Here is a 214,328-nt window from a genome sequence, read left to right as displayed (position 1 = left end):
AAGCCGTGGTCGATATCGTCCCCGACAAATGTTCCCTAACCACCTGACGCTTGAGCGCCTCGTCGTACTTCGTCATGAAAAACACCCCAAAGGTTGGATCTATGTCCAACTTTTGGGGTGCAGTTCAGGCAAGCGGGCGTTTTTCATTGGGGCCGTACCGGCGATGCTCAGTGCATCACCAGCGGGTTGTTCATGACGGTGTCGAACTTGCCCAGAAACTCGTCGACTTCCTCCACGGATGGCTCGCTCTCGATCAGACGCGTCACGTCGGCGCGGAAGGTCTCGGCCATATGACCACCGAGGAAAATTTCGCGTTTCAGGTTCTTGTCGACGATTTCGTAGCCGCCCGAGGCAAGGGTCGCATGCTCGACATCTGCTCCAAACTCGACAATGCAGTAATTGTCGCTGTTGTAGATCATTTGCATCGCACTACCTCCTGGCGTTTGGTTGGCGCCGTTCCCAGACTTCGGGGGATGACGCGATTTCCTCTCCAAGTTGAGGGTAGTCGTCCGTAATTCAAGTTGTACTACCTGGACGAACCTTTGCGTGCCTTTGCTGCCCTCTTATCTTTGGGCATCGGCGCCTGCCGCAAGTTTCTTGAGCGCCGAGCATTACTGTGTTGCGATCTTCCCAATGGCGTTACGGAATATCACACTGCCCGCCACATGCCGCATGCCCCAGGAACGCGTCGAAGATCGCATGGAAGCGTTCCGGTTGTTCGATAAACGACAGGTGCGCGGCGTCGGGTAACACCTCCAGCTTCGCACCGTGAATGTTTTCCGCAATGGATTGGGCCATCGATACCGGCGCGCCCTCGTCCTTATCCCCTGTCACGACCAGGGTCGGACAATGGATGCGGCCGATGGCGTCCGCCAGGTCGAATGCCACGATGGCCTGCGCCACCCCCACGTAGCCCTGCACCGGCGTAGCCAGCAACATGCGGCTGATCCGGTCGACCTCGTCGGGATGCTGTTCGCGAAATGGCTGGGTGAGCCAGCGGTCCATCGTCGACGGCACCATGCCCGCCATGCCGTGCGCCTCGGCCTGCCCGATCCGGTTGGCCCACATCGGGTGGGCTTCCATTGGCGTGTGGTGGATCGTATCCACCAGGGTCAGCGACAGCAGCCGGCCGGCATACCGCACGCCCAGCGTCTGGGCCACCATGCCGCCTACCGACACCCCGCACACGTGGGCCTGCCCGATGTCGAGGGCGTCCATCAGCGCCACGGCATCGTCGGCCAGCCGGGCCATCGTGTAGGCGCCCACCGGCGCATCGCTGCCACCATGGCCGCGCAGGTCGAAGCGCAAGACACGATAGCGGCCCGACAAACGACGCGCGGTGTCGTCCCACAACGTCAGATTCGCACCCAGCGCATGGATCAGGACCACCCACGGCCCTTCCCGGCCATCGATGCGAGCCTGCAGCTGGACGTCGCCAGCCCGTATTCGCTGCGCCAATGTGTCAGGCATGTTTCAGTCTCCCGCGTGGTCAACACGTGTCACCGCGGCCTCGGCATCACCGCCCTTCACTACTACGATAGACCAGATCGATCTGAGTGCCATCGGGCTCCGTCTGACGAAGTCGCACGGGCATCCAGTTCAGCGCCTGCGCAAGCCAGACTTCCACGCGCCGTTTGTCGTTGGGGTGACGCGGAAGGCGCACGAAGTGTCGCGCCCGCACCACGTCGGTGCCAACGTCGATATCCTCGTCGCCCACATACTGGATCTGCATCGGCTCCACGTCGCGGGTGTCTGACACGTTGAACGACTCGACCACGCCCGGCGTGGCATAGCGCTGCGGATCGCCGCGTACCCAGCCCACCAACTGCAGGAAGATGCTGAAGCGGTCCTGGAAAGCCGTGGGCATCGGCACCTGGCCGCCACGCGTTTCAAACACGACTGTGTTGGCGGCGCGGTCGAAGCGAGCCACTTCCACCTTGCTGCGGCGGGCTTCTTCATAGCGCGTGGGTGCCAGCCCGCGATCGGTCATGTCGCCGCTGCTCTGGAACGCAAAGCGGAACCACAGCACGCGCGTTTCGACGGCAAGCCGGTAGTGCCTGCCGTCCTGTTCCCATCGGATGATGCCGTCGGGGTTCTGCACGCCATTGACGAAGCTCGCGTAGCGCAGGGTGACCGAAGGCGGGGCCATATAGCGCGGCCCGGGGGGCGTGGGCGGTGCCGATGTCTCGGCCGGCGCCGGCGCGGCGCTGGCGGTGCCCGCGCCCGTGCCGCCGGCGCCGGTGATGGCCGTGGTGTCGCCACTTTCGGCAGTGGCCAGCGCGGGCGCGGACGGCTCCTCGGCGGGCTCGGGCGCTGGAACGGGGGCTTGCGTCCGGGGCGCCGGCTTTGGCGCGGCGTGCGGTGGGGCGGGCGGTGCCGGGGGCTTGGGCGGGGGCAGCAGCACCGCCTCGATCGCGGGCATCTCGCGCGGATCGGGCAATGCCGGGAGCGGCACGCGCACCAGACCAAACAGCAACAGCGCGTGCGCGATCGCCACCAGGGCGATCACCACCATCCATCGGCGCATGCGCCGGGGACGCTTACGAGGGGTCTCCGTCCCTTGCGGACGGCTGGCTGTCGCCAAGATAACCAAGTTCCGACGAAATCTGTCGCGCGATCTCGCGCACACGGCGGTCTACCGCGCCGTCCCATTCTGCATCGAATACGCTTTGCGCGCCCAGCACGATCAGTGCCATCGACAAATGCCCGTTGGCGTCGAACACCGGCGTCGAGATCGCGTTGATGCCCGGCAGCACGCCGCCACGCGTGCGCGCCGCGCCGCGCTTGCGCACGTCGGCGCAGATGGCGTCGTACTCGGCCAGCGACGCGGGCATGTCAGGCAGTGCGACATCACCGCGCGCGGCCAGTTCGCGCTCGATCAGCGGCAGCGTCTGGCGCCGCGACAGGTAGGCCCCGTAGAGCCGGCCGGTGGCGGAATTGAGCAGCGGCATCACATCGCCCAGCCGCAGGCTCACGCTGACCGGATGACTGGATTCTTCCCAATGGACGATGGTTGGCCCATGGTTGCCCCACACGGCAATGCCCGCGGTCTGGTCGATCTCGTCACGCAGTTGCGACAGGATGGGCCGGGCCTTGCGCACCGGGTCCAGCCGGTTCAGGCCCGCTAGGCCAAGCTGCAGCGCGAAGGGCCCCAGGTCGTAGCGCTGGCTCACAGCGTCCTGCGTGACGGCGCCCAGGCGCTGGAAACTGACCAGGTAGCGATGCGCCTTGGCCGGGCTCATGTCGGCGGCGGCAGCCAGGTCGCGCAGCATCATCGCGCGCGGCGACGCGGCCAGCGCCTGCAGCAGCCGGAATCCCACCTCGATCGACTGGATGCCGGCGCGTTTGGCGTCGTCGCGGGCGTCGTCCTGTGCCAGGTCGTCGCGGGAATCGTCATCGTCCACAGCGGTCATGCGCAACTCGGGAAACAGGAATGTGATGCCGGCCATTCTATACGCGGCCGGCCGGCACCCCGGGCCGCTCCGGTAGACTACCGGCCATTCATTCCTGCCAATGTTCGATTTCGCATGAAACTCGCCACCCTGAAGGACGGTACGCGCGACGGCCAGCTGGTCGTTGTCTCGCGTGATCTGAAGACCGCGCACTTTGCCACCGAAATCGCCGGCAAGCTGCAGACCGCGCTGGACGACTGGCACTTCTACGCGCCCCAGCTGCAGGATCTGTACGACGCGCTGAACGCCGGCCGGGCGCGCCATCCGTTCCCGTTCCAGCCGAAGGACTGCATGGCCCCGCTGCCGCGCGCCTACCAGTGGGCCGACGGCTCCGCCTACGTGAATCACGTGGAACTGGTACGCCGCGCACGTGGTGCCGAGATGCCGTCCGAATTCTGGACCGATCCGCTGATGTACCAGGGCGGGTCCGACGACTTCATCGGCCCGCAGGACGACATCGTCTGCCCGAACGAGGCGTTCGGCATCGACTTCGAGGCCGAGGTGGCCGTCATCACCGGCGACGTGCGCATGGGCGCCACGCCAGAGCAGGCCGCCGACGCCATCCGCCTGGTGATGCTGGCCAACGACGTGTCGCTGCGCAACCTGATTCCGGCCGAACTGGGCAAGGGCTTCGGCTTCTTCCAGAGCAAGCCGGCCACCGCGTTCTCGCCCGTGGCGGTCACGCCCGACGAGCTGGGCACCGCCTGGCAGGACCGCAAGGTGCATCGGCCCATGACCGTCCTCTGGAACAGCAAGAAGGTGGGCGAGCCCGACTGCGGCACCGACATGGTGTTCGACTTCGGCCAGCTGATCGCCCACATCTGCAAGACCCGCAACGTGCGCGCCGGCAGCATCGTCGGCTCGGGCACCATCTCGAACGTCGACCGCAGCAAGGGGTACTGCTGCATCGCCGAGAAGCGCACGATCGAGACCATCGAAAAGGGCAAGCCCGAGACCGAGTTCATGAAGTTCGGTGACGCCGTACGCATCGAGATGTTCGATGTCGACGGCAAGTCGATCTTCGGGGCCATCGACCAGGTGGTGGCGGCCCGATAACCGGCATCGGCGTGGTACGGGCCCGGCAAAACCCCGGCTTGCGGAACGCCGAGTCGTTCGGCCTATAATTCCCCGACCACCCGGTCGGGGAATTTTTTCGCGCCGACCGCTCCTTCGATCCACTGTGGAATCCGCACCATGACGACCGACGCCAATACGCTTTCCCCTCGCCTGGCCCGCTATCAGGCGCTTACGCTGCGCCGTCACGGCCCGGTGCTCGAAGTGATCATGGGCGCGGCGCAGTCGGCCAACCAGAAACTGGCCACGGCCGACGCCAACATGCACCGCGAACTGGCCGAGATCTGGCGCGACATCTCGGCCGATCCCGACATCCGGGTGGCCCTGATCCGGGGCGAAGGCAAGGGTTTTTCGGCCGGCGGCGACCTGGCGCTGGTCGAGGACATGGCCAACGACTTTGCAACCCGCACGCGGGTCTGGCACGAGGCCCGCGACCTGGTCTACAACGTCATCAACTGCGACAAGCCGATCGTCTCCGCCATGCACGGCCCGGCCGTGGGTGCGGGGCTGGTGGCCGGGCTGCTGGCCGATATCTCGATCGCGTCGAAGACGGCACGCATCGTCGACGGCCACACCCGGCTGGGCGTGGCGGCCGGCGATCATGCCGCCATCGTGTGGCCGCTGCTGTGCGGAATGGCCAAGGCCAAGTACTATCTGATGCTGTGCGAGTCGGTCAGCGGCGAGGAAGCCGAGCGGATCGGCCTGGTATCGCTGGCAGTGGAGGAAGACGAACTGGTGGCCAAGGCGTTCGAGGTGGCCAACCGGCTCGCGGCGGGATCACAGACCGCCATCCGCTGGACCAAGTACGCGCTCAACAACTGGCTGCGCATGGCCGGCCCCGCGTTCGATACCTCGCTGGCGCTCGAATTCATGGGCTTTGCCGGCCCCGACGTGCACGAAGGCATGGCGAGCCTGCGTCAGAAGCGGCCGCCCGAATTTCAGTAACTCGGCCGCCGCACTTCCGCGCGGATGGCCCACACGACAGGGAGTGCCGCACCATGTTTGGACAGATTCCCGATTTCGGCAACAGCTTCGAGTTCCTGCGCAAGCTCTGGGCCACGGGCAGCGGCATGCCCGGCGGGCTGATGCCTGGCCTGGGCGCGATGACGCCGCCCATGGATCTCGACGAGGTCGACAAGCGCATCCGCGACCTCAAGGCCGTGGAAAGCTGGCTGCAACTGAATGCCAACCTGCTGCGCACCACGATCCAGGGCCTGGAGGTACAGCGCGCCACGCTCGTCGCCCTGCAGACGTTCGGCAATGCACTGTCCCCCGAGGCCATGCAGAACGCGATGGAAAACGTCGCGCGCGCCGCCAACGCGCCCAGCGCACATCCGCCGCAGCATCACCAGCCGTTCGGCGCCGGTCAGACAACCGTGTCCGAGGCACAGGCCGACGCCGAGAACGACGACCCCGAGGACGATGATGCGCCGCCCGATGGCGCCGAAGCCGAAGCCGCAGCCCAGGCAGGCGGCGATGCGGATGCCTCGTCGGCCGAGCCCGGCCCGGCCCCGCTGCCGCCCAACGCGTCGCTGTGGTGGAACCTGCTGCAGCAGCAGTTCTCGCAGATCGCCAGCAGCGCGGCCGCCGCCAGTGCTGCCGCGGCCGGCGCCACGCCGTTCGGGGGCATGCCCGGATTCGGCGCCGCAGCAGCCCCGGGGGCCGAAGGCGCGGAGCCGGGCGTGAAGGGCGATGCGCCGGCGCAGCGCAAGCCGGCCGCCAACGGCAAGGCCAAACCCGCGGCGCCCAAGGCAGCCGCGAAGAAGCCGGCGGCCAGGAAAGCGCCAACGAAGGCGGCTGCGAAGAAAACCGCTGCAACGGGTACGGCGAAGGGCGCAACCAGCCACGCCCCCGCCAAGCGCGCCGCCAACACTGAGCCTGGCACGCCAGAGGACAGCACCGAGTGACCACGGCCACGCCCGCCACCGCGTTCGCGCGCGCCAGCCAGCGTCAGAGCACCGCGCTGGTGATGATGGGCGGCGGCGCCCGCGCCGCGTACCAGGCCGGCGTGCTGTCGGGGATTGCCAAGATCGCGGCGCGCCACGGGCTGGATCACTGCCCGCTGCCGTTCGGGATCATCGCCGGCACGTCGGCGGGGGCCATCAACGGCGCCGGGCTGGCCACCGGTGCAGCCGATTTCCGCACCGCCGCCGACACGCTGGCGGCGCTCTGGCACAGCCTGCATGCCGACGACGTCTACCGGACAGACGTGGTGCAGATGGGGGTGTCGGGCGCGCGCTGGCTGTCGTCGCTGGCCTTCGGCTGGATCACGCGCCGCGCGCCGCGTGCGCTGTTCGACAACGCGCCGCTGGGCAGCTTTCTGACGGAACTGTTCGAGCCCGGGCGGGTACAGGCCAGCCTCGACAGCGGTGCGCTGCACGCGTTCGCCGTGACGGCGCTGTCATACAGCACCGGGCGCCACATCACGTTCTACCAGTCGCACCGGCGCATCCATCCGTGGCAGCGCAGCCAGCGCCTGGCCGTGGAGGCCGCCATCGGCGTGGACCACCTGCTGGCGTCGTCGTCGATCCCGTTCCTGTTCCCGGCCATGCCACTGGAGATCGAGGGCCATCACGAATGGTTCGGCGACGGCACGATGCGCCAGATGTCGCCGCTGTCGCCGGCCATCCACCTGGGCGCCTCGCGCATCCTGGCCATCGGCGCGGCCTCGCGCCAGCGCGCCGGCTGGTTCGATACGGTGCCATCGGGCGGCTATCCGTCGCTGGCGCAGGTAGGCGGCCAGGCCCTGGCCAGCATCTTCCTGGATGGCCTGCAGGCCGACATCGAGCGGCTCATGCACATCAACCGGCTGCTGTCGCGCATGCCCGAGATGGCCAACGATGCCGAAGGCTGGCGCCCCGTGCAGGTCATGACGATTTCGCCCAGCGAGCCCATCGAGGCCATTGCCGCCGAGCACCTGCACCGGCTGCCGCGCACCGTGCGCGCGCTGCTGTCGCCGCTGGGTGGCACCGAGGCGCGCGGCGCCGCTTTCGCCAGCTACCTGCTGTTCGAGCCTGAGTTCACGCAGGCCCTGCTGGCCCTGGGCGAACACGACGCGGCCGCCCAGGCTGACGAGATCGCCGCCTTCCTGTACGGCGTGGTACCGGAAACCAAGTCCACGCCACAGGAAATGTCAGAAGTGTCGTAGTAGCGCCACTTTCGACCCTTGCCAGGCGCTCCGCCTGTTGCAATCCATCGCATCGGGACTAAAACGGAGTAGAGAAAACATTCGAGAATGATTCTTGTCTGGTAGAATCCGCCCGTAATTTCAAAGGCTTAGCATGCTCTACCCCGAACTGTTCAAATCGTTGGAAGCGGTCCGCTGGCACATGGACAAGGACATCCCCTGGGATACCTTCGACCCGAGCCTGCTTACTGACGACCAGGCGAAGACCATCCGCATGAATGCGATCACCGAGTGGTCGGCCCTGCCCGCCACGGAGATGTTCCTGCGCGACAACCGCCACGATTCCGACTTTTCGGCCTTCATGAGCATCTGGTTCTTTGAAGAGCAGAAGCATTCGCTGGTGCTGATGGAGTACCTGCGCCGCTTCCGCCCGGACATGGTGCCGACCGAGGAAGAACTGCACGCCGTGCGCTTCGAGTTCGATCCGGCCCCGCCGCTGGAAACGCTGATGTTGCACTTCTGCGGCGAGATCCGCCTGAACCATTGGTACCGCCGCGCCGCCGAATGGCACTCGGAACCGGTCATCAAGCATATCTACCGCACGCTGTCGCAGGACGAAGCCCGCCATGGCGGCGCCTACCTGCGCTACATGAAGAAGTACCTGGCCCAGTTTGGCGATTCGGCGCGCGCCGCGTTTGCCAAGATCGGCGTGCTGATGGCATCGGCCCGCCGCACGGAAAAGCCGCTGCACCCGACCAACCTGCACGTGAACAAGGCGCTGTTCCCGAACGACACCGTGCAGTCGCGCCTGCCGGATCCCGACTGGCTCGAGCACTGGCTCGACGAGCAGATCCGCTTCGACGAGGTCTGGGAAAAGAAGGTGATCGAGCGCATCCTGCACAACATGTCGCTGCTGTTCGAGCGCACGTTCGAGTCGGTGCAGGACCTGAACCGCTACCGCAAGGAACTGAACGCAAACCTGCAGGCCGCCCAGGCCTGAGGGTTTTCCGGTTCCAGCCGCTGCAACGAGACCCCATCGGCTACGATGGGGTTTTTCATTTGGGGCGCCGCCGCCCTCTCCCCGACCCGATCCATGACCGCACCCGCCTTTGAATCCAAGCTGGTACCCGCCGATGACATCGCCGCGCTGCACGCCGCTTTGGCCGCGCTGCCGCGCCCGCTGGTCTTTACCAATGGCGTGTTCGACATCCTCCATCGCGGCCACGCCACGTACCTGGCGCAGGCGCGCGAACTGGGCGCCAGCATGGTGGTGGGCGTGAACAGCGATGCGTCGGTGAAGATGCTGGGCAAGGGCGACGATCGCCCGCTCAATCACGAGGCAGACCGCATGGCCCTGCTGGCCGCGCTGGGTTCGGTAGACCTGGTGGCGATGTTCCGCGAGCAGACCCCGGTGGAGCTGATCCGCCTGGTGCGTCCGGACATCTACGTGAAGGGCGGCGACTACGACATCGACACGCTGGAAGAAACCCGCCTGGTGCGCAGCTGGGGGGGCCAGGCCTACGCCATTCCGTTCCTGCACGACCGCTCCACCACCAAGCTGCTGACGAAGGTGCGAGCGCACGGCTGACATCTTGCTCCCCTCACCTGCCGTGTGGGAGCGGGGAGAAAACCTCTCCTACCCGGCCCGTGCGGCGGTGCCCTCGCCGCGCGCCTGCGTCATCCCCTTGCAGGACTGCAGCAACTCCGCGCCGTAGCGCAGGCGGACTTCATCCATGCGGGTCCGCACGGCGTCGTCGGCGTGCGCCACGCGCAGCCACTGGCGCGATACGGCACGCGGCGCATCGCTGACCAGCGCCGTGCGCACACCCAGCCCCCGCAGCGATTCCAGGAATTTGTCGGCCCGTTCGCGCTCGCGGAACAGGCCCAGCGACACCGTGTACGACTCGGGGTCATCGGCGCTGACCACCGATACATCGGTCACCTTGCGGCGGCGTAGTTCGGCCAGCTTGCGGTCGGCGTTCTCGCGCGTGGGCTGGGCTGGCAGATGCACCCACCAGCGCACCTGCTCGCTGCGTTCAAACTGCTCCACCGCCAGAGGTGTGCCGGCGGCGATGGCAGCCAGGTCTTCCTTCGCGCGCTGCACGGTCTGCGACGTGAACCCGCCCATCTCCATGCAGGCATTGGCCGGCGCAGCGGCCAGCGTCACGCTGCCGGGTGTCACCTGGCCGGCGGGCGCTACGCCGGCGGGCATCTCGCTGCGCGGTGCCGGCACCGGCGTCGATGCCTCGGCCGGCGGCGGCAGCACCTCCATGCGTTCGCGGCGCACCTGCTGATCCACGCGCTGCGGCTCGCGCGGGCTCTCCAGCGTGCCGCCAAGCGGATGCGGCCCGAAAACACCCAGCACGGCCGCCAGCATCAGCAGATTGGCGATCAGCAGGATCAGCAGCAGGACGGTCAGGCCTCTCCGGAACATTTGGCGCGAATCAGTCGAGTGAATGGGAACGGCAAAGGATGGCCAGCGATGATGACCGATGATTCAAAAAACTCAGGTGGGCAGCGCCATCGCATGCAACCCAAGCAGCACAAGATTATCGTGCATCTCGAACGGCATCGCGAGCGCGCCGGCCACCGCATGACGCGCGCCGCCCGACAGCAGGCAGCGCGCCGGACCGCGTTCGGCCAGCGCATGCCATGTGCGCTCGATGGCACCGGCCTGTGCGGCCAGGCAGCCCGCGGCAATCGCGTCGTGAGTGTTGTCTGCGCCCAACGCCTGCACCGCCCGCATGGCACCGGCGCCGGTATCGAGCACGTCCAGTTCGGGCAACTGCGCAGTGTTGCGCGCCAGCGTGCCCAGCATCAGTTGCAGGCCCGGCAGGATCAACCCGCCCTCGAACCGGGCCCCGTCAGGTGCCGGCGACACGATGTCGAGCGTCGTGGCGGTGCCCGCCGTGACGATCAGCAACGTCTGGCCCGGCAGCCAGCGATGCGCGCCGATACTGCCCACCCAGCGGTCCACGCCAAGCTGCGTCGGCTCGCGATAGCCGTTCACGAGTCCGCCACGCGCGGCCGTGGTGCGTACCCATGTCAGCGCGGCGGTGCTGCCGAAGGCCTCCACCAGCAATGCGTCGACCTGGCCCGCCAGCGTGGGCCCGGCCACGTTGGCGATCCATACCACCGGTGCGCGGCCGCCGGCCAGCCGCTGCCACGTGCCCAGCAGCGCGGCGCGCTCGGCGGGGGCCGCGTGCGTGGCCGCGCCGCTGTGCTGCCACGGCGTGGGCAAGGCGCCAGCCACGGGCGGTTGCGCGGGCGCACCATCGTCGCACCAGGCCCATTTGAGCCGCGTGTTGCCGATATCGATCAGCAGCGTGCTCATGCGGTGGCTCCGCGCAGCGATACCTCGCCGCTCGCAATCCGTTGCAGTCCGTCGGCGGTTTCCAGCAGCAGATGGCCTTCGCTGTCGACGCCGCGCGCCAGCCCTTCGGCCAGCACCTGTCCGTCATGCAGCAGGCGCACCGGTTCGTTGCGGAAAGCATCGCGCGCCGACCACGCTGGGGCCAGCGGCGCGAACCCCTCGGCCAGGAACGTGGCACGCATGGCCGCCAGCCGGTGCAGCACGGCAGCCAGGATGCGCGTGGGGTCGCGCTGCGGATCGAACGACGGCATGGCTTCGGCCACGCCTGCCAGTTCGCGGCCCAGCGCTGCTTCCATGCCGGCGTCGCGCATCAGGTTCAGCCCGATGCCGATCACCGCCCACAGCCGCTGCGGCCCGGCCGGCACCGATTCGATCAGGATGCCGGCCAGCTTGCGACCATCGATCTGCAGGTCGTTGGGCCATTTCAGGCCCACGCGCGCGCCGCAGGCGGCGTCGCAGTCTTCCAGCGCCTGGGCCACGGCCAGCCCCACGGCCAGGCTCAGGCCGCTGAGCCGTGCCGGCGCCAGCGCCAGCGGCATTGCCACCGAGAACATCAGCCCGGCACCCTGCCATGGCCGCCCCTGCCGGCCCCGGCCCGCAGTCTGGCGGTAGGCCACACGCACGCGGGCGGCGTCATCGGCCCACGGCGCGGTGCGGCTGGCCTGGGTCAGGTTGGCATTGGTCGAGCCCGTTTCCTCCACGACCTCGACCTGCCATGATCGGGCGGGGCCGCCATCGAGCGCCTGGCGCAGGGTATCGATGTCGATCCGCCACGCCGGCAGGGCGGCGTCGGCATCATGGTGGGAGGCAGCGGAATCGGGAAAGTCTGGCATGGGGACGGCAGGAATCTGGAATCAATCCGGCGACGCGAAGCATGGCGCGGGGTCTGGCGAGATTGTAGCCGTGGCCGTGTCAGCGGATGTCCGATCGCGTGACCCCGGTTGGTAGCATAGAATCGAGACTCAGCCATCACATCATCACCGCTTTTGGATCGCCAGCCGACGCCCGCCATCGATATCTCACGCCAGGACGGAGCCTGCAGCATACAACTGCAAGGGGACTGGACTGCTCTTGCGCTTGCCGGCTGCCACGAGGCTCGCGGCCTGCGCGCCCAGCTGCACGAACTGACCGAGGCGCCCCAGCACGCCGAATGGTCGCTGGCCGGCGTGACGCGGCTCGACCATATCGGCGCGCAGTTGATCTGGCAGGCCTGGAACAGCCGCATGCCAGAGCGCGTGGAACTGAACGACGGCCAGCGCCGCGTATTCGAGCGTATCGAAGACCTGCGCACCGACGGCTGGCGCAAGACGATGGTCGACCGTTTCAATCCGGTGACCCTGCTGGGCGCCAGGCTGCTGTCGTTCTTCGCCCAACTGGCCAACGGCGTCACCATGCTGGGCCAGCTCGCATTCGACCTGCTGCGCTTCGCGCGCGCGCCGCATCGCGGCCCGTGGCGCGAGATCTCGGCCAACGTCTACAACGTGGGCTATAAGGCACTGGGGATCACGGCGCTGGTCGGATTCCTGATCGGCATCGTGCTGTCCTACCTGTCGGCCAACCAGTTGCGCACGTTCGGCGCCAGCACCTTTATTGTCAACATCCTGGGCATGGCGGTGATTCGGGAACTGGGGCCCGTGCTGGCCGCCATCCTGATTGCCGGCCGTTCCGGCTCTGCCATTACCGCCCAGATCGGCGTGATGCGCGTGACCGAGGAACTCGACGCGATGAGCGTGATGGGCATCTCGCACGGCTTCCGGCTGATCATGCCGCGCGTGATCGCGCTGGCCATCTCGATGCCGCTGCTGGTGGCGTGGACCGACGTGATGGCGCTGGCCGGCGGCATGGTGGCCGCGCGCTACCAGCTCGACATCAGCTACGCGTTCTTCCTGCGCCAGCTGCCCGATGCGGTGCCGGTGGCCAACCTGTGGCTGGGCCTGGGCAAGGGCGTGGCATTCGGCATGCTGATCGCGCTGACCGCCTGCCACTTCGGGCTGCGCATCAAGCCCAACACGCAGAGCCTGGGCCAGGGCACCACGGCATCGGTGGTGACGTCGATCACCGTGGTGATCCTGGCGGACGCGGTCTTCGCCATCCTGTTCAAGAACGTGGGGCTATGAATACCATCGCCATGCCGCAAGTCGGCCCCGACACCCCGCGCGAGAAGATCATCGAGGTGCACAACCTCGTCAAGCGCTACGGCGACAATGTCGTGCACGAAGGCCTGAACCTCGACGTCTATCGTGGCGAGGTACTGTCGATCGTGGGCGGCTCGGGCACGGGCAAGACCGTGCTGCTGCGCCAGATCGTGGGCCTGGAGCGGCCGACGTCGGGCACGATCAAGGTCTTCGGCGAGAACCCCGCCAGCCTGAACGCCGCGCAGTTGCAGACGCTGCGCAGCCGCTGGGGGCTGCAGTTCCAGCGCGGCGCGCTGTTTTCGGCGCTGTCGGTCATCGACAATATCGCGCTGCCGCTTCGCGAGATGCGCGCGCTGCCCGACAACCTGATCTGCCAGGCGTCGCTGCTGAAGCTGCAGCTCGTGGGCCTGTCGGCCAAGGACGCCGACAAGATGCCGTCGGACCTGTCGGGCGGCATGATCAAGCGCGTGGCACTGGCGCGTGCGCTGGCGCTGGAACCCGAGCTCGTTTTTCTGGACGAACCCACGGCGGGCCTGGATCCGATGGCGTCCGACGACTACGTGGCCCTGATCCGCGAATTGCGCCGCGAACTGGGCCTGACGGTGGTCATGATCACGCACGACCTGGACACGCTCGTGGCCCTGTCTGACCGCGTGGCCGTGCTGGCGGACCACAAGGTACTGGCCGCCGCACCCATTGCCGAGGTGATCAAGGTCGATCATCCGTTCATCCGCGAATATTTTCTGGGCGACCGCGCCCAGCGCGCGCTGCAGGCGCTGCCCGCCCCCAAGGGCCCTGGCAGCCCGGCCGCGCCAACTGGAAACACTGGAGACACCTGATGGAAAACAAGTCAAACGCCTTCCTGGCAGGCGTGTTCACCATCGGACTGGCGATCCTGGTGCTGTTCTCGCTGTTCTGGTTTAGCAGTGACCACGCCGTGCGCGTGCCGTACGACCTGATCACGCGGTCGACGGTCAACGGACTGGGGCCGCAGGCCGACGTGAAGTATCGCGGGCTCGATGTCGGCAAGGTGGTGTCGATCAAGTTCGATTCGCAGGTGCCGGGCCAGATCATCGTGCGCATCAGCGTCAACCAGGACACGCCGATTACGCGCACCACCTATGCCACGCTGGGCTTCCAGGGGGTGACCGGCATTGCCTACGTGCAGCTGGACGACACCGCGCGCGAGGACGGCACCAGCACCAGTTCGCCGCCGCTGCATACGTCGGCACGCGAACCCGCGCGCATCGTGATGCGGCCCGGTTTCTTCGAGGAACTGGAAAAGCGCGGCGACTCGCTGCTGACCCAGACCGAAACGCTGATGTCGTCGCTCAACGAGATGTTCCAGACCACCAATCGCGACGAGCTGATGGCCGCCATCAAGTCGGTGCACAAGACCGCCGACGACTACTCGAAGCTGGCCGCGTCGCTGCAGCCTGCGGCCGCCCGCCTGCCGCAGGCCGTGGATAACCTGAACGCCACGCTGGCCTCCACGCGCCGGCTGGCCGATGACCTTGCCAACCCGCACGGCACGGTGATGAGCACCGTGAACCGCGTGGGCGAGAACATGCAGGGTGCCGCCGATTCGGTGCAGCAGGCGGCCGGCATCTTCACCCAGGAAACGCTGCCGCAACTCAACGGGCTGGCACGCGATGCCCGCCAGGCCACGCGCAGCATCGACCGCGCAGCCGGCCAGTTCAACGACCAGCCGAGCAGCGTGCTGTTCGGTGGCTCGTCCGCGGCGCCGGGGCCCGGTGAGCCGGGCTTCCACGCGCCCTGAGCCGCCACGCCATGCGTCAGATCCACCGTCGGGAATCCATCATGAGAACCGCTTCCGCCCTTGCCTCGCTGGCCATGCTGATGGCGCTGTCGGCCCTGTCCGGCTGCAGCGTGCTGTCGCCCGTCAAGCCCAGCACGACCTACGACCTGGGCCCCCTTGCCGCCGCGCCATCCCAGCCGCCCGCCCGCCTGCCCAAGCTGCGCGTGGCCGAGACCGATGGACCCACGTGGATGGATGGCCGGGGCATCTATTACCGGCTGCAGTACACCCAGGCCCAGCGGCTGCAGGCATACGCCACGCAGCGCTGGGTGGATGCCCCGACGCGGCTCTTCGACGACCGTCTGCGCGACGCCGTGTCCGGGCGCGGCGAACTGACGTGGTACGGCGACACCAGCGTGCCCGCGATCAAGGTGGACCTGCTGGGCTTCGAGCAGGTCTTCGACTCGCCCACCAGCAGCCGCGGCGTGGTGCGCGCGCGGGCCACGGTGTTCCACAAGTCACTGATCGGACAGAAGACCTTCGTCGCCGAGCTGCCGGCGCCCAGCGCCGACGGCGCCGGCGGCGTGAAGGCGCTGTCCGCCAGCAGCGACGCGGTCATCGCCGCCATCCTCGACTGGACGGCCACGCTGCCGCTGGAAGCCGCCGCCGCAGCCAGCCCGGCACAGTTGCCGCGCGTGAACCCGCCCGGGCGCAACGCGGTGCCGCTGCCGCCCGATGAAACGCCCAAGTCCACGCCCCCGCGCCAATGAGGCGCGGAGCGCCTATCGTGCGAATCAGGCCGTAAGGATTCACGCAGTCAATGGCACCGGATACGCCCCTGCCGCCTTCGCCCCCCACGCCCCCACAGGCCCCGCCGCAGCCGGAACTTGAGGGCTGGTTGCCACGCCATTCGCCGCTGGCGCGTGTGGGGCTGATCTGCTTCACGCTGCTGGTGGTCTACGCCAGCCTGTATCCGTTTTCGGGCTGGATGAGCAACGGCATCTCGCCGTTCGCGTTCCTGACCGCCCCCAAGCCACGCTACATCACCGAATTCGACCTCCTCACCAATGTGCTGGGCTACTGTCCGTTCGGCGCGCTGGTGGTGCTGTCGCTGCATCCGCGCGTATCGGGCGCACGCGCCACGCTGATTGCGCTGGTGGCCGGCGCGATGCTGTCGTCGGTCATGGAAGCCCTGCAGACGTGGCTGCCCACACGGATCTCGTCGAACATCGACCTGATCACCAACGCGCTGGGCGCGCTGCTGGGGGCCGCCGTGGTGGCGCCGTTCACGAGCGCGCTGATCGACCGGGGCAACCTGACCCGCCTGCGCATGGCGTGGTTCGAGCCACATGCCAGCTTTGCGATCGTGCTGATCGTGCTGTGGCCGTTCGCGCAGGTGTTTCCGCAGGAGCACCTGTTCGGCATGGGCGGCATCGTGCGCGAATGGCTGACCGACCCGGATTCGTGGCCGATGGTGTGGGTGCAGGCTTACTTCCCGGCGCTGATCGCCTGGCAGGACAGCATCAACCTGCGGCCCGACGACCTGCAGAACCAGCTGCTGCTGGAAACCATCGTGACGGCATCGAGCTGGATCGGCACCGGCCTGTTTGCGTCGGTGGCCATGCGGCGTACCGCGCCGATGCTGCGCATCCTGGCCGGCCTGCTGGCCGCTGCGCTGATCATCAAGGCCGGCGTCGCGGAGTTGCAGTTCCCCGACGACAACGCGTTCAACTGGCTGTCCGAAGGCGGACGCTTCGCCCTGCTGACCAGCTCGCTGGTGCTGGTATTGCTGCTGCGCCTGCCACGCTGGCTGCGCACCGTGCTGGCGGTCGTATCGCTGATCGGCCTGGTGGTGCTCACCAATATCCTGCCGCCGAACCCGTACGCGTGGATCTCGGAGCAAGGCTGGCGCATGGGTCGCTTCGTCCACTTCAACAGCCTCGCGCAATGGCTCGGCTGGCTATGGCCGTTCCTGGCCTTCTTCTATGTGGTCTGGCGCTTTGAGCAGATTTCGCTGCGGCGGCGCCTGCAGAAGCGCGCCCAGCGGCGCGCCACGGCACGGGCCGTGGCGGCAGCGACGGAAGGCCGGCAGGAATCGAAGTAGTCGCCCCGGGGGCTGGTGGCCCGCTGGCGACGCGTCAGTGCAGTTGGCCGCCCTGCTCGCGGATATCGGTATCGGTCGACAGCGACGTGGTAACTGCCACGCGCAGGCCTGCGATCAGCGTGTCGAGCGCCAGGCTGGGCGCGCCCGGATGCCGGGCGGCCTGCTCGGGCAGGTAGGGAATGTGGATGAAGCCGCCACGCGTGGCCTGCGTCGGCGTTGCCTGGCGTTGCGCCAGCGCATGCATCAGCCCATAGAACACATGGTTGCAGACGAAAGTGCCAGCCGTTTGCGACACCATCGCCGGCACGCCGGCTGCGCGCATGTCGCGCACGATGGCCTTGATCGGCAGTGTCGAAAAATAGGCGGCCGGGCCATCCGGCACGATGGTGTTGTCGATGGGCTGGGCTCCGGCGTTGTCGGCAATGCGGGCATCGTCCACATTGATCGCCACGCGCTCGATCGACATCTCGGTGCGGCCGCCGGCCTGGCCGACGGCAATCACCACATCCGGTTTTAAAGTTTCTACGAGCGACGCCATCGCCTCGATGGCGTCGCCGAACACGCACGGCAACTGGCGCGCGACGATCACCGCGTCGCCCACGCGCGCGCCATCGAGCGCCCGCACCGCCTCCCACGAGGGATTGATCGGCTCTTGTTCAAACGGCTCGAAGCCGGTCAGCAGGACGGTACGGACGGACATGGCAGTTTCCTTACATCAGGAAATACAGCAGGAAGATGTTGGCGATCAGGATGCCGAACGCGGTAGGCAACTGCGCGCGGATCACGGCGTTCTTGTCTTCCAGTTCCAGCAGCGCGGCCGGCACGATGTTGAAGTTGGCCGCCATCGGCGTCATCAGCGTGCCGCAGTAGCCCGAGAACATGCCGATGGCCGCCATCACGGCCGGGTTCCCGTGGAACACGCCCACCAGGATCGGCACGCCCACACCACCCGTCATCACCGGGAACGCGGCGAAGCCGTTACCCATAATGACCGTGAACAGCGCCATGCCCACGCAGTAGACCGTCACCGCCACGAACTTGAAGTCCATGTTGATGTACGACGTGGTCAGGTGCGCCACGGCCTTGCCCACGCCGGCATCGGCGAACACCAGGCCCAGCATCGCCAGCATCTGCGGCAGCACCAGCGCCCAGCCCAGCGCCTCGATCAGGCGGCGCGATTCGCGCATGCTCTGCGCCGGTGTGTCGCGCGTCAGCCAGCAGACCACGAACAGCGAGACCAGGCAGCCGACACCCAGCGACACGAACGTGACGTTCTTCGGATCCAGCAGCGGCAGCCCGGCAATCTTGACGTCCTTGAACAGCACCGTGCCCAGCACCGTGATCAGCGGAATCAGCAGCGCCGGAATGAACAGCTTGTTGCCCAGGCGCTTGGCGCTGGCGCGGCGCTTCTCTTCAGGCAGCGTGCCGTGCTTGCCATGGCCCACGCCGCCAAACCCGGCGATCAGCGCCATCACCACGGCACCCACGCCCACCACGGCCGGCGGAATCTTGTCGCCGATCAGGAAGATCACCGCGTACAGCAGCCAGAACAGGCCCGTGGACAGCCGACGCGGATGCGTCTTGTCCGTGAACGTCATCAGCGCGGTGATCAGCAGGACAAAGCCGGCCAGCCAGTAGAGATATTCGATCGAGATAATCATCGCTTACTCCCCCTTGCCCGCAGCGGCGACGGTGGCGGACGTGCCGGCCGGTTGCTTGCCGCCAAGTTCGCGGGCCAGCCAGCCATCAAGGCGCTTCAGACGCACGGCGTGAATCAGGAAGGCGCAGATCGCGGTCGGGATACCCCAGACGGCAATGTGCAGCGGCTCGACGTCGATGTTCGACGACAGCAGGAACGTGTGCATCAGCGCGATAGCACCGAACGCCACGAAGATGTCCTCGCCAAAGAACAGGCCCACGTTATCGGTGGCCGCACAGAAAGCCAGCACGCGCTGGCGCACTGGTTCGGGCAGGTGACCGAAGCGGGTTTCCGCCGCGCCCTCGGCCATCGGGGCCAGCAGCGGACGCACCATCTGCGGATGGCCGCCCAGGCTGGTCAGCCCCACGGCGGCGGTCAACTCGCGCACGGCCAGGTAGACGATCAGCAGGCGGCCGACCGTTGCCGATGCGATACGCGAAATCCACGCCTGCGCATGTTCGCGCAGCCCGTGGCGTTCCAGCAAGCCGATGACGGCCAGCGGCAGCAGGATGATCAACGGCAGGTTGCGCGCCTTGACGAAGGCCGTGCCGATGGCAGCGAAGATCTGCACGACCGGCATCGACGCAGCCAATCCCGTGACAACGGCGGCTGCCGCCACCACCATCATGGGATTGAACCGCAGGACGAAGCCGAGGATGATGACACCGACCCCGAGCAGGGGCCAAAGATTGACAGCCGATTCCATGGGAAACACCTGATGACGAGTGAAGCAAAGCCTGCGCCTGCCGGGGGGACCCGTCAGTCGCCGGCCCGGATGGCGATGCCTTCAGCGCCGAGCCGTTCCCGGATGCGGCGCGCAAAGGCAAGCGCGTGAGCGCCGTCACCGTGCAGACACACGGTTTCGGCGCGAATCGGTACCCAGGTGCCGTCGATCGCGCGCACCTGCTTGTCGCGAATCATCGAGAGCGTCTGGTTGAGGGCAACGTCTTCGTCGTCATGCAACGCGCCAGGCGTGCCGCGCTTGACCAGCGTGCCGTCGGGGTTGTAGCCGCGATCGGCGAACACTTCTTCCTTCACGCGCAGGCCCACATCGCGCGCCATGGTGATCATCTGGCTGTTGGCCAGGCCGAAGAAGACGAGGTCGGAGTCGTAGTCGCGCACGGCGCGGATGATGGCGTCGCACAGCTTTGCGTCGCGCACGGCCATGTTGTACAGCGCGCCGTGCGGCTTCACGTGGGCCAGTTGGCCGCCCTGGGCGCGCACCATCGCATCGAGCGCGCCAATCTGGTACAGCACGTCGGCGTAGACCGCCTCGGGGTCGCGCTGCATTTCGGTACGGCCGAAGTTCTCGCGGTCCGGAAAGCTCGGGTGCGCGCCGATGGCCACGTTGTTGTCCAGCGCCCACTTCACGGTCTGCAGCATCGTCGCCGCATCGCCCGCGTGCCAGCCGCACGCCACGTTGGCGGAACTGATCAGCTGGATCAGGGCTTCGTCATTGCCGCAGCCTTCGCCAAGGTCGGCATTCAGGTCGATTTGCATGGGGCGTTCTCCGGATGTGTGGGGACGATTTAAGAGTTATGCGACGAATCGTGTAGTCGTGCGGCGGCGCGCGGCAATCTGCAAGCCTTCGCCCTGCCAGCGCAGCGCCTGGTCGATCTGGCGCAGGTAGCGATCCACCTCGGCCTGCGCGGCCGTGGCCTCCTCGACCGAGACCTGCTGGAAGCGCACCGTGGCACCCAGCGGCACCTGGGCCAGGCGCCACAGGTCGGCGCCAATCACGGTGCCAATCTTCGGATAGCCGCCAGTGGTCTGCGCATCGCTCATCAGCGCGATCGGCTGGCCGTTCGGCGGCACCTGCATCACGCCCGGCACCACGCCGTGCGACAGCAGATCGCCAGAACGGTCGGCGCGGCGTGCCAGCGCGGGGCCCTGCAAACGCAGCCCCATGCGGTTGCTCTGCGGCGTGATCGACCAGTCTGACGACCACAGCGCCATCTGGGATTCGGGCTCGAAATCGGGATATTCGGGGCCGGCCAGCATGCGGATCACCAGCGCATTGCCTTCGCGCCTGAGCGGCAGCGCCCAGCCCGGCGCGGCCACGCCCACCCAGTCCTGCTCGGCATCAAGACCGGCGTGGCCCACGGGCAGCCGGTCGCCTTCCTTCAGCACACGGCCCTCGAAACCGCCGAAGCTGGACTTGAGATCGGTGCTGCGGGAATGCATCACCAGCGGCACGTCGATGCCACCGGCCACGCAGAGGTAGGTGCGCGAGCCACCGCGCGGCGCGGGCAGCGTCAGCGTTTCGCCACGTCGCACGTCGAACGCATGCCACGACCAGACCGGCACGCCATCCAGGTTCGCGCTGCACTCGGCCCCGGTCAGCGCCACGCGCATGTCCGCGTCGAAGCGCAGCGCCGCGCGGCCCAGTGTGAACTCGATGGCCGCCGCGTTCGGTTCGTTGCCCAGCAGGCGATTGCCCACTTTCAGCGCCAGCCCGTCGGCGGCACCCGAGCGGCCCACGCCAAAGCGGCGGAATCCGGTACGGCCCAGGTCTTGCACCGACGCCTGCGCGCCGGGTCGAAGGATCTCGATCACAGCAGCACCTCCTCAGCAACGAAACGCACGGTGTCGCCGGGCGCGAACAGCGACGGCGGATCGCGATCCGCCACGAACAGCTGCGCGTCGGTGTGGCCAATCAGTTGCCAGCCACCGGGCAGCACGGCCGGATAGATGCCGGTCTGCTCACCGCCAATGCCCACGGCACCGGCCGGCACCGCCAGGCGCGGCTCGCGGCGGCGCGGCGTGGCCAGTTCGGGCGCCAGGCCGCCCATATAGGCAAAGCCAGGCTGGAAGCCCAGGAAATAGACCACGTATTCGCCGGCGGCATGGCGGCGCACCACTTCCTGCGGCGTCAGGCCGGTATGAGCGGCCACATCGGCAATATCGGGACCGAACTCGCCGCCGTAGCGCACCGGAATCTCCACGAGCTTGCCCGTGGTGTTGCGCGTCTCGCCCGACGCCCACGCGAGCTTCAGGTTGCGCTCCAGCGCCACCACGTCGGCCGTGTCGTCGAAGGTCAGCGTGAGATTGTTCATGCCCGGCACCACGTCCACCACGCCACGCCAGTCGGTCGCACGCTCGGCCATGGCCCAGATGCGACGCTGTACATCCAGCGAAGCAGGCGGCGCGACGCTATAGAGCAGCGCCTGTTCGGCCAGACGGTGAACGGTGCATTGAGGCATGAGCGGGCTCGCTGGTTTGGGGGCGTGGCGTCGATCCATGCAGTGTAGGCGCCACAGGGACCGCGACATGGCTCGCCAATGAACCCGATGTGACTCAATCGAATTTCATCAACGATTTATCGATAAATTCATCATATCGAAACATGGCAACGCCCGGCACTCGGGGTAGACCCTAGGTAGTTATGCACCGTTTGGCGGATGTTGGCGCCACAAGAGGGATAAAGTTAAGAAAAAATCACTCTAAGGGAAAGGCGTTTGAAAGGTACCTGCAGACATCCAGACGAAAAAAAAACCGGCCAGGATGCCCTGGCCGGTTTTGGGGTAGCGCGAAGGTGCCGCAGCGATCAAGCAAACCCAGCCTGATGCGCCTGCTGGTCCGCGTGGTACGAGCTGCGGACCATGGCGCCGACGGCGGCGTGGGTGAAGCCCATCTTGTAGGCCTCTTCCTCGAACATCTTGAACGTGTCCGGATGCACGTAGCGCATCACCGGCAGGTGGTGGTTCGACGGGGCCAGGTACTGGCCGATGGTCAGCATATCGATGTCGTGCGCGCGCATGTCGCGCATGACTTCTAGGATTTCCTCGTCGGTCTCGCCCAGGCCCACCATCAGGCCGGACTTGGTCGGCACGTTCGGGTTGCGGCGCTTGAATTCCTGCAGCAGCTTCAGCGAGTGCGCGTAGTCGGCGCCCGGGCGGGCCTGCTTGTACAGGCGCGGCACCGTTTCCATGTTGTGGTTCATCACGTCAGGCGGCGATACCTGCAGGATGTCCAGCGCCTTGTCCAAACGCCCGCGGAAGTCAGGCACCAGCACCTCGATGCGCGTGGCCGGCGACAGCTCGCGCGTCTGCGAGATGCAGTCCACGTAATGCTGCGCGCCGCCGTCGCGCAGGTCGTCGCGGTCCACGCTGGTAATCACCACGTAGTTCAGCTTGAGCTGGGCGATGGTGCGTGCCAGGTTGCCGGGCTCGTTGACGTCGAGCGGGTCCGGGCGGCCGTGGCCCACATCGCAGAAGGGGCAGCGGCGCGTGCACTTGTCGCCCATGATCATGAACGTGGCCGTGCCCTTGCCAAAGCATTCGCCGATGTTCGGGCAGCTGGCTTCCTCGCACACGGTGACCAGGTTGTTCGCGCGCAGGATGTCCTTGATCTCGTAGAAGCGCGAGTTGCCGGTGGCGGCCTTGACGCGGATCCAGTCCGGCTTCTTGAGCTTTTCGGCCTGCACGATCTTGATGGGGATGCGCGCGGTCTTCTCGGCCGACTTCTGCTTCTTGGTGGCGTCGTATTCAGGCGTTTGCGGGGCTTCGCTGGACGTGGCGATCAGAGCGTCGCTCATACTGTTCTCCGCACGCGCAGCCGCGTGCATGTTTGGCGTTGATTCGGGGCCGGGCGTGCCACGGGTTCAGGCAGCCTCGGCAGCGGCATTCCCGTGGGCCTGGGTGCACGCCTCGCGCGCGGTCAGGACCTCGCACAGGGCCGCCGCCAGGCGTTGTGCGATTGCGGGTTGTTGTGCCGCGGTAACGGGCGACGGGCCGGCATCGTGCGCCGCCGCGAAGGTGGCGCCCGCAGTGGCCATGTCGACTGTTTCCAGTCCGGCATAGCCGCAGGGGTTGATGCGCAGGAACGGGTTCAGGTCCATCTGCACGTTCAGGCTGACACCGTGGTAGCTGCAGCCGTTGCGGATCTTGAGGCCGAGCGCGGCAATCTTGGCGCCCTGGTGCGGACCATCGGACAGATAGATGCCGGGCGCCCCGGGCTTGCGTTCGGCTGCGAGATTATACGCCGCGAGCGTGTCCAGTACCGCCTGCTCGATGTCGGTCACAAGCTCGCGCACCATGAGGTGCCGGCGGCGCAAATCGAGCAGCAGATAGGCCACGACCTGGCCCGGACCGTGGTAAGTGATCTGGCCGCCACGATCGATCTTCACGACCGGAATCACGTCGTCGGGGGCCAGCAGGTGTGCGGGGTCTCCGGCCTGCCCGAGCGTGTAGACCGGCGGGTGCTCGACCAGCCAGATCTGGTCGGGCGTCTCGGGCGTGCGGGCGGCGGTGAATGCCCGCATTGCGTCGAAACAGGGCTCGTACGGCTGGCGGCCCTGATCGATGACTTGGATCGGATGCATGCCCGAGAGTGTAACGAAAAGGGCCGGTCTGCGCTGAGGCAGCCCGGCCCAGTTTCAGGTCATTTTTCGTCGGGCGGCGGCCATACCAGCCTCAGCCGCCGCGCCTCGGGATCATGAGGCGTGGATCTTGTCCTGCCCCGGCGTCCATTCCGTACCTCGAACCAACCGGCGCGCGGCGCGGAACACCAGGTGCGGCAGGTCGGCGACGGTCAGCGCCGGACGCCGTGCCTCGGCGATCAGCGCCAGCCGCACCGGGCCCGTGGCGCGCGGGTCGACGCTGAGCACGATCTCGTCGCCGCGACGCAACAGCAGGCTTCCGCCGCAGCGCAGCCAGTAATCCTCGGAATCATTCTCGCGGGTCACCCATACATCGACGCCTTTGGCATCTTCCACAAACAGGCGCTGGGCGGCATGCACCGACAGCGGGGCGACTTCGCCGGGGCTCAGCGTAAAGACGGTCGTTGTGAGTAGGGCTTTCATGATGGCTTCTCCGTGAGTCCGGGGCCCACCGTGTTGTCGGAATGGCCGGAACTGGCTTGGTCGTTGGACCAGAACAGTTCAGGGCTTTGTTTGGCGGGGTCCGGTGAAGTGAATTCTAGTGATGACCCCGGCGCTGGCAAAACGATATATATTCTTGTGTCTTGTTAGTTCATCTCACATAGACGAGGTCCATCATGGTCTGGAGCGGTGCCTGGAACCCGGACGATCCCCGTAGCTGGAAACGCGAATTCCCGCGCCTGCCGGCGCTGGCCGCATTGCGCACGTTCGAGGCCGCGGCCCGTCACGAGAGCTTCTCGCGCGCCGCGGCGGAGTTGTTCGTCACCCACGGCGCGGTCAGTCACCAGATTCGGGCTTTGGAGGAAGAACTAGGCCAGCCGCTGTTCGAGCGGCGCGGCAAGCGCGTGATGCTGACCGCGAACGGCCGGCTTTACGCCGAACGCGTGCGCGACGCGCTGCTGCAGATTGCCGACGCCACGCGAGCACTGCAGGCCGGCAACCGCGAGAAGCGGCTGACCATCAGCACCATGCCGTCGTTTGCCGCCCGCTGGCTCACGCCGCGCATCGGCAGCTTCATCGAGCAGCATCCGGAATTCGATGTCGAGCTGCTGTCGTCGAACTCGCTCGTGGACTTTGCCAATGAGGAAGTGGACGTGGCGCTGCGCATGGGCGGCGGCCAGTACCCGGGCCTCTATGTCGAGCGCCTGCTGGACGATGTGTTCTTCCCCGTCTGCAGCCCCAATTTCAATGGCGGGCGCCTGCCCGAGCAGCCCGCGCATATGGCCGGCATGCCGCTGCTGCGCGGCGAAGGCGATCCGTGGAAGCCGTGGTTCGAGGCGGCCGGACTGGCCTGGCCCGAGCCGACCAAGGGCCTGATGATGCAGGATTCGTCGCTGCTGCTGCAGGCAGCGGCCGAAGGCCAGGGCATTGCGCTGATCCGGTCGTCGCTGGCCTATAACGACCTGTTGTCGGGCCGCGTGGTGCGCCTGTTCGACGTGAGCATTCCGTGCCCGTGGCTGCTGCATTTCGTCTGCACCCACGCCAGCCTGGCCACGCCGAAGGTGCAGGCGTTCCGGAATTGGTTGCTGCCCGAGATGGAGCGCTTCCGGAATATTCTCTCGCAGTGGACCTAGCGGTCTGTGGGGTCTTCGCTGTCGGTGCCGCCGGCGTGGTCGGTGCCATCGGCCCTCGCAGGCGCTGATCCGGGTACGCTTTTTTTCGCGCGACCGGCTCGCGGATGGGCCTGGTCGTAGACCTTGGCCAGGTGCTGGAAATCGAGCGACGTATAGACCTGCGTGGTGGTGATGCTCACGTGGCCCAGCATCTCCTGCACCGCGCGCAGGTCGCCCGACGACTGCAGCACATGCGTGGCGAACGAATGCCGCAGCATATGGGGATGCACGTTGGCCGGCACGCCAGCGGCCAGCGCCTGCTGCTTGATGCGCGTCTGCACCGTACTGCCCGACAGCCGCTTGCCACGCGTGCCCAGGAACAGCGCGTGCTGGTCCTCCGGCAAGGCCCCGGGGCGCAGCAGCGTCTCGCGAACCTCCAGCCAGGTCTTCAGCGCCGCCAGCGCCTTGCTGCCCACGGGCACCGTCCGGCGGCGCGATCCCTTGCCGATCACCGTCACCTCGGCACCCTTCAGATCTAGCCAGCCGGCCGACCGGTAGTCGCCGTCCTCGGTATAGCGCACATCGAGCTGGATCAGTTCCGACAGCCGCAGCCCGCTGGAATAGAACAGCTCGAATACGGCCTGGTCGCGGATGGCTTCGGTCGTGTCGCCGCGCCGGTGCGCCACCAGCGCCACCGCGTGCTCCACCGACAGCGCCTTGGGCAGCGGCTGCCCGCGCTTGGGCGCCCGCACCCCATCCACCGGATTGGCGGTCACGCCATGGCCGTGCCGCGCCGCCCACAGGTAGAAGCCGCGCCAGCCGGACAGCGTGCGCGCGATGGTGCGCGCCGACAGCCCGCTGCCATGCAGGCGGGCGGCGAAAGATCGGATATGGCGGGTTTCCAGCGACAGCAGCGGCACGCCTGCGGCAAAGCGCATGGCCGATTCCTGCAGCACGGACAGATCGTGCGCGTAGCTGGTCAGCGTATGATCGGCCAGCTTGCGATTGGTGGCCAGCCAGTCCAGGTAGTGCAGCACCAGCGGATCGGGGGCCGGCCTGGGCACCTCGGCGGTGTCCGGGGTGCCCGGTGTGGCCGTCGTGGCCTCATCCTTGCCCGGCTGGCGCTTGCGCATGGCGGCAGGACGCGATTCAGTCGCGCAGGCGGTTCAGGGCCGCGCCGGCCACTTCGCCAATCTGCGCCAGGTAGGCGGTGCCCATGCCTTCGTGGAAGCGGCGCGGCTCGGACGAACCCAGCACCAGCAGGCCAAATGCGGCGCCCGGGCCTTCGTCGCCGGGGCGGGCCGGCACGCGCAGCGTCACCATGGCCAGCGACGCGATGTCATCGCGCTCCAGCAGGCTGGCGGCCTCGAAGCCGCTGTTGGCGCCGCAGTACGGCGCGCGCAGGCCTTCGGCAAACAGGCGCAGATCGTCGCTGGCACCCTGGGCCACTTCGATATGCGCGAACGCTTCGCCCACGTTCCACAGGCGCAGCGCCACGGCCGGCACATCGAACACCTGCTGCAGGCCGTCCTGCACCGCGTACGGCAGCGCGTGCGAATCGGCCTCGGCCAGCAGGCGCAGCTGCCAGGCGTGCATGCGCTGCTGCGTGCGGTCGTTCTCGTGGCCGTGCCGAACCAGATCGGCCAGCTTCAATTCCAGACCCTTGTTCTTCTCGCGCAGGATTTCCATCTGGCGCTCCTGCAGCGACACAGCGCGGTGGCTGTGTGGACTGGTCAGTTGCACCGTGGCCAGCAGTTCGGCATGGTCCTCAAAGAACTGCGGGTTGCTCTGCAGATAAGCGGCGACGTCCTGGGCGTTCATAAGCTTCTACCGATAAGATTTTTCGGTTGGCAGTGTAGCAAAGTGACGTTGGCGCGAAGCGGGTCAGGTCTGAATGAGCCGCTTCTGTCGCGAAATGCTCATCAGGATGCCGATCCCCATGCCCAGCGTCACCAATGCCGTACCGCCATAACTCAACAGCGGCAGCGGCACGCCCACCACGGGCAGGATCCCGCTCACCATGCCCATGTTCACGAAGGCGTAGGTGAAGAAGATCAGCGTGATCGAGCCGGCCAGCAGCCGCGAGAACAATGTCGGCGCGTTGGCCGCAATATAAAGTCCGCGGAAGATCAGCAGCAGGTACAGCACCAGCAGCACGGCATTGCCGATTAAGCCGAACTCCTCCGAAAACACCGCAAAGATGAAGTCGGTGTGCTTTTCGGGGATGAATTCCAGGTGGGTCTGCGTGCCCTTGAGCCAGCCCTTGCCGGTCACGCCGCCCGAGCCGATCGCGATGATCGACTGGATCGTATGGAAGCCCTTGCCCAGCGGGTCGGTGGTGGGGTCCAGCAGCGTGCACACGCGGTGCTGCTGGTAATCGTGCAGGACGGGCCAGCTCACGCCCGGCGCGCAGATCTGGCTTTCATAGCTGATCAGCAGCGTAATCGCCACGACGCCCGCGCCCAGCAGCGGCAGGATGATCTTCCACGACAGCCCGGCGAAATAGATCACGTACAGGCCGGCGGCCAGCACCAGCAGGCCGGTGCCCAGGTCAGGCTGCTTGGCGATCAGGCCCACCGGCACGCCCAGGATGATCAACGCCACGACGAAGTCGAACCATCGGATCACCCCTTCCCGCTTCTGGAAGTACCACGCCAGCATCAGCGGCATCGAGATCTTCATGATCTCCGACGGCTGGATCACCATGCCCACGTTCAGCCACCGGCGGGCCCCCTTGCGGATCAGCCCGAACATGGCCACGGCGACCAGCAGCGCCACCCCGACTGTATAGAGCGGCACGGCGATCCGCATCAGCAGCTGGGTTGGCATGTAGGCGATCACTATCATCACAACGTATGACAGCAGGATGTTGCGCAGCTGGTCTTCCACGCGGCCCGGCATGTCGATCGCGGCCGAATACAGCGCCACGATGCCCGTGGCGAATAGCAGAAAGACGATCAGGGCCAGCGGCTTGTCGAAGCCGGTCAGGGCGGTCTTGATCGCGGAAAGGGCGCGGCGTTTGTCCATGGCGCGTCTCCTTTAATCTGAAACAGGTTTGCCGGCCGCATCGGCCTGGGCAAGGTTGGCGGACTTGGCCGGCCGGTTGCGCGGTGCCGGGGCCGGCGCGGATGCCGGTACGGCGTGCGGCGCGGGCGCCTTGGGTGCCGAGGCCGGTGGCTTGCTGTGGCCCAGTGCCTGCAGCATGCGGTCGTCAAGCGTGGCCACGGCCGATGCCGGCGCGATGGCGGCCGGATCGAGCTGCACGGCAATCGAATCGGATGCCGACCTGGCTGCCGGCACCGGCACGGAAGCCGCCGCCACGGCGCTGGCGCCCGGTGTGCTCGCGGCCGCGGCCGAAGCCCCGGCCACCACGGGCGGTGCGGTCTGCATCACGGTTGCCGTTGCCGCATTGGCCGTATCGCCCGTGGTGAACACGCTCGGGGTGTCAACCGGCGGGCGGTTGCCGGCGCGCAGTGCTTCGTCGGGCGGCGGCGCGGTGGCCTGCAGTTCCTCGGGCCACTTGCGCAGCAGGTAGTAATCCATCACCTTGCGGGCGATCGGCGCGGCCACGGCGGCGCCAAAGCCGGCGTTCTCGACGATCAGCGCCAGCGCGATCTTCGGGTGGTCGGCCGGCGCGAATGCCGTGTACAGCGAGTGGTCGCGCTTGCGCTCGTCGATCGCGTGGTGGTTGTACTTCTCGTTCTTGCCCAGCGTATAGGTCTGGGCCGTACCGGTCTTGCCCGCCGACTCGTAGGCCGCGCCGGCAAACACCCGCGCCGCCGTACCGTTGTGCGTCACCGCGACCATGGCGCGCTTGATCACGTCGATATCGGCCTGCTTGAGCGGCAGCCGGTAACTTTCCTTGGGCACGGTCAGCGAGCGCTTGCGGTTGACCGAATCCTCGACGGCCTTCACTAGGTGAGGCTTCATCGCCACGCCGTTGTTGACCAGGATCGACACCGCATTGGCGAGCTGCAGGATCGTGAAGCTGTTGTAGCCCTGGCCGATGCCCAGCGAGATGGTCTCGCCGTCATACCACTTCTGCTGCTCGGGCTTGCGGTAGGCCTTGCGCTTCCAGTCCGTGGACGGCAGGATGCCCCGGCTTTCGCCCTCGATGTCGATGCCCGTGATCTGGCCGAAGCCCAGCGGCTTCATGAAATCGTGGATCGCATTGACGCCCATGTCGCGCGCCAGTGCGTAATAGTAGGTATCGCACGACTGCACGATCGACGCCTGCATGTCCACCCAGCCGTGGCCGCCCGGCTTGTCGTCGCGGAACGTGTGGTTGCCCAGCGTGAAGAAGCCCGGATCGTGCATGCCCCAGGCCGCCGTGCGCTTGCCCGTGGTCAGCGCGGCCAGCGCCATGAACGGCTTGTACGTGGAGCCCGGCGGATAAGTGCCCCGCAGCGGCCGGTTCAGCAGCGGCTTGTCGGGCGAGCCGTTGAGCTCGTCCCAGGTCTTGGAATCAATCCCTTCGACGAACAGGTTCGGGTCGAAGGTCGGCTTCGAGACGAAGGCCAGAATGTCGCCGGTTTCCGGCTCGATGGCCACCAGCGCGCCGCGGCGGTCGCCAAATAGCTGTTCCGCCAATTGCTGCAGACGGATGTCCAGCGACAGGATCAGGTTGTTGCCCGGCGTGGCCGGCGACGTGGACAAAGTACGAATCGGACGCCCACCGGCACTGACTTCCACTTCCTCGAAGCCGGTCAGCCCGTGCAGTTCGGTCTCGTAGCTCTGTTCCAGGCCGATCTTGCCGATGTAGCTGGTGCCCTTGTAGTTATCGGCATCGCGGCGCGGATCGTACTTGGCGGGGTCGGCGTCGTTGGCCTCGTCCATCGCCTCGATCCGCTCCTGGTCGCGCTGCGAGATACGGCCCAGGTAGCCCACCACGTGGCTGGCCGACTCGCCCAGCGGGTACTGGCGGAACAGGCGCGCACGCACGTCCACCCCGGGAAAGCGGAAGCGCTGCGCCGAGAACTTGGCCACTTCCTCGTCGGTCAGCTGGCTGCGGATCGGCAGGCTTTCAAAGCTGCGCGATTCCTCCAGCACGCGTTTGAAACGACGACGGTCGCGCGGCTGGATATCAACTAGCTTGGCCAGTTCGTCAATCGTGTTGTCGAGCGTATCGGTCAGCTTGGACGGCGTGACTTCCAGCGTGTACGCGGAATAGTTGCGCGCCAGGATCACCCCGTTGCGGTCCATGATGATGCCGCGGTTCGGCTCGATCGGCGCCACGGAGATACGGTTGTCCTCGGCCTTGGCCGAGTACTGGTCGTGCTTGTACCACTGCAGCCACAGGAAGCGGGAGAGCAGCAGGCCAAAGCAGATGACCGTGAACAGGGCGGCGGCCGCCACGCGGATGCGGAAGCGGCCGATTTCCAGTTCGACGTTGCGAATTTCGGTCATGGCGGTACTGCGGGCGGCGTGGCGGTGTCAGGGAGGATGAAGGGCTAGATCGGGCGCGTCTCGTCGATGTCGGCCGAGCGGCGCTGCGGCGCCAGCAGCAATGCGGTGGCCATCGGCCAGAGCACGGCTTCGATCACGGGCGCCACCAGCAGCTGCCAGCCCGGCAGCGGCGCACCCATCGCCAGGCGGATCACCACCGGCACGGCATGGGTGATGAACAGCAGCGGCATCACATGCAGCGCCTGCGTGTAGACCGAGAACCACAGCACGCGGCGGTGGATCGTGATCGCAAAGTACGCCAGCAGCGTGTAGGCCAGTGCGTGCTCGCCCAGCAGGCGCGCATCATGCACGTCCATCAGCAGGCCTAGCAAAAACGCCACGCCCATGCCCACCTTGCGCGGCTGGTGGATGTTCCAGAACACCAGCACCAGCGCCACCATGTCCGGGATCCACAGCGTGGTGCCCCAGGGCATCAGGTTCCACAGGAAGGCCAGCACGAAGGTCAGCGCGATAAACGCGGGATTGACCGGTCGCAGCAGGTATTGGGATGTCGTCACTGGGAACGCTCCGGGGATTTCTGCTTGTCGGTGGCCTTCTCGGCAGGCTTGTCAGCGGCCTTGTCAGCCGCCTTCTGCTCCGCACCAGCGCGCGCGGCCGCCGAACGGGCGCCCCGCTCGGCCTTGGTCGGGGCGGATTCTTCCTGCGGGCGCGGGCCAAGGCCGGACTCGTAGCGCACCACCAGCAGTTGGCGATGCGAGCGCACGCCAGCCACGGGTTCGCAGTACACGCGCGAGAATGCCGTGTCCGCCTTGCGCTCGATCTGGACGATCTTCGCCACGGGCAGGCCCGGCGGGTAGGTGCCGTCCAGGCCGGACGTCACCAGCAGGTCGCCCTGCTGCAGATCGGCCGACGCGGCCATGAACCGCAGGTCCAGCAACCCGGCACGCGAGCCGCCGAACGCCACGCTGCGCAGGCCGTTTCGCACCACCTGCACGGGAATGGCCTGGTCCTTGTCGGTCAGCAGCGTCACTTCGGACTGGAACGGCGACACGCGCGTGACCTGTCCGATCACGCCGCGCTCGTCAATCACCGGATAGCCGGCGCGCAGCCCTTGCGTGCTGCCATGGTCGATAACGATGCGCTGGCTATACGGGTCGCGGGCGTCGTAGAGGATTTCGGCGGCCGTGACCGGCGTGGCCGACTGCTGCTGCAGGTTCAGCAGCTTGCGCAGCTGGTTGTTCTCGGCTTCGAGCTGGGCCTGGTGCACGGACGCGTTGGCCTGCTCCACCGCGCTGCGGCGCAGTTCGCGGTTTTCATTGGCCAGCGTGACCGAGGACTGGGTGTAGTCGAACACGCCGCGCAGTGCGTCGCGCGGCACCAGCACCAGGCGTTCTACCGGCATGAGGACGGTGGCGGCCACCTGGCGCGCGACGCGCATGGCGTCAAAGCGCGCGTCGACAATCAGCAGCGCCAGCGCGATCGCCACGAAGACGACCAGACGGGCAACGGCGGATGTGCCTTGCTTGAAGAGCGGCGGTGGAGAGTAATCCATTTACCGGTGCGCAGGCGAAACCATTCCGCCAGCGCGTCCGCACGCCCCTTGCGGGGCATGTCGGTCCGGGCTGGCGGGGGAAGACATCAAAGGGCGCGGGGACACGGCGACGCAGGTCACCATCGTCCCTGCCTCGTATTACTCGTAGGAGAAGATGCTGCCGAGCTTGTCCATGCGCTCCAGCGCCATGCCCGAGCCGCGCACCACGCAGGTCAGCGGATCTTCGGCCACCAGCACCGGCAGGCCGGTTTCCTCGGCCAGCAGGCGGTCCAGGTCGCGCAGCAGTGCGCCGCCGCCGGTCAGCATCATGCCGCGCTCGGCGATGTCGGCACCCAGTTCGGGCGGCGTCTGTTCCAGCGCGATCTTCACGGCGGACACGATCTGGTTCAGCGGATCGGTCAGGGCCTCGAGGATTTCGTTGGACGACACGGTGAAGGCGCGCGGGATACCTTCGGACAGGTTGCGGCCCTTCACTTCCATTTCGCGGACTTCGGAACCCGGGAAGGCCGAGCCGATTTCCTTCTTGATCGCTTCGGCGGTCTGTTCGCCGATCAGCATGCCGTAGTTGCGGCGGATGTAGTTGACGATGGCTTCGTCGAACTTGTCGCCGCCCACGCGCACCGAACCCTTGTACACCATGCCGCCCAGCGAGATGATGCCCACCTCGGTGGTGCCGCCGCCGATGTCGACGACCATCGAACCCGACGGCTCCGACACCGGCAGGCCGGCGCCGATCGCGGCCGACATCGGCTCCTCGATCAGGTACACCTGGCTGGCGCCGGCGCCCAGGGCCGATTCGCGGATGGCGCGGCGTTCCACCTGGGTGGAACCGCACGGCACGCAGATGATGATGCGCGGGCTCGGACGCAGCAGCTTAGTGTCATGCACCATCTTGATGAACTGCTTGAGCATCTGCTCGGTCACGGTGAAGTCGGCGATCACGCCGTCCTTCATCGGGCGGATGGCCTCGATGTTGCCAGGCACCTTGCCCAGCATCTGCTTGGCTTCCTTGCCTACCGCTGTAATCGTTTTCTTGGCGTTGGGACCGCCTTCCTGACGGATAGCCACGACCGAAGGCTCGTCCAGGACGATGCCCTTGTCGCGCATGTAGATCAGGGTGTTGGCGGTGCCCAGGTCGATGGCCAGGTCGTTGGAGAAATAGCTGCGGAGAAATCCGAACATCAGGAATCCTGTCTTCTGTTGGTTCGCGGGTATGCGAAGCGGCCGGTGCCTGTAGCGGCCCGGCCACGAATGCGTTTGCAAGGGTGATGGTTCACGGCTCCCCCGGTGCGTGCGGCTGACGCCGGCACAAGCCGGCGCGCCCGGTACCCCTGGCGCGGACAAGCCCCGGTGCGCCAGCGGGAATCCGCTTCGCCGGCGCATGCCTGCACGCCGGACCTACGGGAACCTTTGATTAGACTCTGCGCGAAAGTTCGCGGACAGATGCGCGGGGACAGGACGGGAACACGCCTGACGATGGCAGTAGCCTAATCGGAGGAACCAGTTTCTTACGACTGAAAATACGATGAAAACGGGCCGCTAATTCGCGACGTTGCCATGAAGCTGGCACATTACTGTTGCATGGGTGCGACGCCGACCCCGGTATGCCGCCCGATCCAGCACATTGGCACCCCGGCAATTCCGCCTGACCACCGACGCTGGATGCGCGGACTGTGCCGACGGCATCACCGCCTGCCCGCTCTGCCGCGACCCAAGTGGCGCGCGCGTTGCGGGAAGACTGCAGCGCGTAATGATACCTTATAATTCCCGCTGTTTCGGGGCGTTTGGACCCTGAAAAACTTGTAACTTCGACGATCCTGGGGTGCCCCCCGGGCGCACCAGTCCGGCACGCCTTGGCCACCCCGCCAGCTGCCGGGCCCATGGCGCCCTTCCAGGCACCCCGACGGCCACCCGACGACGGTTGGGTGGACGCCGGTTCCGAACCGGCGTCCGCTCCGCCTTCCCCCGGCCGCAACATCTCCAGTCCGCAGGACTGAATCCGGCGAGAAGCGCCGCACCACGCCATGGCTCTCGAACTTTCCGACGTCAAGCGCATCGCGCACCTGGCCCGCATCGAAACCAGCGATGCCGAGGCCGAGCATACGCTTGTGCAGCTGAACAACTTTTTCTCCCTGGTGGCGCAGATGCAGGCGGTGGACACCACCGGCATCGAGCCGCTGGCCCACCCGCTGTCGGCCGTGCGCGACATCGCCCAGCGCCTGCGCGACGACGCCGTGACCGAGTCCGACCGCCGCGTGGACTACCAGCGCCCCGCCCCGGCCACCGAGAACGGCCTGTACCTGGTGCCCAAGGTCATCGAGTGACGGCAGCGCGCTGCCCTGCCCTGTCGCCCATCCAGACGCCATCCGATCCGATATGACCTTTTCCGCTGATCACCAGACCTCGCTGCGCCAGATTGCCGATGCGCTGGCCGCCCGTTCCGTCTCCGCCGAGGAACTCGCCCGCGACTACCTGGCCCGCATCGACGCCGCCAAAAGCCTGAACGCCTTTGTCGACGTCAACCCCGACCTGACCCTGGCGCAGGCCCGCGCCGCCGACGAGCGCCGCGCCAACGGCCAGGCCACGCCGCTGACCGGCGTGCCCATCGCCCACAAGGACGTCTTCGTGACGCGCGGCTGGAAGTCCACCGCCGGCTCGAAGATGCTGGCCAACTACGAAAGCCCGTTCGACGCCACCGTGGTGGAGCGCCTGGGCGCCGCCGGCATGGTCACGCTGGGCAAGACCAACATGGACGAATTCGCGATGGGTTCGTCCAACGAGAATTCGTACCAGGGCGTGGTGCGCAACCCGTGGGACACCAACCGCGTGCCGGGCGGCTCGTCGGGCGGCTCGGCCGCTGCCGTGGCCGCGGGCCTGGCACCGGCCGCCACCGGCACCGACACCGGCGGCTCGATCCGCCAGCCGGCGTCGTTCTCGGGCATCACCGGCATCAAGCCGACGTATGGCCGCGTGTCGCGCTACGGCATGATCGCGTTCGCGTCGTCGCTGGACCAGGGCGGCCCGATGGCCCATACGGCCGAAGACTGCGCCATGCTGCTCAACGGCATGGCCGGCTTCGACGCGAAGGATTCCACCAGCCTGACGCCGGAACTGGGCGGCGTGGACGAGGATTTCACGCGCCTGCTGGGCCAGCCGCGCGCCGGCGCCAGCGCCGACAAGCCGCTGGCCGGCCTGCGCATCGGCCTGCCGCGCGAGTATTTCGGCAAGGGCCTGTCCGCCGACGTGGAAAAGACCGTGCGCGCCGCGCTGGCCGAGTATGAAAAGCTCGGCGCCACGCTGGTGGACGTATCGCTGCCGAAGACCGAACTGTCGATCCCGGTGTACTACATCATCGCGCCGGCAGAGGCTTCGTCGAACCTGTCGCGTTTCGACGGCGTGCGCTACGGCCACCGCGCCGCCGAATACCGCGACCTGCTCGACATGTACAAGAAGAGCCGCGCCGAAGGCTTCGGCCCGGAAGTGAAGCGCCGCATCATGGTGGGCACGTATGTGCTGTCGCACGGTTATTACGATGCGTACTATCTGCAGGCGCAGAAGATCCGCCGCATCATCGCCGACGATTTCCAGCGCGCGTTTGCCGAGTGCGACGTGATCATGGGCCCGGTGGCGCCGAGCGTGGCCTGGAAGCTGGGCGAGAAGACCGCCGACCCGGTGCAGATGTACCTGGCCGACATCTTCACGCTGTCCACCAGCCTGGCCGGCCTGCCCGGCATGAGCGTGCCGGCCGGCTTTGGCGACGCCAACATGCCCGTGGGCCTGCAGATCATCGGCAACTACTTCGACGAAGCCCGCCTGCTGCAGGTGGCCCATGCGTTCCAGCAGGCCACCGACTGGCACCTGCGCCGTCCGGCCTGACCACGCCGATACCGCCCCCGCCATCATGCGCCTGCACGCCCTGCCCCGCATCCCGCTGAGACTGGCCGCCGCCCTGGCGGTGGCCGTGACGCTGGCCGGCTGCCAGATTCCGTTCGTTGGCCGCTCCACGCCCATCGCGGCGCGCGACATCGACCTGGCGGGCAACTGCCAGCGCACCGAGGAAGACGGCTTCCGCGAAGATGCGCAGCTGCGCGTGGCCGACAACACCGTGCAGCAGCTGCAGTGGAAGCTGTGGGTGGGCAAGCGCGGCTCGTGCAGCTTCAACCTGGCCGATTTCCGCCAGGTGCGCAAGACGCCGCACATCGAGCTGCGCGCCAACGACGGCAGCGCCTGCAAGCTGATGATCTGGCAGGACCCGCGTCGCGTCACGCTGGCGCACGCGAGCTGCCAGGCGCACTGCACGCCCGGCATCTATGAAGAAGCCTGGCCCGTGATGTTCGAGCCCGGCACCGGCGACTGCGCGCGCACGCGCTGACGCCCGCGCCGAAAATTAGTCGATCGACCATGCCTCGCCTGCACCCGCCCACCTTGCCGCCAACCGTCTCGCCGCTGGTTCCGACCACGGTGGGCCGCTGGCTGCGCGGGACGCTGGCCGGCGTGGCGGTGGTGGCGGCGCTGATGCCCACCGCACCGGCGCAGCCGGCGGTATCGATGGCGCCGCTGTTGCCCCCGGTGCCACTGACGGCACCCGTGACACCGGCCAGCGCAGCCGCCGTGGCGGCGCCGGCCACCGGAACCGAGCCCGCCACCGCGCGGGTGCGGCTGCCCGCTGACCCCGGCACGCCGGCCCTGACCGCCTACTGGTTCATGCCGCGCGAAGGCAGCGTGGCCCGCAGCCAGCTGCTGCCCGTGGTGGTGGCGCTGCACGGCTGCGGCGGCCTGGTCGACATGAAGGTGGCGGCCAAACGCGCCGGCACGATCGAGGAAGTCATCGACCCGGCGGCCGGCCTGCAGAGCCGCTACCGCGAATACGCGCACTGGCTGACCGACCGCGGCTACGCCGTGCTGATGCCGGACAGCCTCAGCCCGCGCGGCAAGGCGCAAGGCATCTGCACGGAATCGCTGGATGCCCGGTCCATCGACGACAAGACGCGCCGCGCCGACGCCATCGCCGCGCTGCGCTGGGTGGCAAAGCAGCCGGGCATCGACACCCGCCGTATCGTGCTGCTGGGCTGGTCCAACGGGGCGCAGGCGGTGCTGGCCACCATCGACGCCAGCCGCCCCTGGCCCGCCGATGCGCCGAGCGTGGACCGCGCCGTGGCGTTTTATCCAGGCTGCAAGCGCGCCGTGCAGCAGCACGATTTCAGGCTGCGCTCGCCGTTGCTGCTGATGATCGGCGGTGCCGACGACTGGACGCCCGCCACGCGCTGCGCGATGCTGCAGAACGCGGTGCAAAGCCGGCAGCCCAAGGCCCGCTTCCGCCTGGAGATCTATCCGGGCGCGTACCATGGCTTCGACGGCACCAGCGAGCTGCACGTGCGGCGTGACATCGTCGCGCGTCAGGGCTCCGGCGTCACCGTGGGCGGCGACGCCGTGGCGCGCGTGGCCGCGCTGGCCCAACTCGATTCATGGCTGACGAGTTCCGACCCCTGACGACACAGACCCCGCAGGGCCGGAATTCGGCAACCGAACCAACCTATACAGAAAAGCACTCAGATTAGGAAAACCGCCATGCAATGGGAAGTGGTGATCGGCCTGGAGACGCATGCACAGCTCTCCACGGCCTCCAAGATTTTCTCCGGCACCTCCACCGCGTTCGGGGCCGAGGCCAATACGCAGGCTTCGCCCGTCGACCTGGCGCTGCCGGGCGTGTTGCCCGTGCTCAACAAGGGTGCCGTCGAGCGCGCCATCCAGTTCGGCCTGTCGATTGACGCCAAGATCGCGCCGCGCAGCATCTTCGCGCGCAAGAATTACTTCTACCCCGACCTGCCAAAGGGCTACCAGATCAGCCAGTACGAGATCCCGGTGGTACAAGGCGGCCAGATCACGGTGCAGGTGGAAGGCAAGCAGGGCGTCTACGAGAAGACCATCAACCTGACGCGCGCCCACCTGGAAGAAGACGCCGGCAAGTCGCTGCACGAAGACTTTGCGGGCATGACCGGCATCGACCTGAATCGCGCCGGCACGCCGCTGCTGGAAATCGTGACCGAGCCCGACATGCGCAGCTCGGCCGAAGCCGTGGCCTATGCCAAGGCGCTGCATTCGCTCGTGGTGTGGCTGGGTATCTGCGACGGCAACATGCAGGAAGGCAGCTTCCGCTGCGACGCCAACGTGTCCGTGCGCCCGGTGGGCCAGGAGAAGTTCGGCACGCGCCGCGAGATCAAGAACCTGAACTCGTTCCGCTTCCTGCAGCAGGCCATCGACTACGAAGTGCAATGGCAGATTGCTGAAATCGAAGACGGCCGCGACATCGTCCAGGCCACCGTGCTGTTCGACCCGGACACCGGCGAGACGCGGGCGATGCGTACCAAGGAAGACGCACACGACTACCGCTACTTCCCCGATCCGGACCTGATGCCGCTGGAAATCGACGCAGCCTGGATCGACCGCGTGAAGGGCGCGCTGCCCGAACTGCCGGCCGCCATGCAGGCGCGCTTTGTCGCGCAATACGGCCTGTCGGCCTATGACGCGAGCACGATTACCGCGAGCAAGGCCCTGGCCGGCTACTTCGAGGCTGTAGTCAAGGAAGTGGGCGCCGCCAGCGCCAAGCCCGCCGCCAACTGGCTGATGGGCGACGTGGCATCGCAACTGAACCGCGATGGCATCACCATCGACGAAGCGCCGGTGCGCCCGGCTCAACTGGCGAAACTGCTATCTCGCATTGTCGACGGCACGGTATCGAACAACACGGCCAAGAAGGATGTGTTCCCGGCGATGTGGGCCGGCGAGTCCGACGGCGACGCCGATGCGATCATCGCGGCCAAGGGCCTGAAGCAGATGTCCGACACGGGCGAGCTGGAAAAGATCATCGACGACGTGCTGGCCGCCAACGCCAAGTCGGTGGAGGAATTCCGCGCCGGCAAGGAAAAGGCGTTCAACGCGCTGGTGGGCCAGGCGATGAAGGCCACCAAGGGCAAGGCCAACCCGGCCCAGGTCAACGACCTGCTGAAGAAGAAGCTAGCCTGATCGCCATCTGATCCGGTCCTCTTCTGACGAAACGGCCACGCTCGCGCGTGGCCCTTTTTTTTGCACCGATCAGCGGGGCGGCGTCGATCATGCTGACTCCAGAGCGGCCAGGCGCTCCTGCAGGCTGGCCAGCAGCGCGTCGCGTTCCGCCAGCATCGTGGTGAGCTGGCCGACGTTGACGGCGTCGGTCGATGACGTACCCGCTGCCACGTTGATGATCTGCCGTTGCAGGCTGGCGCTGCCGACCGACACCGATTTGGCGCGGTCGCACGCCGACTTGGCGTCGAGTGCCACGCCGTTCGTCGCGGAGGCCACGGCGTTGGCACCAATCGCCACCGTCGTCGTGCCCGATGCCGCCGCCACGCCGCCAATCGCCACGTTGTCGGTCTTCGATGCCGAGGCCGAGGCGCCGATCACCACCGCGCTGTTGGCCGATACATACGCTGCATTGCCCACCGCAATCGCCCCCTCGCCGCCAGCGCCACTCTCGACCCGCGCGCTGCGGCCCAGCACGATGCCGCTGCCCGTGCTGGCCATGGTCGCGCCGTCGCCCACCACGATGCTGCCACCGCCCTTGGCCAGCGCCTGCGGCCCGATGGCGATGGCGTTGTTGCCATTGGCCGTCGCCTCGGAACCCGTGGACTTCACCTGCACGTACTTCAGGTCGGCATCGCCCGTGCTGATGCCCGCCACGGTCTGCGCAAGGCCGGCGATGTCCTGCGTGTTCTTCGTCACCTTGGCGTTGGTCTCGAACAGCTGGCCGCCTACCACCGCATCGGTGCTCAACTGGCTCAGGTCGGCCGCGCGCAGCCCGGTCACCAGCGTGTTGTCCAGCGTGGCGCGGGCCTTCGAGCTGTCGTCGTAGGCCAGGAATGCGTTCCTGACGTTGCCGGCCACGTTCACGTCCAGCCCGGCGGCGCGCAATTGCCCCACCGTGACCGCGTCGGACTCGGCCACCCCGGCCACCCCGGCCTCCACGTTGACGATGCGGCGCCGTGCGGCCGACGACCCCACCCACACGGTGTTCGGGCGGTCCGCCAGGCTGCCTTGGCCGATGGCCACGCTGTACGACCCCGACACGTTGGCGCCCGCGCCCAATGCCAGGCCAGCCGTCGCGCTCACCACGGTGGCGTCGCCCACGGCCGCCGCGCCGGTACTGATCGGCCAGGCATTCGGGCCGATGGCCAGGGCGTTGGTGCCGCTGGCGCCGGCATCCGCCGCGGTCGAGTCGACGTGGAAGTACATCACCCCGGCGTCGCCGGTCGTGATCTCGTCCATGGCGGTGTGGATCTGGCCCAGTGCGGTGATGGCCTCGCCGAGTTCCTGGCTCACGGCGAACAGCTGCGCGCCGGTCACCGCATCCTGGCTGGCTTCCGTCAGCTCGCCGAGCGCCAGGTTCGTGACCACCGTGTTGGACAGCGTCACGCAACCAAGGGTGGCGTCGTCATAGGCCACGAACGCGTTGGACACCTCGCCAGCCGCGTTCAGGTTCAACCCGGCGTCCTTGAGCTGGCCCACCGTGGCGGCATCCGAATCGAGCTCGCCCTTCATCACGTGCACGATGCGGCGCGGCTTCAGCAGCGTGCCCACCGATACCGTGCCCTCGCGATTCGCGACGCTGCCCTGGCCGATGGCAACGCTGTCCGACGCCGTGGCGCTGGCCTGACGACCGAGCGCCGTGGCGCCGGCACCGGTTGCGCTGGCACTCGTCCCCACGGCCAGCGCGGCGGTGCCCCCACCGTTGGCCTGGGCGTTCACGCCGACGGCCACGTCGCCTGTGCCGATGGCTGCCGCACGGCTGCCGATGGCCTGCGCCCAGTCCGCGCCGCTGACGGCGTTGCTGCCCAGCGCGGTCGAGCTTTGGCCACTTGCCACCGCTTCCAGGCCCAGCGCCATGCCACCGCTGCCCGATGCGTCCGCCAGGGGGCCCAATCGCGATGGCATCGCCACCAGCGGCCTCCTCGTTGGGCTTGAAACTGTTGACGTGGAAATACTCCAGCGCCGTCACGCGCTGGTCCGTGGCGTAGAGCTGGCTGCCGTTGACGGCATCGGTGCTGGCGCTCGACACCTCGCCCGGTGCCAGGTACACGATGGTGCGTTGCCGATCCGGATTGCCGACCGATACAAAGTACTCCTGATCGGCCGTGGAGCGATCTCCCAGAGCGACGCTCCCAAGGCCGATGCGACGCTCTTGTTGCCGACTGAAGTCGAATTCGTTGCGCTGGCATTGGCGTAGGTGCCAATCGCAACGCCGTTGTCCTGGGTCGACGTCGCCCAGCAGCCCAAGGCCACGGCGTTGCTCATCGAGGCGACAGCATTCAGCCCGATGGCGACGGCGTTGAATCCCGTAGCGGATGCGTCCGGTCCCCGCGCTAGTCCGGAAGTACTTGACGCCCTCCTCCGGCAGCCCCGCATTGTTCGGAAGACCTGGCGCCTGCGCCTCGGCGTTGCCGTCCGTTCATTCGTTGTCATCGCACGTCCCCTTCTGGATAGCCCTGGGTCTGCAGCGCAGCAAGCGCGGCGCCGCCCCATTGGCAAGTCAATCCTTCCAGACAACTGCGCGGGGGAACATGGAACCGGATGGAACACCTATCTTCCATGGCCGACAGCCCAACGGGCGCACGAGGCGGCGGCCGCATGCGTGACGCAACGCGCCGGGCGGTGCAATCCATGGCCTTGTCGGATGGAATAGGATCAGGCATGCGCACCGGCTGTCGCCGCCGATGGCAAGACGCGCCGACGCGGGATCAGCTGCGCCCGGCGGGCACGTCGCGCTGGGCTGCGGGCGATCGCTCGGGGCAGAGGGACTCGGACTCGGCATCCATCACCGGTACCACGCTCACCTCCACCTCCACCGTGTGCTCGCCGCCGCCGACGATCACGCCGTGCAGCAGCGGCACGTCGCTGTAGTCGCGTGCGATGGCCAGGGTCACGTGGCGCGTGTCGGCCAGCACGTCGTTGGTGGGATCGAGATCGATCCAGCCGTTGGTGGGGCACCACACGCCGGCCCACGCGTGCGAGGCATCGGCACCCAGCAGGCGCGGCTCGCCCGGCGGCGGATCGGTGCACAAATAGCCGCTGACATAGCGCGCGGCCAGGCCGATGGAGCGCAGGCAGCCGATCATCACCTGCGCAAAGTCCTGGCAGACGCCGCTACGCAGCGCAAAGGCCTCCAGCGCGGGCGTATGCACTTCGGTGGTCTCGCCGTGGTACTCGAAGTCGGCGTGGATGCGATGCATCAGGTCGATGGCACCGGCCGCCACGGTCACACCCGGGGTGAAGCTGCGCCGCGCGTAGTCGCGCAGGTCGGCGTGCAGCGCCACGTTCGGCGACGCGTACGCGAATTCGGCCTCCGGATGGAACGGCTGGCCGGCTCGGTAGCGCAGCCGCTGGGCCGCCTCTTCCCACGGCATGCCTTGCGCGGGATCGAACGCGGCCCAGCGCGGCGTGAGCGTGACCGTACTGCAGGTGGTCAGGCGCATCGTCTCGTGCGGCACATCGAGCATGAAATGCAGCACGTTGTTGCCAAACGCATCGGTGCGCATGTGCTGGTGCGACGGGGCTGGCTCCACATCGGTCCGGTGCGCGCTCACGGCCTGCCACGGGTACGACGGCGGCGTCACCACGGCACGCTGCTGCGCATGCTCCACGGGCCAGGCGTACTGATACGTGGTGACGTGATGCACGTCGAGCGTGGTGGGCGTCGATGGCGGCTCAAGCGGCTCAAGCGGCTCGGGCAGCTCGGGCGACCCGGTCGACTCCGGCAGCGCCCGCGGCTCGGCCTTGCTCAGCGGATCGCTCATGGCAGGTCCGTTTCCGGCGCCACGCCGGCATGGCTGAAGTAGCGGCCGCCGATTTCTTCGGACAGCTTGGCCATGCGCCCGCCAAGCTGGTCGCACAGCGCCGCCAGCTTCGGGTAGCGATCCTTCTCGCGTACGCACAGCAGCGAGCGCGACGGCAGCGCCGTCGTCGGCGGCAGCAGTTCGGCCAGCGGCACGCGCGCTTGGGCCGTAGCGCCGGTTGGCAGTTGCGCGAGCTTGTCGCGCAGGCGGTCCAGCACGCCGTAGAGGCCGCGCGGGTTGGTCGGCTCCAGCACCAGCAGGTCGACCAGCGCCGCCACATCGGACCGCCCCGGAAACAGCGAGCGGTACGTCAGCGTGCTGTCGAACAGGTGCAACAGCATGTCGAAGCCGCTGCGCGACGCCAGCGCGCCGCTGCCCTCCGCCACCTCCAGAAACAGCGCCAGCGTGCCGAGCCGCTCGATATGGCGGCCGATAAAGACCAGCCGCCACGCTTCGTCGCGCGTCATGCGGTCGCCCTGCGCGCCGCTGATCGCGCCAAGCTGCATCGACAGATGCTCCAGCGCCACCAGCACCTTCGAGCGGTCGTAGGCCCCCTCGCCGTGGCCCGCCGTGCCAGCCTGGCATGCGGCATCGGCCATCGCATCCTGGAAGTCGTTGCGCGCGGCCAGAATCGTGCGCCAGTGGTCGTTCGACAACCGGTTGCGGATCTCGTTGGCGGCGCGGGCATGGCTGGCCAGCGTCGGCATCAGCCCCGTCACCGCGTGCGGATCAGCCAGCGTGGAGACCAGGCTGCGCTCGAACACGCGCAGCGACGCCTGCGGCGACGGGGTGTTCGGCGCCACCAGTCCGAACCACTGCGCCAGCAGGCCCAGCATGTTCAGCGTGCCCTCGTCGGTCTCGTCGTTCGATTCGATCGATCCCAGGATCTGGCGGCACACGCGCACCACGTTCTCGGCGCGCTCGGCATAGCGGCCAGCCCAGAACAGGTTCTCGGCGGCTCGGCTCGATACGGCCAGCGGCCGTGTCACCGCCGTCGTGCCCAGCGACGGCAGCGTGGTACGTGGCGACGGTGACGGTGGCGGGAATACCGACCCGGCGCGCGGCGACGGCATCAGCCCCTGTGCGGGCTGGTTCGACAGCACCCACGTGTCGGCGCTGGTGCCGCCAAGCTGCATCGATACGGCTTCCAGGTGCGGCGGCGCCAGCCGCGTGAAGCCGCCCGGCATGACCTGCCAGCCACCATTGCCATCGGCCACCGCGAACACGCGCAGCATGGCCGCACGCGAGCCGATCCTTCCGCCGCCCTTGTCGCCGGGCTCCCAGCAAGGCGTATGCGAGAGCGGCAATGGCGCCTGCAGCGTAAAGCGATCTGGCGTTTCGGCGATGCGGGCGCGCCAGGCATCGAGCGGCTGCAGCCCTCTCTCCATGCCCAGCAAGGCATCGGCCGGCGTGCGCGGATAGGTAGGCATCACGAAGGCTTCATCGAGCAGGCGCAGCGCGGCGTCCTGCGCGGCGGCCTCGCCGCACCACCAGCTCATGACCGACGGCAGCGCCAGCGGTTCATCCAGCAGGGCCTGCGCGATGCCGGGCAGGAACCCGTGGATGGCCGGCGACTCCAGGAAGCCCGACCCTGGCACGTTCGACACCACCACGTTGCCCGCGCGCATCGCCTCCAGCAGGCCGGGCACGCCGAGCATGGAATCGCTGCGCAGTTCCAGCGGATCGCAGAACACATCGTCGAGCCGGCGCAGGATCACGTCCACGCGCTCCAGCCCGCCGAATGTCTTCAGGTACACCACGTCGTTGCGCACGGTCAGGTCCTTGCCCTCGACCAGCGTGATGCCCAGGTAGCGGGCCAGGAACGTGTGCTCGAAGTAGGTCTCGTTGAACGGGCCCGGCGACAGCAGCACGATCTGCCGCCCTGTACCGACAACTGTGCCCGTCCCTGCGCCCGTACCCATGCCTGCGCTGGCGCCCTCTTCCGCCAGACCCACCGGCGCGGCGGGCGCGGCATGCGCCAGCGTCGAGATCAACTGCGCGAAGGCCGGCGGCAGGCGCCGCACGCGCAGTTCGCGAAACGCCTCGGCATACTGGCCCGAGATGATGAGCCGGTTTTCCAGCGCGTAGCCCATGCCCGACGGCGTCTCGGTGCGATGCGCGATGACCGTCCAGCCATCGTCGGTGTGCACTAGATCCACCGCGATGGTCTGCAGGAAGCTGCCGCCCGGCGGCTGGTAGCCCTTGAGCGGGCGCAGATAGCCGGGATGCCCGTAGACCAGCCCCGGCGGCAGCAGCCCGCGCCGCAGCAGGGTCTGCGGCCCGTAGATGTCGGCCAGCATGGCGTTGGCCAGCGTGGCGCGCTGGGTCACGCCGGCCTCGATCGCGGCCCAGTCGGCTTCGGACACCAGGAACGGGAATACCTCCAGCTGCCAGGCGCGCGCGCCGCCCTGGTCGGCGTAGACGTTGTACGTCACGCCGTTGTCGCGGATGCGGCGCGACACCGCCGCCGCATGGGCATTCAGCGCGGCGGGGCGGAGGTCGTCCAGGATGCCGAAGAAGCGCGCCCACGGTTCGCGCAGCGTGCCGTCGGGCAGGCGCAGTTCGTCGCGATGGCCATCGGGCACGGGCAGCGCCAGCCGGCCCGCCAAGGCGGCCGGGGCGTCGGCAAGATCCGATCCATCGAAAGGCAGCGACGACTGCAACGGCACGGCTGACGTTTCTCCTGTGGGCTGGGCACGCCGGACATGCCGGTTACGCCGGTGCACTACGCAATATCGCGCAGGTCCAGCGTGAACGGGAATTCCAGACTGCGGCGTGGCGGCGGCGCCACCGACCGCCCCGGCGTATGCCCGATCGCGAAGAACCGCGCCAGGCGACGACTTTCCGCCTCGTATGCATTGACCGGGAATGTCTGGTAATTACGGCCGCCCGGGTGCGAAACATGATACTGACAGCCGCCCAGGCTGCGGTCCATCCACGTATCCACCACGTCGAAGGTCAGCGGCGCGTGCGACGGGATGGTGGGATGCAGCGACGAAGGCGGCGCCCAGGCGCGATAGCGCACCCCGGCCACGAACTCGCCGGCCCGCCCGGTAGGCTGCAGCGGAATGGTCTGGCCGTTGACCGTGACCACGTGCCGGTTGTCGTTCATGCCCAGCACGCTGACCTCGATGCGTTCCACCGACGAATCGACATAGCGTACGTTGCCGCCGGGCGCACCCTCCTCGCCCATCACATGCCACGGCTCCAGCGCGGTGCGCAGCGTCAGCGACAGCCCCGCCACGTCGACCTCGCCCACGCGCGGGAAGCGGAACTCGAAATGCGGCGCGAACCAGCTCGACTCGAAGACAAAGCCGGCGGCGCGCATTTCGGCCAGCACATCGTCGAAATCCATCTGCACGAAGGTGCCAAGCATGAACCGGTCGTGCAGCGCGCTGCCCCAGCGCGTCAGCCGCGCCGTGTACGGCGTGCGCCAGAAGCGTGCCACCATCGCGCGCAGCAGCAGTTGCTGCACCAGGCTCATGCGCGCGTGCGGCGGCATCTCGAACGCGCGCAGTTCCAGCAGCCCCAGCCGGCCCGTGGGCCCGTCGGGCGAGTACAGCTTGTCGATGCAGAACTCGGAACGGTGCGTGTTGCCCGTCACGTCGACCAGCAGGTTGCGCAGGATGCGGTCGATCAGCCACGGCGGCACCTGGCCATTGCCCATCACCTCGCACAGGTCAAGCTGGCGGCGCAGTTCGTCGAACGCGATGTCCAGTTCGTAGACCTGGTCGTTGCGCGCCTCGTCCACGCGGGGCGCCTGGCTGGTCGGTCCGATGAACAGCCCCGAGAACAGGTACGACAGCGACGGATGGTTGAGCCAGTACGCGATCAGGCTGGCCAGCACGTCGGGTCGGCGCAGGAACGGGCTGTCGGCCGCCGTGGCGCCGCCCAGCACGAAGTGGTTGCCGCCGCCGGTGCCGGTGTGGCGCCCGTCGAGCATGAACTTCTCGGTGGACAGGTGCGTTTCGTGCGCGGCCTGGTACAGGTAGTCGGTGTGGTCCACCAGTTCCGGCCAGTTGGCGGCGGGATGGATGTTAACCTCGATCACGCCCGGGTCTGGCGTCACCTGCAGCAGCTTCAGACGCGGGTCGCGCGGAGGCGGATAACCTTCCAGCACGATCCTCACGCCCAGTTCGGCGGCGGTGGCTTCCACCTCCGACAGCAGCGCCAGGTAATCCTCCAGCACGGTCAGCGGCGGCATGAAGACATAGAGGATGCCGCGCTTGTCATCCATGGACTTGGCTTCGACGGCGGGGCCGGCGGCACGGCTTGGGTGGCGCACCTCCACGCAGAGCGCCGTGCGGATGGTGTCGCCGGCCGATTCTCCGCGCGCCGGCGCCATGGCCGGCGTGGCGAGCTTGCCACCCGGGCGTGGCTGGCCACGCGCTTCGGCCCGGCGTGCGGCCATTGCCGCCGGGCTGTAGGCGGCGGCCGGCGATTGCGCGCGCAGCGGCGCCGCCGTTGGCAGCGGCGAGCGGGGTGCGAACGGGTCCTGCTCGAATTGCCACGGGTAGTCGGCCTTCGACACCCACGGCAGCGAATCGAGCGGCAGCCGGTAACCCATCGGCGAATCGCCGGGCAGCAGGTACATGCGTTCGTCGCGCACGAACCAGCGGCTGGTCAGCCAGCCGCCGCCCTGACTATCGTCCTGACTGTCGCGCGCCAGCGGCAGCACGTAGCCGGTGACGCTGGACAGCCCGGCGTCGAACACGCGCCGCAGCCGGGTGCGCTCCATTTCGTCGTCGAGCTTCGCCTCGAACGGATCGACGTTGACGGGTAGCCGGCGCTCGCGCCACAGGTAGTACCAGACGTCCTCGTAGCCGGGCGTGACGGCGCTGGCGTCGAGCCCGAGCCGCCGCGCCAGCGTGTCGAGAAAGCGCTGGGCATCGGCCGGCGTGTAGTGGTCGAGCTGGCGCTCGTCGGCAAACAGCGATGGGTCCTGCCAGCAAGGCTGCCCATCGGCACGCCAGCAGATCGACAGCGCCCAGCGCGGCAACTGTTCGCCGGGATACCACTTGCCCTGGCCGAAATGCAGGAAGCCGCCTTCGCCGTAGCGCGCCCGCAACTTGTGCACCAGTTCGGTGGCCAGGCCGCGCTTGGTGGGCCCCAGCGCATCGGTGTTCCACTCGGCGCCGTCACGGTCGCGCGCGGCGACGAAGGTGGGCTCGCCGCCCATCGTCAACCGTACGTCGAGCGCCTGCAGCTGGCGGTCGACGGCCAGGCCGGCTGCGTCAATGGCCGTCCACTGCGCATCGGTATAGGGCTTGGTCACGCGCGGCGACTCGTAGATGCGCGCGATCGACATATGGTGCTCGAACGTCACCTCACACTCGTCCACCGCCCCGCTGACCGGCGCCGCGCTGCTGGGCTCCGGCGTGCAGGCCAGCGGAATATGGCCCTCGCCGGCCAGCAGCCCCGACGTGGGATCGAGCCCGATCCAGCCTGCGCCGGGCAGGTAGACCTCGCACCAGGCGTGCAGGTCGGTGAAATCGGCTTCGGCGCCCACCGGGCCATCCACGGCTTTCACATCGGGGGTCAGCTGCAGCAGATAGCCGGACACGAAGCGCGCGGCCAGCCCCAGATGCCGCAACGTCTGCACAAGCAGCCAACCGGTGTCGCGGCACGATCCCGACGCGTTTTCCAGCGTGGTCTCGGGCGACTGCACGCCCGGTTCCATGCGGATCAGGTAGCGGATCTCGCGCTGCAGCCGCTGGTTCAGGTCCACCAGGAAATCCAGCGTGGCACGCGGCGCGCGGTCGATGCTGTCGACAAAGGTGGAAAGGCGCGGCGTCAGCGGGTCTTTTGCCAGGTAGGGCGCGAGGTCGTGCGCCAGCCCGGCATCGTAGGCAAACGGAATCTTCTCGGCCGACGGCTCCAGGAAGAAATCGAACGGGTTGTAGACCGCCATCTCGGCGATCAGGTCCACCGTCACGCGGAATTCCGTGGTTTTCTCCGGAATCACCAGGCGGGCCAGGTAGTTCGAGAATGGGTCCTGCTGCCAGTTGACGAAATGCTGCACCGGTTCGATGCGCAGCGAGTAGGCCAGGATCGGCGTGCGGCAATGCGGTGCCGGACGCAGGCGTACAACCTGCGGCGACAACTGCACCGGACGGTCATAGCGGTAGTGTGTGACATGACTCAGCGCGACGTGCGTGACCACTGGCGACCCCCGGGGTTGTGTGTAGCGTCAGGCTTAGCAAGACTTGTACCGCCTGCCCGTTCCCTGCCGACGGGCGGCGGCCGGCAACCGCGCCGGCCGATATCTCCTACATCTGATTCTTCGCGCGCAGGCCTTCCTCCAGCAAGGACCGCAGCTTGGCCAGCGCGCCGGGATCGCCGTGCGACGCCGCCCGGGCGTACCAGATCTTGGCCTGCTCGATATCCTTGTCCACGATGCCCGGGTAGCCGCGCTCGTAGTAGCTGCCCACGATGTACTGCGCCCCGCCGTCGCCGGCGGCGGCCGCCTTCGAGTACCAGGTGAACGCCTTGCCGTAGTCCAGCGGCACGCCACGCCCCGTGAAGTAGTTGGTGGCCAGCGCCATCTGCGCCTGGATATGGCCGCCCTGCGCCGCGCGCTCATACCAGCGGTTGGCTTCCTCCAGCGACTTCGGCACCAGCTCGCCGCGCTCGTACAGATCCCCGAATGTGTACTGCGCATGTGTCATCTGGTTGTCGGCCGCGCGGCGCAGCCAGACCAGTGCTTCCTGGGGCTTGGCTGTCGTGCCTTCGCCACGCAGCAGCATCATTGCGTAATTGAACTGGGCCAGCCGGTTGCCTTTCTGCGCCGCCTCGGCGAAGCCCTTCAGCGCAGCATCGAAATGGCCAGCCTCGTAGGCAGTGACGGCTTCGCGGGTCTGGGCCTGGGCGGGAGCGGGGGGTTCGGCAGCCGCGTAGGCGTGCAAGCCGGCGACCGAGGCAAGCACCAGCAAGGCCAGACGGATCTTCGAGGCGACGGATGCGGGCATGGCGAAACTCCGAAGGCCGGCGGGGACGGTGCTGGACAGTGAGACGGTCAATTCAGTGTAGTTGGCTATCCATCGGCGCGCTTATTCACTTAAAGGATTTTGTTTACGATTGAATACGATTCAATATTCTTAGTATGAATACTATAAAAGGAAGCGTGTCGGCGCCCCGCCGATGGCACGCCATTGCGGGGCAGCACGCCAGTCAGAGAATCAGGCGTTTTCCAGTGCCGTCACGCGCGTGGCCAGCGCGGCGATCTGACCAGTTCCTGCTGAAGCTGTTCAAGATTCACCGCGTCGGTGCCTTGTGTCGCCGCCGCCACATTCACGATTTACCGCGTCCGCACGCCTTCGCGGCCAACCGACACCGCCATCGGACGATCGCAAACCGATTCATTGCCCAGCGCCACACCGTAATCCACATTGGCTCGTGCCTGGCTGCCCAGGGCGAGACTGAAGATCGCCGTGGCCGTCGAGCTGGTTCCCAGGGCAACGGCACCGGGCTGCGTGGCTTGCGACTTCGCCCCGATCGCATCGGCAAACAACGCGCTGGCGCTGAAATTCGATGCGATCGCCACGGCCTGCGAACCACTGACATAGCTCTGGTCGCCAATCGCGATGCCCCGTGCGGCGGATACCAGGGCCAGGCCCAGTGCGATCGAATTGGCTGCCGAGGCACCGGCCTTGGTGCCGATAGCGATAGCGTCGCCCGCGGTGGCCGCACTGGCCACGCCAATGGCAACGCTATAAGGCGCCGTCGCATTGGCCAGTTGCCCGAACGCCGTCGCGCTTTCGGCAACGGCGGCAGCCTTGATACCCACGGCCATGGTGTTGATGGCCGATGCCACGGTAGAACTGCCCAGCGCGGTACTTTTTTCGCCGATGGCGGCGCTTTGGGCACCGAGCGCCGTCGACCAGACGGCCGTGGCCGTCGCCTCCCGGCCCACCGCCGCGCTGTAGTTCCCGCCACTGTGGGCGCCCGTGCCGATCGCCAGGGTGTTGTGATCGCCATCCACCAGGGCCGTATCCCCAATGGCAATGGCGTTGGTGCCGGTGGCGGTTGCATCGGGGCCCGTGCTGTTGGCGCGGAAATATTGAACGCCTGCGGCCAGTGCGGCGGCCTGCTGAGATACGTTTTGTGTCATTGCGTCGCTCCAGAAGTCAGTTTCGGAATCGCCCTCGCGGTAGCTGGCGTGATCGCCCTGGCTGCCACGATGGCCATCCAATCCTTCCAAACTCGACGTACAGGGCCATGGAATCTGGTAGACCAGAACGGTTCCATCGCGCGACCGGGCGTCCTGTGATGGGTGCGCCCTGTCTCTCCGGCCTTCCTGCTTCTCCGGCCTTCCCAGCCTGCCCTACCTATCCCGCGAACCGGTATCCGACGCCCACCTCGGTCAGCAGGTGCACCGGCTGCGCGGGGTCCAGTTCCAGCTTGTGGCGCAGGTGTCCCATGTAGACACGCAGGTAGTGGCTGCTTTCCGAGTGGGCCGGCCCCCAGACCTCGCGCAGCAGTTCGCGATGGGTCATGACCTTGCCGCGATGGGCGATCAGCACCGCCAGCAGCCGGTATTCGATGGGGGTCAGATGCACCTGCGCGTCGCCGCGCGTGACCAGCCGGTTGGCCATGTCCACGCGGACATCGCCGAACGTGATCTGCGGCGTGCCCTGCGGGTTCGTCTTCGCGTGGCGGCGCAGCAGCACGCGCACGCGCGCCACCAGTTCGCCCACGCCGAACGGCTTGGTCAGGTAGTCGTCGGCACCGGCATCGAGCGCGGCGATCTTGTCGGCTTCGTCGGTGCGCGCGGACAGCACCAGCACCGGCACCTCCGTCCAGGTGCGCATTTCGCGGATCAGCGTCATGCCGTCGCCATCGGGCAGGCCCAGGTCCAGGATCACGATGTCCGGCTGGCGCGTGCCGGCGTCGATCAGGCCACGCTTGAGCGTGTCGGCCTCGTGCACTGTGCAGCCTTCGGCCTGCAGCGATTCACGCACGAAGCGGCGGATATGGGGTTCGTCCTCGACCAGCAACACGGTCGGCGAATAATCGAATGGCATCTCAGTGCGGATCAGGAAGGATGGCGTCGAGCGGTTCCGGCTCGACGGCGGGAGGATTGCCGCGCGGCAGCGCCAGCATGAAGCGTGCGCCGGGGCCGGCCGATTCCACCCAGATGCGGCCACCGTGGGCCTGCATAATGGCGTCGCACACGGCCAGCCCCAGGCCCACGCCGGCGGTAGCCGATTCGCGCTGGCCGCGCGTGAATTTCTCGAAGATGTGGCGCTCCTGGCCCGGCGCCACGCCGGGGCCTTCGTCCTCGACGACCAGGCGCACTTCGTCGTCCAGCAGCTCGCCGCGGATGCGCACCACGGTGCCGGGCGCGGTGTACTTGGCTGCGTTCTCCAGCAGGTTGCACAGCACGCGCTCCATCAGCACGCCGTCGCACTCCACCAGCGGCAGCGCGGACAGGTCGGTCACCTGCACGCGATGCGCCTTCAGTGCCTCGCGCATCGACGCCAGTGCCGCGCCCACCAGTTCCTCCAGCGATTGCCAGCCGCGCTGCAGCGACACGTCGTGCTGCTGTAGCCTGGCCATGTCGAGCAGGTTCACCACCATGGTGCGCATGCGCAGCGCCTGGCCGCGCATGGCGTCGACCGTCTCGGCCACGTCGCCTGCCAGCGGTGGCGTGGCCCGCTGCAGCGTCTCGGCCATGCCGATCAGCCCCGTCAGCGGCGTGCGCAGGTCGTGCGACACGGCGGCCAGCAGCGAGCTACGCAGCCGTTCCGATTCGATCGACACCAGCGCGCGCTGCGCCACTTCCACGTAGTGCAGCCGCTCGATGCCGATGGCGATCAGCGTGGTGAAGACATCGGCCTGGCGCCGCAGTTCGGGCTCGGCCAGCGCGTGCCAGGCGCGCGGCTCCACGGCCAGCACGCCACGCGTCTGCATCGGCGCCTTCAGCGGCAGGTAGAGCACCGTGCTGCCGGGCAGCGTATGGGTGCCTGTGCCGGCCGGTTGGCCATGGTCGAACACCCATTGCGCCAGCACCGTGTCGATGGCCTCGCCCTTGTCGGTCTTGTCAGCGTGCTCGGCCGGGGTGCCGCGCGTCATTGGCACCAGCCGCCCCTGCTCTGACACCAGGAAGAACGTCACATGCGCCTCGAACGCGGCGCGCATGAAGCGGCTGCCGATCTCGACCACCTGCTCCGTGGTCAGCGCGGCCGACAGTTCGCGGGCCAGTTCATACAGCGTGCGCGCATCGGTTTCGCGCCGCACGGCCACCTGCGCCTGCTCGCGCAGGCCAGCTGTCAGCTGACCGATGACGAGGCCGACCGTCAGCAGGACAAAGAACGTCAGCAGGTACTGCACATCGCTGACGGCAAACGACATCGTGGGCGCCACGAAGAAGAAATCGAACGCCGCCACCGCCAGCACCGATGCCAGCGCCGCCGGCCCCCGGCCATGGCGCAAGGCCACGCCAACCACGCCGGCCAGGAACAACATGGCGATGTTGACCAGGTCGAACCACGGACGCGCCAGCATCGACAGCCCCGTGGCACCGGCGCACCACACCAAGGCGAACGCGTAGTCGCGCCGGCGCGTGCGTGCCAGTTCGGCCCGAGCCTCGATGGCGGCCTGCGCCTCGGCATCGTCGTGGGGCGTCACCATCTGCGGCGCGCGCGGCCGCAGATCGGCACGCGTGGTGTCGGCGGCTACGCGGATCACGTCGATCTCGGGGCATCCGGCCGCCAGCGCATCGGCAAACGTCTGCCTGCCGATCAGCCGGTTGCCCGCGCCCACTACCGGCGACAACGCGCGCGCCAGCCACATGCGCGCCTGGTTCACCAGGCTGCCTTCGGCGTGCCAGTCGGTACGGGCGCGCCCCACCAGCACCTTGGTCAGGTTGTGGCGGCGCACGTAGCCCGCTACCGATTTGACCATGTCGTGTCCGGCCAGCGTCTCGGTGCGGGCGCCCAGTTCCTCGGCCAGTTGCATGGCCGCGCGCACGCGCACGCGAATGGGGTCGGCCAGCGGCATCAGCCGTGGCGTGGCGATGGTGACCACGTGCCAGTCGCAGTCGAGCTGGCTGGCCAGGCGCCGCGCGCTGCGCACCACCTGTTCGGCATCGTCGCCGGTGCCAATGCACGCCAGCACGGCCTCGCGCGTGCGCCAGACCGGCTGGATCGCCTCGGCATGGCGGTAGGCGCGCACGTCGTCATCGACGCGATCGGCGGTGCGGCGCAGCGCCAGTTCGCGCAGCGCGATCAGATTGCCCTTGCGGAAGAAATGGCGGGCCGCGTGGCGCGCCTGCTCGGGCAGGTACACCTTGCCTTCGCGCAGCCGGCGCAGCAGTTCGTCGGCGGGCAGGTCCACCAGCACCACTTCATCGGCGCCATCGAACACGGCGTCGGGCACGGTTTCCCAGACGCGCACGCCGGTGATGCCGCCCACGGCCTGGTTCAGGCTGTCCAGGTGCTGGACGTTGACCGTGGTCCAGACGTCGATGCCGGCGGCCTGCAGTTCCTGGATGTCCTGCCAGCGCTTGGGATGGCGGCTGCCCGCCGCGTTCGAGTGCGCGAGTTCGTCGACGAGCACCAGCGCAGGGCGCCGCGCCAGCGCGCCATCGAGATCGAACTCCTGCAGCACGCGGTCCCGATAGGGCACATCGCGCAGCGGCAGTCGCTCCAGGCCATCCACCAGCGATTCGGTTTCGGCGCGGCCGTGGGTTTCGACCACGCCGATCACCATGTCCACGCCCTGCTCGCGCAAGGCCCGCGCGGCCGCCAGCATGGCAAAGGTCTTGCCCACGCCGGCCGATGCACCAAAGTAGACCCGCAGCTTGCCGCGCGCGGCGCGCACGCCATCCGCCTGCATGCGTTGCAGCAGGGCGTCGGGGTCCGGGCGGGCGGTGTCAGTCATCGTGCGGGGATTGTGCCACGCAGGCAGGTCTTGTGTTTGCACGCGCCGGCCCTCTCCCCCGGCCCCTCTCCCGCCTGCGGGAAAGGAGAGACAACCAGCGGCATGTCGACTGCGGGGGGTGTGCTCCCCTCACCCGCCTGCGGGAGAGGGGCGGGGGAGAGGGTAAGCGCATCAACAACTACGCGTCTACTTCGCAGCATCCAGCGCCAGGTTCAGCTTCAGCACATTGACACCGGGCTCGCCCAGCACGCCAAGCCCCGGCCCTTCTGTGTTGACGGCGATCAGCGCGTCCACCTTCTGCTGCGCGATGCCACGCACCCGTGCCACGCGGGCGGCCTGGTACGCGGCTGCGGCCGGGCTGATATGCGGATCCAGCCCGCTACCCGACGCCGTGACCAGATCCACCGGCACCGGCGCATGGTTATCCGGGTCGGCCGCACGCAGCGCGTCGATGCGTGCGCGGGCCGCGTCGGTCAGCGCCGGGTTGGTCGGGCCCAGGTTCGAGCCCACCGACGCCGCGCCGTTGTACGGCATCGGCGCCGTGGCCGACAGGCGGCCCCAGAAGTATTTCGCGTCCGAGAACGGCTGGCCGATCAGCTCGGAGCCAACCACCTTGCCGTTCTGCACGATCAGCGACCCGGCGGCCTGGTGCGGAAACACCGCGCGAGCGATGCCGGTGACCACGCCCGGATAGAGCAGCCCCGTGACGATGGACAGGCCGACGAACACGGTAAACGCCGGGCGCAGCATGCCTGCCTGGCGTGCCGGTTCGGGCAGGGTATTGATTTGGGCTTGTGAAGACATTGCAGTTCTCCGTACTCAGATCCAGCCGAACATCGTCAGGAACAGGTCGATCAGCTTGATGCCGACAAACGGCACCAGGATGCCGCCCAGCCCGTATATCAGCAGGTTGCGGCGCAGCAGGATGGCGGCGCCCAGCGGGCGATACACCACGCCGCGCAGCGCCAGCGGAATCAGCGCCACGATGATCAGCGCGTTGAAGATCACGGCCGACATGATGGCCGACGCCGGCGTGGACAGATGCATCACGTTCAGCAGGTTCAGTTGCGGATACGTGGTGGCGAATGCCGCCGGGATGATCGCGAAATACTTGGCCACGTCGTTGGCCACGCTGAACGTGGTCAGCGATCCGCGCGTCATCAGCATCTGCTTGCCGATCTCGACGATCTCGATCAGCTTGGTCGGGTTGCTGTCCAGGTCGACCATGTTGCCGGCCTCGCGGGCGGCCTGCGTGCCGCTGTTCATGGCCACCGCTACGTCGGCCTGCGCCAGCGCGGGGGCGTCGTTGGTGCCGTCACCGGTCATCGCCACCAGGCGGCCCTGCGCCTGGTATTCGCGGATCAGCGCCAGCTTGGCTTCGGGCGTGGCTTCGGCCAGGAAGTCGTCGACGCCGGCTTCGGCCGCGATCGATGCCGCCGTCAGGCGGTTGTCGCCGGTGATCATCACGGTGCGGATGCCCATCTTGCGCAGTTCGCCAAAGCGCTCGCGGATGCCGGTCTTGACGATGTCCTTGAGCTCGACCACGCCCAGCACGCGCACGCTGTCCTCGGTGCCTTCGGACAGCGCCTCGGCCACCACCAGGGGCGTGCTGCCGGCGCGTGCCACATCGTCGACGGCCTGCATGACCGCCTCGGGGAACTTGCCGGCGCGCTCGGTCACGTAGCGGCGCACCGCATCGGCCGCGCCCTTGCGCACGCTGCGCACGACGTTGCCTTGCGCCACATCGACGCCGCTCATGCGCGTCTGCGCGGTGAACGGCACGAAGACCGGTGCGGCCAACCCGCGCGTGCCCATCTCCGGCGCGGTCACGCCCGGTTGCTGGCGCGCCAGCGCGACGATGCTGCGGCCTTCGGGCGTTTCATCGGCCAGCGACGACAGCCAGGCGGCCTCGGCCAGCTGGCGTTCGTTCACGCCCGGAGCGCAGATAAAGCGTGCAGCCTGGCGATTGCCGTGCGTGATCGTGCCGGTCTTGTCCAGCAGCAGCACGTCGACGTCGCCGGCGGCCTCCACCGCGCGGCCCGACGTGGCGATCACGTTGGCTTCCATCATGCGGCTCATGCCGGCCACGCCGATGGCCGAGAGCAGGCCGCCGATCGTCGTCGGGATCAGGCATACAAGCAGCGCCACCAGCACCGTCACCGATACCGGCACGCCGGCCTTGGTCACCAGCACGGCGTACAGCGAGTACGGCTGCAGCGTGGCGGTGGCCAGCAGCAGCACCAGCGTCAGCCCCACCAGCAGGATCGTCAGCGCCAGTTCGTTCGGCGTCTTCTGGCGCTTGGCGCCTTCGACCATGCTGATCATGCGGTCGATGAAGCTTTCGCCGGGATTGGTCGTGATGCGGACCACGATCCAGTCGGACAGCACGCGCGTGCCGCCCGTGACCGACGAGAAGTCGCCCCCCGATTCGCGGATCACCGGGGCCGATTCACCCGTGATGGCGCTTTCGTCGACTGACGCCACGCCTTCGATGACCTCGCCGTCACCAGGAATCATCTCGCCGGCTTCGACCAGCACGATGTCACCGCGACGCAGATCGGTGGCGATCACCGGCTCGGTGGCACCGGGGGCGCGCGCATCGCCGCGCCCCCGACGCACCACGCGCGCCATGGTGGTGGTCTTGAGCCCACGCAGCGCGGCGGCCTGCTGTTTGCTGCGGCCTTCGGCCAGGGCTTCGGCAAAGTTGGCGAACAGCACCGTGAACCACAGCCAGACGGCAACGGCCAGGATGAAGCCCGCGGACTCACCGCCATGCACCGGGCTGAGCCAGGCACGCAGGAACAGGATCGTCGTCAGGATGCTGCCCGCGTAGACCACGAACATCACGGGATTGCGCAGCTGCGCACGCGGCGTGAGCTTGCGCAGCGCATCGAGCATGGCCGGCTTGACCAGTTCGGGCGAGAACATGCCGCGCGCGGGGCGTGGGTGATGCGGCACGCCGCCGCTGACCGCCGTGGTGGTGGCGTTGGGGGCCGTACCGGTGGGACGCGACGGCGCGGCCGGGGTGTTACGCGTCGCCGGGGATTGTTGTTGCATGAGAATCTCCGCGAATTACTTGGCTGCCGCCGCAACGGCGGCGGGCTGCAGTTGTTCTGCGACCGGGCCCAGCGCCAGCGCGGGCACGTAGGTCAATGCGCCAACCAGCAGGACCGAACCCACCAGCAGCACCACGAACAGCGGGCCGTGCGTGGGCATCGTGCCTGACGTGGCCGGCGTGCGACGCTTGGCGGCCAGCGATCCGGCCATGGCCAGCACCGGTACGATGATCCAGAAGCGGCCGAACCACATCGCCGCGGCCAGCAGCACGTTGTAGAACGGCGTGTTGGCGGACAGTCCGGCAAAGGCGCTGCCGTTGTTGTTGGCCGCCGACGACAGCGCGTACAGGATTTCCGAGAAGCCGTGCGTGCCCGGGTTGAACACCCCGGCGCGGCCCGGTTCGGCCATCACCGCGATGGCCGTGCCGACCAGCACCAGCAGCGGCGTGACCAGGATGGCCACGGCGGCCATCTTCATCTCGTAGGCCTCGATCTTCTTGCCCAGGTACTCGGGCGTGCGGCCGATCATCAGGCCCGCGATAAAGACCGCCAGCACCGCGTAGACCAGCATGCCGTACAGGCCGGATCCCACGCCGCCAAAGACCACCTCGCCCAACTGCATCAGCAGCATCGGCACCAGGCCGCCGATGGCGGTGAACGAGTCGTGCATGGCGTTCACGGCGCCGCACGACGCGGCCGTGGTGATCGTCGCAAACAGCGCGCTGGCCGAGATGCCGAAGCGCACCTCCTTGCCTTCCATGTTGCCGCCGGCCTGCAGCGCCGACGCGACATGGTCAACCGGCAGCGCCGACAGCGCGGCGTTGACCTGCAGTTCGGACGCCATCGCCGCCAGCGCCATCACCACGAAGATCACGGTCATCGACGCAATCACGGCCACGCCCTGGCGCCGGTCCCGGACCATCTCGCCAAACGTGAAGCACAGCGCGGCGGGGATCAGGAAGATGGCCAGCATCTCGATCAGGTTCGCCAGGGGCGTCGGGTTCTCGAACGGATGGGCCGAGTTGGCGTTGAAGAAACCGCCACCGTTGGTGCCCAGCATCTTGATTGCCTCCTGCGACGCCACCGGACCCATGGCCAGTGTCTGCGTGGCAGTCTTCGCGTCCTCGGTAACGGGCTTGCCTTCGCGGTCCAGCACGGGCTGCCCGGTCGCGTCGACCTTGGGCTGCGTGTATTCCACGGCCGACACCAGCGACACATCCTTGTAGCTGTCGAAGTTCTGGATCACGCCCTGGCCCACCAGCGCCACGGCCATGACGATCGACAGGGGCAGCAGCACATACAGCGTGCTGCGCACCATATCGACCCAGAAGTTGCCGATGGTCTGCGCGCTGTGGCGGGCAAAGCCGCGGATCAGCGCGAATACCACCGCGATGCCGGTGGCCGCCGAGACGAAGTTCTGCACCGTCAGCGCCAGCATCTGGGTCAGGTAGCTCATCGTGGACTCACCGGCATAGCCCTGCCAGTTGGTGTTGGCCACGAAGCTGATGGCGGTGTTGAACGACGAATCGGGCGACACCGCGCCAAACCCCTGCGGGTTCAGCGGCAGCACGCCTTGCAGCCGCTGGATGGCGTACACGGCAATCACGCCGATCACGTTGAACACGATCACGGCGACGGCGTACTGCTTCCAGCCCATTTCGGCATCGGCGCGCACGCCGGCCAGGCGGTACAGCCCGCGTTCGAGCGGACGGCCCCATGCCGTCAGCACATAATTGCCCTCTTCGAGGGCCCGGCGCATGTAGCGGCCCAGGAACGGGCCCACCACGAAGAGCACGGCAAGGAACAGCACAAGCAGCCCCAGGAACTGGGAAGAGATCGGGGAGAAGGTTGACGTAGGCATCAGAATTTCTCCGGCCGGAACAGTGCTACGAGCAGATAGATGAAGATGGCGACGGCCAGGCCGCCGCTAAGCAGGTCGGTCCAGTCCATCAAAGCCTCCGGTCGGTTGCCGAATGCTTGGGCTGGCCAGGCTTCGTGCCGGTGTCATCGGCGCCGCCGCGACCAGCGGGCAGGTTCGCGCCCAGCGCGGCGCACAGGGCCAGCAGCGCGCCCGTCAACGCGCCGAAGGCCAGCAATACGAGGAAATAGATCCCGTCCATGATGTGTGTGCAGGCGGGGCGCCTGCAGAGTGATTCACGGATAGGAGGTTAGGGATCGGGGGGTAAAAACGGGGTAGAGAGGCGGAGGGGGGGTGTAAACGAAATATAAAAATGACCGAAATGTGTCCAAGCGTGGATCGGCTTTCGCCCCTCTTCCGTGCGGGAGAGGGGCGCTCATTACGGCTGCCTGCGGCCTAGATCCAGCCGGCCCGGTGCAGCTTGCGCCAGAGCAGCCCGCAGGCCGTCACGGTGAAGCCGATCACCGCCGGATACGCGTAGTGCCACTTCAACTCGGGCATGAAGCTGAAGTTCATGCCGTACAGCGAAAACACCACCGTCGGCACGGCCAGGATGGCGCCCCACCCGGCCAGGCGCTTGACCACCTCGTTCTGGGTCACGGTCACCAGCGCCAGGTTGACCTGCACGGCCGTGGTCAGCATCTCGCGCACCACGTCCAGCGATCGCACGATGCGGCTGCAGTGATCCTCGATGTCGCGGAAGTAGGCCCGCAGTTCCTTGGGCACCAGGTCTTCATGCAACCGGATCAGCTGGCCGCACATATCCTCCACCGGATACACGGCATTGCGCAGCCGCAGCACCTGGTGTTTGACGTGGTAGAGCCGCTGGATGGCCTCGCGGTCGAACTCGTCCCGGAAAATGCCCTGCTCCAGCTGCTCGAAGGTGTCCTCCAGCCGCGTGAGGATGGGCAGGTAATGGTCGACCACGAAGTCCATCAGCGCGTACAGCACGTAGCCAGGGCCGTTGGCCAGCCCGTGCGGATCTTCCTCGCAGCGCTCGCGCACCGGCGCATAGGTAGAACTGGCGCCGTGGCGCACCGACACCACGTAGTTCGGGCCGACGAACAGGTGGGTCTCGCCCACCACCACCTCCTCGCCCACCAGCTGCACGGTGTTGAGCACCACGAACACCGAATCGCCGTAGGTTTCGAGCTTGGGCCGCTGATGGGCGTCCAGCGCGTCTTCCACGGCCAGGTCATGCAGCCCGAACGCCTGCTGCACGCGGCGCAGCAGCGTCAGATCGGGCTCGTGCAGGCCCAGCCAGACGAACGTGCCCGGTTCCGTCAGCACCTGGCCGATATCGGCGAAATCCACCTTGCCCAGCTTCTTGCCATTGCGATAGGCCGCACAGTTAACGATGGCGCCCATGGCTCCTCCGCTTTCAAGATGCGCAATCGTAACAAGGGCAGGACAACCGTGCGATAGGCGTTGCTCTGACATCAGGGTGTACCCGAACGCGGCCCCATATCGATACCCATACCGCCCGGCCCGCCACATGCGCGCGCCCTTGCGCGGGGCATATGGTCCGCATGGTCCACCCCCGGCATGCGCACCAAGATTTGTTACAGTTCCCGAGAAATCCGACGTTAGAATGTCCCATTTCCACGGTCACCCGGCTATGTCTCAGAAGAAATCGCCACGTTTCGAGCTGCGCAGTGGCAATGTCGACGCCCTCCTTCTCGCCCTGCAGACCGCGGACATGGACGCGCTGCGGGATGACCTCCTCTCCCGCTTTGAATCGACCCCCGATTTCTTCTCCGACGATGTGGTAGCGCTGGACCTGCGCCGCCTGGACGGCGACAGCGCGCTGGCGCTGGACCGCGTGATCGACACCCTTTCCGCCCTGAATGCCCGCGCCATCGGCGTGGTGGCGCGCCCCGACCAGCGCGGCTGGGCGGGCGGCTTCGGGCTGCCGCTGCTGGACAGCCAGAGCCGGCGCGGCGGCCGTGACGACGCCGCCCGGGACAAGCCGGACGCCGAAAACGGTTCCGAACGGGCCGCCGAAGGCGCACCGGCCGACACCATCCCGGCCGCCAGCGGCGCCGAATCGGGTACGGCCAAGGACAGCGCATCGGAAATCGCCGAAATCATGGCCGCCGCCAACGCCGCGGCCGCCACGCCGCGTGCCATTCCCACGCTGCTGATCGACAAGCCGCTGCGCTCGGGCCAGCAGGTGTACGCGCAGGGCGACGTGGTGATCCTGGACCTGGTCAGCTATGGCGCCGAGGTCATCGCCGAAGGCAACATCCATATCTACGCCCCGCTGCGCGGCCGTGCGCTGGCGGGCGTCAAGGGCAACCCGGACGCGCGCATCTTCTGCACGTGCATGGAGCCCGAACTGATTTCCATCGCCGGCATCTACCGGACGGCCGAGCAGACGCTCCCGGCCGACGTGCTCGGCAAATCGGCCCAGGTACGCCTGGCCGACGAAAAACTGATTCTCGAACCGCTGCGGATGAAATGACCGCCGCGCCCATCACGACGAACCACTTTCATACCGGACCAAGAGCCATGGCAAAAATCATCGTAGTGACCTCCGGCAAGGGAGGCGTCGGCAAGACCACCACCAGCGCGAGCTTCGCCGCCGGCCTGGCCCTGCGTGGCCACAAGACTGCCGTGATCGATTTCGACGTCGGCCTGCGCAACCTAGACCTGATTATGGGTTGCGAGCGCCGCGTGGTGTATGACCTGATCAACGTGGTGCAGGGTGAAGCCAACCTGCACCAGGCGCTGATCAAGGACAAGAAGTGCGAGAACCTGTTCATCCTGCCGGCGTCGCAGACGCGCGACAAGGAAGCGCTGACGCGCGAGGGCGTGGAAAAGGTCATCAACGACCTGAAGGCCATGGACTTCGAGTTCATCGTCTGCGATTCGCCGGCCGGCATCGAGACCGGCGCGCTGATGGCCATGTACTTTGCCGACGAGGCGCTGATCGTCACCAACCCTGAAGTCTCGTCGGTACGTGACTCGGACCGCATCCTGGGCATCCTGGCGTCGAAGACCAAGCGCGCCAGCGAAGGCGAGACCATCAAGGAACACCTGCTGATCACGCGCTACAACCCCAAGCGCGTGCATGGTGGCGAGATGCTGTCGCTGACCGACATCCAGGAAATCCTGCGCATTAAGCTGATTGGCGTGGTGCCGGAATCGGAAGCCGTGCTGCATGCTTCCAACCAGGGCACGCCGGCCATCCACCTGGAAGGCACCGACGTGGCCGACGCCTACGGCGACGTGGTGGACCGCTTCCTGGGCAAGGACAAGCCGCTGCGTTTCACTGACTACCAGAAGCCGGGCCTGCTCTCGCGCATCTTCGGCAACAAGTAAAAGGAGGGCTCATCCATATGTCGATCCTGTCCTTCCTGCTCGGGGAGAAGAAAAAGTCTGCGTCGGTCGCGAAAGAGCGGCTGCAGATCATCCTCGCCCACGAGCGGTCCGGCCATTCGGCGCCGGCCGACTACCTGCCGGCCCTGCAGCGCGAGCTGGTGGCCGTCATCTCGAAGTACGTGAAGATCAGCGACCAGGATCTGCGCGTGAGCCTTGAGCGCCAGGACAACCTGGAAGTGCTCGAGGTCAAGATCGAGATTCCGCAGGCCTGACCGCTACGGCGCCGGCCGATGCCGGCGCCGTAGCCCTGCCCATCCCCATCGAGGGATAACCCTTCCCCACGTTCGTTGGGGATTTCGCAGCGCAGCAACCGCCCCGCGTGGCGGTTGTGCCGCGTGCTGCATGTCGCCTCCTTTCCTGCTCTCCGCCTGACTTGCACCGCCCTGGCGCATGGTGCCTTGCACCAATTCGTGGGTCTCCCGGCGTTGTGTAGCGGCAAACCAACGGATTTGCACCAAATGTCTTCTTGGCACGCGCCTGCGGTTCGGATTTATGTCCGAAACATCCGCCTTTTGTTAAATTTTCGCGGCGTTTAGTGCAAACGTTATCCACAAAGACGGACGCGCCGTGATCCGGGGCGATCCGACCACAAGACAGAAAAGGAGCACCATGAAGAAATCGCTACTGACCCTCGCAATTGGTTCGCTGTGCGCCGGCAGCGCGTTCGCGCAAACGTCGGTGACGCTGTACGGTATCGTTGACAACAGCCTTCACTACACCACCAATGCCGACGCCCAGAATCACGGCCAACTGGCCGTGGACAGTGGTGCGATCACGCAGAGCCGTTGGGGTATCAAGGGCGCGGAAGCCCTGGGCAACAACCTGAAGGCGATCTTCCAGCTGGAAAACGGCTTCAACGGCGACAACGGCACGATGAGCTCGGCGGGTCAGATCTTCAACCGTCAAGCCTACGTTGGCCTGGCCGGCGACTTCGGCTCGGTCAAGCTGGGCCGCCAGTACACCGAAGGGTTTAACTTCTTCGGCGACTACGATCCGCTGACCATCGGTAACTACAACGGCAACTCGTGGATGTACTACAGCCTCACGCAGCTGCGTCGCAACAATGTGATCAGCTACAGCGGCTCGTTTAGCGGCCTGGACGTCGGTCTGAGCTACGGCTTCGGCGAAACCCCGGGCAGCTTCACGAAGGCCAGCGGTTCGGGCGCCAGCACGAACTCGCCGTACTTCGGCGCACGCGTGGCCTACAACTGGGGTCCCCTGGGTGTGGGCGGTGTATACCAGGAAATCCGTGACACCAACGGCAACAAGCAGCAAATGTGGGGCGCTGCCGGTAAGTACACGTACGGTCCGGCCAAGTTCTTCCTGGGCTACATCGGCGGCAAGGACAAGACCGGCGTGATCGACGGCATCCTTAACGCGGGCAGCACCACCAACCCGGTTCCGCCCGGTGGCAACGCGCTGGCCAACCCGCGCAAGGACACGCTGGGTTACATCGGTGTAACGTACAACGTCACCCCGGCCCTGGCCCTGACCGGCGCGTTCTACGGCGACTACGTCCAGAACAAGAACGGCATCAACGACGCCAGCGGCCGCCGCTACACGGGTGCATTCATTGCAGAGTACTCGCTGTCGAAGCGCACGCAATTGTACGGTGCTGCGGACTTCAACAAGGTTTCGGGCGCCACCACGACCGAACTGCCGGGTCGCAACAACCAGACCAGCTTCGGCCTGGGCATGCGTCACATTTTCTGATCGGTCACTCGATCGGCTGTACTGGGAAAGGCACCTTCGGGTGCCTTTTTTTTCGTCCGGTGTCCGCTTGCGCCGGTGCCTCGCGGCACGCCCCCTCCTCCAGCAGTTCCAGCCGGTAGCCGTAGGGGTAGACCGGCACCACGCGTACCCCGTTTTCATCCCACAGCCCGAGCTTGTTGCGCGCGTGCGAGATATGCGTGTCGATGGTGCGCGACAGCGGCGAGAACTCGCGCGCCCAGACCGCCGTCACCATGTGGTCGCGCGGCACCACGCGGTTGGCGTTGCGGAACATCAGCAGCGCCAGGTCGAATTCCTTGGGTGTGAGCGGCACCAGCGCGCCGTCGCGCGTGGTCTGGTGCGTCACGATGTCGAACGCGTAGCGGCCCCACGTCAGGCGGTATTCGTCGCGCTGGCGCATATCGGGATAGACCCGTCGCAGCAGCGCCTGGATGCGCGCGGACAGTTCCACCGACCGGATCGGCTTGACCAAGTAGTCGTCGGCCCTGCGGCCAGCGCCGCCGCGATGTCGGCCTCGGCCTGGCGCCGGGCCACGAACATCACCGGCAGGCGCGGGTCCAGGTGCGTGCGCACCCAGTGCAGCACCTCAAGGCCCGACACCTGCGGTACATCCCAGTCCAGCAGCAGGTCGAAGGCCACCTTGCGCAACGTCAGCAACATGCGTCGGCCGTCGGTGAAGGTCACGCACTCATGGCCCGCGCCGGTCACGATGGCGCGGATCATCGCCGCCTGGGCGCTGTCGTTTTCCAGTGAAGCCACCCTCAGTCCTGTCTTGGTCATGCGTCGTCGCGCCCCCGCTCCGGGGCGCCGTTGAATGAGTCCGACGACCATTGGATGCGGAGTCGCGCACAAACCCTATAAGACGATGCTCATTTTTGCGTCCGCCACAAATGTTTACTTCGTCCGCAGCAGGCCGCGACCTACCATGGGCCGCACTGAATGACTGGCGAGGACCTGCAAGGAACCCAACGTGAAGATCGCCGCGCTTGAAGACAATCCGGCCCGCATCATGGTGCTGGAGCGCGCCCTGCAGCGGGGCGGGCACCATCTGGCACGCTTTCGCTGCGGACCGCCACTGGTGGATGCCATCCATGCCGAGCCCTTCGACATGCTGCTGCTGGACCGCGACGTGGCCGACGCCGATGCCGAGGAATTGCTGGACTGGGTCCGACGCACGCTCGGACACGGCCTGCCCGTGATGATGTTTGGCGCCAGCGACGCCGAATCGGACGTGGCGCGCTGCCTGATGGCGGGCGCCGATGCCTACGTGCCGCAGCCCGTGCGCGACGGCGAACTGCTTGCGCGCATCGAGGCGCTGGGCCGGCGCGCCACCACGCAGCCGGTGCGGCCGGCCACGGCGCCGGCCGGGGTGCTGGAGAACGGCCCCGACCAGCTGGTCTGCGGCGAATTCCGCTTCGCGGTGGCCGAACGGCAGGTCTGGGTGAAAGGTGTGCCGGTGACGCTGTCGCCCAAGGAATATGCGCTGGCGCTGCTGCTGTTCCGCAACCTGGGCACGCTGGTCATGCGCCGAACGATGATCGACAAGGTCTGGCGCGGCGCCGACATCGACGAACAGTCGCGCACCATCGACAGCCATCTGTCGCGCATCCGGACCAAGCTCGCGCTATGGCCCTTCAACGGCGTGATGCTGCGCACTGTCTACCGGCTGGGCAGCCGGCTGGACGTGGCTTGAAGTGGCTTGAAGAAAGTACGACGTGGAGGGCGCGCGCCCGGCCCTTAGCGCCTCAGCGCCCTCAGTCCGCCTTGATGCCCGCTTCCTTGACGATGCGGGCGTTTTCCTGCGATTCGGCGTGGATGGCCTTGGCGAACTGCGCCGCCGAGCCGCCGGTCGGCACCTCGCCGCCGCGCAGCAGGCGATCGCGCACCTCGGGCTCGGCCAGCGCCTTGTTCAGCTCGGCGTTGAGCTTGTCGATGATGGCCACCGGCGTCTTGCCCGGCGCGAAGATGCCGAACGTCGACGTCAGGTTGGCCTTCGGATAGCCGAGTTCGTCGAAGGTCGGCACATTGGGCAGGCTGTCGAGCCGCTTGGGCGCGCCCACGGCGATGGCCCGCAGGCGGCCGGCCTGCATATGCTGCGTCAGCATCGGGCTGGCGTTGGTGCTCATCACCTCGAACTGGCCGCCCAGCGCGTCGTTCATCTGCTGGCCCGCACCCTTGTACGGGATCAGCGTGATATCCGCCTTGGACTTCGAGCGGATCTGTTCCAGCATCACGTGGCCCACCGTGCCCAGGCCCGACGTGGCCCAGCGCACCGAACCCGGTTTGGCCTTCGACTGGGCGATCAGGTCCTGGAACGTCTTGCCGGTGAAGCTCGGCGTGGCAATCACCAGCACGGGCGAGTACATGACGCTCATGACCGGCGCCACATCGCGCTGCGGATCGTAGTTGACACGGCCCACATGCGGATTGAGCGTGAGCGGGCTGGTCGACGCGAACCCAAGCGTGTACCCATCGGGCGCGGCCTTGGCCACGGCGTCGATGCCGATGCTGCCACCGGCGCCGGCCTTGTTTTCCACCACCACCGACGTGCCCATCTGCACCGACAGCTTTTCGCCCAAGGCACGCGCCACGGCGTCGCTGATGCCGCCGGTGGGATAGGCCACGATCATGCGGATCGGCCGGCTCGGATAGTTGTCAGCGGCAAGGACGGGGGCAGCGGCGGAGGCCATCAGCGTGACGGCAAGGCAGGCGGCGCGCAGCGGCAGGAGGCGGAAAACGGCCATGGTCGGGCTTCGGAAGCGGGAAATACGTGGGATGGGCGCGTACGCGGCGCGCGGAGAAAACGTCTGGCAACCGGGCGGCGCGTGTCGGCGGCGCCCGGCCAGCCGCTATCTTAGCTGATCGGCTACGCCACCCCTGCCACGCGGGCGGCTATCGCACCAGCGGGTGCTCGGGCACCCACGACACGAACAGTTCGTTGGCGCGGTCGTAGAGCCGCCAGGCCGTGCCGCATTCGCGGCAGGTGAACGACATCATGCTGAAGGGCACGCCCGCCGCGCTCTGGCTGACCAGCGGCGCGGTATTGCGCAGCGCCAGGCAAGGATGCGGCTCGCGGCGGCGCGGATCTTCGGCCAGGGCAAGACAGTGGGCGCAGGCGGGACGGGCAGACATGGCGGGCGATGCGGAGGACTGGGGCACGGCGGACTTCATGACCGAGATGATGCCGCAAAACCGATGCCAGGGTACTGGACCCGTGCGCGTTGCGCGCGCAACATGTGGGCTTCACACCACCAAGAAGAAAGAGGAGTCGTTTCGTGTCCGTCCCCCACCCCGTGTTTCGTCATCGTCTTGTCACCCTGTCGTCGGTTGCCCTGGCCACCGCGCTGTTTGCCGGCACCGCCGCTGCCGCGCCGGTCGAACCCGTCTATCAGCTCGCCCAGCAGGAAAAGCCCGCGCTCATCAACACCATGAAGGACCTGGTGTCGATCGAGTCCGGCAGCAAGGACATCGAAGGCCTGGACCGTATTGCCAACCTGATCCGCGACCGGCTGGCCGCAATGGGCGGCGACGCGAAGCTGGTGGAGCCGACCGAGGTCTACCGCATGGCGGACACGCCCGAGAAGGTGGGCAAGATGGTGCATGCCACGTTCAAGGGCACGGGCAAGCGCAAGATCATGCTGATCGCCCACATGGACACCGTGTACCTGCGCGGCATGCTGGCGCAGCAGCCGTTCCGCGTGGAAGGCGACAAGGCCTACGGACTGGGCATCGCCGACGACAAGAACGGCGTGGCCGTGATCCTGCACACCGTGGCGATCCTGCAGAAGATGAACTTCAAGGACTACGGCACGCTGACCGTGCTGATCAACGGCGACGAGGAAATCAGTTCGCCGGGCGCCCGCGCGATGCTGACGAAGCTCGGTGCCGAGCAGGACGCCGTGTTCTCCTGCGAGGCCACGCGCGTGACCGGCGACCGCCTGTCGCTGGCCACCAGCGGCATCGGCGCGATCGCGCTCAAGGCGGAGGGCAAGTCGTCGCACGCGGGCAGCTCGCCGGAACTCGGCCGGAACGCGCTATACGAGATGTCGCACCAGATCCTGCAGATGCGTGACCTGTCGAATCCCGATACCGGGCTCAAGGTCAACTGGACGCTGTCGCAGGCCGGCACCAACCGCAATGTGATCCCGGCCGTGGCCACTGCCCAGGCCGACGTGCGCGTGCTGCGCACCGCCGACTACGACGGCCTAGAGAAAACGCTACAGGATCGGATCCAGAAAAAGCTGATTTCCGACACCAAGGTCGAAGTCAAGTTCGAGCGTCGCCGCCCGCCGCTGGAGGCTACCCCGGCCGCACGCGCGCTGGCCGCCCATGCCCAGGGCATCTATGCGGAAATCGGTGAGAAGCTGGCGGTCTATGACACGGCCGAAGGCGGCGGCACCGATGCCGCGTTTGCCGCGGCAGCCACCAAGGCTCCGGTGATCGAGCGTTTCGGCCTGCGTGGCTTCGGCGCCCATTCCAATGACGCCGAGTATGTGGACCTGAACTCGGTGGCGCCGCGCCTGTACCTGCTGACGCGCATGATCATGGATGTGTCGCAGGACAAGGCTGGCAAGTAAATCGCCATGAAGGTCTTGCTCCCCTCTCCCGCAAGGCGGGAGAGGGGTTGGGGGAGAGGGCGCGGCCGCTCAGGATGAGACAGGTCGCAATTTGAACCGCTTGCCTTCGCCCCTGCCCTTCACCCGCAAACGGGAGAGGGGCAAAACAGTCACGGGCAATCAAGCGGCCTTCGCACGCCCCCGCAGATCAGGCAGGAACACCGCCAGCAGGCCCAACAGCGGCAGGTAGGCGCAGAACTGGTAGACCGATTCGATGCCATGCGTATCGGCCAGGTTGCCCAGCACGGCGGCGCCGATGCCGCCCATGCCGAACGCAAAGCCGAAGAACAGGCCCGACACCATGCCGACCTTGCCCGGAATCAGCTCCTGGGCGAACACCAGGATGGCCGAGAACGCCGACGCCAGGATGAAGCCGATGATCACCGTCAGCACGGCCGTCCAGAACAGGCTGGCATGCGGCAGCATCAGCGTGAACGGCGCCACGCCCAGGATCGACGCCCAGATCACGCGCTTGCGGCCGATGCGGTCACCGATCGGCCCGCCCAGGATCGTACCCGCAGCCACCGCGAACAGGAACAGGAACAGGTAGACCTGCGATGTCTGCCGCGACAGCCCGAACTTCTCCATCAGGTAGAACGTGTAGTACGTGTTCAGGCTGGCCATGTAGAAGTATTTCGAGAAGATCAGCAGCAGCAGCACCGTCATGGCGCGCACGACAGTCGACGTCGGCAGCTTGCTGACCGCACCGGCCGCGGCCTTCTTCTTGGCCGCGCGCTCGGCCAGATGCCGGCCATACCACCCGCCGATCTGCCACAGCACCGCAATGGCCAGCAGCGCGGCCAGCGAGAACCACGCCACGCTGCCCTGCGTATGGACGATCCACGCGGCCAGCAGCGGGCCCATGGCGCTGCCGCCATTGCCGCCCACCTGGAAGATCGATTGCGCTAGGCCATGCTGGCCGCCCGACGCCAGCCGCGCCACGCGCGACGACTCCGGATGGAAGATCGACGAGCCGGTACCGACCAGGGCCGCCGCCACCAGCAGCACGCCATAGCTGGGCGCCACCGACAGCAGCAGCAGGCCGCCCAGCGTGAAGCCCATGCCGATGGCCAGCGAATGGGGCTTCGGATGCTTGTCCGTGTACAGGCCCACGATGGGCTGCAGCAGCGACGCGGTGATCTGGTACGTCAGCGTCAGCAGGCCAATCTGCGTGAAGCTCAGGTTGAAGCCGCCCTTGAGCATCGGATAGATGGCCAGGATCAGCGACTGGATCATGTCGTTGAGGAAGTGCGCGAAGCTGATCGCGTACAGCACGCGGAAGCGCGTGCCCTCCTGACGAGGCGCCGCAGCGGCGGCGGAATTGACGGTTGTGCTCATGGTCGGGGGCGCATTGGCCGGTTCTCTTCTCTGGAATCTTCCCGGTGCCCGTTTCGACGGGATTGGGGAAGTGTGACGATGCTAATTGGCAAATACGCGCCTGTCCTGCGAGAATGAGGCCGCAACCTTGGAGAAAAGGACATGCCGGGTTCCCAGCGACCGCCGCGGCGCCGCAAGCCGTCCGAATCAGCCGGAACCCCTCGGGCATCCGGATCACCCGCCCGCCCCACCGCACCCATCGCCTGGGTCGACCGCGACACCCCGGGCAGCAAACCCCTGCCCCCGGATGCCCCGCGCGACCCCGCCATGGATGCCCGCGCCGACACCTATGCCGAGCGCCCCGCCTATATCCAGTACGACCGCAGTCCGATGCCGGTCACGGCCATGGCCGCCGACTATGTGCCAGGCCATGTCACCAAGCCCCATCAGCATCCGCATGCCCAGCTCATTCACGCCATGCACGGCGTGATGGTGGTCTCGACGGCCGAAGGGCAATGGACCGTACCGCCCACACGTGGCATGTGGATGCCCGGGGGCACCACGCACTGGATTCGCATGGTCGGCCGGGTGCAGATGCGCACGGCCTATATCCGCCCCGATGCCGCGCCCGACCTGCCCACGCAATGTACCGTTCTGGGCATTTCGCCGTTGCTGCGCGAACTGATCCTGGCGGCCATCGACGTGCCGCCGCGCTATGACATGGATTCGCGCGATGGCCGCCTGATGCGGCTGCTGCTGGATGAGGTGAAGCTGGTGCCCACGCTGCCGCTGCATCTGCCCCGCCCCACCGATCCGGATCTGCGCACGATCTGCGACCAGATCGTGCGCGAGCCCGATACCGACCTGACCCTGGCGGACTGGGGCACGCGCCTGGGCGTGGACCCAAAGACGATCCAGCGGCGCTTTGCACGCGAAACGGGGATGACGTTTGGTCAGTGGCGCCAGCAGGCGCGGCTGCTGGCCGCGCTGGAGCGCCTGGCGGCCGGCGACAAGGTGGTGGATGTGGCGCTGGACATGGGCTACGACAGCCCGAGCGCGTTCGCGACGATGTTCCGGCGGCAGTTTGGCGTGCCGCCGAGCGCCTTCTTCAAGTGACCCGCCCTGCCCTGGCGGCCATTCAATTGATCCCGGCCCCCTTGCCGGTCGATCGTTATTCCGCCAGATAGCGCTCCACCAGGCGCGTCCAGTAGGCCGCCCCGACGGTCAGGTTGTCGTCGTTGAAGTCGTAGCCGGCGTTGTGCAGCAGCGGCTGGTTGGCGCCATTGCCCATCCGCACGAAGCAGCCCGGGCGCTGCTGCAGGAAGTACGCAAAGTCCTCGCTGCCCGCGATGCGATGGAAATTGCCGATCGCACGCTCCGGGCCCACCAGTTCCTCGGCCACCTGCCGGGCGAACTCGGTCTCCGCCTCGCTGTTCACCAGCACCGGATAGCCGCGCACATAGTCGATCTCGGCAGCGGCGCCATAGCCTTCGGCATGCGCCGTGACCAGCTGGCGGATACGCGCTTCCATCGACGCGCGCACCTCGGCGCTGAACGACCGCACGCTGACTTCCATGCGCGCGCTGTCCGGAATCACGTTTGGCGCGTGGCCGGCGTGCAGCGTGCCGATGGTGACCACGGCGGTCTCGTTCGGATCGACGTTACGCGCCACGATCGATTGCAGCGCCATCACCAGGCTGCCGGCCACCAGGATCGGGTCGATCGACTGGTGCGGGCGTGCCGCGTGGCCGCCCTTGCCGCGGATGGTGATCGTCACCGTGTCGCACGCGGCCATGAACGGCCCCGCGCGGAACATGAACGTGCCGGCTTCCACGCCAGGGTGGTTATGCAGGCCGAAGATGGCGTCGCACGGAAACCGCTCGAACAGGCCATCGGCCAGCATGCGCTCGGCGCCGCCGCCGGCGCCGACTTCCTCGGCGGGCTGGAAGATCAGGTGGATCGTGCCGTTGAAGTGGCGCGTGCGCGCCAGCTGGCGCGCGGCACCCAGCAGCACGGCGGTGTGACCGTCGTGGCCGCAGGCGTGCATCCTGCCTTCGTTCACGCTGGCGTATGGCAGGTTCGTGCGCTCGTGGATCGGCAGCGCGTCCATGTCGGCGCGAATGCCGACGCTGCGCTTGCCGCTGCCCGAGCGCAGCGTGGCCACCACACCGGTGCCGCCCACGCCGCGCGTCACGGCATAGCCCCACCCTTCGAGCTTGCTGGCAACAAGCTCGGCGGTTCGCACTTCGTTGAAGGCGAGTTCGGGATGCTGGTGGATGCTGCGGCGGATGTCCTGCAGTTCGTCACGCGAGTCGAGCGTGTCATGCAGGGTGCAGAAGGTGCGGGTGGGACCGTTCTTGGCGAGGCTGACCGAGACGGTCTTCAATATCGACTCGATTTCGGGGGCGTGTTCAGACATGGCATTGCTCTTGTTTGGCAGACATCATGTAGGAACAGTATTTCACGCCCCCCGCAGAGGTAAAACCCTGAATGTCGATTTCGTGCGAAAGCGCCCCAAATGGCCCCAAAACTGTTGCCCTTAACGGACGCTTTGTTTTAAAACGCGACGCTTTGCAAGACGATGTTTCAGCGGGGAACCTCGTGGAGCCACGAGTCCGCCCCGCTTTTTTCACATCGCAGAATCTAGCGTTCGCCGTACGCCACTACCTTCTGGCTCTGTTCGCCCAGGCCCTCGATGCTCAGGCGCATCACATCGCCGGCCTTCAGGTAGCGTGGCGGCTTGAAACCCATGCCCACGCCGGGCGGCGTGCCGGTGGCGATCAGGTCGCCGGGTTCCAGCGTCATGAAGCGGCTGACGTAGCTGACCACGGTGGCCACGTCGAAGACCATCGTCGCGGTGCTGCCCTTCTGCATGCGCTCGCCGTTGACGTCCAGCCACATGCCCAGCTTCTGGGCATCGGGCACCTCGTCGCGGGTGACCAGCCACGGTCCCACGGGGCAGAACGTGTCGCAGCCCTTGCCCTTGTCCCACGTGCCGCCGCGTTCGAGCTGGAATTCGCGCTCGGACACATCGTTCACCACGCAGTAGCCCGCCACGTACTCCAGCGCCTGGGCCTTCGACACATTGCGTGCCGTGGTGCCGATGACCACGCCCAGTTCTACCTCCCAATCCGACTTCTGCGACGCGAACGGCAGCATCACGGCGTCGTTCGGGCCGTTCAGCGAGGTATTCGCCTTCAGGAACACGATGGGCTCGGCCGGCAGCGGCATGCCTGCCTCGGCGGCGTGGTCGGCGTAGTTCAGGCCGATGGCGATGATCTTGCCGATGCCGGTCCAGGGCACGCCATGGCGCTGCCCCTCCACCACCGGCAGCGTGGCCGGGTCGATGGCGGCCAGCCGGGCCAGTGCCGCCGGCGCCAGCTCGCCGGGGCCGATATTGCCGACGACGCCGGACAGGTCGCGCACGCGGCCGTCACGGTCAACCAGGCCCGGACGCTCAGATCCGGGGTTTCCTACGCGAACTAGCTTCATCTTGTCTCCTCGGGGGTCAGGTCAGCTTCGCGAGCATATCGCAAGCCAGCAGCGGGCGGGCGGCCGCGGCGCGCCCTACCCCCTGCGGCCCCCGCCGGCTCCGCCATGCAGGGCATGCATCTTTGCATACCCGCTGTGCGTCGCCACGCATTGTGCGGGCCCGGGCCGCTGCCTAGACTGCCCTCACCGCACGCCGCACCCCGCGCCGTGCCCTTCCCCAAGGAATCCCATGAAGCTCTACTACTCGCCCGCCGCCTGCTCGATGGCCGTTCATATCGCGCTGCGCGAGGCCGGCCTGCCCGTCACGCTGGCCCGCGTCGACCTGGTCCATCACACGCTCGCCGAGCCCGAGAACGGCACCAACGACTACTACGCCATCCACCCGCGCGGCTACGTGCCGCTGCTTCAGCTCGATGACGGCTCGCGCCACAGCGAGGCGTCCGCTCTTCTCCAGTTCATCGCCGACCAGGTGCCCGGCCGCAACCTGCTGCCGGCGCCCGGCACACCGGCGCGCCTCGAAGCCGTAGGCTGGCTGACGCTGATCTCCACCGAACTGCACAAGGTCTTCAGCCCGTGGCTGTGGCACAAGGAAACCGACGCCAGCACCGTGGCCGCCTGCAAGCAAAAGCTGCACAAGCGCTTTGCCGAACTGGACCACCACCTGGCGGCGCGCGATTACCTGCTGGGCAGCCAGTTCAGCGTGGCCGACGCGTACTGCTTCACGATCGTCGGCTGGGCCCGGTTGCTGCACCTGTCGCTGGGCGCCTACCCGAAGCTGCAGGAATACCAGTCGCGCGTGGCCGCACGCCCGGCCGTACAGGCGGCGATGCGGGCCGAAGGCCTGGTGCGCGACTGAGGCATCGCGGCCCCCGGGGCCGCTAGCGCATGATCTGGGTGGGTACGCGATAGTGGTTGGCGTCGAGCAGGTCCAGCCCGCACTGGAGCTGCTCGATCCAGTGGATGAACCGCGCCACCATCTCGCGCCCCCGGAACGATGGCCCGTGCTGCGGCACGATCCACTGGATATCCAGCGTGCGCGCCATGGCGGCCCACAGCCGGCAGGCCCGGTTGCCGCTCATGTAGCGGCGGTGGAACCCCAGCATCCGCACTGCGTGGGCGTCAAAGTCGGTCACCTCGCCGCTGGCTTCGTCCGACGACGTCATCGACGCCCCCAGGTCGCCCGAGAACAGGATCTTGCTGACCGGATCGTAGAACTGGAGATTTCCCTCGGAATGCAGGAAATGGGCCGGCACGGCCAAGATCGACGACTTGCCCAGCGGCACGACCATGCCCGTATCGGGAATCGGCACGATGCGCCCGGCGGTCTTGCCGGTCTGGCAGAAATGCGGCAGGAAGCGGGCCCAGACCTCTGAGATCAGCACGCGGCTATCGGACGCCGTCAGCCAGCGCCCCACCGACGCCACGATGTCCGGATCGGCATGCGACGCCAGCACGTAATCGAGCTGCTTGGGTGGGAAATAGCGGCTGATCGTCATGTACAGCTCGCTGTAGGTCATCTGTCCGCCCGGGTCGATCAGGGCCGCGTGCCCGTGATCGACCACCAGAAACTGGTTGCTCTGTACTGCTTCGCCGTGCGTATCGTCGACCAGATCCGTAAAGGCCAGACAGACGTGCCCATTGGATTCGTAAAGCACCTTGCTCATGACTCCCTCTTCCGCGTGTGGTTATTTTTAAGCGGCGAAAGTACTCAGTTGCGCGGTGTTTTCAATTGATATGAGTCAAGAATCCTCAAAAGCACGGGAAAACCGGCCGGGCGAAGGCCGGCCGGAGAGGGGTTCAGCGCGTGGAAAGCAGCTCTTCGATCTTTGCCACGAACTGCTTGTCGTCAGGCTTGACCATGCTGTTGTAGCTGCTCACGACCTGGCCCTTGCGGTCGATCAGGTACTTGTAGAAATTCCACTTCGGCGCGGTGCCGGTTTCCTTGGTCAGCATCAGGTACATCGGGTTGGCTTCGGCGCCGCGCACGTGAGACTTGCCCAGCATCGGAAACTTGACGCCGTAGGTGTTGTAGCAGAAGTCGGAAATTTCCTTCGCCGAGCCGGGCTCCTGCGAGAAGTCGTTCGAGGGGAAGCCCAGCACCACCAGACCGCGCTCGCGGTACTTGGCGTAGAGCGCCTCCAGGCCTTCGTACTGCGGCGTGAAGCCGCAATAGCTGGCGGTGTTGACCACCACCACGACCTTGCCGGCGTATTGGCAAAGGTTCTGGGGCGATTCGTCCTGCAGGCGCGGGAATCGGAAATTCAGCGAAGCCGGGCAATTGCCCGCCGGTTGCGACGATGCCGTGGCAGGCTTGTCCGCGGCGCGGGCAGGGTGCGGCAGCATCGCGGCCGCGGCGGCCAGGCCCAGCGCGCAGAGCAGGGCGGTGCGCTGCAGGTGTTGCCGCATGCGATCCATGTGGACGGCAGTTGCCAGGGTGCGTTCGCGAGACATGGGTACAGGCTCCGGTTTCCGTTAGTGCAGCAAAGTTGGTGCGGCAAAGTTGGTGCGGCAAAGTCTACGCCCTCGTGCGCTTCACGTCATGACGCGGGGCGGCAGCGCCGCCGGCCACCGGCCCCGGCATGTCTTCAATCCATATGAATCTTGGCCGCGTGTTCGGTCACGCTGCTGCGCAGTTCCAGGTCCGGCATGCGCCGCACGATGACCAGCGCGATGACGGCCGCCACCGCGCCCGCCGCAAAGATCAGGTGGAAACCGGACTCCACGCCGCCCGCCAGCACCTGGCGCACGGCCGGCGACAGATGGGCCATCGCCTCGCTGCCATGGCGCAGCGAGCCCAGGTCCAGTGCCTGGGTTACCCCCGAGCGCGCCAGCGCGTCGCGGAATTCCATCGCCAGCAGCGTGCCGGCCAGTGCGCCGCCCAGCGCGCTACCCAGCGAGCGGATCACCAGCAGCGCGCCGGTGCCGGCGCCCATGTCACGGCGCTCCAGCGCGTTCTGCACCGAGATCAGCGTGCCGACCATCGACATGCCCAGGCCGATGCCGGCAATCGTCATCGCCACCAGTACCAACGCCGTAGGCACGGCGGCCGTGACGGTGGCTAGCGACACCAGTCCCACGGCGGCGGCCACGTAGCCGCCGGTCAGGATCTCGCGCATGCGGCCCAGGCGCGGCGCCAGCCACGCCACCACGAAGTTGCCGGCCACCGTGGACAGCAGGAACGGCACCACCAGCAGGCCGGACGTCGAGGCATCGGCATCGCGCACCAGCTGGAAGTGCAGCGGCAGCGCGAAAATGCACAGGAAGATATTCAGCGCGGCCAGCGACGAGGCGCCCACGCCCATCACATAGGCGCGGTTGCGGAACAGGCGCGGCGGCAGCATCGGATCGGCGGCGCGGCGCTCCTGCCAGGCCAGCAGCGCCACGGCAGCCAGCGTCAGCAGCAGCAGGCCGCCCATTTCCAGCGAGATCCAGTCGAATGCCTCGCCCGCCCAGCTCATGGCCAGCAGGAAGGCGACGATGGCCACCGCCAGCAGACTGGCGCCCAGCCAGTCCACCTGCGGCCGGCCGCCCCGCGGGCGCAGGTGCGCCAGGCCGCGGTAGCACATGGCCATTGCCAGCAGGCCCAGCGGCACGTTGATCCAGAACAGCCAGCGCCACGACATGTGATCGGACACCCAGCCGCCCACCAGCGGCCCCGCGATCGACGAGACCGCCCAGACCGTCGCCAGGTAGCCCTGGTAGCGGCCGCGCTGGCGCGGCGCCACCACATCGGCGATGGCCGCCTGGGCCAGCGACATCAGCCCGCCGCCCCCCACGCCCTGCAGCGCCCGGAACAGGATGAGCTGCGTCAGCGACTGCGCCAGCGCGCACGCCACCGACGCGGCGATAAATAGCGAAATCGCCAGCATCAGCAGGCGTCGGCGGCCAAAACTGTCAGACAGCTTGCCGTACAGGGGCGTGGTGACCGTCGATACGATCAGGTAGGCGGTGACGATCCACGACAGATGGCCAAAACCGTTCAGATCGTTGGCGATCGCCGGCACGGCCGGAATCACCACGGTCTGGTCGAGGGCGGCCAGCAGGATACAAAGCACGATGCCGCCAATCACGCGCATGATCGCGGCGTGGTCGTGGATAACGGGAGCGGCGTCCAGCGTGGCGGACTGCGAAGGCGAGGGCGATGACATGCGATTGGGTGCGGATGGGGTACGAGCAGCGCAAGGCGTGCCGTGGAGACCACAAAAAAAGCCGGCCGCATGACATCGATGCGGCCTTATTCAATAACCGCATAATTATATGCATGCTTAGTATTTGGCGCTGGGACGGTTTGCCCCGGGGAAAGGCCCCACGGGGACAAAAACCACAGGCCGAGCGACGCCCCGGACACGTCCGCTCACGTGTCCGGGGGAAGGATGGCGGGATTTGGGGCCGGAAGCGCGCCGCCTAGCGCGAGCCGCCCGTGATGTAGTGCTCCAGCTGTTCGATCGTGAAGCGTTGCTCGCTGATGATGTCGTTGACCAGGTCGCCGATGGACAACATGCCGAGCAACTCGTCGCCGGCCATCACTGGCAGGTGACGCAGGCGATGCCTGGTCATCAGCGCCATGCAGTCGTCTGTGCTTTGTTCGGCACGCACATAGATCACGGCCGTGGTCATGATTTCCTTGACCAGCGTCTCGCGCGACGTGCGTTGCATCAGGATCACCTTGCGCGCGTAATCCCGTTCGCTGAGGATACCCACGATCTTGTCGTGCTCCATCACCAGCAATGCGCCAATGCCCTTGTCGGCCATCAGCTGCAGTGCCGCGTACACCGTTGCCGTGGGTGGAATGCTGAAGATGGCGTGACTTGCCTTGTGTTCCAGAACCTGCCGTGCGGTCTTCATGTCACCGACTCCTTGTTGCCGTTTTGGAAACAGTCGCTGCCCAGACTCGATCGATCTGCGGTGCTGCGCAAAAGCCCGCGCCCCCCGGGGTCTGGCCGCGTCTAATCAGATTAGCAAACGAAAGCGCGGCCTTACAGGGTGACTTTCACGAATCTTCGCCGGCAACGTTGGCGCGGCCGCCCGGCGTCAAGGCGAGGGTGCTGGCGCGGGGGCCAACCGGATGACGCGCGGCCTGCGTTGCCATTGCCGCGCCAGCCGCGTGATGTCGGGGGGCGGGTCGGCATCGGGCGACGCATGGAACAGCAAGGTCTGGCGCGATTTCGGGCACCGGCTGGCCACAAAGGCGATGTCGTCGGCAAATCCCATGTCGAGCATCGTATCGGCCCCTTCAAGGATGACCGTGTTGATGGCGCGCAGGTCCAGGCTTGCCGCGTCGATATGGTCGAGCATGCGCCCCGGAGTGCCCACAACGATATGCGCGCCGTGGATCAGGCTATCGATTTGTGTTCGAATCGGCATGCCGGTGCAAAGCAGGGCCACCTTGATCTGGCCAGCCACCCGCGCCAGCTGCCGGATGCGCCGCGCCACCACCTCGGCGCGGTCGCGCGTGGGACACAGCACCAGGGCCTGCACGTCGAAGCGTTGCGGGTCCAGCCGGTGAAGCAGGGCGATCGCCTGCGTCGTGGCACTGCCGCCGCCCTGCCGCACCTGCACGATCAGGTCGTGCCCGGCAAGCGCCTGGGGCAGCGCGACGGACTGCAGCGGCGTCATCGAAACGTGGCCCGATTGCGCGAGCGCGTCGAGCCACATGGGTTCCAGCGGCAGCGCCGAAAAGGGTTCGCGCCGCGGCGCTATTGCCGGGGTTGGGGATTGGCTGGCACGCATGGCCTCACGCGGCGGCGCGACTGGCGGAGGTCTTCTTCGCAGCAGCCCTCCTGGCGGAGGCGCGTTTCGCGGGAGGATTTGGCGTGGTGGCCTTCTTTGCGGAGGCTTTCTTTGCAGCGACTCCCTTTGTCGGTGCCGTCGTTGTCAATGCTGTCTTCGCAGGCGCCGTTTTTACGGCCGCCTTTTTTTTCGCTGCCGTCTTTGCAGCCGCCGTCTTTTCGGGCACCTTTTCTGCGGTCGCCTGGCCTGCCGGTGCCCCCGCGGATGTATCGACCGCTGCCCGCTTCGACACCGCGACCTTTACGGGCAGATCCTCGGTCGGCGCCCAGCCCAGCCGTTCCAATAGCGCACCTGCCGCAGAGGGCGCCCGTTCCTTGGCGCCGTTGATGAAAAACAGGTAGACCGCCTTCGGCTTGAACTTTGCGCCCGGCTTGTCTTCCACCACGGGCAGGTCGTCGGGCGCCTTGCCGTCCGCCCAGCTTGCGACACGACCCGCCCATTGATCCAGATCCTTGGGCGCATAGCCCGTCGCCAGCTTCTCCTGCGCATTCATCAGACGCGCGTAGACAAAATCGGCGGTCAGATCGGCAAATGAAGGAAATTTTGGCGAATCGGTGAATACCGTGGCCGCCTTGAACTTGCGTGCCAGCTTCAGGTATTCGTCGCACATGAAACTGGCGTGGCGCACTTCCAGCACGTGGCGTAGTGCCACGCCTTCCACCGAATCCGGCAACAGGCTCAGAAAGGCCTCGAAGTCATCGGGCACGAACTGCTTGGTCGGCGCGAACTGCCAGACGAGGGGGCCCAGCTTGGGGCCCAGCTCGGCGATGCCGCTGTCGATAAAGCGGTGGATGGAATCGGCGCCCTCGGCCAGGATGCGCCGGTTGGTGGCAAAGCGCGATGCCTTGACGGCAAACACGAAGTCGTCGGGCGTGGCGTCGTGCCAGTTGGCAAACGACGTGCGCTTCTGCGTGCCGTGATACGTGCTGTTGATCTCGATCGCGGTCAGGTGGCGGCTCGCATAATCCAGTTCGCGCGCCTGAGGCAGTCCCGCCGGATAGAAGTTGTCGCGCCACGGCGCAAAATTCCAGCCACCAATACCAATGTGGACATTGCCCGATGACTTGCCCTGCTTGCGCACTGCCATGGCCGCGATCTCCGCGAGAGACGATAGAGCAAGTCTAGCCGCATTTGCTGCACGCGGCTGTCAGGAGCGGACACGTGATTCGCGCGCGACCCGATGTGCCGGGCCATCGATTGCCAGACCGTGTCGCTTGACGCGGCCTACTTCCCTTCGCCCGGCGCCGGGTACTTGCGCGCGTTCATTTCCATCTTGGCACGCACCGCCGCATCGAGGTCGACACCCAGCGCCGTCACAAGCTGCGTCAGGTAGATAGTGATATCGGCCAGCTCCTGCTCAACGTGCGCACGCTCGGTCGTCGACATGATGTCCCGCGACGCTTCCTCGGTTTGCCACTGGAAAATCTCCACCAGTTCGGCCACTTCCACGCTGAGCGCCATCGCCAGATTCTTCGGGCTGTGATACTTGCCCCAGCCGCGCGCCTCGCCGAAAGCGAGTGCTGCTTGCTGGAGGTTCTTGAGGTCGATGAGAGGCATCGTCTGTCTGGAGCGAATTCGGGGTCAGGCGGCATTGTCCCATTGATCGCGGCAGTCCTCGACATCCGGATGCCAGCAGGCATACCCTGCGAAGTGAAGTCCACTGCAGACGGAGACCCCATGCGACCCACTCCCGGCCTGACGTTCTTCACCCTCGCGGGTTCGCTCGCGTATCTGGCACTGCCCATCGTCGGCTGGGGCGGCGTTGACGCCTATTTCGCCAACCCGGCACGCACCACAGCGGCCGTCGCCACCATGGCCATGGCCGTTATTGCGATCTTCTCCGGGGGCAACCTCAGCAAGGGAGACCGGGAGGATCGCGGCAACCGCTGGGTGCTGGTTGCCTTCGGCGTGCTCGGCCTGCTGGCGGGCTACGTGCCAGCACTGACTGACCGCCTCGATTTCTGGACAATCGGCGACGAAACGGTGCGATGGATCGGCGACGCCCTGTTTATCACCGGCGGCATGCTGCGACTCTGGCCCGTCTTCGTTCTCGGCAACCGGTTCAGTGGGCTGGTCGCCATCCAGCCCGGACACACGCTGGTGACCACGGGCGTCTACGCGGTGATCCGGAACCCGAGCTACCTGGGCCTCGTGGTCAGTTCGCTGGGATGGGTGCTGGTGTTTCGGTCCTTGCTGGGAGTGCTGCTGACGGCTCTGACGCTATGGCCACTGATTGCGCGGATTCGCGCCGAGGAGGCACTGCTGCGCAAGCAGTTCGGGGACGAATATGAGCGCTACTGCGCGCGCACCTGGCGGATGGTGCCGGGGGTGTATTGAAGCGACAAAAAAAATCCCGGCTGAAGGCCGGGATTTTTCAATGCGCGTGCAACCAACCCATCAAACGTCGATATTCCGCGCCACCAGCGCGTTGCTCTCGATGAAGTTGCGGCGCGGTTCCACTTCGTCGCCCATCAGCGTCGTAAAGATCTGGTCCGCGGCGATGGCGTCTTCGATCTGTACCCTCAGCAGGCGGCGTTGCGTCACGTCGAGCGTGGTCTCGAACAGCTGCTCGGGGTTCATTTCGCCCAAACCCTTGTAGCGCTGGCGCGAAACGCCGCGTTCGGCTTCGGTCAGCAGCCACTGCATGGCCTGGTGGAAGTCCGCCACGGTCTGCTCGCGCAGCTTTTCGCCTTCGCCACGCTTGACCTTGGTGCCGTCCGGGATCAGGCCCTGGAACGTCGTGGCCGCGCGTGCCAGTGCCGCGTAGTCGGCGCCATGCACGAAGTCTGCGTCCAGGTGCGACAGGCGCACGTTGCCATGATGGCGACGGGCAATCATCAGGCGATGTTTGTCGGTCTTCTCGTCGAATTGCGCGTAGACGTCGGCGGTGCCGTCATCGTTCACAGCGGCGCCGATCAGCGTTTTGGCGTGCATCTCGGCAAGCTTGGCCTTCAGCGCCACGGCCGATGCCTCGGCCGCCGCGGCGTTGTCGAGATCGAGTGCCACGCCGTCCGCGATCGCGCGCAGGGCATCGACATCGACGATCCGCGACAAACGGCCGATCACGCCTTCGGCCAGCTGGTACTGGCGGGCCAGTTCGCTCAGCGCGTCACCGTTGATCTCGCTGCCGTCCGGACGCACCAGGCCCGCCTTTTCCATCGCGAGCTTCAGCAAGTATGCGTTCAGCTCGGTGTCGTCCTTGATGTAGCGTTCTTCCTTGCCATGCTTGATCTTGTACAGCGGCGGCTGCGCGATGTAGACGTAGCCGCGCTCGATGATGTCCGGCATCTGGCGGTAGAAGAACGTCAGCAGCAACGTGCGGATGTGCGAGCCGTCCACGTCCGCATCGGTCATGATGATGATGCGGTGATAGCGCAGCTTTTCGAGGTTGTAGTCGTCCTTGCCGATGCCCGTGCCCAGCGCCGTGATCAGCGTCAGCACCTCCTGGCTCGACAGCATCTTGTCGAAGCGCGCCCGTTCCACGTTCAGGATCTTGCCCTTGAGCGGCAGGATCGCCTGGAACTTGCGGTCACGGCCCTGCTTGGCCGAGCCGCCTGCGGAGTCACCCTCCACCAGGAACAGTTCGGACTGGGCCGGATCCTTCTCCTGGCAGTCAGCCAGCTTGCCGGGCAGGCCCATGCCGTCCATCACACCCTTGCGGCGCGTCATTTCGCGGGCCTTGCGGGCGGCCTCGCGGGCGCGCGCGGCGTCGACGATCTTGCCGCAGATGATCTTGGCGTCGTTCGGCGTTTCCAGCAGGAAGTCCGTCAGCGCCTTGCCGACCAGTTCTTCCACCGGCAGGCGCACTTCGGACGAGACGAGCTTGTCCTTGGTCTGCGAGCTGAACTTCGGCTCGGGCACCTTCACGGACAGCACGCAGGCCAGGCCTTCGCGCATGTCGTCGCCGCTGGTTTCGATCTTTGCCTTCTTGGCGATCTCGTTTTCTTCGATGTACTTGTTGATGACGCGCGTCATCGCCGCGCGCAGGCCGGTCATGTGCGTGCCGCCGTCGCGCTGTGGAATGTTGTTCGTGAAGCAGAGCACCTGCTCGTTGTAGCCGTCGTTCCACTGCATGGCCACTTCCACGGCGATGCCGTCCTTCTCGGCGTTCGCGTAGAAGATGTTCGGGTGCAGCGTGGTCTTCGCGCGGTTGATGTACTCCACGAAGCCCTTCACGCCGCCCGAGAAGGCAAAGTCCTCTTCCTTGCCCGTGCGCTGGTCCAACAGCTTGATATGCACGCCGTTGTTCAGGAACGAGAGTTCACGGATGCGCTTGGACAGCACTTCGTAGTGGAACTCCACGTTCGTGAAAATTTCCTCGTCGGCCAGGAAGTGCACTTCGGTGCCGCGCTTGTCGGTGGCGCCCACGATCTTCATCGGCGAGACTTCCACGGGCTGGCCGTCCGGGCCGGCCACGGTCTCGACGATGCGGTTCTGCACCTCGCCCCTGGCGAATTCGATCAGGTTGACCTGGCCATCGCGGCGCACCGTCAGGCGCAGCCACTTCGACAGTGCGTTCACGCAAGACACGCCAACGCCGTGCAGGCCACCAGACACCTTGTAGCTGTTCTGGTTGAACTTGCCGCCGGCGTGCAGCTCGGTCATGGCAATTTCCGCCGCGCTGCGCTTCGGCTCGTGCTTGTCGTCGAACTTGACGGCGGGCGGAATGCCGCGGCCGTTGTCGACGATCGAGATCGAGTTGTCGCTATGGATCGTGACCTGGATCTCGGTGCAGTAGCCGGCCAGGGCCTCGTCGATCGAGTTGTCGAGCACCTCGAACACCAGGTGGTGCAGGCCGGTGCCGTCCGACGTATCGCCGATATACATGCCGGGACGCTTGCGCACCGCTTCCAGGCCTTCCAGGATCTGGATCGAAGAGGCGCCGTAAGTGTTTTCCTGCTGCGGTTTCTGCTGATCGGTCATGTTTTCCTACTCACGATACTCACGGCAAATGCGGAGAAATCCGAACCTGCGCCGGGCGGCAGCGGGTGCGGAACGTCCGCATTTGCGGGTTACTTAAAAACGGCAAAAGGGGCGGATCCCGTGGACCCGGCCCCTGCTGCGGTGTGTGCCCGATTGTGTATGGATGGCGACTCGGTGCGGACCATCAAATGCGCATCGGCATCACGACGTACTTGAAGTTGTCGTCTTCCGGCACGGTAATCAGCGCACTCGAATTGGAGTCGCCGAGGCTGACCTGCACCTGTTCGCTCTTGAGGTTGCCGAGTACGTCGAGCAGGTAGGTCACGTTAAAGCCGATATCGAGCGCGTCGCCCGAATAGTCGAGTTCCAGTTCTTCCTGCGCCTCTTCCTGGTCGGCGTTGGTCGAGCTGATCTTCAGCACGTGCGTGTCGAGAATGCAACGCACGCCCTTGAACTTGTCGGTGGTCAGGATCGCGGTACGCTGCAGCGCCTGTTGCAGCTGCACGCGGTCGATCGCGAACGCGTTCTTGTAACCCTTCGGGATCACGCGCTGGAAGTCCGGGAACTTGCCTTCCACCAGCTTGCTGATCAGCTCCACGTTGGCAAACGAGAACTTGACCTGATTCGCGGCCAGCTGCACCTGCACGGGATCGTCGTTGTCTTCCAGCAGGCGCTGCAGTTCCAGGATGGTCTTGCGCGGGATGATCACTTCCTGACGCGAACCCACGCCGGTGGCCTCGTTTTCGAGTTCCACGCCGCAGTACGCCAGGCGGTGGCCGTCGGTGGCCACGGCCATGACCTTCTTGCCGTCCACGACCAGCAGCATGCCGTTCAGGTAGTAGCGGATGTCCTGCTGCGCCATCGCGAAATGCACCATCGCCAGCAGATGCTTGAACGTCTTCTGCGGCAGGCTGACGCTCGCGTTGAACTCGGCGGCTTCGGCAACGGTCGGGAATTCTTCCGCGGCCAGCGTCTGCAGTGCAAAGCGGCTCTTGCCCGATTGCACGGTCATGCGCTTGTCGTTGAGCGACAGCGCCACGTCGCCGTCAGGCATCGCGCGCAGGATGTCCAGCAGCTTGCGCGCGGCCACGGTGGTGGCCACGTCGTCGCTGCCAACGCCGCATTCGGCGTGCGTGGTGATCTGGATCTCGATGTCGGTCGAGAGGAAGGATACGTTCGAGCCGGACTTGCGAATCAGCAGGTTGGCCAGGATCGGGAGGGTGTGGCGGCGCTCCACGATGCCGCTCACGATTTGCAGCGGACGCAGCAGATTGTCTCGCGAGGTTTTGACCAATTGCATTGAATTTATCCTTCGTCGTTTGTCGTCGGCGACCGCGGAATCAGGTGAAACTCCGATATCCAATTTCCACTTTGGAATCAAAGAGTTAATGCCGTATTGTACCAAGGATAAGCCGCTGCGGTGAAGCGGGGCGAATCCGGTGGGGCGCCGGACTGTGCACAAAATGCCACGATCCGGGCGTCTACTCCCGCCAATTCGTCCCGACTCACCGCAAAGCCTTATCTGAGGCCGGTTTCCCGCGATGCAACAGTTGCTCTGGCGCCCGCTTGCCGCCGGACGCGCACCCAGTAGTATGCCAGCCCGGCAAGGCCGCCCTTCAAAACCCGCGAATCAGCCCTTGAGCGTCTGTTCCAGCACGTGCAGCTCGTGGTTCAGCTGCGCGTCCTTGCTACGCTCGTCGGCGATCTTGCGCACGGCGTGCAGCACCGTGGTGTGGTCGCGTCCGCCGAACAGCTCGCCGATTTCCGGCAGGCTCTTCTGCGTCAGTTCCTTGGCCAGGTACATCGCAATCTGCCGCGGCCGCGCGATATTGGCCGGCCGCTTCTTCGAGTACATGTCCGCGACCTTGATGTTGTAGAAGTCGGCGCAGGTCTTCTGGATGTTCTCCACGGAGATCTGGCGGTTCTGCACGGTCAGCAGGTCCTTGAGCGCCTCGCGCGTAACCTCAATCGTGATGTCCTTGCCGTGGAAGTTCGAGAACGCCAGGATCTTGCGCAGCGCCCCTTCCAGCTCGCGCACGTTGGAACGCAGGTGTTTAGCCACGAAGAACGCCACTTCCTCGGGCACGCTCACGTTTTCGGCGGCGGCCTTCTTCATCAGGATGGCCACGCGCATTTCCAGCTCGGGTGGCTCGATCGCCACTGTCAGGCCGGAGTCGAAGCGCGAGATCAGCCGGTCGTCGATGCCGGTGATTTCCTTCGGATAGGTATCGCTGGTGATGATCACCTGTGCACGGTTGGCGATCAGCGCCTCGAACGCGTAGAAGAACTCTTCCTGCGTGCGGTTCTTGCCGGAGAAGAACTGAATATCGTCGATCAGCAGCAGGTCCAGCGAGTGGTAGTAGCGCTTGAATTCGTCGAACGCCTTCCGCTGGTAGGCCTTCACCACATCCGACACGTACTGTTCGGCATGGATGTAGCGGATGCGGGCGCGCGGGTTCTCCATCAGCATGAAGTTGCCGATAGCGTGAATCAGGTGGGTCTTGCCCAGGCCGACGCCGCCATAGAGATATAGCGGGTTGTACGACTTGCCCGGGTTGTTGGCCACCTGGATGGCCGCGGCGCGGGCCAGCTGGTTGGCCTTGCCGGTCACGAAATTGTCGAACGTCAGGATCGGGTTCAGGCGCGAACGCTCGTGAACCGTGTCGGTCGGCTGTGCGCCAGCCGCGGGCGGCTGCTGGACCGGCACGCGGAACGAACGGGCACTGGCTTCGGATGCATCCATCTGCGCCATGTCAATGTCGCCCATGTCCTGCATCGGCGCATGGGTGCCGCCCTGCAACGGATGCCCGGTCGGCGCCGCGCCGCGATGCGGCGTGGCGCCAGGTCCAGCCGGATAGGGCGCTTGGCCGGCCGGTGCGCCATAGCCAGGCTGGCCGCCGTTCGGATGGCCGGCATGCTCGTGATAGCCGCCCGCCTGGAGCGACTGCGGATGCGGTACCGGAGCGTGGCCGAACGCCTGGCCGGCCATGCCGGCGGGCATGTTCGCCGAAGCGCCGGGATAGGTCGGGCCGCCCGCACCCATTGCAGCGGACGTCATGCCGTCGTGGCCGCCCTGCTGCATGGCTTGCTGCGTATAACTGGCGGCGCGGCCCGAGGCCGCCGGGTCCAGAACAAAGTGAACGCTGACCTGCGTTTCCCAGTATTCGCACGCAAGCGCGGTAATCCGCCCCGAAAACTGGCTCTTGACCCAGTCGAGCTTGAAGCGGTTCGGCGCGGCAATCCGCAGCGCATGCGCTTCCTCGTCGAAGGCGACGGGCGCCAACGGCTTGATCCAGGTTTTGAATTGTTGGGGCGTCAGTTCGCGCTCGAGTTGCGCGGCTGCTGCCTGCCAGAAATCTTGCATGTGTTCTTCTGAGTGACCGTGCCATCGCGCCGATGACACGTCACGGGTGGACGCAACGCTTGCGTACCGGGCCCCTGCACATGCCTTGCACGTCATTTTCCAGACGCGAAAGGCAATACACCGTCCACGAATGCAGTGCATCGCAACGGCAGTTCGAATAGGTATACATCGCGGTATACCGAGGCAGGCAGTCCCGGGTTGTGCGTGCGCCACGCGGCCCGTGTAGTGTTTGGACCCGGATTGTACCCCCCGCCCCAAGTTATCCACAAAGGATAACCCTGTGGACAAGTTGTGAAAATTCAGTGGATTTGTGTGCACAACCGGCGCGGAAGGCACGCCAGACAAGGGCCTCGGACACCTGATAATCCATCGGAAACAAGCACTTGACCTGTCCTGCTACCACCGATAGGTGACCGGGAATACCCACAGAGTTACCCACCGAGTGTTGTGGACAATGGTGCACCGGCGCGTGCCGTGGCTCGTGGCGGCGTGCGCGGCACATCTGGTGGCCAGACTGGAAGTGGCCATCCGGCGCCTTGACACCCGCGACGAAAATCGTTTAAATGGCGGGTTCTGCGATGCGGCAGGGGATCACGTATGCGCATCGCCGGGTCTGGCCCGTACCGCTCATGTAAACATGTGCGGCATCAGGCGAGCGGCCTGATCCCCGCCTGTGCTTCCGGCTACACGGCCGGGGCCAGCGGCGGCCGGCAGCAAGACAGAACCAGAATCGTCGGCATGGCCGCAGCAACCTCAACGTATACCGAGCGTCTGCATTGCGGCAGCCCCATGCGAACCATACGCGGCGGCCAAGGCGCCCCGGCATCAGCCGGCGCCCAGGAAGCCCGGATCAACCAGAGAGTGCAACATGAAACGTACCTACCAACCTTCCGTTACCCGCCGCAAGCGTACCCATGGTTTCCGCGTGCGCATGAAGACCCGCGGCGGCCGTGCCGTGATCAACGCCCGCCGCGCCAAGGGCCGCAAGCGCCTGGCAATCTGAGGGCCGGGCGACCGGCCCGGATGGAAGGCAGCGTGACGGTTCGCCGTTGCACGTTGCTCCCGCCGTCCGGTCCAGCGCCTCGCACTCAGGATGGCCAGGACCGCCGCCGAAGCCCGGCTTGCCGCTAGCTTTGACCAGCGTGTCGACCCATGCCTTTCCCAAAGCCGCGAGGCTGACAAAGACGGATGAATTTTCATCCGTTTTTGCTTTGCGGCCCCGGCGTCGCAGCACGCATTTCGTGCTGTATGTCCGGGCCAATGGCCAGCCGCAGGCCAGGCTGGGCATTGTCGTGGGCAAGAAGTTTGCGCCGCGCGCCGCCGAGCGCAATCTTGTAAAGCGCATGGTGCGGGAACTGTTTCGCAGCCGGCAGGACCAATTCGCGGGCCGCGATATCCTGTTGCGGTTGCAGGCAAAGTTTCCGCGTGCGGACTTTGCCAGCCGGTCGGCCATACGGCGCGCCTGCCAGGCCGAACTTGGCAGCTTGCTGGATGTGGCCGCCAGGCCACTGCCACCTGCGCCAACCGTCCCGGCATCCGGCGAGCCGCCTGCGTCGGCCACGCCTGCCGCGCCACCCGCGCCAGCCTGATCATCATCATGAAGCGAATCCTGCTTGCCCTGCTGCGCATCTACAAGATCGCCCTGAGTCCTTACCTGGGCTCGCAGTGCCGCTTCCTGCCAACATGTTCCGACTATGCCCGCGACGCCATCATCAGCCATGGCCCCGCGCGTGGCACGTGGATGACCGCGTGCAGACTCTGCCGTTGCCATCCTTTCGCAAAGGGCGGGTATGATCCCGTGCCCGAGCCTGTAGTACACGGAAAGGCCTCAGCGGTGCCTCCCGCAGCCACCGCATCCGGCCGCCCGTCCGTCACGGTCCGGCTCCCCAGACCCTGATTCCCCCAGACCATAGCGAGACATGGATATCAAACGCACCATCCTGTGGGTCATCTTCTCGATGTCCCTCGTGCTGCTCTACGACAACTGGCAGCGCGCCAACGGCCACGCGTCGATGTTCTTCCCGAGCGCCAACACGCAACAGGCCGCTCCGGCCGGTGGCGCGAGCGGCGCCACGGCGCAGGGTGACGTGCCCAAGGCCAACGCCACGAGCGCATCGGCCCCTGGCGCAGTGCCCGGCGCGCCGCAAGCGGCAGCCCAGCCCACCGGCGAGAAGGTCATCGTCACCACTGACGAAGTGCGTGCCGAGATCGACACCGCAGGCGGCATCCTGTCGCGCCTGGAACTGCTCAACGAGCACGAAAAGGACGGCAAGCCGGTTGTACTGTTCGAGCGTGATGCACAGCGCACCTATCTGGCCCGTTCGGGCCTGATCGGCGGCGACCTGCCGAACCACACCACGGTGTTCACGGCCGCCCCGGGCGCCCGTGCACTGGCGCCGGGTCAGGACAAGCTCGACGTCGTGCTGACGGCCGAAAAGAGCGGCGTGAAGTTCGTGAAGACCTACACGTTCCGCAAGGGCAGCTATGTGGTCGACGCCCGTTTCGACGTGACGAACACTGGCACCACGCCGGTTTCGCCGACGCTGTACATGGAACTGGCGCGTGACGGCACCAAAGTGGAACAGTCGCAGTTCTACAGCACGTTCACGGGTCCGGCCATCTACACGAACGCCGACAAGTACCACAAGATCACGTTCGACGACATCGCCAAGGGCAAGGCCTCCGTGCCGGCCGCCACCGACAACGGCTGGGTGGCGATGGTGCAGCACTACTTCGCATCGGCCTGGATTCCGCAGACCGGCAAGCAGCACAGCTTCTACGCGGAACAGATCGATCCGAACCTGTACCGCGTGGGTGTGCAGCAGCCGCTGGGCCAGGTGGCCCCGGGCGCCACGGTGACCACCGATGCCCGCCTGTTCGCCGGTCCGCAGGAAGAGCGCATGCTCGAGCAGATCACCCCGGGCCTGGAACTGGTCAAGGACTACGGCTGGCTGACCATCCTGGCCAAGCCGCTGTTCTGGCTGCTGGAAAAGCTGCACGGCTTCCTGAACAACTGGGGCTGGTCGATCATCGCGCTGACCGTGCTGATCAAGCTGGTGTTCTTCCCGCTGTCGGCTGCCAGCTACAAGTCGATGGGCAAGATGAAGGACCTGCAACCGCGCATGACGGCCGTCCGCGAGCGCTACAAGGGCGACCCGCAGAAGATGAACCAGGAAATGATGGCGCTGTACCGCACCGAGAAGGTCAATCCGCTCGGCGGCTGCCTGCCGATCGTGATCCAGATTCCGGTGTTCATCGCGCTGTACTGGGTGCTGCTGTCGTCGGTGGAAATGCGCGGCGCGCCGTGGCTGGGCTGGATTCATGACCTGTCGGTGCCGGATCCGTTCTACATCCTGCCGATCGTGATGGCCGTGTCGATGTTCGTGCAGACCAGGCTGAACCCGACCCCGCCGGACCCCGTCCAGGCCAAGGTCATGATGATCATGCCGCTGGTGTTCTCGTTCATGTTCTTCTTCTTCCCGGCCGGCCTGGTGCTGTACTGGGTTGTGAACAACATCCTGTCGATCGCCCAGCAGTGGCAGATCAACCGCATGCTCGGCAAGGGCAAGACCGCGGCGGTGGCCAAGAGCTGACCTCCCGGTTGCAAACCCGACCCGCGGAAAACCCGGCTGCCAGCCGGGTTTTTCTTTTTCGGCGTATGCTTCTAGTCTTATGTCTTATATAAGACTAGAAGCCAATCAACAGGACAAGGAGATACGCCATGACATGGTCGGCCAGCCAGTACGTGCAATTCGAGGATGAACGGACCCGCCCGGTGCGGGATCTGGTCGGGGCCATCCCCACCGTCAACGCCGCACGGGTGGTCGACATTGGCTGCGGGCCCGGCAACTCGACCGAGGTGCTGGCGGCCCGCTACGGCAGCGCCCAGGTCACCGGCCTGGACAGCGACGCCGACATGATCGCCGCCGCACGCAAGCGGCTGCCGAACCTGCACTTCGATATCGCGGACGTCACGCAATGGGCCGATGGCGGCCCCTGGGACGTGATCCTGGCCAACGCCGTGTTCCAGTGGGTGCCCGATCACGCCACGCTGTTTCCGTCGCTGATCGGCAAGCTCGCGCCGGGCGGCAGCCTGGCCGTGCAGATGCCGGACAACCTGAACGAGCCGCCGCACCTGCTGATGCGCGAAACGGCGCTGACCGGCCCCTGGGCGCCCAAGCTGGCCGCCGCCGCCGATGCCCGCACTGCGCTGGCGTCGGAACGCTGGTATTACGAACTGCTCAAGCCGCACTGCTCGCGCGTGGATATCTGGCGGACGATCTACCAGCACCCGCTCAAGGGCGGGGCGGCCGCGATCGTCGAATGGTTCAAGGGCAGCGGCCTGCGACCCTTCCTGGCGCCGCTGGATGATGCTGAAAAAACCGAGTACTTGCGCCAGTACGAAGCCGCGCTGACCAAGGTGTTCCCCGCGATGCCCGACGGCACCGTGCTGCTGCCCTTCCCGCGCGTGTTCATCGTGGCCACGCGTTAGGAATCAGACGGCGGCGGACGGCGACCGCGTGCGCCATCGCCTACACTAGACGGGCACCGCGCAGTTACTCCTTTTCCACTTCAGGGACATCGCAATGGGCCGTCAGCCTGTGCTGCACCGGAAGATGCGTCCCGCCACCGCGTTCGTTGCCCTGGGCGAGTCGGGCCTGCAGGCCGTTCACGATCGCCTGGACGCGCTGCAGCATCGCGATGAAGTCGAGGATGTCCATGAGTTGCGCGTGGCCGTGCGCCACCTGCGCGCGGTGGCATGGGCCTTCGGGCCGGTGCTGCCGGACCAGGTCAAGGCCCGCTGGAAGCAGGCCCTGCATGACGTGGCCGACGCCGCCGGCGATGTGCGCGACTGGGACGTCTTCATCGCCGAAACGCTGGCCCCGGCGCTGGAGAAGCAGCCCGAAGACGCCATGCTGGTGGCGCTGATCCAGACCGCCCAGGCCAGGCGCACCATAGCCCACGCCGAGATGATGACAAGATTGTCACGCTACCGGCAATCCCCGCTGCCGACCTTGAAACGCGACCTGCTGCATCTGTCGGAACAGGACGCCAAGGGCAGGCTCGAAACGTTCGCCCCCAGTCGGATCCGCAAGGCGCGCGACAAGGTCCGGGAACGGGCCCGCATCGCCCGCGACGGGAAGACCGAGCACGTTCACAAGCTGCGCATTGGCAACAAGCGCCTGCGCTATGCGATCGAGGCGCTGTCCGACGTCCTGCCCGGCCGCTATCGCAAGCGCCTGCGCAAGAAGCTGGTGGCGCGGCAGTCGGAACTCGGCGCCGTGATCGACGGTGTCGTGGCGCGCGGGCTGCTGTGCGCGTGCCTGTCCGTCGACCCGCCCAGCGACTCGCCAGCATGAGCCGGGGCCCATCCGGCTGGCGGGACGATCTGCGACAATACCGCACATGACCGCTACCCAGCTTCCCATTGCCGCCATCGCCACCGCACCGGGCCGCGGCGGCATCGGCGTCGTACGCGTATCCGGCCCCGATGTCGGCAGCGTCATGCGCGCCGTCTGCGGCCGCGCGCTGCAGCCGCGCCACGCCACCTACCTGCCGTTCCTGGACAGCCACGGCAAAGTCATCGACCACGGCCTGGCGCTGTACTTTGCGGCACCCAATTCCTACACCGGCGAAGAAGTGCTCGAACTGCAGGGCCATGGCGGCCCCGTGGTCATGCAGATGCTGCTGGCGCGTTGCCTGGAAGCGGGCAAGGATATCGGCCTGCGCGTGGCCGAGCCCGGCGAATTCACGCGCCGCGCCTTCCTGAACGACAAGCTGGACCTGGCCCAGGCCGAAGCCGTGGCCGACCTGATCGAAGCCAGCACCGAGGCCGCCGCCCGTTCGGCAGCGCGCTCGATGGAGGGCGAGTTCTCGCGGGCGATCCACGCGCTGGTCGAGCAGGTCATCCACCTGCGCATGCTGGTGGAAGCCACGCTCGACTTCCCCGAAGAGGAAATCGACTTCCTGGAAGCGTCCGACGCGCGCGGCCAGCTGACGCGCATTCGCGAAAGCCTCGCCGGCGTGCTCAAGCAGGCGCGGCAGGGGTCGCTGCTGCGCGAAGGGCTGTCGGTGGTGCTGGCGGGGCAGCCGAACGTCGGCAAGTCGTCGCTGCTCAATGCGCTGGCGGGCGCGGAACTGGCCATCGTCACGCCGATCGCCGGCACCACGCGCGACCGCGTGCGCGAAACCATCCAGATCGACGGCATCCCGCTCCACATCATCGACACCGCCGGCCTGCGCGACGATGCCGCCGACGAGGTGGAGCGCATCGGCATCGAACGCACCTGGGACGCCATCCGCCGCGCCGACATCGTGCTGCACCTGGTGGATGCGGCCGACTACCTCGAGCACGGCATTTCGGAAACCGACGACCACATCGACGACCGCCTGAGTGGGCAGTTGCCGCCGGGCTCGCCGATTGTGCGTGTGGTCAACAAGATCGACCTGGCGCCGTCGGCCGGCGAAATGGGCTTCGGCGGCAACCGTCCACACGTGGTGGCGGCCAACGGCCCCAACCCCACCGAGATCTGGATCTCGGCGCGTACGGGCGCCGGCATCGACCTGATGCGTCGCGAACTGCTGCGCCTGATCGGCTGGCAATCGGGCAACGAAGGCACCTTCCTGGCCCGCGAACGCCACCTCACCGCGCTGCGCAACGCGCAGTCGCATCTGGACTGCGCCGTGGAGCGCGCCGAGCAAAACGCCCAGGCCCTGGACCTGTTCGCCGAAGAACTGCGGCTCGCGCAGGACCACCTGAACAGCATCACCGGCGAGTTCACCAGCGACGACCTGCTGGGCACGATTTTCACGCGGTTCTGTATCGGGAAGTGAGCGGGAGCCCGCCTCCGGGGGCGCGTACAGGCCGCCCCCTCACCCCCGGCGAGCAATCCCTCGCCCGCTCGGTGTTCGGCGATACCGTCGACTATGCCGCAGTCCGCATCCACCATCGAGACTTCGTCTTCTGGCAGGGTGCGAACTACATCATCACGCCCAATGGCCAGATCTACCTGGGCCGCAAGCTACGCGGCCTGACCGACTTCAGTGCCGCGGGCCTGGCCATGCAGGGGTTGTTCATCCACGAGATGGCGCACGTCTGGCAGCACCAGCAGGGTATCAACGTGCTGGTGCGTGGCGGGTTGGAGCAACTGCAGCACTTCTGCGGCTTCAACCAGTATCGGTATCGGCTGGAACCGGGCAAGGCGCTCGGCCGGTACAAGCTGGAGCAGCAGGGCGAGATCCTCCGCCACTACTTCCTGGCCCATCGGGGCCAGCCCACACCGTACAGCCCCGCGCAATACCTGGCCGCGCTCGGCAGCCAGGGGCCGACCATCGTGTGACGCGTTAATGGCACGGCGAATGAATAAAGCCTCCACGCCGCCGCGTTGACTTGCATGGCGATGTGGCGGACCATCGGCCCCATTGCAATCTGGAGCACATCATGCCGCGCGTATCGAAAGCGGAAGCGGAGAAGAACCGCGCCATCATTGAGCAGGTGTCGTCGCGGCTGTTTCGCGAGCAGGGCTTCCACGGCATCAGCGTGGCAGACCTGATGGGCGCCGCCGGGCTCACGCATGGGGGCTTCTACGGCCATTTCGAGTCGAAGGATGCGCTCGCGGCCATCGCCTGCACCCGGGCCTTCGAGGAATCCGAAGCGCGCTGGCGCAAGCGTGTCAATGAGGCGCCGGATCACGCCACCGCGCTGTCGTCGCTGATCGATGCCTACCTGTCCACGCGCAATCGTAACAATGCGGGCACCGGCTGCGCGGTGGCGGCCCTGGCCAACGATGTGGCGCGCGAGTCCGACGACAAGCCGGTACGCGCCGCCTTCCACGAAGGGCTGGAAACACTGGTCGACATCCTGGCCGAGGTGCAGCCCGACGCCGATGCCGACGCGCGTCGCTGTGCGGCCCTGGCGCAGATGGCCACGCTGGCCGGCGCGCTGATCCTGTCGCGGGCCACGCAAGGCACGCCGCTTTCCAACGAGATTCTCGCCGCGACCCGGGGCTGGCTGCTGCCGGAAGGCTGACGCGGCGTCAGGCGCGCTACACTGGCGGACTTCGCAGTCCCTGTCGTTCCGCCCGTAGTCACTGAAGCCCCCAGAAGCCCGCCCGATGTTGAGCCGCACCAGACAAACCCTGATCGCCGTTGTTGCCGTTGTCGTCCTTTTCCTGCTGTGGTTCGTGGGCAATGAGAAGCACGACGCCGCGCCGCTTGCCCCAGTCTCCGCTCCCGACGAGCCCGCCAGCCTGCCGCGTGGCATTCCGCGCAACGGCACGCTCGACCCGATCAGTATCGATCCCAATCGTCCCGCCGATCTGCTGCCGCAATACCAGGCAGATGGCCTGGCCGACGACTATCGCAGCGACGCCACCGCCGCGGACGACCGCTATCGCGGCCGTTACTTCATCGTCGAAGGGGTGGCCAGCGGCGTGCGCCGCGACGGTGACAACCTGGTGCTGGAAATCCGTACCGACAACCCCGGCGAAGTGGTCCGTGCGGCGCTGCTGCGCCAGCAGATCTGCGGCCCCGGCACCCGCGCCTGCGAGGTGGAAGCGCGTGCCACGATGGTCCGTCGCGGCCAGAAGGTGGCCGTCGAATGCACGGGCGCGGGGCAGGGCGAAGGCGGCACCCCGCTGCTGTCCGAGTGCCTGATCCGGGGCGGCGCCAACTGAGGCAACGGCGTTGACGCGCCCGTGCTGCGGGCGCCGCACACGTAATTCGCAGATCACTTCCGCGATTTACGGCATCTGTCGCCCGCTGTTCCCCGCATTGACTGCCCGCCGGCACGCCTACATTACGCAGGCATGCTGCCGGCAATGCGTCCCTGAACCGCCTCTCGAAGTCCGAAGCGGATCCGGACGGCCGGCACCCTCGCCGACGCGCATCCAGGATCCAAGATGAAGAGAGCAACGATAGCCGCCACGCTGGCCCTGCTGGCCACGGGCTGTTCCACCTACCAGAGCGTGACGCCGGTCGACCGCGCAGACCAGGTCGACCCGATCGCCGGCTACCAAAACGGTGCCTATGGCGGCCCGGCGCAGTTTCGCGTGGAAGGCAATCGCGTAGTGGGCGCCGACGGCGCGCTGTTCTGCGTGGTCACCAACCAGGTCAACGGCAACGCGTATGTGGACGACTTTGCCAATTCGCTGCGCGCGCGCAACTTCGAGGTGAAGATGCTGCCGCCGTATTCGTCGGCGGCGTCGTGCCCGATGACGGCCTTCTACACCGCCCAGCGCCAGACCTACATCACGCCGTTCCTGGTATCGGCCGACATCACCGTGTTCCGCAACGGCGAACGCGTGGGCAAGGCCGTGTTCAACGCCAACCGCAGCGCGGGCGGCATCAATCTGAGCCACCTGATCCAGCCCGATGCCAAGATCGAGGAACTGGTCGACCGGCTGTTTCCGGGCCTGAAGCCGCAACCGGCGCCGGCACAGGCAGCACCCGCCCCGGCACCGGCTGCAGCCCCCGCGGCCTGACGTCGCAAGGCCGCAAGGACGCCGTGGACGCCCGGCTGGTCAGGCCAGCCGGAACACCTCCACGGCCTGACGAAGTTCCTGCGCCTGGTGATGCAGGCTCTCGGCCGCGGCAGCCGCTTCTTCCACCAAGGCTGCGTTCTGCTGCGTGACCCCATCCATTTCGGCCACGGCACCGCTGACCTGGGCCAGCCCCTGCGACTGCTCGCGCGATGCCACGCTGATGTCACCCATCAGCGCCGCAATGCCTTCCACGCGGCGCACAACATCGTCGATGGCCGAGCCGGCCTGCTGCACGGCCTCGTTGCCGCTCTTCAGGTCGGCCACGGTCCGTTCGATCAGCTGCTTGATCTCGCCCGCCGCATTGGCGCTGCGCTGCGCCAGGCTGCGCACCTCGCCAGCCACCACGGCAAAGCCGCGCCCGTGCTCGCCCGCGCGCGCCGCTTCCACGGCGGCATTGAGCGCCAGGATGTTGGTCTGGAACGCGATGCCGTCGATCATGCCGATGATGTCCACCACCTGCTGCGCATTGCGATGGATGTCGGCCATGGTGCCCACCACGCGGCCAACGGTACTGCCGCCCGCGCGTGCCGCATCGGCCGCGCTGGCCACGGCCGCGTTGGCGTCGTGCGCGTTGTCGGCGTTCTGCTTTACGGTGACGGACAGCTGCTCGATGCTAGCCACCGTGCGCTCCAGGCTGCCGGCCTGCGACGCCGTGCGCGCGGACAGATCGGCGTTGCCGCTGGCAATCTGGCTAGTGCTGCCGGCGATGGCACCAATGCTGCCGCGCACCTTGTCGACGATGCCGGTCAGGCCCTGGCCCACGCCATCGATGGCGCGCATCAGCTGCCCGATCTCGTCGTTGCGGCGGGTGTCAAGGCGCGTGGTCAGGTCGCCCGAGGCCAGGCGACCGGCTGCGTCGGCAGCTTCGCCCAGCGGATGGCTGACCATCCGGCGCAGCAGCCACCAGAACGCGGCCGATACGGCCAGCGCCACCAGCAGGCCAAACGCCAGGAAGCGGTTGCGGCTGGCCACGAGTTCGTCGCGCAGCGAAGCCATTGGCACCGTGCCCGCGATCAGCCATTGCCAGTCGGGGTAGGTCACGAACGCGGTCAGCCGTTCGGTCGGCGCGCTGTTGCCGATAGCCACCGTGCCAACCACGTCACCGTCCTTGGCGGCGATCATGTCGCGAATCCACGGCTTGCCGTTGGCGTCCTTCGCATCGATCTGCACCGTGCCTTCGGAGCCCGAGCGGTCCACCATCACCTTACCCTGGTCAGCGCCGGGCTTGGCGTCGATGACGATGAACTGACCGTCGGCGCCAATCATCTTGCGGCGGATGCGGTTCTTCAGCGCGGCCAGTTCGGCCTCGACGTTCACGCCCACGTACAGCGCGCCAACGATCTTGCCGCCGGCGTCGCGCACCGGCTCGTACTTGCTCATATAGGGCTTGCCGAACAGCCAGGCCAGCGAGCGGTACGACTTGCCCGACGCCACGGCCGCATAGGCCGGGCTGGCGCGGTCCAGCAGCGTGCCCACCGCACGCTGCCCGTCCTGCTTCTTGAGCGACGTGGTCACGCGAATGTAATCGTCGCCGGTGCGGGCAAACACGGTGGCCACGACGCCGCCGGTATTGGCGAAAAAGCGATCCGGCACCTCGAAGCTGTTGTTCAGCAGCAGGTCGCCGCTGCGGAAGGCCGGCGTGGCCTTGCCGGCCACTTCGATGGTCTGGGACGGGTCCACCGCGTACGGGCCGGGCAGTACCGACGCAAAGTTCAGCAGGAAGCGGTCAGCTTCCTGCAGCATGGTGTCGTCGAGCTGGGCCACCAGTTCGCGCAGGGTCTGGCTCTCGGCGCTGATGGCGTCGCGGGCCTGCGATTCGAGCTGGTTCATGCTGCTGAGCGACAGCGCCAGCGAGAAGGCGCCGAAAGCAATGATCTGAACAGCCAGCACAACCAGCGCAATGCGCGTGCCGATGCTCCAGCTGCCGGCAACCGCGCGCACGCGGCCCGCCGCAGCCTGCTGGGGCAGGGTAAGGGATGAGGTAGAAGACAAGGGGCGCTCCGTGAATAACGCCATGCGCCGTTGTGACGCACGGGCGACGTCTGCTCTGACGGCAGATCGTCACAACGGAGTTATCGGATGACGAGACAACGCCCTTGAATTAAAGAAATGCTTAATCTAGCTGTCGCCGACATATATCACGGCATGACAGGAAAAACGGGCACCGGGGACGGCCTCTTGTGGGGGCCGCTTACCAGTGCTGACCGCTGAACCCTCCCGCTGCAACCAGTTTCAGTGTTCTTGTTGTTATCTATGCGCCTCGGCGCGCGGCCACTCAGCTTTCCAGTTGGCCCAGCCGCACGACAGTCACGCCGGGCCGCAATTGGCGCAGCGACGGCATCACCAGCACGCAGTTCGGGTACGGCGTGGTCACCGGCTCGCCATCGCGCCACCCGATCACGGTGCCAGCGTCGGCAAAGGTTTCGAGTCCCGTGTAGGGGCCCGCAAAACGGAAGTCCATGCTGATGGCCACCACAGGCTCGGTCACACGCACCACGCGCTGCGCGGCTGGCAGCGGCCGCAGCCAGCCGGCCGGCAGGTCGGCCTCGTCGATGAGGCCGGCATTCAGCAGGAAGCGCGCGGTGCTGTCGCGTGCCACATCCACGGCGGCGGTCTCCCAGTGCTGGCCGCATTCGATCAGTAGCGCGTTGCGCGGGCTGGCGGCGTCGCCAAAATCGGCATAGTCGCGCATGCGGCGGCCTTCGGGGTGGCCTTCGTCGACGATGATGTCAGCCGGCGCCCCCACGGCACGCGACAGCGCGACGCCCTTGCCCAGCGGCCCCGACACGATCAGCGGCCGGCTTTTCTCGTGCATCGAATGCAGGTCGAGCAGCAGGTCCACAGTGTCGATGACCGGACGCATGGCTCGCGCCCGGCGCAGTTCGGAGGAATCGCGCGACAGGTCATCCAGCACCGCTGCTGTCCACACGCGGTTGAAGTCCTGGTCGACAAAGCGCGAGGCGTCGGGCGTGGCCGCGTCGAACGTGGCATAGGCATCGACATTGGCGAACGCCAGCGTCAGCCGCCCGCGCCGGGGACGTAGGCCGTGGTTGAGCAGGCCGGCCACGGTAATCGCGCCGCATACCTCGTTGCCGTGCGTCAGTGCATTGATCATCACATGCGGACCAGGCAGGCCGCTGTCGAACGTATGCACATAGGCGACGCCCGTGTTGCCTTGGGCATAGGGGCGGATATCGGGAAACTCGACTTCGACCGGATAGGCGTCGAAGGACGGGGTCTGTGTCATCTGGACTTCCTTGGCTGCCCCTGGTAGGGGCAACTATTGTTCACATCTATTTAAGCTGACTGTTTTTCTAGATGGTTATTCTTGGCTTTTATTCCCGGATGTCAGCGGCCTGCACGATCGTCTTGTACTTGGCCGTCTCGCGCTTCACGAAGCTGCCGAACTGGGCCGGATTGGCCGGTTGGACTTCCACACCGGCCTCGCCCAGCTTCTTCCGCACCTCCGGTAGCGCCAGCACGGCCTGCATTTCAGTATTCAACCGATCGATAACAGGCTTCGGTGTAGAACCGGGTGCCATCAATCCGAACCATACTCCCATGTCCACGCCCTTGAGCGCCGGGGTCTCTGCCAGGGCCGGCACGTTGGGCGCCACGCTGGCGCGCCTGGATTCGGTCACGCCATAGGCGCGCACGCGGCCGGCCTGGATATGAGGCAGCGCCGACGACAGCACCATCACCGCCAGGTCGATCTGGCCGCCAAGCAGGTCAGTGGCCATGGCCGATGCGCCCTTGTACGGCACGTGGGTGATGTTGACCTTGCCCTGCTGCTTGATCAGTTCGCCAGCCAGGTTCAGCGGCGTGCCCACGCCCGACGACGCGTACGACAGCGTGCCCGGCTTGGCCTTGGCCAGCGCAATCAGTTCATTGGCGTCCTTGGCGGGCAGCTGCAGCTTGCCGACCAGCACCATCGGCTGGGTGCCAACGAACGTGATCGGCGCCAGGTCCTTCTCGCCGTCGTAGCGCACGGCCGGATTGGTCAGGCGAGCAATCGACACCTCGCTGCCCGAACCCATCAGCAGCGTGTAGCCATCGGCCTCGGCCTTGACCACCTTCTGCGCGCCGATCGTGCCGCCGGCGCCGCCCAGGTTCTCGATCACCACGCTCTGGCCCAGGCGCTTGCCCAGCTCGGGCGCCACGGTGCGCGCCACCAGGTCGACGCTGCCGCCCGCGGTGTAGCCCACCACCAGCGTGATCGGCTTGGTCGGATAGCCGCCGGCCGCCAGAGCGCTGGCAGAGACGAGGGCACTACTGGCAAGGGAAACGGCGGCAAGCGCGCGCAGCATCGGGTTCATGATTTCTCCGGCAGGTCTGTGAATGTTTTCCGGCGATGGTAGAGAGCGCGCACGGCTGCAGCATGCGGCTTTGGCAATCGCAGTTGCCATTTCGGCAATGGTCGGGAATGGTGCGCGACGGCGCACACGCACTACTTTGAGGCGGCCTGCCAGAACGCTTCGGCCAGCGGGCGCATTGCCGCGCGCGGCCGGTACAGGCGGATATCCAGGGCCAGGTCGGCGCTGTCTCCCCCGTGCAGGTCGGCCCGCACCAGGCGGCCCGCGTGCAGGTCGTCGGCAATCAGCCGCGCGGGCAGCCACGCCAGGCCCATGCGCTGGCGCACCATCTCGTGGACCGACTCCGCGAAGTCGCTGACGGCGATGACATCGAGCCAGCTTGCCAGCTTGCGGCGCGCAATCTCCTGATTGACCATGCGGCCCATGGTCAGCGTCTCGGCATAGGCAATCATCGGCACCGGCACCGGACGCGCACCGGCCTTCGGCTTCTGGAGCCGGAATTCCGGGCCGCCGCGCGCCGTGGCGGCCGATACGCAGACCAGCCGCTCCACGCCCACCGCGTGAAAGCGGTAGTGCGCGTCGTCGAGCATGATCGGCAGGTCGTGCGGGCTGTAGCAGAGCAGGAAGTCGGCGTCGCCTTCGGTGAACATCTCCAGCGCGTCGTGCGTGGCGTGCGTGGACAGCCGCGTACGAAAGCCGGCGCCCACGGGGTCATCGCGCAATGCGTCGCGCAGGCCCGCCAGCCAGGCCGGCACCATCGACCGCGCCAGCGTCTTGCCCGTGGCGATGGTGATGGTGCTGGCATCGGCGCGGTGCGCGGCCCGCAGCGCCACACGCGTGTCGTCGAGGGTGCGCAACGCGGACTGGGCGGCCTCCAGGAACTGCCGCCCCTCGTGCGTCAGCCGCACGGGAAACACGCTGCGGTCGATCAGCGGCGCACCGGCCCACACTTCCAGCGCCTGCATGCGGCGCCCGAACGCCGGCGGCGTGACATTGCGCAGCTCCGCAGCACGCGCAAGGCTGCCAGCCTGGGCCAGACAGACGAAATCTTCGAGCCAACGGATATGCATGGGGACCGGGTACGTTGTTGGCGCATTGTAACGTCGCTGTCACGATGTGCCGCCGGCCTGTGCCCCGTGGCTGCCGGTGGTCATGCCGCCTCCCTTCTCCCCCCTCCGCCTCGGTTAGAATTTTCGCCATGCCTCCACCCAAGCGCGGCGCCAGCCCATCCTCCTCCGCTGCCGGCCCCTCCGATGCGACGCCATCGGACCGCGCCGCCTATCCCGAATACACGATCGACGAACTGGCACGCGCGGCCGGCACCACGGTGCGCAACATCCGCTCCTACCAGGATCGTGGCCTGATCGATCCGCCCGAGCGGCGCGGCCGCGTGGGCATCTACACCCAGACCCACCTGGGCCGGTTACGGCTGATTCACCATCTGCTGGCACGCGGCTACACGCTGGCCAACATCATGGAGTTGCTCAAGGCCATCGTCGAAGGCCACGACCTGCGTTCGATCCTGGGTCTGGAGACGGCCATCAGCAGCCCGTGGAACAGCGAGGCACCGCGTCACTATTCCTACCTGGCACTGGCCCGGCTGTTCGGCCGCGCGATCTCGCGGCCCGCGCTGGCCAAGGCCATTTCGCTGGGATTGTTGGAGTCCGACGGCTTCGGCTATCTGGCGCGCAGCCCGCGCGCCCTGGCGGCCGGTGCGGAAATGGCCCGCGCGGGCTTTCCGCTCGAAGACGTGCTCGACATCATCGACCACGCGCGCGGTCACTTCCAGGCCGTGTCGGACCGCATCGTCGGCATGGTGGTGCGCGAACTCGACAAGTTCGGCGAGGGGCAGCTGCCGCCCCCGTCGGAAGTGCCGCGCATCGTGGATGTCCTCTGGCGCATTCGCCCGCTGGCGCTGGTGGCACTGGAAACCGAGATGATGCGATCGCTGGAAATCTCGGCCAACAAGTACCTGGGCGACCGGGTGGCGGCGATTCTGGAGCACTTGCACGAAAAGGATTGAGTGGCAAGCGCCTGAAGCACTACCGTCTCACACCGCACTCCGGATAGACGGCGCACGCGGGCTGGCCCCCGCGCGAATCGCCGTTTCTTCAATTTCGGCGATCAACGGCAGGATCCGATTCAGCTCGGCACGGTTGTCCTCGTCCCACGGATGGAAGCCCGGCCGGAAGTAGTCGAGCCATTCGGGAATCATCTTGCGCAACACGCCCGGAGACCCCCACAGGAAGTTCACAACGCCGCCGAAGCCAAACAGCTTGTTGCGGCACGTCTTGTCGGCCATCACCAGCCGCACGTGGAACACGAACACCAGCGCCCAGAACGTGACGGTTGTGGTCAGCATCGTGAACGTGCGCAGCAAGTAGCGATACGGGCCCGGCTTCATTACCGCATTCCACACGTCGTAGGCCACCGCCTTGTGCTCGGTTTCCTCCAGCGCGTGCCATGTCCACACCTGTCGGTAGCCAGGCTCCGACTCGCCCATGTGGCGCGGGTCGGACAGCATGCCGCCGGCCAGCATCGCCGTGTAGTGTTCCAGCGCGATGGTGTGCGCCAGCTGCCACGACTTCGGCAGGATCCGGCGCAGCAGGTTCAGCAACTTCGCCACCGCGTTGTCGAGCTTCGACGCGGGCAGCCCCGCATCGTCCAGCAGCCGGTTGTAGAGGATGTGTTCGCGCGTGTGCATCGCTTCCTGCCCGATGAAGCCGGCCACGGCCTGCCTGAGTTCGGGGTCGGTCACGTGGTCGCGGTAGTTGCGCACGCTGTCCATGAAGAAGCGTTCGCCCGCCGGGAAGAAGATCGACAGCGCATTGATGAAGTGGGTCACGTGCTGCCCGCGCTCGTGCCAGTCGCAAATGCGTTCCGGCGGGAGGTGGGGATGCACGTCGCGGCGGACTGGCATCATGGTGTGGACTCCTGTGGCTGGTTGGCTGACGCCGCGCGGGCGCCGTCTAGGAAGCGCAGCAGGTCGGCCGCCACGCGCTGCGGATCTTCTTCCATCGGCACATGGCCAAGACCCGCATAGCGGTGCAGCGTCACGTCGGGGATACGCGCCGCAAACTCCGCGGCATGCGCGGGCGGAATCCAGCGGTCGCGGTCGCCCCACAGCACCAGCGTGGGTTGACGCACGCCGCGCAGGCGCTCGGTGTCGAGCTGATCGAAATCGAGCTTCGGCACCATGCGGCCCACCGCTTCGCGGCTGCCGGCTGCGTAAAAGAAATCGACATAGCGGCGGAACGTGACCTCGGGCACGCGCGAGGCATCGCCATACACGTCGCGCGTGGCCGCGCGGATGATCCACTCGGGCAGCAGCCACGGCGCCGACCAGCGCACCGCCGCATGACGGAACAGGTCGATGTAGATGGGCAGCTTCATCGGAAAGCCGGCGGCGTCGATCAGCACCAGCCGGTTCACCAGGGCCGGGCGGCGCGCGGCGAGATCCCAGGCGATCAGCCCACCCAGCGAGTTGCCGATGAACGTGGCGTGCGACAGGTTCAGCGCGGTCAGGAAACCATCGATAAAGCTGCGGTAGGCGTCGATGTCCATCGTCGCGATGCGGTCACGCGCATCGCGCAGTGGCCCCGTCAGGCCGAACGGTGCCAGGTCGAGCCGAATCACACGGTAGCGCTTGCGCAGGGCGGGCATCAGGCCTTCCCACGTATGCAGCGACGCGCCGAAGCCGTGGATCAGCACCAGCGGCTCGCCTTCGGGCACGCCTTCCTCGGTGTAGTGCACGAGCGCGCCCATCACCTGGATCCAGCGCGAAGCAGGCAGCGCGTAGCGGCGCGCCAGCGTGTCGCGCGACAGACTGATCAGGCCCACGCGGCCCTGACCAAACCAGCGCGTGAACGTGCCCGGCGGCGACTGCAACGCGGCCTCGCGGGACAGCGCGTCGCGCGTCATGCGCGCTCTCCGTCGCGCGCCGGGGCCGTAGCGGCATCCGGCACGAGCTGCTTGCGCTTGCGCCGCGTCTCGCGCACCACCAGCGACTGATACGCGGCCGGCAGCAGGCGCACCATGGCGTCGGCGGCCAGGGCATCGGGGCCGATCAGCACGCGACGCTTGTTGGCGCGAACGCCATCCAGGATCACGCGCGCGGCCTTGTCGGCCGTGGTGATGAAGAATTTCTCGAATTCCTCGCGGCCCTGCTGCGCGTCGCGCACGAACAGACCGTTGACGCTGGGCGATACCCGGCTGGCCCGCGCGATATTGGTCTTGATGCCGCCCGGATGCACCGTGGTGGCCGACACGCCGCAGTCCATCAGGTCCAGTTCCTGGCGCAGCGCTTCGGTGAACCCGCGCACCGCGTACTTGCTGGCGTTGTAGGCACCCATGCCCGGCTGCGCGAACAGCCCGAACACGCTGGACGTATTGACCACGTGGCCTTCGCCGCTGGCCTTCAGGTGCGGCAGGAATGCCTTGGTGCCGTACACCACGCCCCAGAAGTTGATGCCGACGATCCATTCGAGGTCATCGTAGCTCATGCCCTCGACCGTGCTCGACAGCGCCACCCCGGCGTTGTTGAAGATCAGGTTCACGCGGCCGTGGTCACGCGCCACGGCATCGGCCCAGGCATAGACCGCCGCGCGATCGGCCACGTCCACCGGCGCGATGGTGGCGCGCACGTCGGGCGCGGCGCGTTGCACGTCGGCCAGCGTCTGCGCCAGCCCGGCTTCATTGCAATCGGACAGCGCCACATGGCAGCCGGCCTGCGCGAGCTGCACCGCCAGGCAACGGCCCATGCCCGAGCCGGCGCCCGTGATCGCGGCAACCCTGTTGCGGAAATCCTTCATGCGTGTCTCCTGTGGTGTTCCTTGTCTTGCGTCTGAGGTCTTGCGGGATGCGGACCTGCGGCGGCCTGGGTCAGGCGCGGATCGGATCGGCGGGCGAGGCGTCCGCCAGCGGCTCAACGCTGTTGCGACGCACGGGCCAGCGCTCGTAATCGCTCATGCGGAACGTCTGCGTGGCGCGGCGGAACTGGAACGTGAAGCCGGGCCATAGCGTGGTGTTCTTGTTGCTGCGCGGGTCGATGTACCAGCTTGCGCAGCCGCCCGCCGCCCAGATCGCGTGGCCCAGCTTCTGCTGGATGCCGCGATTGAACGCCGCCTGCACGGGCGGACGCACGTCCACGGCCTGCACGCGCTCGTGGCGCATCTGGCGCAGCGCGTCGAGTACGTAGCTCACCTGCGACTCGATCATTAAGACCATCGAACTGTGACCCAGGCCGGTGTTGGGGCCGACGATCATGAACAGGTTCGGAAAGCCGGCCACCGTGGTGCCCAGGTACGCTTCGGCGCCGTCGCGCCAGGCGTCCAGGAGGTCGCGCCCGTCGCGGCCAACGATCGCGCCGCGCGGCAATGGGTCGGTGGCGTGGAAGCCGGTGCCGAGGATGATCGCGTCGGCAGGCCGACGCGTACCGTCGCGCAGCACCACGGCCTCGGGCTCCACGCGGTCGATGCCCGTGGTCACCACGTCGACGTTGCTGCGCGCCAGCGCCGGGTAGTAGTCGTTGGAGATCAGCACGCGCTTGCAGCCGATGGTGTAGTCCGGCGTCAGCGTCTGGCGCAGTGCCGGGTCTCGCACCTGCTTTTTCAGATGGCGGCGCGCCACGCGCTCCACGGCCTTCATCAGCTTCGGATGGATCACGAATCCGAGCACGCGCGATTCCAGCATCCAGTACAGGCCAGTGCGCATCAGCGCCTGCGTGAAGGGCAGATGGCGGAACAGCCATTGCTCGGCGGCCGTCACCTGGCGGTCGGGCTTGGGCATGATCCACGGCGGCGTGCGCTGATACAGATCGAGCTGCGCCACCTGCGGCGCGATCTGCGGCACGAACTGGATAGCGCTGGCGCCGGTGCCGATCACGGCCACGCGCTTGCCGGCCAGCGGATAGTCATGGCGCCACTGCTGCGAATGGAACACAGCGCCGGCGAAGCGATCGAGCCCGGGGATATCGGGAATCGACGGCCGACTCAGGCCACCCATGCCCGCGATCAGCACGCGGGCCCGCACGCGGCGGCCATCGCGCATCCGCAGACGCCAGAGCGCGGCGGGCGCATCCCACTCGGCGTGCACCAGCTCGTGGCCCAGCCGCAGATGCGAGCGCAGGCCGAAGCGGTCGGTGCAATGTTCCAGGTAGCGGCGGATCTCTGGCTGCGGCGAGAACATGCGCGACCAGTCGGGATTCGGTGCGAACGAGAATGAATAGAGATGCGATTGCACGTCGCAGGCGCACCCGGGGTAATGGTTGTCGCGCCAGGTGCCGCCCACCGCGTCGGCCTTCTCGAAGATCACGAAGTCATCGACGCCCGACTGCTTCAGGCGGATACCCATACCTAGCCCGGCAAAGCCGCTGCCGATGATGGCGATATCGCATGCCTGCTCCGCTTCGGTCGGAAGATGAGCCTGCAGGTCGGGAGGTGCATTCATGGGGGCCGCATTCCGGTGCGGGGCGACGAGTCATGGCCGTTTCGCGAGACCCCGTCGACACCGTTTATCGTGACATTGAACGATGTCATCGTAGGCACCGACATTTGGCCGGTCAATGCGATGGTTTGAAGAATCGCTCTATTTTTGGCGCTTTTCCAGCCACGTTCGCGTCACATTAAACGGCATTCGTCGCGGGAGACCGGCGTGGGGTGCGGCGCTCAGTCGTGCGTTTGAAACCCGTGCGCCAATCCGAAATATTTTCGAGCGCTTCGGCAGAATCGCAACGCTGCCACGTTGGGGACGTACCTGCTGCTGCGTGGCTGACGGTATCGGACGTCAGCACCGCGAGAGCACCGCACAAAAAAAACCATCACGGAGACACGATGCCCACACCTGCCCGCGCTGCCGCACCGCCGGCACCACACCTCCCGCGTGACCCATGCCGCCGCCTGTTCCTGAAGGTGGGCGCGGGATTCTCGGCCGCCATCGCCTGTTCCGCGCTGTTGCCCGCGCTGACCGGCTGCTCGCCGGCGGACACCCCCCCGCACCCCGGCATGGCCTTCCTGCGGCCCGCCGATGTCGCGTTGTTCCGTGCGCTGCTGCCGGCCGTGGCCATCGACCTGCAAACACTGGACGCCGCCGGGCGCGGCCGGCGCATCGACACCGCCGTGAAGAACATCGACGGCACGATTGCCGCCATGGGCCAGAACGGCCAGCACGAACTGCGCAAGCTGCTGGATCTGCTGGCCAGCACGCCGCTGCGGTGGGCGCTGGCCGGCCTGCGGACGCCATGGGCCGAGGCCACGCCCGAGGAGGTGACCGCCTTCCTGGCGCGCTGGCGCGGCAGCCGCTTCGCCACGCTGAATGCCGGTGGCGTGGTGCTGGTGAAACTGGCCAGTGTCGCCTACTTCGTGCTGCCCTACACCTGGGCGGCCAGCGGCTATCCCGGCCCCAATCCCGCGATCTATCGCGCCCTTCACAGCCAAGCTCCGGCCTGATACGACCATGCCGATCAACGATATCTACGGCGCCGGCATCGCGTCCGGCTGGAAGGTGCTCGACGCCGCCACGTTCACCACGCCCCGCACGCTCGAAGCCGATGTCGCCATCGTCGGCTCCGGCGCGGGCGGCGGCATCGCCGCCGAGGTGCTCAGCGACGCCGGGCTGACCGTGCTGCTGCTGGAAGAAGGCGGGCTGCATACGTCCGACAGCTTCCGGGACATGGACGAAGCGCGCGCCTACCGCGAGCTTTACCAGGAGGCCGCCGCGCGTGTCACGTCCGATGGCGCGATCTCGATCCTGCAGGGCCGTGCCGTGGGCGGCAGCACCACGGTGAACTGGTCGTCCAGCTTCCGCACGCCGCCGCAGACGCTGGCGCACTGGGCTGCCGAACACGCGGTTACCGGACACAGCCAGGCCGACATGGCGCCGTGGTTCGCGCAGATCGAGGAACGGCTGGGCATGGCGCCCTGGGCGATGGATCCGAATCCGAACAACGCGGTGCTGCGGCGTGGTTGCGAAAGGCTTGGCTGGGAATGGCACGTGATTCCGCGCAACGTGAAGGGCTGCTGGAATTCCGGCTATTGCGGGCTGGGCTGCCCCGTCAACGCCAAGCAGTCGATGCTGGTGTCGACGATTCCGAACGCGCTGGCGCGCGGCGCCACGCTGGTGCATCGGCTGCGCGTGCGCACCATCGACCATGACGGCAGGGTGGTACGCGGCCTGACCGGCGATGCCCTGGGCCAGGACGGCTACACCCCGACCGGCGTCAGCGTCAGTGTGCGGGCCCGGTACGTGATCGCCGCCGGCGGGGCCATCAACACGCCGGCGCTACTGCTGCGCTCGCGCGTTCCCGATCCGCACGACCGGATCGGCCAGCGTACATTTATTCATCCGGTGAATTTAAATATCGCAGAAATGCCGGAGAAAATTGATCCTTATTATGGCGCTCCGCAATCGGTGGCCTCTGACCATTTCCAGTGGCGCGACGGCGCAACGGGCCCGATGGGGTACAAGCTGGAAGTGCCACCGATGTTCCCGGGCATCAGCGCCGGTGTGTTCAATGGCATGGGACAGGCGCTGCAACGCGAGATGACCGCGTTGCCGCATACCAACGCAATGCTGGCCCTGTTGCGCGATGGCTTCGTGCCCGACAGCCCGGGCGGACGCGTAAAAATTGCAGACGACGGTAGCCCGATCCTCGACTACGAAGTGAGCGACTACGTATGGGATGGCGTCCGGCGCGCGTACCTGAGCATGGCCGAGTCGCAGTTCGCAGCCGGCGCCCTTCGCGTGCGGCCGGCCCATCTCGATGGCAATTACTACACGACATGGGCGCAGGCGCGCGAGGCCATCGGGCAGCTACCGCTCAAGACATTCCGCGTGCTGCTGTTCAGCGCCCACCTGATGGGCGGCTGCGCGATGAGCGAAGACCCTGCGCGAGGTGTGGTGAACAGCGCGGGGCGCCACCATCATCTGCAGAATCTGTACGTGTTCGATGGTTCAGCATTTCCGACAAGCATTGGTGCCAATCCCCAGTTGTCAGTGTTCGCATTGACGGCGCAGAATGCCTCAGCGTTGCGCAAGACCATCATGGCGTGACCGGATTCCTGCCAGGCAGCGCGGTGCCTGGCAGGGGCTTGCAATTTAGAGCAGGTCCTCGAAAAATGGTCTTGTGAAACGCTCGGAGCGCTGGATAGGCTCCCTACAACCGTTTGAAGCATCCGTATGCCATTAGAGCAAGGAGCGGACGGTTGTGGATTTGTAGTTTTTTTTGCAGGGGTCCACAGCGGTATTTCAGCGAGAGACGCCCCCATGAAGACCGGGAAAACCACGGCAGGAGATACCAAGGCTCGCATCCTCGATGCGACCGAGAAGTTGTTCATTGAGGTTGGCTATGAAGCGACTTCGCTCAGACAGGTAACGTCCCGAGCGATCGTCAATCTGGCCGCCGTCAACTATCACTTCCGTAGCAAGGAAATCATGATGCAGTCGGTGCTAAGCCGCCGGCTGGATCCGCTCAACACGCGGCGGCTTGCATTGCTGGATGCCTGCGAGGTACGCTGGCCCGGCAACACCATCCGCTGCGAACACGTGATGGGGGCCTTGTTCGTGCCCGCGCTGCAGATGGCACGCGAGCCCGACATCGGCGGCCCGTCATTCCTGCGCCTGCTTGGGCGCGTGTATTCCGATACCTCGCCATTCATCCAGTCCTGGCTGATGGGGCATTACGCACCCGTGTTCGGACGCTTCTTCGAGGCGTTTGCGCGCGCGCTGCCCGATGTGCCACGGCAGGAACTGGGCTGGCGCCTGCACTTCGCCCTCAAGGCGCTGGCAGGCGTGCTGGCCGGCGACGAACTCGGCAACCTGATGCCGGCGTTCACGCAAGGCAAGCGGATGAGCGATGCGCAGGTGCTGGCGCAACTGACATCGATGGTGGTGGCCGCCCTCAAGGCGCCGTCGCCGGCGGTGCAGGAGCTTGGCGCCCTGCAGCAAGTCTTCGAGATCGGCGAAGCCCAGCACGCCGACGAACAGGCCACCATTGCGGCGACGGCCGCCACGGCCGAAAGCGAAGCCCAGGACCTTGCTGCCGCCACCGCCGCGGCAATGGGCCGTGCGCGGCGCAGCGCGCGGGCCGCGCGCAGTGAAACCGCGCCGCGTCCGCCGACCGCCAGCATGGCGGTGCGCCGCGAGCATTGCGCCACCTTCCCCAGCAATCCGCTCGACGACTGGATGCGTACCCGCCCCCGGACATAGCGGCACACCGTCGCGGTCTCCACCGGGACCGCGACGCGCGCTGCGGCGAGCCGCGACGGTAACCGTCGCCTTCATCACCGACCTGTCGATCCGCCACGCCAACCGCGAGGCGTGACCCGCTGCGCGCCGCGGTTCCGGTGCGCATCCAACCTGCCGTGCCCCACACGGCCGGAAGGGCTCCGTCTTGCCTGAAGAAAAGCAAAACACACTGGAGACTCGCAATGAAGCAGATGTTCGTGATTGCCGCGTTCGGCAGCATCCTCGGTTTCCTGGCCACGCCGCCCGGCAGCCTTTTTGAAGCCCACGCCCAGGGCGCGCCGGCCGCGCAGTCCACTCGCGCGCTAACCCCCTACGATGGCCTGCCCACGTCGCAACAGACCGCGCTGTTCGCCAGGCAGATGGCCAGCGGCGAGTTGGCGTCGATGTCCGATGCGCAGGTGACGGCCGTGTTCGATGCTCTGCAGCCCGAAGCACTGCTGACGTGGGCGCGGCAGGAAATCAACCGCTACCCCGAATACGAATACTGGATGGCCCGCCAGGAGCGCCTCAACGGCCAGTGGCAGGACAAGCCCGCGCGCATGATGATCCGCTACCGCCATCTGCCCCGCCAGCTATACGCCAGGTGGCTGCCCAACGGCGTGCAGGCCGGTCAGGAAATCATCTACGACGAAACGCGGCGCAAGGAAGAGATGTACGGCCACCTGGGCGGCATCATGGGCTTCACGTCGATCTGGACCGCCATCGACGGCACGCTGGCAAAATCGCAATCGAACCATACCGTGCGCGACCTGGGCTTCCAGTTCGTGCTGTCGATGCTGGAGCGCGACGCCAGGACGCTGCGCGCCGCGGGCCTGTCCGAGAAGTACACGCGCGCCGAGATCGTGCAGGAGCAGGGCACGCGCATGGTGGCCCTGACATGGGACCTGCCCGAAGGCGCGCCCAGGTACTACGCCAAGAAAGTGCAGCTGATGTTTGACCTCAAGCATCCGTGGCCACGCGTGGAAACGGCATGGGACACCGACGGCAACATGGTCGAGAAAATCGTCTTCGAGAAGGCCGTGAAGAAGACGTTCGATGCCTCGGCATTCGACCCCGACAACATCGAATACAAGTTCTGACACAGCCGCCGCCAGGCGCCACCCCCGTTTGAATGTGCGCACATCGCGCTGCGCACACGGTTTGAACAGGGGCGCGAGGCGCTTGGCGGACAACGGCAGACGGCGCGGCGCCAATGTTTGGAACGAGCGCTCTATTGCGCCCAGGCGCTTGAAACGCGAGATTCCGACCACCGTGCGACACCTCGGCCAGTGCCGGTGCGCCCGTCATAAGAACGAGGAGACCACCATGAAACAGTCGAACTTTCGACGCACCACTTTTGCCTTGGCTGGGGTAAGCCTGACGATCGCGCTGTCCGCCTGTGGCGGTGGCGACGGAGACCCCGGCGGCACCACGCCGCAAGCCGCCGCGCAGCAATGCGCCACCAATGGAACGTGCACGGCGTCGGGCCCCACGGTCAACCAGCCCGTGGCCGCCATCTGCCCGAGCGTGCTGGACTACAACACCACGTACACCGGCGGATCGGGCGCGGGCGAATTCGTGAAGATCCAGCTCGACAACACCAAGGGCACGTACAGGATCCAGATCCTGGAATCGGCGGTGCCGAAGGAAGTCAACACGGTGTCCCCGACGCGCGCCGGCGTGACGCTGACCGGCACAATGACCCATCCAAGCAAGCCACTGCCCACCGAAGCGCAAAACAACTGCGCCTACGAGCTGAAGACGGTGACGGCATCGGACGGCAAGTCGCAGGCCATCATCGACCCGGCCAACCCGCCGATCCTCTTCGTCGGCAATGGCGTGGCTGGTGGCGGCATCCCCGGCGCCAGCATCGCGTTCCGAGATCCCATTCTGGGCGACCTCGGCGCGATTCCGCTGCGGACGTTCCCCGTCTACCCCGTCCTGGCCTTCGCAGAAACCGAGACCGACTTCACCAAGGTGGCGGGCAGCTACAACGTGCTGGGCTATCACCTGGTGCCGTCCGGCGGCGAGCTGTTCGGCACCAACTACGCACCCGCCACCGCGAACGCCGTGGAGACACTCAATGCGGACGGCACCTGTTCCGTAGCGTCGGGCGCCTGCAAGACCACCGGCCAGCCGTGGCAACTGCGCGCGGGCGCCGACGGCGCGTTTGAAAGCGGCAACGCCAACAAGACCACGCCGTACCCGTTCTTCTACAAGGGCGCCCTGCTACAGGACAACACCAGCCAGGCCAAGGGCGTGCTGATCGTCGGCAAGCTCGAAGGCAAGCAGGTACCGCTGCTGGTGCGCGTGGGCTTTGCGGATGTCAACATCGACCTGGTCGATCCGGCCAACTTCAGGCTGATTGTCGACGACGAATCGGGCATCGCCTTGCTGTCGTCAACCACCGCCACCAGCGCCGCCGCACTCAAGGGCGGCTACATCGGTTCCGGTAGCGACTTCAAGTACGTGGCGTCGTCGCTGCACGACAACGTCGGCGCCTGGCTCGATCCGCAAGACCCGTCGCTCACGCCGATTGGCGGCTTCCAGATGGATCTCACGCAGGCCACGCGGCCCGGCGTGGTGAACACCGTCGACAACAGCGGCAAGACTGGCTCGCTGATTACCACCGGCCCCGTGTACGCCCACCTGTTCGGCGACGCCTCCGATCCGATCTTCCGCGTCAGCGCCGTGGCCAACCGCTAGCGGGCGCCGCGCATCCAGAACCCTGCCTCATACATAAGAAAGTACCAAGGAGACACCATCATGCAGCTACCGCAATCGCTTCCGCCGCACACCGCCGGCGCCCCCACGCAGCGGACCTGGGTACCGCGCCTGGCGCTGGCGCTTGTCACCACCGCCTTGCTGGCCGCCTGCGGCGGCGGTGGGGGCGACGGTGGCGGCAGCAGCACGCCCGCTGCGGTCACGCCCCGCCTGTGCCCCGCATCGGTCGACTACGCGACGCCGTACATCGGCGGCACAGGCTCCGGCGAACTGGTCAAGGTGCAGATCGACACCACGCAGAAGACATGGGCGGTGACATTCCTCGATTCGTCCGTGCCACGCACCACTGGCACCGTGTCGCCGACGCGTTCCGATCCCACCAATGGCCAGAACGTGATGACCGGCACGCTGGCCCAGGAAACCGGGCTGCCGACGCAAAAGCTGAACCAGTGTGCCTTTGTGCTGCAGGGTGCCAGTCTGGATCCGTCGCGGCCCGCCAAGCTGTTCCTGGGCGAGGGTGTGATGGGCGGCACCATTCCGGGCGCCCGCATCCAGTTCAACGGCCTGCTGGGCGCGGGCGCGGTGCCCGACACCACGTTCCCGTACTTCCAGTTCATCGGCTTCGCGCAGACCGAGACCGACCTGGGCAAGATCGCCGGCCTCTACAACGGCTCGGGCTTCCACGAGATCCCGTCGAAGAACTTCGCCCAAGTGGCGCAGGACTACAAGATGTCGCTGGCCGCCGACGGATCGTTCACGGTCTGCGACAACAAGGTGGGCGGCACCTGCAAGCAGAAGGGCAACAAGTTCGCGGCGCAATCGAACGGCACGCTGCTGTCGACCAACTATGAAGGCGAACAGGCGCCGACGCTGGGCAATGTGATGGGGCGCGCGTATCTGATTGTCGGCAAGCTGCGCGGACAACTGGTGCCGGTGATGATCCGCGTGGGCTACGCCAGCGCCGACAAGCTGCCGCTGGGCGCCGACGACGAGATCGGCATCGGCATGATGGCACCGACCGTGGCGGCCACGCTGGGGGCCGTCAACGGCGAGTACGTCGGCGTGGACAGCAACTTCGACTACAAGACCACGGCACTCGTCGGCCCGGACGCGGCCATGCTCGACCCGTTCAACGCATCCGACGCCACGCGCGCCATCGCGCTGAAGCTCGACTTCTCGCAAACCACCGCGGGCGTGATCACCACCACGCGCAAGGATGGCACGCCCGGCATCACCGGCAAGCTGATGTTCACGGGCGGCGTGTTCGGTTTCCTGGAATCCCGCAACGGCAGCCCGTACTTCACGATCGGCGCGTTCGTCGAATAACAAGAACCGGGGAGACAAACGATGCAGATTGAACGACGCACCCTGAACCACCTTCTTGCCGTGGCGGGCGCCTTTGCCGTGTGCCTTGCCGCACCCGCGCACGCCCAGAAGGCGGGCGACAACGTGGTGTCGGCCGGCTGGTTCCATATCCAGACGTTCGGCACCAGCGGGCCGCTGACCACCAACGTCGTGGATGTGCCGATCAACTATCCGCTCGGCCTGCCCTCGTCGTTCTCGGCGCCGGGCAGCGGCCTGTCGTCGTCGAACTCGGACACGCTGGGCCTGACGTTCAGCCATTTCGTGACCGACCACATCGCCGTCACCGCCGTGGGCGGCATTCCGCCGACCTTCAAGATCTACGGCCACGGCGAGCTGATTCCGCCCGGACCAGCCGGTGCCCTGGGCCGTCAGAGCCTGAGCGATCCGTCGCTGAATCCGATCATCACTCAGGCACGACAGTGGAGCCCGGCGGCCATGGTGCAGTATCACTTCCGCTCGCCGGGCGTGACGTTCCGGCCGTTCGTCGGCGTTGGCGTGTCATACAACTTCTTCACCGATGTGAAGGTAAATCCGGCGTTCGCCCAGTCGGTCAACAACAACCTTGGCGCCATCCTGGCCGCTGGGGCCGGCATCCCCGGGCAGACTTCGGTCAGCGCCGATGCCTCGTCGTCGTGGGCGCCGATCTTCAATATCGGCGGCACGTACAACTTCAACGAGCACTGGGGCGTGACCGGCGCCGTGACGTACATTCCGCTGAAATCGGAATCGACGATGACAATCAAGGCCTCGGACGGCACCGTGCTGTCGACGTCGAAGACCACGCTGCGACCCAATCCGCTGGTGTTCTTCCTGGCGGCGACGTACAAGTTCTGAACGGCGCTTCACACGGGCAAGAAAAAAGGCGAGGCCATCACGGCCTCGCCTTTTTTTCTTCCGCTTCCGGCTGGATGCGTTACTGCGTGGTCTGCGCCGCCGGTTGCGGCGCCGCCTGGGCCACCGTTCCGGTTTCGTTCAGTCCACCACCCAGCGCGCGGTACAGATCGATCGCGTTGGTCAGACGCAGCTGGCGTGCCTGCACCAGTGCCTGCTCGGCCGAGAACAGCTGGCGCTGTGCATCGAGTTCGTCGAGGTAGCTGGCCACGCCGCTGCGGAAACGCAGGCGCGACAACTCGTAGCGCGCAGCTTCGGCATTGCGTTGCTGCTCCTGGCCCGCCACCTGCTCTTCGAGCGTGCCGCGCGCCACCAGTGCATCGGCCACTTCGGCAAACGCGGTCTGGATCGTCTTCTCGTAGTTGGCGACCTGGATGTTCTTGCGCACGTTGGCCAGGTCCAGGTTCGACAGGTTGCGGCCGTAGTCGAAGATCGGCAGCACCAGTTGCGGCGAGAACGACCACACGCCGGCGCCGTGATCGAACAGGTTGGTGAACGACGTGCTGATGTTGCCGGCGCTGGCCGTCATCGTGATCCGCGGGAAGAAGGCCGCGCGGGCCGCCCCGATGTTCGCGTTGGCAGACAGCAGCGCCTGTTCGGCCTGGCGGATATCCGGACGCTGCGTCAGCAGTTCCGAGGGCAGGCCCTCGGGAATATCGCTGATGATGTGCTCGTCAGACAGGCGCATCGGCGCCGGCAGGTTGGGAATCCCGGCGATGGGCTTGCCCACCAGCACTTCAAGCGCGTTCTGCGCCTGCGCACGCTGGCGCGCCAGCTGCGCGGCGGAGACACGGGCCTGGGCCACCAGCGATTCGTTGTCGCGCAGGTCCAGCGCCGAGGTAGCGCCCGCATCGAAGCGCTTCTTCGACAGCTCGTACGTGCTTTGGCGCGCCTCCAGCGTCTCGCGTGCCAGGTCGTACTGTTCGGCGGCGGCGCGTTCGGCCAGATAGGCCTTGGCGACTTCCGAGACCAGCGAGATATAGGCGGCGCGGTGCGCCTCCTCGGTGGAGAAGTACTGCGCCAGCGCCGCATTCGACAGGCTGCGTACGCGGCCGAAGAAGTCGAGCTCCCACTGCGTCACCGACAGGCCCACCTGGTAGATGTTGCCGGTGAACGACTGGGAGACGCCCGAGGTCGTCCCCGAGAAACGCCCGCGCTGGAAGCTCGCGTTGCCGTTCACGGTCGGCAGCAGGTCGGCGCGCTGGATCTGGTACTGCGCACGCGCTTCCTCGATCCGCAGCGCGGCCGTGCGCAGGTCGCGGTTGTTTTCCAACGACGTGGCAATCAGCGTTTGCAGACGCGGATCGGTGAAGAACTCGCGCCAGCCAATATCGGTGGCGCGGCGCGTTTCGCCGCTCTTCACCTCGGCCGTGGCATAGCCTTCCGGCGCGGCCGGATAGCTGCCTGCCACGGGGGCGGCGGGGCGGTCATAGTGCGGCGCCAGCGTGCAGCCGCTCATCACCCCGGCCACCAGCAGCAATGTGGTCAAAGTCTTGGTCATTGTCAGATTTCCTTCTGGCTGCTTTCCAGGCGCGCCTGCTCACGTTCGTGCTGTGCCTTGCTGCCCTTGAACCGGCTGCGCACCACCACAAAGAATACCGGCACCAGGAAGATGGCCAGTACCGTTGCCGTGATCATGCCGCCCATTACGCCCGTACCGATGGCGCGCTGGCTGCCCGAGCCGGCACCCGTGGAGATGGCCAGCGGCAGCACGCCCAGGATGAACGCCATCGACGTCATCAGGATCGGGCGGAACCGCAGGTGCACCGCTTCCAGCGTGGCATCGACCAGGCTACGGCCCTGCGCCTGCAGGTCCTTGGCGAATTCCACGATCAGGATGGCGTTCTTCGCCGACAGGCCGATCGTGGCGATCAGGCCCACCTTGAAGTACACGTCGTTGGGCAGGCCGCGCAGCGTCACGCCCAGCAGTGCGCCGATCACGCCCAGCGGCACCACCAGCAGCACCGACACCGGGATCGACCAGCTCTCGTAGAGGGCGGCCAGACACAGGAACACGATGACCAGCGACAGCGTGTAGAGGATCGGTTCCTGCGATCCGGCCAAGCGTTCTTCATACGACTGGCCCGACCACTCGAAGCCGAAGCCCGGCGGCAGCTTGGCGAAGTTCTCTTCCATCACGCGCATCGCCTCGCCGGTGGACTTGCCCGGCGCGGCCTGACCCGCCAGCTTCACCGCCGGCATGCCGTTGTAGCGCTCCAGGCGCGGCGAACCCATCACCCACTGCGACGTGGAGAACGCCGAGAACGCCACCATGTCGCCGTTGGCGTTGCGCACGCGCAGCTTGCCAAGATCGTCGGGCAGCAGGCGGTCAGCCCCCTGCGCCTGCACGATCACGCGGCGTACGCGGCCTTCGTAGATGAAGTCATTCACATACGAGGAGCCGAAGGAGATCGACAGCGTCTGGTTGATGTCCGCCACCGCCACGCCCAGCGCACGCGCCTTCTCGCGGTCGATGTCGATGCGCAGCTGCGGCGCGTCTTCCTGGCCTTCCGGACGCACGCCCACCAGGGCCGGCGACTGTGCCGCCATGCCGAGCATCATGTTGCGTGCTTCCATCAGCTTGGCGTGGCCCTGGCCGGTACGGTCCTGCAGGCGGAAGTCAAAGCCCGACGAGTTGCCCAGCTCCGAAATGGCAGGCGGGTTCAGCGGGAAGATGATCGCGTCCTTGATGAACGACAGCGCGCCGAACGCACGGCCCACCAGCGCCTGCGCGGTCTGGTCGGCACCCGGACGCTCCTTCCAGTCCTTCAGGCGCACGAACGCGATACCGCCGTTCTGGCCACGGCCGAAGAACGAGAAGCCGGCCACCGTGATCATCTGGTCCACCACCTTCGATTCTTTCTGTAGGTAGTAGTCCTCGATCTGCTTGAGCACACCGATCGTGCGCTCTTGCGTGGCGCCCGTGGGCAGTTGCACGACCGTGATCATGTAGCCCTGATCTTCGTCAGGCAGGAACGACGACGGCAGGCGCTGGAACAGCAGCACCACGCCGGCGATGATCACCGCGTAGACGATCAGGTAGCGGCCCGAGCGCTTGAGGATGCGCGCCACGATGCCCTGGTAGCCGGTCGACGCCGTGGCGAACGTCCGGTTGAACCAGCCGAAGAAGCCCTTGCGCTCGTGGTGATGGCCTGCCTCCACCGGCTTGAGCAGCGTCGCGCACAGGGCCGGCGTCAGCGTCAGCGCCAGGATGGCCGAAAACACCATCGACGAGATCAGCGACAGCGAGAACTGGCGGTAGATGTTGCCGACCGAACCCGAGAAGAACGCCATCGGGATGAACACGGCGGTCAGCACCAGCGTGATGCCGACGATGGCGCCCGTGATCTGGCCCATGGCCTTGCGGGTCGCCTCGCGTGGCGAGAGACCTTCCTCGCTCATGATTCGCTCGACGTTCTCGACCACCACGATGGCATCGTCCACCAGGATACCGATGGCCAGCACCATGCCGAACATGGTCAGCACGTTGATCGAGAAGCCGAACGCCAGCATGGCGCCGAACGTACCCAGCAGCGCCACCGGCACCACCAGCGTGGGGATCAGCGTGGCCCGGAAGTTCTGCAGGAACAGGTACATCACCAGGAACACCAGCACCACGGCTTCTAGCAGCGTCTTGACCACTTCCTCGATCGAGATCTTCACGAACGCGGACGTGTCGTAGGGAACGCTGAACTCGTAGTCGGGCGGGAAGAAGCGCTGCAGCTCTTCCATCTTGGCGCGCACGGCGGTGGCCGTGGCCAGCGCATTGCCCGTGGGCGACAGCTTGATGGCAATGGCCGATGCCGGCTTGCCGTTGATGCGTGCCAGCGTCGAATAGTCGGCGCCGCCCAGCTCAACGCTGCCCACGTCCTTGATGCGCACCGACGAGCCGTCCGGATTCACGCGCAGCAGGACGTTGGCGAACTGCTCGGGCGTGGTCAGCCGGCTTTCGGTACTGACCGTGGCGTTAAGCTCGGTGCCGCGCGGCGACGGCGTGCCGCCGAGTTCGCCCACGGCCACCTGGATGTTCTGCTCCGACACGGCGGCCGTCACATCCAGCGGCGTCAGGTTGTAACCCGTCAGCTTGGCCGGATCGAGCCAGATCCGCATCGCGTACTCGGTGCCGAACAGGTCGGCGGCACCCACGCCGGGCACGCGGCGGATCGAATCCACCACCTGCGCCGACACGAAGTTGCCGAGCTCGATCGCGTCGGATTTACCCGACTTCGACGAGACCGTGATGAACATCATGTAGTTGTTGCCGGCCTTGTCGACCCGCACGCCCTGTTGGCGCACCTCCGCCGGCAGACGCGCTTCCACGCGCTTCAGGCGGTTCTGCACTTCCACCGAGTTCAGGTCGGCGTTCGAGCCCGGCGCGAACGAGATGTTGATCGTGGCCAGCCCCGACGATTCACTTTGCGATTCGTAGTAGAGCAGGTTGGGTGCGCCGTTGAGCTCCTGCTCGATCGGCGTAATCACCGAGTCCTCGATCGTCTTGGCCGACGCACCGGGGTAGGTGGTGGTCACCGTGATGATCGGCGGGGCGATATTGGGGTACTGCGCGATCGGAAGCTGCACGATCGACAACAGACCGCCCAGCACGATGATCAACGCGAGTACCCACGCGAACACCGGCCGGTCGATAAAAAACTTCGCCATGAAACTGGCTCCCTTTTATGGCTTTGGTCGAAGGCCCGATCAGCCTTGCTTGGCGGCCGACTTGTCGTCAGCCTTGGCGTCCTTGCCGCCCGCGGCGGGCTTGTCGCCCTGCGCGGTGGCGGCCGGCGCCGATGCCGGAGCATCGGCGGTCTTCGGGGCCTGGAACGGCACGGCCTTGGCCGGTGCGCCCGGGCGCACCTTCTGCAGGCCTTCCACGATCACCTTTTCACCGCCCTTCAGGCCTTCGGTCACGACCCAGCGGTCGCCAATGGCCTGCGGCGCCTTGACCGGCAGCGCGGCCACGTTGCCGTCGGTGCCCACCACCAGCACGCTGGCGCCCTGGGCACTGCGGATCAGTGCGCGTTGCGGCACGGTCAGCGCGTTCTCGTCGACACCCTGCTCGATCTTCACGCGCACGAACGTGCCCGACAGCAGTTCACGCTTCGGGTTCGGGAATTCGGCCCGCAGTGTGATGGCGCCGGTCGTCGGATCGACGGTCATGTCCGAGAACAGCAGCTTGCCCGTGGCGGCGTATTCCTTGTCGCCGGCTTCCGGATACAGATGCACCTTGGCGCCGCCGTTCACGCCCTTGACCTTGCCCGACTCGATGGCGGCACGCAGGCGCGCCACTTCCGAAGCGGGCTGGGTGAAGGTCACCCAGATCGGATCGACCTGCTCGACGGTGGTCAGCTTGGTGGCTTCGCCCTTGCCGACCAGCGCACCTTCGGTCACCTGGGCCCGGCCCACGCGGCCGGAGATCGGCGACGTCACCGTGGTGTAGCCCAGGTTGATCTGGGCCGTGGTGACGGCGGCCTTGGCGGCGGCGATGTCGGCATTGGCCTGGCCAGCGGCGGCCACGGCTTCGTCATATTCCTGCTTGCTGACCGCGTTCACGGCCACCAGCGGCTTGTAGCGCTCCGCCTTCTGGCGCGCGGAGACCGCATTGGCTTCGGCGCGCTCCAGCTGCGCCTTGGCCGAGGCCAGCTGCGCCTGGTACGGGGCGGGATCGATGCGGAACAGCACCTGGCCGGCCTTGACCTCGCCACCTTCGGTGTAATTGCGCGACAGGACAATGCCTTCGACGCGCGCACGCACTTCGGCCGTGCGTACGCCTTCGAGACGACCCGGCAATTCATTGACAACGGCAACGGCAGACGGCGTGACGGTGACCACACCCACTTCCGGCGGCGGCATCGCGCCGCCCTGGGCTGCCTTCTGGCCACAGGCGGACAGCGCCAGGGCAGCGGCAGTGACGGCGGCAGCGACAGCTGCGCTACGGATACGTTGGGACTTCCTCATCGATAACCCCATGATGAAAATTTGAGATCCGCCGCGACGCCCCCAACGTGGAGCTGGAAGCAGGCGCGCCCCGGGGGCGGGGCGCGGCGGCTAAAAAGTGATGCCTGAGTCAAACAGACCCAAGGCGAGCGGGTGACTGGTCACCGCAACCGGGCAAAAAAACGGCTTGGCCGAAGTCCGGACAGGGGAGTAGTATAGATACATTCGCGCATGTATGTAAGTCCCGGTTACGAATTTAGCGCTGTTCGCAACACATGGCACCTGTTGTGTGCATTGGAATGTTCCGCGCCTGTGAGCACGATTGTTCCATTCAAGGTACGATGCGGCCGCCGGTGCGATTGAGCAATTTTTGGAAGAGAAGCCCTTCGGCGCACGTGCGCCAGGGATCAGGAGACCCGGATGGCCGCCCACTGGCCCCGGGCAAAGAGGAAATGGTCAGACGTACCAAGGAAGAAGCGCTCGAGACGCGCAACCGGATTCTGGATGCGGCGGAGGCCGTGTTTCACGCCCGTGGCGTGGCACGCCCGTCGCTGGCCGACATTGCCGAGGCGGCAGGCGTCACGCGCGGCGCGATCTACTGGCACTTCAAGAACAAGAGCGACGTGTTCGCCGCCATGGCCGACCGCGTGAACCTGCCCGTGGAAGCGCTGTGCGCGCCCGAGCGGCTTGCGCTGCAGGAAGACCCGCTCGGCGGCATCCGCGATATCTGTGCGTTCGTGTTCCGCCAGACCGTCACCAATCCGCAGTGGCGCCGCGTCTTCGAGATCATCTTCCACAAGTGCGAGATGGTGGAGGACAACGGCGCCATCTTTGAACGCCAGCGGGCGTCGCACCAGGACGGCACGGTCAAGATGCGCGAGCACCTGCGCCTGGCCATGGAACGCAACCAGTTGCCGGCGGACCTGGACCTCGATCTGGCCGTGATGGCATTCCACGCCGCGATCGGCGGCGTGCTGGCCCACTGGCTGTTTTCCCCCACCGATTTCGATCTGAGCCGCGAGGCCGAGCGCCTGGCGGACACCTTCATCGACACGCTGCGCCTGTCGCCGGCATTGCGCGTGGGCTATGTGCCGCGCCCGATGGCGCCGCTGGACCAGGAAATGGCGGCACTGTGCGAGCGCCAGCCGCAGGTCGTGGCCGAATAGCGTCTGGCGCCGGCTTCAGCCGGCCGCCAATCCAGTCGATTCAGCCGACACAATCCGACCCAGCCCGACTCAACCCTTGAGCGCCTGGCGCCAGCGCGCGAGGAAGGCTTTCTTGCGCAAGGCGTCCTGCGCGGCCAGCAGGCCGGGCCCCACGCTGATCGGCTTGAGCGCGTAGCCGAGCCGCTCGGCCAGGGCATTGGCCGTATGCGCGCTGTCGGTATCGGTGCGGATGGTATAGAGCTGCGACGTGGACTGCCCCAGCAGCGCCTGGCCCTCGCGCGACAACAGGTAATCCAGCCATAGCCGGGCGGCATTGGGCCGCGGCGCACGGCGCGCGATAAACGCCACGCGCGACATCACCAGCGTGTAGTCGCGCGGCGCAATCACGCCGATACCGGCGCCGCGCTCCATCAGCGACAGCGCGTACGACCCCAGCAGGTTGTATCCCAGCACCAGTTCCCCACTGGCAATACGCTCGACCATGTCGGCCGTGGACGCCGACAGTTGCACCTGGGCACGCCCGAGCGCCTGCGCCAGGTACCAGAATTCACTGCCCATGCGGGCGTCCTGCTGCGCCAGCAGGTAGCCCACGCCCGAGCGCTCCACGTCGTACGTCACCACCTTGCCGCGCCACTGCGGCGCATGCTCCTGCAGCAGGCGCGCCAGGCCGCTGCGGCTGCCCGGCACATGTGCCGACGCGAAATGCTTGCGGTTGTAGACGATGACGGCCGGCTCGAACGTGGTACCCCAGGCTTCGTCGCGCCACACCGCCCAGCTGGGCAAGCCAGGGCGTTCGGGCGAGTCGTAACGCTGGGCATGGCCATCGTTGACGAGCTTGATCTGCAGGTCCATGGCCGTGCTCCACAGCACGTCGGCGCAGGCGGCGTCGCGGCTCGGTGGGGCCGGCCCCATGCTCGCGCTCTCGGCCAGGAAGCGATCGTGCAGCTCCAGCGTGTTGAGATCCTGGTAGCGCACGTGCACGCCGGGATACCGCGTCTCGAAGCCCCGGATCAGCGGCTGCACCACTTCCAGATCGGTCGATGCGTAGATCGTGACGCCGCCCTCGCGCTGCGCGCGTGCAATGACGTCGGCGTAATCGCCCGGATAACCGTCCGGCGCGCGCGGCACAGGCTGGGCCAGCACCGGCAACCCCATGGCCATGGCCCCGCCTGCCAGCAGCAGCTGGCGGCGCGTGACGCAGGACGGTTCCGGCAGGGATGCGGATGCAATGGGCGGGGGCGGCACGGAAGAGACGACGTTGGTGTGCAGACGATGGGATGGCAGCCAGCAGACACCTGCGGGCAGGGCGGGGGTATTATAGGCGCCCGCGGCACGCACGGGCTGCCCGCGAGACACGACAAAAAGCGGGCAGAGGAGGTCCGGCATGCGCATCCTGCTGGTGGAAGACGAGGTAGAACTGGCCCGCTGGGTGGCGCGCGCACTGGAGCAGGGCGGCTTCGTCATCGAGCATGTCGCCGATGGCCTGCAGGCCGACACGCGCCTGATGGCCGAGGAATACGACGCCGTGGTGCTGGACCTGCGCCTGCCCGGCAAGGATGGCCTAGCCGTGCTCAAGACCATGCGCGGCCGCGACGACCGCACGCCGGTGCTGATCCTGACCGCACAGGACACGCTCGACGAACGCGTGCGCGGCCTGAACCTGGGCGCCGACGACTACCTGCCCAAGCCGTTCGCCATTGCCGAACTCGAAGCCCGCATCCTGGCCCTGATCCGCCGCAGCCGCGGTCGCGCGCATCCGCGCCTGCAATGCGGCACGCTGGTGTTCGACGGCGAGACGCGCAGTTTTACGCTGGGCGGCGGACCGCTGTCGCTGACCCCGCGCGAATCGACGCTGCTCGGCGCACTGCTGGCCCGTAGCGGCCAGCCGCTGACCAAGGCGCAGCTGCTGGACAAGGTGTTCTCGCTCGATGCCGACGTGAGCCCCGACGCCATCGAAGTGCTGGTCTACCGCCTGCGCAAGAAGCTGACCGGCCACGGCGTGACCATCGTCACGCTACGCGGGTTCGGCTACCTGCTGGAACCCGAAGCCACGGAACCGCCCAAGGCCGGAGCCTGACATGTGGCGTCGCCACCTGCGCCAGCGCGCACGCCTGCCGGTACGCCTGTGGCTGCGCGGCAGCCTGCGCCGCCAGCTGCTGATCCTGCTGGTGCCGGCGCTGGCGCTGATGATGGCCGTCGACACCTGGTTCACCTACGGCACCCTGCGCGATGCTGCCAACACGGCCTACGACCGCTCGCTATACGGCTCGATCCGCACCATCGATAACGCCATCGGCATGGCCGGCGAAAGCGTCCAGCTCACGCTGCCCGACGCGGCGATGGAGATGTTCGAGACGGCCGCGCAGACCCATGTGTTCTATCGCGTGTCGATGGAGCGCGGCACCCGCATCGAGACCGTGACCGGCTACGACGACCTGCCGCTGCCCAAGGGCGCGCTCGTCAACAACGTGCCGCGCTTCAACGACGCCGTCTACCACGGCGATCCGGTGCGCGTCGCCACGATGGCGCGGCCCATCTACCGGCCCGACGCCAACATGCGTGTCATCATCCAGGTGGCCGAAACCGCCGAGCCGCGCGCCGCCCTGATCGGCAACGTCTGGCGCAGCGCGCTGCTGCGCGATATCGCGCTGATCGTGCTGTCGGCCGTGATCCTGGTCGGCGGCATCACCTACGTGCTCAAGCCGCTGCAACGGGTACGCGACGATGTCCGAGCACGCTCGCCAGACGATCTCGCGCCGCTGGCCTTCGACGTGGTGCCCGTGGAAGTGCGGCCGCTGGTCGATGCGGTCAACCTGCACGTATCGCGCTCGGAAGCCATGGCGCAATCGCAGACGCAGTTCATTGCCGACGCCGCGCATCAGCTGCGCACGCCGCTGGCCATTCTCAAGACCCAGGCCGAATTCGCGCAGCGCCAGCTGCAGATGCGCCATGACGAGCCGGCCCGCGAGGCCGCCGCCGAAGCCGTAGGCGGCATCGTTACGCAACTGGAGCAGGCCGCACGCCTGACGAACCAGCTGCTGGCACTGGCCCGCGTGCGACAGCCGGGGCGCGATGGCGCCGCACAGGACGACGAAGCGGACATCATCGACGCCGTGACGGTGGCCGAGCAGGTTGCGCTGGATTACCTGCCACTGGCACGCGGCAAACAGCAGGATTTTGGATGGGAGCGTCCCGCCGGACTGACGCTGCCGGTACGCGCGGACGCGGCCCTGCTGCGCGAGGCGCTGGCCAACCTGGTACACAACGCCATCCAGTATTCGGGACGCGGCAGCCGCATCACGCTGTCCGCCGCCCAGCGTGACGGCCGCGCGCTGCTGGTGGTCGAGGACGATGGCCCCGGCATTCCGGAGAGCGAACGCGAGAAGGTGTTCGCCCGCTTCTACCGGCGTGTGGAAAACACCGAGCCAGGGTCCGGGCTCGGGCTGGCGATCACGCGCGAAATGGCGGCCAGGTTCGGCGGCACGGTGACGCTGCGCGATGCCACGCAGGGCAGGGGGTTGCGCGCGGAACTGAGTTTCGCGCTGATGGATGCGTAGCGAGCTTTTGCGCGCCGCTCCCATGACATGGAAGCGGCGCGCAAGAAAACCGGACGCCTTACTGTTTCATCGGCTTGCCCATCACCGCTCCCTTGCACGGGTCCTCACGCTCCTGGGCCGGCACGCGCACCACGACGTCGAAGCCCTTGTCGGGCGAGTCCGTCTCGATATAGCCGACGCTGAGTACACGCGTATCGCGTTCGGGCAGCCAGCGTGGCACGCCAATATCGCGCCGCACATGGCCGTTGCCGGCAATCAGCACCGCACCCCGGCTGGCATACGGCCGCAACGTCTGCGCCATCACAGCGTCGCGGGCGGCCTGGGCGTTCAGCATGCCCGGCAACATCGCCTTCGGGAAATGGCCGCAGTGGCCGGCGTCGAGCGCGGCGGTCTGCGCAGTCACGATATCGGCTGGCAACGCCCCATCCAGCCCCAGTGCGGTCTGCTGGTCGTTGGCGAAGACATCGCCATAGCCGCCGCGCACAATCTTTGCCGCATCGGCCCGGGACAGATTCGCCGCGCGTAGCGGCAGGTTGTACTGAAGCGCCAACGCCACCACGGGCTTGTACAGCGTCCAGTCCCATCCGCTCTTGGCGCCGCCCGCCTGTTCGATCAGATAGTCGGCATCGTGCGGCCGTTCGCGCCGTGCCCGCTCGATGTCGGGCTGGCGCTCCCGGTCGAACTGTTCCATCGCGATAGCCGGGCGCCAGCCCGCTTCCACCGCACGCGTCAGCGCCTGCAGGCGCTGCTGCTGGGCGGGCGCGCTGTCATGGACTTCGCCCAGCAGCACGTACGACTTGTCGGTGAATTTCAGGCTGATCGCCGCCGGCGTTGCGTTGGGCGGGGTGGCCGTCGATGCGCAACCCGTGGCAAGCGCCACGGCAGCCGCCATCGCAAGCAGGGCAAAGGGTGTGCGCATCATGGCCTTGCGGGCTCCGGTTGCGTTTGTGCCTGGGTGGCGCCGTTCGCTGCGGCCGGCGTCTCGGGTACGTAGACCATCGATCCGTCCTTCATGCGATAGGCCACGCCGGCCTTGATGCCGTCGCCCGACCCCACCTGGCCGCTGGCCTGGTAACGCACGATTTTCTCGCCCTGGCGCGACACGATTTCCATGTTCGGCTTGCCCGGGTTGGAGATGATCGTCACGTCCTGGTGCGTGAACGGATTGAGCGGGTTCTGCGCGATGGTCACCAGCAGCGCGGCAATCACCACCAGGAACACGTCGATCAGGTTCACGACCGACAGGATCGGATCGTCGGCCTCGCTTTCCTCAAGAAACTTCATGCCTCGGACTCCCATTGCGGGTGGGACTGGCCCAGCCAGACCAGTTCCTCGGCCAGCCAGCGCCGACGCACATTGACCACCCAGAACGTGATGCTGGCCGCGATCAGCGCCAGGATCACGGCCGAGAACGCGATGGTCAGGTTTTCGCCCACGTTGGCCAGGTTGCCGCCGGACAGCCCCTTGAGGGCCGGGCCCATCGGGATCATCGTCGCCACCAGACCCAGCATCGGCGCCACGCGCGTGGCAATGCGCGGGCGCTCCAGCAGCTTGTGCGCGGTCACGTCGAGCGCGTCGGGGTGGCTGACCTTGTGCCGGCGCGCCCAGGCCACCAGCGGATAGCCACGGCCCGAGCTGACGGGGTTGCGGCTGCGCAGCCAGGCCTGCATCGCAAAATCGCCAAGTGCCCAGAAGGCATAGAGGAACAGCAGCGCTATCAGCGCCAGCGTCGGGTACAGGAACAGCTGGCCAACGTCGTACATCAAGGTTTCAAGCAGGGTAGGGGTCATGGTCAAGCAAGGTCGTATATCTATATGATTAATGGTCAATGACTTTTGTAAGTCATCTAAATTCTTTACGTAAATATATAATTGGACGCCCCAGTTCCTCAGCCGCTCAATCGCCGCCGCGCGCTGATCGCGCCGCCGACGATGGCTGCCGCCAGGGCGATGCCACCGGCCAGCCAAGATAGCACCGGCACGATGGCAGCGGCAGGTGGCTTGCGCGCCTCCAGCTTCATGCCCTGCACCGGTTGCGGCCGGGCGGGGGCCGGAGGTTGCGACGGGGCCGATGGCGATGTTGCCGCCTCGGCTGCCTGCGTGGCTGGCTTGGGGCTGGGCGGCATGGGCTTAGGCCGGGCGGGTGCTGCCGACGGCTCCGTGCCGTACCCGGGTGCGTCGTTCGCCACGGCCTGTCGATAGGCGTTGAACTGGCGATTGTTGCTGCGGACATCGTGCCGCTGCGCCAGATCGTCGTAACGCCTTGCCAGCGTTTTCAGCAGCGCGGCATCGGCATGCCAGTAGCCCTTGCGCGCCGCTTCCAGCATCCGCTCGATGACCTGCGCCTGGGCCTGCGGCGCATGGCGCTCGAACCACGCGTTCAGGCCGAGCTTGTGCTTGTCGTTGACATACACCTCGGCGAATTCCGTCCACTGGTCGTCGCGCACGATCTCGGGCGAGACCGCCGTCCAGCCCCAGAAGTTATTCACGGTGTCGAGCATATTCAGCGCGCCGCTATAACCCTCGGCCTTCATGCCTTCGATCCAGCCCGGATGGAAGTAGCGCGTGCGCAGTTCCGTGGCCAGGAACGCCGCCGCCGTCTCCGTCTTGGCCTGGTTCGCATCACGCAGATTCGAGATCAGCAATTCGGGCGCCTTGCCGGTCAGGTGCCGCACGGCCAGCCCGATGCCGCCCAGGTACTGGAACGGGTCGTCGGTGGTCAGCATGCCGTACAGGTTCGAGCTGCGCGCCAGCAACGCACCATCCACGCCCTTCAGGTTCTCGGCATAGAGGTTGGCCTGCGGCAACTTCTCGCCCCAGTGCTGCGCATCGGGCCCGTAGGCATACTGCATGCGCGACAGGTACAGGTTGGCCAGCTTCGCATCCGCGGCCTTGCCACTGCCGAAGCTGTCGGTCTCCAGCGTCGCATCGTTCAGGCCCGTGCCGTAGTTGCCCGATTCGCTCGCAAAGATCCGAGTGATCGCCAGGTCGTCCACCCGATCCGGCGCCACCCCCAGCTTCACCAGCCGCGCACGCACGTCGCGGGTGTTGACGGCCACCACGTTGTCGGGCTCGGGCTGCGCGGCGGCCAGCTTCACGGCCTCGGCCAGCCACTTCATCAGGTTCGGAAAGTGGTCGCGATAGAGGCCCGTCGCGGACAGCACCGCGTCCACGCGCGGGCGGCCCAGTTCGCTCGGCGTCATCGACTCCACGCCCACCACGCGGCCGCCGTCGTCCCATTTCGGGCGGATGCCGAGCACGGCCATTGCCTGGGCTTCGAGCATGCCCTGGTGCCGCATCGTCTCGACGCTCCATAGTGAAAACGCCAGCTTCTTCGGATACTGGCCATGGCGTTTGCGCCAGTCGGCGATCATCGCTTCGGCAGCAGCCTGGCCGGCCTTCCACGCCTCGCGGCTCGGCACCTTCGATGGATCGAAGCCATAGAGATTGCGTCCCGTCGGCAAGGCATCGGGGTTGCGCACCGGGTCGCCGCCTGTACCCGTCATCACGTGGCGCCCGGCCAGCGCCGTGAGCAGGCCCTCAGTCTCAGGGCTCGCGTCAAGGCTGGCGTAGAGCTTGCGCGCCCGCTGCATGTCTTCGCGCTGCCTCGGGTCGGCCAGCGATTCGAGCGGGGCATTGTCGACCACGTAGCGGCGCACCATCGCGTACGGCGCGGTCTGCGACAGCTGCGCGTAGTCCACCGCGAACAGCTCCTCCGGCTCGTCGGGGAAGACGCGCTTGAGCCAATCCTTGCCCAGCATGGCCATGGTCGTGAACAGGCGCAGCCCCTGGTCCTGCGATTGCCCAAACGTGTGCAGCCCATACGGCTGCAGCGTGCCACCGAGTTCGTGCAGGCGGATGTGCAGGGCGTCCAGATAGGCCGCGAAACCTGCCCGCGCACGCGCCTCGGTCCAGCCCATGTCCTCGAACACGTGCATCGACTTGCTGCGCGTCAGGATGTCAGCCGCCAGCGTGTCTTTTACCGCGCCTTCGTCCTGCCCCAGATAGGCGTGCAGCTGGTCATGCAGCTGCGTCAGGTCGGTGTGCAGGCCGGCGGGCCGGAACGGCGGCGTCTGGTGGCTGATGATGACGGCGCGGCCGCGCCGCTTGGCCTGGATGGCCTCGCCCACGTCGTCAACGATGTACGGATAGATTACCGGTACGTCGCCCAGCACCAGGTACGGCTGGTCCGTCGTGGCCAGCGCGCGCTCCTTGCCGGGCGTCCATTCCTGCGTGCCGTGCGTGCCGTAGTGCACCAGCGCCTCACGGTCCTGGCGCGCCCACAGGTAGGCGGCCATGTAGAAATGGTTCAGCGGCGTCTTCGTGGAGTGATAGAGCGCCTTCTCGTCCGATTCGCTGCGCTCGCCACGCGGTGGCACCGGCATCAGCGCCACATTGCCAAGCTGCAGGCGCGGGATCAAGAAACCGGACTCGCCGTTGCGCGTGGTCGCCATCGTCGATTGCTCCGGCTGGCCCCACCGTCCCGTCACCGCCGCGCGCAGATCGGCCGGCTGCGCATCGAACCAGGCGCGATAGCGTGACATCGGCATCCATTCGGCCAACCCGGCATCGAGCAGCGGTTGCAGCCGATCGGTGCGATAGAACGGCGCCAGCAATGCGCCCAGGTCTCGCTGCAGGGTGGCTTCGTCCGCAGCCTCGGTGCGATAGCCCGTCGCCTGCAAGGCGGCCAGCGTGCCCGCCAGGCTCTTCGGCAGGTTCAAGAAGGACGCCGACAGGTTCTTCTCGCCGGCCGGATAGTTGTAGAACAGGATGGCAACGCGCTTGTCGGCGTTCGGCTTGCGTTGCAGCGCGGTCAGCGCAATGGCCTTGCTGGCCACGGCGTCGATCTGCGCAGGCAGGCTCACGATGGCGCCATCGCCCTTGGCCGTGGCGGCGGCCAGCATCGGATCGATCACCCCCGCGAGTTCGGGCTGCACCAAATAGAAGGGCGTATCGGTCAGGCTGATGCCATGCGGGTCGGCAGCCCAATCGGCCGCGTCGCCCTTGCGATACGGCATCACCTGCAGCACCGGGATGCCCAGCGCCTCGAACTCTGCCTTGCGGCCCTGCGGGTTCAGCATGATCTGTCCGTTGATCAGCACGTCGACCATGCGCTTGCCGCCGGGCGCGGCCATGCGTGTGATGCCGTCTGCGTCCATGACCGGCCCGTAGAACACCAGTGCACGGGCGTTGCGCGCCTCGATGCGTGCCACCAGGTCGTCGATGAACGCGCTGTCGAGCCCGGACACATAGGCCTGATGGATCGCCACGCCAACCACGGGCGCGCCCTCGGCGCCCGACGCGCGCAACGCCTCGATGGCCGACGCGGTCACCACGTTCGGCAGGCGCGGATGGTAGTACGCGGCCTTCGGAAAGATCATGGGTGGCGGAATCGACGGATCGTGACGCAGGCGGAAGTGATCGGCAGCCAGCGTGCGCATCATCGCGTCGAAGTTCGCCCGGCCACCGTTGGCGTAGTAGGCCTGCAACTGCGTGGCGAGCGCGTTATCGATGCCATGCGCCTCGAAGCGGTCCGTCGCCAGCAGCAGGCGTGGCGTTTTCGACTGGGTCCACAGCGGCCCGAGCTGCGCAAGCATGGCCGTAACGATGTGGTCGCGTGGCGCATCGACGATCAGCAGGTCTGTCTGCGTGGCAAAGGCATCGAGGTCCTTAGCGGCGAGCTTTTCGATATAGCGCGCCTCCAGCGCCATGCCTTGCCGGGCCGCCATGTCGCGCAGCGGCGCGAACTTGCCGGCGGGCACCGGCGATGTGGTCAGGATATGGATGGCCGGCGCGGCCAGGGCGGTCTGCACAGACAGCGCCAGCAGCAGTACGCCAAGCCACGCGGCCAACCATCTTGTCGTTTTCGATTGTGGGGACATCATGCCTCCTGGCTCGTCAAAACGCGACCTTCACGGCAGCGGCGACAGTACGACCCGGCTGCGTGTAGAAATCCAGTCCCGGCTCCGTGGCGGACACGCCGGTCTGGCGCACATCGCCCCACAGCCAGTACTTCTTGTCGAACAGGTTGTTGACGGCCAGCGTCAGCGTGGCGCGCTTGCCGATGCGCCACCAGGCCTGCAGGTCGACCACGCCATAGCCGCCCGGCTTGAAGTACGTAAAGGACGAATCGTCAGTGCGCGTCACCGCCCTGGCGCCGCGCCAGCGCACTGCCGCGCCGGGGCCTTCGCCCACCGACGGCTCCCACGTCAGGCCCGCCGACGCACGCAGCGGCGACACGCTGTTCAGCGGCTGGTCCGTCTGCTCGTTGGTGCCGTGCGCGTAGGCCACCGCGCCGTCGACACGCCACTGCGGCAGGAAGCGCCACACGCCGCGCCATTCGGCGCCGTAGATGCGTACCTTCGCCTGGTTGCGATACTGGTAGGTGGCGCGCAGCCCCGGCAGGCAGGCGGGGTCAGACGGACAGGTCAACTGCACCTGTTCGATGAAATCCTTGTACCGGTTGTCGAACACGGCCACGCTGGTCTGCACGTTTTCGTCGGTGTAACGCACGCCCACCTCCAGCGAGCGGCTCTTCTCCGCATTCAGGTCGCCGTTCGGCGCCGCGCCATAGCCCTGCACCGGGTTCCGGAAGCTGCCGTTGATCTCCTGGTAGTTCGGCGCGCGATAGCCAAACACGTACTGCGCCCACACGTTGACGCGCTCGGTGGCCTGCCACAGCGCCGACAGCTTCGGCGACAGGTTCGAGTCGCTCTGGCTGATGGCCGGCCTGGCGGCCACGCTGTTGTACAGCGCGTCGTTGTCGGGCCCCAGCGAATAATGGTCGAAGCGCAGGCCCGGCGTCACGGTGACCCGGCCCCCCAGGAAGCGCAGTTCGTCCTGCACGAACACCCCCACCTGACGCGTCTCGCCCTTCGGGAAGTCGTGCAGCGGGAAGTTCTCGCCGGCCAGCGACTTCGTGGTGGTGCCTGCGGTGGTGTTGACCACAGTGGCGTCGCGATACTCCTGAGACTCGGTGCGGATGAAGTCGACGCCGCCGATCACACGGTGTTCCACGTTGCCCGTGCTGAACGACTTGTCGGCCTGGAAGTTGAAGCCGGTCTGCTGCTGCGCAAAGCCGAAGCCCAGCGCCACGTTGCACAGGTTCGTGCCGGCCGTGGTGCCCGAGCATCCCGCGCTGGTACGGCTGCGCACCTGGTTGGTCAGGGTGGCGGTCTGGCTCTTCTGGTAGTAGACGGCCGCGGTCAGGCGGTCGAGCACACCGTTTTCCGGGCGCCATTCGTAATCCAGCGATACGCGATTGCGCTCCATGTCTTCGGTGCCGCTGGCCGACGTCACGCGCGGCAGCGACGGGGACAGGCGCAGGATGTCGGTCGTGCTGCTGGCGTCGCGATGTTCGTAGGTCAGCTTGAAGCGCTGGCGCGGCGTGGCATTGAGCACGATCTTGCCGAGATAGGCATTGGTTTCCACGTCCTGCGGGTTCGGCTCGCTACGCGAGGTGGACACCGAGCCGTCACCGCCCATGTTCTGCATCTCGTGCGCCGTGCGGTGCGCGTACATGAACAGGCCCTGGACCATGTCGTTGCCGCCCGCCACGCCGACCGTCTGGCCGAATCCGTTGTCGATGCCGTTCCAGCCCAGGCCCGCCTCGCCGCCCACGGCCTTGCCGCGCATCAGGTCCTGCGGGTCCTTGGTCGCGTACGACACCACGCCGCCGATGGCATCGGACCCATACAGGCTCGACGCCGGTCCGCGCAGCACTTCCACGCGCTTCAGGAACGAGAACTCGGGCGCGTCGCGCGTGGATGTGGAGATGTTCGACGGGCCGCCACCGCTGTAGAAGTCGGGCAGGCGCACGCCGTCCACCATCTGCAGCACGCGGTTGTCTTCGATCCCCCGGATGTTGATGCTGCCGGCACCGTAGCGGCGGCGATCGCGCGGCACGTCGATGTCCGGCTCGTCGGCGAACAGGCCGGCCTCGTCCACCGGCATCGACTGCCCGATCTTGCGCGCGTCCTCGACGGTAATGGTCGAGGCCACGGCGTCGGCGCGTTCTTCGGTACGCGTGGCGGTGACCACCACCTCACTCAACTGCGGCGCGTCGACGGCCCACAGTGGCGTGCAAAGCGTGGCGCAGACGGCGGCAACCGGCGTGAACCGGACAGCGGCGCGCACCCGACGCGCCAGGAAACAGCGTTTCATTGGATTTCCCCTTTAAAGCATGCGAAACGCTGGCTGGCTCGGCGCGCCGGAACGAGCGTCCGGACAGCGGGGGGGCGAAAGGCTGGCTGACGTATGACCGGCGAGCCTCTGGTCGTCATTTATTTTGGCCGCCGTTGAAAACGAGAATTATTCTCGTTTGATGCGGATATGACAAGTACTCGACTTGAAAGGCCGTCGACGCCTGTGGTTTTTCGGGAAAGAAGGCGGGAGGAGGGGGAAAAGCGGGGCCGGAGATGGCGTCCCCTCCCGCGCGCGGGGAGGGGACGCACTCACGGTGTCAATCAGTGCGCAACCGCCTCGGGCTGCTTCTGTTCCAGCGGATTGCCTTCGGCGTCGATCTGCAGCGGGCCGGTGCCCGAGTAGCGGTCCAGCGCCAGGTAGATCACCGGCGTGATGAACAGCGTGATGACCTGCGAGAACAGCAGGCCGCCCACCACGGCCAGCCCCAGCGGCTGGCGCAGTTCGGCGCCCGCGCCCAGGCCCAGCGCCAGTGGCAGGGCACCCATCACGGCGGCGAACGTGGTCATCATGATCGGCCGGAATCGCAGCAGGCACGCCTGCCGGATTGCCTTGCCTGGCGCCATCCCGTGCTCGCGCTGCGCCGCCAGCGCGAAGTCGATCATCATGATTGCGTTCTTCTTGACGATACCGATCAGCATCAGCACGCCGATTGTTGCAATCAGCGACAGTTCGACGTTGAAGATGAACAGCGTCAGCAGCGCGCCGATGGCCGCCGACGGCAGGCCGGCCAGGATAGTCAGCGGGTGGATATAGCTCTCGTAGAGCACGCCCAGCAGCGTGTATATCACTGCGATGGCCGCCACCAGCAGCACCACCTGCGTGGCCTGCGACGACTGGAACACGGCCGCGTCGCCCCCCCAGCTGGTGAAGATCGACGACGGCATCTCGATTTCCCTGCTGAAGCGGTCGATCAGCTTCGAGGCATCGCCCAGCGCCGCACCCGGGGCCAGGTTGAACGACACCGTCACCGACGGCAACTGGCCCTGGTGGTTCACCGCGATCGGGCCCACCCGGCGCTCGGTCGTGGCAAACGCCGACACCGGCACCATCTGCCCGGTCTTGCTGCGCACGTAGAGCTTGGAGAACGCGGTCTCGTCCACGCGGTCGACATCGGCGGCGGTCAGGATCACGTAGTAGTTGTCGATCGGCGTGTAGATCGTCGACACCTGCCGCTCGCCGAACGCCGTGTACAGCGCCGCGCGCACGTCCTGCATCTGCACGCCCATCGCGTTGGCCTTGTCGCGGTCGATGGTCAGCTGTGCCTCCAGGCCCGACTGCTGCGAATCGCTGGTCACGTCGCGGAACACCGGCTCTGCGCGCATCCTGGCCATGAGCTTGTCGCTGAATTCCTGCAGTTGGCCCGGCTTCACGCTCTGCAGCGTGTACTGGTAGCGGCTCTTGCTCTGGCGGCCGCCCAGGCGCAGGTTCTGCACCGGCGAGAAGTACACCTGCAGGCCCGGCACACCCGACACATCCTTGCGCAGCGACTCCACCACCTGCGGCATCTTCGGGCGCTGGCCCAGCGGCTTCAGCTCCACGAACATGCGGCCCGTGTTGATGGCCGGCGACGGGCCGCCGCCAATCGACGCCACCACGCTCTTCACCGCCGGGTTGGCGCGGATGCGCTCGGCGGCGTCACGCAGGCGCTCGGACATCGCATCGAACGAAATATCCTGCGGCCCTTCGGCGTTGACCTGGATCTGGCCGATGTCCTCCTCGGGGAAGAAGCCCTTGGGGATCTTCACGAACAGCACGGCGGTCAGCACGAACGTCAAACCCGCCGCCGCCAGCACCACGCGCCGGTGCGCCAGGCACCAGTCCAGGCCGTGCGCGTACTTGTGCAGCGTCCACTCGAACAGGTCTTCAAACCACTGCGTGGCACGCAGGCCGATGGTCTGCTTCTGCTGCACGTGGTGTGCCGGCGCGCCTTGCGGATGATCGCCATAGGTATGCTGCGATTCATCGATGGGCACGTTTTCGGCCGACAGGAAGCGCGCGCACAGCATCGGAATCAGCGTCAGCGACACCAGCGCCGACACCAAGATCGACAGCGACACCACTGCGGCGAATTCGTGGAACAGCAGGCCGATCACGCCCGGCATGAAGAAGATCGGGATAAACACCGCCACCAGCGAGATCGAGATCGACAGGATGGTGAAGCCCATCTCGCGCGACCCCACCAGCGCGGCCTTGAGCGGCGGCACGCCTTCCTCGATGTGACGCACGATGTTCTCTAGCATCACGATGGCGTCGTCCACCACCAGGCCAACGGCCAGCGTGATGGCCAGCAGCGACACGTTGTCGAGGCTGTAGCCGAACGCCTTCATCAGCGCCACGGTGCCGATCAGCGAGATCGGCAGCGACACGGTGGGGATCAGCGTGGCGGCCGCGCGGCGCAGGAACAGGAAGATCACCATCACCACCAGCGCCAGCGTGAACTGCACGTCGTGGATCGACTCGCGGATGGAGTTCGAGCGGTCGTTCACCACGCTCACATTGACCGACGCCGGCATCTGCTGCACCAGACGCGGCAGGGCGCCCTTGATGCCATCGACCACTTTCACCGTATTGGCGTCGGGCTGGCGCAGCACGGCCAGCACGATCGACCGCTCGTTGTTGAGCCAGCTGCCGGTCTTGATCGTCTCGACGCTGTCTTCCACGTCGGCCACGTCAGACAGCCGCACCACGGCGCCGCTGGGCTGGCTGGCCACGATGATGTTGCGGAACGCGTCGGCGCTGGTCATCTGGCGGTTGGCCTGGATGGTCAGCGTCTGGCGCGCGCCGTCCAGCGTACCCACCGGCGTGTTGGCGTTGGCGCGATTGAGCGCCGTGGCCAGTTCGTCGAGCGTCATGCCGCGGGCGGCCAGCGCGTCGGGGTGGGCGCGTACGCGCACCGAGAACCGCTTCTGCCCGAAGATCTGCACCTGGGCCACGCCGGGCAGCGTGGCCAGCGTGGGCGAGATCAGATTGTCGCCAAACGCGTTCAGCTCGCCCAGGCTCATCGACGGCGAGTTGATGGCCAGCAAGATCACCGGCGCATCGGCCGGGTTCACCTTGCGGTACGACGGCGGCACCGTCATCTCGATCGGCAGCGACCGCTGCGCGCGGAACAGCGCGGCCTGCACGTCCACGGCCGCGTCGTCGATATTGCGGTCGCTGTTGAATTCGATCGTGATGCTCGAGTTGCCGAGCGTGTTCGACGAACTGATCACCGTCACGCCCGGGATCGTGGCGAACTGCTTCTCGAGCTGCGTGGCCACCGACGCGGCCATGGTCTCGGGGCTGGCGCCGGGCAGCGTGGCCGTGACCTGGATCACGGGCGAGTTGAAGCTGGGCAGGGCCGCGATCGGAATCGTCGGGTACAGCACGATGCCCGTGACGATGACGGCCAGGCACAGCAGTACCGTCATCACGGGCCGGCGGATACAGAGCTCGGACAGCGACATGGTCTTAGTGCCCGCTATTGGCCGATGCCGGCGCCGCGGCGGCGGGCGCCGAAGCACCACGCGCTGCGGCCTCGCGCACCAGCGTGCCCGGACGCAGGTTCTGCGCGCCTTCGGTCACCACGCGGGCACCCGGCGGCACGCCTTCCACCACGGCGGCGGCGGCGGTGGTCACCACCACCTTGACGGGCACGCGCGCCACCTTGCTGTCGGGCTGCACGGTGTAGACGAACCGGCCCTCGGGCCCCGTCACCACGGCCTGGGGCGGCACGCTCAGCGCGTTCTTCAGCACCTGCACCGTCGCGTTCACATTGGCGTAGGTGCCAGGCCAGAGCCGGTGCTCGTCGTTGGGAAACATCGCCTTGACGCGGATGCTGCCGTACTGCGGGTCCACCGTATTGTCGACGAACGTGATCTTGCCGCTTACCGGGGACGGATTGCCGTCGTTGGGCTGCGCGGACACCGTGACCGGGCCCGCCTGCAGCGCCTCGCGCAGCGCGGCCAGCTGGCGCTCGGGCAGCGTGAACATCACCGTGATCGGTGCGATCTGGGCGACCGTCACCATCGCGGGCGTGGTAGTGGTGTTGGCCGGCGTCACCAGCGAGCCCGGAAACACGTTGATCACGCCGGTGCGGCCGCCGATGGTGGCCCGGATCTGCCCGTAGCTGATGGCCACCTGGCCGGCCTCGATGGCAGCCTGGTCGGCCCGGATCGTGGCTTCAAAACCGTCGACCTTGGCCTGGGCGGTATCCACCGCGCTGCGCGAGATGAAATTGCGCTGCAGCAGTTCCTGGCTGCGGGCCAGCGTGCGGCGCGCGTCGGACAGATCGGCCTGGTCGCGCATCAGCTGTGCACGGGCTTTGGCCAGGTTGGCCTCGTCCATGCGCGTGTCCAGCGTGAACAGCAGGTCGCCCGGCTTCACGGACTGGCCTTCCTTGATATGTACGGTGCGCACGGTGCTGGAAACCTGCGGACGCACGTCCACGGTCTGCATCGCGGTCACGGTGCCGTTGGCGGTCACCTCCACGGGCACGTCGGCCTGCCGGACCACCGCGGTGCTCACGGTAGTGACGGCCGGGCCCTTGGCCACCGGCTTCGGTGCCAGCCACGCTTTCCAGCCAAACCAGCCTGCCAGAGCCAGTACCACCAGCCCTGCAATGGCCACCCAGGGCGATGTGCGGCCGCGTCCTGCCGAAGTGGACGCGCTCCAGTTGCCATCGACGAAGCCTTTCGGCTGGTCGATCCCGTCTGTTTTCATGTGAGGACCCTCAAATGCAGCATGGCGCGCTCCCCAAATGGCCCCGGCTTCTTGGATCCGGTCGTGCCCGCGCAAATCGCTACTAGTACCGCATTGCCCTTTCTAGGCAAAGTGCGATGTATTACAAGCCATTACAGCATCATCGGGGGAGGATGTCTGGACCAGCAGGGAAGGGTCGCTCGAATTGCTTGTATCAGAAGCAAAACATTAGCAGAAATGCGTGACGACTCAACTCGGGACTAACGCGGGCTTATGCGCGATGTTCGCGGCACGTGGCGATTCAGGCGCCAGAACGCTGGCTCAGGCACGCCATGGAGACCTGGCGCGGGCCCGGCGTCAGCACCATGCTGTCGCCGGCGCGGATCACGCCGGATTGGACCACGCTCAGGTACACGCCGGAAAAGCCACTGTGCGTCATGTCGCGCACCGCCTGGGCATACCCCATCACCGCGTTGAGCTTGTAACAGGGCCGACGTGGCGATTCCACCACAAGTTCCACTTCGCCAACGCGCAGGCGGTCGCCCACCCACAGCGCGGCTTCGAGCAGGCCCTGGGTCGTCAGGTTTTCGCCCATCGCGCCAAAAGCCAGCGGCCGCTCGGCTTCTTCCACGCCGGCCTCGCGGCGGCGCGCATTCCACCACGTGTAGTGTTCGATCGGATAGGCATACACGGCCCGGCCCGGCCCCCCGTGAATGGTGCGATCCACCTGCTCGTCGCCCGCCAGCCCAAGGCGATGCACGCCCACGGCAATCGGGTGATGCAGGGTGCTCAGGGGATGCTTGCGGATGGCCGACATGACCACCGCCTCGGTGCCGGCCCCGGCCACCACCAGGGGCAGGGCCACGCCGACATTGATCGCGAGCACACGACCGACAGCCGTGCCACCGGCGCCTGCGGGATTGGGACGCGGATCGGATTCGGCCACGGTACGCCCTCCTTGCGTGTGCGGGGCCTGCGCGCATGCACCGGAACGCGGTGCCACGCGCTGACGTTTTGAACCGAGTGTACCGGCTCGTCCGCTCGTTGGAAGGGGGGCAATGTGGGGAAACAGACGCACGCGGGGCAGGCGTGCGTCAGGCGGCTGGCGGCGGGGACGGCGCCCCGGCCAGACTCAGCGCGACAGGTCGGGCGTCAGCGCCTTGGGATTGACGATGCTGTCGTGCTTGCCGCCCAGCACATCGAGGATGTTCTGGAAGGCAGTGCGGAAGTACAGCTCGTAGCTGTCGCGCTCCACGTATCCCAGGTGCGGCGTGCAGATGCAGTTTTCCATGCGCAGCAGCGCGTGGCCTTGCAGGATCGGCTCGGACTCGAACACGTCCACGGCCGCCATGCCCGGGCGCCCCCGGTTCAGCGCCGCCACCAGGGCGTTTTCCTCGATCAGCTCGGCACGGCTGGTGTTGACGAACAGCGCCGTGGGCTTCATGCGCTGCAGGTCGGCCAGCTTGACGATGCCACGCGTCTCGTCCGTCAGGCGCAGGTGCAGCGACAGCACATCGCTGTCGGCAAAGAGCTGTTCGACGGATTCGGCCACGTTCAGGCCGTCCTCGCGCGCGCCCTGCTGCGACGCCTCGCGGCCCCAGACCAGCACGTTCATGCCGAAGGCGCGGCCGTAGCCGGCCAGCAGGCGGCCGATCTTGCCATAGCCCCAGATGCCCAGCGTCTGGCCGCGCAGCACCTGGCCCAGGCCGAAGTTCGGCGGCATGGTGGTCGATTTCAGGCCCGACTGCTGCCAGGCACCGTGCTTGAGGCTGGCGACGTACTGGGGAATGCGCCGCTGGGCGGCCATGATCAGCGCCCAGGTCAGTTCCGCCGGCGCCACCGGCGAACCCACGCCCTGCAGCACCACCACGCCACGGTCGGTACAGGCATCCAGGTCCACATGGCTGCCGGCACGGCCGGTCTGGCTGATGATCTTGAGCTTGGGCAGCTTTTCCAGCAATTGACGCGTTACCCGCGTGCGTTCGCGGATCAGGACCAGCGCTTCCACGTCCGAAAGCCGCGCGGCCAGCTGGCCTACGCCCTTGACGGTGTTGTTGAAGACCTTGACGTCGTGCCCTTCCAGCAGGGTAAAGCACGGCAGCTTGCGTACGGCGTCCTGGTAATCGTCGAGAACGGCAATCTTCATGGGTGACTCTTTGACCTCGGGGGCTTGGTGCGCGCGGCCACAGAATCAGCGCGCGACCGACAGTATTGTTGACTTCCCTGACGCAACATTGACAGATGACAGTCCCGGCGGGCGGCCCCGCACGGCAAGGGTGCGCGGGGGATTTCCGGCATTCTGGCAGGGGAAACAATGCTGCGCAGCAAAAAACAGGGTGTCCGTACAGTGGTATTCTTGCCCGCCTCCGCGGCGCAACAGTGCGGGCAACAGTGCGGTCGAGCCAAGCTCCCGCCCCCTGTTCGCCGCCGGACAATGCCCGACCGGACCCTGCCACCCGCCAAAAGCGGGCGAAGCGCAACTGTAGCGCAGCCGCAGGGACCCCCGCGACCATTTGCGCGGATTCGGTCGTCGCCGAGTTGTAACGGGATGTGACGGTCATCCAGCGAGTGCGCCATGCCCAACGCGGGCGTGCCGCGCCGACGTCCGCCTTTCCCCGAAAGACCCGGCAACGCCCAGATCGGACATGACACGGTTTCCCTTTTGCTTTGGAGCAGTCAGATGAACCACCCCACCATGCAAGGCACCCCGGCACTGAACGTGCCGACCTGGGTAAAGAACCAGAAACTGGTCGCCTGGGTTGCAGAAATTGCCTCTCTCACCAAGCCTGACCAGATCTACTGGTGCGACGGCTCGCAGGAAGAATACGACCGCCTGTGCGAACAGATGGTGGCCGCGGGCACCATGCGCCGCCTGAACCCGGCCAAGCGCAAGAACTCGTTCCTGGCCCTGTCCGACCCGTCCGACGTGGCACGCGTGGAAGACCGCACCTTCATCTGCTCCGAGAAGAAGGAAGACGCAGGCCCGACCAACAACTGGACGGCCCCGGCCGAAATGCGCACGACGCTGGCCGGCCTGTTCGACGGCTGCATGCGCGGCCGCACCCTGTACGTGGTGCCGTTCTCGATGGGCCCGCTGGGTTCGCCGATCGCCCACATTGGCGTGGAGCTGTCCGACTCCCCGTACGTGGCCGTGAACATGCGCATCATGACCCGCATGGGCCGCGCCGTGTATGACGTGCTGGGCACCGACGGCGAGTTCGTGCCGTGCGTCCACACCGTGGGCAAGCCGCTGGTGGCCGGCGAAAAGGACGTGGCCTGGCCGTGCAACCCGACCAAGTACATCGTCCATTTCCCGGAATCGCGCGAGATCTGGTCGTTCGGCTCGGGCTACGGCGGCAACGCGCTGCTGGGCAAGAAGTGCTTTGCACTGCGCATCGCCTCGACAATGGGCCGTGACGAAGGCTGGCTGGCCGAGCACATGCTGATCCTGGGCGTGACCTCGCCCGAGGGCAAGAAATACCACGTGGCCGCCGCGTTCCCGTCGGCCTGCGGCAAGACCAACTTCGCCATGCTGATCCCGCCGACGGGCTTCGATGGCTGGAAGATCACCACGATCGGCGACGATATCGCCTGGATCAAGCCGGGCCAGGACGGCCGCCTGTACGCGATCAACCCTGAAGCTGGCTACTTCGGCGTGGCCCCGGGCACGAGCGAGAAGACCAACTACAACGCGATGGCGACCCTGAAGGAAAACGTCATCTTCACCAACGTCGCGCTGACCGATGACGGCGACGTGTGGTGGGAAGGCATGACCCGCGAAGCCCCGGCGCACCTGATCGACTGGCAGGGCAAGGACTGGACGCCGGCCATCGCCAAGGAAACCGGCGCCAAGGCCGCCCACCCGAACGCGCGCTTCACGGCGCCGGCGTCGCAGTGCCCGTCGATCGACGACAACTGGGACAACCCGGCTGGCGTGGCCATCGATGCATTCATCTTCGGCGGCCGCCGCAGCACGACGGTGCCGCTGGTGACCGAAGCCCGCAACTGGACCGAAGGCGTGTACATGGCCGCCACGATGGGTTCGGAGACCACCGCTGCCGCCGCCGGCCAGCAAGGCGTGGTGCGCCGCGACCCGTTCGCGATGCTGCCGTTCTGCGGCTACAACATGAGCGACTACTTCGGCCACTGGCTCGCGCTGGGCAAGAAGCTGGAAGCCGCTGGCGCCAAGCTGCCGAAGTTCTACTGCGTGAACTGGTTCCGCAAGGACGCGGACGGCAACTTCGTGTGGCCGGGCTTCGGTGAAAACATGCGCGTGCTGTCGTGGATGATCGACCGCGTGGAAGGCAGCGGCCAGGGCGTGGACCACGTGTTCGGCACGTCGCCGCGTTACGCCGACCTGAACTGGGACGGCCTGCCGTTCACGGCCGCGCAGTTCGACCTGGTCACGTCGATCGACCAGGACGCCTGGCAGAAGGAACTGGCCCTGCACGACGAACTGTTCACCCAGCTCAAGCACAACCTGCCGCAGGCCCTGGTGGAAACCAAGTTGGCCCTGGCCAAGCGCCTGGGCTGATCGCCCCGGCTGCACAGGCTGCATCGAAAGCCGACCGGCATCGCCGGTCGGCTTTTTTGTTTGTCGGGGTGCCTGGGGCGCAGACCCGGGTCAGCCCTTGATTGCCTTGCGCTGGCGCTTGAACGCCTTCAGGGCCGCAACGGCAAACAGCTGGCTACGCCCGACCTCGGCGTGCGGCGTCAGCTTTCCATCACGGACGAAGCGCCGAAACGTGGCCATCGAGACTTCAAGATACTCGGCGGCTTCGCTGGCGGTGAATTCGGCGTCAGCCAGGTCGCCAAACACTTCGTCGTGGCTGAAATTCTCGTTGCGGAAAGCCTGCTGCCCCACCAGCAGGAAAAAGGCTTCGCGTTCGACTGCCGGCAGCTGGCGCAGGTCGTTGAACAGGGCTTGTGCGGTCATGGTCTTCATGCGTTCCTCTCTGCTCTGAGATACCTCTTCAAAAGGTCATAGAAGTTCTCGTGTGGCCCCACCTGATAGAAGTCAATCATGACGAGTTCAATATCGATCCCTTCAGCGGCCTGTTCAGGCGACGGCCCCCGATAGGCCATCAGGTATTCCTGCCGGTGAAATCGGAATTTGTGTACCCGGATGCCAGCCAGGTCGCCCGCCTTCGGTTCGCCGGTCGCTGGCGCATCGCAAACTAGTTCCACCTCGTCTTCGATGACCTTCTGAAGCGGTCTGCCCGCTTTTTTGACGAAGTCCCGGAAAGGCCGTTTGTAGTTGGGTGTCGCGATCATTTATCAGATCAATGTTGATTGTATAACAGATCACGATGCGAGCAAAGGCACCGCGAAAGCGCAACGCACGTCAGCATCCCGCGACGTTACGCAGTACCCGGTCGATTGGGGTTAAGACGATTCTTGAAGTGATATCGCCCTGCTTCAGCGCAAGGCGGCTGGGGGCGCAAGGGAGCCCCCGCTGTGCAAACTAAGCCGGATCGCTCTCGATCCCAAGCTGCTGGACCGCGTACTTCACCAGTTCCGCGCGGCCTTCGATGCCGAGCTTCCGCTTCAGGTTGAGGCGGTGGGTTTCCACGGTGCGCACCGATACGCCCAGGCGCGCCGCGATGTCCTTGTTGGACTGGCCGCGGCCGATGCCGTGGAGGATGTCGCGTTCGCGCGGCGTCAGGGCGTCGAGCGGGCTGATCGCGTGCTCGGCCATGCCGCGAGCGATGCGCGCGCTGTAGAACACCCGTCCGGCCAGCACGGCTTGGATGGCGGCCATCAACTCGTCGGCCGGCGCGTCCTTGAGCACGTAGCCGCGGGCGCCTGCCCGCATGGCCTGGCGCACGTATTCCAGGTTGTCGTGCATCGACACGATCAGCACGGCCACTTCGGGGTACACATCGTGCAGCGCCCCGGCCAACGCGATGCCACCCATGCCGCGCATGCCGATGTCGGTGATCACCAGCTCGGGCAGGTTGGCCGGCCCGGCGCCGGCCAGCCAAGCCAGCGCGGCTTCGCCATCGTCGGCTTCGCCCACCACCTCCAGGCTGGGCTGCAGCGTCAGGTGCATGCGCATGCCGTCGCGCACCAGTGCGTGGTCGTCGATCAGCAGCACCCTGGCTGGGGCGTTGGAGGGAGGAATGACGGGATCGTCGTCGTGCGCAACGGTCATAGGGGTCAAGACAGCGGAATATCGGAAGGGGGAGTGACCACCGGCAGCATTGCCACGAGCCGCGTGCCCGACGGCATCGACACGATGTCGAACTGGCCGCCCAGCGCCGCCATGCGCTCGCGCAGGTTACGCAGGCCGATACCGCGCTGCGGGTCGTGCTGCATGCGGGCCACGTCGAAGCCGGTGCCGTTGTCGCGCACCGTCAGGCGGGTTGCCGATGGAGAAAATTCGAGTTCGACATCCACGCGCGAGGCATGCGCGTGGCGTTCGACGTTGGTCAGCGCTTCCTGCGCGATGCGGAACAGCGCCGTAGCCTGTTCGTCGGCCAGTTCCCGGGGCTTCCCGCTCTGGGTGACCCCAACCTGCAGCGTGCTGCCGGACTGCATCTCGCGCGCCAGGTGCTGCAGCGCGGCGTACAAACCCAGATCGTCGAGCAGGGCGGGCCGCAGGTTGCGCGCCACGCGTCGTACTTCATTGAAAGCGGAATCGAGCCGGTTCAGCGCCATGCCCAGGATGGGCGCCACCGACGCGCTTTCGGATGGCGCCAGGCGGATGCGGTTGGTGGCGGCTTCCAGCACCAGCTTGACCGATACCAGCAGCTGGCCAATGCCGTCGTGCAGTTCGCGCGACAACCGCGCACGCTCTTCCTCCTGCGACTGCACCACGCGCTGCGCCAGTTGGCGCAGCTTGGCGTCGGCCTCGCGATGTTCGCTGATATTGAGCGCGAGCCCGCTGGCAGCCACCAGCAGGATGCTGACGGCGGCGATCACGCCGATCCAGGCCATGGTCTCGCGGATATCGGTCTCGGCGCGCGCGTCAAGCTGCCGCAGCGTCTGTTCGACATCGTCCAGGTAGATGCCGGTACCCAGCATCCAGCTCCAGCCGGGCACGGCCACCACGTAGCCCAGCTTGGGCACGGTCTGTTTCGACGACGGCTTCTGCCACATGTAGCGCACCGAGCCACCGCCCGCCTTGGCAGCGGCCACCAGTTTCTGGATCGTCAGCGCGCCTTGCGGATCACGCATCAGCCACAGGTCCTGGCCTACCAGTTCCGGCTGGCGCGGATGCATCAGATTCCGACCTTGCAGGTCATACAGGAAGAAGTAGCCGTCGGGGCCGTAGTCGAGCCGGGCCAGGGCCTCCATGGCGGCCTGGCGCGTGGCGTCGTCGGTGCGGCCCGACTGCACCATCGGCGCGATGGCACTCTGGGCCAGGTCCACGTAGTGGCGCAGCTCGGCTTCCTTGCTTTGCAGGTAGGCGGCTTCCACCAGCGCGCGTTCGTGACGCACCAGCGCGGTGGCCTGGTAGCGCACGGCCAGCGCAATGCCCAGCATCGCGACGGCCAGTGGCGCCACGGCCAGCAAAAGTATCTTTTGGCGGAGTTTCATCTGAGCCGGGGGTAAACACCGATGCCGGGAAGGCCGCTTGATCTCGTCGGCCTACGTACTACTACGCACGGGTGTTGCGTAGTTTCGCGCTTGTGCCGCCATGGGCGGGTGTCAATACTACACGCCGGATACGCGCCCGGGCCCGCCCGCTGCGCAAATCCGACGCAGCAGGTGCTCTCTGGCCCAGGCGATACCGCCCCCTGAGAGCACTGTCTGCCTGCACGACAAGATCCGGGTCCAGACGAGAAACAGACCGGACGCCGCAGACATCCAGGAGACTCCCTTTCCGCGCGATTGTCGGTGGCGCCATCCGGCACCGCCCCCGCTGCCCGGGCTCCCTGTCGCCGCAGGTTCTTTCAGCCGGTCTGAGGAGACCCTTCAACATGAATCGCATCGGACAACACCTGTTGTGGCTGGCCGTCGCCGTGCTCGGCGCGTTTGCCTTCGCCACTGTCGCGCTGTCGCGCGGTGAAGCCGTCAGCGCACTGTGGATCGTGGTTGCCGCGCTCTGCATCTACCTGATCGCCTACCGCTACTACAGCCGCTTCATCGCCGACAAGGTGATGCAGCTCGACCCCAAACGCATGACGCCCGCGTGGCGCCACAACGACGGCCTGGATTACGTGCCGACCAACAAGGCGGTGCTGTTCGGCCACCACTTCGCCGCCATTGCAGGCGCCGGGCCGCTGGTGGGCCCCGTGCTGGCCGCGCAAATGGGCTACATGCCCGGCATGCTGTGGATTCTGGCCGGCGTGGTGTTTGCCGGTGCGGTGCAGGATTTCATGATCCTGTTCATCTCCACGCGCCGCGACGGCCGTTCGCTGGGCGACCTGGTGAAGTCCGAAATGGGCACCGTGCCCGGCCTGATCGCACTGTTCGGCTGCTTCATGATCATGATCATCATCCTGGCGGTGCTGGCGCTGATCGTGGTCAAGGCGCTGGCGGGCTCGCCGTGGGGCACCTTCACCGTGGCGGTGACCATCCCCATCGCCGTCTTCATGGGCATCTACACGCGCTACATCCGCCCGGGCCGTATCGGCGAGGTGTCGGTAATCGGCTTCGTGCTGCTGATGCTGGCCATCATCGGCGGCCAGTACGTGCATGAGAGCGCCGCGCTGGCGCCGCTGTTCACGTACGACGGCAAGGCGCTGACGTGGATGCTGATCATCTACGGCTTCATCGCCGCCGTGCTGCCCGTGTGGCTGCTGCTGGCGCCGCGCGACTACCTGTCGACGTTCCTGAAGATCGGCACCATCATCGCGCTGGCCATCGGCATCCTGATCGTGGCGCCGGAGTTGAAGATGCCGGCCTTCACGCAGTTCGCGCAGGGCGGTGGCCCGGTGTGGTCGGGCAACCTGTTCCCGTTCCTCTTCATCACCATCGCCTGCGGCGCGGTGTCGGGTTTCCACGCGCTGATCTCGTCGGGCACCACGCCGAAGCTGCTGGAAAATGAATCGCACGCGCGCTTCATCGGCTATGGCGCCATGCTGGCCGAGTCGTTCGTCGCCATCATGGCCCTGGTGGCCGCGTCGGTGATCGAGCCTGGTGTGTACTTCGCGATGAACAGCCCGGCGGCCGTGATCGGCACCACGCCGGAAGCCGTGGCCCAGGCTGTGTCGTCCTGGGGCTTCGTGATCACGCCGGACGTGCTGATCCAGACCGCCAAGGATGTTGGCGAAAATACGATCATCTCGCGTGCCGGTGGCGCGCCGACGCTGGCCGTGGGTATCGCGCACATCCTGCACCAGGTGGTGGGTGGTCAGGCCATGATGGCGTTCTGGTACCACTTCGCGATCCTGTTCGAGGCACTGTTCATCCTGACCGCGGTTGACGCCGGTACCCGTGCCGGCCGCTTCATGCTGCAAGACCTGCTGGGCAGCTTCGTGCCGTCGCTGAAGCGTACCGAATCGCTGCCGGCCAACCTGATCGCCACCGCGCTGACCGTGGCGGCCTGGGGCTACTTCCTGTACCAGGGCGTGGTCGATCCGCTGGGTGGCATCAACACGCTGTGGCCGCTGTTCGGTATCTCGAACCAGATGCTGGCTGCCGTGGCGCTGGTGCTGGGCACCTGCGTGCTGGTGAAGATGAAGCGCGGCCAGTACGCCTGGGTGACGCTGCTGCCCACCTGCTGGCTGCTGATCTGCACGCTGACCGCCGGCTGGCAGAAGCTGTTCGACGCCGACCCGAAGGTGAGCTTCCTGACGCATGCGTCGAAGTTCAGCGCCGCGATTGCCGAAGGCAAGGTGCTGGCGCCGGCCAAGACGATGGAACAGATGCACCGCATCGTCTTCAACGACTACCTGGACGCCGGCCTGTGCGCGCTGTTCATGTTCGTGGTGCTGTCGATTGTCTTCTACGGCTTCAAGACCGCCATGGCGGCCCGCAACCAGGGCAAGCGCACCGACAGCGAAACGCCGTTCGAGCCGCTGCCTGCCCAGGCATCGGCCGCCTCGCACTGACCGGAAGGAGCCACCCATGCTGGATCAGATCGGAACCATGGGACGTTACCTGGGCCAGTCGCTGCGGCTGATGGTGGGCCTGCCCGACTACCAGACCTACGTGGCCCATATGGAAAGTACCCATCCGGACCGCGCGCCCATGACGTACGAGGAATTCTTCCGCGAACGCCAGGAGGCCCGGTACGGGGGCGGGCAGGGCAAGTGCTGCTGACGGCGGCGCTGGCCGGTCAGCCGGTATCAACGGAAAGCGGCCCTGCGAGGCCGCTTTTTCATGCCCGGTCCCCGCCGTGACTTTGTGACGTATCATTGCGCGCTGTTGCGCCGGAGCATCGCTTTTTAACGGTTCGATACCGTTTCTGCAGCGGGTTACAGCACCTCACAACTGGTTACAGCAAGGGTAGGGCTGCTTCTCTACACTCCGGTTCCAGATACACACCACATAAGGAAAATACGATGTCTCGCCATCCTCTCCGCAACCTGACTCTGGCTCTTGCCCTCTCGGCGGCTACGCTGCCGGCGTTTGCAGGAGGTGATCTGAACAACGCGCTCGGCGGTGGCCTGGGTGGCGTGGCAGGTGCCGCTGTTGGTGGTGCACTGGGCGGTAGCACCGGGTCGATCATCGGCGGCGCAGTCGGCGGTGGCGCCGGCGGTGCGCTGACCTCGAATCGCCGCGAGCGCACGGGCGCCATCATTGGCGGCGCCCTGGGCGGCGGCGCCGGTACCGCAGCCGGCAACGCCATGGGCGGCCGTACGGGCGGCCTGGTGGGCGCCGGCCTGGGCGGTGCAGCCGGTGCCGCACTGGGCGGCAACGTGTCGCGCAGCAACTCTTATGACGACGACCGCCGCAACTACAAGCGCAGCAAGCATCGTCATCACCACCACGACTAAGTCGAGGCGGAAAATGCAAAACGGGCCATCTGGCCCGTTTTCTTTTGGCGACCCAACTCGATAATCTCGCCGGACGCCCATGAAAAAAGCCCGTACCGATTGGTACGGGCTTTTTGCGGAATATCTGGCGGATCAGATCTTGGCGCCGTCCGAGTAGACGTCGAACGACTTGGCGCCGTCGGTAAACGTATCGAACTTGCCAGCCTTGGCGCCATCCGTGAAGGTGTCGAACTTGCCGGCCTTCGCGCCATCCGTGAAGGTGTCGAACTTGCCGGCCTTCGCGCCGTCGGTGTACGGGTCGAACTTGCCGGCCTTGGCAAAGGCGGGGGCGGCGGACAGGGCAACAACGGCTGCAGCGATCAGGGCGATTTGGCGCTTCATGGCGAATCCTTCACTTTTATTCGAGGATGCCGTCGTTTGGGATATTGCTGCGTCGCGGCATCAGTTAGCGTGATATTAGGCATTCCCCTGATATGAATAAATATCCGCGTCCACAATGATTGATTGTGGTTTCAACAATAAACTACCCGTACCGTGTAAAAATTCACGGCGGAAGCGGGAGACTATGTCATGGATCGGCTGCAATCGATGCGCGTCTTCGCCAAGGTGGTCGAACTTGGCAGCTTCGCCCGTGCGGCGCAGCAACTGGAAATGTCCAACGCCGTGGTCACGCGGTATGTGGCCGATCTGGAAAGCCACCTCGGCACCCGGCTGCTGAACCGCACCACGCGCAGCCTGTCGCTGACGGACGCCGGCGAAACCTACCTGCAGCGTTGCGCGCAGATCCTGGAAGACGTCGAAGAGGCGGAATCGATCGTCACCGCCCGTAGCCAGTCGCTGTCCGGGACGCTACGGCTCGTGGCGCCGGTCATGTTCGGCCTGCACCTGCTGCCGAAGACCCTGGAACGGTTTCACCAGCTCTATCCGGATGTGGTCTTCGACGTGCAGTTGTCGGACCGCGTGATCGACATCGTCGAGGAAGGGCGCGACGTCGGCGTGATGCTGTCCGACCTCGGGTTGGGTTCGCACCTGGTCGCCCGGCCGCTGATCTCCGCCGAAATCGTCCTGTGCGCCTCTCCGGGCTATCTGCGCGAACATCCGCCGCTACGCACGGCCCACGACCTGTCCAACCACCGCGCCATCGCCATGCGACTGCCCACGGCCGAGCACGAATGGACCCTGTCCGGCCCGGAAGGGGAGGTCACGGTGCCGATTCGCCCGGGGCTGCTGTGCAGCAATGCCGAGCTGGCGCACCAGGCCGCGCTGGCCGACATGGGCATCGCGATGCTGTCGTCGTACCTGGCCCGGCCCAATATCGAGGCCGGCCGGCTGATGCATATCCTGCCGCAGTACCAGTTGCCGCGCCGCGATGTCAGCGTGGTCTACCCAAGCCGCAAATTCCTGCCCACCAAGGTGCGCGCCTTCATCGACTTCCTGCTCGACGAAGGCAAGCAGCGGGCTGGCGAGAACCTCGTCAAGCTGGCCAGTCAATAAAAATGGCGAGGCATCTGCCTCGCCATTTCGTTTGCCGCAAGCGCGCCTTGCGAGCGCTTACTCTTCGGCTTCCGCAGTCTGCTTCGCCTTCTTGGCCGCGGCGGTCTTGGTGGCAGTCTTTGCAGCCGTCTTCGTGGCCACCTTCTTGGCCGGCGCGGTTTTAGCCGCAGCCTTCTTGGCCGGCGCCTTCTTGGCAGCGGTCTTCGCGGCGGCCTTGGCCGGCGCGGCTTCCGCTTCCTCGCCCTTGGCGGCCGACTTCGCCGCCGCAGACTTCGCGGCAGGCTTGGCGCCCGCCTTGGGCTCGCGCACCTCGAACTCGAAGCCGATCTTGCCGTCCGGCTGCTTGACCAGGAACGCCTTGAAGTTGCGGCCCGTGCGCGACGACTTGAAGCCGGTCAGCAGGTCCGTCTTGCCGGCGGTCAGCAGCTTGCCGATCTGCTCGCGCGAGATTTCCTGCTGCAGGATGATCTTGCCCGTCGTGAAATCGCAGGTCTTCTCGCTGCCGACCGCGTTCTCGCACACGTACTTCATGCCGTGCTCGTAGACCGAGCCATTGCACTTCGGGCAGTGGCCCACCGGCGTCTGCTCGCTGAAGTCCACCGGTTCGTCGTCTTCCTCGTCGTTCTGCCCGAAGTCGAACTCCATCTTCCAGTGGCCCTCGTCATCCTTGGCCAGCTTCAGGATGGCTGCGAACGGACGGCCCATCTTGCTGCGGAATCCCTGCAGCGGACCAATTTCCTTCTTCAGCAGCAGTTCCTCGACTTCGTCGATCTCGAACTGGCGTCCGCCCGGGATCTTGCTGATCGAGAACTCGCACGCCGTACAGGCAAAGCGGCGGTAGTTTTCCTTGACCTGGCCGCCGCACTGCGGGCACGGCGTGTCCAGCGTGGCGTAATCGCCGGGGATCGTGTCGCTGTCGTATTCCTTGGCGCGCTTGACGATCTGCTGCGTCATCTGCGCGATCTCGCGCATGAATTCGTCGCGCTTCAGCCGGCCGCGCTCGATCTGCGACAGCTTGTGTTCCCACTCGCCGGTCAGTTCGGCCTGCGTCAGTTCCAGCACGCCCAGCCCGCGCAGCAGCGTCATCAGCTGGAAAGCCTTGGCGGTCGGGATCAGCTCGCGGCCCTCGCGCACCAGGTATTTTTCGGTCAGCAGCCCTTCGATGATGGCCGCTCGCGTGGCCGGCGTGCCCAGGCCCTTGCCGGCCATGGCCTCGCGCAGCGCGTCGTCGTCCACGAGCTTGCCGGCACCTTCCATCGCCGACAGCAGCGTGGCTTCGTTGTAGCGGGCGGGCGGGCGCGTGCTCAGGCCGACGGCATCGACCTTGTCGGTCTTGACCTTCTCGTCCTTCTGCACCGGCACCAGGTTCGCGTCCTTGTCGTCCTTGCCCTGCGCTTCGCGGCCGTAGATCACGAGCCAGCCCGGATTGACCAGCACCTTGCCTTCGGTCTTGAAGTGATGGCCCGCCACTTCGGTAATCCGCGTGGTCACCTGGAATTCGGCGGGCGGGAAGAACACGGCCAGGAAGCGGCGCACGACCAGGTCGTACAGCTTCTGCTCCGGCTCGGACAGGTTCTTGGGCGCCTGCAGGGTCGGGATGATGGCGAAGTGATCGCTGATCTTGCTGTTGTCGAAGATCTTCTTGTTCGGCTTCACCCAGCCTTGCGACAGGATCTTCTTGGCGTGCGGCAGGTAGTTCGGCGAGCTGTCGGCCAGCATGTCCATGGTCTGCTTGACCGTGTCCATGTAGTCCTCGGGCAGCGCGCGGGCGTCGGTACGCGGGTACGTCAGCACCTTGTGCTTTTCATACAGCGCCTGCGCCAGGCCCAGCGTGTTCTTGGCCGAAAAGCCAAAACGCGAGTTGGCTTCGCGCTGCAGCGTGGTCAGGTCGAACAGGGTCGGCGACTGCTGCGTGGACGGCTTCGATTCCTCGGAAACCGTACCCGCCTTGTCGCGGCAGGCCGCCACGATGCTCTTGGCCTCGGCTTCGCTCCACAGGCGCGACTCGCGTGCCTCGGGGTCGAATTCGTTCTTCTTGAACTTCGGATCGAACCAGCGGCCCTCGTACAGGCCGGCGGCGGCGATGAACTCGGCGCGCACTTCCCAGTAGTCGCGCGGCACGAAGTGCTTGATCTTCTCTTCGCGCTCCACAACGATCGACAGCGTCGGGGTCTGCACCCGGCCCACGGTGGTCAGGAAGAAGCCGCCGCCCTTGCTGTTGAAGGCCGTCATCGCACGCGTGCCGTTGATGCCGACCAGCCAGTCGGCCTCGGAACGGCAGCGGGCCGCATCGGCCAGCGGCATCATTTCCTCGTCTTCGCGCAGCGCGGCAAACCCGTCGCGGATCGCCTGCGGCGTCATCGACTGCAGCCACAGGCGGCGCACCGGCTGCTTGGCCTTGGCCTGCTGGGCGATCAGCCGGAAAATCAGCTCCCCTTCGCGCCCCGCGTCGCAGGCGTTGATCAGCGCGGTCACATCCTTGCGCTTGATGAGGCGATTGAGCACTTTCAGACGCGATTCGGTCTTGGCGATCGGGCGCAGGTCGAAATGCGGGGGGATCACCGGCAGATTGGTGAAGCTCCACTTGCCCCGCTTGACCTCGTAGTCGTCCGGCGCGGCGATTTCCACCAGGTGGCCCACGGCCGAGGACAGCACGTAGTCGTCGCTCTCGAAATATTCGTCGTGCTTGGCAAAGCCCCCGAGGGCGCGCGCAATATCGGCGGCAACCGATGGCTTTTCCGCGATGATGAGGGCTTTAGACATTCAACGGGTCCTTGCGGCGCCACTGCCTTGAAGGGCAGTTTGCGCCTCTTGAAATTCACAGCAAACTATGTAAACAGCACGCCTGGGCTTTGAGGCGCCAATAATAAGCGCGGTTCCGATGGGCGTGCAAGCAAACGCCGCCGCCCACCCTGACCATGCTCAACCGTTATCGGCACCTCTGCCAAGCAGCCAGGGCAGCACTTCCGGGATGTCTGGCGCCGCGCCGGCCATGGTACCCGCGCGTCCCAGCATCCGATCCAGCACATTCAGGTGGGGCAGCACGGTTCCGTAAAACTGTGGCGCGCCTCCGGCAATGGGCTGAATCAATACAGTAGGAAAATTTTCGATGTCGATGTCCTCGCCCAGATAGTCAGCGTGGGTTTCGACATCGATCCAGACGAAACAATCGTCCGGATAACGTGCCGCCAACGCCGCAAAACCGGGCAGATATTCCTTGCAGGTACCGCACCATGCCGCGCAAAGACAGGCCACCAGCCGTCCCTGCGGACGCGCAAGGAGCGCCTGGCGCAGGGCAGTAGTGTCCTGCTCGGGGAAGTAAACGGCCATTGGAGTCGAAAAGTGAGGCAAACGCGATACCGCGGATCATGCCAGACGCCGGAATCGGTTGCCTGGCAGGCGCTCTGCCGCGCCCGCCAGCTCCAGTTGCAGCAGCGCGCCGGATACCGCCTCTGCCGTCATGCCGGTGCCCTCGCACAACGCATCGAGCGTGACAGGATCATAGGCGAGCGCCGTCCCGAGTGCGTCGGCCGCGGGCGGCGCGGGACTGGCGGGGGTTCGGCCAGCCTTCGTGTCCGCAGCCGTTGCGGCGAGTGCCAGATCCCCGAATTCCTCGAAAACGTCGGCCGCCGACTCCACCAGCTTGGCGCCCTGACGAATCAGCTTGTGGCAGCCGCGCGAAAGGTCGGCGTGGATCGATCCCGGAATCGCAAAGACCTCGCGCCCGATTTCCGACGCCAGCCGGGCCGTGATCAGCGACCCCGACCGCTCGGCGGCCTCCACCACCAGCACACCGCGCGCCAGCGCCGCGATGATGCGGTTGCGGCGCGGAAAATGGTTCGGCAGCCCCGGCGTACCCAATGGGAATTCGCTGACGATGGCTCCGCCCATATCGACAATCTGGTGTGCCAGCTTGTGGTGCCGGGCCGGATAGACGATATCGACGCCGGTTCCTACCACGGCCACCGTGCCGCCCGGCCCATCCAGCGCGGCCGCATGCGCCGCGGCGTCGATGCCGAGCGCCAGCCCCGACACCACGGCCAGCCCGGCATCGGAAAACGCTGAAGCGAACGTCTGCGCATTGCGCACGCCCTGCGCCGTGGCATGGCGCGCGCCGACGATGCCCAGCGAGGGCGCCTGCAGGCGTCCGGCCTGGCCATTGACGTAGAGCACCATCGGCGGATCGGCAAGGTCGAGCAGGCGCGCCGGATAGGCGGCGTCCGCCATGGTGACCAGATGATGGCCAGGCGTGTCGAGCCACTGCAGGGTGCGATCGATGCGGGCGGATACGTCGGCATCGGGCGGCGCGGCGAGGGCGCGCGCTACCGCGGGCTCCGCGGCATCACGCAGCCTTGCAAGGTTCTGGGCCAGCACGGCCTGTGGCAGCCCGAAAGCCGCCAGCAGACGGCGTCCGGCCTGCGCGGAAACACCGGGTGTTGCCGTCAGCCGCACCCAGGCAGCCACTTCGGCTGGGTCGCGAGTCGAATCGGTCATCGAACAACGCGGCAGCGCGTGCTTGCGCACGCGCCCGCCGGTTATTGCGGGGTGGTGGCGAGGTCGCCGACCTTCATCACGTTGCTGGCATCGGTCACCAGCGCGTAGGCGATGCCCGGGAAGACGCGATAAACGTAGGCCAGGCCATAGCGGTCATCCGGCAGCGTGATGCTGCGGTTGCCGTCGGTCGGATCCTTGGCCACGCCGCCCACGCGCGACAGCGCCAGCACGTGACCCGGCTCCAGGCCAGCGTTCGAGCCGAGGTTCAGCACCACCACCTGCTTGGCGCCGCCGTACTGCACGCCGCCATACACGGCCGCGATGCGCGCCTCGACATTGTTGTCAGGCGCATGGGGCACATAGCGCACCAGTTCACGCGTCGGCTGGGGCAGCAGCAGCGAGCCCGCGCCCATTTCCTGCGGCGACTGGGTGGCCTGCACCGTCGTGACGGCATCCGGACCTTCCGGGCCGCGCGTCACGCGCACGCTGCCCTGGTACTGGGCTTCAAAGCCGATCACGTCGTTGCTGACCGGATCACGCACCGGCAGGGCAGGGGTAAATGCCTGCCAGTCGCTGCCGACCGCCGCGTCGGGCGGCGCGATGCCGCGCACGAAGCCGGTATCGCCACGTCCCATGTAGACACGGGCATCCGGCAACGCCACGATCCGGGCCGACGTATCGACCGTGCCCTGCTCCACGACCAGCGGACGCGTCAGGAACGGCTCGATATCTGACGCCGGAATGCTCAGGATCGCTTCGCCATCGGGGCCGTCACCACGCACGCGCGGCGACAGGCGGGTATCGCCACGGGCGCCCCCCGGCGCGGTGGTCGACAGGTACGCGCGGCCATCGCGCTGTACCAGGTAAAGGATCTGGCCCGGGAAGATCAAATGCGGATTGCGAACCTGCTGACGGTTCATGCCCCACAGCGCCGGCCAGCGCCACGGCTGGCGCAGATACTGGCCCGAAATGCCCCACAGCGTGTCGCCCGACCGCACGGTGTACTGGCTTGGCGCGCTCGGCGCCAGTTCGGAAACGGGGATACCCTGCTGGGCGGTCGCATCGGCCTGGGCGAGCTGTGCCGCCGAGACGTTCAGATCGGCCGCCTGGACGGCCATGCCGGCTCCGGCTGTGACGCCGGCGACACATAGCATGGCGAAGGTGAACGCGTGCAGCTTGCGGCCCGACGCCGCCTGTTCTTTGGTAAGATCGCGCATTTTCCTGAGCCGGTCGGGAGAACGACCGGATTGACCCTAGGTAGAGCGTGCCTGCTGCGGCGCGCCTTGAATTTTTGTACTAGCGCCCCGATTCTGCATGGAAACCCCGCACGCCGCAACGGCGGTCGGGCAGTGGACAGCACCCGGCGTTGCGCCCGAGCATCATGGCCAAACTCGACATCCTCACCTACCCCGATCCTCGCCTCCATACCGTGGCCAAGCCCGTGGCGGTGGTGGACGACCGTATCCGCCAGCTCGCCCACGACATGGCGGAAACCATGTACGACGCGCCCGGCATCGGCCTGGCCGCCACGCAGGTGGACGTGCATGAGCGCGTGATCACGATCGACATCTCCGAGACGCGCGACGAACTGATGGTGTTCATCAACCCGGAAATCATCTGGGCCAGCGACAACCGCAAGGTCTGGGAAGAGGGCTGCCTGTCGGTGCCGGAGGTCTACGACCGCGTGGAGCGGCCCGACCGCGTCAAGGTGCGCGCCCTCAATGAAAAGGGCGAAACGTTCGAGCTTGATGCCGACGATCTGCTGGCTGTATGTATACAGCACGAGATCGACCACCTGAACGGCAAGGTATTCGTCGAATATCTGTCACCGCTCAAGCTGAACCGCATCAAGAGCAAGCTCCAGAAGCGCGTCCGCTCGCGCATGTAAGGATGTAACAGAGGCGTGCCACGCAGGTGGCGTCTGCTATCGTTACATCTCCTGAGACACTTCACGACACCGGCCGCTATGCGGCCGGTGTCGTTTCTACCCGCGGATTCCTGTCATGACTCAAGCCCAGCCACTGCGCGTCGCGTTTGCCGGCACTCCCGAGTTTGCGCGCGTTGCCCTTGAGGCCATTCACGCTGCCGGTTTTCCGGTGGTTGCCGTGCTGACCCAGCCCGACCGGCCTGCGGGCCGGGGCATGCAGCTGCAGGCCAGCCCGGTCAAGCAGTTCGCACTGGAAGCCGGGCTGGGCCCCGTGCTCCAGCCGCGCTCGCTGCGCCGGAACGGCAAGTATCCCGAGGAAGCCGGGGCCGCCGTGGACACCCTGGCGCAAATCGCCCCCGATGTCATGGTGGTGGCCGCCTACGGCCTGATCCTGCCGGCCGAGGTACTCGATCTGCCGCGCCATGGGTGTCTGAACATCCATGCGTCGCTGCTGCCGCGTTGGCGCGGCGCGGCGCCTATCCATCGCGCCATCGAGGCCGGCGACGTCGAGACCGGCATCACGCTGATGCAGATGGACGAAGGGCTCGATACCGGCGCGATGCTATCGCGCGAGGCGGTGGCGATTGGTCCGCAGGACAGCACCGGCAGCCTGCACGACACGCTGGCCGCGCTGGGCGGCCGCATGATCGTCGACGCCCTGCGCCAGCTGGGCGCCGGCCAGCCGTTGCAGGCCACGCCCCAGCCCGAAGCCGGCATCACCTACGCCGAGAAAATCGCCAAGGATGAAGCCCCGCTGGACCTGACCCGCCCGGCCGCGGCGCTGGCCAGCCAGGTGCGCGCCTTCAATCCGTTTCCGGGTGCCACGATCCAGGTGGGCGATACCGTCATCAAGTGCTGGCAGGCGCTGCCGCTGGCGGCCGGTACCAGCCTGCCCCATCCGCCTGGCACCGTACTGGCATCGGATGCCGCCGGCGTGATCATCGCGTGTGGCGACGGCAGCGCACTGCAGGTGACCGAACTGCAGAAGGCCGGAGGCCGCCGCCAGCCGGCCCAGCAGTTCCTGCAGGCCATGCCGCTGCCACCCGGCACGCGATGCCTGGTCGGCGGCGCAGCCTGAGTGGCGTTTGCGTCCCTCTGCATCGTAAAACCCTGTCATCAGCATTGAATTCCTGCGGTCCTGGCCCTATCTAACGAACATCGCGTCCCGCAGGGGCGGGTACGCGCCCTGATCGATCTCTCTGGAGACCAAACCATGTTCAACTGGGTCAAGACCTTCATGCTGATGGCCGCCATCACGGCGCTGTTCATCGTCATCGGCGGCATGATCGGCGGCCGTAGCGGCATGATGTTCGCCCTGCTGATCGCGCTGGGCATGAACTTCTTCTCCTACTGGTTCTCGGACAAGATGGTCCTGCGCATGTACAACGCGCAGGAAGTGGATGCCAGCACCGCGCCGCAGTTCTACAACATGGTGCAGGAACTGGCCCAGCGTGCCGGCCTGCCCATGCCGCGCGTGTACCTGATCAACGAGGACGCCCCCAACGCCTTTGCCACGGGCCGCAATCCCGAGCATGCGGCCGTGGCCGCCACCACCGGCATCCTGCGCGTGCTGTCCGACCGCGAACTGCGCGGCGTGATGGCGCACGAGCTGGCGCACGTGAAGCACCGCGACATCCTGACGTCGACCATCGCCGCCACCATGGCCGGTGCCATCTCGGCGCTGGCCAACATGGCGATGTTCTTTGGCGGCCGCGACGAGAACGGCAACCGTACCAACCCGATCGCCTCGATTGCCGTGGCCATCCTGGCCCCGCTGGCCGCATCGCTGATCCAGATGGCGATATCGCGGGCACGCGAATTCGAGGCTGACCGAGGCGGCGCCGAGATCAGCGGCGACCCGCAGGCACTGGCCAGCGCGCTGGACAAGATCCATCGCTTCGCGCAGGGCATCCCGTTCCAGGCGGCCGAAGCGCACCCGGCCACGGCGCAGATGATGATCATGAACCCGCTGTCCGGCGGCGGCATCGCCAACCTGTTCTCGACGCACCCGGCCACCGAGGAGCGCATCTCTCGCCTGATGCACATGGCGCAGACGGGCAGCTATCCCGCCTGATGCCAGCACCGGCACCGGGATTTGGCCAGTTTGACCGGCCAGCCCGCGACAACGGGTAAACTGCCCGCTGTGTTCCCCCGGGAACCGGCGGGCATTCTTGTATCCGCCCGACCCGACGCCTGTTGCGTCACTCCTTTTCCTACGTTGCCAGTCTGATTTTCCGTATGCGCCTGCCTCACGAATCCCTTGCCTTCCAGATGCTCGGTGCTGCCGCGGCTGTTCGCGGCGTGCACGAAGGCGCGGCCCTGCCGCAGGCCATCGAAGATGTCGCCACCCATCTGCGGCTGGACCGCGTACGCGACGCCGCCACGCGCGGCGCCATCCAGGACCTGGCATATCGCTCCGTCCGCCTGTTCGGCACCACGCGCGCGCTGGTGACGCAACTGGTGACGCGTCCGCCCGGTGCTCTTGTCGATTCCCTGCTGGCCGTGGCGCTGGCCCTGCTGATCGAGGGCGAGGAAGGCCATGGCGGCAAGGTGGGGCGAGGTGGCTATTCCGATTTCACCGTCGTGGACCAGGCCGTCAGCGCGGCGGCCTCGGAACCCAAGACCGCGCATGCGCGCGGCCTGGTGAATGCCGTCCTGCGCCGCTTCCTGCGCGAGCGCAAGGCGCTGATGCCGAAGATCATGCAGGACGAGGAAGCACGCTGGAACCTGCCGTCGTGGTGGCTCGCGCAACTGCGCCGCGCCTACCCCGACCAGTGGATGGCCCTGGCCGAGAGCGTCAACGAACGACCGCCGATGACGTTGCGGGTCAATCCGAAGCGCATTTCGGTGCAGGCGTATCTTCAGGAACTGGCCAATGCCGGGCTGGCCGGCACCGCCGTGGGTGAGCAGGCCGTGCGTCTGGCGCGGGCCTTTCCGGTATCGCAGATTCCCGGTTTTGCCGAAGGCGACGTATCGGTGCAGGACGCCGGTGCGCAACTGGCCGCGCCGCTGTGCGAAGTTTCCGACGGCATGCGCGTGCTGGACGCCTGCGCGGCGCCCGGCGGCAAGACCGGCCATCTGCTGGAGCTTGCCGACATCCACGTGACGGCGGTGGAAAGCGACGCGCAACGCGCCGCTCGCATCCACGACAACCTGGCTCGCCTGGGACAACGCGCCGAAGTGATCGTGGGCGACGCAAGCCGCCCCAAGGACTGGTGGGATGGCCAACCATTCGATCGCATCCTGGCCGATGTGCCATGCTCGGCGTCGGGCATCGTGCGGCGGCACCCCGATATCCGCTGGCTGCGGCGCGAGTCCGACGTGGCCAAGCTGATGACCGAGCAGCGCCGCATCGTTTCGCAGCTGTGGCCGCTGCTGAAACGGGGCGGCATCCTGGTCTACGTGACCTGTTCTATTTTCCCAACGGAAGGCGAGGAGCAGGCGCTCTGGTTTGGTGCGCAGCTTCCAGATGCGATACGATTGCAGGCGCCGGGGCAACTGCTGCCCGGCATCAAGGCGCCTGAGACGACCGGCAGCGGGACCGCCGGCGAGGCCAGCCTGCCATCGGATCACGATGGCTTCTACTACGCCCGCTTCCAGAAACGCGCCTGATATTTCCACCAATGCCGAACCTGCAGCGCCTGTTCGTCCTACGTGCCCCCGGCCGCGCGGCGCGCGAATGGCCGGCAGCACCGCTGGCCGGCATCCTGCGCACGTGGTACGCAACCGCATTGCTGCTGCTGGCACTGGTCGTGTACGTGCCCCATGCCGGGGCGCAGCTGATTGAAACCACCGAGGCGCGCATCGACTTTCAGGACGGCGGCTTCGAGCTTGGCGCGTCGTTCGACTTCGATCTACCGCCCGCGCTCGAAGACGCCCTGCACAAGGGCATCTCGCTCTATTTCGTGGTCGACTTCCAGCTGTCGCGGTCGCGCTGGTACTGGTTCGATGAAAAGCCCGTCAACGCCTCGCGTTCGGTGCGTCTGTCTTACCAGCCGCTGACGCGGCAATATCGCGTGTCGACCGGTGGCCTGCAATTGCCGTTCAATCGCCTGAAGGGCGCGCTGCAGTTTATCCAGCAGGTGCGCGGCTGGCGCGTGTTCGAGCGCAAGGACGTAAAGACCGGCGAGACGTATCACGCCGAGACGCGCATGCGGCTGGATCTGTCGCAATTGCCCAAGCCGTTCCAGATCAATGCGGTGAACACGCGCGAATGGAACCTGTCGTCGGAGTGGAAACGCTTCAACTACACGGTGCCCACCAACCTGGACGCCCCGCCGCCGCCACCACCCCCGCCACCAGTAGCACCGCCCGCGCCGCCGGCCATGCCGGGGTCTGCGCCGACCGCCGCGTCGGGAGTCTCCGCCGAGTTGCGCGCACCGTTCGCGCAAACGGTGTCGAATGTGCTGTCGCCCATCCAACTGGTCCAGCCGGCCAGTCAGCCATGAACGGCAACCCGTGGGATAGCCGGTTCCGCCGCGTGCTCTATCGCGTGGTGGTCGGCATCATCGTCTTTCTGGCGCTGGTGCTGGTGGGCCTGCTGGCGGGCGCATCGGCAAACACCGAATTCTTCGATCGCTATTTCACACTGCTGTTCAAGATCAACCTCGTGGTCGGGGTGTTGCTGGTCCTGACGGTTGGCGCGCTCGCGTTCACGTTGTGGGTGCGCTACCGGCGGGGCAAGTTTGGTACGCGGCTGATGAGCAAGCTGGCCGTGTTCTTCGGCGTGGTGGGCGTGCTGCCCGGCGTGCTGATCTACCTGGTGTCCCTGCAGTTCGTATCGCGCAGCATCGAATCCTGGTTTGACGTGCGCGTGGAGAACGCCCTGGAGGCGGGGCTGAACCTGGGACGCTCCACCATCGACAGCCAGCTGGCCGATCTGCAAGGCAAGGCACGCCTGATGGCGGACCAGCTCACGGGCGCATCGGGCATGGCCTCGTCGCTGCAGCTGAACCGTCTGCGCGAGCAGTACGGCATCCAGGAAGCCGCGATCTTCACCGGGAGCGGCCGCGTGCTGGCCACGGCGTCGAGCAGCTACGCCACGCTGGTGCCTGACATTCCATCGGGCGTGCTGGCCGAGCAGGCACGCATGGCGGGCGGCTACGCGGCCGTGGAGGGCGGCACCGACCCCACCGGCAGCGACAAGGCGCCGGCCAACCTCGACAGCAGCCACCTGTACCGGATCCGCGTCATCATTCCGCTAGGCCCCGCGCCAGCCCCGACTACACCCGATGAAGCCGCGCAGGCTTCGGCCAGCGTCAGCGCCAGTGCCGCGGCTGCCGCTGCGGCGGCACGCGCACGCACGCGGCTGGCGCCGCCGGGCAGCCGCTGGGCCGGCTCAGGGCTTTCCATCGAACGCCGCCCCGAGGATGCCCCGGCCACGGGCTTCGGACTGGTCGGTGACACGGTGCGCGAGGAACGCTACCTGCAGGTGCTGCATCCGGTGCCGGCGGTGCTGGCGCGCAACGCGGACGAAGTGCAGCGTGCCTACCAGGAGTACCAGGAAAAGGCGCTCGGTCGCACTGGCCTGCGCAAGATGTACATCGGCACGCTGACGCTGACGCTGTTCCTGGCCGTCTTCATCGCCGTGATGCTGGCCCTGCTGCTGGGCGGCCAGCTGGCCCGGCCGCTGCTGATGCTGCTGCAGGGCACGAAGGAAGTGGCCGAGGGCGACCTCTCACCCAAGCGCGAGCTGAAGAGCCGCGACGAACTGGGCCAACTGACGCAGCAGTTCAACCAGATGACGCGCCAGCTGTCCGAAGCGCGCATCGCGGTGGAAGACAATCGCGTGGCGCTGGAACAATCGAAGGCGTACCTGGAAAGCGTGCTGCAGAATCTGACCGCCGGCGTGCTGGTCTTCGACCGCCGCTTCACGCTGATTACGGCCAACCCCGGTGCCGAGCGCATCTTCCGCCAGCCGTTCGCGGGCGTGCTGGGCCAGCCCGTCGAGCAGATTCCGGGCATGGGCGACTTTGCCGACATCGTGCGCCAGGCATTCTCCGAGCAGACCACGCGCGAGGTGCTGGGCGGCTCGCAACACTGGCAGAAGCAGATCGAACTGCCGCCGGGCGACGAGGAACAGCCACTCACGCTGCTGGTGCGTGGCGCCCACCTGCCGGGCGGCAGCCGCGACGAGCCCGGCTACGTGGTGGTGTTCGACGATATCTCCGACGTGATCTCGGCCCAGCGCTCGGTGGCGTGGGGCGAGGTGGCGCGCCGGCTGGCCCACGAAATCAAGAATCCGCTGACACCGATCCAGCTTTCGGCCGAGCGGCTGCAGATGAAGCTGTCGCCCAAGCTGGAGCATGCCGATGCCGAAGTGCTAAAGCGCGGGGCCACTACGATCGTTAACCAGGTAGCGGCAATGAAACGCATGGTGGACGACTTCCGCGACTATGCGCGTACGCCGCCGGCGGTGATGCAGTCGCTGGCGCTGAACAGCCTGGCGGCGGAAGTCCTGCATCTGTACGGCATCGACGATCCCGCCGAGCACGAGCACCCGGTGATTCATGCGGCGCTGGGCCTGGATCTGCCGGAAATCAAGGGAGATCCGACGCAGTTGCGACAGGTGATTCACAACCTCCTGCAGAATGCGCAGGATGCGGCGGCGGACAACGTGGCGGCCGGTAGGGCGGCGCCCCATATCACTCTGCACACCGAGACTGTAGAATACAAAGATTCCGCCGGCGAAGACCGGCAAGCCGTCAAGTTGTCCATTACGGACAATGGTCCTGGATTCGCACCACGCATCCTGAGTCGTGCGTTCGAGCCGTATGTGACCACGAAAGCCAAGGGTACGGGTCTCGGGCTTGCGATGGTGAAGAAGATCATTGACGAACATGGCGCGCGCATTGAATTGCGCAATCGCATGAACGGTACCGAGATCGCCGGAGCGCAGATCTCGATCCTGTTCGTTAAACTGGCTTAAATCTTGCGCGCCGGCGCCTCCGGTTAGCGCTGCGGTGGGGTTAAGAGGGGAAGTATGGCAACGATCCTCGTAGTCGATGACGAAATGGGAATCCGGGAACTGCTCTCGGAAATTCTCAGTGACGAAGGACATGTGGTCGAGCTTGCGGAAAACGCCCAGAAGGCGCGTGATTTCCGTGCGAATGCCACGCCTGACCTGGTGCTGCTCGATATCTGGATGCCGGATACCGATGGCGTGACGCTGCTCAAGGAGTGGTCCGCGCAGGGCTATCTGACGATGCCGGTCATCATGATGTCGGGGCACGCCACGATTGATACGGCCGTGGAAGCCACGAAGATCGGCGCGCTGAATTTTCTTGAGAAGCCCATCGCGCTGCAGAAGCTGCTTTCCGCCGTGGAAGCGGGCCTGGCCCGTGGCATCGAGCGTCCCCGCACCGCGCCGGCCGCGGCCGTGCCGCTGGCGGCCGCCGGCACGCCGGAAATGACCGCTTCCTCAGTCGCACCGACCGAGGCACCTGCCGAGGCTGCCCCCAACGGCAACCCGTCGCGCGGTGTCCCCGAGGGGGAGATGCAGTTCTCGTTCGACATGCCGCTGCGCGAGGCGCGCGACCTGTTCGAGCGCGCGTATTTCGAGTACCACCTGGTGCGCGAACACGGCAGCATGACGCGCGTGGCTGAAAAGACGGGTCTGGAGCGCACCCACCTGTATCGCAAGCTCAAGCAGTTGGGCGTGGAGCTCGGCCGCAACAAGCCGGAACCGACCGAGCAGTAACAAGTAGCACAGAAAAGGCTTGACGAGGGCCAAGGCCGCGGTTATAGTTTCGCTTCTTTGGCCCGGTAGCTCAGTCGGTAGAGCAGAGGATTGAAAATCCTTGTGTCGGCGGTTCGATTCCGTCCCAGGCCACCAGATTCAAGAAAACGGACGCTTTGGCGTCCGTTTTTGTTTTGTGGTTTCGGTTCATCAGGCCGCGCCTGACGAATTCGACTCCGCTTCGGGTCACAATATCGAGCCGATCCGGAGCCGCGCAGTGCACCCCCGAAACGAATCGCCACTCCCCTTGACCCAACGCCTGCGCATCTGGGCGCGCGCCATCAAGCGTGATGGTGTTGCGCTCTGGTTCGCGTGCCGGCACCCCGATACACCCTGGTATGTGAAGGCGCTGGGCGCGTTCGTCGTGGCCTACGCGTTGAGTCCGATCGATCTTGTGCCGGACTTCATTCCCGTGCTCGGCTATGTCGATGACGTGCTGCTGTTGCCTGCGCTGATCTGGCTGGCCGTCAGGCTGATGTCTGCGGCCGTGCTGGCTTCGTCGCGTGAACAGGCGAGCGCATGGATGGCCGCCAGCGGCGCGAAGCCGCGCAGTCGCTGGGGCATTGTTCTGGTGGTGGGCGTGTGGGCGGTGGCGGCCTATGGCATCTGGCGCTGGCTCGCCCACTAGGTCCACCAGGCCCACCAGCTAGCCGAACAGTTCCTCGGCCACGGTCGGATGCAGCGGCATGGTCGTCTTCAGGTGCGATGCCTTTGCACCCAGCCGTAGCGCCAGCGCCATCGTCTGGACGATTTCCGGCGCCGCGCCATCCATCAGATGAACGCCCAGCACGCGGCCACTGCGTGCGTTGAACACGAGCTTGAAGACCGATTGCTGCGGCACGCCGCCGAAGCGGCTTTCCAGCGAGACAAAACGTTTGACCTCGGTGCGGATGCGGTCGGCCTTGCCACCGGCTTCCTCGATGGCCTGGGCCTCGGTCAGCCCCACAGCGCCAATCGCGGGCTCGCAGAAAACGGCTGTGGGCAGGAACTCGAAGTCGGTCATGTCACCGCGGCGGCCGAATAGCCGATCGGCCAGCCAGCGGCCTTGCGCAATGGCGACCGGCGTCAGGTGTACGTTGTCGGCCATGCAATCGCCGATGGCGTGGATCGACCGCACGCTGCTGCGGAACTGCCGGTCCACCTCGATGCCACCCTTGCTGTCGCGCTTCACGCCAACGTCATCGAGACCTAGTCCATCGACATTCGGCTTGCGGCCAATCGCGGCCAGCACCGCCTGGGTGCGGACGGTCTGCGTGCGCCCCCGATTGTCTTCCTGTGAATAGCAGACGTCGAATGCACCGTTCGACTGCGACACCATTGTGACCTCTGTGCGGAAATGTATGCGTATGCCCTTGGCGATCAGCGCTTCCGCGAGTGCCGCGGCAATTTCGTGATCGAACTTCGGCAGCAGCCGGTCTTCGCGCACCAGCAGATCCACCTTCACCCCATAGCGCGACAGGATCGATGCCATCTCCACGGCAATATAGCCGCCGCCGATCACGACAATCGAGCCCGGCACGGTCTGCCATGTGAACAGGTCGTCCGACGAACTGACCAATTCGCCGCCCGGTACCGGCAGGTCGATGGGACTGGCGCCCGTTGCAATCAGCGTCTTGCCGGCACGGATGACTTCGTTGCCGACGACGATATGGCCGCGCTCGTTGAAACTCGCCTCGCCGTGCCAGATCTCCACGCCGGACTCGTTGAGCCGCTGCTTGTACGACGCATTGAGCCGTGCCACCTCGGCGTTCACGCGCACGATGGCATCGCGCCAGTCTTCCTTGCCGCCCGTGTGCGACAGGCAGGTGGACAGAATCGATGCCCAGCCCGCGCCATACGACAGCATTTTCTTGGGTACGCAACCGCGATTGACACAGGTGCCGCCGATGGCATCGCGCTCCACCAGGATCACGCGGGCCCCGTGCGACGCGGCACGGCGCGCGGCGGCCACGCCGCCCGATCCCGCGCCGATCACCACGAAGTCTGCTTCGCGTGCCTTGGAACGCGCATCGCGCTTGCGCGGCACACGTTCGACAACGGGTTCGGCGCTGGCCTCGCTGGCGCGCCGCCGCGCCTTCACGGTCCTTGCCTGGGTTGCGGTTTCGGTTGATGCCTGACGCTTTGTCATTCAATCCTCCTTGCCTGCGCGGCAACATCGCCGCATGCCAAACAATCGACCGGCGCCACGTGGCGCTTTTGCTATGACGCCGGCAACAGATCCTGCTGGATGGCGGGCCAGTCGCGCAGAAATGACTCCGCGTCGCGCCGGCCCAGGTCATACGCATGCGTCATGGCCTCGGGCCGGGTGTAGTCCCAGCTCGAAATCGGCACGCGTTGTGATGGTTGCAGATACAGGCGGCGCTGGCCGCCCGTTTCGATGACGAAACGGCGCGGTCGCGGATATAGCCGCGTCACCAGCACCAGGACATTGCCCGGGGTTTCATCGAGCGCGTCCACCGGCACGTTGTCGACCAGGCCGCCGTCCAGCACCGCGTGGCCATTGCGACGCAGCACCGGCGTAAAAGGCGGCGTCGACGCCGATTGCAATAGCAGATCGGCCAGATCCTCGGGCGACCCACAATCCTGGGCCAGCACGAATTCGGGATGGAAACCCAGCTTGCGGCCCAACCGCGGATGCAGCGTCTTCAGCAGATGCTTGTCGATGTTGTACGCCAGCAGACCGGCGGCCACCGCCAGGCGCGGGCCGGTCCAGCGCGGGATATGCGCCACGCCAATGCGGATCTCGGGCGCCTGCTGCAGCCGGCGCAGCCGGTTATCGCCAAACAGCGAGAGCAGGGCGTTGCGATAGATGCCGTAGTGCGGAAACACGCGCTCGCGCCGCAGCAGGTTGCCCCAGTAGGCGTTGCGCGAATTGTTGGCCAGCACCTCGCGGTAATAGGCCATGGTCTGGTGCGAATCGTGCGCGTAGACCATGCACGCCGTGGCCGCGCCCGCCGAGATGCCGGCGATGATGCGCGGCCGCAGGTGCAGTTCGGGCGCCACGGTATCCCACCATCCGGCCTGCCACCAGCAGCGGTTGCCGCCGCCGGCGAAGACGATCTGGTCAAAGGGTTGAGGGGTGGGGGCCGACATCGTGGTCACGGATTTCAAAGCAGCGCGTAAGTGGTGGTGGCCTGCACCGCGAGCTTGCCGTCCTGGCCGGTCAGTGCGATCTCGCCGAAGACCACGGTCTTGCCCAGGCGCAGCACGTTGGCGCGCACCAGCACGTCGCCATCGATCACGGGACGCATGAAGTTGGTGGTCAGCGTGACCGTGGTCATCGGTCGGAATTCGCCCAGCGCGGCGGAGATGGCGACGATCATCGCGGTATCGGCCGCCGACATCAGCACCTGTCCGCAGACCACGCCGCCGGCATGCCGAAACGCTTCCTGGAAGGGCAGGCGCAGGGTTACGCCAGTGGCGTCCGCGGCCTCGGCACGCAGGCCAAGCTGGCGCACCCAGGGCGCCAGCACGCGTCCGAGCGTGGCATCGATATCCGTGATGGTGAAAGTGGCAGGCACGTCCCGGTCTCCTCGGCGCGCGGCATGTTGTTTGCGCCAATGATACAGGGGGCCGAAGCCCCCTGCGAAATCCTACCTCGTGCCGGAGATGGCGGCCGCAGCCGCTCACACCGGGACTTGCACCGCCGCCTACGCCGCCACTTACGCCGCGTTGTCCGCCTCGGCGCGTGCCGTCGAGCGGTTGGCGTGCCAGCGCAGCACGCGCGGCACCACCACCACGGCCACCGTCATGGCCAGGATCGTGGCCGAGATCGGCTGCTTGATGAACAGGCTCCAGTCGCCCTGGCCAATCGACAGCGCATTGCGCAGCTGCTTCTCGGCCATCGGCCCCAGGATCAGACCGACGATCACCGGCGCCGTCGGGAAGTCGAAGCGGCGCATGGCCATGCCCAGCAGGCCGATCACGAACAGCAGCAACAGGTCGAACCACGACTGGCGGATGCCGTACGCACCCAGACCCGCGAAGATCAGGATGCCGCCATACAGCAGCGGGGTCGGCACGCGCAGCATGCGCACCCACAGGCCGATGGCCGGCAGGTTCAGCACCAGCAGCATCACGTTGCCGATGTACAGCGACGCGAGCAGCCCCCACACCAGGTCGCCCGAGGTCTGGAACAGCATCGGACCCGGCTGCAGGTTGTAGTTCTGGAACGCGGCCAGCAGGATGGCCGTGGTGTTCGAGGTCGGGATGCCCAGCGTCAGCAGCGGGGCCAGCGTGGCCGTCACCGCCGCGTTGTTGGCGGCCTCCGGGCCGGCCACGCCTTCGATGGCGCCCACCTTGCCGAACTCCGCCTTGTGGTTCGACAGCTTCTTCTCGGTGGCGTACGACAGGAAGGTCGGGATCTCGGCGCCGCCGGCCGGGATCAGGCCAAACGGAAAGCCGATGATCGTGCCGCGGATCCAGGCCGGCACCGACCGCTTCCAGTCGGACTTGTTCATGTGCACCGAACTGAGCATGTTGACCGTGCCCTCCGGCTGCGGGAAGAACGCATTGAACAGCGCCTCGCCCACGGCAAACAGGCCCACAGCCACCACGACGATGTCCACGCCGTCGTACAGCTCCTGGATGTTCATCGAATAGCGCGTCTGGCCCGACAGCGAATCCATGCCGATCAGGCCGATGCCCAGGCCCAGGAACAGGCTGGTCATGCCGCGCAGCAGCGACGAACCCAGCACGGCCGACACCGTGGTGAACGCCAGCAGCATGATCATGAAGTACTCGCCCGGCCCGAACTGCAGCGCCACGTCGGCCGCCACCGGCGCGAACATCGACAGCAGCACCGTGGCGATCGTGCCGGCCACGAACGACCCGATCGCGGCCGTGGCCAGCGCGGGGCCGGCACGGCCGTTCTTGGCCATCAGGTTGCCTTCCATCGCGGTGACCATCGTCGACGATTCACCCGGCGTGTTCATCAGGATCGACGTAGTCGATCCGCCATACATTGCGCCGTAGTAGATGCCGGCGAACATGATCAGCGCGGCGGTGGGTTCCACCTTGGCCGTCAGCGGCAACAGCATGGCCACGGTCAGGGCCGGACCAATGCCGGGCAGCACGCCGATGGCGGTGCCCAGGAAGCAGCCCACCAGGGCCCACATTAGGTTGATTGGCGTGATGGCCACGGCAAAGCCGTGCATCAGCTGGTTCAGGGTATCCATGTCAGTGTCTCCCGTAGGGCGTGGATCAGAAGCCCGCGACGGGCAGCAGCGGCAGGTTGATGCCGAGCAGGAAATCGAACAGCGCCCACATCGGCAGCGTCAGCACCAGGCCGATCAGCGCGTCGCGCACGATGCGGCGGCTGCCGTAGCCGCGCGCCACGCATACCATCATCAGCGTGGACGAGAACACGAAGCCCAGCGTGCCGATCAGCGCCATGTTGGCCACCAGGCCGACGGCTACCCACAGGAAGCCCTTGAGGTTGTGCGGCGCCGAAGGCAGTTCGGCGTCTTCCTCGGGCATGTTTTTGAAGCCGCCGCGCACGCCCTGCCACAGCAGCAGCGCGCCGCAGACAGCCAGGCCGATGGTCACCAGCGTGGGCACGAAGCGCGGCGACAGGCCGGCATAGCCCTCGTCGCCCGAAATGCCCGGTATGCCGGCAAGGAAGAACACGGACAACGCCAGGATGGCGACGCCGATGGATACGTGGGATGGTTTCATGTGGGGCTCTCGGATGGTCCTGCCACCCGCGCGGTCACGGGGCCCGGTGACGTTATTGGTCTGGTTTTCGGTGTTGCGCAGGTGATGGCGGCACCGGGGCCCCGTGCCGTCCTCCGTGCACGCCGATCACGGATCGGCAGCCGGGCGGGAACGACAGGGTGAAGCTAACTTCCGCGACTTGGGTAACGACTTCTCGTACTGCTGTCTCGTACTACTTTTTCGTATTTCTACTACTTGGCTGACGGCAGCGGTGGCGATTGCCACCGGCTGTCGAAACGTGGGACCGAAGCGGTATTGCCGATGCGGCGTGGCGTATGCCCGGTCCTCCGGGGGCGCTTTACTTCGCTACGCCCAGTTCGCGCAGCGTGGCGCCCAGGCGGGTGGACTCGGCTTCCACGAACTTGCCGAATTCATCTCCGGTCAGCAGGAACGGCGTCCAGTCGTTCTTCTGCAGCGCATCCTTCCAGACCTGGTTCTCGGTGCCCTTCACCACGGCGTCGATCATGGCCTTGCGCTGGTCGGCGGTGATGCCGGGCGCGCCGTACACACCACGCCAATTGTAGATTTCGACATTGATGCCCTGTTCCTTCAAAGTCGGGATGTCGGCGGTGCGGTCCTTCGACGTCACGGCCAGGGCGCGCATCTTGCCGGTCTTGATGAACGGCAGGAATTCCGACACGCCAGCGATGCCCACGGTCACGTGGCCACCCAGGATCGACGCCGAGGCCTCTCCACCGCCCTGGAACGGCACGTAGTTGATCTTCTTCGGATCCACGCCGATGTCCTTGGCGATCAGGCCGGCCAGGATGTGGTCGATCGAACCCTTGGAACCGCCGCCCCAGCTGACGCTGCCCGGATTGGCCTTGAGCTGCGTGGTCAGGTCTTTCATCGACTTGATCGGCGAGCTGGCCGGCACCGTGATCACCATCGTGTCGGCGAACAGGCGCGCGATCGGCGTGGCGTTCTTGAGCGTCACCGGCGGGTGGTTGGTCTCAATGGCACCGACCATCACGGCGCCCGTCACGATCAGCGCGTTCGGGTTGGCCTTGTCGCTGTTCACGAACTGCGTCAGGCCGATGGTGCCGCCCGCACCGCCCTTGTTGTCATACGAAGCCGTCTTGGCCGTACCAGCCGCCACCATGGCCGCGCCGATCGAGCGGCCGGTCTGGTCGTAGCCGCCGCCGGGGTTGGCGCCAATCATGACCTTGAGGTTGTCGACGGCATAGGCGGGCGCGGCCATCACGGCAGCAGCCAGCGCGGCCGAAGCGGCGAAGACATGGGTAAAGCGGGCAAGCATGCGAGGCATCGCGTGTCTCCTGTCTTATTGGAATGTTGGGTTGTGCTTTTAGGTTTCTGGCTATTGACCACCATCCACAAAGAGACAGCAGTAGCCATGGCCCGAATTCTAGAATCGTGAAACTGTCAAAACCCTGTCAAAACGACTGCTTGAAGCTCGGGGTTTACGTGGTGTTGTCTGCTTTGTCTGCCTGTCTTCCGTCCTCGGCGGACCGGTCGCCTGTCGTTTTTTGGCATCGTTGCATCTGCCAGATCAGATCTGCACATCTTTGACTTGGCTCAGGTCAGACATCTCACTACGATTTGACTCAGTTGCCTGCCGCACCGACGGCCTCGCGCAGCAGTTGCGGCACGGCAGCCAGAGAATGAAAAACAGATGACATGGACCATCGCACAACGAGGCGCTGGCCGATTCGGGATATCCGGTCTTTTTCGGTTTTCGGGTGAAGTGACAAAAAAGAAGTCTCAGGGGTCAATCATGGATACAACGATCAAGGCGTCGGACGGCTGGCCGCCGGAACTCGACGCAGGGGCCGACCGCGGCCTGTGGAAAAGCACCGTTGCTGCCGCCAACCAGGCGCTGGAAGCGGCCAAGGGCATGCAGGCGGCCGTGGGGCAGACGCTCAAGCTGCAACACAAGATCATGGCGCTGCGTGACGAGCTGCATCGCGCGGAAGCCGAGCGCGACATGTATCGTGACTTGCACGCGCGTACCGTCGACGAGCTCAATCACACACTGGACCTGAGCCCCGCCGAATGGCAGCGCCTGCGCGCCGACAACGAGACGCTGCAGATCCGGCATCGCGCCTACAAGTTGCTGGTGCAACACTACGCGCGGGCCGGCACGCCGATCGACCCCGCCACGTTTGCCGAGCAGCGCAGCCGCGTGCAGCAGCACATCCTGTTCCAGCGCCGCAAGGGCATTCCGGTTTCGGTCATCACGGCCGACGACATCGCATTCCTGTTGCGCTAGGCAATCGCGCGAAGGAGACGTCCATGAACTGCCTTATCCCTGGACAGTTGGCGCCACAGTATTGCCGGCCGGCGCATCAGCCGCGCACACCTGGTTACGGCCCGCTTGCTTGGCGGCATATAGACGGCGGTCGGCCGTCGCCAGCATGGCATCGAGTGTCCGGCAATCGTCGCTCTCGGCTTCTGCGACGCCAATTGATACAGTGAAGTGAATGGGTCCGTCGCCCTCTCCGGGCGGCGGCGCATCGGGCGCCGGTGCCACGGCCGTGCCCTGCACGGCGGCACGCAACCGTTCGGCGGTCGCCATGGCATCGGCCAGCGTGGTCTGCGGCAGCAGCACCGCAAATTCTTCGCCGCCCAGCCGGGCGGGCAAGTCCACCTCGCGCAGGTTCCGGCGCAGCACATCGGCCAGCGCCACCAGCACGTGGTCGCCGCTGGCATGGCCCCAGCGATCGTTCACACGTTTGAAGAAATCGATATCGATCATCAGCATCGACAGCGGTGAAGCTGTGGATGCATCAACCGGGCCGCCATCGGTAGCGCCGTCGTCCCTCGCCGCGGACCCGCGTTCGCGCTGCCGCCGTGCCGATTCCCGCGCGAACGCCTCGCCGAAATGCCGGCGATTGGCCAGTGCGGTGAGCGGATCGGTTTCGGCCAGCCGCTGCAGTGTCTCGCCGGCTGCCACGTAGTGGCGGAACAGCAGCGTCACCACGCGCAGCGTGATGAACATCAGCAGCGGCAGCGCCAGCCAGATCGACAGCAGCGGGGTGCTGGTGCGTTGCAGGACCGCGCGCCACACATCGGTATTGCTGAAGGTCTCCACCATCAGCCAGTTTCCGCGTTGGCCCACCGGCTGGTAGATCAGGTACTGGTCATCCACGTGCCGTATGCCGGCGCCTGACTGGAACAGTTCCTGTGGCGGTACCCCGCGCCAGGCGGGGCCCACATCGTCGGGCCAGCGCATGTCGATGCGCACGTTGTGCTGGCTCGACGCGATGATGCCGCCGCGATAGTCCATCAGGAACCGCGTGGTGCCGGCGTCTTCCGGCACGCCGATCAGGTCGCGCAGGCGCGACAGTTCCACATCCACGGCCACCACACCGCGAAAGCGGTCTGCCACATAGACCGGAATGCTCAGCGTGGTACGCAACTGCGTGCTTTCAAATTGCGTGTAGACACGGGTCCAGCGAATATCGCGAGCGGCGTCGCGCTCGGGCAGCATATCGCGGTAATACGAGATATGACTGAACCGCTTGAAGAGCGCCGGCGCCTTGTCCAGCGCCAGCGGGGGGTAGGTGACGTAGAGCCCGTTGCTGGAGATATAGCTCACCGTGCCGTTGGCATCCTCGCCATCGCGAAGGCGCAGGCTCAGGCCCAGCACGTGGCTCAGTTGGCGCGCCGCGTACAGGTCCGCGCGCAGGTCGGCGTCGCGCCGCTGGAAGCCTTCCAGTTCGTCGAGCAGCGCCGGCGCCGTGCCGATCACTGGAGAATCGCCAAGCGGCACGTCCATCTGCCAGATGCGATCGTTGCGCTGCGCGAAGGCGCGCTCCACGGCAGGATCGGTCTGCGCCGCGCCGCTGTCGTAGAGGGTGATCAGTTGCTGCGCGTAGTCGCGCACGAAGATGAGCTTGGATCGTTCGGCGGCAAAGACCGCCTCGCCGCCAAGCGCGCGCAGTGTGAGTTCGTGCTGACGCGAGGACAGGACACGTTCGCGCAACAGGTACAGGTCGCGCGCGCCCACGATGAGCATCAGCAGCATCGCCAGGCCAAAGCCGACGATCACCACGCGGTGCGGGTGCATGAGCGCCGCCCGGGGCAGCCAGCGCGGCCGCGGCAGCAGTTTGCGCCATGACATCGAACGTCTCCCCCGGCAAAGCCCGCCCTCGGGGGACGGGTCGTGAAACGGCGACTTTCGCCTGCAAAATCGACGGCGGCCTCGCCACGGCGTGGCGCGCCGGCTCAGTGTAGTGCAGCCGCGCGGCGCATGCCATCATGAAAGTCTTGCAATCATCCTGGGGGATTTCTCATGCCACAGCACATCGGCATCGCGGCCTGTTCCGCCGAAGGCGCGGCATTGTGCTATCGCACGATCTGCATGGAAGGTGCCGGCTACCTTGGCCCGCACGGACATCCGGAAATTACGATGCATACGCAATCGCTTGCCGCCTATGTGGCGTGCCTGGAGCGCGGCGACCTGCAGGGCGTAGCGAACCTGATGCTGCGCTCGGCATACAAGCTGGCAGCGGCTGGCGCCGATTTCGTGATCTGCCCCGACAACACGATCCACGCGGCGCTGGATCTGGTGCGGCCTACGTCGCCGCTGCCATGGCTTCATATTGCAGAGGTGGTGGCCGATGCCGCAGTGGCACGTGGTTTCCGCAGGCTGGGCATCACCGGCACACGGTGGCTGGTGGACGGCGAGGTCTACCCGGCGGCGCTAGCCGCACGGGGGCTGGAAGCGGTGAGACCGCCGGTGGAAGACCGCGTATTGATCGACCACGTGATCATGAACCAGCTGGTCCCCGGCATCGCCACGCCGCAAGGGGTGGCCACGTTCCAGCGCGTGATCGATGACCTGCGGGACAACGGTTGCGACGCCGTGGTGCTGGGCTGCACCGAGATTCCGCTGATCATCGACGACGGCAATTCGTCGTTGCCGACGCTCGACTCGACCCGCCTGCTGGCCCGCGCGGCATTGCGGCGCGCGGTGGCCCGGTAGTCCCCTTAAATTTGGACGATCAACGACGTTCCGTGCGGAAGTACAGCAGCGCGATGGCAGGCAGGGCGAAGCCGATCCAGCTGGCCAGCGGCCAGCCGGCGCGCGCATAGGCCCACGCGCCCACCGACGATCCGATGGCGCCGCCCACGAAGAAGATGGCCATGTACAGGCCGTTGAGGCGACTGCGGTGTTCATCGGACAGCGAGAAGATCGCGCGCTGGCCGATCACCAGATTGGTCGACACCGCGAAGTCGAGCAGCACGGCCGCCACCGTCAGCGACAGCAACGACAGCAGCGAGCCCTCCGTACCCACCCGGCTCAGCAGGAACGATGCCGCGCCCAGCACAAGCGCCAGCGCGGTCATCTGCCGGCTGTGCCCACGGTCGGCGTAGCGGCCCGCCATGGGCGCGGCAATGGCGCCGGCCACGCCCACCAGCGCGAAGATCGCGATGCCGGTCTGCGACATGTGGAAGGCGGGCCCGGCCAGGTACAGCGGCGTGGTGGTCCAGAACAGGCTGAAGACGCCGAACATGGCGGCCTGGTAGGCGGCACGGCGGCGCAGCACCGGCTGGGTACGCAGCAGATGGCTCATCGAGCCAAGCATCTGGATGTAGTTGACGCCGGGCGCGGGCCGGCGCTGGGGCAGCTTGCGCGCCAGCACGATGCCGAGCAGCACCATCGCCACGGCCGACGCCGCGAAGATCGCGTGCCAGCCAAACAGGTCGGACACCAGGCTCGACACCGGCCGCGCAAGCATGATGCCCATCAGCAGCCCGCTGGTGACATTGCCGACCGCGCGACCACGCGCATGCTCGGGCGCCAGGTGCGCCGCGAACGGCACCAGTACCTGCACGGCCACCGAGCACAGTCCGATGGCGCAGCCCGCCACCAGGAACACGCTCGCATGCGTGGCCAGCGCAGCCGCCAGCAGGGCCACCGCGCAGCCGCCCACCAGCGTCAGCACGAGCTTGCGGTTCTCGACGATATCGCCCAGCGGCACCAGCAACAGCAGGCCCACGCAGTAGCCGATCTGGATCAGCGTCACGATCAGGCCGGCGATTTCCGGCGACAGCCCCAGCGCAAGTGCGATCGGGCCGACCAGCGGCTGCGCGTAATACAGGTTGGCGACGATCATGCCGCAGGCCACGGCCAGCAGGGGCGTGATCCAGGCGGCCGGGGCGGCGGTACGTTGGGCGGTGGCGACGGATGGGGTCATGGGGCGCGCGTGGGCGGAGGGTGGGGCGGGGCGTTCTGCGTCGACGCCCGTCGAAGCCGCCGATTCTACCGGGAGATAGATAGGACCGTATGACACGGGGGTTTTTGGGCGCTTTGAGGCGCTCCCCGCGCTTTCGTCGCGCTTTTATAGCGCTTTCGCCACTTTTTCGGGTCCGGTTTGCGCCGGACGATGCGGAAGCCGTCGGCACTGTCGGAAGGTGGGGCGCGGATGAGCGCCGCTCAGCCTTCGGCGTCGTCCTCGAAGCGGAATTCCTCCTGCACCGGCGCGGGATCGTCGCCTTGCTCGGCCGCCGGCAGCAGGGCGCTGACGCGCACGCCCAGCAGCCGGATGCGCCGTTCCAGCGGGATACGCTTCAGGCATTCGGTGGCACCGCGCCGGATCATCGCGCCATCGGCGGTATGGGCCGTCATCGTCAGGTCGCGGGTCACGGTGTGGAAATCGTCAAAGCGCAGCTTGATGCCCACCGTGCGGCCCACGTACCCCTTGCGCCGCAGGTCGTCGGCCACGCGCATGCAGAGCTTGGTGAATTGTTCCGACAGCACCGGGCGGTCGGTGCGCGGGTGCAGATCGCGCTCGAACGTGGTTTCGCGGCTCATCGACTTCGGTTCGGAACTGACCACCACCTGGCGTTCGTCGCGGCCATGGGCCACTTCCACCAGCCAGCCCGCGTAATTGCGGCCGAAATGGGCCTGCAGCAGCGCCAGGTCGGCCTCGGCCAGATCGCCCACGGTATCGATGCCGATGGCCTGCAGTTTTTCCGCGGCCTTGGGACCGATGCCGTTGACCTTGCGGGCCGCCAGCGGCCAGATGCGCGTGGGGATATCGGCGGGCGTCAGGATGGTCAGCCCGTTCGGCTTGTCGAGTTCGGAGCCAATTTTGGCCAGCAGCTTGTTGGGGGCCACGCAGATCGAGCATGTCAGGCCCGTGGCTTCGTGGACGGCGGCCTTGATGCGGCCGGCAACCGCATGCGGCTCGCCTTCAATATCACCCAGATCGATATATATCTCATCGATACCGCGATCTTCTATTTTTCCAGTGAATGATCTGACGGCTGCCTTGAACAACCCGGAGTAGCGCCGGTAGGCGTCGAAGTCAGTCGGTAGCAGGATCGCGTCGGGGGCCAGCTTGGCGGCCTTCATCATGCCCATGGCCGAGAACACGCCCAGAGCCCTGGCCTCGTAGGTGGAAGTAGTGACGACGCCACGCCCTACGTAATCGCGCAGCCGCGCATAGCGGCGCGAACCATCGGGCAGCACCTCCGGCACCGCATTGCGGCCGCCGCCGATCACCACCGCCTGCCCACGCAGGTCCGGATAGCGCAGCAGTTCCACCGAGGCGTAGAACGCGTCCATGTCGAGATGGGCAATGCGCCGGGGGGCGTTCGGGGGCATGAGCGAAGAGGGGCGATCGATACTGTATAAACGTACAGTATAGTGTGGCGACCTGGAATCCGGAATAGGGATGGGCCGCCACAAATATTCTCATGACGGATAGTTACTGATATTTTTTACGCCGTCTCATTTTTCGTGTTGATATTTCGCTTCGTACTCAGGCGGCTGACCAGCAAACCCTCGGCCGCGTAGATCGCCAGCGACATCCAGATCAGCGCATAGCCAATCTGCTTCTGGGCCGGAAACGGCTCGTGGTACAGCCAGATGCCAAGGAGCAGCTGGATCGTCGGCCCCGCGTACTGCAGCAGGCCAAGCAGCGACAGCGGGATGCGGCGCGCACCCGCCGCAAAGAACAGCAGCGGCACCGCCGTGACCGGGCCGGCCAGCAGCAGCAGGATCTGCGTACCCGTGGCTGCGCCGCGCGTGGTGTCTTGCCCGGTCACTATCAGGAAGCCCAGGGCCGCGGCCGCCAGCGGAAACAGGATCAGCGTTTCCAGCGACAGACCTTCGAGCGCGCCCAGCGCGCCGGTCTTGCGCAGCAGCCCATAGCCGCCAAACGACGCTGCCAGCCCCAGCGCGATCCAGGGCAGTTGTCCGGCCGACCACGTCAGCCAGAGCACACCGGCGGCGGCAATGGCGATCGACAGCCACTGGCCCGGACGCAGCCGCTCATGCAGCAGCAGCACGCCCAGCAGCACGCTGAACAGCGGATTGATGAAGTAGCCCAGGCTGGCATCGACCACGCGATCGGCCGACACCGCCCAGATATAGAGGAACCAGTTGCAGCACAGCAAGCCCGCACTGGCCGCGAAGTTCAGGATCAGGCGCGGATTGGCCGCCACTTCGCGCAGCCAGCCGAAATGACGGCGCCACAACAGTATTGCCCCCAGGAATACCAGCGACCACACCATGCGGTGCAACAGGATTTCCAGCGGCGCCACGCCGTGCAGGGACTTGATGTAGAGGGGCAGCAGGCCCCAGACGATGTACGCCAGCAGGGCGTAGAGAATACCGAGTTGCATGGGGGAGTGTTCCGGGTAGAAGTCCGGTTGTGGGGCGGATTCTACCGGGTGTGGGCAGACGTGTGGCGCCATGAAAAAGCCCGGCCGGAGCCGGGCTTTGCGAAGGGCCGGACTGGCCGAACGGCCAGAAAGGCTTGCCGCTTACAGCTTGCGCGCGTAGCTGAATTGCGAGAATGCCTGCTCGGCCACGCTGAACCAGGCGGCCTCGTTGTTGCGGAACACGCGCCAGTCGTCAAAGATCTTCTTGAACGACGGGTTCTTGGCGCTTTCGTCGGCGTACGCTTCCTGCGTGGCCTTGAAGCAGGCTTCCATGATCTCCTTCGAGAACGGACGCAGCTTCACGCCGTTTTCCAGCAGGCGGGCCAGCGCCTGCGGGTTCACGGTGTCGTACTTGGCCATCATGTTGGTGTGCGCCTCGATGGTGGCCGTTTCCAGCGCACGCTTGTAGAGTGCCGGCAGCTTGTCGTACTCGGGTTGCGACGCGTAGAACGACAGCTGCGCGCTGCCTTCCCACCAGCCCGGGTAGTAGTAGTACGGCGCCACCTTGTAGAAACCGAGCTTTTCGTCGTCGTACGGGCCCACCCATTCGGCCGCGTCGATCGTGCCCTTTTCCAGCGCCGGGTAGATGTCACCGCCGGCAATCTGCTGCGGCACCACGCCCAGGCGCGACAGCACCACGCCGGCAAATCCGGCCACGCGGTACTTCAGGCCCTGCAGGTCGGCCACGGTCTTGATTTCCTTGCGGAACCAGCCGCCCATCTGGGCGCAGGTGTTGCCGCCCATGAAGTTGACGACGTTGTATTCCTTGAAGAACTCGCGCATCAGCTTCATGCCGTTGCCCTGCATCATCCAGGCGTTCTGCTGGCGAGCGGTCAGGCCGAACGGAATCGTCGTGTCGAAGCACAGCGTCGGGTTCTTGCCGAAGTAGTAGTAGCCGGCCGTGTGGCCGATCTGCACGGTCTGGTTCTGCACGGCGTCCAGCACCTGCAGGCCCGGCACGATTTCGCCAGCGGCAAACACCTTGATGTTGAACTTGCCGTCGGTCAGTTCCTTCACACGCTGGCTCAGCAGTTCGGCCGCGCCATAGATGGTGTCGAGCGACTTCGGGAAGCTGGACGCCAGGCGCCATTCCACCGCCGGATTGCTGCCGACCACGGCGGGCGCGCCCGGGGCGCTGGCCGATGCGGCCGGGGCCGCGGGCTTGTCTTCCTTGCCGCAGGCGGCAAGCGCACCCGTGGCTGCTACGGCCGAAGCCTTCAACAGGAAGGAACGACGTTCCATGGACATCTCCTCTTTTATAGATATGTATGCGTGACTGCCTTGCACCCGATATGTGTTGCCCGGTAGACAGGTCGGTCGATTATAGCGGTGGCGTTTTCAGCACGGACGCCCTTCAGGATGGGGGTTTTCGCTAGGAATTCAGCACTTCTGCAACGGTTTTGCCACGGTGCCCAAGCATGCTCCGAACCGGTGCGGCGCGTGTTCCGCAATGTGGGAATTCAGACGCATTTCCAACGCTTTGTGACGCCGTCGCGGGATTTTGTAACCCGGCTTGCGGTCAAAAAGTTCGCCTGATAAAAACTGAGCCCTCCCCCCCGGAGTTCGTCCACGCCGGCCCTTGTTGTGTTCATGCTGCAATCCGTACTGCTTCCCTCCCGCCTGTTTGCCCGTCGCCGCCTGGCTTTTGCCGTCCTGGCTGCCTGGGGGGTCAGCGCATGCGCGCAGACAGGCACTTCGGTAGCACCCCCGCCGCTCATTGCGGAAAGCACGACCCCGCCGGTGACGTCCGCCGTGGCAGCAGGTGCCGTGCCCGCCGCAGCCCCCGCCAGCGTACCCACGGCTGCGGCCGCCGATCCGCTGGCAGACCTGATCCAGTCGGCCAGTGCGGCCGACACCGCGGAGGCCCGGAAGGCTGCGCCTGCCGCCACGGCCGTAGCAGCCGAGACCAGCGAGGCCGCCGGCGCTGCCAGCACCGCCGAGGGCGCCGCCACGGTCGCCCAGGCGCCGCTCAACGAGAATCCCGATTTCGTCGGTCCGCCCGATTCGCTGGCGCCGCCACCCCCACCGCCGCCGCCGGTGGTGCTGTTTCCGCATCGGCTTGGCGAATTCCCGGCCCTGCCGCAGCCCGACACCCCCAGCGCGGCGCGCAACCCGGAAAACGCCGACATCACACCGGAGACGCCATCCGACGCGCCGCCAGTGCTGCGTTCGCAACTTCCGGCTGACAATCCCGCTGGCGATTCGGTTTGGCGACTCGGCTATAGCGGCCGCGCGGCGGTGGAAGACCGTTCCGGCACACAGCGCGCGTGTCCGGGCGGCGGCACGCCATCGGCGGGGTTTGGGCAGGGCCTGGCCTGCACCAGTTCGGGCGAGGTCAAGATTCGCGAATCGGTGGCGGATATCGGCGGCGGCGCGCAGGTCCAGCTCGTCGCCCAAGCCAAGGGCACCAATGCCACGTCGGTCAACGGCAATGCCGCTGCCGTGGATCCGTACGCGCTGGTGCCGAATTTCTATACGTCGGTCAGTGGCCTGTCAGGAATGACCGTCCTCGACGGCGCCAGTGTCTGGGCGGGGCGCCGTGACAGCAATCCGTTCCTGATGTCATCCGGGCTGCTGCCGCCAAACTCGCCGTCGATGCGTTTCGGCATCGATAACGCCAAACTTGGCGATTTCGGAGTGAGTTATCAATACACGGCGCGTAACGACCTAAATGGCGCCAAGCTTCCCAGCTATCACTCGGTGCTGTCGGCCCCGATCGACACCAATAGCAAGGGTTCGGTACGGGTGGGCTTCACGCGGGTCGAACCGCTGTCGCAAATCGAGGATACCGGCAGCGCCTGGTGGGCTTCGGCCATGCATGAGCAAAAGGGCGTGCTGTTCGGCACCAATCGCCTGGGGTTCCAGTACGGGCAGGGCTCGCGAATGGCCATGACCGGCTATTCGGGCATGGGCAGCGAACTGTCGCGGGTTCGCGTTTCGGAATCGATGGAATGGAAGGGCCGGTCGGGTCTGGCCGGTTCGGTGGAGTCGAGCCTGCAGCTTGATCGATCCGGCATCGGCACGCTGCAATGGGCCGCCACGCGCGTGCGTCCGGCCTTCGTGGCCAATGACCAGTTCAAGCTGACCTTCGAGGTGGCGCACGACCAGATTTCGTCGGGGTTTGGCGTGGGCGGCCAGCGCACGGCCGTCACGGTCGCGCCCACGCTGACGCTGGGCAAATCCGCCGGCAATGCCAACCTGCGGGCGTTCTATACCTACAGCCGCGCCAACGACGTGGACGGCATCACCTTCGCCGCGCCTGCCGATGCCTGGGCGTCGCAGACCAGCGGCTCGATCTTCGGCGTACAGCTCAATCGGCGCTGGTAAGCCCGGCACGGCCTTTCCAGCTCCGCCTGGACATCGGCGCCGGCCCCGTCGACAACGGCGGGCACAGCCAGTGGAATAGCAGCGTTGCATTCATGGCACCAAATATCTGAGCCAAAACGAACGCCGGAACATCCATCATACGAATACCTGTGAACGTATCGGTCAGCGCACAGGCCAGCGTCAACGCTGGATTCGCGAAGGATGTCGACGACGTGAACCAGTAGCCGGCGGTGATATAGCCGGCCACGACAAACGGCAGCAGCCCAGGCCGCGACCGCCCCGTGGCGATACCCAGGCCGATCAGGCCGAACGACGCCAGGCATTCGCTCCACCACATCGGCACGCCGGTGCGCGCCTGCGTCGACAGCGACAGCGCGGGCAGGCCGAACATGGCATGCGCGGCCATCACACCCAGCGTGGCACCTATCAACTGCACCAGCACATAGCCTGCCGCTTCGCGTGGCGAAAGCCGGCCCTGGATCAGGTTCGACAAGCTGACCACCGGGTTGAAGTGCCCCCCGGACACCGGGCCCAGCGATACCAGCAGCGCCACCAGGCCGGCTCCGGTGGCCAGCGCGTTACAGAGCAGGGCCAGCGCGGTATCGCCGGCGGCCAGCCGTTCCGCGCGAATGCCGGATCCGACCACGATTGCCACCAGCAGGGCCGTACCCAGTGCTTCGGCCACCAGGCGGCGCGCGATGTCGGGGGTGGAATTCGGGACGGACGGAGAGGAAGAGGGCGCGACAGCGGACATGCGAAAGATCGTCGAAATACGATCGCGCAGTGTTTCGCGGCGGGGGAATCCCCGTCAATGCAACGGGGCGATGTTGAGAAACTACCGCCGGTACCGAATCGGCGCGGCGGCGGCAGTTATTGCTGCATTTACTGTCGTATTTACTGCAGGTCGTTGCGCAGGATCAGCAGCCACGGCATGTGCGAATTCGTGAAGCCGTCGAGCTGGCCAGCGTCGTTCAGGTCGATCACATCCATCGACACCGATTGCTGGACATTGCCGCCGATCGCCTTGACCACGTTGGCAGCGCGATCCACTTCGACCACGATGTCGCAGTGCATGGGCGTCGTGCCGAAGCCAATTTCGGACGGATCGGACAGGTATTTGTCGCGTCCGCGGCCCGCGCAGATCATGTCGCCGGGGCGCGGCAGACCGGGCACAGGCTCCACGTGGAAGGCGGGGCGCGGCAGGATGCCATCGCGGGCGTCCACCACGTACATCGAATGCGACTGCCCCGTCAGGAACTGGTCGTTATCGAGCCCAGCCTTGCGCATTACCCACGAAATGAACACTGCCGACCATGCCCACGCGCCCTGGGTGACCTGGCGGCAGTCCGGCGCCTCGCCCACGATGCCCCAGTAGCGTTGGGCCATCCGGCACCCCTGGGGCGTGGCTTCCATGCCGGTGCCGTCGGGGAAGCGCAAGCACTGGCTGTCCCCATCCTCTTCCATGTCGACGTCGGCCGACGGCTGAACCGTCGCGCCGTTGGCGCCAGCGCCATTGCCCGGCAGCGCCGCCGTCGGGGCGGGCAGAGGGCTCTGGGTGACACACGCCGAATCGTCACGGCCGATGCGCACCACCTGGCTGCCCCACTTGCGCCATTCCTGCAGGGCAATATCGACAACCCGTTCACGCGCCGTGGCACCAGGCGGCGTGGCCACGCGCTCGTAGTCGGGCAAGGGCACCGCCTGTGGGCGGGCAGGACGCGGCGGCGAGGTGCTGCAACCGCACAGAACGGCCAGCGCCACCACCGCCATCAGCCCCTGCCAGGTACGCGTGCGCGCCTGTGGAGAATGCTGTGGACGTTTGTGTGGAAAGCGCTGTGAATAAGGCTGTGGAGATGTGCGCTGCGGCAAGCGGAACGGCATGTCAGGCTCGTGATTCCTGATCTCGCGCAAGGCCTTGATCAGCCAAGCGTGGATGACATTTTCGCGTGGTTGCCGCAGGCCTGTGAAGTGGCCCGGCCGGCTGTGCGATTCTCCACGCGGAGCTAGGGGGAAAATGGTGTGGATAACGTCCCCGCGCGCTGCGCACCTGCGCCGCTTTCGGGCTCTGGCGGCAGCACGGCGGGGTCATGCGAACCGGGCGAAAAGCTTGCCCGTCGGCATTACTGGTTGACGGCGTCCTTGAACTTCTGACCTGCCTTGAACTTCACGGTCTTCGCAGCTTCCACCTTGATTTCTTCGCCGGTGCGCGGGTTGCGGGCCATGCGCTCGCCACGTTCGCCCTTGCTGAAGGTACCAAAGCCGATCAGGCTCAGGGTCTCGCCCTTGGCCACGGCATCCATGATGGCGGTCAGGGTCACGTTCAGGGCCTGCTCGGCCTTGGCTTTGGTCAGACCGTCCACGCCAGCTGCGATCGCGTCGATCAGTTCAGTTTTCGTCATGCTTCACTCCGTATCGAGTTGAAAAAACACTGACGTCCGGGCCGGGAGGCTTGGCTGGAAGCCGCCCCGGCAAAGACGCCGCGGGCCACATCATACCGTGTCGGACACGCCGCACCGGGAACAGTTTGTTACCGGCCCTCGGCGCGCAGGCCGCGCCAGGTCAAGGTTGGCGGGTTTTTTACAGGAATGGCGAGCAAGAGAAATGCCGGCAGAGGCGTCGGCATAGGCCCCGTATACGCACCGGTAGCCTTCTGGGCACCCAACCGCCGTAAACGCCACAGGAACCGCGTATACGCCCCAGGACGCGTTCAGGGCGTCTGCACGGCCTCCGGGATGTCGTGACGCGTATACGGCTTGGCAGGGCCGTATACGGGCTTCTGCACGGCAGGGAGCGTATGGGGTGGCGGGCGGGCCGACGTATACCGCGAACCCGCCTCGCACCTTCGCCGGGACGGTGCCTGTTTTTTCATCGCGACTGCAAATGGCGATGGAGGACAGCAGTGCCGGTTCCACCCCGGCGTCTTTGGCGTATACGTCCCGGCGACCGTCCTCCTGCGTATGGTTTACATCTTTCTTTCATGTATACAGATAGTAGTGATAGGTAAACGACCCCTGTTTCTGTGGATAACCCCGTATACGTCAAACGGATCAAGCGTTTACGTATACCGAAAGCACAGGGATGGAATGTTGGCCCGCGTGGATGACTCATCCTTCGGGATGGGATGAACGGCGTATACCTGCCAAGTTGTTCGTATACGTTCCCCATGCCAGCCCCAGGCAGCCCACATCAAACCCATGCGCTTATCCACAAAAATGACCCGGGTTATCCACATCGGCAGCATCCCGGTATACGTCGATGGGCGCGGTAAACGTGTCCGGGTTGGCTCGGCCGATGATGCGTATACCTGACACAGCCGCACGGGTATCATCCGGTTCGCGCCGGACTGGACCGGCCCACCACCGCAGGAATATCAGAATGTCGGACAAGGCCAAGGACGCCAAGGAACTGAAGGCTGGCAAGAAGAAGACCGCCAGCGATCGCATCGAGGTGCGCCAGTCGGGCGTACATGGCAAGGGCGTCTACGCGGTTGGCGCGATTGCCGAGGGCGAGCGGGTGGTCGAATACAAGGGCGAGCACATTTCCTGGAAGGAAGCGCTGAAGCGCCATCCGCACGATCCGACGGACCCGAACCATACGTTCTATTTCAGCCTGGACGACGGCAACGTCATCGATGCCAAGTTCGGCGGCAACCGTGCGCGCTGGATCAACCACGCCTGCGAGCCCAACTGCGAGGCGCGCGAGAAGAAGGGCCGCGTCTTCATCCATGCGCTGCGCAATATCGCAGAGGGCGAAGAGCTGTTCTATGACTACGGCCTGGTCATTGACGCACGCTATACGAAGAAGCTGAAGAAGGAATACGAGTGCCGTTGCGGCAGCCCGAAGTGCCGCGGCACGATGCTGGCGCCCAAGGAAAGGTAGGCCAAGCCATAAAGGTCGGCCCAGTCATCGACCTGGCCGGCGTACCCAGGTCCAGGGGATCAGGCGTTCAGGCGGATCAGGCCGACGTGGTGCCGGGTGCCTCGCACGGGATCCGGATCACAAAGCGCATCGACGCGCGGCGAGCCGGCGCATCGGCCAGTTCCGGCGATTCCGGTAATGCCGAGGCCTGAGCGGCATTCGCCAAGGCTATTCCCGCGCCATCGTCCGGACCCCCGGCCATGGCCGCCGCGACCGGTGCAGGCGCCGCCGCCGGCACATCCTCGATGCGGATCGTGCCCTGGTGCAGGGTGATGATTTCGTGAACGATGGCCAGCCCCAGGCCGGCCCCGCCCGGTGACGCCTGCAGGGCAGGCGTGCCGGGCGTGTGATCGCCGCGGAAGAAGCGCTTGAAGACTTCCTCGCGTCGGGCTGGCGGAATGCCCGGTCCGTTGTCTTCCACCATCACCACGGCCATGCCGCGGTGGCCCATGGCCTCGCCGCCAGCGCGCACGGTAATGCGTCCACCGGCCGGCACGTACTTCACTGCGTTATCGATCAGGTTGGACAGCGCTTCGCGCATCAGCAGCCGGTTGCCGCGCACGACGGCCGGGGCGCCGCCGGTGAACGTGGGGCCGGGCAGGACCTCGAAACCCAGGTCCACGCGCCGCGCCAGAGCCTGGGGCACCCATTCCGCGCCAATCTCGAAAGCCAGTTCCGCCAGGTCGAAGTGTTCGACCGGGCCCAGCCGTTCCAGCGACAGGCCGGGTTCGGCGCGTGCCAGCGACAGCAGCTGGTTCGACAGCCGCACGGCGCGGTCGGCGGCGGTCTGCACCTCGCGCAGCGCATGACGCGCCACATCGAGTGAATCGGCTTCCACCGCGCGGTCGGCGTGCAGCTTCACGGCCGTCAGCGGCGTGCGTAGCTGGTGGGCGGCATCGGCGATGAACTTGCGCTGGGCATCCAGGGCGTCGCGCAGCCGCGACAGCAACGCGTTCAGGGCGCGGATCAGCGGCTCCACCTCGGCCGGCACCTGGGTCTCGTCCAGCGCCGCCAGCGACCGCGCCGTCTGGCGGTTCAGCTTGTCGGTCAGGATCTGCAGCGGCACCAGCTCTTCCTTGAGCACGTGCGACAGGATCAGGCTACCCACCAGCAGCAGCAGGATCAGCGGCACCGATACCGACAGCAGAATCTCGTTGGCAGCCGTTTCGCGGCGGTCGAGCAGTTCGGCCACCTCGACCACGATCGGTCCGCGCGGCAGCTGTGCCTCGGTGGGCGATGTCGCCAGTTCGTCGGAGGCCGGGCTGGGCAGGCTCACCGGCAGGCGCACGGCGCGTACCTGGCGGCCGCTGAACCACGCGTAGAACAGCCGGGCGTCGTGCAGCGAGGTCTGGCCGGTGCCGTAGCCCAGCCAGGTGTCCATGCCGCCGATCAGCCCATCGGGACCGTGGATGCGCCAGTAGATGCGGTCGGTGCCCTCGGCCTCGACCAGCGTCTGGGCGATGATCGGGATGTCCTGCTCCAGCCGCGGGCCGGCAATGCGGATCTGCTGGGCGATGTTGTTCGCCACGCCATAGAGCGCGCGATCAAAGACCTGCGTGGTGTAGTGCGCCGCCAGCCAGTACGACAGCGATCCGCTGGTCAGCACCAACGCAAATAGCGGCGTGGCCAGCGCGCGCAGCAGGTGGATGCGCAGGCTTGGGTTCGATGTGCCGCGTGCCGCCGCGCCGCCACGGCTGCGACCGCCGCGTGTGCGCTTGCCCGTGGCGCTCGCATCGCCAGGCGGGGCAGAAGAAGATTGCGAACGCGGCCACATGGCGGGTCAGGACTTCCGTTGAGAGCGGCCGCCACGCAGGCGGCGCAAGCCGGTCAGGCTCAGTGGCCGGCGCGGATTTGGAGCAGATAACCGAAGCCGCGCACCGTCACGATCTCGACGTCGGCATCCTCGAGCTTCTTGCGGACGCGATGCACGTAGACTTCGATCGCGGTGTCGCCCACCGTGTCGCCGCCTTCGCCGGCCGGGTGCGCAAAGGTGGCCAGGTGGTCCTGCAGTTGCGCCTTGCTGACCACGCGGCCCTGCCGCTGCAGCAGCAGTTCCAGCACGGCAAATTCGCGCGGCGACAGTTCCAGCGGACGTCCATCCACGAACATGCGGCGGTCGTTGCCCGACAGGCGCAGCCGGCCCAGCCGCACGTCGCGCTCCGGCGCGGCCTCGCCGTGCTGGCTGCGGCGCAGCAGCACGCGGACGCGGGCTTCCAGTTCGGGCAGGGCGAAGGGCTTGACCAGGTAGTCGTCGGCACCGGCGTTCAGGCCCGAAAGCTTGTCTTCGAGTTCGTCGCGTGCGGTCAGGATCAGTACGGGGGTGGTGCGGTTGCGGGCGCGGTAGCGCGCCAGCAGCGTCATGCCGTCGATGCCGGGCAGGCCCAGATCCAGGATGACCAGGTCGTGCTGTTCCTTCAGCAGGTGGTCGGTGGCGTAGACGCCGTCATGCACCACGCGTACCTGGTGGCCCGCACGGGACAACCCGGCTTCCACGCCGCTGGCGATTTGACGGTCGTCCTCGATCAGCAGGATACGCATGGCGGTACAGGTGACATTGAATCGGGAACAATGTTACCGATTGTACAGGGCAGGCCCGGGGCCTGCCTTTCAGTTGGCCTACAGCGGCGCCGGACCTTTTTCAGCGTGCCAGGCCGGCGGCGGCCTGTTCGATGAAGCGGGCCAGGTCGATGTCGCGCTGGGTCAGGCCGTTGGCGTCGTGCGTGGACAAAGTGATGTCCACGCGGTTGTACACGTTGAACCACTCGGGATGGTGGTCCACCTTGTCGGCCTGCAGCGCCACGCGCGTCATGAAGCCGAAGGCGGCGTTGAAATCGGCGAACTTGAACGATTTCTGGATGGCATCGCGGTCCTGCACGGGGGTCCAGCCAGGTAGCGCCGCCAGCAGCGGCTGGCGGGCGTCTTGCGAAAGAGGCGTCATGATGGGCTCGATCTGAAGGGTTGTCTGTTGCAGCACGGGGAACACGACAAAAGCCGGCCCGCCCCGGCGCACACCGGATGACCGGCGGTCGGGGCATTCCGGCATTGTTTCACAAAGCGGGATAACGGGCGGGACGCTGGCGGACAGCGCGCAGGGCCGCCTGCAAGCGGCCTGCGCGTGACCCATCAGCGATCAGCGATATGTCAGATATCGTCGCTGCTGGCCCAGCCCTCGCGGGTGCCGATGTTGATGACCTGGTCGCCCTCGACGATATCGCCGGCGCCCAGCGTCGGCAGCGCGCGCAGCGCCGGGTACATCTCGGTGAAATCCGGGCGCGTGGCGTCGAACAGCTGCTCGAAGCTGTCGATCACAAAGTACGTCTTCTGGAACGTGTCGATACGGTACCGGGTGCGCATGATCCGGTGCAGATCGAAGCCGATGCGGTTCGGGCTGGCCGAATCGAGGCTGTAGATCGACTCGCCCTGGCTGGACAGGATGCCCGCGCCGAAGATGCGCAGGCCCTGCGGCGTGCGGATCAGGCCGAATTCCACCGTGTACCAGTACAGGCGCGCCAGCATGTCCAGTGCGCCCAGCCGGGCCGCCTTGAGCCCGCCCTTGCCATACGCCTCCATGTAGTCGGCGAAGACCGGATTGATCAGCAGCGGCACATGGCCGAACACGTCGTGGAAGCAGTCGGGCTCCTGCAGGTAGTCGAGCTGTTCCGGCTTGCGCATCCACCAGCTGGCCGGAAATCGCCGATTCGCCAGATGATCGAAGAACACCTCGTCCGGCACCAGGCCCGGCACGGCCACCACCTGCCAGCCGGTGGCGCGCATCAGCATCTCGTTGAGCTGGTCGAACTCGGGTACGCGGTCGCGCTCCATGCCCAGCGTGGCCAGGCCCTGCAGGAATTCGTCGCAGACCCGGCCTTGCAGCATCGACGCCTGACGGTCGTACAGCTTGCGCCATATCGCGTGGTCGGTATCGGTGTAGCGATGCACCGGCTGGGCAATGGTGAAATCCGGGCGCAGTTCCTGGCCGGACAGCAGGCCGGCGTCGAACTGTTCCTTGAGCTTGGCGGTCATCGTGCCGGCAAAGTTGCCGGTCTCGAGGGTGGCGGCCGAGGGCGTCATGCGTTACGTCTCCAACTTGTGATTTGTATTCCGATCGGATGCGGAATTTATGCACAGTCTATCGGCCGACGGGCGCAGGATGGCCGCAAAATCGCCGTTATCCGCAGGTCGTGTGCATATAATCCGCATGTATTCATTCGATGATGCGGAATATCTGCGCCCATGAACCACGCCAATCTGGACCCCTATGACCTGGCCTTGCTGGCCGCCCTGCAGACCGACGGCCGGTCCACCCATCAGCAACTGGCTGAGCGCGTGCACCTGTCGCCCAGCCAGGTGGGGCGGCGGCTGGCCCGGCTGGAAGCTGACGGCGTCATCACCGGCTACCGGGTGAACCTGTCGCCCCAGGCGCTGGGGCTGGGGGTGATGGTCTTCATCAGCGTGAAGCTGGCACACCATGGCGACACCATGGTCGAGCGCTTTGCCGAGGAAATCCTGCTGCTGGAAGAGGTGCAGGAGTGCTATTCGGTGGCTGGCGAGGCCGATTACCTGATTCGCGTGGTGGTTGCCGACCTGCCCACGCTGGCCGATTTCACGATGAAGCGCCTGATGCGCGTGCCGGGCGTGGAAAGCGTGCGCTCGAACATCGTGCTGACCGCCCTTAAGCGTGAGGGCCCGCTTCCGCTGTCACATTTGCGCTAAACCACAAGGCATTTCTCCTGAAATGTGCAGAGGCTTGCGCTTGCAACCCGCGCATGTCACGCTCGCGCGGAGCCAATTCGGGAGAAGGCAGCATGATCGGGAGGATCGCCTCGGCGGCCGCAGCCACCGCAGCAGGTCTTGTATTCAGTGCGTTGACATGGGCGCCGGCTGCATCGGCCGCGCAGATCACGCGTTTCTCACCCGAAGGGGTGAACCCGCAGGTTCGCCAGGTGGCCATCCGGTTCGACGAACCGATGGTGCCGATGGGCGACCTCAAGGCCGCCGCGCCGGCATCGGTGTCTTGCGTGGGCGGCGTAGGCGGCAGCGGGCGTTGGGTCAACGCCACGAACTGGGTCTACGACTTCGAGCGTGACCTGCCTCCCGGCGTGCGCTGCACGGTACAGATCACCCCCGCCCTCAAGAGCGTGGCTGGCAAGGCCTTCGCCGGCAAATCCGAATACCGGTTTGAAACGGGCGGTCCGATCGTGATCTCCGCGCGGCCGTCCGGCGGCGAGGTCGAGGAAGACCAGGTCTTTGCGCTGCGCTTTAACGGCGCGGCCACGGCCGGGTCGATCCGCTCCCATGCCTGGTGCCAGGCCGAGGGGCTGGGCGAGCGCATCCCCGTGCGGCTGCTGACCGGCAAGGAACGCGACGGCGTCATCGAGGCACTGCACTGGAAGGAAGTGGTCAAGCGCGATGGCGACGCCGTGCACCTGCTGGCCTGCCAGCAGCGCCTGCCTGCCGGCGCGCGCATGCAGCTGGTGCTGGATGCGGGTATCGCCACGCCGTCGGGCCTGGCCACCACGGCGGCCCGCCGCTTCGACTTCCAGGTGCGCGACCCCTTTGCCGCGGGTTTCACCTGCGAGCGCGAGCGTGCCGAAGCCCCCTGTACGCCGCTGCGGCCGATGACGGTCACGTTCACCGCGCCGATTTCTCGCAAGGCGGCCGAGGGCATCGTGATGAAGACGCCTTCCGGCCCGAAGACCCCGTCGTTCGATCCTGACGAGGCACCCGATGCGCCGGTGTCCACGGTCACGTTCAAGGGCCCGTTCCCGGAAAAGGCCAATCTGACGATCGAAGCCCCCAGGGATCTCAAGGACGAAAGCGGCCGCGCGCTCAGCAACGCCGACCTGTTCCCGATCAAGCTGACCACCGCGGCGCTGCCGCCGCTGGCCAAGTTTGCCGCCGCGCCGTTCGGCGTGGTCGAGCGCTTTGCCGACCTGCCGCGCGGAAAATCGGCAAACGACTATCCGCCGCTGCTGCCGGTGACGCTGCGCAATGTCGAGGCCGACCTGCCGACGCTGGCCGTGCGTGCCGAGGCCGGCACCGTGGCGCGCATCAAGGTGGATGACGACGGCGCCATCCTGCGCTGGTTCGGCATGGTCAAGCGCATGCACGAGAACAGCTGGACGAAGGAGCAGATCGCCGCCATCCGCGCCGGTCAGGCACCGTATTCCGTCCAGAGTCCGCGCAACGCACCGTCCATCGAGACGCGCTCTGTGTCGTTGCTCGAAGGCGTGGCCGGCGCGAAGAAGCTGGCCATTCCGAAATCCACCGACGCTACGCCGCGCCCGTTCGAGGTGGTCGGCATTCCGTTGCCCGAGCCCGGCTTCCACGTGGTGGAGATCGCCTCGCCGATGCTGGGCGAGGCACTGCTCGGCAAGAAGGCGCCGATGTACGTGCGCACGGCAGCACTGGTCACCAACCTTGGCGTGCATTTCAAGCTGGCACGTGGCGAGGGTGACGGCGACATGAGCGGGCTGGCGTGGGTGACCACGCTCGACGATGGCGAGCCCGTGGCCAACGCCAAGGTGGCCGTGCGCAGTTGCGAGGGCGAGCTGCTGGGCCAAGGTACCACCGATGCCACCGGCGTGGCCCGCTTTGCGAAGCTGGCCGACCGCCGCTACAAGGACTGCGCCAATGGCATGAACGGCTACTTCGTGTCGGCCCGCATCGGCGCCGACCATGCCCAGGCGCGCGGCAAGGCCGACATGGCTTTTGTGATGTCGGACTGGAATCGCGGCATCGAGACCTGGCGCTTCAACGTGCCCACCGATCTGAGCCCGAAGCAGACCGTACGCGCCCACACCGTGTTCGACCGTACGCTGCTGCGTGCCGGCGAAACGGTGTCGATGAAGCACCTGATCCGCAACGAGACCGCGCAGGGCTTTGCGTTGCCGCAGGCGATGCCGGCGAAGCTGCTGATCACGCATGAAGGCAGCGGCCAGAAGTACGAGATGCCGCTGACCTGGCGCAACACCGCCACGGGCGGGCGCAGTGCCGAGAACGCGTTCCAGGTGCCATCGTCGGCCAAGCTGGGTGTCTACGACGTGGCACTGGTCTACGACAACGATCGCACGCTCGATAGCGGCAGCTTCCGTGTCGAGGCCTTCAGGCTGCCGGTGCTGTCCGGCACGTTGTCGGTGACCAAGGATCCAAAGGCCAAGGGCAACGCGCTGGTGGCGCCTGCCGAGGTGCCGGTGGGTGTGGAGATCCACTATCTCAATGGTGGCGGTGCCGCCGGGTTGCCGGTGCGCCTGTCCGCGCTGATGCGCAACAAGGCGGTGAACTTCCCGGACTACGACGACTACGCATTCAACCCGCCGCGCGCGCAGCGGCAGAGCAGCAGTGGCGACGAGGAAGAAGACCAGGACAGCGACAGCGCGCGCGATGAATCCGAAAAGCTCGTGGCCGACAAGCTGCCGCTGACGCTGGACAAGGATGGCAACGGCAAGCTGACGGTGAAGAATCTGCCGAAGGTCGACGCGCCGCGCGACCTGGTACTGGAGGCCGGCTTTGCCGACCCGAACGGCGAGATCCAGACGCTGCGCCAGACCGTGCCGTTGTGGCCGTCTGCCGTGGTGGTGGGCATTCGCGCGGCCAACTGGGTATCGGTCAGCCAGAAGCTGGCCGTGCACACCGTGGTGCTCGATACGCAGGGCAAGCCGGTGGCCGATTCGCCCGTGCAGATCAAGGCGCGCGCCCGCATCACCACGTCGGCGCGCAAGCGCGTGGTGGGTGGCTTCTATCGCTACGACAACCGCAGCGAGACCAAGGACCTTGGCGTGGTGTGCGATGCGCGCACCGATACCCAGGGCCGGGCACGCTGCGAGGTGGAACTGTCGCAGGCCGGTGAAGTGGAACTGATCGCCAATGCGCGCGATGCCGACGGCCGTACGGCGCAGGCCGCCGCCACGGTGTGGGTCACGCGCCAGGGCGAACTCTGGTTCGGTGGCGAGAACCACGACCGCATGGACGTGCTGCCCGAGAAGAAGGCGTATGCCCCTGGCGACACCGCCGTGTTCCAGGTGCGCATGCCGTTCCGTCGCGCAACGGCACTGGTGGCCGTGGAACGCGAGGGCATCCTCGACACGCAGGTGGTGGAGCTGAACGGCAGCGATCCGACGATCAAGCTCAAGGTCAAGCCGGAATGGGGGCCCAACGTCTACGTGTCGGTGCTGAGCCTGCGTGGCCGCCTGCGCGAGGTGCCGTGGTACTCGTTCTTCCAGTGGGGCTGGCGCCAGCCGCTGGACTGGTGGCACGCATTCCGAAGCGAAGGGCGCGAGTACGTGGCGCCGTCGCCGCTGGTCGATCTGTCGAAGCCGGCGTTCCGCCTGGGACTGGCGCAGATCCGCGTCGGCAACGATGCGTACAAGCTCGACGTCAGCGTGACGCCGGACAAGGCCAGCTATCCGGTGCGCGGCAAGGCGCGCGTGACGGTGCAGGTCAAGTTGCCCGATGGCAAGCCCGCGGCCAATGGTGAGGTGGCCTTGGCCGCCGTGGACCAGGCGCTGCTGGAACTTATGCCGAACACGAGCTGGAACCTGCTCGATGCGATGGTGCAGCCGCGCAGCTACGGCGTGGAAACGTCGACGGCCCAGATGGAAATCATCGGGCGCCGCCACTATGGCCGCAAGGCGGTGCCGGCGGGCGGTGGTGGGGGCAAGAGCCCCACGCGCGAACTGTTCGACACGCTGCTGCTGTGGAATCCGCGCGTGCAGCTGGATGGCGAAGGCAAGGCGACGCTGGAGGTGCCGCTCAACGATTCGCTGACCAGCTTCCGCATCGTGGCCGTGGCCGACCTAGGCGTGAACCGCTTTGGTAGCGGCAGCGCCAGCATCGCCGCGACACAGGACCTGCAGATGATCTCGGGCCTGCCGCTGCTGGTGCGCGAGGACGACAAGTACCGGGCCATGTTCACGCTGCGCAATACCACGCAGCGCGCGATGACCGTGGAAGCCACGGCACGCGCCACGCTGGTCGACGCGCAGACGCTGCCGGCGCAGACCGTGCAGATTCCTGCCGGCGAGGCACGCGAGATCGGCTGGGATATCACCGCGCCCGCGCTGCTGGCGTACAGCCGTAGCGGCACGATCCTGTGGGAGGTGGCTGCCGCCGAGAAGGGCGCGGGCGGGGCCAGCGACAAGCTCAAGATATCGCAGCAGATCGTGCCGTCCGTGCCGGTGACCGTGCAGCAGGCGATGCTGGCGCAACTGACACCGAACATGTCGATGCCGGTCCAGGCGCCGGCTGGTGCGCTGGCTGACCCGTCCGGCAAGCTGCGCGGTGGCATGCAGGTGACGCTCCAGTCGTCGCTGGCCGGTGGCATGCCAGGCGTGCGGGAATGGTTCCACAACTATCCGTTCAGTTGCCTGGAGCAGCGCTCGTCAAAGTCGCTCGGCCTGGGCGATGCCGCCGCGTGGGACGTGCTGATGGCGCAGCTGCCGTCGTACCTCGACACGAACGGGCTGGCGTCGTACTTCCCGCTGCGCAGCGACAGCCAGTCGGGCAGCGAAGTGCTGACGGCCTACCTGCTGGCGATTGCCGACGAGGCGTCGCGCGCGGGGCTGCCGATGCGCATTCCCGATGCACAGCGCGAGCAGATGGAGCGCGGCCTGATTGCCTTCGTCGAAGGGCGCATCGCGCCGCCACGCTGGGCCCCGTCGTCGGCGACGATGGATCTCGACGTGCGCAAGCTGGCAGCCATCGAGGCGTTGTCGCGCACGGGCAAGGCGCAGGGGCGCATGCTGGGATCGATCCAGATCCTGCCCGACCAGTGGCCGACGTCCGCGCTGATCGACTGGCTCGGCATCCTGTCGCGCGTGCAGGACATCCCCGAGCGCGACAAGCGCATCGCCGATGCCACGCAACTGCTGCGCAGCCGCCTGACCGTGCAGGGCACGCGCCTGGTGTTCTCGACCGAGCGCACCGACAACTGGTGGTGGCTGATGTCGGGTGGCGACGTCAACGCGGCCAAGCTGCTGGCGCTGGCGTCGCAACTGCCGGCCTGGAAGGAAGACGTGCCGCAGCTGGTGACTGGCCTGCTGGGCCGCCAGACGCGCGGTGCGTGGTCGACGACCACTTCCAATGCGTGGGGCGTGATGGCGATTCGCCGCTATGCGCAGGTCTACGAGAAAACGCCGGTGGCGGGCACTGCGCGTGCCACGCTTGGCGAGGTGTCGCGCACGTTCGACTGGTCGAAGGCGACGCATCAGGACGGTGTGGCCAGCGGCATGCTCGACCTGCCGTGGCCGGCAGCGTCCGCCGGTGCGCCGGTGGCGCTGCAGGTGGAGCAGCAGGGTGCCGGTCGGCCTTGGGCGACCGTGCGTGCGCTGGCCGCCGTGCCGCTGCGCGAACCGGTGGCGGCGGGCTATCGCATCCGCCGCAGCGTCACGCCGGTGGACCAGGCGGTGGCGGGCAAGTGGTCGCGTGGCGACACCTACCGCGTCAAGCTCGACATCGACGCGCAGGCCGACATGACGTGGGTGGTGGTCAGCGACCCGGTGCCTACCGGCGCGACGATCCTGGGCAGCGGCCTGGGCCGCGATTCGGTGATCGCCACGCGCGACCAGAAATCGGCATGGTCCGACTTCACCGAGCGTACGCCCGAGGCCTATCGCGAGTACTTCAGCTATGTGCCCAAGGGCGGCCTGTCGGTGGAGTACACGGTGCGGCTCAACAATGCTGGCGAGTTCGCGCTGCCGCCGACACGCGTCGAGGCGATGTACGCCCCCGACGTATTCGGTGAAACGCCTAATGCGAAGCTGACGGTGGGAGCAGCCAGGTGAGCTGGATTGCCATGCGGATGCCCTCACGCGTGCGCGAATGGTGGATGGCCGGCGCGCTGGCCGGCATCACCTACGGTGTGCTGCTGTTCCAGGCGTCGCTGGAGCTGCCGGCCAATACGCCGCTGACCGGCCAGATCGCGTACCAGCCGGTGTGGAAGACGGCGATGGTCCTGCTGCTGGCGCGGGCGGCGTGGTTTCATCGCCCGTCAGCCGAGCGGCGCTGGCTGGTGATCGCGCTGGTCTTCTCGGCCCTGGGCGATTTCCTGCTGGCGCTGCCCGGGCTCAGGGTCTCGTTCATCGGGGGCCTGGGCGCCTTCCTGATGGCGCACCTGGCCTACCTGCGGCTGTTCGTGCCGCTGGGCGGCGACATGCGGCCGCAGCGGCTGGTGGGCTGCGGACTGGTGCTCGGTGCTGCCGGTGCGTTGCTGGGGCGTTTCTGGCCCAATCTCGGACCGTTGATGTGGCCCGTGACCGTCTATATCGGCGTGCTGGCCGCCATGGCGTGCGCGGCGATGCTGGCGCGGTTGCCAACGCCGCTGACGGCGCTGGGCGCGCTGTTCTTTGTGGCGTCCGATGCGTTGATCGGCACCGCAAAATTTCTGTCGCCGTTCGACACGTACCAGCTCGGCATCTGGTGGACCTACGCCATCGCGCAGTTGCTGCTGGTGGCAGGGGTCGTGGCCGGACGCGACGGAGACGGTTGAGGCGGATGGTGCAGGCAAGGCAGGACGAAGCATGCGATTGAAGCGAACTGCGTGGATGGTGACGGGCCTGCTGCTGTGGACGGCAGGCGCGGCCCATGCCGTGCCCGGTTTCCGGGAGGTGCGCGACAACTGGCGCAGTGCCGATATCGTCGTCACGGATCGGCATGGGCAGACCGTGGCACGCGTGCGTGACGACTTCCAGGCGCGGCGCGGCGACTGGGTGACGCTGGCCGATACGTCGCCGGCCTTGCGCACGGCCATCGTGCTGTCCGAAGACAAGCGCTTCTACGCGCATAGCGGGGTGGACTGGCAGGGCGTGGCGGCGGCGGCGTGGGCCAACCTGTGGAACACGCGCACGCGCGGCGCATCGACGTTGACGATGCAACTGGCCGGGCTGCTCGACGCCGATCTGCGCGCGGGCCATGGCCGCAGCTTCGGGCAGAAGATGGGGCAGGTGGTCAGTGCGTCATCGCTGGAGCGGGGCTGGAGCAAGGACCAGATCCTGGAGGCATACCTGAACCTGGTGCCGTTCCGGGGCGAGCTGGTCGGGCTGTCGGCGATGTCGCAGACACTGTTTGGCAAGGTGCCGAGCGGGCTCGATGCACGCGAATCGGCGGTGGCCGTGGCGCTGGTACGCAGCCCGAATGCGTCGGGCGCGCAGGTGTCGAAACGTGCGTGCGGCATCCTGCGCGACATGAAGCTGCCACGCGAATGCGATGGGCTCGACGGCTTTACCGCGCTGGTGCTGGCGAAATCGTCCGGCACCGCTGGCGACGCCATGAATGCGCGCCGTGACGTCAACCTCGCGCCGCACCTGGCGCGGCAACTGGTGGCACAGGCACGTGGCGCCACGCCGGCAGGCAAGCCGCTGCCGCCGCGCATCGTATCGACGCTCGATGCCGAACTGCAGCGCGTGGCGTCCGACAGCCTGGATCGTCACCTGCGCGAGCTGGCGGGCCGCAATGCCGAGGACGGTGCCGTGGTGGTGATCGACAATGCCAGCGGCGACGTGCTGGCCTATGTGGGGTCGTCGGGGGTGCTGTCGGCGGCGGCGCAGGTCGATCACGCAGCCGCGCTGCGGCAGGCCGGGTCCACGCTGAAGCCGTTTCTCTATGCGCAGGCGATCGAGGAGCGCCGGCTTACCGCCGCATCGCTGCTCGACGATCGGCCCGTCAATCTGCCGACCGGCGGCGGCCTCTACATTCCGCAGAACTACGACCATCGCTATGCGGGCTGGGTCAGCCTGCGCGCCGCGCTGGGCTCGTCGCTCAATGTGCCGGCGGTGCGCACGCTGGTGATGGTGACCCCGCATCGCTTTCATCGTCGGCTGGTGTCGCTGGGCTTGCCGCTGACCCAGTCGGGCGACTATTACGGCTACAGCCTGGCACTGGGCGGTGCCGATGTGTCGCTGCTGTCGCTGACCAATGCGTATCGTAGTTTCGCCAATGCGGGCGCGTACTCGGCACCGCGCGTGACGATGGGTGCCGCGTTGCCGGCGAAGCGCGCGGTGATGATGTCCGATGCGACGTACGTGGTCGGCGACGTGCTATCGGATCGCCATGCCCGGGCGCGCACGTTCGGGCTCGACAGTCCGCTCACCACGCGCTTCTGGACGGCGGTGAAGACCGGCACCAGCAAGGACATGCGCGATAACTGGTGTGTGGGCTGGTCGCAGCGCTACACGGTTGGCGTGTGGGTCGGCAATGCGAGTGGGGCGAGCATGCACGACGTGTCCGGTGTATCGGGTGCAGCGCCAGTGTGGCACGAAGTCATGGAGGCCCTGCACCGTGGCACGCCGAGCCGGGCGCCAACGATGCCGGCCGGCGTGGAACGCGTGGCGCTGCACTTCGAGGACGACCTGGAGCCCGCGCGTGACGAGGTGTTCCTGGCGGGTACGGCCGTGCAGCGCATCCGTATCGGCAAACCCGGCAAGGCGCAGGATACGCCCGCCATTGCCAGCCCTGCCGACGGCACGATCTTCGCGCTCGATCCGGATATCCCGCCGGCCGCGCAGCGCGTCTGGTTTCATGCCGATGGCCTGACCGGGCAGACCGCCAACGCCGTGACGTGGCGCATGGACGGAAAGCCTCTGGGCAAGGGGGGGCAGGTGGGCTGGCTGCCATGGCCGGGCCGCCATCGCGTGCAGCTGGTGGATGCCGGTGGCAAGGTCGTGCACGAGATCGGCATCGAAGTGCGTGGCGCCAGCGTGCGCGAGACCAAGGCGCAGAAGGTGTCGCTGCCGCGCTGATGCCGTGCGGGCAACCGGCCGCTATAGCGGCTACAGCGGTGATTGCGGCAGTTCGCGCGCCTTGATGAAATCGACGAACACGCGCAGCTTGGGCGGCATCAGCGCGCGGCTGGGGTAGTAGAGATAGAAGCCCGAGAACGGCGGCGTCCAGGCATCGAGCACGGTGACCAGCGCCCCCGACGCCAGCGCCCCGGCGATATGGTGCGGAAACTCGTACACCAGGCCCAGGCCGGCCAGTGCGGCCTGATGGAGCATGGTCTTGTCGTTGGCGATCAGGGCCGGGCGCGTATCGACCATGAACGGCCGGCCGCCCGCCCGCGAAAACTCCCAGCGGTACATCGACCCCATCGGCCCGAAGCGATATTGCAGGCACGCGTGCCGATGCAGGTCCTGAGGCGTTTCGGGCGTGCCGTGCGTGGCCAGGTAGTCGGGCGAGGCGGCTACTACCATGCGCAGCGGGCCAGTGACCGGAATCGCCACCATATCCTGCTGCAGCGCTTCGCCCAGGCGCAGGCCGGCATCGAAGCCTTCGGCAATCAGGTCGATGAATCGGTCGTCGGTCACCAGGTCGACACAGATCGACGGGTAGGCGCGCATGAAATCAGTCAGGATCGGGCGCAGCGCGATCACCACGGCCGAATGCGAACTGGTCAGCCGCAGCGTGCCCACGGGTACGTCGCGTTGCTGGCGCACGTCGTCGGTGGCGGCATGGATTTCCGCCAGCGCCGGTGCCACGCGCGCCAGCAGGGCCGCGCCGGCTTCGGTCAGGCCCACCCGGCGCGTCGTGCGTTGCAGCAGGCGCACGCCGAGCCGGTCTTCCAGATGGCGCACGGTCTGCGAGATCGCAGACGGGCTGACACCCAGCGCCGCGGCGGCAGCCGTGAAGCCGCCAAGTTGCGCCACGCGCGTGAAGGCCGCCAGGGCGGGCAGGGAATCGGGATCGATTGTGAAGTCTGGCTTCATGATGCGTGCAGCGTAGCACGCTGTTTCCCGATGCGCGGGATCGCGATACTGGCGCTCATCCGGTTGGGACGCGCTGAATGTTCTGGCGCCCACCGCGACTTGCAACCACAAGGAGTCTCTCGATGACGGCAATGCGCAAGCTGGGGCGGGTTGGCCCCGAAGTTTTTCCTCTGGGCCTGGGCTGCATGGGCATGAGCGAGTTCTACGGCGCCCACGATGACGCTGAGTCCATTCGCACGATTAATCACGCCATCGATCGTGGTATTAATTTTATCGATACGGCGGATATATATGGTCCTCACACCAATGAGGCGCTGGTTGGCCGTGCCCTGGCGGGGCGGCGCGACAAGGTGGTGCTGGCCACCAAGTTCGGCATCGTGCGCGATGCCGCCAATCCGGGGGCGCGCGGCGCCAACGGGCGCCCGGAGTATGTCCGTGCGTCCTGCGACGCCAGCCTGAAGCGGCTGGGCGTGGACCACATCGACCTGTACTACCAGCATCGCGTGGACCCGGACACGCCGATCGAGGAGACCGTGGGCGCCATGGCGGATCTGGTCAAGGCCGGCAAGGTGCGCTGGATCGGCCTGTCGGAGGCTGGCGCGGCCACCATCGAGCGCGCCCACGCGGTGCATCCGGTCACGGCACTGCAATCCGAGTACTCGCTGTGGACGCGCGACGTGGACGAGAACGGCATCCTGGCCACCTGCCAGCGGCTGGGCATCGGCTTTGTGCCATACAGCCCGCTCGGGCGCGGGTTCCTGACCGGGGCCATCCGCACGCCGGACGACTTCGAGCCCGACGATTACCGCCGTACCAGTCCGCGATTCACGGGCGAAAACTTCGCGCGCAACCTGAAACTGGTGGATGCCGTGCGAGAACTGGCCGCAGCCAAGGGCTGTACGGCGGCGCAACTGGCGCTGGCCTGGGTGCTGACGCGCGGCGAGCACGTGGTGCCGATTCCGGGAACGCGGCGCATCGCCAACCTCGACGACAACCTGGGTGCGCTGGACGTCACGCTGTCGGCGCGGGATCTGGCGGACATCGACGCGGTGTTTCCGCTGGGCGCAGCGGCGGGTACGCGCTACGCCGAACAGGTGATGTCGCTGCTGTCGCGTTGATCGAATGAGGTGAGGGCGCCGAGGGACGCCGAGGGCGGGGCCGGCTGGGTGACAATGTCGGCCTTCGTTCGTTTTTGCCTGTACTGGCCCGACACCGATGACTGCTGAGCCGTTCGTCTCCCTGACCGCCCTGGATGCCGCCGCCACGGCGGCGCGCCTGCCGTACCCCGCACTTGCCAAGGCCATTGCATCGATGCTCCGCGAACTGCGCGACGGCACCGCGATGGCGCCGCCGCGTATTGCGCTGCCCGTGGGCGACGCCGCGCGCGGGCAGGGCACGCTGCTGGTGATGCCAGCCTGCAATCGCGACATCGTGATGACCAAGAACATCACCGTGCATCCGGACAATCCGCAGCGGGGCCTGCCCAATATCCTGGGCGAGGTGGTGGTGGCCAACGCGCATACCGGCGAGCGGATCGCCATGCTCGACGGCCCGACCGTCACCGGGCGCCGCACCGCCGCCGTATCGTTGCTGGCGGCGCAATCATTCGCACCGATGATTGACGGGGAACTGCTGATCGTCGGCGCGGGCGTGCAGGCGCAAACCCATCTGGAAGCGTTTGTGGCGGGCTTGCCCGTGCGCAAGGTCTGGCTCCAGTCGCGCACGCGCGACAAGGCCGAGGGGCTGGCCGCGCAGGCGCGTGGCCTGGGCGTGGAGGCCGAGGTGATCGACGATGTCGCGGCGGTGCTGCCCCGGGTGTCGATGGTGGTCACCGTCACGTCGAGCCGCACGCCGGTGCTGCCCGATCTGGATAGCGGCCTGTGGACGGATCGGCACTTCGTGGCGGCGGTGGGCGCGTTCCGGCCCGACATGTGCGAGCTGCCTCCACAACTGTGCCAGACGGCGTCGGCGCGGTGCCGCCTGCTGGCCGACACGCTGTTCGGGATCGAAGACGAAGCCGGCGACCTGCTGCAGGCGGGCATCGACTGGAATACGGTGCAACCGTTCGAGACGGCCATTCTCGAAGCCGATGCGCTGCGTACCCGGACCGGCAGTCCGTTGGTGTTCAAGAGCGTCGGGTACGCGTTGTGGGATCTGGCTGCCTGCATCCTGGCCAGCCAGAAGTGACGCGGACCCGGCACCCGGAAGCTTCCCGAACGGCTGTTTGAGAATTCGGCTATGCAGTAACAAAACCACTCAAAGCGAGTGGTTTTTCATTTATGAAACCGAACCGTTGTGCTGGCGCGTCGTTTTGGATGCAAAAACGTCGAAATCGGTGTTCATCTTTTGGGTTAACCCTGTCTTTAGGGCATTTCTTCTATCATCCCGTCCCGTGTTTGAAACAGTCTGCGAAGGCCACGCAGGATAATTGCCGCCAGCAGTGGCTGTATTCAGAAGAAAGAGGAAGGAGTAAGAGGAACAATGAAAAAGATCTATAAGAAGATGCTGATGGCGGGCGCCGCCATGGCACTGGCTGGCGCCGCACAGGCCCAGTCCGCGGGCAGTAATGTTGTGAGCCTTGGCTGGATGCGCGTGATGCCCACGGGCGACTCGCAACTGCTGACGATCGATTCCATCGCTGGCCGTCCGGCTGGCGTGCAGCGCCCGAACACCGGCGCCAAGATCGACGGGGCGGATACCGCCGGCCTGACGTTCGGGCACTTCTTCACCGACAACATTTCGGCCGAGTTCGTGGTGGGCATTCCGCCCAAGCACGATGTCAGCGGCGACCGTGGCTATGCGCAGTACGGCAAGCTGGGCGAAGTGCGTCAGTGGAGCCCGGCCATCGTCGCCAAGTGGCATTTCTTCGACGCCAAGACCAAGTTCCGCCCGTACGTCGGCGTTGGCGTGAACTACACGTGGTTCACCAGCGAGACCGTCACGAACCAGACGTTCGTGCAGCGCGAATTCGGCCCGGGCTCGACCATGTCGGCCACCGCCAGCTCGTCGTGGAACCCGGTGTTCAACGTCGGCGCGAACTACGCCATCAACGAGAAGTGGTTTGTCGGCTTCTCGGTGTCGTACGTGCCGATTTCGGCCACGGCCAACTTCACGACCACGCTGGCCAACGGCGCCAAGGTCGAGTCGCACACCAAGATCAAGATCGATCCGGTGGTGACCTACCTGAACGTCGGCTACAAGTTCTGATCCTTCACGGACCAGACGCCAGATGGCGAAAAGGGCACCTTCGGGTGCCCTTTTTCATTGCTGCGGCGGGATCAGGCCACCGACTTCACGGGATAGCCGGCATCCTCGATGGCCTGCTGCAGCGCCTGGCGATCCGCGCCCGACTCGACCTTGACCGACTGGGCCGGCACATCGGCGGCCACCTGGGCGGCCGGATCGACGGCCTGCACCGCGCGGGTGATCGCGCCGACGCAGTGGTTGCAGGACATGCCTTCGACCTGGAACTGGATCATGGTGTGACTCCTTCTGAACGATTTGAGACCGGAAATGACTTCGGAATGGAGTATGAACCTTCCCACCGTGGGAAGCGCAAGCCCGCGATGGTGACGCGGCAATAACGCGGGCGGCCTTGACCTTCCAATGATGGTAAGGTCCACAGTACAGTTGTCGCGCCACGTGCGCCTTGCCGGATTTCGCCCATGTCCACCCCTGCGTCCTCGCTGAGTCCCGTCCCGAACCCCGCACCTGACCCCGCACCAAATGCCGCCCGGAATGTGCCCGGCGCGGCCGAATGGCGCCTGCCTGTCGATGGCATGACCTGCGCATCGTGCGTGGGCCGCGTGGAGCGTGCGCTGGCGAAGGTGCCCGGCGTGCACGACGTGGCCGTCAACCTGGCCACCGAGCAGGCCACGCTTCATGCCGAAAGTGGCGCCGCACTGGCCGCCGCCGCCCAGGCCGTGACCGATGCCGGCTACGACGTGCCGCGCGACGAGATCGAACTCGATATCGCGGACATGACCTGCGCGTCGTGCGTGGGCCGGGTGGAGCGCGCGCTGCGTGCCATACCGGGCGTGCAGGACGCCCAGGTCAACCTGGCCACCGAGCGCGCCACGGTGACGGTGCTGCGCGGCACGGCCGATGCCACGGTGCTTGCCGCAGCCGTGACGCGCGCCGGGTACGGCGCGAAGCCGGTGGTGGATGCGGCCGCCGCTGCATCGGGTACGGCAGCGCGGCAGGCCGATTTCTGGTCCGGCCCGTGGCCCGTGGCGATCTCCGCCGCGCTGTCGCTGCCGCTGGTGGCGCCGATGGTGCTGGAATGGTTCGGCATCCACGCGATGCTGCCGGGCTGGCTGCAATGGCTGCTGGCCACGCCGGTGCAGTTCGTGTTCGGCTGGCGCTTCTACAAGGCCGGCTACAAGGCCGTGCGCGCCCGTGCCGGCAACATGGACTTGCTGGTGGCGCTGGGCACGTCGGCGGCCTACGCGCTGTCCATCTGGCAGATGTTCGATGCCGAGCCCGGCGCCATGCCACATCTCTACTTTGAAAGCGCCGCCGTTGTCATCACGCTGGTGCGGCTTGGCAAATGGCTGGAAGTGCGTGCCAAGCGCCAGACCGCCGATGCCATCCGCGCGCTGGCCGCGCTGCGTCCGGATACGGCGCGTGTGGTCCGCAACGGCGTGGAGCAGGCGGTGCCGCTGGCTGACGTGCGCGTGGGCGACGAGATCGTCGTGCGGCCCGGCGAGCGGATACCGGTCGACGCCGAAGTGGTGACCGGCAACAGCCATGCCGATGAATCGATGCTGACCGGCGAATCGCTGCCCGTGCCGAAGCAGCCCGGCGACCGCCTGACCGGGGGCGCCATCAATTTCGAGGGGCTGCTGGTGGCGCGCACCGTAGCGGTCGGTGCCGAGACGGTGCTGGCCAGAATCATCCGCATGGTCGAGCACGCGCAAGCGGCCAAGGCGCCGATCCAGCGCATGGTGGACCAGGTCAGCGCGGTGTTCGTGCCCGTGGTGCTGGGCATCGCGCTGGCCACGCTGCTGGGCTGGGGTGTGATGGGCGGCGACTGGAGCCAGGCGCTGCTCAACGCGGTGGCGGTGCTGGTCATCGCGTGCCCCTGCGCGCTGGGCCTGGCCACGCCGACCGCGATCATGGCGGGCACCGGCGCCGGCGCGCGCGCAGGCATCCTGATCAAGGACGCCGAGGCGCTGGAAGTGGCGCATCGCGTATCGATCGTGGCGTTCGACAAGACCGGTACGCTGACCGTCGGCAAGCCCGAGGTGGTAGCACTGCACGCCGCCGATGGCGATGACAACGCGCTGCTGGAAAAGCTGGCGGCACTACAAGCCGGCAGCGAGCATCCACTGGCGCGTGCCGTGGTGACGCTGGCCGGCGAACGCGCCATCACCGCGCCGCTGGCCGCCGACGTGCGCGCGCTGCCGGGTCGCGGCATCGCCGGCGTGGTGGCGGGGCAGGCGCTGCAGCTGGGCAGCGAGGGGCTGCGGGCGTCGCTGAACGCCGATGCCGGTGCGCTGCAGGCCGATGCCGAACGCCTCCGCGGCGAAGGCCGTACCGTGTCGTGGCTGATCGACGCCACGACGCATTCGGTGCTGGGGCTGGTGGCGTTCGGCGATGCGTTGAAACCCGGCGCGGTCGCTGCCATCGCACGGCTGCGCGAGGCCGGCATCCGCACCGTGATGCTGACGGGCGACAGCGCCGGCGCGGCGGCCCGCGTGGCCAGCGTGCTGGGCCTGGACGATGTGCAGGCCGAGGTGCTGCCGGAGGACAAGGCCGCCCGCGTGATGGCGCTGCGGGCGGACGGCAAGGCCGTGGTGGCGATGGTGGGCGATGGCATCAACGACGCGCCGGCGCTGGCGGCAGCCGATGTCGGCATCGCGATGTCCACGGGCACCGACGTGGCGATGCACGCGGCCGGCATCACGCTGATGCGTGGCGACCCCGCGCTGGTGGCCGATGCGCTGGCAGTCTCGCACCGTACCGTGCGCAAGATCCGTCAGAACCTGTTCTGGGCCTTCATCTATAACGTGATCGGCATTCCGCTGGCCGTGGCGGGGCTGCTCAATCCGGTGGTGGCGGGTGCGGCGATGGCGTTCTCGAGCGTCAGCGTGGTGAGCAACGCGCTGCTGCTGCGCCGCTGGCATCCGCTGGCGGGCAAGCCTGCGAAGGAGTCGCGATGAATATCGGAGACGCAGCGGAAGCCTCGGGCGTATCCGCCAAGATGATCCGCCACTATGAATCGATCGGCCTGGTCGATGCGCCGCCGCGCAGCGAGGGCGGCTACCGCCGCTATGACGAACGCGCGGTGCATACCTTGCGCTTCGTGCGGCGCGCCCGTAATCTCGGATTCTCGCTGGACGAGATTCGCAACCTGCTGTCGCTCTGGCATGATCGCGGGCGGGCCAGCGCCGACGTGAAGGCGCTGACGCTGCGGCACGTGGCGGAACTTGAGGTCAAGATTGCCGAGCTGGCCGCCATGCGCGACACGCTGCGCGCGCTGGCCGAGGCCTGCAGCGGCGATGATCGGCCCGATTGCCCGATCCTGTCCGACATGGCGTCGGAGGCGTCGGACTGCCCGGCATGCCATTCCTGAGCGCAGGCAAGCCGTCGGCAGCATAACAACAAGCAGGTCCCAACAAGGAGAGATTGGGATGAACGAACCTGTGACGGCCTTTGCCCTGGCTTCCGTGCCGGCGCCTTCCATCGAACCGACCGAGTCGCACCAGCGCATGCGCGATGGCACCGAATTGCTGCTGCGCACCTGGCTGCCCGACCCGCAGCATTTTGCCGAGCCCCTGGGCACGGTCCTGCTTGTACATGGACTGGCCGAGCACAGCGGCCGCTATGCGCATGTGGCGGCCGCGTTGTGCGCGTTGGGGCTGCGCGTGCGGGCCTACGATCACCGGGGCCACGGCGCGAGCGGCGGCCCGCGCATGGTGGTGCCGCATCCCGACAGCTATCTGGACGACCTGGCCGAAATCCACGATGCCGCAGTGCGGCAATGGCAGGCGCTGCCGATCGTGCTGGGTCACAGCATGGGCGGGCTGGTGGCGGCGCGTTTTGCCACGGCCCGCGTGCGACCGATTCGTGCCTTGATCCTGTCGTCGCCGGCGCTGGCGTTGAAGCTGTCCAACAGTATGCTCACGCTGCATCGCGTGCTGCTGGCACTGGTACCGCGTATGCGTGTGCCGAATCCCATCGACGCCCATCTGCTGTCGCACGACCCGGAAGTGGCGCGTGCCTATCGCACCGATCCGCTGGTGCAGGGGACGATCAGCGCCAGCGTGCTGGAGTCTTTCGTGCGCGGCATGCCGCAGGCCCAGGCCGACGCGCCAAGGCTGGAAGTGCCGATGCTGATGCTGGTGGGCGGTGCCGACAGCATCGTCGATCCGCAGGGCAGCCGCACCTTCTTCGACAACGCGCCCGAGGACTTGCGGGAGATGGCCTGGTTCGAGACCGGCTTCCACGAGATCTTCAACGAGGCCGAGCCGCTGCGCGGCGAGGTGTTCGCGGCACTGACCGACTGGCTTCGCCGGCACCTGGAGAATCCGGCAAAGCCCTGACGACGGCCGCTGCCAAGTCGTGCGATGATGCCCGGCATTCCACAAGAAAAAAAAGCGCCCTCAGGGCCAGCAAAGGAAGCAAGGGATATGGAGACGTACGACTACATCATCGTGGGCGCCGGCTCGGCCGGCTGCGTGCTGGCCAACCGCCTGACGCAGGATGCCGATGTCAATGTGCTGCTGCTCGAAGCGGGCGGCAAGGACGATTACCACTGGATCCATATTCCGGTGGGCTACCTCTACTGCATCGGCAATCCGCGCACCGACTGGCTGTACCGCACTGTGGAAGAGGCGGGCCTCAATGGCCGTTCGCTGGGCTACCCGCGTGGCCGCGTGCTGGGTGGCTGCTCGTCGATCAACGGCATGATCTACATGCGCGGCCAGCGCGAGGATTACGACGACTGGGCGCGCATCGCCGGTGACGATGGCTGGCGCTGGGACAACGTGCTGCCGCTGTTCAAGCGCAGCGAAGACCATCATCGTGGCGCCAACGAATTCCACGGCGCCGGCGGCGAGTGGCGCGTGGAAGGGCAGCGGCTGCACTGGGACATCCTGGAGCGCTTTATCGATGCGGCCGAGCAGGCCGGCATTCCGCGCACCGACGACTTCAACCGCGGCGACAACTTCGGCGTGGGCTATTTCGATGTGAACCAGCGGCGCGGCATTCGCTGGAACACGGCCAAGGCTTTTCTGCGCAAGGCGTCGGACCGGCCCAACCTGACCATCGTCACCGGTGCCCAGGTCAGTGGCCTGGTCTTCGATTCGCCGGACGGCCGGCGCTGCACGGGCGTGCAATACCTGGGCGGCGGCCAGCAGCTGGAAGCGCGGGCCACCGAGGAAGTGATCCTGGCCGCCGGTGCGATCAATTCGCCGCAATTGCTCGAACTGTCGGGGATCGGCCAGCCGGAGCGGCTGCAGGCGCTGGGCATTTGCGTGCGCCATGCCTTGCCCGGCGTGGGCGAGAACCTGCAGGACCATCTGCAACTGCGTACGGTCATCAAGGTGCAGGGCGTGCGCACGCTCAACACGCGCGCCTCGAAGTGGTGGGGCAAGCTTGGCATCGGCCTGCAGTACGCGTTCAACCAGAGCGGGCCGATGAGCATGGCGCCGTCGCAGCTGGGTGCGTTCGCGCGCAGCGATGACAGCCAGGCGCGCGCGAACGTCGAATATCACGTGCAGCCGCTGTCGCTGGACAAGTTTGGCGATCCGCTGCACGACTTCAACGCCTTCACAGCCAGCGTCTGCAACCTGCGGCCCACGTCGCGTGGCAGCGTGCATATCGACAATGCGGACTTCCGCCGCGCCCCGCTGATCGCGCCGAATTACCTGTCGACCGAGGCTGACCGCAAGGTGGCCGCCGACTCGATCCGGCTGACGCGGCGCATCGTGGCATCGCCGGCACTGGCACCGTATCAGCCCAGCGAATGGCTGCCGGGCCCGGCCTTCCAGACCGATGAGCAACTGGCGGAAGCTGCGGGCGCAATCGGCACCACGATCTTCCACCCGGTGGGCACGTGCCGCATGGGCACCAGCGACGACGCCGACGCGGTGGTCGACAACCGGCTGCGCGTGCGCGGCATTGCCGGCCTGCGCGTGGTGGATGCGTCCGTCATGCCGCTGATCACGTCCGGCAATACCAACTCGCCGACGATCATGATTGCGGAGCGGGCCAGCGACATGATCCGCGCCGACCGCAAGGCGCGCGCGAGCGGTGCAGCAAACAGACCCGAAATCGTCACGTCGGTCTCGGCATAAGGGTCTTCCACGATACCTGGCGAAGCCGATGCCCGCAGACGTCGGTACGGCTTCGCACATCGGAATGCTGTCGCGTCGGTAATGTATTACGCCTAGTGCAAACCCCGATGTTTTGCGACGCAGCAGGCGCACACAATAGTCGCCGGTATACGGTGCCGCAGCCTTCACTTCGCGCACCGGTATCCACGGTAGCCGCACCGTTCCAACCTATATCTAAAGCGGCAAACATGGCGACAAAGCGCCGGAGTTCGGACCATTGTCAGTAGCCGGGCAAAACCTGGCATGCAGCAAGAGGGCGGGCAGGAGACTATGACTCAGGAAATCATCCTGGAAACGAAGAACCTCACGAAGGAATTCAAGGGGTTCACGGCAGTGAGCGACGTCAACCTGCGCGTACGTCGCGGCTCGATCCATGCCTTGATCGGACCGAACGGCGCGGGCAAGACCACTTGCTTCAACCTGCTCACCAAATTCCTGGAGCCCACCACGGGCACCATCCTTTTCAACGGCATCGACATCACGCGCGAGAAGCCCGCCCAGATTGCGCGGCGCGGCGTGATCCGCTCGTTCCAGATTTCCGCCGTGTTCCCGCACCTGACCGTGCGCGAGAACGTGCGCATCGGCCTGCAGCGCCAGCT

Annotated in this window: 180 protein-coding genes, 1 tRNA gene and 3 pseudogenes; 78 read left to right on the top strand and 106 right to left on the bottom strand. The window is 66.5% G+C overall.

Annotated features, from left to right (window positions below; genetic code table 11):
- Positions 1–167: 167 nt before the first annotated feature.
- The 4 genes from CYJ10_RS01490 to CYJ10_RS01475 form a co-directional block, all read right to left on the bottom strand.
- Positions 168–425 (bottom strand): BTH_I0359 family protein, encoded by a 258-nt coding sequence (locus CYJ10_RS01490; protein WP_061956410.1) that lies wholly within the window; start codon positions 423–425, stop codon positions 168–170.
- A 214-nt stretch (positions 426–639) separates the two neighbouring features.
- Positions 640–1,470, bottom strand: a complete 831-nt coding sequence (locus CYJ10_RS01485; protein WP_101679807.1) for an alpha/beta fold hydrolase — start codon at positions 1,468–1,470, stop codon at positions 640–642.
- 46 nt (positions 1,471–1,516) lie between these two features.
- Positions 1,517–2,527 (bottom strand): DUF3108 domain-containing protein, encoded by a 1,011-nt coding sequence (locus tag CYJ10_RS01480; protein WP_257991964.1) that lies wholly within the window; start codon positions 2,525–2,527, stop codon positions 1,517–1,519.
- A 13-nt stretch (positions 2,528–2,540) separates the two neighbouring features.
- A complete protein-coding gene (locus CYJ10_RS01475; protein WP_101680370.1) occupies positions 2,541–3,413 on the bottom strand; it encodes an IclR family transcriptional regulator in 873 nt (290 codons plus the stop codon).
- 114 nt (positions 3,414–3,527) lie between these two features.
- Between CYJ10_RS01475 and CYJ10_RS01470 the strand changes: the two genes are divergently transcribed.
- The 6 genes from CYJ10_RS01470 (at position 3,528) to rfaE2 (ending at position 9,241) form a co-directional block, all read left to right on the top strand.
- Positions 3,528–4,508 carry a fumarylacetoacetate hydrolase family protein gene (locus tag CYJ10_RS01470; protein ID WP_101679806.1) on the top strand — a complete coding sequence of 327 codons (981 nt, stop codon included), beginning with the start codon at positions 3,528–3,530 and terminating at the stop codon, positions 4,506–4,508.
- A 138-nt stretch (positions 4,509–4,646) separates the two neighbouring features.
- Positions 4,647–5,471 carry an enoyl-CoA hydratase/isomerase family protein gene (locus CYJ10_RS01465; protein WP_101679805.1) on the top strand — a complete coding sequence of 275 codons (825 nt, stop codon included), beginning with the start codon at positions 4,647–4,649 and terminating at the stop codon, positions 5,469–5,471.
- Between the two features lie 53 nt (positions 5,472–5,524).
- Positions 5,525–6,433: a PhaM family polyhydroxyalkanoate granule multifunctional regulatory protein gene (locus tag CYJ10_RS01460; RefSeq protein ID WP_101679804.1), complete on the top strand. Its 909-nt coding sequence runs from the start codon at positions 5,525–5,527 to the stop codon at positions 6,431–6,433.
- Positions 6,434–6,495: 62 nt separating this feature from the next.
- Positions 6,496–7,674, top strand: a complete 1,179-nt coding sequence (locus CYJ10_RS01455) for a patatin-like phospholipase family protein (protein ID WP_257993073.1) — start codon at positions 6,496–6,498, stop codon at positions 7,672–7,674.
- Between the two features lie 133 nt (positions 7,675–7,807).
- Entirely contained in the window at positions 7,808–8,653 is an 846-nt protein-coding gene (locus CYJ10_RS01450; protein WP_101679802.1) for an acyl-ACP desaturase, read from the top strand.
- 93 nt (positions 8,654–8,746) lie between these two features.
- On the top strand, positions 8,747–9,241 hold the full coding sequence (rfaE2, locus tag CYJ10_RS01445) for a D-glycero-beta-D-manno-heptose 1-phosphate adenylyltransferase (RefSeq protein ID WP_101679801.1): 495 nt from the start codon (positions 8,747–8,749) through the stop codon (positions 9,239–9,241).
- 48 nt (positions 9,242–9,289) lie between these two features.
- On the opposite strand, the gene CYJ10_RS01440 is transcribed toward rfaE2, so the two are convergent.
- The 3 genes from CYJ10_RS01440 to CYJ10_RS01430 all read right to left on the bottom strand — a co-directional run bounded on the left by CYJ10_RS01440 (position 9,290) and on the right by CYJ10_RS01430 (position 11,859).
- Positions 9,290–10,087, bottom strand: coding sequence for an SPOR domain-containing protein (locus tag CYJ10_RS01440; RefSeq protein ID WP_101679800.1), 798 nt, complete (start codon positions 10,085–10,087; stop codon positions 9,290–9,292).
- A gap of 72 nt (positions 10,088–10,159) precedes the next feature.
- Positions 10,160–10,987, bottom strand: a complete 828-nt coding sequence (locus tag CYJ10_RS01435) for a type III pantothenate kinase (RefSeq protein WP_101679799.1) — start codon at positions 10,985–10,987, stop codon at positions 10,160–10,162.
- Positions 10,984–11,859 (bottom strand): biotin--[acetyl-CoA-carboxylase] ligase, encoded by an 876-nt coding sequence (locus tag CYJ10_RS01430; RefSeq protein ID WP_101679798.1) that lies wholly within the window; start codon positions 11,857–11,859, stop codon positions 10,984–10,986. The genes CYJ10_RS01435 and CYJ10_RS01430 overlap by 4 nt, the downstream gene beginning before the upstream one ends.
- A 153-nt stretch (positions 11,860–12,012) precedes the next feature.
- Here CYJ10_RS01430 and CYJ10_RS01425 point away from each other — a divergent pair, with 153 nt between their 5' ends.
- From CYJ10_RS01425 to CYJ10_RS01405, 5 genes are read left to right on the top strand one after another with little or no spacing between them, the layout of a single operon-like run.
- Complete coding sequence (locus CYJ10_RS01425) at positions 12,013–13,143, top strand: MlaE family ABC transporter permease (RefSeq protein WP_101679797.1); 1,131 nt, start codon at positions 12,013–12,015, stop codon at positions 13,141–13,143.
- Positions 13,140–14,000, top strand: a complete 861-nt coding sequence (locus CYJ10_RS01420; RefSeq protein ID WP_257991961.1) for an ABC transporter ATP-binding protein — start codon at positions 13,140–13,142, stop codon at positions 13,998–14,000. The genes CYJ10_RS01425 and CYJ10_RS01420 overlap by 4 nt, the downstream gene beginning before the upstream one ends.
- Positions 14,000–14,941 carry an MlaD family protein gene (locus CYJ10_RS01415; protein WP_180862818.1) on the top strand — a complete coding sequence of 314 codons (942 nt, stop codon included), beginning with the start codon at positions 14,000–14,002 and terminating at the stop codon, positions 14,939–14,941. Before CYJ10_RS01420 ends, CYJ10_RS01415 begins: the two co-directional genes overlap by 1 nt.
- A gap of 41 nt (positions 14,942–14,982) precedes the next feature.
- The gene (locus CYJ10_RS01410) at positions 14,983–15,690 is read left to right on the top strand and encodes an ABC-type transport auxiliary lipoprotein family protein (protein ID WP_101679795.1); all 708 of its coding nucleotides are present in this window, start codon (positions 14,983–14,985) and stop codon (positions 15,688–15,690) included.
- Positions 15,691–15,740: 50 nt separating this feature from the next.
- Positions 15,741–17,024: a VanZ family protein gene (locus tag CYJ10_RS01405; RefSeq protein WP_101679794.1), complete on the top strand. Its 1,284-nt coding sequence runs from the start codon at positions 15,741–15,743 to the stop codon at positions 17,022–17,024.
- Between the two features lie 34 nt (positions 17,025–17,058).
- On the opposite strand, the gene pcp is transcribed toward CYJ10_RS01405, so the two are convergent.
- The 9 genes from pcp to CYJ10_RS01360 all read right to left on the bottom strand — a co-directional run bounded on the left by pcp (position 17,059) and on the right by CYJ10_RS01360 (position 24,526).
- Positions 17,059–17,724, bottom strand: coding sequence for a pyroglutamyl-peptidase I (pcp, locus tag CYJ10_RS01400; protein ID WP_101679793.1), 666 nt, complete (start codon positions 17,722–17,724; stop codon positions 17,059–17,061).
- Between the two features lie 10 nt (positions 17,725–17,734).
- The gene (locus tag CYJ10_RS01395; protein ID WP_101679792.1) at positions 17,735–18,685 is read right to left on the bottom strand and encodes a DUF979 domain-containing protein; all 951 of its coding nucleotides are present in this window, start codon (positions 18,683–18,685) and stop codon (positions 17,735–17,737) included.
- 3 nt (positions 18,686–18,688) lie between these two features.
- Positions 18,689–19,429 (bottom strand): DUF969 domain-containing protein, encoded by a 741-nt coding sequence (locus CYJ10_RS01390; RefSeq protein ID WP_101679791.1) that lies wholly within the window; start codon positions 19,427–19,429, stop codon positions 18,689–18,691.
- 53 nt (positions 19,430–19,482) lie between these two features.
- Positions 19,483–20,223 carry a 5-oxoprolinase subunit PxpA gene (gene pxpA / locus CYJ10_RS01385; protein ID WP_101679790.1) on the bottom strand — a complete coding sequence of 247 codons (741 nt, stop codon included), beginning with the start codon at positions 20,221–20,223 and terminating at the stop codon, positions 19,483–19,485.
- Between the two features lie 36 nt (positions 20,224–20,259).
- The gene (locus tag CYJ10_RS01380; RefSeq protein WP_101679789.1) at positions 20,260–21,279 is read right to left on the bottom strand and encodes a 5-oxoprolinase subunit C family protein; all 1,020 of its coding nucleotides are present in this window, start codon (positions 21,277–21,279) and stop codon (positions 20,260–20,262) included.
- Positions 21,276–21,926 carry a 5-oxoprolinase subunit PxpB gene (gene pxpB / locus CYJ10_RS01375; RefSeq protein ID WP_101679788.1) on the bottom strand — a complete coding sequence of 217 codons (651 nt, stop codon included), beginning with the start codon at positions 21,924–21,926 and terminating at the stop codon, positions 21,276–21,278. Before pxpB ends, CYJ10_RS01380 begins: the two co-directional genes overlap by 4 nt.
- A 344-nt stretch (positions 21,927–22,270) precedes the next feature.
- On the bottom strand, positions 22,271–23,260 hold the full coding sequence (gene lipA / locus CYJ10_RS01370) for a lipoyl synthase (RefSeq protein WP_101679787.1): 990 nt from the start codon (positions 23,258–23,260) through the stop codon (positions 22,271–22,273).
- Positions 23,261–23,326: 66 nt separating this feature from the next.
- Positions 23,327–24,046 carry a lipoyl(octanoyl) transferase LipB gene (gene lipB, locus CYJ10_RS01365; protein ID WP_101679786.1) on the bottom strand — a complete coding sequence of 240 codons (720 nt, stop codon included), beginning with the start codon at positions 24,044–24,046 and terminating at the stop codon, positions 23,327–23,329.
- 111 nt (positions 24,047–24,157) lie between these two features.
- Positions 24,158–24,526 carry a DUF2917 domain-containing protein gene (locus tag CYJ10_RS01360; protein ID WP_101679785.1) on the bottom strand — a complete coding sequence of 123 codons (369 nt, stop codon included), beginning with the start codon at positions 24,524–24,526 and terminating at the stop codon, positions 24,158–24,160.
- Between the two features lie 194 nt (positions 24,527–24,720).
- Here CYJ10_RS01360 and CYJ10_RS01355 point away from each other — a divergent pair, with 194 nt between their 5' ends.
- Positions 24,721–25,677: a transcriptional regulator GcvA gene (locus CYJ10_RS01355; RefSeq protein WP_101679784.1), complete on the top strand. Its 957-nt coding sequence runs from the start codon at positions 24,721–24,723 to the stop codon at positions 25,675–25,677.
- Here the strand turns inward: CYJ10_RS01355 and CYJ10_RS01350 are convergent.
- From CYJ10_RS01350 to CYJ10_RS01320, 7 genes are all read right to left on the bottom strand, one after another.
- Positions 25,674–26,789, bottom strand: a complete 1,116-nt coding sequence (locus CYJ10_RS01350; protein ID WP_101679783.1) for a tyrosine recombinase XerC — start codon at positions 26,787–26,789, stop codon at positions 25,674–25,676. The genes CYJ10_RS01355 and CYJ10_RS01350 overlap by 4 nt on opposite strands.
- A 16-nt stretch (positions 26,790–26,805) precedes the next feature.
- Positions 26,806–27,477: a DUF484 family protein gene (locus CYJ10_RS01345; RefSeq protein WP_101679782.1), complete on the bottom strand. Its 672-nt coding sequence runs from the start codon at positions 27,475–27,477 to the stop codon at positions 26,806–26,808.
- Positions 27,478–27,540: 63 nt separating this feature from the next.
- Complete coding sequence (rodA, locus tag CYJ10_RS01340; protein ID WP_101679781.1) at positions 27,541–28,683, bottom strand: rod shape-determining protein RodA; 1,143 nt, start codon at positions 28,681–28,683, stop codon at positions 27,541–27,543.
- Positions 28,684–28,695: 12 nt separating this feature from the next.
- Positions 28,696–31,062: a penicillin-binding protein 2 gene (mrdA, locus tag CYJ10_RS01335; protein WP_101679780.1), complete on the bottom strand. Its 2,367-nt coding sequence runs from the start codon at positions 31,060–31,062 to the stop codon at positions 28,696–28,698.
- 44 nt (positions 31,063–31,106) lie between these two features.
- Complete coding sequence (gene mreD / locus CYJ10_RS01330; protein ID WP_101679779.1) at positions 31,107–31,619, bottom strand: rod shape-determining protein MreD; 513 nt, start codon at positions 31,617–31,619, stop codon at positions 31,107–31,109.
- Complete coding sequence (mreC, locus tag CYJ10_RS01325; RefSeq protein ID WP_101679778.1) at positions 31,616–32,614, bottom strand: rod shape-determining protein MreC; 999 nt, start codon at positions 32,612–32,614, stop codon at positions 31,616–31,618. Before mreC ends, mreD begins: the two co-directional genes overlap by 4 nt.
- Positions 32,615–32,752: 138 nt before the next feature.
- Complete coding sequence (locus tag CYJ10_RS01320; protein WP_019450345.1) at positions 32,753–33,796, bottom strand: rod shape-determining protein; 1,044 nt, start codon at positions 33,794–33,796, stop codon at positions 32,753–32,755.
- A gap of 842 nt (positions 33,797–34,638) precedes the next feature.
- Here CYJ10_RS01320 and gatC point away from each other — a divergent pair.
- The 5 genes from gatC (at position 34,639) to gatB (ending at position 39,637) form a co-directional block, all read left to right on the top strand.
- Positions 34,639–34,938: an Asp-tRNA(Asn)/Glu-tRNA(Gln) amidotransferase subunit GatC gene (gene gatC, locus CYJ10_RS01315; protein WP_101679777.1), complete on the top strand. Its 300-nt coding sequence runs from the start codon at positions 34,639–34,641 to the stop codon at positions 34,936–34,938.
- 52 nt (positions 34,939–34,990) lie between these two features.
- Entirely contained in the window at positions 34,991–36,490 is a 1,500-nt protein-coding gene (gatA, locus tag CYJ10_RS01310; protein WP_101679776.1) for an Asp-tRNA(Asn)/Glu-tRNA(Gln) amidotransferase subunit GatA, read from the top strand.
- Positions 36,491–36,515: 25 nt separating this feature from the next.
- Positions 36,516–36,986 (top strand): hypothetical protein, encoded by a 471-nt coding sequence (locus CYJ10_RS01305; protein WP_101679775.1) that lies wholly within the window; start codon positions 36,516–36,518, stop codon positions 36,984–36,986.
- A 29-nt stretch (positions 36,987–37,015) separates the two neighbouring features.
- Positions 37,016–38,104, top strand: coding sequence for a dienelactone hydrolase family protein (locus CYJ10_RS01300; RefSeq protein WP_101679774.1), 1,089 nt, complete (start codon positions 37,016–37,018; stop codon positions 38,102–38,104).
- A gap of 63 nt (positions 38,105–38,167) precedes the next feature.
- Positions 38,168–39,637: an Asp-tRNA(Asn)/Glu-tRNA(Gln) amidotransferase subunit GatB gene (gatB, locus tag CYJ10_RS01295; RefSeq protein ID WP_257993071.1), complete on the top strand. Its 1,470-nt coding sequence runs from the start codon at positions 38,168–38,170 to the stop codon at positions 39,635–39,637.
- 153 nt (positions 39,638–39,790) lie between these two features.
- On the opposite strand, the pseudogene CYJ10_RS01290 reads toward gatB, so the two are convergent.
- From CYJ10_RS01290 to CYJ10_RS01225, 16 genes and pseudogenes are all read right to left on the bottom strand, one after another.
- Positions 39,791–41,515 (bottom strand): annotated as a pseudogene (locus tag CYJ10_RS01290) (YadA family autotransporter adhesin); the annotation flags it as partial.
- A gap of 342 nt (positions 41,516–41,857) precedes the next feature.
- Positions 41,858–42,052 (bottom strand): annotated as a pseudogene (locus CYJ10_RS35150) (hypothetical protein); the annotation flags it as partial.
- A 332-nt stretch (positions 42,053–42,384) separates the two neighbouring features.
- Positions 42,385–43,440, bottom strand: a complete 1,056-nt coding sequence (locus CYJ10_RS01280) for a transglutaminase family protein (protein ID WP_101679770.1) — start codon at positions 43,438–43,440, stop codon at positions 42,385–42,387.
- A complete protein-coding gene (locus tag CYJ10_RS01275; RefSeq protein ID WP_101679769.1) occupies positions 43,437–46,148 on the bottom strand; it encodes a circularly permuted type 2 ATP-grasp protein in 2,712 nt (903 codons plus the stop codon). The genes CYJ10_RS01280 and CYJ10_RS01275 overlap by 4 nt, the downstream gene beginning before the upstream one ends.
- Before the next feature lie 56 nt (positions 46,149–46,204).
- Complete coding sequence (locus CYJ10_RS01270) at positions 46,205–49,642, bottom strand: transglutaminase family protein (protein ID WP_101679768.1); 3,438 nt, start codon at positions 49,640–49,642, stop codon at positions 46,205–46,207.
- A gap of 106 nt (positions 49,643–49,748) precedes the next feature.
- The gene (locus tag CYJ10_RS01265) at positions 49,749–50,447 is read right to left on the bottom strand and encodes a tetratricopeptide repeat protein (RefSeq protein ID WP_101679767.1); all 699 of its coding nucleotides are present in this window, start codon (positions 50,445–50,447) and stop codon (positions 49,749–49,751) included.
- Between the two features lie 230 nt (positions 50,448–50,677).
- On the bottom strand, positions 50,678–50,773 hold the full coding sequence (locus CYJ10_RS35145) for a hypothetical protein (RefSeq protein WP_219621409.1): 96 nt from the start codon (positions 50,771–50,773) through the stop codon (positions 50,678–50,680).
- A gap of 3 nt (positions 50,774–50,776) precedes the next feature.
- Positions 50,777–51,589, bottom strand: coding sequence for a hypothetical protein (locus tag CYJ10_RS01260; RefSeq protein WP_146001983.1), 813 nt, complete (start codon positions 51,587–51,589; stop codon positions 50,777–50,779).
- A gap of 217 nt (positions 51,590–51,806) precedes the next feature.
- A complete protein-coding gene (kdpE, locus tag CYJ10_RS01255; protein WP_101679765.1) occupies positions 51,807–52,502 on the bottom strand; it encodes a two-component system response regulator KdpE in 696 nt (231 codons plus the stop codon).
- A gap of 1 nt (position 52,503) precedes the next feature.
- The gene (locus CYJ10_RS01250; RefSeq protein WP_101679764.1) at positions 52,504–55,362 is read right to left on the bottom strand and encodes a sensor histidine kinase; all 2,859 of its coding nucleotides are present in this window, start codon (positions 55,360–55,362) and stop codon (positions 52,504–52,506) included.
- A 186-nt stretch (positions 55,363–55,548) separates the two neighbouring features.
- Positions 55,549–56,166: a potassium-transporting ATPase subunit KdpC gene (gene kdpC, locus CYJ10_RS01245; RefSeq protein WP_101679763.1), complete on the bottom strand. Its 618-nt coding sequence runs from the start codon at positions 56,164–56,166 to the stop codon at positions 55,549–55,551.
- A gap of 15 nt (positions 56,167–56,181) precedes the next feature.
- Positions 56,182–58,419: a potassium-transporting ATPase subunit KdpB gene (gene kdpB / locus CYJ10_RS01240; protein WP_101679762.1), complete on the bottom strand. Its 2,238-nt coding sequence runs from the start codon at positions 58,417–58,419 to the stop codon at positions 56,182–56,184.
- 15 nt (positions 58,420–58,434) lie between these two features.
- Positions 58,435–60,279, bottom strand: a complete 1,845-nt coding sequence (gene kdpA / locus CYJ10_RS01235; RefSeq protein ID WP_101679761.1) for a potassium-transporting ATPase subunit KdpA — start codon at positions 60,277–60,279, stop codon at positions 58,435–58,437.
- Positions 60,279–60,368, bottom strand: coding sequence for a K(+)-transporting ATPase subunit F (kdpF, locus tag CYJ10_RS01230; RefSeq protein WP_092600435.1), 90 nt, complete (start codon positions 60,366–60,368; stop codon positions 60,279–60,281). Before kdpF ends, kdpA begins: the two co-directional genes overlap by 1 nt.
- A complete protein-coding gene (locus CYJ10_RS34010) occupies positions 60,368–60,538 on the bottom strand; it encodes a hypothetical protein (protein ID WP_180862816.1) in 171 nt (56 codons plus the stop codon). Before CYJ10_RS34010 ends, kdpF begins: the two co-directional genes overlap by 1 nt.
- Before the next feature lie 194 nt (positions 60,539–60,732).
- A complete protein-coding gene (locus CYJ10_RS01225) occupies positions 60,733–61,704 on the bottom strand; it encodes a magnesium and cobalt transport protein CorA (RefSeq protein WP_101679760.1) in 972 nt (323 codons plus the stop codon).
- Positions 61,705–61,954: 250 nt separating this feature from the next.
- Here CYJ10_RS01225 and minC point away from each other — a divergent pair, with 250 nt between their 5' ends.
- The 4 genes from minC to CYJ10_RS01205 all read left to right on the top strand — a co-directional run bounded on the left by minC (position 61,955) and on the right by CYJ10_RS01205 (position 65,433).
- Positions 61,955–62,800, top strand: a complete 846-nt coding sequence (gene minC / locus CYJ10_RS01220; protein ID WP_101679759.1) for a septum site-determining protein MinC — start codon at positions 61,955–61,957, stop codon at positions 62,798–62,800.
- 47 nt (positions 62,801–62,847) lie between these two features.
- A complete protein-coding gene (gene minD / locus CYJ10_RS01215; protein ID WP_101679758.1) occupies positions 62,848–63,660 on the top strand; it encodes a septum site-determining protein MinD in 813 nt (270 codons plus the stop codon).
- Between the two features lie 17 nt (positions 63,661–63,677).
- On the top strand, positions 63,678–63,932 hold the full coding sequence (gene minE / locus CYJ10_RS01210; RefSeq protein ID WP_008645119.1) for a cell division topological specificity factor MinE: 255 nt from the start codon (positions 63,678–63,680) through the stop codon (positions 63,930–63,932).
- Between the two features lie 397 nt (positions 63,933–64,329).
- Entirely contained in the window at positions 64,330–65,433 is a 1,104-nt protein-coding gene (locus CYJ10_RS01205; protein WP_101679757.1) for a porin, read from the top strand.
- A 4-nt stretch (positions 65,434–65,437) separates the two neighbouring features.
- On the opposite strand, the gene CYJ10_RS35065 is transcribed toward CYJ10_RS01205, so the two are convergent.
- Both CYJ10_RS35065 and CYJ10_RS35060 read right to left on the bottom strand, forming a co-directional pair.
- The gene (locus tag CYJ10_RS35065) at positions 65,438–65,902 is read right to left on the bottom strand and encodes a response regulator transcription factor (RefSeq protein WP_308302927.1); all 465 of its coding nucleotides are present in this window, start codon (positions 65,900–65,902) and stop codon (positions 65,438–65,440) included.
- Positions 65,824–66,231 (bottom strand): response regulator, encoded by a 408-nt coding sequence (locus CYJ10_RS35060; RefSeq protein WP_308302926.1) that lies wholly within the window; start codon positions 66,229–66,231, stop codon positions 65,824–65,826. The genes CYJ10_RS35065 and CYJ10_RS35060 overlap by 79 nt, the downstream gene beginning before the upstream one ends.
- Before the next feature lie 190 nt (positions 66,232–66,421).
- On the opposite strand from CYJ10_RS35060, the gene CYJ10_RS01195 reads away from it, so the two are divergent.
- A complete protein-coding gene (locus CYJ10_RS01195) occupies positions 66,422–67,144 on the top strand; it encodes a response regulator transcription factor (RefSeq protein ID WP_101679756.1) in 723 nt (240 codons plus the stop codon).
- A gap of 61 nt (positions 67,145–67,205) precedes the next feature.
- Here CYJ10_RS01195 and CYJ10_RS01190 read toward each other — a convergent pair whose 3' ends face one another.
- Positions 67,206–68,195 carry a Bug family tripartite tricarboxylate transporter substrate binding protein gene (locus CYJ10_RS01190; RefSeq protein WP_101679755.1) on the bottom strand — a complete coding sequence of 330 codons (990 nt, stop codon included), beginning with the start codon at positions 68,193–68,195 and terminating at the stop codon, positions 67,206–67,208.
- A 148-nt stretch (positions 68,196–68,343) separates the two neighbouring features.
- Positions 68,344–68,622 (bottom strand): hypothetical protein, encoded by a 279-nt coding sequence (locus CYJ10_RS01185; RefSeq protein WP_180862815.1) that lies wholly within the window; start codon positions 68,620–68,622, stop codon positions 68,344–68,346.
- A gap of 104 nt (positions 68,623–68,726) precedes the next feature.
- Here CYJ10_RS01185 and CYJ10_RS01180 point away from each other — a divergent pair, with 104 nt between their 5' ends.
- A complete protein-coding gene (locus tag CYJ10_RS01180; protein ID WP_374703209.1) occupies positions 68,727–70,028 on the top strand; it encodes a M20/M25/M40 family metallo-hydrolase in 1,302 nt (433 codons plus the stop codon).
- 159 nt (positions 70,029–70,187) lie between these two features.
- Here CYJ10_RS01180 and CYJ10_RS01175 read toward each other — a convergent pair whose 3' ends face one another.
- A complete protein-coding gene (locus tag CYJ10_RS01175; protein ID WP_101679752.1) occupies positions 70,188–71,405 on the bottom strand; it encodes an MFS transporter in 1,218 nt (405 codons plus the stop codon).
- Between the two features lie 276 nt (positions 71,406–71,681).
- On the opposite strand from CYJ10_RS01175, the gene CYJ10_RS01170 reads away from it, so the two are divergent.
- Entirely contained in the window at positions 71,682–72,500 is an 819-nt protein-coding gene (locus CYJ10_RS01170) for an AraC family transcriptional regulator (RefSeq protein WP_374703220.1), read from the top strand.
- 55 nt (positions 72,501–72,555) lie between these two features.
- On the opposite strand, the gene CYJ10_RS01165 is transcribed toward CYJ10_RS01170, so the two are convergent.
- Together CYJ10_RS01165 and CYJ10_RS01160 are read right to left on the bottom strand one after the other, a co-directional pair.
- The gene (locus CYJ10_RS01165; protein ID WP_101679750.1) at positions 72,556–73,803 is read right to left on the bottom strand and encodes a M20 aminoacylase family protein; all 1,248 of its coding nucleotides are present in this window, start codon (positions 73,801–73,803) and stop codon (positions 72,556–72,558) included.
- A gap of 224 nt (positions 73,804–74,027) precedes the next feature.
- A complete protein-coding gene (locus tag CYJ10_RS01160; protein WP_101679749.1) occupies positions 74,028–74,876 on the bottom strand; it encodes a fumarylacetoacetate hydrolase family protein in 849 nt (282 codons plus the stop codon).
- 229 nt (positions 74,877–75,105) lie between these two features.
- Between CYJ10_RS01160 and gstA the strand changes: the two genes are divergently transcribed.
- The gene (gstA, locus tag CYJ10_RS01155) at positions 75,106–75,732 is read left to right on the top strand and encodes a glutathione transferase GstA (protein WP_101679748.1); all 627 of its coding nucleotides are present in this window, start codon (positions 75,106–75,108) and stop codon (positions 75,730–75,732) included.
- A 22-nt stretch (positions 75,733–75,754) separates the two neighbouring features.
- Here gstA and CYJ10_RS01150 read toward each other — a convergent pair whose 3' ends face one another.
- The 7 genes and pseudogenes from CYJ10_RS01150 to CYJ10_RS01120 all read right to left on the bottom strand — a co-directional run bounded on the left by CYJ10_RS01150 (position 75,755) and on the right by CYJ10_RS01120 (position 82,223).
- Complete coding sequence (locus tag CYJ10_RS01150; RefSeq protein WP_101679747.1) at positions 75,755–76,540, bottom strand: MBL fold metallo-hydrolase; 786 nt, start codon at positions 76,538–76,540, stop codon at positions 75,755–75,757.
- 133 nt (positions 76,541–76,673) lie between these two features.
- Positions 76,674–77,327, bottom strand: coding sequence for a glutathione peroxidase (locus CYJ10_RS01145; RefSeq protein WP_101679746.1), 654 nt, complete (start codon positions 77,325–77,327; stop codon positions 76,674–76,676).
- A gap of 134 nt (positions 77,328–77,461) precedes the next feature.
- Entirely contained in the window at positions 77,462–79,024 is a 1,563-nt protein-coding gene (locus CYJ10_RS01140) for an MDR family MFS transporter (protein ID WP_101679745.1), read from the bottom strand.
- Between the two features lie 256 nt (positions 79,025–79,280).
- Complete coding sequence (locus CYJ10_RS01135; RefSeq protein ID WP_101679744.1) at positions 79,281–79,721, bottom strand: CBS domain-containing protein; 441 nt, start codon at positions 79,719–79,721, stop codon at positions 79,281–79,283.
- 186 nt (positions 79,722–79,907) lie between these two features.
- Entirely contained in the window at positions 79,908–80,606 is a 699-nt protein-coding gene (locus tag CYJ10_RS01130) for a DEAD/DEAH box helicase (protein ID WP_101679743.1), read from the bottom strand.
- 310 nt (positions 80,607–80,916) lie between these two features.
- A pseudogene (locus CYJ10_RS01125) lies at positions 80,917–81,753 on the bottom strand (DUF72 domain-containing protein); the annotation flags it as partial.
- Positions 81,754–81,890: 137 nt separating this feature from the next.
- Complete coding sequence (locus tag CYJ10_RS01120) at positions 81,891–82,223, bottom strand: nucleotide pyrophosphohydrolase (protein ID WP_101679741.1); 333 nt, start codon at positions 82,221–82,223, stop codon at positions 81,891–81,893.
- Between the two features lie 120 nt (positions 82,224–82,343).
- Here CYJ10_RS01120 and CYJ10_RS01115 point away from each other — a divergent pair, with 120 nt between their 5' ends.
- Positions 82,344–83,003: a methyltransferase family protein gene (locus tag CYJ10_RS01115; RefSeq protein WP_101679740.1), complete on the top strand. Its 660-nt coding sequence runs from the start codon at positions 82,344–82,346 to the stop codon at positions 83,001–83,003.
- A gap of 60 nt (positions 83,004–83,063) precedes the next feature.
- Here CYJ10_RS01115 and gyrB read toward each other — a convergent pair whose 3' ends face one another.
- From gyrB to dnaA, 3 genes are all read right to left on the bottom strand, one after another.
- Positions 83,064–85,589, bottom strand: coding sequence for a DNA topoisomerase (ATP-hydrolyzing) subunit B (gene gyrB / locus CYJ10_RS01110; protein WP_101679739.1), 2,526 nt, complete (start codon positions 85,587–85,589; stop codon positions 83,064–83,066).
- Between the two features lie 184 nt (positions 85,590–85,773).
- Entirely contained in the window at positions 85,774–86,889 is a 1,116-nt protein-coding gene (gene dnaN / locus CYJ10_RS01105; protein ID WP_092600480.1) for a DNA polymerase III subunit beta, read from the bottom strand.
- A gap of 330 nt (positions 86,890–87,219) precedes the next feature.
- Positions 87,220–88,953: a chromosomal replication initiator protein DnaA gene (gene dnaA, locus CYJ10_RS01100; protein WP_101679738.1), complete on the bottom strand. Its 1,734-nt coding sequence runs from the start codon at positions 88,951–88,953 to the stop codon at positions 87,220–87,222.
- An 868-nt stretch (positions 88,954–89,821) separates the two neighbouring features.
- Here dnaA and rpmH point away from each other — a divergent pair.
- From rpmH to CYJ10_RS01045, 11 genes are all read left to right on the top strand, one after another.
- Positions 89,822–89,956 (top strand): 50S ribosomal protein L34, encoded by a 135-nt coding sequence (gene rpmH, locus CYJ10_RS01095; protein ID WP_008650850.1) that lies wholly within the window; start codon positions 89,822–89,824, stop codon positions 89,954–89,956.
- A gap of 139 nt (positions 89,957–90,095) precedes the next feature.
- Positions 90,096–90,542: a ribonuclease P protein component gene (gene rnpA / locus CYJ10_RS01090; RefSeq protein WP_101680368.1), complete on the top strand. Its 447-nt coding sequence runs from the start codon at positions 90,096–90,098 to the stop codon at positions 90,540–90,542.
- 8 nt (positions 90,543–90,550) lie between these two features.
- Positions 90,551–90,850 (top strand): membrane protein insertion efficiency factor YidD, encoded by a 300-nt coding sequence (yidD, locus tag CYJ10_RS01085; RefSeq protein WP_101679737.1) that lies wholly within the window; start codon positions 90,551–90,553, stop codon positions 90,848–90,850.
- Between the two features lie 22 nt (positions 90,851–90,872).
- Positions 90,873–92,546, top strand: a complete 1,674-nt coding sequence (gene yidC, locus CYJ10_RS01080) for a membrane protein insertase YidC (RefSeq protein WP_101679736.1) — start codon at positions 90,873–90,875, stop codon at positions 92,544–92,546.
- A gap of 128 nt (positions 92,547–92,674) precedes the next feature.
- Positions 92,675–93,445 (top strand): trans-aconitate 2-methyltransferase, encoded by a 771-nt coding sequence (gene tam, locus CYJ10_RS01075; RefSeq protein ID WP_101679735.1) that lies wholly within the window; start codon positions 92,675–92,677, stop codon positions 93,443–93,445.
- Positions 93,446–93,539: 94 nt separating this feature from the next.
- Positions 93,540–94,313, top strand: coding sequence for a CHAD domain-containing protein (locus CYJ10_RS01070; protein WP_101679734.1), 774 nt, complete (start codon positions 93,540–93,542; stop codon positions 94,311–94,313).
- Between the two features lie 46 nt (positions 94,314–94,359).
- Positions 94,360–95,787 (top strand): tRNA uridine-5-carboxymethylaminomethyl(34) synthesis GTPase MnmE, encoded by a 1,428-nt coding sequence (gene mnmE, locus CYJ10_RS01065; RefSeq protein WP_101679733.1) that lies wholly within the window; start codon positions 94,360–94,362, stop codon positions 95,785–95,787.
- 71 nt (positions 95,788–95,858) lie between these two features.
- Entirely contained in the window at positions 95,859–96,293 is a 435-nt protein-coding gene (locus tag CYJ10_RS01060) for a hypothetical protein (protein WP_257991907.1), read from the top strand.
- 101 nt (positions 96,294–96,394) lie between these two features.
- A complete protein-coding gene (locus tag CYJ10_RS01055; RefSeq protein WP_101679731.1) occupies positions 96,395–96,982 on the top strand; it encodes a TetR/AcrR family transcriptional regulator in 588 nt (195 codons plus the stop codon).
- Positions 96,983–97,067: 85 nt separating this feature from the next.
- Entirely contained in the window at positions 97,068–97,628 is a 561-nt protein-coding gene (locus CYJ10_RS01050; RefSeq protein WP_101679730.1) for an OB-fold protein, read from the top strand.
- 225 nt (positions 97,629–97,853) lie between these two features.
- On the top strand, positions 97,854–98,435 hold the full coding sequence (locus CYJ10_RS01045) for an Sbal_3080 family lipoprotein (RefSeq protein WP_101679729.1): 582 nt from the start codon (positions 97,854–97,856) through the stop codon (positions 98,433–98,435).
- A 39-nt stretch (positions 98,436–98,474) separates the two neighbouring features.
- On the opposite strand, the gene CYJ10_RS01040 is transcribed toward CYJ10_RS01045, so the two are convergent.
- The 4 genes from CYJ10_RS01040 to CYJ10_RS01025 all read right to left on the bottom strand — a co-directional run bounded on the left by CYJ10_RS01040 (position 98,475) and on the right by CYJ10_RS01025 (position 103,878).
- Entirely contained in the window at positions 98,475–100,487 is a 2,013-nt protein-coding gene (locus CYJ10_RS01040; RefSeq protein WP_257991903.1) for a methyl-accepting chemotaxis protein, read from the bottom strand.
- Between the two features lie 283 nt (positions 100,488–100,770).
- Positions 100,771–101,742: a M14 family metallopeptidase gene (locus CYJ10_RS01035; protein WP_101679727.1), complete on the bottom strand. Its 972-nt coding sequence runs from the start codon at positions 101,740–101,742 to the stop codon at positions 100,771–100,773.
- 88 nt (positions 101,743–101,830) lie between these two features.
- Entirely contained in the window at positions 101,831–102,811 is a 981-nt protein-coding gene (locus CYJ10_RS01030) for a Bug family tripartite tricarboxylate transporter substrate binding protein (protein ID WP_101679726.1), read from the bottom strand.
- Between the two features lie 131 nt (positions 102,812–102,942).
- Entirely contained in the window at positions 102,943–103,878 is a 936-nt protein-coding gene (locus CYJ10_RS01025; RefSeq protein WP_101679725.1) for a LysR family transcriptional regulator, read from the bottom strand.
- Between the two features lie 128 nt (positions 103,879–104,006).
- Here CYJ10_RS01025 and CYJ10_RS01020 point away from each other — a divergent pair, with 128 nt between their 5' ends.
- Entirely contained in the window at positions 104,007–104,831 is an 825-nt protein-coding gene (locus CYJ10_RS01020; protein ID WP_101679724.1) for a MerR family transcriptional regulator, read from the top strand.
- 27 nt (positions 104,832–104,858) lie between these two features.
- Here CYJ10_RS01020 and CYJ10_RS01015 read toward each other — a convergent pair whose 3' ends face one another.
- From CYJ10_RS01015 to CYJ10_RS01000, 4 genes are all read right to left on the bottom strand, one after another.
- Entirely contained in the window at positions 104,859–105,731 is an 873-nt protein-coding gene (locus CYJ10_RS01015) for a metal-dependent hydrolase (RefSeq protein WP_101679723.1), read from the bottom strand.
- A complete protein-coding gene (locus CYJ10_RS01010; protein WP_101679722.1) occupies positions 105,728–106,729 on the bottom strand; it encodes an alpha/beta fold hydrolase in 1,002 nt (333 codons plus the stop codon). The genes CYJ10_RS01015 and CYJ10_RS01010 overlap by 4 nt, the downstream gene beginning before the upstream one ends.
- Positions 106,726–107,619, bottom strand: a complete 894-nt coding sequence (locus tag CYJ10_RS01005) for an SDR family NAD(P)-dependent oxidoreductase (RefSeq protein ID WP_101679721.1) — start codon at positions 107,617–107,619, stop codon at positions 106,726–106,728. Before CYJ10_RS01005 ends, CYJ10_RS01010 begins: the two co-directional genes overlap by 4 nt.
- A 70-nt stretch (positions 107,620–107,689) precedes the next feature.
- On the bottom strand, positions 107,690–109,255 hold the full coding sequence (locus CYJ10_RS01000; protein WP_101679720.1) for a flavin-containing monooxygenase: 1,566 nt from the start codon (positions 109,253–109,255) through the stop codon (positions 107,690–107,692).
- 383 nt (positions 109,256–109,638) lie between these two features.
- Between CYJ10_RS01000 and CYJ10_RS00995 the strand changes: the two genes are divergently transcribed.
- From CYJ10_RS00995 to CYJ10_RS00965, 7 genes are all read left to right on the top strand, one after another.
- Positions 109,639–110,253: a hypothetical protein gene (locus CYJ10_RS00995; protein ID WP_101679719.1), complete on the top strand. Its 615-nt coding sequence runs from the start codon at positions 109,639–109,641 to the stop codon at positions 110,251–110,253.
- Positions 110,254–110,260: 7 nt separating this feature from the next.
- Complete coding sequence (locus tag CYJ10_RS00990; RefSeq protein WP_101679718.1) at positions 110,261–111,856, top strand: GMC family oxidoreductase; 1,596 nt, start codon at positions 110,261–110,263, stop codon at positions 111,854–111,856.
- 213 nt (positions 111,857–112,069) lie between these two features.
- Positions 112,070–113,011, top strand: a complete 942-nt coding sequence (locus CYJ10_RS00985; RefSeq protein WP_101679717.1) for a TetR/AcrR family transcriptional regulator — start codon at positions 112,070–112,072, stop codon at positions 113,009–113,011.
- 221 nt (positions 113,012–113,232) lie between these two features.
- The gene (locus CYJ10_RS00980) at positions 113,233–114,129 is read left to right on the top strand and encodes a DUF1571 domain-containing protein (protein ID WP_101679716.1); all 897 of its coding nucleotides are present in this window, start codon (positions 113,233–113,235) and stop codon (positions 114,127–114,129) included.
- A 226-nt stretch (positions 114,130–114,355) separates the two neighbouring features.
- A complete protein-coding gene (locus CYJ10_RS00975) occupies positions 114,356–115,735 on the top strand; it encodes a DUF2957 domain-containing protein (RefSeq protein ID WP_101679715.1) in 1,380 nt (459 codons plus the stop codon).
- A 60-nt stretch (positions 115,736–115,795) separates the two neighbouring features.
- A complete protein-coding gene (locus CYJ10_RS00970) occupies positions 115,796–117,079 on the top strand; it encodes a DUF2957 domain-containing protein (RefSeq protein ID WP_101679714.1) in 1,284 nt (427 codons plus the stop codon).
- Between the two features lie 21 nt (positions 117,080–117,100).
- Positions 117,101–117,952 (top strand): OmpW/AlkL family protein, encoded by an 852-nt coding sequence (locus tag CYJ10_RS00965; RefSeq protein WP_101679713.1) that lies wholly within the window; start codon positions 117,101–117,103, stop codon positions 117,950–117,952.
- A gap of 79 nt (positions 117,953–118,031) precedes the next feature.
- Here the strand turns inward: CYJ10_RS00965 and CYJ10_RS00960 are convergent, their stop codons facing one another.
- Genes CYJ10_RS00960 through CYJ10_RS00950 form a run of 3 tightly spaced genes read right to left on the bottom strand, consistent with a single transcriptional unit; the run spans position 118,032 to position 123,967 of the window.
- Positions 118,032–119,510: an efflux transporter outer membrane subunit gene (locus tag CYJ10_RS00960; protein WP_101679712.1), complete on the bottom strand. Its 1,479-nt coding sequence runs from the start codon at positions 119,508–119,510 to the stop codon at positions 118,032–118,034.
- A 2-nt stretch (positions 119,511–119,512) separates the two neighbouring features.
- Complete coding sequence (locus CYJ10_RS00955; RefSeq protein WP_101679711.1) at positions 119,513–122,668, bottom strand: efflux RND transporter permease subunit; 3,156 nt, start codon at positions 122,666–122,668, stop codon at positions 119,513–119,515.
- Between the two features lie 39 nt (positions 122,669–122,707).
- The gene (locus CYJ10_RS00950; RefSeq protein ID WP_101679710.1) at positions 122,708–123,967 is read right to left on the bottom strand and encodes an efflux RND transporter periplasmic adaptor subunit; all 1,260 of its coding nucleotides are present in this window, start codon (positions 123,965–123,967) and stop codon (positions 122,708–122,710) included.
- A gap of 431 nt (positions 123,968–124,398) precedes the next feature.
- Here CYJ10_RS00950 and CYJ10_RS00945 point away from each other — a divergent pair, with 431 nt between their 5' ends.
- On the top strand, positions 124,399–125,112 hold the full coding sequence (locus tag CYJ10_RS00945; RefSeq protein ID WP_101679709.1) for a TetR family transcriptional regulator: 714 nt from the start codon (positions 124,399–124,401) through the stop codon (positions 125,110–125,112).
- Between the two features lie 69 nt (positions 125,113–125,181).
- On the opposite strand, the gene CYJ10_RS00940 is transcribed toward CYJ10_RS00945, so the two are convergent.
- Entirely contained in the window at positions 125,182–126,273 is a 1,092-nt protein-coding gene (locus CYJ10_RS00940) for an ABC transporter substrate-binding protein (protein ID WP_180862839.1), read from the bottom strand.
- Positions 126,274–126,496: 223 nt separating this feature from the next.
- Between CYJ10_RS00940 and CYJ10_RS00935 the strand changes: the two genes are divergently transcribed.
- Both CYJ10_RS00935 and CYJ10_RS00930 read left to right on the top strand, forming a co-directional pair.
- On the top strand, positions 126,497–127,189 hold the full coding sequence (locus CYJ10_RS00935) for a response regulator (RefSeq protein WP_101679708.1): 693 nt from the start codon (positions 126,497–126,499) through the stop codon (positions 127,187–127,189).
- A 1-nt stretch (position 127,190) separates the two neighbouring features.
- Entirely contained in the window at positions 127,191–128,669 is a 1,479-nt protein-coding gene (locus CYJ10_RS00930) for a sensor histidine kinase (protein ID WP_101679707.1), read from the top strand.
- Between the two features lie 58 nt (positions 128,670–128,727).
- Here CYJ10_RS00930 and CYJ10_RS00925 read toward each other — a convergent pair whose 3' ends face one another.
- The 9 genes from CYJ10_RS00925 to CYJ10_RS00885 all read right to left on the bottom strand — a co-directional run bounded on the left by CYJ10_RS00925 (position 128,728) and on the right by CYJ10_RS00885 (position 143,699).
- On the bottom strand, positions 128,728–129,591 hold the full coding sequence (locus CYJ10_RS00925; protein ID WP_257991899.1) for a ChaN family lipoprotein: 864 nt from the start codon (positions 129,589–129,591) through the stop codon (positions 128,728–128,730).
- Positions 129,588–129,953, bottom strand: coding sequence for a DUF2149 domain-containing protein (locus tag CYJ10_RS00920; protein WP_101679706.1), 366 nt, complete (start codon positions 129,951–129,953; stop codon positions 129,588–129,590). Before CYJ10_RS00920 ends, CYJ10_RS00925 begins: the two co-directional genes overlap by 4 nt.
- Complete coding sequence (locus tag CYJ10_RS00915; RefSeq protein ID WP_101679705.1) at positions 129,950–130,459, bottom strand: MotA/TolQ/ExbB proton channel family protein; 510 nt, start codon at positions 130,457–130,459, stop codon at positions 129,950–129,952. The genes CYJ10_RS00920 and CYJ10_RS00915 overlap by 4 nt, the downstream gene beginning before the upstream one ends.
- Positions 130,460–130,557: 98 nt before the next feature.
- The gene (gene cobN, locus CYJ10_RS00910; protein ID WP_257991896.1) at positions 130,558–134,553 is read right to left on the bottom strand and encodes a cobaltochelatase subunit CobN; all 3,996 of its coding nucleotides are present in this window, start codon (positions 134,551–134,553) and stop codon (positions 130,558–130,560) included.
- A 13-nt stretch (positions 134,554–134,566) separates the two neighbouring features.
- Positions 134,567–136,831, bottom strand: a complete 2,265-nt coding sequence (locus tag CYJ10_RS00905; protein ID WP_101679704.1) for a TonB-dependent hemoglobin/transferrin/lactoferrin family receptor — start codon at positions 136,829–136,831, stop codon at positions 134,567–134,569.
- Positions 136,832–137,133: 302 nt separating this feature from the next.
- Positions 137,134–140,319, bottom strand: coding sequence for an efflux RND transporter permease subunit (locus tag CYJ10_RS00900; protein ID WP_101679703.1), 3,186 nt, complete (start codon positions 140,317–140,319; stop codon positions 137,134–137,136).
- A 4-nt stretch (positions 140,320–140,323) separates the two neighbouring features.
- The gene (locus CYJ10_RS00895) at positions 140,324–141,574 is read right to left on the bottom strand and encodes an efflux RND transporter periplasmic adaptor subunit (protein WP_101679702.1); all 1,251 of its coding nucleotides are present in this window, start codon (positions 141,572–141,574) and stop codon (positions 140,324–140,326) included.
- 280 nt (positions 141,575–141,854) lie between these two features.
- On the bottom strand, positions 141,855–142,499 hold the full coding sequence (locus tag CYJ10_RS00890) for an MOSC domain-containing protein (protein WP_101679701.1): 645 nt from the start codon (positions 142,497–142,499) through the stop codon (positions 141,855–141,857).
- Between the two features lie 186 nt (positions 142,500–142,685).
- Positions 142,686–143,699, bottom strand: a complete 1,014-nt coding sequence (locus CYJ10_RS00885; RefSeq protein ID WP_101679700.1) for a D-2-hydroxyacid dehydrogenase family protein — start codon at positions 143,697–143,699, stop codon at positions 142,686–142,688.
- Positions 143,700–144,233: 534 nt separating this feature from the next.
- On the opposite strand from CYJ10_RS00885, the gene CYJ10_RS00880 reads away from it, so the two are divergent.
- Positions 144,234–146,087 (top strand): phosphoenolpyruvate carboxykinase (GTP), encoded by a 1,854-nt coding sequence (locus tag CYJ10_RS00880; RefSeq protein ID WP_101679699.1) that lies wholly within the window; start codon positions 144,234–144,236, stop codon positions 146,085–146,087.
- Between the two features lie 90 nt (positions 146,088–146,177).
- On the opposite strand, the gene CYJ10_RS00875 is transcribed toward CYJ10_RS00880, so the two are convergent.
- From CYJ10_RS00875 to CYJ10_RS00860, 4 genes are all read right to left on the bottom strand, one after another.
- Positions 146,178–146,498, bottom strand: coding sequence for a helix-turn-helix domain-containing protein (locus CYJ10_RS00875; protein ID WP_101679698.1), 321 nt, complete (start codon positions 146,496–146,498; stop codon positions 146,178–146,180).
- The gene (locus tag CYJ10_RS00870) at positions 146,495–146,827 is read right to left on the bottom strand and encodes a type II toxin-antitoxin system RelE/ParE family toxin (protein WP_101679697.1); all 333 of its coding nucleotides are present in this window, start codon (positions 146,825–146,827) and stop codon (positions 146,495–146,497) included. Before CYJ10_RS00870 ends, CYJ10_RS00875 begins: the two co-directional genes overlap by 4 nt.
- A gap of 190 nt (positions 146,828–147,017) precedes the next feature.
- Complete coding sequence (locus tag CYJ10_RS00865) at positions 147,018–147,707, bottom strand: response regulator (protein WP_101679696.1); 690 nt, start codon at positions 147,705–147,707, stop codon at positions 147,018–147,020.
- A gap of 5 nt (positions 147,708–147,712) precedes the next feature.
- On the bottom strand, positions 147,713–149,095 hold the full coding sequence (locus CYJ10_RS00860) for a cache domain-containing protein (RefSeq protein ID WP_101679695.1): 1,383 nt from the start codon (positions 149,093–149,095) through the stop codon (positions 147,713–147,715).
- Between the two features lie 383 nt (positions 149,096–149,478).
- Here CYJ10_RS00860 and CYJ10_RS00855 point away from each other — a divergent pair, with 383 nt between their 5' ends.
- From CYJ10_RS00855 to CYJ10_RS00845, 3 genes are all read left to right on the top strand, one after another.
- Positions 149,479–151,554, top strand: coding sequence for a carbon starvation CstA family protein (locus CYJ10_RS00855; RefSeq protein ID WP_101679694.1), 2,076 nt, complete (start codon positions 149,479–149,481; stop codon positions 151,552–151,554).
- Between the two features lie 16 nt (positions 151,555–151,570).
- Positions 151,571–151,765, top strand: a complete 195-nt coding sequence (locus CYJ10_RS00850; protein ID WP_092291010.1) for a YbdD/YjiX family protein — start codon at positions 151,571–151,573, stop codon at positions 151,763–151,765.
- Positions 151,766–152,007: 242 nt separating this feature from the next.
- Complete coding sequence (locus tag CYJ10_RS00845) at positions 152,008–152,442, top strand: hypothetical protein (RefSeq protein WP_101679693.1); 435 nt, start codon at positions 152,008–152,010, stop codon at positions 152,440–152,442.
- Positions 152,443–152,574: 132 nt separating this feature from the next.
- Here the strand turns inward: CYJ10_RS00845 and CYJ10_RS00840 are convergent, their stop codons facing one another.
- A complete protein-coding gene (locus CYJ10_RS00840; RefSeq protein ID WP_101679692.1) occupies positions 152,575–152,823 on the bottom strand; it encodes a hypothetical protein in 249 nt (82 codons plus the stop codon).
- A gap of 189 nt (positions 152,824–153,012) precedes the next feature.
- Here CYJ10_RS00840 and CYJ10_RS00835 point away from each other — a divergent pair, with 189 nt between their 5' ends.
- Positions 153,013–153,936: a LysR family transcriptional regulator gene (locus CYJ10_RS00835; RefSeq protein ID WP_101679691.1), complete on the top strand. Its 924-nt coding sequence runs from the start codon at positions 153,013–153,015 to the stop codon at positions 153,934–153,936.
- A gap of 57 nt (positions 153,937–153,993) precedes the next feature.
- Here the strand turns inward: CYJ10_RS00835 and CYJ10_RS00830 are convergent, their stop codons facing one another.
- The 4 genes from CYJ10_RS00830 to CYJ10_RS00815 all read right to left on the bottom strand — a co-directional run bounded on the left by CYJ10_RS00830 (position 153,994) and on the right by CYJ10_RS00815 (position 159,647).
- Complete coding sequence (locus tag CYJ10_RS00830; protein ID WP_101679690.1) at positions 153,994–156,699, bottom strand: DNA topoisomerase III; 2,706 nt, start codon at positions 156,697–156,699, stop codon at positions 153,994–153,996.
- 159 nt (positions 156,700–156,858) lie between these two features.
- Positions 156,859–157,266, bottom strand: a complete 408-nt coding sequence (locus CYJ10_RS00825) for a thioredoxin family protein (protein ID WP_101679689.1) — start codon at positions 157,264–157,266, stop codon at positions 156,859–156,861.
- A gap of 36 nt (positions 157,267–157,302) precedes the next feature.
- Positions 157,303–158,430, bottom strand: coding sequence for a DNA-processing protein DprA (gene dprA, locus CYJ10_RS00820; RefSeq protein ID WP_101680364.1), 1,128 nt, complete (start codon positions 158,428–158,430; stop codon positions 157,303–157,305).
- 41 nt (positions 158,431–158,471) lie between these two features.
- The gene (locus CYJ10_RS00815) at positions 158,472–159,647 is read right to left on the bottom strand and encodes a LysM peptidoglycan-binding domain-containing protein (RefSeq protein ID WP_101679688.1); all 1,176 of its coding nucleotides are present in this window, start codon (positions 159,645–159,647) and stop codon (positions 158,472–158,474) included.
- Positions 159,648–159,811: 164 nt separating this feature from the next.
- Between CYJ10_RS00815 and def the strand changes: the two genes are divergently transcribed.
- The 9 genes from def (at position 159,812) to CYJ10_RS00770 (ending at position 168,723) form a co-directional block, all read left to right on the top strand.
- Positions 159,812–160,318, top strand: coding sequence for a peptide deformylase (gene def / locus CYJ10_RS00810; protein ID WP_101679687.1), 507 nt, complete (start codon positions 159,812–159,814; stop codon positions 160,316–160,318).
- A gap of 115 nt (positions 160,319–160,433) precedes the next feature.
- Positions 160,434–161,435 (top strand): methionyl-tRNA formyltransferase, encoded by a 1,002-nt coding sequence (fmt, locus tag CYJ10_RS00805; protein ID WP_101679686.1) that lies wholly within the window; start codon positions 160,434–160,436, stop codon positions 161,433–161,435.
- Between the two features lie 135 nt (positions 161,436–161,570).
- Positions 161,571–162,431: a zinc metalloprotease HtpX gene (gene htpX, locus CYJ10_RS00800; RefSeq protein WP_101679685.1), complete on the top strand. Its 861-nt coding sequence runs from the start codon at positions 161,571–161,573 to the stop codon at positions 162,429–162,431.
- A 164-nt stretch (positions 162,432–162,595) separates the two neighbouring features.
- A complete protein-coding gene (rsmB, locus tag CYJ10_RS00795) occupies positions 162,596–163,969 on the top strand; it encodes a 16S rRNA (cytosine(967)-C(5))-methyltransferase RsmB (protein WP_101679684.1) in 1,374 nt (457 codons plus the stop codon).
- Positions 163,970–163,980: 11 nt separating this feature from the next.
- A complete protein-coding gene (locus tag CYJ10_RS00790) occupies positions 163,981–164,805 on the top strand; it encodes a DUF4390 domain-containing protein (protein WP_101679683.1) in 825 nt (274 codons plus the stop codon).
- A complete protein-coding gene (locus tag CYJ10_RS00785; protein ID WP_101679682.1) occupies positions 164,802–167,285 on the top strand; it encodes a sensor histidine kinase in 2,484 nt (827 codons plus the stop codon). The genes CYJ10_RS00790 and CYJ10_RS00785 overlap by 4 nt, the downstream gene beginning before the upstream one ends.
- A gap of 54 nt (positions 167,286–167,339) precedes the next feature.
- The gene (locus CYJ10_RS00780) at positions 167,340–168,056 is read left to right on the top strand and encodes a response regulator (protein WP_101679681.1); all 717 of its coding nucleotides are present in this window, start codon (positions 167,340–167,342) and stop codon (positions 168,054–168,056) included.
- 59 nt (positions 168,057–168,115) lie between these two features.
- Positions 168,116–168,191 (top strand) — tRNA-Phe (locus CYJ10_RS00775).
- A 151-nt stretch (positions 168,192–168,342) separates the two neighbouring features.
- The gene (locus CYJ10_RS00770; RefSeq protein WP_257991881.1) at positions 168,343–168,723 is read left to right on the top strand and encodes a YkvA family protein; all 381 of its coding nucleotides are present in this window, start codon (positions 168,343–168,345) and stop codon (positions 168,721–168,723) included.
- An 18-nt stretch (positions 168,724–168,741) separates the two neighbouring features.
- Here the strand turns inward: CYJ10_RS00770 and CYJ10_RS00765 are convergent, their stop codons facing one another.
- The 6 genes from CYJ10_RS00765 to CYJ10_RS00740 all read right to left on the bottom strand — a co-directional run bounded on the left by CYJ10_RS00765 (position 168,742) and on the right by CYJ10_RS00740 (position 175,077).
- Positions 168,742–170,223 (bottom strand): dihydrolipoyl dehydrogenase family protein, encoded by a 1,482-nt coding sequence (locus CYJ10_RS00765; RefSeq protein ID WP_101679679.1) that lies wholly within the window; start codon positions 170,221–170,223, stop codon positions 168,742–168,744.
- 71 nt (positions 170,224–170,294) lie between these two features.
- Positions 170,295–171,188 carry a patatin-like phospholipase family protein gene (locus CYJ10_RS00760; RefSeq protein ID WP_101679678.1) on the bottom strand — a complete coding sequence of 298 codons (894 nt, stop codon included), beginning with the start codon at positions 171,186–171,188 and terminating at the stop codon, positions 170,295–170,297.
- 14 nt (positions 171,189–171,202) lie between these two features.
- Positions 171,203–171,616, bottom strand: coding sequence for a PaaI family thioesterase (locus tag CYJ10_RS00755; RefSeq protein ID WP_101679677.1), 414 nt, complete (start codon positions 171,614–171,616; stop codon positions 171,203–171,205).
- Positions 171,617–171,757: 141 nt separating this feature from the next.
- Positions 171,758–173,272: a tripartite tricarboxylate transporter permease gene (locus tag CYJ10_RS00750; protein WP_101679676.1), complete on the bottom strand. Its 1,515-nt coding sequence runs from the start codon at positions 173,270–173,272 to the stop codon at positions 171,758–171,760.
- Between the two features lie 25 nt (positions 173,273–173,297).
- The gene (locus CYJ10_RS00745) at positions 173,298–173,771 is read right to left on the bottom strand and encodes a tripartite tricarboxylate transporter TctB family protein (protein ID WP_101679675.1); all 474 of its coding nucleotides are present in this window, start codon (positions 173,769–173,771) and stop codon (positions 173,298–173,300) included.
- A gap of 337 nt (positions 173,772–174,108) precedes the next feature.
- Positions 174,109–175,077 (bottom strand): Bug family tripartite tricarboxylate transporter substrate binding protein, encoded by a 969-nt coding sequence (locus CYJ10_RS00740; RefSeq protein WP_101679674.1) that lies wholly within the window; start codon positions 175,075–175,077, stop codon positions 174,109–174,111.
- A gap of 468 nt (positions 175,078–175,545) precedes the next feature.
- Between CYJ10_RS00740 and CYJ10_RS00735 the strand changes: the two genes are divergently transcribed.
- Entirely contained in the window at positions 175,546–176,040 is a 495-nt protein-coding gene (locus CYJ10_RS00735; protein ID WP_101679673.1) for a hypothetical protein, read from the top strand.
- Positions 176,041–176,073: 33 nt separating this feature from the next.
- Here the strand turns inward: CYJ10_RS00735 and CYJ10_RS00730 are convergent, their stop codons facing one another.
- A complete protein-coding gene (locus CYJ10_RS00730) occupies positions 176,074–177,894 on the bottom strand; it encodes a diguanylate cyclase (RefSeq protein ID WP_101679672.1) in 1,821 nt (606 codons plus the stop codon).
- A gap of 171 nt (positions 177,895–178,065) precedes the next feature.
- On the opposite strand from CYJ10_RS00730, the gene CYJ10_RS00725 reads away from it, so the two are divergent.
- Positions 178,066–178,758 (top strand): aspartate/glutamate racemase family protein, encoded by a 693-nt coding sequence (locus CYJ10_RS00725; protein WP_101679671.1) that lies wholly within the window; start codon positions 178,066–178,068, stop codon positions 178,756–178,758.
- A gap of 19 nt (positions 178,759–178,777) precedes the next feature.
- Here the strand turns inward: CYJ10_RS00725 and CYJ10_RS00720 are convergent, their stop codons facing one another.
- The 4 genes from CYJ10_RS00720 to CYJ10_RS00705 form a co-directional block, all read right to left on the bottom strand.
- A complete protein-coding gene (locus CYJ10_RS00720; RefSeq protein WP_101679670.1) occupies positions 178,778–179,974 on the bottom strand; it encodes an MFS transporter in 1,197 nt (398 codons plus the stop codon).
- 239 nt (positions 179,975–180,213) lie between these two features.
- Positions 180,214–181,386: a DNA polymerase IV gene (gene dinB / locus CYJ10_RS00715; protein WP_101679669.1), complete on the bottom strand. Its 1,173-nt coding sequence runs from the start codon at positions 181,384–181,386 to the stop codon at positions 180,214–180,216.
- Between the two features lie 116 nt (positions 181,387–181,502).
- Complete coding sequence (gene rarD, locus CYJ10_RS00710; protein WP_101679668.1) at positions 181,503–182,408, bottom strand: EamA family transporter RarD; 906 nt, start codon at positions 182,406–182,408, stop codon at positions 181,503–181,505.
- Positions 182,409–182,549: 141 nt separating this feature from the next.
- Entirely contained in the window at positions 182,550–183,689 is a 1,140-nt protein-coding gene (locus tag CYJ10_RS00705; protein WP_101679667.1) for a TRAP transporter substrate-binding protein, read from the bottom strand.
- A 348-nt stretch (positions 183,690–184,037) separates the two neighbouring features.
- On the opposite strand from CYJ10_RS00705, the gene CYJ10_RS00700 reads away from it, so the two are divergent.
- On the top strand, positions 184,038–185,774 hold the full coding sequence (locus CYJ10_RS00700; protein ID WP_101679666.1) for a carbohydrate porin: 1,737 nt from the start codon (positions 184,038–184,040) through the stop codon (positions 185,772–185,774).
- On the opposite strand, the gene CYJ10_RS00695 is transcribed toward CYJ10_RS00700, so the two are convergent.
- The 3 genes from CYJ10_RS00695 to CYJ10_RS00680 form a co-directional block, all read right to left on the bottom strand.
- A complete protein-coding gene (locus tag CYJ10_RS00695; protein WP_101679665.1) occupies positions 185,758–186,528 on the bottom strand; it encodes an aquaporin in 771 nt (256 codons plus the stop codon). The genes CYJ10_RS00700 and CYJ10_RS00695 overlap by 17 nt on opposite strands.
- A gap of 140 nt (positions 186,529–186,668) precedes the next feature.
- Entirely contained in the window at positions 186,669–187,655 is a 987-nt protein-coding gene (locus CYJ10_RS00690) for a DUF2272 domain-containing protein (RefSeq protein ID WP_101679664.1), read from the bottom strand.
- Positions 187,656–187,894: 239 nt separating this feature from the next.
- Positions 187,895–188,173, bottom strand: a complete 279-nt coding sequence (locus tag CYJ10_RS00680; RefSeq protein ID WP_101679663.1) for an HU family DNA-binding protein — start codon at positions 188,171–188,173, stop codon at positions 187,895–187,897.
- A 976-nt stretch (positions 188,174–189,149) separates the two neighbouring features.
- On the opposite strand from CYJ10_RS00680, the gene CYJ10_RS00675 reads away from it, so the two are divergent.
- Positions 189,150–189,653, top strand: coding sequence for an SET domain-containing protein (locus CYJ10_RS00675; RefSeq protein WP_101679662.1), 504 nt, complete (start codon positions 189,150–189,152; stop codon positions 189,651–189,653).
- A gap of 76 nt (positions 189,654–189,729) precedes the next feature.
- On the opposite strand, the gene CYJ10_RS00670 is transcribed toward CYJ10_RS00675, so the two are convergent.
- The 4 genes from CYJ10_RS00670 to phhA form a co-directional block, all read right to left on the bottom strand.
- Positions 189,730–191,466 (bottom strand): sensor histidine kinase, encoded by a 1,737-nt coding sequence (locus tag CYJ10_RS00670; protein ID WP_101679661.1) that lies wholly within the window; start codon positions 191,464–191,466, stop codon positions 189,730–189,732.
- Positions 191,467–191,525: 59 nt separating this feature from the next.
- On the bottom strand, positions 191,526–192,230 hold the full coding sequence (locus CYJ10_RS00665) for a response regulator transcription factor (protein WP_066737789.1): 705 nt from the start codon (positions 192,228–192,230) through the stop codon (positions 191,526–191,528).
- Positions 192,231–192,330: 100 nt separating this feature from the next.
- On the bottom strand, positions 192,331–192,630 hold the full coding sequence (locus CYJ10_RS00660) for a 4a-hydroxytetrahydrobiopterin dehydratase (RefSeq protein ID WP_082926480.1): 300 nt from the start codon (positions 192,628–192,630) through the stop codon (positions 192,331–192,333).
- A 203-nt stretch (positions 192,631–192,833) separates the two neighbouring features.
- The gene (gene phhA, locus CYJ10_RS00655; RefSeq protein ID WP_101679660.1) at positions 192,834–193,763 is read right to left on the bottom strand and encodes a phenylalanine 4-monooxygenase; all 930 of its coding nucleotides are present in this window, start codon (positions 193,761–193,763) and stop codon (positions 192,834–192,836) included.
- Between the two features lie 162 nt (positions 193,764–193,925).
- Here phhA and CYJ10_RS00650 point away from each other — a divergent pair, with 162 nt between their 5' ends.
- The 4 genes from CYJ10_RS00650 (at position 193,926) to pbpC (ending at position 203,425) form a co-directional block, all read left to right on the top strand.
- The gene (locus CYJ10_RS00650) at positions 193,926–194,405 is read left to right on the top strand and encodes an Lrp/AsnC family transcriptional regulator (protein ID WP_101679659.1); all 480 of its coding nucleotides are present in this window, start codon (positions 193,926–193,928) and stop codon (positions 194,403–194,405) included.
- A 92-nt stretch (positions 194,406–194,497) separates the two neighbouring features.
- Positions 194,498–200,473, top strand: a complete 5,976-nt coding sequence (locus CYJ10_RS00645) for an alpha-2-macroglobulin family protein (protein ID WP_101679658.1) — start codon at positions 194,498–194,500, stop codon at positions 200,471–200,473.
- On the top strand, positions 200,470–201,177 hold the full coding sequence (locus CYJ10_RS00640) for a lysoplasmalogenase (RefSeq protein WP_101679657.1): 708 nt from the start codon (positions 200,470–200,472) through the stop codon (positions 201,175–201,177). The genes CYJ10_RS00645 and CYJ10_RS00640 overlap by 4 nt, the downstream gene beginning before the upstream one ends.
- Positions 201,178–201,208: 31 nt before the next feature.
- A complete protein-coding gene (gene pbpC / locus CYJ10_RS00635; RefSeq protein ID WP_257991865.1) occupies positions 201,209–203,425 on the top strand; it encodes a penicillin-binding protein 1C in 2,217 nt (738 codons plus the stop codon).
- A gap of 30 nt (positions 203,426–203,455) precedes the next feature.
- Here the strand turns inward: pbpC and CYJ10_RS00630 are convergent, their stop codons facing one another.
- Positions 203,456–204,388: a LysR family transcriptional regulator gene (locus CYJ10_RS00630; protein ID WP_101679655.1), complete on the bottom strand. Its 933-nt coding sequence runs from the start codon at positions 204,386–204,388 to the stop codon at positions 203,456–203,458.
- Positions 204,389–204,510: 122 nt separating this feature from the next.
- Here CYJ10_RS00630 and CYJ10_RS00625 point away from each other — a divergent pair, with 122 nt between their 5' ends.
- The 3 genes from CYJ10_RS00625 (at position 204,511) to CYJ10_RS00615 (ending at position 207,595) form a co-directional block, all read left to right on the top strand.
- The gene (locus tag CYJ10_RS00625) at positions 204,511–205,506 is read left to right on the top strand and encodes an aldo/keto reductase (protein WP_101679654.1); all 996 of its coding nucleotides are present in this window, start codon (positions 204,511–204,513) and stop codon (positions 205,504–205,506) included.
- 97 nt (positions 205,507–205,603) lie between these two features.
- A complete protein-coding gene (locus tag CYJ10_RS00620) occupies positions 205,604–206,575 on the top strand; it encodes a delta(1)-pyrroline-2-carboxylate reductase family protein (RefSeq protein WP_101679653.1) in 972 nt (323 codons plus the stop codon).
- A gap of 294 nt (positions 206,576–206,869) precedes the next feature.
- On the top strand, positions 206,870–207,595 hold the full coding sequence (locus tag CYJ10_RS00615; protein ID WP_101679652.1) for an OmpW/AlkL family protein: 726 nt from the start codon (positions 206,870–206,872) through the stop codon (positions 207,593–207,595).
- Positions 207,596–207,666: 71 nt separating this feature from the next.
- On the opposite strand, the gene CYJ10_RS00610 is transcribed toward CYJ10_RS00615, so the two are convergent.
- On the bottom strand, positions 207,667–207,867 hold the full coding sequence (locus tag CYJ10_RS00610; protein ID WP_101679651.1) for a heavy-metal-associated domain-containing protein: 201 nt from the start codon (positions 207,865–207,867) through the stop codon (positions 207,667–207,669).
- 186 nt (positions 207,868–208,053) lie between these two features.
- Here CYJ10_RS00610 and CYJ10_RS00605 point away from each other — a divergent pair, with 186 nt between their 5' ends.
- The 5 genes from CYJ10_RS00605 to CYJ10_RS00585 all read left to right on the top strand — a co-directional run.
- On the top strand, positions 208,054–210,552 hold the full coding sequence (locus CYJ10_RS00605; RefSeq protein ID WP_101679650.1) for a heavy metal translocating P-type ATPase: 2,499 nt from the start codon (positions 208,054–208,056) through the stop codon (positions 210,550–210,552).
- Positions 210,549–210,965, top strand: coding sequence for a Cu(I)-responsive transcriptional regulator (gene cueR, locus CYJ10_RS00600; protein ID WP_101679649.1), 417 nt, complete (start codon positions 210,549–210,551; stop codon positions 210,963–210,965). The genes CYJ10_RS00605 and cueR overlap by 4 nt, the downstream gene beginning before the upstream one ends.
- Before the next feature lie 58 nt (positions 210,966–211,023).
- Positions 211,024–211,935, top strand: a complete 912-nt coding sequence (locus CYJ10_RS00595; protein WP_101679648.1) for an alpha/beta hydrolase — start codon at positions 211,024–211,026, stop codon at positions 211,933–211,935.
- Between the two features lie 87 nt (positions 211,936–212,022).
- Positions 212,023–213,690, top strand: coding sequence for a GMC family oxidoreductase (locus CYJ10_RS00590; protein ID WP_101679647.1), 1,668 nt, complete (start codon positions 212,023–212,025; stop codon positions 213,688–213,690).
- A 309-nt stretch (positions 213,691–213,999) separates the two neighbouring features.
- A partial coding sequence (locus CYJ10_RS00585) for an ATP-binding cassette domain-containing protein (RefSeq protein WP_146001990.1) occupies positions 214,000–214,328 on the top strand: 329 nt, incomplete at its 3' end.

The organism is Cupriavidus pauculus (genome assembly GCF_002858765.1).
Taxonomy (GTDB): domain Bacteria; phylum Pseudomonadota; class Gammaproteobacteria; order Burkholderiales; family Burkholderiaceae; genus Cupriavidus; species Cupriavidus pauculus_B.
Note: the sequence above shows the minus strand (reverse complement) of the source record. Positions and strands in the feature narration are given on the sequence as shown.

Excerpts from the sequence above, each read along its gene's own strand:
- phhA (WP_101679660.1), bottom strand. The coding sequence starts at position 193,763 with ATGACGCCCTCGGCCGCCACCCTCGAGACCGGCAACTTTGCCGGCACG.
- CYJ10_RS00815 (WP_101679688.1), bottom strand. The coding sequence starts at position 159,647 with ATGCGCGATCTTACCAAAGAACAGGCGGCGTCGGGCCGCAAGCTGCAC.
- CYJ10_RS01420 (WP_257991961.1), top strand. The coding sequence starts at position 13,140 with ATGAATACCATCGCCATGCCGCAAGTCGGCCCCGACACCCCGCGCGAG.
- CYJ10_RS01465 (WP_101679805.1), top strand. The coding sequence starts at position 4,647 with ATGACGACCGACGCCAATACGCTTTCCCCTCGCCTGGCCCGCTATCAG.
- CYJ10_RS00750 (WP_101679676.1), bottom strand. The coding sequence starts at position 173,272 with ATGGATACCCTGAACCAGCTGATGCACGGCTTTGCCGTGGCCATCACG.
- CYJ10_RS01030 (WP_101679726.1), bottom strand. The coding sequence starts at position 102,811 with ATGAACCCGATGCTGCGCGCGCTTGCCGCCGTTTCCCTTGCCAGTAGT.
- CYJ10_RS01140 (WP_101679745.1), bottom strand. The coding sequence starts at position 79,024 with ATGTCATCGCCCTCGCCTTCGCAGTCCGCCACGCTGGACGCCGCTCCC.
- CYJ10_RS00630 (WP_101679655.1), bottom strand. The coding sequence starts at position 204,388 with ATGAAGCCAGACTTCACAATCGATCCCGATTCCCTGCCCGCCCTGGCG.
- CYJ10_RS01265 (WP_101679767.1), bottom strand. The coding sequence starts at position 50,447 with ATGCCCGCATCCGTCGCCTCGAAGATCCGTCTGGCCTTGCTGGTGCTT.
- CYJ10_RS01045 (WP_101679729.1), top strand. The coding sequence starts at position 97,854 with ATGAAGAGAGCAACGATAGCCGCCACGCTGGCCCTGCTGGCCACGGGC.
- CYJ10_RS00650 (WP_101679659.1), top strand. The coding sequence starts at position 193,926 with ATGAACCACGCCAATCTGGACCCCTATGACCTGGCCTTGCTGGCCGCC.
- CYJ10_RS00615 (WP_101679652.1), top strand. The coding sequence starts at position 206,870 with ATGAAAAAGATCTATAAGAAGATGCTGATGGCGGGCGCCGCCATGGCA.
- CYJ10_RS00730 (WP_101679672.1), bottom strand. The coding sequence starts at position 177,894 with ATGTCATGGCGCAAACTGCTGCCGCGGCCGCGCTGGCTGCCCCGGGCG.
- CYJ10_RS00785 (WP_101679682.1), top strand. The coding sequence starts at position 164,802 with ATGAACGGCAACCCGTGGGATAGCCGGTTCCGCCGCGTGCTCTATCGC.
- CYJ10_RS00905 (WP_101679704.1), bottom strand. The coding sequence starts at position 136,831 with ATGAAACGCTGTTTCCTGGCGCGTCGGGTGCGCGCCGCTGTCCGGTTC.
- CYJ10_RS01175 (WP_101679752.1), bottom strand. The coding sequence starts at position 71,405 with ATGAGCACAACCGTCAATTCCGCCGCCGCTGCGGCGCCTCGTCAGGAG.
- CYJ10_RS00980 (WP_101679716.1), top strand. The coding sequence starts at position 113,233 with ATGAAGCAGATGTTCGTGATTGCCGCGTTCGGCAGCATCCTCGGTTTC.
- CYJ10_RS01050 (WP_101679730.1), top strand. The coding sequence starts at position 97,068 with ATGTTGAGCCGCACCAGACAAACCCTGATCGCCGTTGTTGCCGTTGTC.
- CYJ10_RS00670 (WP_101679661.1), bottom strand. The coding sequence starts at position 191,466 with ATGTGGCCGCGTTCGCAATCTTCTTCTGCCCCGCCTGGCGATGCGAGC.
- CYJ10_RS01280 (WP_101679770.1), bottom strand. The coding sequence starts at position 43,440 with ATGAGCGATCCGCTGAGCAAGGCCGAGCCGCGGGCGCTGCCGGAGTCG.
- CYJ10_RS01490 (WP_061956410.1), bottom strand. The coding sequence starts at position 425 with ATGCAAATGATCTACAACAGCGACAATTACTGCATTGTCGAGTTTGGA.
- CYJ10_RS01120 (WP_101679741.1), bottom strand. The coding sequence starts at position 82,223 with ATGCCTCTCATCGACCTCAAGAACCTCCAGCAAGCAGCACTCGCTTTC.
- CYJ10_RS00925 (WP_257991899.1), bottom strand. The coding sequence starts at position 129,591 with ATGATGCGCACACCCTTTGCCCTGCTTGCGATGGCGGCTGCCGTGGCG.
- mnmE (WP_101679733.1), top strand. The coding sequence starts at position 94,360 with ATGACCGCTACCCAGCTTCCCATTGCCGCCATCGCCACCGCACCGGGC.
- CYJ10_RS00705 (WP_101679667.1), bottom strand. The coding sequence starts at position 183,689 with ATGGAACGTCGTTCCTTCCTGTTGAAGGCTTCGGCCGTAGCAGCCACG.
- CYJ10_RS01485 (WP_101679807.1), bottom strand. The coding sequence starts at position 1,470 with ATGCCTGACACATTGGCGCAGCGAATACGGGCTGGCGACGTCCAGCTG.
- fmt (WP_101679686.1), top strand. The coding sequence starts at position 160,434 with ATGACTCAAGCCCAGCCACTGCGCGTCGCGTTTGCCGGCACTCCCGAG.
- yidC (WP_101679736.1), top strand. The coding sequence starts at position 90,873 with ATGGATATCAAACGCACCATCCTGTGGGTCATCTTCTCGATGTCCCTC.
- kdpC (WP_101679763.1), bottom strand. The coding sequence starts at position 56,166 with ATGTCTTCACAAGCCCAAATCAATACCCTGCCCGAACCGGCACGCCAG.
- CYJ10_RS01435 (WP_101679799.1), bottom strand. The coding sequence starts at position 10,987 with ATGAGCACGCTGCTGATCGATATCGGCAACACGCGGCTCAAATGGGCC.
- dnaN (WP_092600480.1), bottom strand. The coding sequence starts at position 86,889 with ATGCAATTGGTCAAAACCTCGCGAGACAATCTGCTGCGTCCGCTGCAA.
- htpX (WP_101679685.1), top strand. The coding sequence starts at position 161,571 with ATGTTCAACTGGGTCAAGACCTTCATGCTGATGGCCGCCATCACGGCG.
- rodA (WP_101679781.1), bottom strand. The coding sequence starts at position 28,683 with ATGGACAAACGCCGCGCCCTTTCCGCGATCAAGACCGCCCTGACCGGC.
- CYJ10_RS00870 (WP_101679697.1), bottom strand. The coding sequence starts at position 146,827 with ATGATCGCGACACCCAACTACAAACGGCCTTTCCGGGACTTCGTCAAA.
- CYJ10_RS00660 (WP_082926480.1), bottom strand. The coding sequence starts at position 192,630 with ATGACGCCTCTTTCGCAAGACGCCCGCCAGCCGCTGCTGGCGGCGCTA.
- minC (WP_101679759.1), top strand. The coding sequence starts at position 61,955 with ATGTCTCAGAAGAAATCGCCACGTTTCGAGCTGCGCAGTGGCAATGTC.
- CYJ10_RS00875 (WP_101679698.1), bottom strand. The coding sequence starts at position 146,498 with ATGAAGACCATGACCGCACAAGCCCTGTTCAACGACCTGCGCCAGCTG.
- CYJ10_RS01160 (WP_101679749.1), bottom strand. The coding sequence starts at position 74,876 with ATGAAGCTAGTTCGCGTAGGAAACCCCGGATCTGAGCGTCCGGGCCTG.
- mreC (WP_101679778.1), bottom strand. The coding sequence starts at position 32,614 with ATGGATTACTCTCCACCGCCGCTCTTCAAGCAAGGCACATCCGCCGTT.
- CYJ10_RS00830 (WP_101679690.1), bottom strand. The coding sequence starts at position 156,699 with ATGTCTAAAGCCCTCATCATCGCGGAAAAGCCATCGGTTGCCGCCGAT.
- CYJ10_RS00995 (WP_101679719.1), top strand. The coding sequence starts at position 109,639 with ATGCCCACACCTGCCCGCGCTGCCGCACCGCCGGCACCACACCTCCCG.
- rsmB (WP_101679684.1), top strand. The coding sequence starts at position 162,596 with ATGCGCCTGCCTCACGAATCCCTTGCCTTCCAGATGCTCGGTGCTGCC.
- lipB (WP_101679786.1), bottom strand. The coding sequence starts at position 24,046 with ATGCATCCGATCCAAGTCATCGATCAGGGCCGCCAGCCGTACGAGCCC.
- kdpB (WP_101679762.1), bottom strand. The coding sequence starts at position 58,419 with ATGCAACAACAATCCCCGGCGACGCGTAACACCCCGGCCGCGCCGTCG.
- cobN (WP_257991896.1), bottom strand. The coding sequence starts at position 134,553 with ATGATGTCCCCACAATCGAAAACGACAAGATGGTTGGCCGCGTGGCTT.
- CYJ10_RS01350 (WP_101679783.1), bottom strand. The coding sequence starts at position 26,789 with ATGCGCAAGCGCCAGCCGGGCAAGGATGAGGCCACGACGGCCACACCG.
- CYJ10_RS00955 (WP_101679711.1), bottom strand. The coding sequence starts at position 122,668 with ATGGCGAAGTTTTTTATCGACCGGCCGGTGTTCGCGTGGGTACTCGCG.
- CYJ10_RS00950 (WP_101679710.1), bottom strand. The coding sequence starts at position 123,967 with ATGAGGAAGTCCCAACGTATCCGTAGCGCAGCTGTCGCTGCCGCCGTC.
- CYJ10_RS00675 (WP_101679662.1), top strand. The coding sequence starts at position 189,150 with ATGTCGGACAAGGCCAAGGACGCCAAGGAACTGAAGGCTGGCAAGAAG.
- CYJ10_RS01415 (WP_180862818.1), top strand. The coding sequence starts at position 14,000 with ATGGAAAACAAGTCAAACGCCTTCCTGGCAGGCGTGTTCACCATCGGA.
- tam (WP_101679735.1), top strand. The coding sequence starts at position 92,675 with ATGACATGGTCGGCCAGCCAGTACGTGCAATTCGAGGATGAACGGACC.
- CYJ10_RS00975 (WP_101679715.1), top strand. The coding sequence starts at position 114,356 with ATGAAACAGTCGAACTTTCGACGCACCACTTTTGCCTTGGCTGGGGTA.
- CYJ10_RS00595 (WP_101679648.1), top strand. The coding sequence starts at position 211,024 with ATGAACGAACCTGTGACGGCCTTTGCCCTGGCTTCCGTGCCGGCGCCT.
- CYJ10_RS00605 (WP_101679650.1), top strand. The coding sequence starts at position 208,054 with ATGTCCACCCCTGCGTCCTCGCTGAGTCCCGTCCCGAACCCCGCACCT.
- CYJ10_RS01405 (WP_101679794.1), top strand. The coding sequence starts at position 15,741 with ATGGCACCGGATACGCCCCTGCCGCCTTCGCCCCCCACGCCCCCACAG.
- CYJ10_RS00945 (WP_101679709.1), top strand. The coding sequence starts at position 124,399 with ATGGTCAGACGTACCAAGGAAGAAGCGCTCGAGACGCGCAACCGGATT.
- CYJ10_RS01455 (WP_257993073.1), top strand. The coding sequence starts at position 6,496 with ATGATGGGCGGCGGCGCCCGCGCCGCGTACCAGGCCGGCGTGCTGTCG.
- lipA (WP_101679787.1), bottom strand. The coding sequence starts at position 23,260 with ATGAGCGACGCTCTGATCGCCACGTCCAGCGAAGCCCCGCAAACGCCT.
- CYJ10_RS00590 (WP_101679647.1), top strand. The coding sequence starts at position 212,023 with ATGGAGACGTACGACTACATCATCGTGGGCGCCGGCTCGGCCGGCTGC.
- CYJ10_RS00780 (WP_101679681.1), top strand. The coding sequence starts at position 167,340 with ATGGCAACGATCCTCGTAGTCGATGACGAAATGGGAATCCGGGAACTG.
- CYJ10_RS01460 (WP_101679804.1), top strand. The coding sequence starts at position 5,525 with ATGTTTGGACAGATTCCCGATTTCGGCAACAGCTTCGAGTTCCTGCGC.
- CYJ10_RS00760 (WP_101679678.1), bottom strand. The coding sequence starts at position 171,188 with ATGTCGGCCCCCACCCCTCAACCCTTTGACCAGATCGTCTTCGCCGGC.
- kdpA (WP_101679761.1), bottom strand. The coding sequence starts at position 60,279 with ATGCCTACGTCAACCTTCTCCCCGATCTCTTCCCAGTTCCTGGGGCTG.
- CYJ10_RS00645 (WP_101679658.1), top strand. The coding sequence starts at position 194,498 with ATGATCGGGAGGATCGCCTCGGCGGCCGCAGCCACCGCAGCAGGTCTT.
- CYJ10_RS01395 (WP_101679792.1), bottom strand. The coding sequence starts at position 18,685 with ATGATTATCTCGATCGAATATCTCTACTGGCTGGCCGGCTTTGTCCTG.
- CYJ10_RS00965 (WP_101679713.1), top strand. The coding sequence starts at position 117,101 with ATGCAGATTGAACGACGCACCCTGAACCACCTTCTTGCCGTGGCGGGC.
- gstA (WP_101679748.1), top strand. The coding sequence starts at position 75,106 with ATGAAGCTCTACTACTCGCCCGCCGCCTGCTCGATGGCCGTTCATATC.
- CYJ10_RS34010 (WP_180862816.1), bottom strand. The coding sequence starts at position 60,538 with ATGGACGGGATCTATTTCCTCGTATTGCTGGCCTTCGGCGCGTTGACG.
- CYJ10_RS01390 (WP_101679791.1), bottom strand. The coding sequence starts at position 19,429 with ATGGAATCGGCTGTCAATCTTTGGCCCCTGCTCGGGGTCGGTGTCATC.
- CYJ10_RS01010 (WP_101679722.1), bottom strand. The coding sequence starts at position 106,729 with ATGACGCGCGACGCGCTGTCCCGCGAGGCCGCGTTGCAGTCGCCGCCG.
- CYJ10_RS00935 (WP_101679708.1), top strand. The coding sequence starts at position 126,497 with ATGCGCATCCTGCTGGTGGAAGACGAGGTAGAACTGGCCCGCTGGGTG.
- CYJ10_RS01475 (WP_101680370.1), bottom strand. The coding sequence starts at position 3,413 with ATGACCGCTGTGGACGATGACGATTCCCGCGACGACCTGGCACAGGAC.
- CYJ10_RS01470 (WP_101679806.1), top strand. The coding sequence starts at position 3,528 with ATGAAACTCGCCACCCTGAAGGACGGTACGCGCGACGGCCAGCTGGTC.
- CYJ10_RS01190 (WP_101679755.1), bottom strand. The coding sequence starts at position 68,195 with ATGGCCGTTTTCCGCCTCCTGCCGCTGCGCGCCGCCTGCCTTGCCGTC.
- CYJ10_RS00620 (WP_101679653.1), top strand. The coding sequence starts at position 205,604 with ATGACTGCTGAGCCGTTCGTCTCCCTGACCGCCCTGGATGCCGCCGCC.
- CYJ10_RS00985 (WP_101679717.1), top strand. The coding sequence starts at position 112,070 with ATGAAGACCGGGAAAACCACGGCAGGAGATACCAAGGCTCGCATCCTC.
- def (WP_101679687.1), top strand. The coding sequence starts at position 159,812 with ATGGCCAAACTCGACATCCTCACCTACCCCGATCCTCGCCTCCATACC.
- CYJ10_RS01480 (WP_257991964.1), bottom strand. The coding sequence starts at position 2,527 with ATGCGCCGATGGATGGTGGTGATCGCCCTGGTGGCGATCGCGCACGCG.
- CYJ10_RS00690 (WP_101679664.1), bottom strand. The coding sequence starts at position 187,655 with ATGCCGTTCCGCTTGCCGCAGCGCACATCTCCACAGCCTTATTCACAG.
- pxpB (WP_101679788.1), bottom strand. The coding sequence starts at position 21,926 with ATGCCTCAATGCACCGTTCACCGTCTGGCCGAACAGGCGCTGCTCTAT.
- CYJ10_RS01355 (WP_101679784.1), top strand. The coding sequence starts at position 24,721 with ATGGTCTGGAGCGGTGCCTGGAACCCGGACGATCCCCGTAGCTGGAAA.
- CYJ10_RS00695 (WP_101679665.1), bottom strand. The coding sequence starts at position 186,528 with ATGTCCGCTGTCGCGCCCTCTTCCTCTCCGTCCGTCCCGAATTCCACC.
- CYJ10_RS00625 (WP_101679654.1), top strand. The coding sequence starts at position 204,511 with ATGACGGCAATGCGCAAGCTGGGGCGGGTTGGCCCCGAAGTTTTTCCT.
- CYJ10_RS00885 (WP_101679700.1), bottom strand. The coding sequence starts at position 143,699 with ATGAAGATTGCCGTTCTCGACGATTACCAGGACGCCGTACGCAAGCTG.
- gyrB (WP_101679739.1), bottom strand. The coding sequence starts at position 85,589 with ATGACCGATCAGCAGAAACCGCAGCAGGAAAACACTTACGGCGCCTCT.
- gatA (WP_101679776.1), top strand. The coding sequence starts at position 34,991 with ATGACCTTTTCCGCTGATCACCAGACCTCGCTGCGCCAGATTGCCGAT.
- yidD (WP_101679737.1), top strand. The coding sequence starts at position 90,551 with ATGAAGCGAATCCTGCTTGCCCTGCTGCGCATCTACAAGATCGCCCTG.
- CYJ10_RS01145 (WP_101679746.1), bottom strand. The coding sequence starts at position 77,327 with ATGTCTCGCGAACGCACCCTGGCAACTGCCGTCCACATGGATCGCATG.
- cueR (WP_101679649.1), top strand. The coding sequence starts at position 210,549 with ATGAATATCGGAGACGCAGCGGAAGCCTCGGGCGTATCCGCCAAGATG.
- rfaE2 (WP_101679801.1), top strand. The coding sequence starts at position 8,747 with ATGACCGCACCCGCCTTTGAATCCAAGCTGGTACCCGCCGATGACATC.
- CYJ10_RS00845 (WP_101679693.1), top strand. The coding sequence starts at position 152,008 with ATGTCTCGCCATCCTCTCCGCAACCTGACTCTGGCTCTTGCCCTCTCG.
- CYJ10_RS00960 (WP_101679712.1), bottom strand. The coding sequence starts at position 119,510 with ATGACCAAGACTTTGACCACATTGCTGCTGGTGGCCGGGGTGATGAGC.
- CYJ10_RS00970 (WP_101679714.1), top strand. The coding sequence starts at position 115,796 with ATGCAGCTACCGCAATCGCTTCCGCCGCACACCGCCGGCGCCCCCACG.
- minE (WP_008645119.1), top strand. The coding sequence starts at position 63,678 with ATGTCGATCCTGTCCTTCCTGCTCGGGGAGAAGAAAAAGTCTGCGTCG.
- CYJ10_RS01450 (WP_101679802.1), top strand. The coding sequence starts at position 7,808 with ATGCTCTACCCCGAACTGTTCAAATCGTTGGAAGCGGTCCGCTGGCAC.
- CYJ10_RS00745 (WP_101679675.1), bottom strand. The coding sequence starts at position 173,771 with ATGAAACCATCCCACGTATCCATCGGCGTCGCCATCCTGGCGTTGTCC.
- CYJ10_RS00840 (WP_101679692.1), bottom strand. The coding sequence starts at position 152,823 with ATGAAGCGCCAAATCGCCCTGATCGCTGCAGCCGTTGTTGCCCTGTCC.
- mrdA (WP_101679780.1), bottom strand. The coding sequence starts at position 31,062 with ATGACCGAAATTCGCAACGTCGAACTGGAAATCGGCCGCTTCCGCATC.
- CYJ10_RS01135 (WP_101679744.1), bottom strand. The coding sequence starts at position 79,721 with ATGAAGACCGCACGGCAGGTTCTGGAACACAAGGCAAGTCACGCCATC.
- CYJ10_RS00880 (WP_101679699.1), top strand. The coding sequence starts at position 144,234 with ATGAACCACCCCACCATGCAAGGCACCCCGGCACTGAACGTGCCGACC.
- CYJ10_RS01250 (WP_101679764.1), bottom strand. The coding sequence starts at position 55,362 with ATGACTGACACCGCCCGCCCGGACCCCGACGCCCTGCTGCAACGCATG.
- CYJ10_RS00610 (WP_101679651.1), bottom strand. The coding sequence starts at position 207,867 with ATGATCCAGTTCCAGGTCGAAGGCATGTCCTGCAACCACTGCGTCGGC.
- CYJ10_RS00665 (WP_066737789.1), bottom strand. The coding sequence starts at position 192,230 with ATGCGTATCCTGCTGATCGAGGACGACCGTCAAATCGCCAGCGGCGTG.
- pxpA (WP_101679790.1), bottom strand. The coding sequence starts at position 20,223 with ATGCAAATCGACCTGAATGCCGACCTTGGCGAAGGCTGCGGCAATGAC.
- CYJ10_RS01260 (WP_146001983.1), bottom strand. The coding sequence starts at position 51,589 with ATGACACAAAACGTATCTCAGCAGGCCGCCGCACTGGCCGCAGGCGTT.
- CYJ10_RS00680 (WP_101679663.1), bottom strand. The coding sequence starts at position 188,173 with ATGACGAAAACTGAACTGATCGACGCGATCGCAGCTGGCGTGGACGGT.
- CYJ10_RS01300 (WP_101679774.1), top strand. The coding sequence starts at position 37,016 with ATGCCTCGCCTGCACCCGCCCACCTTGCCGCCAACCGTCTCGCCGCTG.
- CYJ10_RS00825 (WP_101679689.1), bottom strand. The coding sequence starts at position 157,266 with ATGGCCGTTTACTTCCCCGAGCAGGACACTACTGCCCTGCGCCAGGCG.
- CYJ10_RS00700 (WP_101679666.1), top strand. The coding sequence starts at position 184,038 with ATGCTGCAATCCGTACTGCTTCCCTCCCGCCTGTTTGCCCGTCGCCGC.
- CYJ10_RS01035 (WP_101679727.1), bottom strand. The coding sequence starts at position 101,742 with ATGACACAGACCCCGTCCTTCGACGCCTATCCGGTCGAAGTCGAGTTT.
- CYJ10_RS00895 (WP_101679702.1), bottom strand. The coding sequence starts at position 141,574 with ATGAAAACAGACGGGATCGACCAGCCGAAAGGCTTCGTCGATGGCAAC.
- kdpF (WP_092600435.1), bottom strand. The coding sequence starts at position 60,368 with ATGGACTGGACCGACCTGCTTAGCGGCGGCCTGGCCGTCGCCATCTTC.
- CYJ10_RS00865 (WP_101679696.1), bottom strand. The coding sequence starts at position 147,707 with ATGACCGTTGCGCACGACGACGATCCCGTCATTCCTCCCTCCAACGCC.
- CYJ10_RS00860 (WP_101679695.1), bottom strand. The coding sequence starts at position 149,095 with ATGAAACTCCGCCAAAAGATACTTTTGCTGGCCGTGGCGCCACTGGCC.
- CYJ10_RS00915 (WP_101679705.1), bottom strand. The coding sequence starts at position 130,459 with ATGACCCCTACCCTGCTTGAAACCTTGATGTACGACGTTGGCCAGCTG.
- dprA (WP_101680364.1), bottom strand. The coding sequence starts at position 158,430 with ATGACCGATTCGACTCGCGACCCAGCCGAAGTGGCTGCCTGGGTGCGG.
- CYJ10_RS01440 (WP_101679800.1), bottom strand. The coding sequence starts at position 10,087 with ATGTTCCGGAGAGGCCTGACCGTCCTGCTGCTGATCCTGCTGATCGCC.
- kdpE (WP_101679765.1), bottom strand. The coding sequence starts at position 52,502 with ATGCCATTCGATTATTCGCCGACCGTGTTGCTGGTCGAGGACGAACCC.
- CYJ10_RS00835 (WP_101679691.1), top strand. The coding sequence starts at position 153,013 with ATGGATCGGCTGCAATCGATGCGCGTCTTCGCCAAGGTGGTCGAACTT.
- CYJ10_RS01410 (WP_101679795.1), top strand. The coding sequence starts at position 14,983 with ATGAGAACCGCTTCCGCCCTTGCCTCGCTGGCCATGCTGATGGCGCTG.
- CYJ10_RS00765 (WP_101679679.1), bottom strand. The coding sequence starts at position 170,223 with ATGACAAAGCGTCAGGCATCAACCGAAACCGCAACCCAGGCAAGGACC.
- CYJ10_RS01360 (WP_101679785.1), bottom strand. The coding sequence starts at position 24,526 with ATGAAAGCCCTACTCACAACGACCGTCTTTACGCTGAGCCCCGGCGAA.
- CYJ10_RS01070 (WP_101679734.1), top strand. The coding sequence starts at position 93,540 with ATGGGCCGTCAGCCTGTGCTGCACCGGAAGATGCGTCCCGCCACCGCG.
- CYJ10_RS01115 (WP_101679740.1), top strand. The coding sequence starts at position 82,344 with ATGCGACCCACTCCCGGCCTGACGTTCTTCACCCTCGCGGGTTCGCTC.
- CYJ10_RS00735 (WP_101679673.1), top strand. The coding sequence starts at position 175,546 with ATGGATACAACGATCAAGGCGTCGGACGGCTGGCCGCCGGAACTCGAC.
- CYJ10_RS01150 (WP_101679747.1), bottom strand. The coding sequence starts at position 76,540 with ATGAGCAAGGTGCTTTACGAATCCAATGGGCACGTCTGTCTGGCCTTT.
- CYJ10_RS01165 (WP_101679750.1), bottom strand. The coding sequence starts at position 73,803 with ATGTCTGAACACGCCCCCGAAATCGAGTCGATATTGAAGACCGTCTCG.
- CYJ10_RS01025 (WP_101679725.1), bottom strand. The coding sequence starts at position 103,878 with ATGCATATCCGTTGGCTCGAAGATTTCGTCTGTCTGGCCCAGGCTGGC.
- CYJ10_RS00990 (WP_101679718.1), top strand. The coding sequence starts at position 110,261 with ATGCCGATCAACGATATCTACGGCGCCGGCATCGCGTCCGGCTGGAAG.
- CYJ10_RS00900 (WP_101679703.1), bottom strand. The coding sequence starts at position 140,319 with ATGTCGCTGTCCGAGCTCTGTATCCGCCGGCCCGTGATGACGGTACTG.
- CYJ10_RS01320 (WP_019450345.1), bottom strand. The coding sequence starts at position 33,796 with ATGTTCGGATTTCTCCGCAGCTATTTCTCCAACGACCTGGCCATCGAC.
- CYJ10_RS00855 (WP_101679694.1), top strand. The coding sequence starts at position 149,479 with ATGAATCGCATCGGACAACACCTGTTGTGGCTGGCCGTCGCCGTGCTC.
- CYJ10_RS00920 (WP_101679706.1), bottom strand. The coding sequence starts at position 129,953 with ATGAAGTTTCTTGAGGAAAGCGAGGCCGACGATCCGATCCTGTCGGTC.
- CYJ10_RS01430 (WP_101679798.1), bottom strand. The coding sequence starts at position 11,859 with ATGCCAGACTTTCCCGATTCCGCTGCCTCCCACCATGATGCCGACGCC.
- CYJ10_RS01055 (WP_101679731.1), top strand. The coding sequence starts at position 96,395 with ATGCCGCGCGTATCGAAAGCGGAAGCGGAGAAGAACCGCGCCATCATT.
- CYJ10_RS01205 (WP_101679757.1), top strand. The coding sequence starts at position 64,330 with ATGAAGAAATCGCTACTGACCCTCGCAATTGGTTCGCTGTGCGCCGGC.
- CYJ10_RS00940 (WP_180862839.1), bottom strand. The coding sequence starts at position 126,273 with ATGGCCATGGGGTTGCCGGTGCTGGCCCAGCCTGTGCCGCGCGCGCCG.
- dinB (WP_101679669.1), bottom strand. The coding sequence starts at position 181,386 with ATGCCCCCGAACGCCCCCCGGCGCATTGCCCATCTCGACATGGACGCG.
- CYJ10_RS01345 (WP_101679782.1), bottom strand. The coding sequence starts at position 27,477 with ATGAACGCCCAGGACGTCGCCGCTTATCTGCAGAGCAACCCGCAGTTC.
- CYJ10_RS01130 (WP_101679743.1), bottom strand. The coding sequence starts at position 80,606 with ATGCGTGCCAGCCAATCCCCAACCCCGGCAATAGCGCCGCGGCGCGAA.
- CYJ10_RS00720 (WP_101679670.1), bottom strand. The coding sequence starts at position 179,974 with ATGACCCCATCCGTCGCCACCGCCCAACGTACCGCCGCCCCGGCCGCC.
- CYJ10_RS01225 (WP_101679760.1), bottom strand. The coding sequence starts at position 61,704 with ATGGGCGCCATCGTTAACTGTGCGGCCTATCGCAATGGCAAGAAGCTG.
- CYJ10_RS01305 (WP_101679775.1), top strand. The coding sequence starts at position 36,516 with ATGCGCCTGCACGCCCTGCCCCGCATCCCGCTGAGACTGGCCGCCGCC.
- CYJ10_RS00725 (WP_101679671.1), top strand. The coding sequence starts at position 178,066 with ATGCCACAGCACATCGGCATCGCGGCCTGTTCCGCCGAAGGCGCGGCA.
- CYJ10_RS01005 (WP_101679721.1), bottom strand. The coding sequence starts at position 107,619 with ATGAAGGATTTCCGCAACAGGGTTGCCGCGATCACGGGCGCCGGCTCG.
- rpmH (WP_008650850.1), top strand. The coding sequence starts at position 89,822 with ATGAAACGTACCTACCAACCTTCCGTTACCCGCCGCAAGCGTACCCAT.
- CYJ10_RS00850 (WP_092291010.1), top strand. The coding sequence starts at position 151,571 with ATGCTGGATCAGATCGGAACCATGGGACGTTACCTGGGCCAGTCGCTG.
- CYJ10_RS35060 (WP_308302926.1), bottom strand. The coding sequence starts at position 66,231 with ATGACCAAGACAGGACTGAGGGTGGCTTCACTGGAAAACGACAGCGCC.
- CYJ10_RS00740 (WP_101679674.1), bottom strand. The coding sequence starts at position 175,077 with ATGCCTCGCATGCTTGCCCGCTTTACCCATGTCTTCGCCGCTTCGGCC.
- CYJ10_RS01185 (WP_180862815.1), bottom strand. The coding sequence starts at position 68,622 with ATGAAGTCCGCCGTGCCCCAGTCCTCCGCATCGCCCGCCATGTCTGCC.
- gatC (WP_101679777.1), top strand. The coding sequence starts at position 34,639 with ATGGCTCTCGAACTTTCCGACGTCAAGCGCATCGCGCACCTGGCCCGC.
- CYJ10_RS00790 (WP_101679683.1), top strand. The coding sequence starts at position 163,981 with ATGCCGAACCTGCAGCGCCTGTTCGTCCTACGTGCCCCCGGCCGCGCG.
- CYJ10_RS00930 (WP_101679707.1), top strand. The coding sequence starts at position 127,191 with ATGTGGCGTCGCCACCTGCGCCAGCGCGCACGCCTGCCGGTACGCCTG.
- dnaA (WP_101679738.1), bottom strand. The coding sequence starts at position 88,953 with ATGCAAGATTTCTGGCAGGCAGCAGCCGCGCAACTCGAGCGCGAACTG.
- CYJ10_RS01000 (WP_101679720.1), bottom strand. The coding sequence starts at position 109,255 with ATGAATGCACCTCCCGACCTGCAGGCTCATCTTCCGACCGAAGCGGAG.
- CYJ10_RS01015 (WP_101679723.1), bottom strand. The coding sequence starts at position 105,731 with ATGATGCCAGTCCGCCGCGACGTGCATCCCCACCTCCCGCCGGAACGC.
- CYJ10_RS01020 (WP_101679724.1), top strand. The coding sequence starts at position 104,007 with ATGCCTCCACCCAAGCGCGGCGCCAGCCCATCCTCCTCCGCTGCCGGC.
- minD (WP_101679758.1), top strand. The coding sequence starts at position 62,848 with ATGGCAAAAATCATCGTAGTGACCTCCGGCAAGGGAGGCGTCGGCAAG.
- pbpC (WP_257991865.1), top strand. The coding sequence starts at position 201,209 with ATGCGATTGAAGCGAACTGCGTGGATGGTGACGGGCCTGCTGCTGTGG.
- pcp (WP_101679793.1), bottom strand. The coding sequence starts at position 17,724 with ATGTCCGTCCGTACCGTCCTGCTGACCGGCTTCGAGCCGTTTGAACAA.
- rarD (WP_101679668.1), bottom strand. The coding sequence starts at position 182,408 with ATGCAACTCGGTATTCTCTACGCCCTGCTGGCGTACATCGTCTGGGGC.